This window comes from Bradyrhizobium sp. USDA 4011, from assembly GCF_054063415.1.
The window spans coordinates 7,531,999-7,756,982 of record NZ_JBSSGG010000001.1 but is presented as its reverse complement, the minus strand read 5'-3'; the positions used below and the strand labels follow the sequence as shown (position 1 = coordinate 7,756,982).

The 224,984-nt window shown below is 63.1% G+C and carries 220 protein-coding genes, 4 tRNA genes and 13 pseudogenes (2 of these 237 only partly in view); 121 read left to right on the top strand and 116 right to left on the bottom strand.

Features of this window, described 5'->3' with window-relative positions; translation table 11 throughout:
- From ACVW1C_RS36735 to ACVW1C_RS36715, 5 genes are all read right to left on the bottom strand, one after another.
- Positions 1-49: the beginning of a gamma-glutamyltransferase family protein gene (locus ACVW1C_RS36735; RefSeq protein ID WP_456762431.1), read on the bottom strand. It extends 1,541 nt beyond the left edge of the window; the window shows 49 of its 1,590 coding nt (coding positions 1-49); its start codon is at positions 47-49; its stop codon lies beyond the left edge, outside the window.
- Positions 50-200: 151 nt separating this feature from the next.
- Entirely contained in the window at positions 201-1,088 is an 888-nt protein-coding gene (locus tag ACVW1C_RS36730; protein ID WP_456762430.1) for a 2-hydroxy-3-oxopropionate reductase, read from the bottom strand.
- A 125-nt stretch (positions 1,089-1,213) separates the two neighbouring features.
- Complete coding sequence (gene hyi / locus ACVW1C_RS36725; protein WP_456762429.1) at positions 1,214-1,999, bottom strand: hydroxypyruvate isomerase; 786 nt, start codon at positions 1,997-1,999, stop codon at positions 1,214-1,216.
- Between the two features lie 39 nt (positions 2,000-2,038).
- Entirely contained in the window at positions 2,039-3,826 is a 1,788-nt protein-coding gene (gene gcl / locus ACVW1C_RS36720) for a glyoxylate carboligase (RefSeq protein ID WP_456762428.1), read from the bottom strand.
- 192 nt (positions 3,827-4,018) lie between these two features.
- Complete coding sequence (locus tag ACVW1C_RS36715; protein ID WP_456762427.1) at positions 4,019-4,861, bottom strand: IclR family transcriptional regulator; 843 nt, start codon at positions 4,859-4,861, stop codon at positions 4,019-4,021.
- Positions 4,862-5,102: 241 nt separating this feature from the next.
- Between ACVW1C_RS36715 and ACVW1C_RS36710 the strand changes: the two genes are divergently transcribed.
- From ACVW1C_RS36710 to groL, 11 genes are all read left to right on the top strand, one after another.
- Positions 5,103-5,516: a CBS domain-containing protein gene (locus ACVW1C_RS36710; RefSeq protein WP_456762426.1), complete on the top strand. Its 414-nt coding sequence runs from the start codon at positions 5,103-5,105 to the stop codon at positions 5,514-5,516.
- 85 nt (positions 5,517-5,601) lie between these two features.
- Positions 5,602-6,618 (top strand): 2-dehydropantoate 2-reductase, encoded by a 1,017-nt coding sequence (locus ACVW1C_RS36705; RefSeq protein WP_173637222.1) that lies wholly within the window; start codon positions 5,602-5,604, stop codon positions 6,616-6,618.
- Between the two features lie 5 nt (positions 6,619-6,623).
- On the top strand, positions 6,624-7,406 hold the full coding sequence (locus tag ACVW1C_RS36700) for a fumarylacetoacetate hydrolase family protein (protein ID WP_456762425.1): 783 nt from the start codon (positions 6,624-6,626) through the stop codon (positions 7,404-7,406).
- Positions 7,407-7,471: 65 nt separating this feature from the next.
- Positions 7,472-8,791: an oxalate/formate MFS antiporter gene (gene oxlT, locus ACVW1C_RS36695; protein WP_456762424.1), complete on the top strand. Its 1,320-nt coding sequence runs from the start codon at positions 7,472-7,474 to the stop codon at positions 8,789-8,791.
- Between the two features lie 22 nt (positions 8,792-8,813).
- A complete protein-coding gene (locus ACVW1C_RS36690; RefSeq protein WP_456762423.1) occupies positions 8,814-10,076 on the top strand; it encodes a glycerate kinase type-2 family protein in 1,263 nt (420 codons plus the stop codon).
- A gap of 3 nt (positions 10,077-10,079) precedes the next feature.
- Positions 10,080-11,495 carry a pyruvate kinase gene (gene pyk, locus ACVW1C_RS36685; RefSeq protein WP_456762422.1) on the top strand — a complete coding sequence of 472 codons (1,416 nt, stop codon included), beginning with the start codon at positions 10,080-10,082 and terminating at the stop codon, positions 11,493-11,495.
- A gap of 928 nt (positions 11,496-12,423) precedes the next feature.
- Positions 12,424-12,630: a hypothetical protein gene (locus ACVW1C_RS36680; protein ID WP_456762421.1), complete on the top strand. Its 207-nt coding sequence runs from the start codon at positions 12,424-12,426 to the stop codon at positions 12,628-12,630.
- 189 nt (positions 12,631-12,819) lie between these two features.
- Positions 12,820-13,389 (top strand): MarC family protein, encoded by a 570-nt coding sequence (locus ACVW1C_RS36675; protein ID WP_456762420.1) that lies wholly within the window; start codon positions 12,820-12,822, stop codon positions 13,387-13,389.
- Positions 13,390-13,629: 240 nt separating this feature from the next.
- Positions 13,630-14,055: an Hsp20/alpha crystallin family protein gene (locus ACVW1C_RS36670; protein ID WP_456762419.1), complete on the top strand. Its 426-nt coding sequence runs from the start codon at positions 13,630-13,632 to the stop codon at positions 14,053-14,055.
- Between the two features lie 75 nt (positions 14,056-14,130).
- On the top strand, positions 14,131-14,529 hold the full coding sequence (locus tag ACVW1C_RS36665; protein ID WP_456762418.1) for an Hsp20/alpha crystallin family protein: 399 nt from the start codon (positions 14,131-14,133) through the stop codon (positions 14,527-14,529).
- A gap of 61 nt (positions 14,530-14,590) precedes the next feature.
- Positions 14,591-16,231: a chaperonin GroEL gene (gene groL / locus ACVW1C_RS36660; RefSeq protein WP_456762417.1), complete on the top strand. Its 1,641-nt coding sequence runs from the start codon at positions 14,591-14,593 to the stop codon at positions 16,229-16,231.
- Positions 16,232-16,889: 658 nt separating this feature from the next.
- On the opposite strand, the gene ACVW1C_RS36655 is transcribed toward groL, so the two are convergent.
- Positions 16,890-17,051: a hypothetical protein gene (locus ACVW1C_RS36655; RefSeq protein WP_456762416.1), complete on the bottom strand. Its 162-nt coding sequence runs from the start codon at positions 17,049-17,051 to the stop codon at positions 16,890-16,892.
- A 79-nt stretch (positions 17,052-17,130) separates the two neighbouring features.
- On the opposite strand from ACVW1C_RS36655, the gene ACVW1C_RS36650 reads away from it, so the two are divergent.
- From ACVW1C_RS36650 to ACVW1C_RS36625, 6 genes are all read left to right on the top strand, one after another.
- Complete coding sequence (locus ACVW1C_RS36650; RefSeq protein WP_456762415.1) at positions 17,131-17,400, top strand: hypothetical protein; 270 nt, start codon at positions 17,131-17,133, stop codon at positions 17,398-17,400.
- Between the two features lie 35 nt (positions 17,401-17,435).
- The gene (locus tag ACVW1C_RS36645) at positions 17,436-17,552 is read left to right on the top strand and encodes a hypothetical protein (RefSeq protein ID WP_456762414.1); all 117 of its coding nucleotides are present in this window, start codon (positions 17,436-17,438) and stop codon (positions 17,550-17,552) included.
- 316 nt (positions 17,553-17,868) lie between these two features.
- A complete protein-coding gene (locus ACVW1C_RS36640) occupies positions 17,869-18,447 on the top strand; it encodes a TetR family transcriptional regulator C-terminal domain-containing protein (RefSeq protein ID WP_456762413.1) in 579 nt (192 codons plus the stop codon).
- Positions 18,448-18,511: 64 nt separating this feature from the next.
- A complete protein-coding gene (locus ACVW1C_RS36635) occupies positions 18,512-19,627 on the top strand; it encodes an alkene reductase (RefSeq protein ID WP_456762412.1) in 1,116 nt (371 codons plus the stop codon).
- Between the two features lie 87 nt (positions 19,628-19,714).
- Positions 19,715-21,007, top strand: a complete 1,293-nt coding sequence (locus ACVW1C_RS36630; protein ID WP_456762411.1) for an MATE family efflux transporter — start codon at positions 19,715-19,717, stop codon at positions 21,005-21,007.
- 299 nt (positions 21,008-21,306) lie between these two features.
- Positions 21,307-22,089: a helix-turn-helix domain-containing protein gene (locus ACVW1C_RS36625; protein WP_456762410.1), complete on the top strand. Its 783-nt coding sequence runs from the start codon at positions 21,307-21,309 to the stop codon at positions 22,087-22,089.
- Positions 22,090-22,187: 98 nt separating this feature from the next.
- Here the strand turns inward: ACVW1C_RS36625 and ACVW1C_RS36620 are convergent, their stop codons facing one another.
- The 7 genes and pseudogenes from ACVW1C_RS36620 to ACVW1C_RS36590 form a co-directional block, all read right to left on the bottom strand.
- The gene (locus ACVW1C_RS36620; protein WP_456762409.1) at positions 22,188-22,631 is read right to left on the bottom strand and encodes a MaoC family dehydratase; all 444 of its coding nucleotides are present in this window, start codon (positions 22,629-22,631) and stop codon (positions 22,188-22,190) included.
- Positions 22,632-22,709: 78 nt separating this feature from the next.
- The gene (locus ACVW1C_RS36615) at positions 22,710-23,468 is read right to left on the bottom strand and encodes a sulfite exporter TauE/SafE family protein (protein ID WP_456762408.1); all 759 of its coding nucleotides are present in this window, start codon (positions 23,466-23,468) and stop codon (positions 22,710-22,712) included.
- A gap of 186 nt (positions 23,469-23,654) precedes the next feature.
- A pseudogene (locus ACVW1C_RS36610) lies at positions 23,655-24,143 on the bottom strand (HlyD family efflux transporter periplasmic adaptor subunit); the annotation flags it as partial.
- Between the two features lie 31 nt (positions 24,144-24,174).
- Complete coding sequence (locus ACVW1C_RS36605) at positions 24,175-25,503, bottom strand: epoxide hydrolase family protein (RefSeq protein ID WP_456762407.1); 1,329 nt, start codon at positions 25,501-25,503, stop codon at positions 24,175-24,177.
- 63 nt (positions 25,504-25,566) lie between these two features.
- Positions 25,567-26,355 carry an ATP-binding protein gene (locus ACVW1C_RS36600; protein WP_456762406.1) on the bottom strand — a complete coding sequence of 263 codons (789 nt, stop codon included), beginning with the start codon at positions 26,353-26,355 and terminating at the stop codon, positions 25,567-25,569.
- A gap of 435 nt (positions 26,356-26,790) precedes the next feature.
- On the bottom strand, positions 26,791-27,792 hold the full coding sequence (locus ACVW1C_RS36595) for a helix-turn-helix domain-containing protein (RefSeq protein WP_456762405.1): 1,002 nt from the start codon (positions 27,790-27,792) through the stop codon (positions 26,791-26,793).
- Between the two features lie 493 nt (positions 27,793-28,285).
- The gene (locus tag ACVW1C_RS36590; RefSeq protein WP_456762404.1) at positions 28,286-28,588 is read right to left on the bottom strand and encodes a hypothetical protein; all 303 of its coding nucleotides are present in this window, start codon (positions 28,586-28,588) and stop codon (positions 28,286-28,288) included.
- Here ACVW1C_RS36590 and ACVW1C_RS36585 point away from each other — a divergent pair.
- A pseudogene (locus tag ACVW1C_RS36585) lies at positions 28,581-28,820 on the top strand (helix-turn-helix domain-containing protein); the annotation flags it as partial. The gene ACVW1C_RS36590 and the pseudogene ACVW1C_RS36585 overlap by 8 nt on opposite strands.
- Positions 28,821-29,321: 501 nt before the next feature.
- On the top strand, positions 29,322-30,368 hold the full coding sequence (locus ACVW1C_RS36580) for an alpha/beta fold hydrolase (RefSeq protein ID WP_456762403.1): 1,047 nt from the start codon (positions 29,322-29,324) through the stop codon (positions 30,366-30,368).
- A 267-nt stretch (positions 30,369-30,635) separates the two neighbouring features.
- On the opposite strand, the gene ACVW1C_RS36575 is transcribed toward ACVW1C_RS36580, so the two are convergent.
- The 5 genes from ACVW1C_RS36575 to ACVW1C_RS36555 form a co-directional block, all read right to left on the bottom strand.
- Entirely contained in the window at positions 30,636-33,746 is a 3,111-nt protein-coding gene (locus tag ACVW1C_RS36575; protein ID WP_456762402.1) for a multidrug efflux RND transporter permease subunit, read from the bottom strand.
- Between the two features lie 11 nt (positions 33,747-33,757).
- A complete protein-coding gene (locus tag ACVW1C_RS36570) occupies positions 33,758-34,912 on the bottom strand; it encodes an efflux RND transporter periplasmic adaptor subunit (protein WP_456762401.1) in 1,155 nt (384 codons plus the stop codon).
- Positions 34,913-35,371: 459 nt separating this feature from the next.
- Positions 35,372-35,833 carry a hypothetical protein gene (locus ACVW1C_RS36565; protein WP_456762400.1) on the bottom strand — a complete coding sequence of 154 codons (462 nt, stop codon included), beginning with the start codon at positions 35,831-35,833 and terminating at the stop codon, positions 35,372-35,374.
- A 193-nt stretch (positions 35,834-36,026) separates the two neighbouring features.
- Positions 36,027-36,944 carry an SDR family NAD(P)-dependent oxidoreductase gene (locus ACVW1C_RS36560; RefSeq protein WP_456762399.1) on the bottom strand — a complete coding sequence of 306 codons (918 nt, stop codon included), beginning with the start codon at positions 36,942-36,944 and terminating at the stop codon, positions 36,027-36,029.
- 76 nt (positions 36,945-37,020) lie between these two features.
- On the bottom strand, positions 37,021-37,257 hold the full coding sequence (locus tag ACVW1C_RS36555) for a DUF2798 domain-containing protein (protein ID WP_456762398.1): 237 nt from the start codon (positions 37,255-37,257) through the stop codon (positions 37,021-37,023).
- Between the two features lie 111 nt (positions 37,258-37,368).
- On the opposite strand from ACVW1C_RS36555, the gene ACVW1C_RS36550 reads away from it, so the two are divergent.
- Entirely contained in the window at positions 37,369-37,881 is a 513-nt protein-coding gene (locus ACVW1C_RS36550) for a TetR/AcrR family transcriptional regulator (RefSeq protein WP_456762397.1), read from the top strand.
- A 205-nt stretch (positions 37,882-38,086) separates the two neighbouring features.
- On the opposite strand, the gene ACVW1C_RS36545 is transcribed toward ACVW1C_RS36550, so the two are convergent.
- Complete coding sequence (locus tag ACVW1C_RS36545) at positions 38,087-38,674, bottom strand: TetR/AcrR family transcriptional regulator (protein ID WP_456762396.1); 588 nt, start codon at positions 38,672-38,674, stop codon at positions 38,087-38,089.
- 80 nt (positions 38,675-38,754) lie between these two features.
- Here ACVW1C_RS36545 and ACVW1C_RS36540 point away from each other — a divergent pair, with 80 nt between their 5' ends.
- From ACVW1C_RS36540 to ACVW1C_RS36495, 10 genes and pseudogenes are all read left to right on the top strand, one after another.
- The gene (locus ACVW1C_RS36540; RefSeq protein WP_456762395.1) at positions 38,755-39,675 is read left to right on the top strand and encodes an NmrA family NAD(P)-binding protein; all 921 of its coding nucleotides are present in this window, start codon (positions 38,755-38,757) and stop codon (positions 39,673-39,675) included.
- A 606-nt stretch (positions 39,676-40,281) separates the two neighbouring features.
- Positions 40,282-41,777 (top strand): annotated as a pseudogene (locus ACVW1C_RS36535) (ABC transporter substrate-binding protein).
- A 247-nt stretch (positions 41,778-42,024) separates the two neighbouring features.
- Complete coding sequence (locus ACVW1C_RS36530) at positions 42,025-42,339, top strand: putative quinol monooxygenase (protein WP_456762394.1); 315 nt, start codon at positions 42,025-42,027, stop codon at positions 42,337-42,339.
- A gap of 27 nt (positions 42,340-42,366) precedes the next feature.
- Positions 42,367-43,158, top strand: coding sequence for an enoyl-CoA hydratase/isomerase family protein (locus tag ACVW1C_RS36525; protein ID WP_456762393.1), 792 nt, complete (start codon positions 42,367-42,369; stop codon positions 43,156-43,158).
- Between the two features lie 2 nt (positions 43,159-43,160).
- Entirely contained in the window at positions 43,161-44,390 is a 1,230-nt protein-coding gene (locus tag ACVW1C_RS36520; protein WP_456762392.1) for a CaiB/BaiF CoA transferase family protein, read from the top strand.
- A 456-nt stretch (positions 44,391-44,846) separates the two neighbouring features.
- Complete coding sequence (locus tag ACVW1C_RS36515) at positions 44,847-47,384, top strand: CoA transferase (protein WP_456762391.1); 2,538 nt, start codon at positions 44,847-44,849, stop codon at positions 47,382-47,384.
- Positions 47,385-47,430: 46 nt separating this feature from the next.
- The gene (locus ACVW1C_RS36510) at positions 47,431-48,102 is read left to right on the top strand and encodes a flavin reductase family protein (protein WP_456762390.1); all 672 of its coding nucleotides are present in this window, start codon (positions 47,431-47,433) and stop codon (positions 48,100-48,102) included.
- A 52-nt stretch (positions 48,103-48,154) separates the two neighbouring features.
- Complete coding sequence (locus ACVW1C_RS36505; protein ID WP_456762389.1) at positions 48,155-48,874, top strand: hypothetical protein; 720 nt, start codon at positions 48,155-48,157, stop codon at positions 48,872-48,874.
- A gap of 397 nt (positions 48,875-49,271) precedes the next feature.
- Complete coding sequence (locus ACVW1C_RS36500; protein ID WP_456762388.1) at positions 49,272-50,153, top strand: LysR substrate-binding domain-containing protein; 882 nt, start codon at positions 49,272-49,274, stop codon at positions 50,151-50,153.
- A 296-nt stretch (positions 50,154-50,449) separates the two neighbouring features.
- Positions 50,450-50,962 (top strand): hypothetical protein, encoded by a 513-nt coding sequence (locus tag ACVW1C_RS36495; protein WP_456762387.1) that lies wholly within the window; start codon positions 50,450-50,452, stop codon positions 50,960-50,962.
- Positions 50,963-50,969: 7 nt separating this feature from the next.
- Here ACVW1C_RS36495 and ACVW1C_RS36490 read toward each other — a convergent pair whose 3' ends face one another.
- The gene (locus ACVW1C_RS36490) at positions 50,970-51,863 is read right to left on the bottom strand and encodes a LysR family transcriptional regulator (protein ID WP_456762386.1); all 894 of its coding nucleotides are present in this window, start codon (positions 51,861-51,863) and stop codon (positions 50,970-50,972) included.
- A gap of 251 nt (positions 51,864-52,114) precedes the next feature.
- Between ACVW1C_RS36490 and ACVW1C_RS36485 the strand changes: the two are divergent.
- The 4 genes and pseudogenes from ACVW1C_RS36485 (at position 52,115) to ACVW1C_RS36470 (ending at position 54,987) form a co-directional block, all read left to right on the top strand.
- Positions 52,115-53,090 (top strand): annotated as a pseudogene (locus tag ACVW1C_RS36485) (carbon-nitrogen hydrolase family protein).
- A gap of 27 nt (positions 53,091-53,117) precedes the next feature.
- A complete protein-coding gene (locus ACVW1C_RS36480; protein WP_456762385.1) occupies positions 53,118-54,035 on the top strand; it encodes an NmrA family NAD(P)-binding protein in 918 nt (305 codons plus the stop codon).
- A gap of 43 nt (positions 54,036-54,078) precedes the next feature.
- On the top strand, positions 54,079-54,513 hold the full coding sequence (locus tag ACVW1C_RS36475; RefSeq protein ID WP_456762384.1) for a hypothetical protein: 435 nt from the start codon (positions 54,079-54,081) through the stop codon (positions 54,511-54,513).
- Positions 54,514-54,576: 63 nt separating this feature from the next.
- Entirely contained in the window at positions 54,577-54,987 is a 411-nt protein-coding gene (locus ACVW1C_RS36470) for a hypothetical protein (protein WP_456762383.1), read from the top strand.
- Positions 54,988-55,159: 172 nt separating this feature from the next.
- Here the strand turns inward: ACVW1C_RS36470 and ACVW1C_RS36465 are convergent.
- Positions 55,160-55,459, bottom strand: a pseudogene (locus ACVW1C_RS36465) (integrase); the annotation flags it as partial.
- 3 nt (positions 55,460-55,462) lie between these two features.
- On the opposite strand from ACVW1C_RS36465, the pseudogene ACVW1C_RS36460 reads away from it, so the two are divergent.
- Both ACVW1C_RS36460 and ACVW1C_RS36455 read left to right on the top strand, forming a co-directional pair.
- A pseudogene (locus tag ACVW1C_RS36460) lies at positions 55,463-55,774 on the top strand (GTP-binding protein); the annotation flags it as partial.
- A complete protein-coding gene (locus tag ACVW1C_RS36455; RefSeq protein WP_456762382.1) occupies positions 55,717-56,775 on the top strand; it encodes a hypothetical protein in 1,059 nt (352 codons plus the stop codon). The pseudogene ACVW1C_RS36460 and the gene ACVW1C_RS36455, both read left to right, overlap by 58 nt.
- Before the next feature lie 101 nt (positions 56,776-56,876).
- Here the strand turns inward: ACVW1C_RS36455 and ACVW1C_RS36450 are convergent.
- Positions 56,877-57,140, bottom strand: a pseudogene (locus ACVW1C_RS36450) (metal ABC transporter solute-binding protein, Zn/Mn family); the annotation flags it as partial.
- Positions 57,141-57,402: 262 nt separating this feature from the next.
- Here ACVW1C_RS36450 and ACVW1C_RS36445 point away from each other — a divergent pair.
- The 5 genes from ACVW1C_RS36445 (at position 57,403) to ACVW1C_RS36425 (ending at position 62,327) form a co-directional block, all read left to right on the top strand.
- The gene (locus ACVW1C_RS36445; protein WP_456762381.1) at positions 57,403-57,822 is read left to right on the top strand and encodes a DUF2946 family protein; all 420 of its coding nucleotides are present in this window, start codon (positions 57,403-57,405) and stop codon (positions 57,820-57,822) included.
- 256 nt (positions 57,823-58,078) lie between these two features.
- Positions 58,079-58,717, top strand: coding sequence for a DUF1007 family protein (locus tag ACVW1C_RS36440; RefSeq protein WP_456763266.1), 639 nt, complete (start codon positions 58,079-58,081; stop codon positions 58,715-58,717).
- Positions 58,714-59,826: a nickel/cobalt transporter gene (locus tag ACVW1C_RS36435; RefSeq protein WP_456762380.1), complete on the top strand. Its 1,113-nt coding sequence runs from the start codon at positions 58,714-58,716 to the stop codon at positions 59,824-59,826. Before ACVW1C_RS36440 ends, ACVW1C_RS36435 begins: the two co-directional genes overlap by 4 nt.
- Positions 59,827-59,994: 168 nt before the next feature.
- Complete coding sequence (sbmA, locus tag ACVW1C_RS36430; protein ID WP_456762379.1) at positions 59,995-61,209, top strand: peptide antibiotic transporter SbmA; 1,215 nt, start codon at positions 59,995-59,997, stop codon at positions 61,207-61,209.
- A gap of 146 nt (positions 61,210-61,355) precedes the next feature.
- The gene (locus ACVW1C_RS36425; RefSeq protein ID WP_456762378.1) at positions 61,356-62,327 is read left to right on the top strand and encodes a CobW family GTP-binding protein; all 972 of its coding nucleotides are present in this window, start codon (positions 61,356-61,358) and stop codon (positions 62,325-62,327) included.
- 584 nt (positions 62,328-62,911) lie between these two features.
- Here ACVW1C_RS36425 and ACVW1C_RS36420 read toward each other — a convergent pair.
- On the bottom strand, positions 62,912-63,304 hold the full coding sequence (locus tag ACVW1C_RS36420; RefSeq protein WP_456762377.1) for a hypothetical protein: 393 nt from the start codon (positions 63,302-63,304) through the stop codon (positions 62,912-62,914).
- A 357-nt stretch (positions 63,305-63,661) separates the two neighbouring features.
- Between ACVW1C_RS36420 and exbB (ACVW1C_RS36415) the strand changes: the two genes are divergently transcribed.
- The 7 genes from exbB (ACVW1C_RS36415) (at position 63,662) to ACVW1C_RS36385 (ending at position 71,174) form a co-directional block, all read left to right on the top strand.
- Positions 63,662-64,393 (top strand): tonB-system energizer ExbB, encoded by a 732-nt coding sequence (exbB, locus tag ACVW1C_RS36415; protein WP_456762376.1) that lies wholly within the window; start codon positions 63,662-63,664, stop codon positions 64,391-64,393.
- Positions 64,394-64,398: 5 nt separating this feature from the next.
- A complete protein-coding gene (gene exbD, locus ACVW1C_RS36410; RefSeq protein ID WP_456717388.1) occupies positions 64,399-64,833 on the top strand; it encodes a TonB system transport protein ExbD in 435 nt (144 codons plus the stop codon).
- Entirely contained in the window at positions 64,830-65,549 is a 720-nt protein-coding gene (locus tag ACVW1C_RS36405; RefSeq protein ID WP_456762375.1) for an energy transducer TonB, read from the top strand. Before exbD (ACVW1C_RS36410) ends, ACVW1C_RS36405 begins: the two co-directional genes overlap by 4 nt.
- A 250-nt stretch (positions 65,550-65,799) precedes the next feature.
- Positions 65,800-66,204: a DUF2946 family protein gene (locus tag ACVW1C_RS36400; protein ID WP_456762374.1), complete on the top strand. Its 405-nt coding sequence runs from the start codon at positions 65,800-65,802 to the stop codon at positions 66,202-66,204.
- Between the two features lie 136 nt (positions 66,205-66,340).
- Positions 66,341-69,547: a TonB-dependent receptor domain-containing protein gene (locus ACVW1C_RS36395; protein ID WP_456762373.1), complete on the top strand. Its 3,207-nt coding sequence runs from the start codon at positions 66,341-66,343 to the stop codon at positions 69,545-69,547.
- Between the two features lie 146 nt (positions 69,548-69,693).
- Positions 69,694-70,122: a winged helix-turn-helix domain-containing protein gene (locus ACVW1C_RS36390; RefSeq protein WP_456762372.1), complete on the top strand. Its 429-nt coding sequence runs from the start codon at positions 69,694-69,696 to the stop codon at positions 70,120-70,122.
- Between the two features lie 770 nt (positions 70,123-70,892).
- Positions 70,893-71,174 (top strand): hypothetical protein, encoded by a 282-nt coding sequence (locus ACVW1C_RS36385; RefSeq protein WP_456762371.1) that lies wholly within the window; start codon positions 70,893-70,895, stop codon positions 71,172-71,174.
- A gap of 335 nt (positions 71,175-71,509) precedes the next feature.
- Here ACVW1C_RS36385 and ACVW1C_RS36380 read toward each other — a convergent pair whose 3' ends face one another.
- Positions 71,510-71,635 carry a hypothetical protein gene (locus ACVW1C_RS36380; protein ID WP_456762370.1) on the bottom strand — a complete coding sequence of 42 codons (126 nt, stop codon included), beginning with the start codon at positions 71,633-71,635 and terminating at the stop codon, positions 71,510-71,512.
- A gap of 239 nt (positions 71,636-71,874) precedes the next feature.
- Here ACVW1C_RS36380 and ACVW1C_RS36375 point away from each other — a divergent pair, with 239 nt between their 5' ends.
- A complete protein-coding gene (locus tag ACVW1C_RS36375; RefSeq protein ID WP_456762369.1) occupies positions 71,875-72,192 on the top strand; it encodes a hypothetical protein in 318 nt (105 codons plus the stop codon).
- A gap of 621 nt (positions 72,193-72,813) precedes the next feature.
- Here the strand turns inward: ACVW1C_RS36375 and ACVW1C_RS36370 are convergent.
- From ACVW1C_RS36370 to ACVW1C_RS36335, 8 genes are all read right to left on the bottom strand, one after another.
- On the bottom strand, positions 72,814-73,176 hold the full coding sequence (locus ACVW1C_RS36370) for a hypothetical protein (RefSeq protein ID WP_456762368.1): 363 nt from the start codon (positions 73,174-73,176) through the stop codon (positions 72,814-72,816).
- 132 nt (positions 73,177-73,308) lie between these two features.
- The gene (locus ACVW1C_RS36365; RefSeq protein ID WP_456762367.1) at positions 73,309-74,097 is read right to left on the bottom strand and encodes a 3-hydroxybutyrate dehydrogenase; all 789 of its coding nucleotides are present in this window, start codon (positions 74,095-74,097) and stop codon (positions 73,309-73,311) included.
- Positions 74,098-74,181: 84 nt separating this feature from the next.
- Positions 74,182-74,973, bottom strand: a complete 792-nt coding sequence (locus ACVW1C_RS36360; protein WP_456762366.1) for an acetoacetate decarboxylase — start codon at positions 74,971-74,973, stop codon at positions 74,182-74,184.
- 39 nt (positions 74,974-75,012) lie between these two features.
- Positions 75,013-76,164 carry a DUF3734 domain-containing protein gene (locus ACVW1C_RS36355; RefSeq protein ID WP_456762365.1) on the bottom strand — a complete coding sequence of 384 codons (1,152 nt, stop codon included), beginning with the start codon at positions 76,162-76,164 and terminating at the stop codon, positions 75,013-75,015.
- Between the two features lie 817 nt (positions 76,165-76,981).
- Positions 76,982-80,134: an efflux RND transporter permease subunit gene (locus ACVW1C_RS36350; RefSeq protein ID WP_456762364.1), complete on the bottom strand. Its 3,153-nt coding sequence runs from the start codon at positions 80,132-80,134 to the stop codon at positions 76,982-76,984.
- Positions 80,131-81,207 (bottom strand): efflux RND transporter periplasmic adaptor subunit, encoded by a 1,077-nt coding sequence (locus ACVW1C_RS36345; RefSeq protein ID WP_456762363.1) that lies wholly within the window; start codon positions 81,205-81,207, stop codon positions 80,131-80,133. Before ACVW1C_RS36345 ends, ACVW1C_RS36350 begins: the two co-directional genes overlap by 4 nt.
- Positions 81,204-82,337 (bottom strand): efflux RND transporter periplasmic adaptor subunit, encoded by a 1,134-nt coding sequence (locus tag ACVW1C_RS36340; RefSeq protein WP_456762362.1) that lies wholly within the window; start codon positions 82,335-82,337, stop codon positions 81,204-81,206. The genes ACVW1C_RS36345 and ACVW1C_RS36340 overlap by 4 nt, the downstream gene beginning before the upstream one ends.
- Positions 82,334-83,173, bottom strand: coding sequence for a sensor histidine kinase (locus ACVW1C_RS36335; RefSeq protein WP_456762361.1), 840 nt, complete (start codon positions 83,171-83,173; stop codon positions 82,334-82,336). The genes ACVW1C_RS36340 and ACVW1C_RS36335 overlap by 4 nt, the downstream gene beginning before the upstream one ends.
- Positions 83,174-83,217: 44 nt before the next feature.
- On the opposite strand from ACVW1C_RS36335, the gene ACVW1C_RS36330 reads away from it, so the two are divergent.
- Positions 83,218-84,066 carry a TetR/AcrR family transcriptional regulator gene (locus ACVW1C_RS36330; RefSeq protein WP_456762360.1) on the top strand — a complete coding sequence of 283 codons (849 nt, stop codon included), beginning with the start codon at positions 83,218-83,220 and terminating at the stop codon, positions 84,064-84,066.
- Between the two features lie 20 nt (positions 84,067-84,086).
- On the opposite strand, the gene ACVW1C_RS36325 is transcribed toward ACVW1C_RS36330, so the two are convergent.
- The 3 genes from ACVW1C_RS36325 to ACVW1C_RS36315 are packed head-to-tail and all read right to left on the bottom strand — an operon-like array spanning position 84,087 to position 85,532.
- The gene (locus tag ACVW1C_RS36325) at positions 84,087-84,725 is read right to left on the bottom strand and encodes a TetR/AcrR family transcriptional regulator (protein ID WP_456762359.1); all 639 of its coding nucleotides are present in this window, start codon (positions 84,723-84,725) and stop codon (positions 84,087-84,089) included.
- 23 nt (positions 84,726-84,748) lie between these two features.
- Complete coding sequence (locus ACVW1C_RS36320; protein ID WP_456762358.1) at positions 84,749-85,186, bottom strand: hypothetical protein; 438 nt, start codon at positions 85,184-85,186, stop codon at positions 84,749-84,751.
- Between the two features lie 4 nt (positions 85,187-85,190).
- A complete protein-coding gene (locus ACVW1C_RS36315) occupies positions 85,191-85,532 on the bottom strand; it encodes a hypothetical protein (RefSeq protein ID WP_456762357.1) in 342 nt (113 codons plus the stop codon).
- Positions 85,533-85,652: 120 nt separating this feature from the next.
- On the opposite strand from ACVW1C_RS36315, the gene ACVW1C_RS36310 reads away from it, so the two are divergent.
- The gene (locus tag ACVW1C_RS36310; protein ID WP_456762356.1) at positions 85,653-85,862 is read left to right on the top strand and encodes a hypothetical protein; all 210 of its coding nucleotides are present in this window, start codon (positions 85,653-85,655) and stop codon (positions 85,860-85,862) included.
- Positions 85,863-86,516: 654 nt separating this feature from the next.
- Entirely contained in the window at positions 86,517-87,119 is a 603-nt protein-coding gene (locus ACVW1C_RS36305) for a PepSY domain-containing protein (RefSeq protein WP_456762355.1), read from the top strand.
- Between the two features lie 610 nt (positions 87,120-87,729).
- Here the strand turns inward: ACVW1C_RS36305 and ACVW1C_RS36300 are convergent.
- Positions 87,730-88,782, bottom strand: coding sequence for a hypothetical protein (locus ACVW1C_RS36300; protein WP_456762354.1), 1,053 nt, complete (start codon positions 88,780-88,782; stop codon positions 87,730-87,732).
- Between the two features lie 472 nt (positions 88,783-89,254).
- Between ACVW1C_RS36300 and ACVW1C_RS36295 the strand changes: the two genes are divergently transcribed.
- The 4 genes from ACVW1C_RS36295 to ACVW1C_RS36280 all read left to right on the top strand — a co-directional run bounded on the left by ACVW1C_RS36295 (position 89,255) and on the right by ACVW1C_RS36280 (position 94,773).
- Positions 89,255-90,685 (top strand): hypothetical protein, encoded by a 1,431-nt coding sequence (locus ACVW1C_RS36295; RefSeq protein ID WP_456762353.1) that lies wholly within the window; start codon positions 89,255-89,257, stop codon positions 90,683-90,685.
- 283 nt (positions 90,686-90,968) lie between these two features.
- Positions 90,969-91,427, top strand: a complete 459-nt coding sequence (locus ACVW1C_RS36290) for a hypothetical protein (protein ID WP_456762352.1) — start codon at positions 90,969-90,971, stop codon at positions 91,425-91,427.
- A 140-nt stretch (positions 91,428-91,567) separates the two neighbouring features.
- A complete protein-coding gene (locus ACVW1C_RS36285) occupies positions 91,568-93,304 on the top strand; it encodes a type I secretion system permease/ATPase (protein WP_456763265.1) in 1,737 nt (578 codons plus the stop codon).
- Positions 93,305-93,354: 50 nt separating this feature from the next.
- Positions 93,355-94,773: an HlyD family type I secretion periplasmic adaptor subunit gene (locus tag ACVW1C_RS36280; protein ID WP_456762351.1), complete on the top strand. Its 1,419-nt coding sequence runs from the start codon at positions 93,355-93,357 to the stop codon at positions 94,771-94,773.
- Here ACVW1C_RS36280 and ACVW1C_RS36275 read toward each other — a convergent pair.
- Both ACVW1C_RS36275 and ACVW1C_RS36270 read right to left on the bottom strand, forming a co-directional pair.
- Positions 94,770-95,552: a LuxR C-terminal-related transcriptional regulator gene (locus tag ACVW1C_RS36275; RefSeq protein WP_456762350.1), complete on the bottom strand. Its 783-nt coding sequence runs from the start codon at positions 95,550-95,552 to the stop codon at positions 94,770-94,772. The genes ACVW1C_RS36280 and ACVW1C_RS36275 overlap by 4 nt on opposite strands.
- Positions 95,553-95,765: 213 nt before the next feature.
- The gene (locus tag ACVW1C_RS36270; RefSeq protein WP_456762349.1) at positions 95,766-96,212 is read right to left on the bottom strand and encodes a hypothetical protein; all 447 of its coding nucleotides are present in this window, start codon (positions 96,210-96,212) and stop codon (positions 95,766-95,768) included.
- A gap of 1,326 nt (positions 96,213-97,538) precedes the next feature.
- Between ACVW1C_RS36270 and ACVW1C_RS36265 the strand changes: the two genes are divergently transcribed.
- Positions 97,539-97,673 carry a hypothetical protein gene (locus ACVW1C_RS36265; RefSeq protein WP_456762348.1) on the top strand — a complete coding sequence of 45 codons (135 nt, stop codon included), beginning with the start codon at positions 97,539-97,541 and terminating at the stop codon, positions 97,671-97,673.
- A gap of 51 nt (positions 97,674-97,724) precedes the next feature.
- The gene (locus tag ACVW1C_RS36260) at positions 97,725-98,624 is read left to right on the top strand and encodes a hypothetical protein (protein WP_456762347.1); all 900 of its coding nucleotides are present in this window, start codon (positions 97,725-97,727) and stop codon (positions 98,622-98,624) included.
- Between the two features lie 72 nt (positions 98,625-98,696).
- On the opposite strand, the gene ACVW1C_RS36255 is transcribed toward ACVW1C_RS36260, so the two are convergent.
- Positions 98,697-98,770, bottom strand: a tRNA-Gly gene (locus ACVW1C_RS36255).
- 493 nt (positions 98,771-99,263) lie between these two features.
- Here ACVW1C_RS36255 and ACVW1C_RS36250 point away from each other — a divergent pair.
- On the top strand, positions 99,264-99,650 hold the full coding sequence (locus ACVW1C_RS36250) for a YciI family protein (RefSeq protein WP_456762346.1): 387 nt from the start codon (positions 99,264-99,266) through the stop codon (positions 99,648-99,650).
- Positions 99,651-99,656: 6 nt separating this feature from the next.
- On the opposite strand, the gene ACVW1C_RS36245 is transcribed toward ACVW1C_RS36250, so the two are convergent.
- Both ACVW1C_RS36245 and ACVW1C_RS36240 read right to left on the bottom strand, forming a co-directional pair.
- Complete coding sequence (locus tag ACVW1C_RS36245; RefSeq protein ID WP_456762345.1) at positions 99,657-100,064, bottom strand: hypothetical protein; 408 nt, start codon at positions 100,062-100,064, stop codon at positions 99,657-99,659.
- 92 nt (positions 100,065-100,156) lie between these two features.
- Positions 100,157-100,957 (bottom strand): lytic murein transglycosylase, encoded by an 801-nt coding sequence (locus ACVW1C_RS36240; RefSeq protein ID WP_456762344.1) that lies wholly within the window; start codon positions 100,955-100,957, stop codon positions 100,157-100,159.
- Between the two features lie 120 nt (positions 100,958-101,077).
- Here ACVW1C_RS36240 and ACVW1C_RS36235 point away from each other — a divergent pair, with 120 nt between their 5' ends.
- Entirely contained in the window at positions 101,078-101,227 is a 150-nt protein-coding gene (locus tag ACVW1C_RS36235; protein WP_456762343.1) for a hypothetical protein, read from the top strand.
- Positions 101,228-101,294: 67 nt separating this feature from the next.
- On the opposite strand, the gene ACVW1C_RS36230 is transcribed toward ACVW1C_RS36235, so the two are convergent.
- Complete coding sequence (locus ACVW1C_RS36230; RefSeq protein ID WP_021081740.1) at positions 101,295-101,522, bottom strand: hypothetical protein; 228 nt, start codon at positions 101,520-101,522, stop codon at positions 101,295-101,297.
- Between the two features lie 155 nt (positions 101,523-101,677).
- Entirely contained in the window at positions 101,678-101,974 is a 297-nt protein-coding gene (locus tag ACVW1C_RS36225; protein WP_456762342.1) for a hypothetical protein, read from the bottom strand.
- Positions 101,975-102,402: 428 nt separating this feature from the next.
- Here ACVW1C_RS36225 and ACVW1C_RS36220 point away from each other — a divergent pair, with 428 nt between their 5' ends.
- Positions 102,403-102,798, top strand: coding sequence for an NUDIX hydrolase (locus ACVW1C_RS36220; RefSeq protein WP_456762341.1), 396 nt, complete (start codon positions 102,403-102,405; stop codon positions 102,796-102,798).
- Between the two features lie 169 nt (positions 102,799-102,967).
- Positions 102,968-104,281: a chloride channel protein gene (locus ACVW1C_RS36215; protein ID WP_456762340.1), complete on the top strand. Its 1,314-nt coding sequence runs from the start codon at positions 102,968-102,970 to the stop codon at positions 104,279-104,281.
- A gap of 8 nt (positions 104,282-104,289) precedes the next feature.
- Here ACVW1C_RS36215 and ACVW1C_RS36210 read toward each other — a convergent pair whose 3' ends face one another.
- Complete coding sequence (locus ACVW1C_RS36210; protein WP_456762339.1) at positions 104,290-105,489, bottom strand: adenylate/guanylate cyclase domain-containing protein; 1,200 nt, start codon at positions 105,487-105,489, stop codon at positions 104,290-104,292.
- Between ACVW1C_RS36210 and ACVW1C_RS36205 the strand changes: the two genes are divergently transcribed.
- Positions 105,488-105,616 (top strand): hypothetical protein, encoded by a 129-nt coding sequence (locus tag ACVW1C_RS36205; protein WP_456762338.1) that lies wholly within the window; start codon positions 105,488-105,490, stop codon positions 105,614-105,616. The two genes, ACVW1C_RS36210 and ACVW1C_RS36205, sit on opposite strands and share 2 nt — an antisense overlap.
- Positions 105,617-105,635: 19 nt before the next feature.
- A pseudogene (locus tag ACVW1C_RS36200) lies at positions 105,636-105,845 on the top strand (LysR substrate-binding domain-containing protein); the annotation flags it as partial.
- Positions 105,846-105,867: 22 nt separating this feature from the next.
- On the opposite strand, the gene ACVW1C_RS36195 reads toward ACVW1C_RS36200, so the two are convergent.
- Positions 105,868-107,328 (bottom strand): purine-cytosine permease family protein, encoded by a 1,461-nt coding sequence (locus ACVW1C_RS36195; protein WP_456762337.1) that lies wholly within the window; start codon positions 107,326-107,328, stop codon positions 105,868-105,870.
- Between the two features lie 301 nt (positions 107,329-107,629).
- Here ACVW1C_RS36195 and ACVW1C_RS36190 point away from each other — a divergent pair, with 301 nt between their 5' ends.
- The gene (locus tag ACVW1C_RS36190; RefSeq protein ID WP_456762336.1) at positions 107,630-108,301 is read left to right on the top strand and encodes an FMN-dependent NADH-azoreductase; all 672 of its coding nucleotides are present in this window, start codon (positions 107,630-107,632) and stop codon (positions 108,299-108,301) included.
- A 36-nt stretch (positions 108,302-108,337) separates the two neighbouring features.
- Positions 108,338-109,222, top strand: coding sequence for a polysaccharide deacetylase family protein (locus tag ACVW1C_RS36185; RefSeq protein ID WP_456762335.1), 885 nt, complete (start codon positions 108,338-108,340; stop codon positions 109,220-109,222).
- Here ACVW1C_RS36185 and ACVW1C_RS36180 read toward each other — a convergent pair.
- Both ACVW1C_RS36180 and ACVW1C_RS36175 read right to left on the bottom strand, forming a co-directional pair.
- Positions 109,203-110,132: a LysR substrate-binding domain-containing protein gene (locus ACVW1C_RS36180; protein ID WP_456762334.1), complete on the bottom strand. Its 930-nt coding sequence runs from the start codon at positions 110,130-110,132 to the stop codon at positions 109,203-109,205. The two genes, ACVW1C_RS36185 and ACVW1C_RS36180, sit on opposite strands and share 20 nt — an antisense overlap.
- 24 nt (positions 110,133-110,156) lie before the next feature.
- Positions 110,157-110,768, bottom strand: coding sequence for a DUF1989 domain-containing protein (locus ACVW1C_RS36175; protein ID WP_456762333.1), 612 nt, complete (start codon positions 110,766-110,768; stop codon positions 110,157-110,159).
- A gap of 102 nt (positions 110,769-110,870) precedes the next feature.
- On the opposite strand from ACVW1C_RS36175, the gene ACVW1C_RS36170 reads away from it, so the two are divergent.
- Entirely contained in the window at positions 110,871-111,746 is an 876-nt protein-coding gene (locus ACVW1C_RS36170) for a LysR family transcriptional regulator (protein ID WP_456762332.1), read from the top strand.
- 194 nt (positions 111,747-111,940) lie between these two features.
- Here ACVW1C_RS36170 and ACVW1C_RS36165 read toward each other — a convergent pair.
- A tRNA-Tyr gene (locus ACVW1C_RS36165) sits at positions 111,941-112,026 on the bottom strand.
- 309 nt (positions 112,027-112,335) lie between these two features.
- On the opposite strand from ACVW1C_RS36165, the gene rlmB reads away from it, so the two are divergent.
- A complete protein-coding gene (gene rlmB / locus ACVW1C_RS36160) occupies positions 112,336-113,163 on the top strand; it encodes a 23S rRNA (guanosine(2251)-2'-O)-methyltransferase RlmB (protein ID WP_456762331.1) in 828 nt (275 codons plus the stop codon).
- Positions 113,164-113,497: 334 nt separating this feature from the next.
- Here the strand turns inward: rlmB and ACVW1C_RS36155 are convergent, their stop codons facing one another.
- The 4 genes from ACVW1C_RS36155 to ACVW1C_RS36140 all read right to left on the bottom strand — a co-directional run bounded on the left by ACVW1C_RS36155 (position 113,498) and on the right by ACVW1C_RS36140 (position 115,754).
- Positions 113,498-113,926, bottom strand: coding sequence for a hypothetical protein (locus ACVW1C_RS36155; RefSeq protein ID WP_456762330.1), 429 nt, complete (start codon positions 113,924-113,926; stop codon positions 113,498-113,500).
- A 77-nt stretch (positions 113,927-114,003) separates the two neighbouring features.
- Positions 114,004-114,477 (bottom strand): hypothetical protein, encoded by a 474-nt coding sequence (locus ACVW1C_RS36150; protein ID WP_456762329.1) that lies wholly within the window; start codon positions 114,475-114,477, stop codon positions 114,004-114,006.
- A gap of 175 nt (positions 114,478-114,652) precedes the next feature.
- Positions 114,653-115,384 carry an urease accessory protein gene (locus ACVW1C_RS36145; RefSeq protein ID WP_456762328.1) on the bottom strand — a complete coding sequence of 244 codons (732 nt, stop codon included), beginning with the start codon at positions 115,382-115,384 and terminating at the stop codon, positions 114,653-114,655.
- 70 nt (positions 115,385-115,454) lie between these two features.
- Complete coding sequence (locus ACVW1C_RS36140) at positions 115,455-115,754, bottom strand: dienelactone hydrolase family protein (RefSeq protein ID WP_456763264.1); 300 nt, start codon at positions 115,752-115,754, stop codon at positions 115,455-115,457.
- Between the two features lie 114 nt (positions 115,755-115,868).
- Between ACVW1C_RS36140 and ACVW1C_RS36135 the strand changes: the two genes are divergently transcribed.
- The 8 genes from ACVW1C_RS36135 to ACVW1C_RS36100 all read left to right on the top strand — a co-directional run bounded on the left by ACVW1C_RS36135 (position 115,869) and on the right by ACVW1C_RS36100 (position 119,658).
- Positions 115,869-116,300, top strand: a complete 432-nt coding sequence (locus ACVW1C_RS36135; protein WP_456762327.1) for a hypothetical protein — start codon at positions 115,869-115,871, stop codon at positions 116,298-116,300.
- Between the two features lie 162 nt (positions 116,301-116,462).
- A tRNA-Thr gene (locus ACVW1C_RS36130) sits at positions 116,463-116,537 on the top strand.
- A 178-nt stretch (positions 116,538-116,715) separates the two neighbouring features.
- Positions 116,716-117,030 carry a DUF5658 family protein gene (locus ACVW1C_RS36125; protein WP_456762326.1) on the top strand — a complete coding sequence of 105 codons (315 nt, stop codon included), beginning with the start codon at positions 116,716-116,718 and terminating at the stop codon, positions 117,028-117,030.
- Positions 117,031-117,129: 99 nt separating this feature from the next.
- Entirely contained in the window at positions 117,130-117,315 is a 186-nt protein-coding gene (locus ACVW1C_RS36120; RefSeq protein ID WP_456762325.1) for a hypothetical protein, read from the top strand.
- A 780-nt stretch (positions 117,316-118,095) separates the two neighbouring features.
- A complete protein-coding gene (locus tag ACVW1C_RS36115) occupies positions 118,096-118,284 on the top strand; it encodes a hypothetical protein (RefSeq protein ID WP_456762324.1) in 189 nt (62 codons plus the stop codon).
- An 84-nt stretch (positions 118,285-118,368) separates the two neighbouring features.
- Positions 118,369-118,548: a hypothetical protein gene (locus ACVW1C_RS36110; RefSeq protein ID WP_456762323.1), complete on the top strand. Its 180-nt coding sequence runs from the start codon at positions 118,369-118,371 to the stop codon at positions 118,546-118,548.
- A 161-nt stretch (positions 118,549-118,709) separates the two neighbouring features.
- Complete coding sequence (locus ACVW1C_RS36105) at positions 118,710-118,940, top strand: hypothetical protein (protein ID WP_456762322.1); 231 nt, start codon at positions 118,710-118,712, stop codon at positions 118,938-118,940.
- Between the two features lie 133 nt (positions 118,941-119,073).
- Positions 119,074-119,658, top strand: a complete 585-nt coding sequence (locus ACVW1C_RS36100) for a hypothetical protein (protein WP_456762321.1) — start codon at positions 119,074-119,076, stop codon at positions 119,656-119,658.
- Between the two features lie 31 nt (positions 119,659-119,689).
- Here ACVW1C_RS36100 and ACVW1C_RS36095 read toward each other — a convergent pair whose 3' ends face one another.
- The 3 genes from ACVW1C_RS36095 to ACVW1C_RS36085 all read right to left on the bottom strand — a co-directional run bounded on the left by ACVW1C_RS36095 (position 119,690) and on the right by ACVW1C_RS36085 (position 122,191).
- Positions 119,690-120,844, bottom strand: a complete 1,155-nt coding sequence (locus ACVW1C_RS36095) for a DUF2652 domain-containing protein (protein WP_456762320.1) — start codon at positions 120,842-120,844, stop codon at positions 119,690-119,692.
- Between the two features lie 133 nt (positions 120,845-120,977).
- Positions 120,978-121,826, bottom strand: a complete 849-nt coding sequence (locus tag ACVW1C_RS36090; protein WP_456762319.1) for an alpha/beta fold hydrolase — start codon at positions 121,824-121,826, stop codon at positions 120,978-120,980.
- Positions 121,823-122,191 (bottom strand): hypothetical protein, encoded by a 369-nt coding sequence (locus ACVW1C_RS36085; RefSeq protein WP_456762318.1) that lies wholly within the window; start codon positions 122,189-122,191, stop codon positions 121,823-121,825. Before ACVW1C_RS36085 ends, ACVW1C_RS36090 begins: the two co-directional genes overlap by 4 nt.
- A gap of 499 nt (positions 122,192-122,690) precedes the next feature.
- Here ACVW1C_RS36085 and ACVW1C_RS36080 point away from each other — a divergent pair, with 499 nt between their 5' ends.
- A complete protein-coding gene (locus tag ACVW1C_RS36080) occupies positions 122,691-122,942 on the top strand; it encodes a hypothetical protein (RefSeq protein WP_456762317.1) in 252 nt (83 codons plus the stop codon).
- Between the two features lie 63 nt (positions 122,943-123,005).
- Here the strand turns inward: ACVW1C_RS36080 and ACVW1C_RS36075 are convergent, their stop codons facing one another.
- The 4 genes and pseudogenes from ACVW1C_RS36075 to ACVW1C_RS36060 all read right to left on the bottom strand — a co-directional run bounded on the left by ACVW1C_RS36075 (position 123,006) and on the right by ACVW1C_RS36060 (position 125,517).
- The gene (locus ACVW1C_RS36075; protein ID WP_050402822.1) at positions 123,006-123,245 is read right to left on the bottom strand and encodes a DUF6719 family protein; all 240 of its coding nucleotides are present in this window, start codon (positions 123,243-123,245) and stop codon (positions 123,006-123,008) included.
- A 194-nt stretch (positions 123,246-123,439) separates the two neighbouring features.
- Positions 123,440-124,156, bottom strand: a complete 717-nt coding sequence (locus tag ACVW1C_RS36070; protein WP_456762316.1) for an outer membrane protein — start codon at positions 124,154-124,156, stop codon at positions 123,440-123,442.
- A gap of 390 nt (positions 124,157-124,546) precedes the next feature.
- Positions 124,547-124,972: pseudogene (locus ACVW1C_RS36065) on the bottom strand (hypothetical protein).
- Between the two features lie 233 nt (positions 124,973-125,205).
- The gene (locus tag ACVW1C_RS36060; RefSeq protein ID WP_456762315.1) at positions 125,206-125,517 is read right to left on the bottom strand and encodes a His-rich protein BRANT; all 312 of its coding nucleotides are present in this window, start codon (positions 125,515-125,517) and stop codon (positions 125,206-125,208) included.
- Between the two features lie 285 nt (positions 125,518-125,802).
- Here ACVW1C_RS36060 and ACVW1C_RS36055 point away from each other — a divergent pair, with 285 nt between their 5' ends.
- Positions 125,803-126,360, top strand: a complete 558-nt coding sequence (locus ACVW1C_RS36055) for a tetratricopeptide repeat protein (RefSeq protein ID WP_456762314.1) — start codon at positions 125,803-125,805, stop codon at positions 126,358-126,360.
- Between the two features lie 129 nt (positions 126,361-126,489).
- Here ACVW1C_RS36055 and ACVW1C_RS36050 read toward each other — a convergent pair whose 3' ends face one another.
- The 9 genes and pseudogenes from ACVW1C_RS36050 to coxB all read right to left on the bottom strand — a co-directional run bounded on the left by ACVW1C_RS36050 (position 126,490) and on the right by coxB (position 134,819).
- On the bottom strand, positions 126,490-126,750 hold the full coding sequence (locus ACVW1C_RS36050; protein ID WP_456762313.1) for a hypothetical protein: 261 nt from the start codon (positions 126,748-126,750) through the stop codon (positions 126,490-126,492).
- Between the two features lie 140 nt (positions 126,751-126,890).
- A complete protein-coding gene (locus ACVW1C_RS36045) occupies positions 126,891-127,640 on the bottom strand; it encodes a cation transporter (protein ID WP_456762312.1) in 750 nt (249 codons plus the stop codon).
- A 181-nt stretch (positions 127,641-127,821) separates the two neighbouring features.
- Positions 127,822-129,144 (bottom strand): annotated as a pseudogene (locus tag ACVW1C_RS36040) (efflux RND transporter permease subunit); the annotation flags it as partial.
- Between the two features lie 129 nt (positions 129,145-129,273).
- Entirely contained in the window at positions 129,274-130,182 is a 909-nt protein-coding gene (locus ACVW1C_RS36035) for a heme o synthase (protein ID WP_456762311.1), read from the bottom strand.
- Between the two features lie 100 nt (positions 130,183-130,282).
- The gene (locus ACVW1C_RS36030; protein ID WP_456762310.1) at positions 130,283-130,690 is read right to left on the bottom strand and encodes a cytochrome C oxidase subunit IV family protein; all 408 of its coding nucleotides are present in this window, start codon (positions 130,688-130,690) and stop codon (positions 130,283-130,285) included.
- Positions 130,691-130,699: 9 nt separating this feature from the next.
- Positions 130,700-131,422, bottom strand: coding sequence for a heme-copper oxidase subunit III family protein (locus ACVW1C_RS36025; protein WP_456762309.1), 723 nt, complete (start codon positions 131,420-131,422; stop codon positions 130,700-130,702).
- A 15-nt stretch (positions 131,423-131,437) separates the two neighbouring features.
- Positions 131,438-132,142, bottom strand: coding sequence for a cytochrome c oxidase subunit 3 (locus ACVW1C_RS36020; protein ID WP_456762308.1), 705 nt, complete (start codon positions 132,140-132,142; stop codon positions 131,438-131,440).
- Entirely contained in the window at positions 132,139-133,914 is a 1,776-nt protein-coding gene (ctaD, locus tag ACVW1C_RS36015) for a cytochrome c oxidase subunit I (protein ID WP_456762307.1), read from the bottom strand. Before ctaD ends, ACVW1C_RS36020 begins: the two co-directional genes overlap by 4 nt.
- A 71-nt stretch (positions 133,915-133,985) precedes the next feature.
- Complete coding sequence (gene coxB, locus ACVW1C_RS36010; RefSeq protein ID WP_456762306.1) at positions 133,986-134,819, bottom strand: cytochrome c oxidase subunit II; 834 nt, start codon at positions 134,817-134,819, stop codon at positions 133,986-133,988.
- A 568-nt stretch (positions 134,820-135,387) separates the two neighbouring features.
- On the opposite strand from coxB, the gene ACVW1C_RS36005 reads away from it, so the two are divergent.
- Positions 135,388-136,284 (top strand): DUF2189 domain-containing protein, encoded by an 897-nt coding sequence (locus ACVW1C_RS36005; RefSeq protein ID WP_456762305.1) that lies wholly within the window; start codon positions 135,388-135,390, stop codon positions 136,282-136,284.
- A 230-nt stretch (positions 136,285-136,514) separates the two neighbouring features.
- Here the strand turns inward: ACVW1C_RS36005 and ACVW1C_RS36000 are convergent, their stop codons facing one another.
- Both ACVW1C_RS36000 and ACVW1C_RS35995 read right to left on the bottom strand, forming a co-directional pair.
- Positions 136,515-138,692: a molybdopterin cofactor-binding domain-containing protein gene (locus ACVW1C_RS36000; protein WP_456762304.1), complete on the bottom strand. Its 2,178-nt coding sequence runs from the start codon at positions 138,690-138,692 to the stop codon at positions 136,515-136,517.
- 2 nt (positions 138,693-138,694) lie between these two features.
- Positions 138,695-139,156, bottom strand: a complete 462-nt coding sequence (locus ACVW1C_RS35995; RefSeq protein ID WP_456762303.1) for a (2Fe-2S)-binding protein — start codon at positions 139,154-139,156, stop codon at positions 138,695-138,697.
- A gap of 182 nt (positions 139,157-139,338) precedes the next feature.
- Between ACVW1C_RS35995 and ACVW1C_RS35990 the strand changes: the two genes are divergently transcribed.
- Positions 139,339-140,220 (top strand): LysR substrate-binding domain-containing protein, encoded by an 882-nt coding sequence (locus tag ACVW1C_RS35990; protein WP_456762302.1) that lies wholly within the window; start codon positions 139,339-139,341, stop codon positions 140,218-140,220.
- 129 nt (positions 140,221-140,349) lie between these two features.
- Here the strand turns inward: ACVW1C_RS35990 and ACVW1C_RS35985 are convergent, their stop codons facing one another.
- On the bottom strand, positions 140,350-141,933 hold the full coding sequence (locus ACVW1C_RS35985; RefSeq protein WP_456762301.1) for a S10 family peptidase: 1,584 nt from the start codon (positions 141,931-141,933) through the stop codon (positions 140,350-140,352).
- A gap of 162 nt (positions 141,934-142,095) precedes the next feature.
- Between ACVW1C_RS35985 and ACVW1C_RS35980 the strand changes: the two genes are divergently transcribed.
- The 3 genes from ACVW1C_RS35980 (at position 142,096) to ACVW1C_RS35970 (ending at position 144,123) form a co-directional block, all read left to right on the top strand.
- Complete coding sequence (locus ACVW1C_RS35980) at positions 142,096-142,875, top strand: NAD kinase (RefSeq protein WP_176530474.1); 780 nt, start codon at positions 142,096-142,098, stop codon at positions 142,873-142,875.
- Positions 142,876-142,989: 114 nt separating this feature from the next.
- On the top strand, positions 142,990-143,535 hold the full coding sequence (locus ACVW1C_RS35975; protein WP_092115128.1) for a response regulator: 546 nt from the start codon (positions 142,990-142,992) through the stop codon (positions 143,533-143,535).
- Between the two features lie 9 nt (positions 143,536-143,544).
- Positions 143,545-144,123 carry an Hpt domain-containing protein gene (locus tag ACVW1C_RS35970; protein WP_456762300.1) on the top strand — a complete coding sequence of 193 codons (579 nt, stop codon included), beginning with the start codon at positions 143,545-143,547 and terminating at the stop codon, positions 144,121-144,123.
- 59 nt (positions 144,124-144,182) lie between these two features.
- On the opposite strand, the gene ACVW1C_RS35965 is transcribed toward ACVW1C_RS35970, so the two are convergent.
- The 4 genes from ACVW1C_RS35965 to folE all read right to left on the bottom strand — a co-directional run bounded on the left by ACVW1C_RS35965 (position 144,183) and on the right by folE (position 147,780).
- A complete protein-coding gene (locus ACVW1C_RS35965; RefSeq protein WP_456762299.1) occupies positions 144,183-145,364 on the bottom strand; it encodes a DUF2336 domain-containing protein in 1,182 nt (393 codons plus the stop codon).
- Between the two features lie 161 nt (positions 145,365-145,525).
- Complete coding sequence (locus tag ACVW1C_RS35960; RefSeq protein ID WP_456762298.1) at positions 145,526-146,530, bottom strand: transglycosylase SLT domain-containing protein; 1,005 nt, start codon at positions 146,528-146,530, stop codon at positions 145,526-145,528.
- Positions 146,531-146,642: 112 nt separating this feature from the next.
- Positions 146,643-147,071, bottom strand: coding sequence for a phosphoribosyl-AMP cyclohydrolase (hisI, locus tag ACVW1C_RS35955; protein ID WP_456762297.1), 429 nt, complete (start codon positions 147,069-147,071; stop codon positions 146,643-146,645).
- Between the two features lie 28 nt (positions 147,072-147,099).
- Positions 147,100-147,780, bottom strand: a complete 681-nt coding sequence (gene folE / locus ACVW1C_RS35950; RefSeq protein WP_176530469.1) for a GTP cyclohydrolase I FolE — start codon at positions 147,778-147,780, stop codon at positions 147,100-147,102.
- Between the two features lie 240 nt (positions 147,781-148,020).
- On the opposite strand from folE, the gene ACVW1C_RS35945 reads away from it, so the two are divergent.
- Positions 148,021-148,467: an iron-sulfur cluster assembly scaffold protein gene (locus ACVW1C_RS35945; protein WP_338827690.1), complete on the top strand. Its 447-nt coding sequence runs from the start codon at positions 148,021-148,023 to the stop codon at positions 148,465-148,467.
- A 21-nt stretch (positions 148,468-148,488) separates the two neighbouring features.
- Here ACVW1C_RS35945 and ACVW1C_RS35940 read toward each other — a convergent pair whose 3' ends face one another.
- Complete coding sequence (locus tag ACVW1C_RS35940; RefSeq protein WP_456762296.1) at positions 148,489-149,406, bottom strand: hypothetical protein; 918 nt, start codon at positions 149,404-149,406, stop codon at positions 148,489-148,491.
- 240 nt (positions 149,407-149,646) lie between these two features.
- Between ACVW1C_RS35940 and yidD the strand changes: the two genes are divergently transcribed.
- On the top strand, positions 149,647-150,000 hold the full coding sequence (yidD, locus tag ACVW1C_RS35935; RefSeq protein WP_456763263.1) for a membrane protein insertion efficiency factor YidD: 354 nt from the start codon (positions 149,647-149,649) through the stop codon (positions 149,998-150,000).
- A 103-nt stretch (positions 150,001-150,103) separates the two neighbouring features.
- Positions 150,104-150,271: a hypothetical protein gene (locus ACVW1C_RS35930; protein WP_172803646.1), complete on the top strand. Its 168-nt coding sequence runs from the start codon at positions 150,104-150,106 to the stop codon at positions 150,269-150,271.
- A 22-nt stretch (positions 150,272-150,293) separates the two neighbouring features.
- On the opposite strand, the gene ACVW1C_RS35925 is transcribed toward ACVW1C_RS35930, so the two are convergent.
- From ACVW1C_RS35925 to ACVW1C_RS35915, 3 genes are all read right to left on the bottom strand, one after another.
- Complete coding sequence (locus tag ACVW1C_RS35925; RefSeq protein WP_456762295.1) at positions 150,294-150,467, bottom strand: hypothetical protein; 174 nt, start codon at positions 150,465-150,467, stop codon at positions 150,294-150,296.
- A 67-nt stretch (positions 150,468-150,534) separates the two neighbouring features.
- Positions 150,535-151,671: an MFS transporter gene (locus ACVW1C_RS35920; protein WP_456763262.1), complete on the bottom strand. Its 1,137-nt coding sequence runs from the start codon at positions 151,669-151,671 to the stop codon at positions 150,535-150,537.
- 119 nt (positions 151,672-151,790) lie between these two features.
- Positions 151,791-153,131 (bottom strand): ATP-dependent Clp protease proteolytic subunit, encoded by a 1,341-nt coding sequence (locus tag ACVW1C_RS35915; RefSeq protein WP_456762294.1) that lies wholly within the window; start codon positions 153,129-153,131, stop codon positions 151,791-151,793.
- Positions 153,132-153,360: 229 nt separating this feature from the next.
- Here ACVW1C_RS35915 and thrS point away from each other — a divergent pair, with 229 nt between their 5' ends.
- Together thrS and ACVW1C_RS35905 are read left to right on the top strand one after the other, a co-directional pair.
- Positions 153,361-155,406: a threonine--tRNA ligase gene (thrS, locus tag ACVW1C_RS35910; protein WP_456762293.1), complete on the top strand. Its 2,046-nt coding sequence runs from the start codon at positions 153,361-153,363 to the stop codon at positions 155,404-155,406.
- Positions 155,407-155,490: 84 nt separating this feature from the next.
- On the top strand, positions 155,491-156,054 hold the full coding sequence (locus ACVW1C_RS35905; RefSeq protein WP_456762292.1) for a nitroreductase family protein: 564 nt from the start codon (positions 155,491-155,493) through the stop codon (positions 156,052-156,054).
- 108 nt (positions 156,055-156,162) lie between these two features.
- On the opposite strand, the gene ACVW1C_RS35900 is transcribed toward ACVW1C_RS35905, so the two are convergent.
- Both ACVW1C_RS35900 and ACVW1C_RS35895 read right to left on the bottom strand, forming a co-directional pair.
- Positions 156,163-158,661, bottom strand: coding sequence for a putative bifunctional diguanylate cyclase/phosphodiesterase (locus tag ACVW1C_RS35900; RefSeq protein WP_456762291.1), 2,499 nt, complete (start codon positions 158,659-158,661; stop codon positions 156,163-156,165).
- Positions 158,662-158,942: 281 nt separating this feature from the next.
- The gene (locus ACVW1C_RS35895) at positions 158,943-160,013 is read right to left on the bottom strand and encodes a hypothetical protein (RefSeq protein ID WP_456762290.1); all 1,071 of its coding nucleotides are present in this window, start codon (positions 160,011-160,013) and stop codon (positions 158,943-158,945) included.
- Positions 160,014-160,285: 272 nt separating this feature from the next.
- Between ACVW1C_RS35895 and ACVW1C_RS35890 the strand changes: the two genes are divergently transcribed.
- Positions 160,286-161,317, top strand: a complete 1,032-nt coding sequence (locus tag ACVW1C_RS35890) for a patatin-like phospholipase family protein (protein ID WP_456762289.1) — start codon at positions 160,286-160,288, stop codon at positions 161,315-161,317.
- A 17-nt stretch (positions 161,318-161,334) separates the two neighbouring features.
- On the opposite strand, the gene ACVW1C_RS35885 is transcribed toward ACVW1C_RS35890, so the two are convergent.
- Positions 161,335-161,763, bottom strand: a complete 429-nt coding sequence (locus tag ACVW1C_RS35885; protein WP_176530458.1) for a CBS domain-containing protein — start codon at positions 161,761-161,763, stop codon at positions 161,335-161,337.
- 187 nt (positions 161,764-161,950) lie between these two features.
- Positions 161,951-162,799 carry a rhomboid family intramembrane serine protease gene (locus tag ACVW1C_RS35880; protein ID WP_456763261.1) on the bottom strand — a complete coding sequence of 283 codons (849 nt, stop codon included), beginning with the start codon at positions 162,797-162,799 and terminating at the stop codon, positions 161,951-161,953.
- Between the two features lie 182 nt (positions 162,800-162,981).
- Between ACVW1C_RS35880 and ACVW1C_RS35875 the strand changes: the two genes are divergently transcribed.
- Positions 162,982-163,197: a hypothetical protein gene (locus tag ACVW1C_RS35875; protein WP_456762288.1), complete on the top strand. Its 216-nt coding sequence runs from the start codon at positions 162,982-162,984 to the stop codon at positions 163,195-163,197.
- 310 nt (positions 163,198-163,507) lie between these two features.
- On the opposite strand, the gene ACVW1C_RS35870 is transcribed toward ACVW1C_RS35875, so the two are convergent.
- A complete protein-coding gene (locus tag ACVW1C_RS35870; RefSeq protein ID WP_456762287.1) occupies positions 163,508-163,807 on the bottom strand; it encodes a c-type cytochrome in 300 nt (99 codons plus the stop codon).
- Between the two features lie 286 nt (positions 163,808-164,093).
- Positions 164,094-164,396, bottom strand: a complete 303-nt coding sequence (locus tag ACVW1C_RS35865; protein WP_456762286.1) for a hypothetical protein — start codon at positions 164,394-164,396, stop codon at positions 164,094-164,096.
- Positions 164,397-164,708: 312 nt separating this feature from the next.
- Between ACVW1C_RS35865 and ACVW1C_RS35860 the strand changes: the two genes are divergently transcribed.
- From ACVW1C_RS35860 to ACVW1C_RS35840, 5 genes are all read left to right on the top strand, one after another.
- Positions 164,709-164,873 carry a hypothetical protein gene (locus tag ACVW1C_RS35860; protein ID WP_456762285.1) on the top strand — a complete coding sequence of 55 codons (165 nt, stop codon included), beginning with the start codon at positions 164,709-164,711 and terminating at the stop codon, positions 164,871-164,873.
- A gap of 45 nt (positions 164,874-164,918) precedes the next feature.
- Complete coding sequence (locus ACVW1C_RS35855; protein ID WP_456762284.1) at positions 164,919-165,224, top strand: hypothetical protein; 306 nt, start codon at positions 164,919-164,921, stop codon at positions 165,222-165,224.
- A 783-nt stretch (positions 165,225-166,007) separates the two neighbouring features.
- Positions 166,008-166,562 carry a PAS domain-containing protein gene (locus ACVW1C_RS35850; RefSeq protein WP_456762283.1) on the top strand — a complete coding sequence of 185 codons (555 nt, stop codon included), beginning with the start codon at positions 166,008-166,010 and terminating at the stop codon, positions 166,560-166,562.
- Positions 166,563-166,696: 134 nt separating this feature from the next.
- The gene (locus tag ACVW1C_RS35845) at positions 166,697-168,430 is read left to right on the top strand and encodes an adenylate/guanylate cyclase domain-containing protein (RefSeq protein ID WP_456762282.1); all 1,734 of its coding nucleotides are present in this window, start codon (positions 166,697-166,699) and stop codon (positions 168,428-168,430) included.
- A gap of 363 nt (positions 168,431-168,793) precedes the next feature.
- Positions 168,794-169,405, top strand: a complete 612-nt coding sequence (locus tag ACVW1C_RS35840) for a tetratricopeptide repeat protein (RefSeq protein ID WP_456762281.1) — start codon at positions 168,794-168,796, stop codon at positions 169,403-169,405.
- A gap of 186 nt (positions 169,406-169,591) precedes the next feature.
- On the opposite strand, the gene ACVW1C_RS35835 is transcribed toward ACVW1C_RS35840, so the two are convergent.
- Positions 169,592-169,741 carry a hypothetical protein gene (locus ACVW1C_RS35835; RefSeq protein WP_456762280.1) on the bottom strand — a complete coding sequence of 50 codons (150 nt, stop codon included), beginning with the start codon at positions 169,739-169,741 and terminating at the stop codon, positions 169,592-169,594.
- Between the two features lie 148 nt (positions 169,742-169,889).
- Between ACVW1C_RS35835 and ACVW1C_RS35830 the strand changes: the two genes are divergently transcribed.
- Together ACVW1C_RS35830 and ACVW1C_RS35825 are read left to right on the top strand one after the other, a co-directional pair.
- Positions 169,890-172,247 (top strand): Orn/Lys/Arg family decarboxylase, encoded by a 2,358-nt coding sequence (locus tag ACVW1C_RS35830; RefSeq protein ID WP_456762279.1) that lies wholly within the window; start codon positions 169,890-169,892, stop codon positions 172,245-172,247.
- Positions 172,248-172,265: 18 nt separating this feature from the next.
- Complete coding sequence (locus ACVW1C_RS35825; protein ID WP_456762278.1) at positions 172,266-172,826, top strand: N-acetyltransferase family protein; 561 nt, start codon at positions 172,266-172,268, stop codon at positions 172,824-172,826.
- A 106-nt stretch (positions 172,827-172,932) separates the two neighbouring features.
- Here ACVW1C_RS35825 and ACVW1C_RS35820 read toward each other — a convergent pair whose 3' ends face one another.
- Positions 172,933-173,154 carry a dodecin gene (locus tag ACVW1C_RS35820; RefSeq protein ID WP_021077690.1) on the bottom strand — a complete coding sequence of 74 codons (222 nt, stop codon included), beginning with the start codon at positions 173,152-173,154 and terminating at the stop codon, positions 172,933-172,935.
- A gap of 239 nt (positions 173,155-173,393) precedes the next feature.
- Here ACVW1C_RS35820 and ACVW1C_RS35815 point away from each other — a divergent pair, with 239 nt between their 5' ends.
- Complete coding sequence (locus ACVW1C_RS35815; protein ID WP_456762277.1) at positions 173,394-173,975, top strand: HdeD family acid-resistance protein; 582 nt, start codon at positions 173,394-173,396, stop codon at positions 173,973-173,975.
- Positions 173,976-174,085: 110 nt separating this feature from the next.
- On the opposite strand, the gene ACVW1C_RS35810 is transcribed toward ACVW1C_RS35815, so the two are convergent.
- On the bottom strand, positions 174,086-174,472 hold the full coding sequence (locus ACVW1C_RS35810) for a COG4315 family predicted lipoprotein (protein ID WP_456762276.1): 387 nt from the start codon (positions 174,470-174,472) through the stop codon (positions 174,086-174,088).
- A 143-nt stretch (positions 174,473-174,615) separates the two neighbouring features.
- Positions 174,616-175,356, bottom strand: coding sequence for a bestrophin-like domain (locus tag ACVW1C_RS35805; RefSeq protein ID WP_456762275.1), 741 nt, complete (start codon positions 175,354-175,356; stop codon positions 174,616-174,618).
- A gap of 143 nt (positions 175,357-175,499) precedes the next feature.
- Between ACVW1C_RS35805 and ACVW1C_RS35800 the strand changes: the two genes are divergently transcribed.
- Entirely contained in the window at positions 175,500-176,444 is a 945-nt protein-coding gene (locus tag ACVW1C_RS35800; RefSeq protein WP_456762274.1) for an ornithine cyclodeaminase family protein, read from the top strand.
- 51 nt (positions 176,445-176,495) lie between these two features.
- On the opposite strand, the gene ACVW1C_RS35795 is transcribed toward ACVW1C_RS35800, so the two are convergent.
- The 3 genes from ACVW1C_RS35795 to ACVW1C_RS35785 are packed head-to-tail and all read right to left on the bottom strand — an operon-like array spanning position 176,496 to position 180,098.
- Complete coding sequence (locus ACVW1C_RS35795) at positions 176,496-178,754, bottom strand: xanthine dehydrogenase family protein molybdopterin-binding subunit (RefSeq protein WP_456762273.1); 2,259 nt, start codon at positions 178,752-178,754, stop codon at positions 176,496-176,498.
- Positions 178,751-179,233, bottom strand: coding sequence for a (2Fe-2S)-binding protein (locus ACVW1C_RS35790; RefSeq protein ID WP_456762272.1), 483 nt, complete (start codon positions 179,231-179,233; stop codon positions 178,751-178,753). Before ACVW1C_RS35790 ends, ACVW1C_RS35795 begins: the two co-directional genes overlap by 4 nt.
- A 4-nt stretch (positions 179,234-179,237) precedes the next feature.
- Positions 179,238-180,098, bottom strand: a complete 861-nt coding sequence (locus ACVW1C_RS35785; protein ID WP_456763260.1) for an FAD binding domain-containing protein — start codon at positions 180,096-180,098, stop codon at positions 179,238-179,240.
- A 285-nt stretch (positions 180,099-180,383) separates the two neighbouring features.
- Here ACVW1C_RS35785 and ACVW1C_RS35780 point away from each other — a divergent pair, with 285 nt between their 5' ends.
- Positions 180,384-181,994 carry an ABC transporter substrate-binding protein gene (locus ACVW1C_RS35780; protein WP_456762271.1) on the top strand — a complete coding sequence of 537 codons (1,611 nt, stop codon included), beginning with the start codon at positions 180,384-180,386 and terminating at the stop codon, positions 181,992-181,994.
- 224 nt (positions 181,995-182,218) lie between these two features.
- Here the strand turns inward: ACVW1C_RS35780 and ACVW1C_RS35775 are convergent, their stop codons facing one another.
- Complete coding sequence (locus ACVW1C_RS35775; protein ID WP_456762270.1) at positions 182,219-182,407, bottom strand: hypothetical protein; 189 nt, start codon at positions 182,405-182,407, stop codon at positions 182,219-182,221.
- 57 nt (positions 182,408-182,464) lie between these two features.
- Positions 182,465-182,941, bottom strand: a complete 477-nt coding sequence (gene mntR / locus ACVW1C_RS35770; RefSeq protein ID WP_456762269.1) for a manganese-binding transcriptional regulator MntR — start codon at positions 182,939-182,941, stop codon at positions 182,465-182,467.
- Positions 182,942-183,146: 205 nt separating this feature from the next.
- Here mntR and ACVW1C_RS35765 point away from each other — a divergent pair, with 205 nt between their 5' ends.
- Positions 183,147-186,323, top strand: coding sequence for a TonB-dependent receptor domain-containing protein (locus ACVW1C_RS35765; RefSeq protein ID WP_456762268.1), 3,177 nt, complete (start codon positions 183,147-183,149; stop codon positions 186,321-186,323).
- A 105-nt stretch (positions 186,324-186,428) separates the two neighbouring features.
- Here the strand turns inward: ACVW1C_RS35765 and ACVW1C_RS35760 are convergent, their stop codons facing one another.
- The 8 genes and pseudogenes from ACVW1C_RS35760 to ACVW1C_RS35725 all read right to left on the bottom strand — a co-directional run bounded on the left by ACVW1C_RS35760 (position 186,429) and on the right by ACVW1C_RS35725 (position 195,124).
- Complete coding sequence (locus tag ACVW1C_RS35760) at positions 186,429-187,181, bottom strand: TonB family protein (RefSeq protein ID WP_456762267.1); 753 nt, start codon at positions 187,179-187,181, stop codon at positions 186,429-186,431.
- Positions 187,178-187,603: a TonB system transport protein ExbD gene (gene exbD / locus ACVW1C_RS35755; protein WP_456762266.1), complete on the bottom strand. Its 426-nt coding sequence runs from the start codon at positions 187,601-187,603 to the stop codon at positions 187,178-187,180. The genes ACVW1C_RS35760 and exbD (ACVW1C_RS35755) overlap by 4 nt, the downstream gene beginning before the upstream one ends.
- Positions 187,604-187,607: 4 nt before the next feature.
- Positions 187,608-188,414 (bottom strand): tonB-system energizer ExbB, encoded by an 807-nt coding sequence (exbB, locus tag ACVW1C_RS35750; protein ID WP_456763259.1) that lies wholly within the window; start codon positions 188,412-188,414, stop codon positions 187,608-187,610.
- A gap of 168 nt (positions 188,415-188,582) precedes the next feature.
- A pseudogene (locus ACVW1C_RS35745) lies at positions 188,583-188,792 on the bottom strand (amidohydrolase/deacetylase family metallohydrolase); the annotation flags it as partial.
- Positions 188,793-188,815: 23 nt separating this feature from the next.
- Positions 188,816-189,641: pseudogene (locus ACVW1C_RS35740) on the bottom strand (flotillin family protein); the annotation flags it as partial.
- A 1,058-nt stretch (positions 189,642-190,699) separates the two neighbouring features.
- Positions 190,700-191,839 carry an amidohydrolase/deacetylase family metallohydrolase gene (locus tag ACVW1C_RS35735; RefSeq protein ID WP_456762265.1) on the bottom strand — a complete coding sequence of 380 codons (1,140 nt, stop codon included), beginning with the start codon at positions 191,837-191,839 and terminating at the stop codon, positions 190,700-190,702.
- A gap of 59 nt (positions 191,840-191,898) precedes the next feature.
- Positions 191,899-193,854, bottom strand: coding sequence for a patatin-like phospholipase family protein (locus tag ACVW1C_RS35730; protein ID WP_456762264.1), 1,956 nt, complete (start codon positions 193,852-193,854; stop codon positions 191,899-191,901).
- Positions 193,855-193,972: 118 nt separating this feature from the next.
- Positions 193,973-195,124: a zinc-binding dehydrogenase gene (locus ACVW1C_RS35725; protein ID WP_456762263.1), complete on the bottom strand. Its 1,152-nt coding sequence runs from the start codon at positions 195,122-195,124 to the stop codon at positions 193,973-193,975.
- Positions 195,125-195,346: 222 nt separating this feature from the next.
- On the opposite strand from ACVW1C_RS35725, the gene ACVW1C_RS35720 reads away from it, so the two are divergent.
- The 7 genes from ACVW1C_RS35720 (at position 195,347) to ACVW1C_RS35690 (ending at position 202,219) form a co-directional block, all read left to right on the top strand.
- Complete coding sequence (locus tag ACVW1C_RS35720; RefSeq protein ID WP_456762262.1) at positions 195,347-195,874, top strand: hypothetical protein; 528 nt, start codon at positions 195,347-195,349, stop codon at positions 195,872-195,874.
- Positions 195,875-196,193: 319 nt separating this feature from the next.
- Positions 196,194-196,811: a PilZ domain-containing protein gene (locus tag ACVW1C_RS35715; protein WP_092115166.1), complete on the top strand. Its 618-nt coding sequence runs from the start codon at positions 196,194-196,196 to the stop codon at positions 196,809-196,811.
- A gap of 332 nt (positions 196,812-197,143) precedes the next feature.
- The gene (locus ACVW1C_RS35710) at positions 197,144-197,758 is read left to right on the top strand and encodes a transglutaminase-like cysteine peptidase (RefSeq protein ID WP_456762261.1); all 615 of its coding nucleotides are present in this window, start codon (positions 197,144-197,146) and stop codon (positions 197,756-197,758) included.
- Between the two features lie 400 nt (positions 197,759-198,158).
- A complete protein-coding gene (locus ACVW1C_RS35705; protein ID WP_456762260.1) occupies positions 198,159-200,138 on the top strand; it encodes an acyltransferase family protein in 1,980 nt (659 codons plus the stop codon).
- 235 nt (positions 200,139-200,373) lie between these two features.
- Positions 200,374-201,003: a TetR/AcrR family transcriptional regulator gene (locus tag ACVW1C_RS35700; RefSeq protein ID WP_456762259.1), complete on the top strand. Its 630-nt coding sequence runs from the start codon at positions 200,374-200,376 to the stop codon at positions 201,001-201,003.
- A 33-nt stretch (positions 201,004-201,036) separates the two neighbouring features.
- A complete protein-coding gene (gene fabA / locus ACVW1C_RS35695) occupies positions 201,037-201,567 on the top strand; it encodes a bifunctional 3-hydroxydecanoyl-ACP dehydratase/trans-2-decenoyl-ACP isomerase (RefSeq protein WP_456762258.1) in 531 nt (176 codons plus the stop codon).
- Positions 201,568-201,727: 160 nt separating this feature from the next.
- Positions 201,728-202,219, top strand: coding sequence for a hypothetical protein (locus ACVW1C_RS35690; protein WP_456762257.1), 492 nt, complete (start codon positions 201,728-201,730; stop codon positions 202,217-202,219).
- A 390-nt stretch (positions 202,220-202,609) separates the two neighbouring features.
- Here the strand turns inward: ACVW1C_RS35690 and ACVW1C_RS35685 are convergent, their stop codons facing one another.
- From ACVW1C_RS35685 to ACVW1C_RS35675, 3 genes are all read right to left on the bottom strand, one after another.
- A complete protein-coding gene (locus tag ACVW1C_RS35685) occupies positions 202,610-202,759 on the bottom strand; it encodes a hypothetical protein (protein WP_456762256.1) in 150 nt (49 codons plus the stop codon).
- 202 nt (positions 202,760-202,961) lie between these two features.
- Positions 202,962-203,441 (bottom strand): hypothetical protein, encoded by a 480-nt coding sequence (locus ACVW1C_RS35680; protein ID WP_456762255.1) that lies wholly within the window; start codon positions 203,439-203,441, stop codon positions 202,962-202,964.
- A 156-nt stretch (positions 203,442-203,597) separates the two neighbouring features.
- Positions 203,598-203,909: a hypothetical protein gene (locus tag ACVW1C_RS35675; RefSeq protein ID WP_456762254.1), complete on the bottom strand. Its 312-nt coding sequence runs from the start codon at positions 203,907-203,909 to the stop codon at positions 203,598-203,600.
- A gap of 87 nt (positions 203,910-203,996) precedes the next feature.
- Between ACVW1C_RS35675 and ACVW1C_RS35670 the strand changes: the two genes are divergently transcribed.
- Positions 203,997-204,251 (top strand): hypothetical protein, encoded by a 255-nt coding sequence (locus ACVW1C_RS35670; RefSeq protein WP_456762253.1) that lies wholly within the window; start codon positions 203,997-203,999, stop codon positions 204,249-204,251.
- A 4-nt stretch (positions 204,252-204,255) separates the two neighbouring features.
- On the opposite strand, the gene ACVW1C_RS35665 is transcribed toward ACVW1C_RS35670, so the two are convergent.
- Both ACVW1C_RS35665 and ACVW1C_RS35660 read right to left on the bottom strand, forming a co-directional pair.
- A complete protein-coding gene (locus tag ACVW1C_RS35665) occupies positions 204,256-204,786 on the bottom strand; it encodes a gamma carbonic anhydrase family protein (protein ID WP_092115174.1) in 531 nt (176 codons plus the stop codon).
- A gap of 136 nt (positions 204,787-204,922) precedes the next feature.
- Positions 204,923-205,252 carry a DUF6949 family protein gene (locus ACVW1C_RS35660; protein WP_092115175.1) on the bottom strand — a complete coding sequence of 110 codons (330 nt, stop codon included), beginning with the start codon at positions 205,250-205,252 and terminating at the stop codon, positions 204,923-204,925.
- A gap of 218 nt (positions 205,253-205,470) precedes the next feature.
- On the opposite strand from ACVW1C_RS35660, the gene ACVW1C_RS35655 reads away from it, so the two are divergent.
- Positions 205,471-206,181 (top strand): hypothetical protein, encoded by a 711-nt coding sequence (locus ACVW1C_RS35655; RefSeq protein ID WP_456762252.1) that lies wholly within the window; start codon positions 205,471-205,473, stop codon positions 206,179-206,181.
- A gap of 140 nt (positions 206,182-206,321) precedes the next feature.
- Here ACVW1C_RS35655 and ACVW1C_RS35650 read toward each other — a convergent pair whose 3' ends face one another.
- Positions 206,322-206,540, bottom strand: coding sequence for a DUF3126 family protein (locus ACVW1C_RS35650; protein WP_050406403.1), 219 nt, complete (start codon positions 206,538-206,540; stop codon positions 206,322-206,324).
- A 137-nt stretch (positions 206,541-206,677) separates the two neighbouring features.
- Complete coding sequence (gene cysE, locus ACVW1C_RS35645; RefSeq protein WP_456762251.1) at positions 206,678-207,505, bottom strand: serine O-acetyltransferase; 828 nt, start codon at positions 207,503-207,505, stop codon at positions 206,678-206,680.
- A gap of 228 nt (positions 207,506-207,733) precedes the next feature.
- On the opposite strand from cysE, the pseudogene ACVW1C_RS35640 reads away from it, so the two are divergent.
- Positions 207,734-209,071 (top strand): annotated as a pseudogene (locus tag ACVW1C_RS35640) (hypothetical protein); the annotation flags it as partial.
- Positions 209,072-209,107: 36 nt separating this feature from the next.
- Here ACVW1C_RS35640 and ACVW1C_RS35635 read toward each other — a convergent pair.
- Together ACVW1C_RS35635 and ACVW1C_RS35630 are read right to left on the bottom strand one after the other, a co-directional pair.
- A complete protein-coding gene (locus ACVW1C_RS35635; RefSeq protein WP_456762250.1) occupies positions 209,108-209,860 on the bottom strand; it encodes an alpha/beta fold hydrolase in 753 nt (250 codons plus the stop codon).
- A gap of 72 nt (positions 209,861-209,932) precedes the next feature.
- The gene (locus ACVW1C_RS35630) at positions 209,933-211,066 is read right to left on the bottom strand and encodes a hypothetical protein (RefSeq protein WP_456762249.1); all 1,134 of its coding nucleotides are present in this window, start codon (positions 211,064-211,066) and stop codon (positions 209,933-209,935) included.
- A gap of 251 nt (positions 211,067-211,317) precedes the next feature.
- Between ACVW1C_RS35630 and ACVW1C_RS35625 the strand changes: the two genes are divergently transcribed.
- Together ACVW1C_RS35625 and ACVW1C_RS35620 are read left to right on the top strand one after the other, a co-directional pair.
- Complete coding sequence (locus ACVW1C_RS35625; protein WP_092115185.1) at positions 211,318-211,563, top strand: zinc-finger domain-containing protein; 246 nt, start codon at positions 211,318-211,320, stop codon at positions 211,561-211,563.
- Between the two features lie 7 nt (positions 211,564-211,570).
- Positions 211,571-212,773 carry an FAD-dependent monooxygenase gene (locus ACVW1C_RS35620; protein ID WP_456762248.1) on the top strand — a complete coding sequence of 401 codons (1,203 nt, stop codon included), beginning with the start codon at positions 211,571-211,573 and terminating at the stop codon, positions 212,771-212,773.
- Positions 212,774-212,834: 61 nt separating this feature from the next.
- On the opposite strand, the gene ACVW1C_RS35615 is transcribed toward ACVW1C_RS35620, so the two are convergent.
- Both ACVW1C_RS35615 and ACVW1C_RS35610 read right to left on the bottom strand, forming a co-directional pair.
- Entirely contained in the window at positions 212,835-213,269 is a 435-nt protein-coding gene (locus tag ACVW1C_RS35615) for a twin-arginine translocation pathway signal (RefSeq protein ID WP_456762247.1), read from the bottom strand.
- 274 nt (positions 213,270-213,543) lie between these two features.
- Positions 213,544-214,557, bottom strand: a complete 1,014-nt coding sequence (locus ACVW1C_RS35610; protein ID WP_456762246.1) for a LacI family DNA-binding transcriptional regulator — start codon at positions 214,555-214,557, stop codon at positions 213,544-213,546.
- Between the two features lie 130 nt (positions 214,558-214,687).
- Between ACVW1C_RS35610 and ACVW1C_RS35605 the strand changes: the two genes are divergently transcribed.
- Genes ACVW1C_RS35605 through ACVW1C_RS35590 form a run of 4 tightly spaced genes read left to right on the top strand, consistent with a single transcriptional unit; the run spans position 214,688 to position 218,307 of the window.
- Entirely contained in the window at positions 214,688-215,590 is a 903-nt protein-coding gene (locus ACVW1C_RS35605) for a dioxygenase family protein (RefSeq protein ID WP_456762245.1), read from the top strand.
- Positions 215,591-215,598: 8 nt separating this feature from the next.
- Entirely contained in the window at positions 215,599-216,354 is a 756-nt protein-coding gene (locus ACVW1C_RS35600) for an SDR family NAD(P)-dependent oxidoreductase (protein WP_456762244.1), read from the top strand.
- A 12-nt stretch (positions 216,355-216,366) separates the two neighbouring features.
- Complete coding sequence (locus tag ACVW1C_RS35595; protein ID WP_456762243.1) at positions 216,367-217,275, top strand: 3-keto-5-aminohexanoate cleavage protein; 909 nt, start codon at positions 216,367-216,369, stop codon at positions 217,273-217,275.
- A gap of 9 nt (positions 217,276-217,284) precedes the next feature.
- On the top strand, positions 217,285-218,307 hold the full coding sequence (locus ACVW1C_RS35590; RefSeq protein WP_456762242.1) for a quinone oxidoreductase family protein: 1,023 nt from the start codon (positions 217,285-217,287) through the stop codon (positions 218,305-218,307).
- A gap of 48 nt (positions 218,308-218,355) precedes the next feature.
- On the opposite strand, the gene ACVW1C_RS35585 is transcribed toward ACVW1C_RS35590, so the two are convergent.
- Positions 218,356-219,138: an alpha/beta hydrolase gene (locus ACVW1C_RS35585; protein WP_456762241.1), complete on the bottom strand. Its 783-nt coding sequence runs from the start codon at positions 219,136-219,138 to the stop codon at positions 218,356-218,358.
- A gap of 154 nt (positions 219,139-219,292) precedes the next feature.
- Here ACVW1C_RS35585 and ACVW1C_RS35580 point away from each other — a divergent pair, with 154 nt between their 5' ends.
- Together ACVW1C_RS35580 and ACVW1C_RS35575 are read left to right on the top strand one after the other, a co-directional pair.
- Positions 219,293-219,733, top strand: a complete 441-nt coding sequence (locus tag ACVW1C_RS35580) for a MarR family winged helix-turn-helix transcriptional regulator (protein WP_456763258.1) — start codon at positions 219,293-219,295, stop codon at positions 219,731-219,733.
- Between the two features lie 186 nt (positions 219,734-219,919).
- Positions 219,920-220,006, top strand: a tRNA-Leu gene (locus tag ACVW1C_RS35575).
- A gap of 18 nt (positions 220,007-220,024) precedes the next feature.
- Here the strand turns inward: ACVW1C_RS35575 and ACVW1C_RS35570 are convergent.
- Complete coding sequence (locus ACVW1C_RS35570; protein ID WP_456762240.1) at positions 220,025-221,944, bottom strand: phospholipase D-like domain-containing protein; 1,920 nt, start codon at positions 221,942-221,944, stop codon at positions 220,025-220,027.
- Between the two features lie 499 nt (positions 221,945-222,443).
- Here ACVW1C_RS35570 and ACVW1C_RS35565 point away from each other — a divergent pair, with 499 nt between their 5' ends.
- Positions 222,444-222,764, top strand: a complete 321-nt coding sequence (locus tag ACVW1C_RS35565; RefSeq protein ID WP_456762239.1) for a hypothetical protein — start codon at positions 222,444-222,446, stop codon at positions 222,762-222,764.
- 84 nt (positions 222,765-222,848) lie between these two features.
- Here the strand turns inward: ACVW1C_RS35565 and ACVW1C_RS35560 are convergent, their stop codons facing one another.
- The gene (locus ACVW1C_RS35560; protein WP_456762238.1) at positions 222,849-224,468 is read right to left on the bottom strand and encodes an ABC transporter substrate-binding protein; all 1,620 of its coding nucleotides are present in this window, start codon (positions 224,466-224,468) and stop codon (positions 222,849-222,851) included.
- Positions 224,469-224,737: 269 nt separating this feature from the next.
- Here ACVW1C_RS35560 and ACVW1C_RS35555 point away from each other — a divergent pair, with 269 nt between their 5' ends.
- Positions 224,738-224,984 carry the 5' portion of a M20/M25/M40 family metallo-hydrolase gene (locus ACVW1C_RS35555; protein WP_456762237.1) on the top strand. It continues 884 nt past the right edge of the window, so only the first 247 of its 1,131 coding nucleotides appear in the window; it begins with the start codon at positions 224,738-224,740; its stop codon lies off the right edge, out of view.

Sequence of the window (224,984 nt, the reverse complement as noted above, 5' to 3'; positions counted from 1 at the left end):
GGTGCGGCGCGGTCACCATGCCACCATAGCTTCGTTTTGTCTGCAACATCAGCCGTCTCTCCCAAGCACGGTATGTAATAATATTTTTACTTACCGTGCCAAGGCGCCGGAGATCGGTCTTTGAGATACGGGTGCCGGGCCGTCGGTCTCGTCATCAGGACCGGCCATTGCAGTTCGGCACCGTGATCCTTGCATGAAGCTCAGGCGGCCGCCACCTCGTGGCTCGCCATGACTTCCAGCGCCCGCAGAATCGCGGAATGGTCCCAGGCCTTGCCGCCGAGCGCGGTGCAGGCGTTGAACAGCTGTTGGGCCGCCGCGGTGCCCGGCAGCGACAGCCCGAGCGCCCGCGCACCTTCCAGCGCAAGGTTGAGATCCTTCTGATGCAGCTCGATGCGAAAGCCCGGATCGAAATTGCGCTTCAGCATGCGCTCGCCGTGCACCTCGAGGATCCGGGACGAGGCAAAGCCGCCCATCAGCGCCTTGCGCACCAGCGCAGGATCGGCGCCCGCCTTGGACGCGAACAGCAGGGCCTCGCTCACCGCCTCGATGGTCAGCGCCACGATGATCTGGTTCGCAACCTTGGTGGTCTGGCCGTCGCCATTGCCGCCGACATGCGTGACATTCTTCCCCATCGCGTCGAACAGGGGCTTCATCGCGTTGAACGCCCGCTCCCGCCCACCGACCATGATGGTCAGGCTCGCCGCCTTTGCACCCACCTCGCCGCCGGAAACCGGCGCGTCGAGATAGTCGGCTCCGAGCGCATCGATCTTGCGTGCGAACTCCTTCGTCGCCAGCGGGGAAATCGAACTCATATCGACCACGATCATGCCTTTGGAGACACCCCCCGCAACGCCGCCCTGACCGAACAGCACCGCTTCCACATGCGGCGTGTCCGGCACCATGATGATCACGGCGTCTGCTTCCTGCGCCACCTGCCTGGCGGACTCGCAAGCGATGCCGCCGGCCGTAACCAGCTCTGGCGAAATGGGTGCGACGTCGTGCAGGAACAGGCGATAGCCGGCAGCCAGGAGGTGGCTCGCCATCGGGCGTCCCATGGTGCCGAGCCCGATGAATCCTATGTCCTTCATTTGTCGTCGCTCCTGTCAGCCGGATTGGAAACTATTCCAGCGAAGCGGATACCGCCTCGCGTGAAGAAAACGCATCGAAACAAGAATTCCGAGCTCGGTTCCGATTCGATCGGAACGCAACAGCTCTAGGTCACGAAGGTCTGCGCGGCGTGCCAGGCAAGGCTCTCGAGCGTGGTCGTCCGCGGCTTGTATTCGCATCCGATCCAGCCGCGATATCCGATGCTGTCGAGATGCTTGAACAAATAGGGATAGTTGATCTCGCCGGTCCCCGGCTCGTAACGACCAGGATTGTCGGCGAGCTGGACATGCGCGATCCGGCCGAGATGCTTTTGCAGGGTCCGCGCCAGATCACCTTCCATGATCTGCATGTGATAGATGTCGTACTGGATGAACAGGTTGGATGAGCCCACGTTGGAAATGAGCTGCACCGCCTGTTCCGTTCCGTTCAGGAAGAAGCCGGGAATATCCAGCGTGTTGATCGGTTCGATCAGGAGCTTGATGCCGTGCTGGCCGAGCGCGCCGGCGGCGAAGCGCAGATTGGACACCAGGACCTCGCGCAGCTCTGCCGCATCAGCACCGGCGGGAGCGATGCCGACCAGGCAGTTCAGCTGCCGGCAATCCAGCGCCTTCGCGTAGTCGATCGCGCGCACCACGCCGTCGCGAAATTCATCGACCCGGTTGCGCAGGATCGCAATGCCCCGCTCGCCGGCGGCCCAATTGCCGGCCGGAAGATTATGCAGCACCTGGGTCAGCCCACAGCGCGCCAGTTCCTCCCGCAACGCGCTCTTTTCGAAGTCGTATGGAAAGAGATATTCGACTGCATTGAAGCCGGCGGCCTTGGCGGCTGCGAACCGATCGAGGAACGGCAGCTCGTTGAAGAGCATGGTGAGATTGGCGGCGAATTGAGGCACGGGTGGTATCTCCGCTTGGGGCAGCGCTGAATGATGTCATTAGGCCGGCAACAGCGTGCCGGATCGTTGTGCGCTCGGCACGTCATCGAGCGGAAGATCGAGCACCTCCTCGAATTCGACGATGTTGTCGATCTCCGTTCCCATCGCGATGTTGGTGACCCGCTCGAGAATGAACTCCACCACCACGGGCACCCGGTGCTTCGCCATCAGCTCGCGCGCGGTCGCGAACGCGGCCTGTGCCTCGTTCGGATCCGTCACCCGGATCGCCTTGCAGCCCAGCCCTTCCGCCACGGTCACGTGGTCGACACCGTAGGCGCCGATCTCGGGTGCGTTGATGTTCTCGAACGAGAGCTGGACGTGATAGTCCATGTCGAAGCCGCGCTGCGCCTGCCGGATCAGCCCGAGATATGAATTGTTCACGACGACGTGGATGTAGGGCAGATTGAACTGCGCCCCGACCGCGAGCTCCTCGATCAGGAACTGGAAGTCGTAATCACCCGACAGCGCGACGATGTCGCGGTCCGGATCGGCGGCGCGCACGCCGAGCGCGGCGGGCAGTGTCCAGCCGAGCGGACCGGCCTGCCCGGCGTTGATCCAGTTGCGCGGCTGATAGACGTTGAGGAACTGGGCACCCGCGATCTGCGACAATCCGATCACCGTCACGTAGCAGGTATCGCGGCCGAACGCCTTGTTCATCTCCTCGTAGACGCGCTGCGGCTTGATCGGGATGTTGTCGAAGTGGCTCTTGCGCAGCATCGAGCGCTTGCGGTCGCGACAGGCAGCGGGCCAGGCCTGCCGATCGCGCAGCTTGCCGGACTTCCGCCACTCCCGGGCGATGGTCACGAACATTTCCAGCGCGGCCCTGGCGTCCGACACGATGCCGAGGTCCGGATTGAAGACCCGTCCGATCTGCGTCGGCTCGATGTCGACATGGACGAATTTGCGACCCTTAGTGTAGGTCTCGATCGAGCCGGTATGCCGGTTGGCCCAGCGGTTTCCGATGCCGAGCACGAAATCGGATTCGAGCATCGTGGCGTTGGCGTAGCGATGGCTGGTCTGCAAGCCGACCATGCCGGCCATCAGCGCATGATCGTCCGGAATGGCGCCCCACGCCATCAGCGTCGGGACCACGGGAACGTTGACCGCTTCCGCGAAGGCGACCAGCAGCTCGGACGCATCGGCGTTGATCACGCCGCCGCCGGCCACGATCAGCGGCCGCTCCGCGGCGTTGAGCATTTCGAGCGCCTTCTCGATCTGCTTGCGCGTCGCCGCAGGCTTGTAGACCGGCAGCGGCGAATAGGTCTCGTCGTCGAACTCGATCTCGGCCAGCTGCACATCGAGGGGAAGATCGATCAGCACCGGTCCCGGCCGTCCCGACCGCATGACATGGAAGGCCTGGCTGAGCACGCGCGGCACCAGCGCCGGCTCGCGCACCGTGACGGCCCATTTCGTCACCGGCTTTGCGATCGCCTCGATGTCGACGGCCTGGAAATCTTCCTTGTAGAGCCGCGCCCGCGGCGCCTGACCGGTGATGCAGAGGATCGGGATCGAATCCGCGATCGCCGAATAGAGGCCGGTGATCATATCGGTTCCGGCGGGGCCCGATGTGCCGATGCAAACGCCGATATTGCCCGCCTTCGCCCGGGTGTAGCCTTCCGCCATATGCGAGGCGCCTTCGACGTGGCGCGCCAGAATGTGCCGGATCGAGCCATTGCGCTTCAGCGCGGAGTAAAGCGGGTTGATCGCGGCGCCGGGAACGCCGAACGCGCAGGGGATCCCCTCGTGTTCGAGAATGCGCACTGCTGCATCCACTGCTCGCATTTTCATCTGATGATCCCGCTTCGCTATGAGTTGGCCTGAGCATGATCATCAGGCCCGCGATCAGCGATCTCAACGCAAACGATTGGATTTTCCGCGCTATGGCAACGCTTGCGATTTCTTGCATGTCTCCAGGTGATTAGCGCCTGCGAAGGAATGGAAACCGGCACAGGCGAGAACAGCCGCGGGCTTTGCGCCCTGCTACGGTTGCGTGCGGCTGCTCCCGCGAAGCTCTGCGGAGAGCTCGGCTGCGATCTGATGCACGATAGCGCCGATCTCCGGCAGGCGCTCGTCGGTCAGCCGATCCGCCATCCCCGATACCGAAACCGCGGCGAACGGCTCGCTGCAATCGTTGAAGACGACCGCGGCCACGCAGCGCAGGCCAAGCCGCGCCTCTTCATCGTCCACCGCATAGCCCTGGCGTCGCACGGTCTCCAATTCCCGAAACAGCTCGCCCGGCCGAATGATCGACTTTTCCGTCAGGCGCGGCATGCCGCGCCTGCGGATAATCGCGTTGATATCGGCATCGGAATACGCAGCCAGCACCGCCTTCCCCACGCCCGAGGCAATCAGCGCCACGCGTCCGCCGACCTTGGTCAGCGAACGCATGATCTCCCGGCTTTCGATGCGGGATACGACGATGATGGAATCATCATCGACCACTGCAAGATTGGCGGTTTCCCTGGTCTGGTCGCGCAGCTTGCGCAGATAGGGCAATGCCCGCGCGGAAAAATTGCGCCGGCGCATGAAGGTCGAGCCGACCACGAAGCTTTGCGCGCCGATGTGCCATTTGGACTCCTCGCGGTCGAACTGCACGAACCTGCGGTTCTCCAGCGTCGTCAGCAGCCGGTGAGCCGTCGACGGCGGCAAGCCGATGCGGATCGCAAGATCGGTCAGCCGATAGCCTTCGTCATCCTCTGCAAGCGCTTCCATGATTTGCAGCGCGCGATCGACCGATTGAACGCCGCCGTCTCGCGCGTCCTGATCCGGTTGCGCGCGAAAATCGGGATCGGACGGCTTGCGCCGGATCGGCTCTCTTTTCATCACGACCTGCCCTAACCGATTGCGGTTCAGAACGAAATTGCTCGCCGATAACGAGCGTCAGGATTGGCATATGGCATGCCAAAACGCTTCTAAGTCAAGGGCACGAAATTCGACAATAGGTAAGCATTTTTGCCATTTATCTCGCAGAACGTGGTGATTCTTTTGTTTGACTTCTGGGATAATGTATACCACGATTGCTTCTCGACGATCCAATCAATGATGCAACCGGGAGGACCATGCCATGTATGTCGGGGACATCCTTCGCGCCAACAGTGCGCACGTGGTGACGATCGGCTCGAGCGAAACCGTGAGCATTGCAGCGAACCTGATGTACGCGAGCAATGTCGGCGCACTCGTCGTCAGAAACGCCTCGCGCAGCGTCGAGGCCGCCGTGGTCGGAATGTTCAGCGAGCGCGACGTCGTCGCTGTGATCGCCGAGCGCGGCACGGGCGGTCTTGCCGCGAAAGTGGCGCAGTTCATTTCGCCGCGCCCGCTGGTGTCCTGCACTTCGCAGGACGCGCTCACCGATGTCGAGCGTCTGATGGTCCGTCACGACATCCGCCACATCCCCGTCATCGACAACGGCCGGCTCGTCGGCGTCGTGAGCATGCGGGACATCGGCTTTGCCCTGGAGGAAGCCGCCTGCGCGGCCTGACGGATTCTTCCAAGGCCATTGCCACGCAACTTGGTTCGAGCCGTTGCGGCTCATGCTGTGCCCCCACTCTGCTCGAGAGGATTTCATGAAGGTCTGCATCTACGGCGCCGGCGCTATCGGCGGTTATCTCGGTGTCGAATTAATGCGCGCTGGCGCCGATGTCAGCCTGGTCGCGCGGGGCGCGCACCTCGCCGCGATGCGGCAGAATGGCCTGAAGCTCCTGATCGGCGACGAGGAGCGCGTGGTACATCCTCGCTGTACAGATAACCCCGCCGAACTCGGCGAGCAGGATTTCGTCATCATCTGCCTCAAGGCGCATTCGATCACCGGCGTCATCGAACCGATGCGCCCCTTGCTGGGTGAGCGGACCCGCATCGTCACCGCCGTCAACGGCATTCCCTATTGGTATTTCTACAAGCACGGCGGACGGCACGAGGGATCGGCGCTCGAGAGCATCGATCCCGGCGGACGGCAGTGGAACGAACTCGACCCCGCGCGCGCCATCGGCTGCGTGGTCTATCCCGCCACCGAAATCGAGGCGCCCGGCGTGATCCGCCACGTCTACGGCAACAGCTTTCCGCTCGGCGAACCCTCCGGTGAGATCACACCTGATGTCGAGCGGCTTGCCGCCCTGTTCGCGGCAGCGGGCATGAAGGCGCCGGTGCTCGACCGCATCCGCGACGAGATCTGGCTCAAGCTGTGGGGCAATGTCTGCTTCAACCCGATCAGCGCCCTCACCCACGCGACCCTCGACGTGATCTGCACCAATCCCGGCACGCGGGCGCTGTCCAGGGCGATCATGCTGGAGGCCCAGGCGATCGCGGAAAGCCTCGGCGTCAAGTTCCGGGTCGATGTCGAACGCCGCATCGAGGGCGCACGCAAGGTCGGCGCGCACAAGACCTCGATGCTGCAGGACCTCGAGCGCGGACGCCCCGTCGAGATCGATCCGCTGATCACCGTGGTGCAGGAGATGGGCCGGATGACGGGGATTGCGACGCCCGCCCTCGATGCGGTGCTGGCGCTGGTCGCGCAGCGCAGCAGACTGGCAGGCCTCTATGACGGGGCGGCCGGCGTCGAGGCCCAATCGCTTGCGGTGGCGTGATCGCGATGGCCAATGTGACGCGCTGGGTCCGCTTCTGCCACGATGCCGAGATCGGCTTCGGGCAACTCACTCCGTCGGGCATCTCCGTGCACGCAGGAGAGATGTTCGGCGACACACGACCGACCGGACAGACGCTGGCGCTTGACGATGTCGAGCTGCTCGCGCCAACCGAGCCGAGCAAGATCATCGCGCTCTGGAACAATTTCCACGCGCTGGCGGCGAAGCTGAAATCGCCTGAGCCGGCCGAACCGCTCTACCTGTTGAAAGCGCAGACCAGCGTGACCGCGCCCGGTGCCGTCATCACGCGCCCCCCGGGCTACGACGGCAAGACGACCTACGAAGGCGAACTCGGCATTGTCATCGGCAAGAGTTGCACCGCGATAGCCCCCGAACAGGCCGACGGCTTCATCTTCGGCTACACCTGCACCAACGACGTCACCGCCGCCGACATTCTCAATCGCGATCCGACCTTCCCGCAATGGGCGCGGGCCAAGGGCTTCGACGGATATGGCCCCTTCGGTCCCGTGATTGCCTCGGGCCTCGACCCCGCACGCCTTGTGGTGCGCACCATCCTCAACGGCGTGGAGCGCCAGAACTACCCGATCGCCGACATGATCTTCAGCGCGCAGGCACTGGTCAGCAAGATCTCCCACGACATGACGCTGTTGCCGGGCGACCTGATCTGCTGCGGGACATCGATCGGCGTCGGGGTGATGAAGGAGCCCGTCAATACGGTCACCGTCGCGATCGACGGAATCGGCGAGTTGACCAACGAATTTCGTCAGTAGGCGGCGGCAGGACGACAGCCCGACGCAGCCGGACCAAACGACCAACACCTCTTTTGGGAGCGCACATGATCTCCAGCACGAAAGCGGCATCGTCGCCCGGCGGCTTCCGGTGGCTCCAGCTCGCGATCGGCATCGTCTGCATGGCGATGATCGCCAACCTGCAATACGGGTGGACGCTGTTCGTCGATCCGATCGACGCGCAGTTTCACTGGGGCCGTCCCGCCATCCAGCTCGCCTTCACGATCTTCGTGATGACCGAGACATGGCTTGTGCCGGTCGAAGCCTGGTTCGTTGATAAATACGGCCCGCGCATCGTCATCATGTTCGGCGGGCTGATGATCGGATTGGCCTGGGTGCTGAACTCGTACGCCTCTTCGCTCGTCATGCTCTATGCGGCGGCTATTGTCGCGGGCATCGGCGCCGGCGCCGTCTATGGCACGTGCGTCGGCAACGCGCTGAAATGGTTTCCGGACCGGCGCGGCCTGGCCGCGGGCGCGACCGCCGCAGGCTTTGGCGCCGGCGCAGCCCTCACCGTCGTGCCGATCGCCAACATGATTGCCGCCAGCGGCTACCAGAGCACCTTCCTGACATTCGGAATCGGGCAAGGCCTGATCGTTATCCTGCTGGCCTGGTTCGTCCGCCCGCCGCATGGCATCGAGGCGCCCAGGAAGAAGCAGCTCAATCTGCCGCAGAGCGCAATCGACTACACGCCGCCCCAGGTTCTGCGCAAGCCGATCTTCTGGGTCATGTACCTGGTGTTCGTCATGGTGGCTTCCGGCGGGTTGATGACCGCGGCGCAAATCGGGCCGATCGCCCATGACTTCAAGATCGCGGACACGCCGGTCACCCTGGCGGGCTTCCAGATGGCGGCGCTGACCTTTGCCATCTCGCTCGATCGTGTGTTCGACGGGTTCGGCCGTCCGTTCTTTGGCTGGGTCTCCGACACGATCGGCCGCGAGCACACGATGTTCATCGCGTTCGCGACCGCGGCGCTGATGTTGCTGACGCTGTCCACCTACGGCCACATTCCGGTTGTCTTCGTGCTGGCCACCGCGATCTATTTCGGCGTCTTCGGCGAAATCTACAGCCTGTTTCCGGCGACGTCGGGCGACACGTTCGGCGCCAAATACGCAACCACCAACAACGGCATGCTCTACACGGCGAAGGGCACGGCCGCGCTGCTCGTGCCGCTCGCAAGCATCATCTCCTCGCAGCTCGGCTGGCAGGCCGTGTTCATCGTCGCGGTTGCGCTCAATGCCACCGCAGCCCTCACGGCCTTGCTGGTGATCAAGCCGATGCGGCGCGGCTTCATTCTCGGCAGTGAGACGACAGCAAAGGCCGCGATCGCGCCTGTACCTGGCCGGAGTGCGGCGATTGAACACTGATTGGACGGACTTGCGGGCTCGGATGGCGCTCCGGAGAATCTTCGATGCTGCAATCGCCAGCTGCGATCCAAGGCTAACCATCGCACGCGCCCTGCCGGCAAAGCCGAAGGGCAGATGCATCGTCGTCGGCGCGGGCAAGGCTTCGGCGGCGATGGCAGCGGGCCTCGACGCGGCCTGGCCTGATATCGACCTTTCAGGTGTCGTGGTGACGCGCCACGGCCATTCCGTCCCCGCGGGCCGCGTCGAAGTGATCGAGGCGTCTCATCCCGTGCCGGACGACTCGAGCAAGGCCGCCGCCCTTCGCATGCTCGATGCCGTTCAGGGACTTTCAGCGGACGATCTCGTCATCGCCCTGATGTCCGGCGGAGGCTCGGCCCTGATGACCCTTCCCGCATCCCCGATGACCCTCGCCGACAAGCAGGCGGTCAACCGTACCCTGCTTGCAAGCGGCGCAACGATTGCCGAGATGAACGTCGTCCGCAAACATCTGTCCGCGATCAAGGGCGGACGGCTGGCGCTCGCCGCCCGCCCCGCCCACGTCACGACCCTCGTGATCTCGGATATCCCCGGCGACGATCCCGCGGCAATCGGCTCCGGTCCGTCGCTGCCGGACAGCAGCACAAAAGCCGACGCGCGGGAGATCGTGCGCCGGTTTGCGATCGACCTGCCGGACGCGGCGCGGCTTGTCCTCGAGCAAGCCGGCGAGACCCCGAAACCCGGCGAGATCGAGGCCGATGTCCGCATCCTTGCCGCGCCGTTCCACGCGCTTGATGCTGCGGCCAGGGCCGCGCGGGATGAAGGCCTGACCCCGATCATCCTTGGAGACGCGATCGAAGGCGAGGCGCGTGAACTCGGAACCGTGATGGCGGGCATCGCCCGGTCGGTCGCGGCGCATGCGCAGCCCGGCCCTGCCCCTGCCGTGCTGCTCTCCGGCGGCGAGACGACGGTGACGATCGGACGTGGGCCGGCGGGGCGCGGCGGCCGCAACACCGAATTCCTGCTGGGGCTTGTCATCGCCCTGTCCGGTACGTCCGATATCTGGGCGATTGCGGGAGACAGCGATGGCATTGATGGAACGGAAGATGCGGCCGGAGCTTTGATCAGTCCGGATACGCTGCGGCGCGCCGCCGCGAATGGTCTCGACGCACGGGCCTATCTGGCAGCCCATGACAGCTACACGTTCTTCGACCACCTTGGAGACCTCGTGCGCACCGGACCGACACTTACCAATGTCAACGATATCCGTGCCGTGCTAATTGCGTCCGGCAAGCCAGCAATGAGGTGACCCATGCGTCGTCATCGACGGGCCAAGATCGTCGCAACCATCGGCCCCGCCAGCAGTTCCCCCGAGATGCTCAAGGCGCTGCTGCTGGCCGGCGTCGATACGTTCCGTCTGAACTTCAGCCACGGAACCCAGAGCGACCACGCAAGCATCCATGCCGCGATCCGAAAGCTGGAACAAGAAGTCAACCGGCCGATCGGCATTCTGATGGATCTCCAGGGTCCCAAGATCCGCGTCGGCACCTTGCGCGATGGCAAGATTGCCGTGACGGCCGGCGAGACCATCCGGTTCGTGCTGTCCGGATCGGATGGCGACCGAACCGCAATTCCCCTCCCGCATCGGGAAATCTTTGCCGCCGTGACCCCCGGCCACGACCTTCTGATCGACGACGGCAGGGTGCGGGTTCGCGTCACCGGGCTCGGTGCCGATTTCATCGAAGCCAAGGTGATCGTCGGCGGCACGATCTCGAACCACAAGGGCGTCAATCTACCGGGGACGGTGCTCGACCTTTCACCGCTCACCGCGAAGGACCGCCTCGATCTGGAGTTCGGCCTGAAGCTCGGCGTCGATTGGGTCGCCTTGTCATTCGTGCAGAAGCCCTCCGACATCATCGAGGCGCGAGGCCTCGTCGGCGACCGCGCCGGCCTGATGGCCAAGATCGAGAAGCCGGCAGCACTCGAGCGGATCGACGACATCATCCAGTTGTGCGACGCCATCATGGTTGCGCGGGGTGATCTCGGCGTCGAAATTCCGCATGAGGACGTGCCCGGGCGCCAGAAGGAGCTGGTGCGAGCTTGCCGTCTCGCGGTGAAGCCGGTGATCGTCGCCACGCAAATGCTGGACTCCATGGTCGCCGCGCCGACACCGACGCGCGCGGAAGTCTCCGACGTTGCGACGGCGATCTATGATGGCGCAGATGCCGTGATGCTGTCGGCGGAATCCGCGACGGGCCGCTATCCGCGCGAGGCCGTCGAGATGATGGATCGCATCATCCGCAGCACCGAACAGCACAAGATGTACCGCTCGATCGTCGAGGCGACCCAGCCCGGCGAAGAGCAGACGCCGCCGCATGCCGTTGCAACGGCCGCCGCCGACCTCGCCTCCGTCATTCACGCCGCGGCCATCGTGGCCTACACGTCGAGCGGCACCACGGCCGCACGCGTCGCGCGCAAGCGGCCGAGCCTGCCGATCCTCGCCATCACCCCAAGCCGCGAAGTGTCGCGCCGCTTGTGCCTGCTCTGGGGCGCGCACAGCGTCCTGTCCGACGACGTTCAGAGCTATGAGGAGATGGTCGAGCGCGCGACGGCTCTCGCGCATGCAGAGCAGTTTGCATCAAGCCGGGACCTGCTGGTCGTCGTCGCCGGCATTCCCTTCGGGCAGGCGGGAAGCACGAACAACCTGCGAGTTGTTTCGCTCCCCTGACGGAGCCAACGCCCGGCTCCGCGGTCCCAGACGCCCTACGCATCCGGGCCATCCGGATTTTCTCGGGCTCGTTGCGCCGGGTGCCCTGGTCTCACGGCATGGCGCCAAACCAGATCACGAGAGCGAACATCACCAACAAGGCGACGGTGATGATCGCTTCGCTCGTGGGCATACGCTTCATGTGCCGCCTCCGCGTGCGGGAGCGGGATGCTGCGCCGGGGGCGGTGGTTCACATCAGCACCAACACCGCCCGCTTAAAATACATGCGGACGGCGTCGGCTCTAGCCCCAGGAAGGAATGCAAAATCCCGGTAGCTATTACGTCTACACATCCGGGCAGAAGGTTCACGTGACAATCGGCACCCTCCAATAGAGCAGGACGGCGACCGCAGGACCGCGAAGGCACTGGCACCCGCCCGCTTCTCTCCAATCCGGCGATTTGGAATATCGAGGTTAGTGCACGCTCAACGGATCAAATGGGTCTCGCGAACTTGCGCGCAATGTGCGCCCGAAAGCACATCAAACGAGCCTCCCACGCAGCTTTGACTGCAGCCGCGTCTACACGCAACACATTGTATTGTCGTTATTTTTACGGATGGGTGATTGGAGCGGGTGAAGGGAATCGACCCCTCGTATTCAGCTTGGAAGTCTTCGAATTTCCTCCGCTCGTTCAAAGCGCATTCTGACAATTCACAGCCTTTTTGCTCGTTGAGATCGCTACAGAATTTGCTTTTGTCAGAATGGCATTCGAGTGGGCCGCGGAGTGGCGACAAGGCCTCGGACCACCTGTTCAGCTCGACAGCCACGATCCTTGACCTCTTGGTTTTCTGAAGTGAGCGCACGACTTCGGCGACGCTCAATCGACGCGCTAAATAGCGATCCCCTTGTTTGCTGATACGCCGGGCCAACGATCGCGTGAGCCAGGGCCGGTGATCGCTGCCATGGATCTTGGCATAGCGGATCACGGCGAGCGCGCCGGCCGTGAACAGGCTGCGGAAATAGCGAACACAGAGTTGCCGGGCGTACTACTCGTGCGGCATTGGCACGGCAGCCGCGCCATTGCGATCGATGACCTGACAGCCGGGCGCTCGTACCGCGACAAGCTCTCCAGGCTGACGCCTTCTGAGAAATCTTAAAGTGCCCGAGTTTGCTCCTATCTTTTTGTTAGCAAGCTTCACATTGTTGACGGATCTTCGGTCGGAGGCAATTGACTATGGACACGAAACGCGGGTCTTGTCGGAGACGGCCGCAAGGCGCTTTTTCTACTTAATGAAGGGGACTGTCTAGAACCAACCCGGTCGGAGCCGTTCCGATTTTTTTTGGCGATGACGCGCAAGGTAGAAAGCGTAAAGATACACCGCATCATCGTTCTGGCTTCCGCGGCCGTCGCGATTTTCTTCATGGGCTCGGCGCTGCTTGGCAAGCAGATCCTAAATTTCTTCAATGTCGGACTCGATGACTTCCGCATCGCAGGCGGCCTACTGGCGCTGCTGATCGCCTTCGAGATGTTTCAGGCGCAGTATGGAAGATTCATACAAGTGGCTGACGAAACGGCCCGCGACGAAGTGGATATTCATGGGCTAGCGATCACACCCTTTGCTATTCCGCTGCTTGTGGGGCCGGCCGAGCTCAGCATCATGATCACTCTGTCCAACGACAATCCGGGATGGCTTCCCAAAGCACTGCTTGCAATTGCTTCGCTGCTCGCAGCGTTCCTGATTGGACTGACGCTGTGGATGGCCGCAGCAATCGAGCGGCTTCTCGGCAGAACCGGCATCAACGTCATGACGCGCGTGATGGCGCTCATCGTCGCCGCGATCGGCGTGAATTTCATCATGACTGGCATCAGGAGTGAATTGCCGGGATTGGCGGCTCGATACGGGGTGCCTCCCTAACGGTCCATTGCCTCCTTGGAATCTGGCGGCGAGGGGCCGCAGACTATAGAGCGGCGGCTTGCACCCTAAGTCGCCCAAGACAATTCCCCCTGTACAATCAATATATTACACGGATCCAGCGAACGCTTTTGTGAATTAGCACTCGCCTCTTGACAGTGCCACCCGTCATCCCAAATCAAAGCTTCGAGGGGCGACCATGATCCCTTCTCGCCCCGCCAACAAGTACATGGGGTTGCAAACATGGTCATAGGATTTGCTGATCCGTTCGATGCACTGCTCGACCTACAACGGTCTCTTGAGGCGACCTTGGCCAGCGACTGGCTGCAAGATCTCACCACCAGCCGCGGGCCATTCCCACCGATCAACGTTTTCCAGCAGGGCGACAACATCCTGGCCATCATAGAGCTGCCGGGTGTTAGCAAGAGCGATCTACAGATCGAGGCGAAGGAAAACACCATCCGCATCTTCGGAAAGAAGAAAGTCGACTACCCCGAGGAGGCGAGCCTGCATCGACGCGAGCGCGTCTCCGGCGAGTTCGATCGAACGCTCTCGGTTCCCGTGCAGATCGAGCCGGATGGCATCAAGGCCGAATATCGGGACGGCATTTTGGCGCTATTCCTGCCGCGTGCGGAAAGCGACAAGCCACGCACCATCAATATATCCTGACCGCAATTTGTCGCCACTGGTTCGTCCCTAGGGGGCAGGATCAGTGCAGCGCAGCAGCTTTGAGGAGATACAATCATGGCTTCTAAGAAGGAACTGCAGGTCACCCAAAAGCGGGAGTTGGAGAAGAAGGAGGAGACCACCATCCCGGCGCGAATATTCGTGCCGAACGCGGACATCTACGAGACCAAGGATGGGCTCAACGTGGTCCTCGAAATGCCGGGGGTCGAAAAGAGTAGCGTCGACGTTCGAGTGGAGGACGACGTGCTCAAGATCGACGGAAAGCTCGACTTCTCCAAGTACCGGGGCCTACAGCCGCTGTACACCGAGTACAATGTCGGTCACTTTTCGCGAAGCTTCCGGCTTTTCGGCAAGATCGATCAGAGCAAGATCGCAGCCGAGCTCAAGGACGGCGTCCTGTCGCTCATGCTGCCGTTGGCAGAGAAAGCTAAGCCGCGAGCCATTCAGGTCAACTGAGGGGGCGCTTTGCCTCGGGTCGGTCGAGAGTCGCTGGCAAATGTTTTTCGGAGGAATGATCATGAGCGCAAAGGAGGTACGATTCTCGACTGACGCCCGAGACAAGATGCTCCGTGGCGTCGACATTCTAGCCAATGCCGTCAAGGTGACGCTGGGACCGAAGGGTCGCAACGTTGTGCTTGAGAAGAGTTTTGGGGCGCCTCGCATCACCAAGGACGGCGTAACCGTTGCGAAGGAAATCGAACTCGAGGACAAGTTCGAGAACATGGGAGCGCAGATGGTCCGCGAGGTCGCGTCGAAGACGTCCGATCAGGCGGGCGACGGCACGACGACTGCTACCGTTCTCGCACATGCAATTGTCCGCGAAGGGGCAAAGGCGGTCGCAGCGGGCATGAATCCTATGGATCTTAAGCGTGGCATCGATCTCGCGGTCGATGCCGTCGTCGATGAACTCAAGAAGAATACGAAGAAGCTAAGTTCAAATGACGAAATTGCGCAGGTCGCGACGATCTCTGCCAATGGTGACAAGGAAATCGGACGCTTCCTGGCCGACGCAATGAAAAAGGTTGGCAACGAAGGGGTGATCACGGTCGAGGAAGCCAAGTCACTCGAGACCGAACTGGAGGTGGTCGAAGGCATGCAGTTCGACCGCGGCTACATCTCGCCCTATTTTGTCACCAATGCGGAAAAGATGCGAGTTGAACTAGACGATCCATACATCTTTATCCATGAAAAGAAGCTCTCGGCGTTGCAACCGATGCTGCCCCTGCTGGAATCGGTCGTACAGAGCGGCAAGCCGCTGGTTATGATCGCAGAAGACGTGGAAGGCGAGGCGCTTGCCACGCTTGTCGTGAACAGGCTGCGGGCCGGATTGAAGGTCGCGGCCGTCAAGGCACCCGGGTTCGGTGACCGGCGCAAAGCCATGTTGCAGGACATTGCGATCCTGACTGGCGGCAATTTCATTTCCGAGGAACTCGGCACGAAGCTTGAGAACGTCACACTCGCCATGCTGGGACGCGCCAAGAAGGTCACGATCGACAAAGATAACACGACCATTGTCAGCGGCGCCGGTAAGAAGTCGGACATCGAGGCGCGCATTAAACAGATCAGAACCGAAATCGAAGAGACGACTTCGGATTATGATCGGGAAAAGCTGCAAGAAAGGCTGGCAAAGCTTGCCGGCGGAGTTGCCGTCATTCGCGTCGGGGGCGCGACCGAAGTCGAGGTCAAGGAACGGAAGGACCGTGTCGACGACGCCATGCATGCGACGCGCGCAGCCGTGGAAGAAGGCATTCTCCCAGGCGGTGGAGTGGCGCTGCTGCGCGCGACGGGCGCGCTTGCGAAACTCAAGCCCGCAAACGACGATCAGCGCCACGGACTGGAAAGCGTCAAGCGGGCCCTCACCTGGCCTGCGCGGCAGATCGCGGAGAATGCGGGAGAAGATGGATCGATCGTGGTCGGAAAGGTGCTTGAGAGCAAGGACTACGCGTGGGGTTTCGATGCGCAGACCGCAGAATACGGTAATCTGTTTGCGAAAGGTATCATCGATCCGACGAAGGTCGTAAGGTCCGCGCTGCAGGACGCAGCTTCAATCGCCGGGCTCCTAATCACCACAGAGGCCATGGTGGCCGAAGCGCCCAAAAAGAAGAATGGAGCCGGCCAAACCGACCCCGCCAGCGCCGGCGCAATGGACTTTGGATGAGGGAAGAATCACGTGCGGGTAAAGGGCCGGTCCCCTGCCGCCGCGTGCGACGGGCGGCCATTGCTACAGAATGGCTCATGGCAATCGTGTTATCCTTACCGCTGGAGCAGCGTCGGAACTGGTAGTTTGCCCAGTTTGATGTCGCGAGGTTTGCGTTTGGCTTCACAGTGGCAGGCATAAAGCCCTTGAGCACTGGACTTTGCCTGCGCAGATACCGGGATTTCGGCATATTAGCGGCGGTTCCGGTTTCGGAGGATCGGAGCTCGCGAAAGTACATCAGGTGTCGACCATGCTGGAAAATCAAAAGCACACACCTGCGATGACGAACATCGCGACGCTCCTGACGCGAAAGCAGGAACTGCTCAGCCGGCTGGAAGAATTTCCAAGGCCCGGACGAGCGGGGCGAAATCGATCGTCTACTCGAAAAAATAGATGCCGAATTGAATGCAGTGGATAGTTCAGATCGGCTGTGGGCTCCCGGCAAGTTGTACTCTCAAAACGAAAAATGGCAGTCGATTGAGACTGCGGGGTTTTTCATATCGTGTTGATCGCGGTGGCGAGGCTTACACTTGCAATCTCAATACACATGCACGGACGAGCCGGCTGCAAGCTGGCGCCGCACCACCTCGTCGCGGCGCCGCCTCCTTTTTCGTCCGTTTCATGGGCGGAGCTGAGCTTCCACCACATCGCCATCGAATGCGCCTTCTTCGTTGAGCAAGGTCGAGGCGCTCGACCGGAAGCCATGCGCGTAGTGGTCGCCACCGGGGCCAGTGTCGTAGCCCATGATCCGCAGGGCCTTGTTGATCGTGTTGTCGGACAATTAGAATTCTTGGCACATTGATCGCAAATTCGCAGCTTGAACGAGATCACTTCTTGAAAGCATTGGACCGGTTCGCGACTTGGTTTCGCTCATTCAGCGCGCCGAGGCCGATACCAACGTCAAGGTCCTCGTCTTCCGCAGCGCCGATCCGGACTATTTCATCGCGCACGTCGACATTACCCGGATCAGCGAATACCGCGATGAGGCCGCCAAGCTAACCGGCGAACCGTCGATCGCGCTTCTATTTCATCGTCTGAGCACTAGCCGTCTTATTGCCATCGCGCCGGTCGAGAGCCGCACACGCGGCGCCGGCAGCCGATCCTCTCGCCGAAGGCCTCTAACCAGCTGACTATTACGCAAGAAGAACTCGCTTCGCTGTCCGGCATGTCTCGCCAGATGGCAAACAAGAATCTGAAATTGTTGGAAGACAGAAAACTTGTGCGCGTTGGTCGGTGCGGCATCGAAGTGATCAACGTAAAGGGACTTATGTGGATCGATTAGTCGCCCCCCGATACAGGTCTCCTTGCAACTCTTGCGTCATACTAGGTCCATTCAAGACAGGCTCAGACCGAGCGATCGCCCGCCGCCGCAACGCAATTTCGCCCGGGACCGCAGAATCGCCGTCTCGACGCTGGGCTGGTTCGCTGCGGCCAAATCGTTGGCGCAACTGCCAAGCGCGGCGCCGAAGGAGTCACGCGGCATCCGGATCGATCTCGAGTTCATCCTTGCCGTTCCATTACGCTGATCGTCACACGATTCCGTGACGGCGGTTGACCTTGAGACGACCGGTCATATTTGATGATTGGGAGACAGGACCATGGCAAAACCGAACGTGCGCGAACAGCTTATCGAGGCCGGCCTCGAGATCTTGCACAGGAACGGCTTCAACGGTAGTGGCGTGCAGGACATCACGGACAGCGCTAGCGTGCCGAAAGGATCGTTCTACAATCACTTCGAGAGCAAGGAAGATCTGGCTCTCCAAGCATTGGAGCGATACTGGCAGAACGGCGTCGACCGGCGCGCACTTCTGACTGACCCTAAGGTCGATCCCGTCGAGCGCCTCCGCCGCTATTTCCGTTCACTTTCCGACCTTGTAGTGCGTCAGAAATTTGAAAAAGGCTGCATGGTTGGAGGGTTCAGTTCGGAGATGGCTGTTCGGAGCCCGCAGATTCGCGCACGCCTCGCAGAAATCTTTGCCGCTTGGTCGCGTTCGATCGAGACCTGCGTGCGGGAAGCCGAGAAGCTAGGTCGCGTGCGCACGCGCCTGCCGGCAGACGTGATCGCAACGTTCCTGTTGAACGCATGGGAAGGCGTCGTGCTGAGATCCAAGGTCGAGCAGAGCAATGCGCCCCTGGAGCAATTCGAACGCGTGATTTTCGCGAGCATCTTCGACTGAATCTACACGAGCCGCACCCGGTCAGCGGTCAATTTTAAGATGACCGGTCATCTTAGAGCGCACAATGAAACTCTCGACCCCCTTCCGGCTTGGACCTTTCCGTCTCGCCCATCGCGTGGTGATGCCGCCGCTGACAAGGATGCGCGCCGGGCGAACCGACCTGGTCCCCTCGCCTCTTGCCGCCGCTTACTACGCGCAGAGGGCGACCAAAGGCGGCCTGATAATCGCAGAGGCGACACAGATTTCGCAACAGGGACAGGGCTATCCACAGACGCCTGGAATCTACACGCCGGAACAGGTCGCCGGATGGCGAACAGTTACGCGGGCGGTTAGAGATCGCGGTGCAATCTTCTTCCTGCAGCTTTGGCACGTGGGCCGGATCTCGCACTCGTCCTTTCGCGACGGTGCTCCGCCCGTGGCGCCTTCCGCGATCCGACCGGCCGGCAACGCCTTCGCAAGCGACTTTCAGCGCGTGCCATACGAAACGCCGCATGCGCTTGAACTCGACGAGATCAAGCAGATCGTGGCCGACTACCGCAAGGCCGCAGAGAACGCCAAGGAAGCAGGGTTCGACGGAATCGAAATTCACGCCGCAAACGGATACCTGCTGCAGCAGTTTCTGGAAGACAAGACTAACCGCCGAAGTGACCGGTACGGTGGCTCGATCGAGAACCGCGCGCGGCTCCTCTTCGAGGTGCTGGATGCCGTTTCGGAGGTCTGGCCCGTAGACCGCATCGGCCTCCGGATCTCACCCTACAGCGACGTCGGCGATGCCGGCGATAGTGATCCGGCGAAACTGTACGAGTTTGTGATCGAGGAATTGGCCGACCGCGGCATCTGCTACCTGCATCTCATCGAGGCCCGAGCCCGCGCCGGCCTGGTGGATCAGACAAACGATGCCGCGCCGCAATCTGTCGCCACGCTGTTCCGTCCGCTGTTTCCGGGACCGATGATCGTATCGGGCGGCTTCACCGTCGAACTGGCCGAGGGGACCCTCGTGGATGGGACCGCGGACCTTGTGGCCTTCGGGCGGGCGTTCATCGCCAATCCCGATCTCCCGAAGCGTATCGCCCTCGGGGCCATGCTCAACGCGCCCGATCGATCGACGTTCTACGGCGGCGCCGCGCGTGGCTACACTGACTATCCGAGCCTCGACGAGCTAGGAGCAGTTCGCGCCTAGCATCGTCGATGAGTGGGCTAGGAGGCACACAGTACACGGCTAGTGCTGCTCTCGAATCTGTCGCCTCGAAAGAGAGGAAATCCCTAAATGTCGGGGGCCTGTGAAGCTAGACCTTTGTTGGTAGCCGAGCCGTCAAGATCGGATCGGCTCGACGCGCGCACCAAAGCTTTGTTGGCAGAACCGGTACTGCCAGCACTGCTGCGGCTGGCATGGCCAAATATCCTCGTGATGGTGGCCCAATCAGGCACCGGACTGATTGAGATGTGGTTTATCGCCCGCTTAGGATCCGACGCGCTGCTTGTCCCCGGCATCGCTATTTGCGGCGGTGCCCTGCCGCTGATCCCACTTTCGCCCGCCTTGATATTCGGCTGGGGTCCGTTTCCGCCGCTCGGAATCGCAGGTGGCGGATTTGCCCTTCTGACTACGCCATCGGGACGGTCATTCTCGGTACGTGACAAGCGGCCGGAATCTCGCCTCGTTCCAGATGACCCGCATTCGCTGGGAGCTCGTGAAGGAGATCCTTTCGGTGGGCGCGGTAGCCGCCGTCAATACGGTTCAAATCAACTTCGCCATCGCAGTCACGATGGGGTTCATGGCGGCCTACGCGGGACCGGACGCTGTTGCCGGATTCGGTATCGGCTCGAATATCTGATGCCGCCAATTTCATTCGGGCTTGGTGCTCCACTGGTTGCGCTGGTTGGTACGAATATCGGTGCAAACCAGAACACGCGTGCACTGAAGATCGCGCTGATTGGCGGAGCCGTCGGCTTTGCCGTGGCAGAAGCAATCGGCGCAACCGCCGCGATCTGGCCGCATGCCTGGCTGACCCTTTTCACACACGATCCGCACATCGTCGCTATCGGCACGGCATACCTGAGGACGGTCGGCCCCATCTATGGCTTCTTTGGGCTCGGTATCTCAATGTATTTCGCTTCCCAGGGCGCGGGCAGATTGAGTTGGCCCCTGATAGGCGGCTTACTCCGGGTGATCGTGGCCGTGGGCGGTGGGTGGATCGTGCTGCGCGTGACGGGTTCGACATCGCTGCTGCTTGTTGTCTATGCAAGCGGCATGCTCCTGTACGGGACGGTCATTGCATGGTCGGTTGCAGCCGGCAGCTGGTTTAACCTCTACCTCACACCTGTCCGGATAGCAAACGGGGGGCAGCCTTGTCGATCGAGAGCTCGCATCCCGCCGGCCGAGATAGCTCTGGCCCGAACGTACATCATTGGGGATGGACTGGCACCAAGGACAGCTGATGCCCATGGCATCGTGAGAAGGCCCTCTTCGTTTGCCAAGCGATTTCTTGTGGCAAGTGTTTGTCCTGACAAAATGCATTCGAAAGAGCTTCTCGAAAACACGCTCTGGTCCATGTTGCGATGAGCGGGCTCTTATCCATCGCGATGGAGCTGCCTGCGCTGCGCTACGGGAAAGCCTCGGATTGCGACGCCTGGCTCGCCGAACGCGTGCGTAAGCCGCGCGTCGGTAACACCCCATTGTCGTGAGAATGACGAGGAGCGCCACATGGAGATGCGAACAGAGCAATTGTCTGCAAATCGAAACGAGCTCTATCTCGACTTCTGGCAGAACCGAGGTCCAAACAGACTGCTACTGTCCTCAAGTGATCGAGGCTGGTCGGGCCTGTCGGCGGAGGTGCGGGCACATGGCAAGAGCGTGATACCTTGGAGGGGTACACAATCCGACACCGAAATTTGCGTCAATGTCTTCGGCAATGGATTGCCCGTCACGCGTCGCGCCGCAGGAATCTCGGATCGAGCCATCACTGGCCGCGATACGGTCTGGCTTACCCCGCCCGCTGGCATGAAGGTTCAGTCGATATCGGCGGCGATCTGCCCGGGATCGCGCACATCTACCTTCCTCCGAGCCAGTTCTCGCCAGGCAAGCTCGGCGCCGAGATCGATGCTTCGGCGCTCGACGCGCTGAAATACGACAGCGCCTTCGAGGACCCGCTTCTGGGCGAGATGGCACGCGCTATCGCATCGGAGATGCAGACAGAAACCTCCGCTGGCAAGCTGCTGGTGGAGTCGCTGGCGAACAGCATGGCGATACGGCTTGTTCAAAAGTACACGAGCAACTCGGCCGCACGATTGGCTGCCGTCACTGCAAGAGAGGGGCTCGATCGGCGTCGGCTTTTCCGCGTGCTGGACTATATCGAAGCAAATTTGGAAGGTGATCTCACGGTCGATCGCATGGCATCGGTGGCATTTCTCAGCCAACATCACTTCGCTCGCGCCTTCAGGCAGGCCGTCGGACAGCCGCCCCACCGCTACGTCGGCGCACGGCGGCTCGAGCGCGCGAAAGCCCTGCTGATCCAGGGCGATCGACCGCTGGTCGACATTGCGCTGGCGCTCGGCTTCTCCAGCCAGGCCAATTTCAACCGCGCATTCAAGCAGGCCGCCGGCATGGCGCCGGGCCAGTATCGCCGCGCCCCTGGGTCAGTGTGACGCCCGCAAACGTCACTCCGGACGCCATAAGCGATGTTCGATAGCTCTTAAGCGCATAGCGGCCATTCAGTTGAACGTCCGGTTGCAGCAGTCTTGGTTTACGGGCGACGCGGAACGAGAGTCATTGGCGTAAACTCATAAACTGCTTGGCCATGCTGGTTGTACATCGTCCATTTCATGCCAACAGTACCTTGCGGTTTGGAACTCGAGGGAGCCAGACTTTCGACCGCGCCTTCCAGACGCAGAACGTCGCCTGGGCGCACTGGGGCCATCCAGCGGACGCCACCCCCAATGCCGATAATTGGATGATCCCCGAACGGGCGGCTTTCAACCAACAATCGCATTGCAATTGCAGCTGTGTGCCACCCCGACGCCGCCAATCCCTTGAAGAATGTTCTGGCGGCGGCATCTTCATCCAAATGCATCGGCTGCGGATCAAATTCGGCCGCGAAGCGCTTGATCTCAGGAGCAGTGATCAAAGTCTCACCGGACTTGAATTGCATTCCAACAGTAAGGTCATCAAACCATTCGATCGTCGTCATGAGCTTTCTCCTTTCGACCACCGACCGGGACCCGGTGAACCATCGTGGAGTTGTCGCGCGAAGCCGGCGCGTCCGAGTTCAGGCGAGATAGCCGGAGACGCCGTCCCAAAAGAGCTTCAGGGCCGTCACGACCAGCAATCCATAACATGCGCGATATATCTGCCCTTGGTCCAGTCGCCCATGTAGCCGCCACCCGAGCCAAACGCCGGCGGGAATGGCGAGCAGGCAAATCGCCATCAACGCCCAAACGTCGCCCGCCGGCTTCACCAGCAAGAGCCACGGCACCGCCTTGGTCGCGTTGCCGACCGTGAAGAACATGCTTGTTGTCCCCGCATAGACTTCCTTGCTGAGGCCGAGCGGCAGCAGATACATCGCAAGCGGCGGGCCTCCGGAATGCGCGACCATCGTGGTAATGCCGGAGGCGAGACCGGCCGTGATTGCCTTCGGCGTCGACCGCGGGCGGATCGTCACCTTCGACCCGCTGACCAGCCACAGACCGACAAAGATCAAGGTGACCGTCGCCATCACGATCGAGACGGCTCGATGGTCCATCACGCGGAACAGCAAATAGCCGAGCCCGATGCCGATCACGAGCCCGGGCAACAGCAGCACGAGATCCGGCTTCGACCAGGTCGAGGGCTTCCAGTAGCGCAACGCGAACAGATCCATTGCGATGAACAGTGGTGCAAGAAGGCCGCCGGCTGTCACAGGGTCCATCACGCATGACAACAGCGGAATGCCGACGATGGAAAAACCGCCGCCGAATGCGCCCTTCATGAAGCAGATGAGGAATACGCCGGCGAAAGCGACCAGGATCGTGGTGATCGTCAACTCCATGTGCGTTGCTCCACAAGGCCGCGTTGCCTCCCGCGCATCTGCGCGGTGGGTCGGTCGCGTCGTCCAATCAAGGCGATATTGACACAATGATCTGGCAATTGTCTCGGAGCAATAGAAACATTGTCCTCGGTACAATTATGCCATTGTGGTATCGCCTCATCGGAATGCCATCGCATGGCAGCACGATTAGTCGCACAGCGGCGGAATTCGGAAGGCGGCCTGCACCGCCCGGCATACGCGTGGCTGCGAGGTGTCGCGCCGGCCCTGCGCCGCGCGCGGGTCGCCGTGCAGCGGCGATCGGAGCACCTCGACGGTCGCGGTGGCTCCGGCAACGAGCTCGCTTCGCGCGGCCTGATCGAGTGCGATCCGGACCGGAACGCGTTGTGCTAACCGCACCCAGTTGAAGGTCGGATTGACGTTGGCAAGTAGGGTCGCGCCGGCGCTGCGATCGCGATCTTCGATGCCGGCCGCGACGCTCTCCACGCTGCCGCGAAGCACGTGGTCGCGGCCCAGTAGCCGCACGTTGACTGCATCGCCGAGATGAATGCGCGGCAGCTTGGTCTCCTCGAAATAGCCCTCGACGCGCAGCGTGTCTGAATCGAGCAACGCCATCACGGCCTTGCCGGGGGTAAGATAAGTCCCCGGACGCAGCTCCATATTGGTGACAACGCCACTGGCGCGCGATGTCGGCGCGCCGCCAGTTGCCTTACGAGGCGTTTCGAAGCGAGCGGAATGCCGTGCGCATTTCCGCGACGAAGAGGTCGGGCTGCTCCCAGGCAGCGAAGTGACCGCCCTTGCTGAGCTTGTTGTAGTGAATGAGCTTCGGATAGGCCTGCTCTGACCAGCGCCGGGGCGCGGTGTAGATCTCGTCCGGGTACGCGCTGACGCCGACCGGGATCTTGACGCCTCTCACATCGAAGAAGCCGCCGGTCGACACCTGACGCGTGTCCCAGTAGAGTCGTGCTGAGGAGATCGCGGTGTTGGTCAGCCAATAGAGCGTAACGTTGTCGAGGACATCGTCGCGCGAAAGCCCTTCGGTCTTCCCGTCGAAGACGCGGGCGATCATGTCCTGGCTGCGAAAATCGTGATCGAGCATCCAGCCGGCGAGCCCGATCGGCGAATCGACAAGCCCGTACAGGGTCTGCGGGCGGTTTGACATCTCGTTGGCGTAGCCGAGACCCTTGTCATAGAAGGCCCGCAACTGTTGCCACGCGTTGCGCTCCTCCTCCGTGAGATCGGTGGGTGGTGCCAGGTTGAACGCGAGCGCCCTCGAAATGTCGGCGGGGACGGTCGCGGCCATATTGGTGTGGATGCCAAGCAGCTCGACCGGCTCCTGCAGGGCCATCGTTTCCGACACAGCATTCCCCCAGTCGCCGCCTTGCGCCACGAATTGCTTGTATCCGAGGCGTCGCATCAGGGTGGTCCAGGCACGGGCGATGCGAACGGGCGTCCAGCCGGGCGCCGTCGGCTTTCCGGAAAAGCCATGACCGGGCAGCGACGGAATCACGAGATCGAACGCATCCGCCGCGGTGCCGCCGTGCGCGGTCGGATTGATCAGCGGATCGATGATCTTCATTTGCTCGATGACCGAGCCGGGCCAGCCATGCGTCACGATCGTCGGCAACGCGTTGGCGTGCCTCGAACGAACGTGAATGAAATGAATGTCGAGCCCATCGATCTCGGTGATGAACTGCGGCAGGCTGTTGAGCCGTGCCTCGACCTTCCGCCAGGTGTACCCGGCCTGCCAATATTGGGCGAGCTGCTGCACAGTCTTGAGCTGTACGCCCTGGGACTGATCATTGACCGTCTCCTTGTCAGGCCATCTCGTCGCGGCGACGCGCCGGCGAAGGTCGAGAAGCTGCTCTTCCGGCACATCGATGCGGAAGGGACGGATGGCCTCACCGGCCGCCGCAGCGGGACGTATCCCCTGCGGCAGCACGCTTGCCGCGCCGACGGCAGCGATGCCCATCGCGACCGTACCCAAAAGGCGGCGGCGACGGGGGTCGATGATTTCGTTAGTCGCGCCGATGGTCATAGTTCTTTCCTGATCCATTGTTGGCTTGGGTTGGAATGAGAAGCCGCGTGAAGCCGCCCACCTTCATGTCGGCTCCAGCGCACCTTCTGTTGTGGTGAGGACATCACTCCGCAGGGGGGCCGGCACGGGAACGGCGGGCGCGCGCACCGGTTGCGGCCTCGATCGCGGCGGCATAGCCCTGCGTGCGCCCTTCAGACGTCGTGATGCGACGATCCGGTTGGCGCGACGCTCGCGAGCGCTGAGCGGAAACACGATAAGGAAAGACGAGAATTGTGGCCCGAACCCGTATTCGATCCGGCCACCGAGGCTATCGGCCAGGTCCCTCACCATCTTCAGGCCGCGCGCCGGCCTCAAGCGCTCCGAGAGCGATCCGTTGTCGGCGACGATGCAGTTGACGACGGCGCCGACGACTGAGAGCTTGATCTTGATCGCACCATCCCGGCCGCCGAAATGCGCGTGTCGCGCGGCATTGGTAACGAGCTCATGGACGGCCAAAGCGAGGCGCCAGCACCGATCTGCCTCGAGTAGCAAGCTGTCGGCGCTCAGCGCGAGACGAATCCGGATCGGCTCCAGCGAGGACCTGCTAAGGCCGAGGGCGAGTTTGCGGACGGATTCGGCGGCGTCGACAAGGCCGTCGCGATCCGGCATAGCCAGCACGCGATGAACGCCGGCATGTTGTTCGAGCAGCTCAATGACGCCGGCGAGCGCGAGCTTGACGGCGGGGTTGTCCGTACGCAGCACCGCGGCAGAAACCGCATCAATCGACGAGACGAGGTCACTGTGGATCCTGTGCGTTAGCGCGCGCAGCAGCGTCTGGTCATCGTAGTCGTGAGCACGTGCAACGGTGGGCATGCGATCCTCCTGGCATTTGCCGGACTGGCAAGTTGCCGCCTCAACCCGACTTATCGAACATCCAGCCTCTCGTGGCTTTGCTCGGATTGCCGTGATGTTGTCATTTCTTGCTGTCGAGGCCGAATGGCCGACATCGTCGACACCTTGCGAAGTGCGCCGATGTGCGGCAACCGATGGGTTAGCAGCGACACCATGCCGAAGATTGATCCGAGCATCGTCGCTACTGTTTGAAGGCTGGTCAGATTCATGACGTTCATCTCGTTTGGGAATTGCACAAGCGAGTCCGATGACGCGTCCGCTCTCCCGCGGCAGCTGCGCACTTCACTGCTTGCTAAAGGTCAAGATATCGATCCATCTGACCGACCGCTTTGCGCGGAATGCCGTCGTTTTGTCGTTCGTTGCTGAAAGCCGCGGGGAGACCGCGGCCAAGCAAAATCACGCCAGGATCGGAATGGCCTGCCTGATATCAGCCAGCGACAAGGCTGGCCGTTGCGATCCGAAGCCGCGGCGATACTGGCCCGGCGCCACGCCGGCGGCCTGCTTGAATGCGCGGTTGAAATTGGCCTGACTGGAGAAGCCGAGCGCCAGCGCAATGTCGACCAACGACCGCTCACCCTGGATCAGTTGGGCTTTCGCGCGTTCAAGACGCCGGGCGGCGACGTAACGGTGAGGAGGCTCTCCGACGGCCTGCTTGAACGCACGAGCAAAATGAAATCGGCTGAGATATGCTATCGATGCCAAGCGATCGAGCGTGAGATCGCCCTCCAGATTCGCTTCGATATAGTCCAGCACGCGGAAAAGCCGGCGGCGGTCGAGCCCTTCTCTTGCAGAGGCGGCAACCGACCGTGCGGCCGAGCCGCTCGTGTACTTTTGAACAAGCCGCATCGCCATGCCGCTCGCCAACGACTGCACCAGCAGCCCGCCGGCAGAGGTCTCGGTCTGCAGCTCCGTCGCGATGGCGCGTGCCATCTCCCCCAGCAGTGGATCCTCGAAGGCGCTGTCGTATCTCAGCGCGCCGACCGCGGAAGCATCGACGTCGACACCGAGCTTGCCCGGGGAGAACTGGCTCGGAGCAAGATAGATGTGCGCGATCCCGGGAAGATCGCCGCCGATATCGATCGAACCTTCCTGCCAGCGGGCGGGGGTAAGCCAGACCGTATCGCGGCCAGTGATGGTTCGATCCGAGATTCCTGCGGCACGCCGCGTGACAGGGAATCCATTGCCGTGGACATCGACGCAGATTTCGGTGTCGGATTGTGTACCCCTCCAAGGTATCACGCTCTTGCCATGTGCCCGCACCTCGGCTGACAGGCCTGACCAGCCCCTGTCGATCGAAGACAACAGCAGCTTCGTCGGCCCGCGGCTATTCCAAAAATCGCAATAAGGCTGTGGTTCTTGTCGGCTCTCCCCGATGGGATGGGCGCTGTGCGGCGACATGGAGCAATCCTTCTACTCTGACGTCGATGTGGATCTCCCGGCGCGCACGAGGCACGTCCGCGTGTCAGTCAGTCGCGCCTTGAGGCCAACCTTGTCGCCCTGTGTGCCTCGGGCCTGGGTTGGAAGAACAGGCCAGGCACCACCGAGACCAGTCCTAAGGTCATTCCGAGGAATGCCAGGAACGTATCGAGATAATGGATGTGCATTTCAGTTGCCTCCATCTGGATTGCAGGGCTTGGACCAGTGCAATCCGTTCATTGATCTGAATATGATCCGGTACATTACTCGGTACAATATAAACATTGTTCTCGGTGCAATACTCTCGTTGCTTTGCCTTAGGCAGCAATCCGGCCCCACCGAGGCCCATCCGCGTGTCGCTGCTCGATGGCTTTGACGGAGTTGTCGAACGCTTTCTTCAGCGCACTTCTGCCGACGGTGCGCAACACGAGGCCGAGGATCCATCCCTTTAGGTTCTTGCCGTCGCGCACCACGATCACATCGATGTCGGTGCTGCCATCGGGACGGCGCGTGAAGTTGTAGGTGTGCCCTGATGCGCCGCGCCTGAGAGATCGCCGAGGCGGATGCTCTGGCCTTCGATTGGCTTGAGCGGGCTTGCGTGCGCGGCCCCCAGCGAGGCGGCCATGGTGAAAGCGGCGGCAGGAATTGTGCTGCGGATCGACATGGGATCCTCCGTTGGCTTGGGTGTGGACTTGGGCGGCGGCCCGTGTGCTCCCCTGCCGGTGGAGATGGTCAGGCTATAATCATCGATCAAATAGATAGGATCGATAATAGCCATCGATACCGCCAATTTGGGTCGTATCGACTTGAACCTACTGGTTCATCTCGACGCGTTGCTGACCGAACGGAGCGTGACGAGGGCGGCCGCCTGCATGGGCATTGGCCAATCCGCGATGAGCCAAAACCTGGCCCGGTTGCGCGAGTTGTTCGGTGACGAGCTTCTGACGCGCGGGGCCGATGGCATGCTTCTGACCCCACGTGGGGCAACCCTGCGCGAGCCGGTGCGGACCGGTACCGGCAACTAAATCTTCGTAGCCGGAGATTCCTCTTTGCGTAGACGGTGACCTCGTTCGCTCCACCGCCGGCGATCGCCTTCATCAGTGGCGATATGCCCCTTGGCCATCTCCATCGTGTTGGACGGCGGCATGCGAACTCGGTTCGGTTGACCGCAGCGTCGATCAGCACGGGTTACCATGCGCGAGCGCCGTGGCGATCGCTTGCCTCACCCCCAACGGATGCTCAAGCAGACCATGCTGGTGAAGATGTCATCGCCGTTCGTCGATCACTGACCTTTCGACGCGGTGCATTCCTGGATTCCCGGAGCCACTTTGTGGGTATGTCGCGCGAATGTCCTCCGGGCGGCGTCGGCACGGCGTCACAGCAACAAATGACAAAATATCAGCAACTCGGGCCAAGCCGCGGCCGCCCGAAGCGTCCATATCCTAACCTCTGGAGAGCTAACCTGGCTTCATCATCCGGATGCAAGCCCGGGTCGGCCTTGGAGAAATGGCATGTCGCAACAGATCAGCCACGAACGTCGCAAGCTCATACGCGCGGCGGCTTTGCTAACTGCGTTGCGCTTCACTCCCGTCGGCATAGCCGCTGCGCAGACGAATCCGGTCAACGCAACGAGTACGCAGTCGGCAGGCGTTCCGTTTGGACCGCTGAGGCAAGTCAATGCGGGACTTCTCAATGTCGGTTTCGTCGACGGCGGTCCCACGTCGGGTCCCGTGGTGATCCTGCTGCACGGCTGGCCGTATGACATCCACAGCTTCGCCGAGGTTACGCCGATCCTGACCCGCCACGGTTACCGTGTGATCGTGCCCTACGTGCGAGGCTTCGGAAGCACGCACTTCCTCTCGGAAACGAGTCTGCGCAATGGCCAGCCCGCGACCCTGGCGGTCGACGTTGTCGATCTGATGAATGCACTTCAGATCGAACAGGCACTCGTCGCCGGCTTCGACTGGGGCGCGCGCACGGCGAATATCATGGCCGCGCTTTGGCCTGAACGGGTCCGCGCCCTGGTCTCGGTGAGCGGGTACCTGATCGGCAACCAGCAGGCTGGGAGAACCCCGCTCCCACCGTCGACCGAGTTGCAATGGTGGTACGAATTCTATTTCGCGACCGAGCGCGGCCGCGCAGGGTATGACATGTATCGGAAGGAGTTTTCGAAGCTCATCTGGAAGCTTGCCTCGCCGAGATGGGCGTTCGATGACATGACATTCGAGCGCAGCGCGCAGGCCTTCGACAATCCGGACCACGTCGCCATCGTCATTCACAATTACCGCTGGCGCCTGGGCTTGGTCAGTGGCGAGGCCAGATATGACGAGTTGGAGAACCGGCTCGCCAAGGTACCGACCATTGGTGTGCCAACCATCACAATGGAAGGCGATGCCAACGGCGCACCGCATCCGCAGCCGGTCGACTACGTCGGGAGATTCACGGGCAGGTATTCACATAGGACGATTACGGGTGGCATAGGGCATAATTTGCCCCAAGAAGCGCCCCGTGCGTTCGCCGAGGCGATACTCGATGTAGCTCAGAAAGCCAAATCATAAGTACGCCTTGACAGGAACGCGCGCTAGGGACGGCGGTGACCTTTCTCCGCGCAGCTCAGATTGCAAATGCAGGATCCGCGAGTGGACGGCCATTTGCCGCCGCGCACACACTTCACCTTCTCTCCGACGCGGATGACTCTGGTGCATGAGCCGGAACGAGACGCCGTCTCCGGCACAGCTTTTAGAACTTCCGCGACGCATGGAAAGATCACCAGATAGCGCCCGTGTTCCGTAGGCGCGACAGCCATTGAGTGCGTTGACGACTGTTCATTCGGCCGCCATTGCTGCGTCGCCCGGGCGCGAAACGACCTTGCGCGCTCGGCTACGGCTGAAGCGATGCAACGCGAGGTAGACCACCGGCGTGGTGTAGAGCGTGAGGAATTGCGACACGAGCAGACCGCCGACAATGGCGTATCCAAGCGGCTGACGGATCTCCGCGCCGGTCCCGTGCCCGAACGCTAGCGGCAGAGCGCCCAGCAGTGCCGCAAACGTCGTCATCATGATCGGGCGGAAGCGCTTTAGCGCCGCCTGGAAAATCGCCTCCGTCGGCTTGATCGCGCTCGTCTGCTCGGCTTGGATCGCAAAGTCGATCATCATGATTGCGTTCTTCTTGACGATGCCGATCAACAGGATGATGCCAATCAGGGCAATGACGGTGAGCTCGAGCTTGAATGCCATCAGAATGAGAAGCGCGCCGACGCCAGCCGACGGGATGGTCGAAAGGATGGTGATGGGATGGATCAGGCTTTCATAGAGTGCACCCAGAATGATATAAACCGCAATCAGCGCGGCGAGGATCAGGAGTGGCTGTGTCTTCAGCGAGTCCTGGAACGCCTGGGCGTTACCTTCGAACGTAGTGATCAGGGTGGCCGGGACGTTGAGGTCCCTCTTAGCCTTCTCAATCGCCTCGACGGCCTGCCCGAGCGCTGCGCCTGATGCCAGATTGAACGACAGGGTGATCGCGGGAAATTGGCTTTGATGGCTCACGGACAGCGACCGGACTGTGCGCTTTTGTTCGACTAGTGCGCTCAACGGTACCTGCCGCCCGCTGTTTGACGGTACGTAGATCAGATCAAGCGCATTTGGATCAAGCTGGAACTGCGGATCGACCTCGAGGATCACCCAATAACTGTTTTGCTGTGTAAAGTACTGCGCGATCTTGCGCTGTCCGAATGCGTCGTAGAGCGTGTCGTCGATCGCTTGCGTGGCGACTCCGAGCCGCGATGCCGTATCGCGATTGATCTCGAGGCGAAGGGTCGGACCGGCGATCTGCTGATCGGTCGCAACGTCGCGCAGCAGCGGAATTCCCTGCAGGGTGTGCAGCAGGATCGGCGCCCAGTGGTCGAGCTCGTCGAGATCGCTATCCTGGAGCGTGAACTGATACTGGGTGCGGCTCGCACGTCCACCGACATTGATGTCCTGGGACGCTTGCATGAATAGGGCAATGCCTTGGACGGCGGCAAGTTTCGGTCGCAGTCGATCGATGATCTGGCTCGCGCTGGCGTCGCGCTGGTCGCGCGGCTTGAGATTGATGAACATGCGGGCGTTATTCATGGTCTGATTGACACCGCCGACGCCGACCGCTGACATCACGCCATCGATGCCGGGATCAGCCATCAGGACACGTATCAGTTGCGCCTGCCGTTCCAGCATAGCCGGATAGGAAACGTCCTGCGATGATTCCGATACGGCGACGATGAACCCCGTATCCTGCTGCGGAAAGAAGCCCTTTGGAATGAGGACGTAGAGATAGCCGGTCAGGACGATAGTTGCGACTGTCGCGGTCAGCGTGAGCCGCTGGTGACGCAGTACCCAGCGCAGACCGGTTTCGTAAACCGTGAGCATGCCGTCGAAGAACTTCTCGCTGAGAGCATAGAGGCGGCCGTGCCGCTTACGCCTTTCGTCCTGCAGCAGTTGCGCGCACATCATCGGCGTCAGCGTCAGCGAGATGATGGTCGACACCAGGATCGCCACGCTCACGGTGACGGCAAACTCGCGGAACAGCCGCCCGATGATGCCGCCCATCAACAATACCGGAATGAACACCGCAATCAGTGACAGGCTCATCGAGATGATGGTGAAGCCGATTTCGCGCGAACCCTTCAGTGCCGCCGTAAACGGCGAGTAGCCCTGCTCCAGGTAACGCGCCACATTCTCGACCATCACGATCGCATCGTCGACTACGAATCCTGTCGCGATCGTCAACGCCATCAGCGAAAGGTTGTCGAGACTGTAGCCGAGCACATACATCACCGCGAAAGTACCGATCAGTGACAGCGGAACAGTGATGCCGGGGATCACCGTGGCCCATCCGTTGCGCAGGAACAGGAAGATCACCATCACGACCAGGGCGATGGTGAGCATCAGCGTGAACTGAACGTCTTCGACCGAAGCGCGGATTGTTTGGGTACGATCGGTGACAATATGAACGTCGACGGCAGACGGGATCGACGCCTTTAGGCGCGGCAACGCCGCCTTGATGTGCTCGACGGTGTCGATGACGTTGGCGCCGGGTTGCCGCTGAATGATGAGGATGGCCGAAGGCCGTCCGTCAAAGGTCCCCGACCCTCGGATGTTTTCGGCGCCATCCACCACCGTGCTGACATCACCGAGCCGCACGGGCGAGCCGTTGCGCCAAGCCACGATGATCGGCCGATAGCTGGCTGCGCTCAAGAGCTGATCGTTGTCCTCGAGGGTAAGGCCCTGGCGTTCGCCGTTCAGCGTGCCCTTGGAGCCATTCAGCGTGGCGGCCGCGATCGCCGAGCGCAGATCTTCAAGGCTCAGACCACGACCAGCAAGTTCGAGCGGGTTGGCCTCGACGCGTACCGCCGGCTTTTGCGCACCTGCGATCAGCACGGCGCCAACCCCGTCCACCTGGGAGAGCTGCTGCGCAAAGATGTTGTCGGCAAAGTCGCTTACCGTCGTCATCGGCAGCGTCTCCGAGGTCATCGCCAGCACCATCACGGGCGCGTCCGACGGATTTGCTTTCCGATAGGTGGGGGGCGATGGCAAATTCTTCGGCAATTGACCGCCGGCCGCATTGATCGCGGCCTGCACGTCCTGTCCGGCGGCGTCGATATTGCGGGCTAGATTGAACTGGATCGAGATCACAGATATCCCGATGCCACTCACGGAGGTGAGTTGGGTCACGCCAGACATTTGCGCCAGTTGCCGTTCCAATGGACTTGCGACCGAGGAAGCCATCGTTTCCGGACTCGTGCCTGGTAGCTGGGCCGTCACCTGAATGGTCGGAAAGTCGACCTGCGGCAGGGGCGCGACCGGCAACAGCAGATAGGCCACAAGGCCGACGATTGCGAGGCCCGCCATCGCCAGCGCGGTCGCGATCGGCCGTCGGATAAAGGGTTCGGAAATATTCATCTCGCGCCGCCTTATTCTCGACCTTGGTCCGTGGAGGCGGCGCGCTCCCGGGCGGGAGCCACCGGCACGGTCACGACGCGCGCGCCGGGCCGGAGCTTGTAGTGTCCGTCGACGACGATGGTTTCACCGGCGACGAGGCCGCTCTCGATCAGCGCCTCGCCGTTGCGGCTTGCGGCGATCCGCACGGGGCGAGGCTCCACCGTGGAATCGTTGCGGACGACAAACGCGTAGCTTCCGTTTGATCCCGATTGCAGGGCTGCCTCCGGTACGACAGGTCCGTGGTGGACGCCAAGCAACAGGCGAGCACTAACGAATTGGCCGGGCCAAAGCCGCCCGTCAAGATTTTGGAAGATCGCCTTGAGCCGGATCGAGCCTGTGCCCTGATCAATCTGATTGTCGATCAGTTCGAGATGGCCTTCGGCAAGCTTGACGCGGTCGTCCTGATCGTACGCCGACACGACAAGCGTCTTGCCCTGCATCGCCTCGATAATCTCCGGGAGATATTTCTGCGGCAAGGTGAAAATCACGCTGATCGGCGCCATTTGCGTGACCACGACAAGTCCGCCGGAATCGGAGGCGTGAACAATATTGCCCTGGTCGATCAGGCGGATGCCGGTGCGTCCCGCGAGTGGCGAGACGATCGTCGTGTACCCTAGCTGCAGTCGCGCATTGTCGATCACGGCCTGATCATGCGCAATCGCAGCTTGATACTGGGCGACCAGCGCCTCCTGGGTATCGACGCTCTGCCGAGTGGCGTACTCTTTTACGGCAAGCTTGCTGTAGCGCTCCAGATCGAGCCTGGCATTTGCGAGCAGCGCTTCGTCGCGCGCCTTGTCGGCCTCGGCCTGATGCAGTTGCGCCTGATAAGGTCGCGGGTCAATCTGCGCGATCAGGTCGCCGGCCTGGATATTCTGGCCTTCGCGAAAGGCGATCTTTTGCACCTCGCCATCAACGCGCACTTTCACGGTCACGGTGTTGTAGGCCTGGACCATGCCGAGACCTACGCGCGAAATCGCGAATTCCTGATCCTTCACTGGGCCGGCCGTCACCGGAACGGGCCGGACAGGCGGGGTATTCGCGGTCGCTTTCACGACGCTGGACGGAATGCCTTCGCGCCACAAATAAGCACCCGATACCGAAAGCACGGCTGCAGATAGGCCCGCCATCCATATTCTAGGAACGTTCATCCTGTTGTCCTGTCATTGAAGGGGCTGACGTGTCCCTCCGCCGGCGCACTTGTCATTTATTAGTTTTACGTTGTAAAACTTATACGATGTAAAAGCAAGCTGCAAATACCAATCAGGAACTTTGGCTCACGGCTTGTTGAGGGCCGTCGATCGAAGAAAACGACAGGGCCTCATCGTCGATCGCACAATTTCTTTTCGACCAATGCCCGCAGCGAAACTTTTCCGAGGTGCCATGCGGGCTGCCGTCGGAAGCTCCATTCCAGACGATTTCTGGGAATATTCAAATTGGAAGTTCGGTGGATTAGCTGTGCCATTCGCTGCGATGTCGGGACGCGCAGTCGCTCCGATCCTGCTGGTCCGCGCTGCTAGTATGAGCGAACAGCGAGTGTGAGATCGCCTCCTGGCCCTGTATGCGACGCAGCCGCCGGCATCTCAGAACTATTGTACCTTGAAAAGGAATGGGCTGACTGAAACGAGCGGCCTTCCATCGGGCGTTTGCTTCACTCTAAATTCTATTTCTTTTTCTGCGCTCGTGTCCAAAACGGAAACAGACAGTATCCCAATGCAAGTGACTTCTCGCGTCGCTTTGTCCTCTGACTTCACAAGTATCGTGGCATCCAGGCTGTAGACAGCGCTTTTCTTTGCACCTTCCAAAATCGCGGACTTTTCAGTTTCCGATTTCGCAGCGTTCATCATTGCGTCAAGCGAGCTCGAATATTTGAGAGTGAAGGTCACCAGCTTGTTATTTTGATCGTCCGAAAACACCTTGAGTACCGAACTGCGAGCATCCAAAGAACGACACGCCTGGCCCGCCATTTGGTCCGCTTCTCCACAGCCGCTCAAAAAGAGCAGCAGAACGAAGCGTGCCAGAAGCGCCTGCCCTTCCCTAATAGGTCTCATTGGACTGCCCGCGTCGGATTGCCCCGAGACGCCTTGCGCCAGACCGGCGACAGAGCGTGGCCGCGGGCAGTTTATGACGCTGGAGTTTCGGGCGGCCGGGCCATTGTACAGCCTCCATCCAGAGCGGACCATGGCGCCTCAACTGTCGGATTCCGTTTTTGGTATGTACCGAGAGTCAAAGCGCCGATCCATACTATTTGAATTCGGCGGCATGGAGCTTCACGAAATCGCGCGTGCTTACGGGGGCTTCACCGGTGAGCTTGTACATGGTGTCCGTCATGCGGTCGTAACGCCCCTGCCTGTTCAACTCGGTAATGGCCGAGAGATGGTTGACGACGTGCTCCGGAAAGCCTGCCCGCCGAAGGCCTTCGCTCCACGCAGCCCGCGGGACGTCGCGATATCGGATGGTTCTGCCGAGCGCCTCCGAGAAGGCACGCGCATGTTGGTTCAGATCGGCGGATTCCGGCCCGGTCAGGTCGTAGACCTGTCCAATATGCGGCGTGGGATCGTCGAGGATCGCCGCGACCGCGCGCGCTACATCGACCGCCGAGATCGGCGAGGTCCTGCCGTCGCCCATCGGAAGCGCCAACTCGTCGGAGGCCCGCACGCCGGCAGCGGCGAGCATCAGAAAGAAGCCCTCGAGGAAGACCGTCGGCCGCACTGTGATGACCGGTAATCCCGACCAGGACAGGGCCTGCTCCGCCAGCCAATGCAGCCTGTGCTGAGGGCTGTCGGTGGTCTCGGTGATGCTCATCTGCGAGACCGTCATCTGCGACATATTCACAAAGGCTTCGACACCGTGGTGGCGCGCGACTGCGGCGGTGTTGATCGTCGCTTCCAGGTATGCCGCCGAGACAGACATTCCGAAATAGATGCGCCGACAACCTTCGATGGCGCGGTGCATCGAGGCGAGATCCGTCAGGTCGCCCTGTACGACCTCGGCGCCGAGCTGCCGCAAGGCCTCGGCGCGCTTGTCTTCGCGGCGAACTAAGGCGCGCACCTTATGCCCTCTGGTCAGAAGGAACCGGGTAAGATTGCGACCGATGCCGCCGACCGTGCCGGCTGCGCCAGTCACGAGAATCGGGCTGTCGTGCTTCTGTTTCGTCGCCATTTCGCAAGCTCCTCGCTTGTTTCGAAGAAGTGGATTGACGGCCCCGCTTCTCGCCGGAGCCTTCGGCTTCCGCCGCTCAACACGGCGGCATTCCGGCCTGCCGCATGACGAAGCGCTGGATTCGAGGGATGACGATCACCAGCATCGGCACGATCACGACATAGCTCGTTACCGCGGCCCGCAGCCAGCGCGCGGCGAAATCGGGCTGAAAGCCGTAGTTCATGGCAAGACCGACGAACGACATGCTGGTCGAGGTGATGAGGCCGGTGATCATGGAAATCGCCGGTCCGATCAATTTCGGGGGCAGGACCATTTGCTTGCTCCTGGAAACGGGTCTATTAATTAGACGACGTATAACTTTTACGGTGTAGAAGCAATAGGCCCGATGCCGCGAACCGCCGATCCGGAGTTACCTCACAGAATCTTGAAGGCCGCCGACACCCTTTGGCAGTCGGGTGGCGAGGAGGCCGTGACGATCCGCGGCGTGGCGGCCGAAGCGGGCACGACGACGCCGACGGTCTATAGCTACTACGCCGACCGGGAGGCCCTGCTGACGGCGTTGCGCGCGCTTGCCTTTCAGCGCTTCTCAGCCTACCTCGCGAAATCGCGCGACTTCCGCGACGCCTGCGTGCGACATCTTGAGTTCGGCACCAGCCATCCCCGCGACTATGAATTGCTTTACGGGCGCGGCTGGATGGAGCGCGTCACAACGGATGCGCAGGGTAGCGAGATCGCACGATACACCAGCCATCTCGTGCGCGCCGGCGTCGATGAAAGCAGAGCCGCGCACGTGGCCTATCCGGTCATGATGATGCTGCACGGCGTGGTAATGCATCGGCTGTTGAACAAGAAGCCGAGTCCGCTCGGCCGCACGATCGCCGCAGCCTGTCTCGATGCCTGCATGACGCTGCTCCAGATCGCCCGGCAAGGTAAATAGGCACGACGGTTCTCCCCCAATCCACCGATCGCGGACGCTTTACAGGAGCGATAGATCCTAAGCCAAAGTCATTCGTGCCTCACCTTTACGCACCATTTCTGACCGGCCTGTCTCTGGCGCCAACAGGCGCCTGTCGTGCCTGGTCCCGAGTTACCCACAGCGGGGCATTGGCAACCGGATTGGATTTGAATGCCGCCGTATCAGGTCATGAATCGGCGCGCAGCGTGTCGGGCCAGACCGACATGGCCACGTCGATCATGCGATGGAGCATGCTTTGATCAGCACCCGTTTGCGGGAAGTTTAATACGGCTTGCAGCACACCGAGATAGTACCAAGCCATGGCATCGAGATCGGTATCTTCCGCCAACTGACCCGCCGCCACGCCTTCGCGCAGAAGGCCAGCCAAAATCTCACGTTGACGTGCTGCTGCTGCCAGCGTGGCGGCCTGTCCTTCTTTCGACAGTGTCGAGAGCTCGGCGCAGCTGCGCCCGATCAGGCAGCCAGCGGGCCGAGATCTGTCCGGCAGGAATGCGCACAGCAATGCCCTCAACCGCCCGCGCGCCGTATCAGCCTTGGCTGAGTTCATGCGCCGCAACACGCGCTGGGTATAGGCTGCAAGGGCCTCCTGGAACAAGCCATCCTTGTCGTGGAATCGCTGGTAGAGGCTGGATCGAGACAAACCCGTAGCCTCTGTCAGATCGCTGATGGCAGCGGCGGCATAGCCGTTGCGCCAGAAGACCTCGATTGCCGCCGCGATCACGGCAACGTCATCGAATTGCGGCTTGCCGCTCATCAACACCTCGCTTGACATCTTGGAACGTTCGTTCCAATTATGTTGGACCGATTGTTCCAAGATACAAGGGAGGTTTCGCCGTGTCCAAGCAAATCCAAGGGGCGTCGCAACGGCAGCGGATCGCCATCGCTGGTGCCACCGGTCGCGTCGGCTCCGTGCTAGTCAGCCTCCTCGCTCCCGACCCGGTCGATATCATGGTTCTGACCCGGCGGCCCGACACAGCTCAACTGCCCAAGGGTGTCGGCGTCGCTGCGGTCAATTTCGACCAGCCCCATACGCTTAAGGAGGCGCTTCGTGGCACCGACCGGCTGTTCATCTCGCACGGTACGTCGCCGCAGCAAGTGGCCAACGAGATCGCGTTGATCGACGCCGCCGTCGCTGCCGGCGTCCGCTATATCGTCAAACTTTCCGCCCTGGGTCCAGCATCCCGTCTCAATCCTTTTGCCTGGCATATGCAAATCGAGACGCACTTGGCCCAGCAGCCGGTGGCGTCGACCGTGTTGCGGCCGTCGGCATACGCCGACATTCTCAAGCGCGCGGCGGGCCAAATCGCTGCAGGCTCCTGGGCAGGCGCGGCAGCCGCAGGACGTGTGAACTTTATCGATACGCGCGACGTCGCCGACGCAGCACGCGCGGCCCTGCTCGAGGAATTCAGCCCGGAATCGCAGCGCGCCTATCATCTGACGGGACCACGGGCCTGGACCATGCAGCAGGTTGCCGAGCAGCTGTCGAGGCTGCTCGGCCGCCCGGTCGTCTACAATCATCGATCGGCCGAGCAACAGCGAGCCGCGCTTCTGGCTGACGGCCTCACACCATTGGTCGCGGAGTTGCTGGTCGGGTTGGATCAGATGATCCGCGAGTCCGTTCTTAGCGAGATCACGTCGACTTTCGAGACATTGACTGGCACGTCCCCAAGAACACTGGAGCAATGGCTTGCCGAAAATATAGAGATGTTTCGGAACTCAAGCCAGCAACTGGCGATGGCGCCGCGATTTTCTTGATCATCTTGAGATTCCCCTGATTGAATCGTCTCTTTGACCTGAGAGACGTCACGACCAAGAGCATCATAACCGACGACGAAACAATATCGGGCAAATGTCCGATGTCGAGAACGCAAACAGGCTTTCTCATGCAAGCCGCATTCGAACTTCCGGAGCCTAGCCCTTGCATCTGATCGCCACCTTTCGATCCGCAGAAGCCTCAGCGTCCGGCGCTGTTACGATGACGCCCAGCGTGAAAAGTCCAGAGAACGGTGCGGTCCGATGCGGCGTCGGCAATCGCAAGCCTGAAGTAGCCACCGAAAACGAGGTGAGGCTGCCACCCAACGTATCGAATGGCAGGTGCCGAGATTCCCTGGCAGCGGCCGAGTCAGCTCCCGCGACCGGTAGCCGTCCAGCGCATATTCTTCGGTAGGATCCGAATGGTCGCCGTCCGCCGCTATCGTGTGATTGCTGCCAATGATGTTCAAGTTGATTGCCATACTGGTCCCTCGAAGCCCGCCCCGCGAGATGCTTCGCTCGCTCGCCAGCGGGACCCACGGGATATCTCGACAAAGATTCGAAATCGCCGCCGCGCCGTAAAGGACAAATGCGCCGTAATTTCAGGACATGCTCGCCTCAAGCGGTTGGCGTAGGCTTGCGCATGCGTTGACCGCAACGATCGCGTCACGCGTCCTCTTGAAGTGGGGTTCACGATTCCGGCTTGGGCAAGCGGTCGGCGCGTATTTCCCGCATGCAGGCTCACAGCCCGTTTCGCCCGCGCGACGCATTCCCTGGTCGGTGCTGGCCGACTCGCTGCCAAGCGTTCGACACCACGGGTTCAGACAGAACGCACCCTCACCGTCTGTCGGGGCGCCACCGGTTTGTTACCCTACGTCTTATTGGTTTGGAGGGATCCTGATGTTCGTCAGGCTGAAACACGCGCTTATCTTTGCCGCGGCGATTGCAGTGGCCCACACTGATGCGGCCGACCTGCCGGGTGTTACGGCAGCCGAGATCAAGATCGGCGCCACGTTCCCGTTCAGCGGTCCGGCTTCGCAATTCGGCGCCTATGGAAAGGGTGTGATCGCCTATATCAACGCCCTCAATGATCGGGGCGGAATCAACGGCCGAAAGGTCAACCTGATCGCGCTTGACGATGCCTATAGTCCGCCAAAGGCGGTCGAGCAGACGCGCAGGCTTGTCGAAGGCGATGAGGTCGCCGTCATCTTCAGTCCGCTCGGCACCGCCACCAATTCCGCGATCGTCCGCTACCTCAATTCGAACAGGATCCCTCACCTATTTGTGGTCAGTGGCGCGGCAAAGTTCACCCATGCCAAGGAATTCCCCTACACAACGACCTCGCAGCCGAGCTACGCGACCGAAGGCAAGGTCATCGCGCGCTTCATCGCATCGAGCCTGCCCGACGCCAGGATCGGCGTGCTCTACCAGAACGATGATCTCGGCAAGGACTTCCTCGGCGCCTTCAAGGACGCGCTTGGCGCGGCCTTCGACAAGCAGGTGGTCGCGGCGCAGTTTGAGGTCACGCAGCCTACGATCGAGTCCCAGATCCTGACACTCAAGGCCGCAGGAGCGAATGCGCTATTTATCGCCGGAGCGCCAAGTTCGCCGCACAGGCGATCCGCAAGGCGCATGAGTTGAACTGGAAAGCGCTGATTGCGATCCCCTCGGTTGCAAGCTCGGTCTCGGCGACATTGGTGCCGGCCGGGCTCGAGGCCTCAATCGGCGTGGTCTCGTCATCGTTCTACAAGGATCCGAATGATCCAAAGTGGACGGACGATCCAGCCATCAGATCGTACCGGGCGCATTTTGCCAAGTATCTGGCGGGCGCCGACATAGACGACACGCTCTACCTTGCGGGAACCCAGCAGGCAGAGCTCCTGGAGCAGGTGTTACGGCAATGCGGCGACGATCTCTCCCGGGAGAACATCAACCGGCAAGCCCACAATATCAGGAATTTCGCGTTGCCGACATTTCTGGACGGCGTCCGAGTCAACACCAGCCCGACGGTCAACCAGGCCATTACCCAGATCAAGCTGCGCCGCTGGAGCGGACGGGCATGGGAGGAGTTTGGCGAGTTGCTCGGTGTGTCGGGTGGGAACTAGGGATCGATCGGCAGAAGCACTGATCCAGCATCTGAAGGGGCCCGCGGCATTGCCGACTCACCTGTTTCCCCGGCGCGGCATTACTTTGTCTTCCCAAGCCCGTTCAAGCATATGATCTGCGATTGGCCGGCAAGCGCCGGCATTATGCACCAGGAGTGTGCTGACTAATCACCGCTCACTGGCTACTTGCTCACGCTGCATCACGCTAGGTTTGAACGGTGCAAACCCGCTTAAAGGATCAATTCGAATGATACAAGGCATTGTCGTGATTGTGACCAAGCCCGGCATGAGAGCCGAGGTACTCGATATTTTCCAGCGCAACGTTCCTGCCGTTCACGCCGAGGCCGGCTGCATCGAGTATACAGCGTTTACCGACCTCAAGGACTATGGTCCTCCGCAGACCGCCTACGGCGACGACACCTTCATCATCGTCGAGAAATGGGAAAGCGTTGCGGCGCTGAAGGCGCATGCCCGCTCCCCGCACATGGCAGCCTATGCCGAGCGCGTGAAGAACAAGCTCGCCAGCCGCACGGTGCATCTCTTGCAGCCCGTATCCAGATAGCAAACTGAACCCAACGGAGCGCCGACCTTGTCTGACGATGCTTTGGTAACACGCGAGGCCCACGGCGGCGTCTCCGTGCTGACGATGGTCTATCGACCCTACAATCTGATCGGGCCAAAACTGATCGATGCCCTGGTGGAGCAGATCGAGGCCGCGCGCGATGCCGGCAGCCGCGCGATTACGATCCGCAGCGGGTTGCGGCATTTTTCCGCCGGCGCGGATCTTGATATTCTCGACCAGCGCGTTGCAGGCGGTGATACCGGCGGCGAAGGCCGCAGGATGACCGGCCTTGAATTCCTGAACTTCATGGAATTGCTGCCGATCCCGGTCATCGCAAGCGTCCATGGTGCCTGCCTCGGCGGCGGGCTCGAGCTCGCCCTGTCCTGCGACTACATCGTCGCAGCCGCCTCTGCCAAGATCGGTTCGGTCGAGGCGACGCTTGGGCTGCACCCGCTGCTCGGCGGCATCCAGCGGCAGGTCCAGCGCATCGGCGCGGCGCGGGCCAAGGAGATGTCGATGCTCGCGCGCCGCTACGATGCGCCGACCCTCGAGAAATGGGGCCTGATCAACCTGACCGTGCCCGAAGAAGCGCTTGAGCAGGTGACGATGACAATCGCCGAAGAATTCGCACAGGGTCCGACGCTCGCGCATGCCGCAACCAAAGAGCTGGTCCATATTGCGGTCAACGAGGGAGTTGACGCGGCCGATCAGGCCATGGCGCGGGTTCAAGCGCCGATATGGGCCTCAGAGGACCTGAAGGCCGGCCTTGCCTCGTTTCGGGCGAACGGGCCGGGACTGGCCAGGTTTGCGGGGCGCTGACCATGAGCGGGCCTCTGAAGGGATTGCGCGTCGTCGACTTCTCCCGTGTTCTTGCCGGGCCGCTCTGTGCCCGCACATTGCAGGACCTCGGCGCCGAGGTCATCAAGATCGAGCCGCCGCGACCGGACCTTTCGCGGTTTGCCTTCCCCTCGAGCGAGGGGATGTCCGGCTATTACGCGCAGCAGAACGCCGGCAAACGCAATATCAGCATCAACCTCAATCTGCCGGGCGCCCGCGAGCTGGCGCTCAAACTGTGCGACACGGCCGATATCGTGGTGGAAAACTTTCGAGCCGGAACGCTCGGCTTCTTCGGCCTTGACTACGAGACTTTGGCAAAGCGGAATCCGCGACTGATCTATGCGTCGATCACGGGCTACGGTCAGGGTGGCCCGTGGCGCAGCCGGATGGCCTACGCGCCGACGGTGCAGGCGGAAGTGGGCTTCACCGCGAACAGTGTTCGTCACTACGGCGAGGCGCTGCGCGAGCCACGAACCGACAGCCTCTCCCACGGCGATGTCTACACCGGATTGCAAGCGGTGATCGCGATCCTCGCCGCCCTGAACAGCAGGCAAAGGACGGGACGCGGACAATTCATCGACGTGGCAATGGCCGCGACCTTGATGGCGATCAATGAGCGCGCCCATCTCGACCTGTCGGACGATGACATCGGGGCGGAGCCCGCTATTCTGGGCGCGACCGACTGCGCCTTTTTCACGGGGCCCGAGGGCGAGCATTTCACCGTCGCGACGAGCATCGTCGGGAGCCGGACGTTTCCGTCCTGGCTCCGAGCGATGCGGCGCGCCGATCTCGCGGACGATCCGCGATTTGGGACCGCGGCGGCACGGCGGATCCATTTCGGCGCCCTGCATCAGATCATCCAGACCTGGATCCTGACCTTCCCGGACATGGCAAGTCTCGATGCCCAGTTCGACGAAGCCAAGATCGCGATGGGTGAAGTCCGCTCGGTCAAGGCGCTCGCCGGTTCGGATTGGAGCGCATATTGGGGCGCGGTGCAGCGCGTCCCGGATCGCAGCGGCGGCGAATATCGCTTGCCCGGCCGTCCGTGGCGGTTCTCGGAAGAACAGCTGGCGCCGCCAGGTCCCCCCGCCTTTCAGGGCGAGCACAATATCGAGGTCTTGAGCGAGCTCGGCGTCAGCGAGGCGGAATTGGCGCGGCTAGCCACGGCCGGCGTGCTGATCAGCCATCCCCGCGCGCAAGTGGCCGAAGTTTGAGCCCGGCGGCTGCACGAAACGGTGGTCCCAACTGCATCCGACGGGCGCGTCGACGCCTGATATAGCGCCATCTTGCCGGGCGCTGCGCTCGCGCTTCCTGGTCCGCGAGCGATCCGGAAGCCCGTGGTGGTTTCGCGATAGGCGGCGGCCGGCCGGCCGGTTCGATGCGCACACAAGGACGACGCCAGAGCATCTGGCGCAACGCCCCGCACAGCTACGCAAGAACCGGCCGGCGAAGCCTTGAGGTCCTCGATCATGCACGAATGGTGTTGATTGAAACAACCCGAAGCCGGTTTATGCCGCAAAGGCAATCGCTAGGATTATCTCACTTTGCTCCGAACAGTCCGAACTAGGCGCAATTCGGCACGATGATTGAGCCGCAAGACAGCCCGGCACGAGCAATCAAGCGCAAGCAATCCGGCGCAAGCAAGGCCGCACACAAGGGAGTAAGGAACGATGGCCGTGAAATCGCTTGGGGAACATCAGAAGGCCGACCGGCAAACTGTGCTCGCCCCATTGGAAGGTGTACGTGTCCTGAACCTTGGTGGCATCTGGGCTGGGCGGGTCACCTCGATGCTTCTTGCAGACCAGGGCGCGGATGTCATTGACATCAACAAGCCGGCCGGCGCGGACGTCCCTGCGCGGGCGCTTCTGTCTCGCGGCAAGCGCGAGCTCGAGCTCGACCTCGCCAGCGAGAGCGGCCGCGGTCATGCCCTGCGCCTTGCCGAGACTGCGGATATCGTCATCGACAATCTCGGCGCCGGCCGAAGTGCCAGATTCGGGCTCGAGTACGAGACGCTGAAGCGTGCCAACAATCAACTGGTCTATATTTCGATGCCCGCCATTGCGTCGGGCGCTCCCTCCGCTGAACATGGCCAGTGGGAGGCAGCGATTGCGGCATCTGTCGGGGTCTTCACCGATATCCATGCGTTGGGGCCGGTGCTTGGAGGCAGGCCGAACTTTACCGCGCTGCCGATGGCGTCCGCCTACGGTGGCGTACACGGCGCGATTGCCGCGTCCGCAGCCTACCTGCACCGGCTGAACACCGGGCGAGGCGCTCACGTTGAAGTCCCCCTGCAGGACGCGCTGCTGTCGGCAATGGCACTTTTGATCATGAGGATCGAGAACCAACCGCAATATTTCGACCTGCCGCCGATCGACAAGTCCATGAGCGAGGTTGCCCTGCCGATCCTGCGCGATCTCGAGGCCCATCTTGCGCCAGAGCATCGCGCCGCGGTCAGATCCCATCTTGCCGAGGGAGGGCCGCCCTTCTTTGCCAATCATCGCTGCAAGGATGACCGCTTCATCTTCATCAATGCGATCGGCCATGTCCATCAGCCGAGGGCCTGTCTTGAGGCGCTCGGCCTCCTCAATGATCTGATCGCCGAGGGCATCACCGTGGCAAGCCCCTACGACGTCGCGACCGCCGGCAGCAATATCAGTGATTCCGGCGGCCTGTCGGTTGCCTGGAGAAAACGCATCTTCGCACTGATGTCAGCACGGCTGCTGAGCAGAACCGCGGCAGAGTGGGAAGCTGCGCTGCAGGCCGCCGGCGTTCCCGTCACGGTGGTCCGGAGCACTGAAGAGTGGTTGAACTTGACCGCGGCACTCGAGGCAGGCTGTGTCAGCACGCTCTACGATCCGCGGTTCGGCACGACGCGGCAGGCGGGCCGTTTCGTGACCATCGCTGGCGAAGGCCTGCATTCGCCGAGGCTGCGCGCTCGCAGCGAGGGCCATGGCGAATGGTTGCGATCGCAACTAGCCCCGGCCGGCGCAGTGAAAGCCGCCGGCGCGAATATCCTCGAAGGTCTGCGTGTCATCGATCTGTCGAACGTGATAGCAGGCCCGGTCTCGGCACGAACGCTGGCCGAACTTGGCGCCGACGTCATCCGCATCGACCCGGTCCACCCCCAGGCAGGGCCACGCATGACGATGTGGTTCGGGATCGATGTCAACCAGGGCAAGCGCGCCATCATCCTCGACCTCAAATCCGCGCGGGGGCAGCGCGCCTTCCATCGGCTGGTGCGCGACTGCGACGTTCTCGTGCACAACTTCCTGGATCGATCGCTCGAGGGGATCGGCGTCTGCGAACAGCAACTGCGCCAGATCAACCCCGAGCTGACGATCTGCCAGATCAGCGCGTGGGGCGGTCCCGACGGAGGTCCGTTCAAGGATTTTCCGGCCTATGACCCCGTGCTTCAGGCCGCGACGGGCATTACAACCCGGTTCGGCTCGCCAGGGGCCCCCGTGATGCACGGCCTCGCCTCCTGCGTCGACTATATCACCGGCTTCTCAGCAACGCTCGGCATGCTGCACGCCCTGATCGCGCGCAAGCTTGGCCGCGGTGCGTCCCATGTCAGGACCTCGCTCGCCATGGGGGCGCAGCTCGTCCAGTTTCCCTTCATGGTGCAGGCGCACGGTGTTGAACAGCAGGTGCCCTCCGGCCAGGAGACCCATGGCTACGGCGCTCATTATCGGCTCTACCGCGCCAGCGACGGCTGGATCGTATTGTGCAGCCGTCCGTCCGAGCTCGACAGGATCGCAGGCCTCCTCGAGAGCAGCGACAGCTCCGAAGCGGCAGTGAGCGCGGCGATCGCAAAGCTGTCAACACTCGAGATCTCCAGGCGCATTAGCCCGATCACGTCGGCCAGTGCGACCGCTGTGACCCGGCTCGATAAATTGCGCGAAGCCATCCTGATTCCGGAAGCATCGCAAGCCGATCGACAGCTGGACGGACGCGCCTTGCTGATGATCGAACGCGAGCATCCAAGTGGCCACCGCGTCGCCCTGCCCGTTCCGTCATGGTATCGCTCGGCCATCGTGCCGCCCGCGCTGCTGGCGCCGGCGCCAAAGCCCGGAAGGGATACCGAGGAGGTATTGGCCGAGCTCGGCTACAGCCAGCCTGAAATTCACGAGCTGATCGCTGCCCGCACGGCGGCAACCGCCTGGCCGATATCGCCTGACTATTTTCCAAAGGCCCGGCGCGGCGCGTGATTGCAGTGCCGGCCAGATCGTTCATCTCCCGTTAAGGACCTGCCTCATGATCTTTGACTTTCACCGTCTCGAGCCAATCGAACGCTACAAGCTACTGCTGGCCACCGTGCTGCCCCGGCCGATCGCGTGGGTCACGACCCACGATCGGGCGGGCGCCGTCAACGCCGCGCCGTTCTCGTTCTTCAACGTTTTTGGCTCGGATCCCGCAACCGTTGGCATTGGAATTGGAAGCCGCTCTCCTGGCGAGCCCAAGGACACCCGGCTCAATATCCGAACCAACGAGCAGTTCGTGGTCAACCTCGTCCCTTATTCGCTGGCCGAGCAGATGCGGATCACGTCGATCGCCTTCCCGAACGGCGTCGAGGAACCGACCGAGGCGGGCCTGACGCTCGCGCCCGGCGAGTTCGTAACCGTTCCAAGGATTGCGCAAGCACCGGTCGCGATGGAATGCAGCTTCATGCAGGAGATCGCGCTCGGTTCGTTCAGCCTGGTGCTGGGGCGTATCCATTGCATGCATGTCGCGGACGCAGCCGTGATCGACCCCGACCGCAAGTATATCGATGCCGAGAAGCTCGATCTGATCGGACGCATGGAAGGCGGATGGTACGCACGCACGACGGCCCGGTTCGAACTGCCTAACATTTCGCTTGAAGACTGGACGCGCGGCGCTGCTGGGACAGGCCAGGCCGCACGCCAAACGCGTGCAGCCGAGCGCTAAGTATTTGAGCCCACCGTCCAACAGCCGATCACCGGCCCCTTTCGGAGTTGCCATGCTCGCTTTGCTCAACGACATCCTTGACGCCCACGGAGGCCTTGCAAGATGGAACGCACTCTCCAGAGTGACGGCGACCATCGTGACCGGAGGCGAGCTCTGGGGCATCAAAGGACTCATTCAGGACCAAAACTCGCGGCAAATGACTGTGTGGTTGCACGAACAGCGTGCGTCGGTCCTGCCGTTCGGAGCACCGGATCAGAGGACGGCCTACTCGCCATCCCGCATTGCGATCGAGAAAACCGACGGCACGCTCGTCGCCGAGCGGGAGGATCCGAGAGCCTCGTTCGCGGGTCATCAAAAGACGACGCCCTGGGACGGGCTTCACCGCGCCTATTTCAACGGCTATGCCCTGTGGACCTATCTGACGACGCCGTTCCTGTTGAGCCTGCAAGGGGTCGAGATCACCGAGATGCCCCACTGGCACGAGGGGCCGGAGCGCTGGCACAGGCTGCGCGCGCGCTTTCCCGCCGGACTTGCCACCCACAGCCCGGTGCAGGACTTCTTCTTCGACAGCGCACTCCGGCTGCGCCGGCATGATTATGCCGTGGATATTGCCGGATCTTTCCCGGCGGCGCAGCTCGTCTATGACTACGCCGAGGCCGGCGGCATTCGCTTTCCGACAAGACGTCGCGCCTATCAGCGCGACCAGGACGAACGCGTCATCCTGGATCCGCTGATGGTATCGATCGATCTGAGCGAGTTTCGGTTTTCGTGAGCTGGCCGAGACGCGCATCGATTGAGGCGCCAAATCGTGAGACCGACATGAGACCGATCCGCCGCTCTCCAAGTTGTTTGATAAAAAAATTGCCTGCCGGCGGATGCCGGCAGGCTAAGTCGGAAGACGTATCCGCGGCGGCAGACACCGGAGCACTTGGCGGATACGGCCGACGGACATGCTTTGGATAGCGACCAACTCGTATCCGATAAAGCCGGACGCAGTTGCTTCTGCGTGAACGAATCGTCGGTATTGCATCGCGGTCACGACTCCCTCCTCGACCTGTGATCACTGTCCCTACTACCGGCGCGCGGCTTGATTGCTTGCCGTTCGTCAATGATACTGTGGCTCATCGGACGCGCTTGCCGCGCGCCTACCGACGATCAGGCTGTTGCACGTGGACCGACTGACCAGCATGGCGGTGTTCATCAGGGTGGCTGACCTCGGGTCCTTTGCTGCGGCCGCCAAGGAACTGCGGCTGTCGCCGACCATGATCGGCAAGCACATCCGCTTTCTCGAGGAGCGGCTGGGCTCCCAACTGATCAATCGGTCGACCCGGCGCCAGGGCCTCACCGAGCTTGGCCAGCATTATCTTGAGCATTGCCGTCATCTGCTGGAGGAGGCCGAAGCCGGTGACGTTCTCGCTGAGCACGCCCTGAAGGCGCCGCGTGGCAGGCTGCGGATCGCAACCTCGGTAGCATTCGGCTCCTATAGCCTGGCGCCGGCGGTGGTGCGGTTCATGAAGAAATACCCCGAGATCAGCGTTGAGATCGTCCTTAGCGACCGGATGATTGACCTGCTTGAGGACGGCATCGATGCTGCGATCCGCGTCGGCAAGCTCGGCGACTCGACGATGATGTCGCGCGCGCTCTCGCCCTACCAGGGGCTGGTGTGTGCCGCGCCGAACTATCTTGCCGAGCACGGCATACCGACCTGCCCACAAGATCTCGCCCACCATGACTGTTTGCGCTATGCCGGCTGGGCGGAAGGCCAACGCTGGACCTTTTTCGGACCGGATGGCGAAACGGAGGTCGAGGTCAAGAGCCGCCTGAGCATCAACAGTGCGTTCGGGATAAGATATGCCGCGCTCGCGGGTGCCGGCATCGTGCTGATGCGGGACGAGCTTCTGGTCGACGACGTCGCGGCCGGCCGCCTGGTGCCCCTCCTGCCGGAATACAGAACCGCCTCGCGCGAACGCCATATCGTCTGGCTGAAGAACCGCCGGATGACGCCGAAGCTCCGGGCCTTCATTGATTTCATCGCCGAAGTCTATGGCTAGCTCTGCGCCGGCAGAACCGCAGCCGGCCGATCTGAGCCGGCGTCTCAACCTAAGAGTCGAGAGTTCAGCGACGGAGCGTGATCAAGGCCGCGGAGGCAACCGCCTCGACAGTAGAAGGCCATCAGGAATCACTTGCCCTGAAACGCCAGATCCATCTGACCTCTGCGCTGGTGCCGATCCTTTAAGGCGGCGCCGCCGCCTCATGTTGGATTGTGGCTCGATCGCGGCAGCGGCATACGACAGAAGCTTCTGAGGCTCCAACTTCGCAACCAGGCCGGACCTCCGGCGTGGCCGGAGTGTCGACCATTGGTTCGCGGTCCCTGCGGTCAGCGCCCCTTGAAAGAGGCCGCCCTTCGCTCGATAAAGGACTGAATGCCTGCCAGCACGTCCTCGGTGTTGAGGACGCGGTCCTTGATCTCAGGAATAAAGCCGACAGCCGCGCGCTCGGCGGCGCGATCGGCACCGCGGTGCTGGCGACCATCGTTACCAAGCGCGAGCAGTTTTATTCCAACTTCATCGGCCAATCGGTTGATCTCGGCCGCGAAAGAGTGCGCAGCCGGATCGCAGGACTGACCAAGTCCTTCCTGAACCATGGCTTGGCTGATACCGCCGCCGCGCACCAGCAGGCCATCATCGCGCTGGGCAAAGTCGTGAAGCAGCAGGCTCTGGTGCAGGGCTTTAGCGACACCCTTATGGTGCTCGGCGTGGTTCTCGTTTCTGGCCGGTCTCGCTATTCTGGCCACAAGCAAGTCGAAGGCTGCGACAAATGGTGCTGCCGGCCACTAACCATTCTGAACCCGGAGCGATAATGACTGCTTAGAGCTGCTCCTTTTGCAGACGGGCGGCCAAGAATTCAACAAACAGCTGAGTCTTGGCTGGCAGTACCTTGGTCGCGGGCCAAACCGCGTGAATTGGCACGGGCGGCGGCTCGAAGCGCGTGAGCAACAGCTCGACATCGCCGCGGTCAACTAGCGAACGGACTTGCCAAAGTGGCCCGACGGCAATGCCGAGACCCTGCACGGCGGCCGCATTCGCGGTGGCTGCTCCGCTGGTTCGAACCCGCCCCGCAACCTTGATGGCCTTCATCCGTCCCTTCGCTGGGAACGGCCAGTCATTGCCGAATCGGGTTGTGGTGCGGACGATGCACTGGTGACGCTTGAGGTCGTCGGGACTTCGCGGCCGGCCGAACTTGGCGAGGTAGCTTGGGGCGGCAAAGACAACACGCCGCGAACTTGCCAGCCGCTTTGCCTTCAGGCCTGAGTCCGGCAGGTCGCCGATTCTGATCGCGAGGTCTATTCCTTCGCCGACAAGATCGACAAAGCCATCAGACAGTTCGAGCTCGACTTCGACTCCGGGATACCTTGCAAGAAATTCCGGCAGCACCGGAACAATGTGAAGCGGCACGAAGCTCGTCGAGCCGGAAATGCGCAAGAGCCCGGTAGCTTCGGCGCGGCGGTTGGAAGTCTCAAGCTTGGCGGCTTCGATCTCGGAAAGCGCCGCGTTCAGCCTTCGATAGAACGCAAGCCCGGCGTCAGTCGGATTCGAACGGCGCGTCGTGCGGCGAATGAGCTCGACACCCACCTCCTGCTCCAAAGCAGCCAGAGAGCGGCTCACCGATTGCAGCGAACGCCCGAGATGGCGAGCAGCCGCGGTGAGGCTCCGCTTCTCGACAATCGCCGTAAGCGCTTGGTAGTCTTCGAGCCGGTTCATCGATATTCTCCCGTTCAGCGGAAGACTATATCGCGTTTGCCGCGCATTCTCACGCGGCGATCTGTCTCCTATCTGGACGATGGGAGCCGTTTAACCGCGGCCCACAACAGCTAACGTCTCCTAACATTGCCTAACTGGGAGTTGTCCAGCTTGTGCGCGAATGTCATCCGCGACGGGTCTCGGCCCGGTCACCACCGTTGCATCCGTCCCAATTTAACGCCTTCGGAGCCTCAAGCTGAAAGAAACATGCCATGAGCACCATCGTGAAAGCTGCCGCCGTGCAGATCAGCCCCGTGCTGTACAGCCGCCAGGGGACCGTCGAGAAGGTCGTGAAGAAGATCCACGAGTTGGGCCAGAAGGGCGTGCAGTTCGCCACCTTCCCCGAGACCGTGGTGCCGTATTACCCGTACTTTTCGGCCGTCCAGACCCCGATGACGCAACTTTTCGGTGAAGAGTATCTGAGGCTGCTTGATCAGGCCGTGACGGTGCCGTCGGTGGCTACCGACGCAATTGGCGAGGCTGCTCGGAAGGCCGACATGGTGGTCTCGATCGGCGTCAATGAGCGTGACGGCGGCACCATCTACAACACACAGTTGCTCTTCGATGCCGATGGCACCTTGATCCAGCGTCGCCGCAAGATCACGCCCACCCATTTCGAGCGCATGATCTGGGGCCAGGGCGACGGGTCGGGTCTGCGCGCCGTCGACAGCAAGGTCGGCCGCATTGGCCAACTCGCATGCTTTGAGCACAACAACCCCCTGGCGCGCTACGCGCTGATGGCCGACGGCGAGCAGATCCACTCGGCCATGTACCCAGGCTCCGCCTTCGGCGACGGATTTGCCATGAGGATGGAGATCAACATCCGTCAGCATGCCCTGGAGTCCGGCGCCTTCGTCGTGAACGCGACCGCCTGGAGCCGATCAGCAAGCGCAGATCATGAAGGACACGGGCTGCCAGATCGGCCCGATCTCCGGCGGTTGCTTCACCGCCATCGTCGCACCCGACGGTACGCTGCTGGGCGAACCGCTCCGGTCCGGCGAAGGTGAAGTCATTGCCGACCTCGATTTCAAGCTGATCTACAAGCGCAAGCAGCAAATGGACTCGCGCGGCCACTACGCCCGTCCGGAGCTGCTCAGCCTCATGATCGACCGCACACCAACAAGGCACATCCATGATCGCGCAGGGCATCCGGCCATTGATGCCGAGCGTTGCACCGAAATTCTATAGGCGCACCTCGCCCGTTAGGAGATAGCCATGAGTGTTTCTAGCGATACCCCCATCCTCGTCACTGGCGCGGCCGGGGCGATTGGCTCCATTGGCCGCCATCTTACGGCGATGCTGATTGCAAAGGGCCACAAGGTGCGTGCAATGGTGCGTCGCGAGGACGAGCGCGCCGAAGCGCTGCGCTTGCTCGGTGCCGAAACCGTCGATGGTGACCTCACCGACCTCCGGTCGGTGCATCGCGCAATCGATGGCTGCAAGCGCATCTACTTCAGCATGTCCCTGTCGCCGGCCTATTTAGAAGCGACCGTGAATGTTGCTGCGGTCGCGCGTCACCACGGCGTCGAAGCCTTCGTAAACATGTCGCAGATGACTGTCACCGGGATGAGCATCACCGAGACCACGGACAGTCCGCAGCACAAGCAGCATTGGCTCGCGGAGCAAGCGCTGGCGTGGTCTGGCTTGCCAGTAGTCACGATGCGTCCCACCGGATTCATCGAGACCTTCTTCTTGCAAATTGCCGGCAATGGCGTCCTCGAAACGGACGAACTAGTGCTGCCGCTCGGCGACGCCAAGACCTCGCCTATCGCGGCCATGGATGTGGCTCGGGTCGTGGCGAAGATCCTCGACAATCCAGCGCCGCATATCGGCCAGATCTACAACCTCACCGGCCCCGAGTCGGCCGATCTACACCACTACGCTCGCGCCTTCTCGGAAGCACTCGACCGCACGATCGTCTACCGCAGCGTTCCCATCTCGGCATGGTCCGAAAAGATTCGCCAGGTCGGCTTGCCGGAGCACGTGATCAAGCACCTTACGGTGTTGGCCGAGCTTCACCAACAGGGCCGCTTCGACCGTCTGACCGACGACGTTCTCAAGCTCACGGGCCAGAAGCCAATGGGCATGCGAGAGTTCGTGAAAGAGCATGCCGCCAAGTTCACGCGCAGTTGAAGCCATCGCCAAATCACTCCATCAATCTCACTTGGAATTGACCATGAAATTTACTGAGACGGCGCCAACGTTGCCACGTCCCAATGGACCGCCACCGTGGCTTGGAAAACTGGCCCAAGATGCCACGCTCGAAGGCGCCGTTCTGAAACGCGCAGTGCATGGCAAGGAGAACATTCTTGCGCTCATCCAGCATGCCCGCACGTTGTACGAATTCCAAGACTATACCTACTACGGCAACTTGGGCGACTTCTTCGTGGAGTCTTATCGCTCAAGCATTCAAGGCACTTCTATCGAATGCTCACTCCTTGTTCATATGGACGCTTCTGGTGAAGCAGACTCGGTGTTGATACACCACTATCCTCTTGATGCAGCGCTACTGTTCTCTCGCCTGATGTGGGAGAAATTCGAAGATCGATTTGGTGAGTTGTATCTAACCGCCGCGCAAGCGGACGGTATAGCCGGGGCATCAGACATGTAACGGCCCGGATATCCCATACAGCTGGAATGATCGCAATATCAGGTCAGCTAAGTTGGAATGAACATGAAAATGAAATTCGTTTCTGCCGCCACATTGGCAATCGTTGGCTGCCTTGTCGGCTTCAACTCCGCAAACGCACAAGGAACTGCCATGAAAACGACGCCCACGACCAAGATTCTCGCCATCGGGACCATCAATCCCGGTTTCGAACAATCGCAGGTGTTTGCTGTCCTACCGGACGAAGTTCGGGAAACGGTCGACCTCTACCTCGATGGCAAAATCGAGCAGTGGTACTCCCTACAGGGCGGAAAGCGGGGCGTGGCGTTCATCATCAACGCCACCGATCCGGCCGTCGCCCACGAAATGCTCGAAAAGCTGCCTTTGGGCAAGGCACACATGATGAGCTTCGAACTGATCCCCATTGGCCCGCTCAACCCGCTTCGCCTTTTGCAGGGCATGCAGCCGAAACCTTGAGGTCTGCAAACGTGAGGCGTACCCGCGATGATCCAGCCGGTCGAGAGCCTCGAAATCACGGTCCTGGTGGACAACATTGGACGCCCCCACCCCTCAACGCTCGCTCAACACCTGATCAGCCTTCAGGAGTTGACCACCACCATTGAGGCAAGGCGACAGGCGCTGCCAGGACCTAAGCTGCTAGACGGGACCTCTCGTCGGCATCATCGAGGTCACGCTCCGAAGCTCTTCTCAGGAAGCGGGCCAAGGCGGCTTTTCGTGAATCGCCGTCCAGCGCGTATGCAGTCTGTTTGAACTCGACACCATCAAGCAGCCCTTGAATGTAGCCCGCGATCGCGTCCGCAGCCATGATGAGCGCTGTGTCAAGCGTATGGATGTACTTGCTTGTCACCGAACCCTTGGCATGGCCGACCAGCGCCGCGATGGTCACCTCGGTAAAGCCAAGATCGTTGGCGATGCTCGCGAAGCTGTGTAATGGCTCGGCGAAATAAGCCAAGCGGGCTCGATCGTGCGAACCGAAGCATTGGGCTTCTGGTGGGCGGCCGTTCCTGCGGAGCGCTGGCCTGACGATCCTCTCTGGCGCAAAAATCTGCGGAAGCACTGGAACGAGATCTATGGCGACCGCCGCCAGGAAATCGTATTCATCGGCGTCGGCATGGACGAAGGGGCGATCCGAGCGCGGCTCGATGCCTGCCTCGTGCCAGGCAGGCCTGCAATGGATGTTGCCGAATGGGCAAAGCTGCCAGATCCATTTCCAGCATGGTGTCGTGCCGATCAAGCCGGCTGAACGGCAGTTGTGGAGGCGATCCGTTGCGGTCTGGATTGCCCTTTCGCAGGCGGTTCGCGCTTGGCGTGACGATAGCCGCGTCGCTGGCGACTGGAGCCTTTGCGGCGGAACAGCCGTCGGGGATACCGGCCTGGTTGAAGAGTCATGTCGGTGACGGCGAGGGGCAGATCGCCCCAGTGGTCTTGCAGAGGGCGCGCGCTCTGTACCAGCGAAAGGTCGCAGCAGGCGTCGTCAAAAATCCCTGCTATTTCGCCATGGATGCGACGCGGCCGAGCGATGGCGGATTGGGCAAGCGCTTCTACGAGATCTGCGAAGCCGACCAGTCCTTTCGCGCGATGTCCGCGGGGCACGGCAGCGGCCGCAATATCAAGGGCGCGGTGAATTTCGCGAACGGTAAGGAGTGTGCGAAGAATTTTGGTAATGCACTGGACTCGAATCTGACGACCGGCGGCGCCTATGTGACGGCCGAGACGAAGTCCTCCTTCAAGGGTTACTTTCGTAACGCCGCGAAACAGGAGTCCGTCCTGATGCGATCGTTCGTTCAGTTCGATGGCGAGGGAGAAACCGCCAACGCCAGAGAGCGTGCGATCGGCGGGCATCCAGCCGTTGTCCTGAAGGGCATCCATTATCGAAGCATGGCGCGCAGTCCCTATGCCAATGTGAATGGTTGCGTTCCGGTCGGAACCCTCGTGGACTACGCGAGCGCACGCAGCAATGGATGCACGAGTTGGGCGCGATCCGACGCAGAGAAGATCATTCCACTGCTCGAGGAACCGACGACGGTCTATATTTACCCTGAATCGCAGGACATCAAGGCGGCCGCACAAGCCGTTGCGGCTCGCCGGTCGCCTTCGTCGAGCAGCCCTTATTGGAACGCCTTTTGCTTGAGGCAAATCGGCGCCCCGAAGTTCTGGGCAAGAGAGGTCCTCGAGCCGATCCTCGCTCGTTACCGCCGGGCTCCTGAACCGGCCGCGAGTCCGGTGCCGACTTGCAAGCCGTAATCTCTTCGTTCCGTCGTCTCGGGCATCAAACTAGCGCGAGAACATCCAGAGTTGCTCCGTCGCCATGTAGCCGGAGCTCAGGGCAGACGACAGGCCGGATACTAGTTCGCAAGGGCGCTCGCAATAGTGCTGATATTGTGCCTGACCATCGCGATGTAGGTAGGAGCCTCGCCCTTCTCATTAGTCAGGCTATCCGAATACAGCGTTCCGCCGATCACCGCGCCGGTCTCGGACGCAATTTGGCGCATTATTCCGGGATCGCTGACGTTTTCCAGAAAGACTGCCGGAATTCTCTCTTTTCTGATCTGCGCGATGATCGTTGCGATATCCCGCGCGCTCGGCTCGGTTTCGGTCGAAACGCCCTCTACTTACGAGATATTGAAACACTTCTACTCTTGCCTAGCTCGCTGCGATCGTCTTGGAGATCCCGCTCGTTATGTTATAACGTTGCAAGCCCAACAAAAGTCAAGTTGATGTGTCGGGTTGCTTCGGTCGAACGCTGGCGGACAATCGGGATTCGCGACGCTGGAGCAAGGCACGGCTGGAAAACGAACGCCTTTCCATTGTTTTGGACAGGCCAATGGAGAGGTTCGTGCTGTTGGCGCGGCTCAAGGGGTCTAACGAGAGGTGCGCAGCTTGCTGCCGACCTGCTTAAAGTTGTGGCGTATCCTCACGCGGCGATGCGGGACCTGCCTTGCGCTGCTTGCCGTGACGCTGCAGCTCGGGATGTCGTTCGGACATATCCATGCCCGAGACTTCACCGGCCAGGGCATCTACCACTCGACAGCAGATGCAGCCCGCGCGTGGCACGGTCCCATGAAGCGGCAATCTGCGGCAGGCCTTCCGGCAAAGCTGGCGGACGACGACGAGGACTGTCCGATCTGCTTCTCGGGCTTTCTGCTCGCGACTTCCTTCATCCCCGATGTCGCGCAGCCGTCGCCATCAGTTGACTTCAAGCATGCTGGACACTCTTTCCGGCTTACCTTCGATGGCGTCCTGAAAACTCATCGTGCGCCATTTCAATCGCGCGCACCACCGCTCGCCTGACAGCCAATCGAGGGTGCAGCATGCGCCTGTGGCCACGTTGAGCTTGGGGTCGGCATTTCCCGCTGAACGGGAGCTGGTGGTCGCGCTGCGCGCCGCATCGATCCCCATAAGGCACGGGGGCAGAAGCGACGCAGTCGGCTCACGTCTTGAGATGCTGCCGCGCCGGGTCTGACCCGCAATCACGCCAGATTTGCCGTCCGCTTCATTGCGGACGCTTACGCCCCCGAATTCCTGACCGGTGAACGACGCCATGATGATGAAACACGCATGCTCCTGCACCTGCGCAGTGCTTCTGCTCCTTCTATCCTTCGATCGCGCGGAGGCCCATCCCCATGTCTGGGTCACCTTCCACAGCGAGATTCTTTACGCAGCCGACGGCAGCATGACAGGCGTCCGCCACGCCTGGACTTTCGATGACATGTTTGCCGCCTACGCGCTTCAAGGCATCGCCCACGGTAAGAAGGGACAATACACGCGGGAAGAACTGGCTTCGCTCGCCCAACTCAACGTGGAATCGCTAAAAGAGTATGGCTATTTCACCTTCGCACGCGCGGACGGCAAGAAGCTGAAATTTTTGGATCCCGTCGACTATTGGCTCGAATACAGGAACGCCACACTCACTCTGCATTTCACTCTGCCGTTGAAGGAAGCTGTCTCGGCAAAGGCCATGCAGATCGAGGTCTACGATCCCACCATCTTCATTGATTTCGAATTTGCCAAGGACAAGCCGGTCTCCTTGAGCGGCGCGCCGCAATGCCTGTTGACCTATGATTTGCCTCATCAGCCGACACCGGCAGAACAGTTGCGGCTCGGTCAGCTCGATAGCGACCCGCTCGGCATCTCCAGCACCTATGGAGAAAACTTTGCCAACAAGATCCTGGTGAAGTGCCCATGACCAGATTACGCGGTGTTATCTTGGCCGTGCCGCTGGCGGTTCTCGTCTTCTGCGTAATTGGTGTCGTATCGGCGCAGGCCACACCATTCGGAGCCTCCCATCCTGCTGGTGCCATGTCGACAGCGGGCTTCACGGGCTGGATTTTTGCGCAGCAAGCGGCCTTCTATCGTTCGCTGTCGGGCTTCATCCGGGCGAGCAATGAGGATGGTGCCGCGATGTGGAGTCTCTTCGGCATCTCGTTCCTCTACGGCGTCTTTCATGCCGTGGGACCAGGGCACGGCAAGGCCGTGATCTCCTCCTATCTCGTCGCCAATGAAGAGACCTGGCGTCGCGGCGTTGTCCTGTCATTCGCATCCGCCGGCATTCAATCCGCCGTTGCCATAGTCGTGGTGGCCATCGCCGCCGTTGTTCTCGGCGCGACGGCGAAGGCAATCGGGCTGACCGTCCATCTCGTCGAGATGGTCAGCTATGGTCTGGTCATCCTGATCGGCCTGCGGCTCTTGTACGTCAAGGGCCGCAGCTTTCTCCTCGGTTGCCGTGAACTGACGTGGACCCCAGCGCCCGTCCTCATCCTTTCGGCAGGCCAGCGCGGCGAGACGCTTTCGCTTCCCGCGCCACGCCTTGGCGCGATGACCATGCGTGGCGGGCAATGCATGGTCGATGGATGCGCCGATCATAAGCACGGCTTTCACTGTCACGACGACCATCACGAGTCGGCCTGGGGCCACGCCCACGGGCCAGAGCCCGCTGAACTCGCCGGCCCGGGCGGCTGGCGCCGAGGACTCTCGGCGGTGATCGCGGTTGGATTGCGGCCATGTTCCGGCGCGATCATCGTCCTCATCTTCGCGCTGGCTCAGGACCTGTTCTGGACCGGCGTCGGCGCCACCTTGATCATGGGGCTTGGCACAGCGGTGACGGTTGCAGCGATCGCAACGCTCGCAATGAGCGCGCGACAGATCGCGAGCCGCGTCGCCAAGACCCGGGCCGGATTCGGCATGCTCGTGATGAGAGCTATCGAGGTCGGCGCCGCGGCGCTCATCGTCGCGTTCGGCACCCTGCTGTTGGCAGGTTACATGGCGAGCGAACAACTCTGGATGTTCACGGGATAGAGCTGAGGGCAATCAGTTGCTGAAATCCTGATTTCCTGGATTGTCCTGGTCATCATGTCTGGCCGGTTTCGGCAAAGGTTAGCGTCGACCTCAGGCCGCTCCTACCATTGGCCACCGCGGTGAGTTCATTTTCCGAGTTGAATTTCTAAGTCGAACAGGACAGCTAGCATGTTCGTTTCATTCTTCCCCCGACCAAATTTGTTCTTTCCATCGTCAATTCTTTGGACGGCGTTGGCGATGGCGGTTTGGTATGGGTTTGCCAGCAATCTCTTTCAGAGCCCGGAAACACCGGTTGGGCTGGCAACGTTTTGGTCGGCGCCGGCCCTGTGGTTCGATCTCTATTTTGCGCTGGCCGTTGCGATCTTCGCGGCTGCATGGATGTTTCTTGCCCCGCATGCCTGGGCAACGTGGTCCATTCTTGGCTCCGCCCTGATCCTGTTCACGTCTTACTTTCAGGTCCAGGTCTCGGTCGCGATCAACAGCTGGTATGGACCCTTCTACGACATGATCCAGGCTGCGCTTTCGAGGTCGGCGCCCGTCACGGTCGAGCAGTTCTACGGCGAATTATCGACCTTTGCCGGCATCGCACTCGTGGCCGTCGTGGTCGGCGTGTTGACGCGATTTTTCGTCAGCCACTACATCTTCCGCTGGCGCACGGCGATGAACGATTTTTATGTCGCCAACTGGCCACGGCTGCGCACGATCGAAGGCGCCTCCCAGCGCGTCCAGGAAGACACCATGCGCTTTGCCAGCACCGTGGAAGGTCTAGGCGTCAATCTTATCAGCGCGGTGCTGACGCTGTTGGCGTTCCTGCCGGTTCTGGTGAGGCTGTCCAGTAACGTCACTGAGCTGCCTCTGTTGGGCTCAATTCCGTATCCGCTGGTGTTCGCCGCGGTCATCTGGTCGATCCTGGGCACCGGCATTCTCGCGCTTATCGGCATCCGCCTGCCCGGAATCGAATTTCTCAACCAGCGGGTCGAAGCGGCCTATCGCAAGGAGCTCGTGCTCGGCGAGGATGATCCAGCGCGTGCCAATGCACCGACATTAAGCGTGCTGTTTAGCGACATTCAAAGAAATTACTTCCGGCTCTATCTGAACTTCATGTACTTCAATATCGGCCGGATCGTCTATTTGCAGACTGACGTCATTTTTCCTTACGTCCTGCTCGCGCCCACGATCATCGCAGGCAAGATCACCCTCGGCGCGATGAATCAGATCCTCAACGCGTTCACGCAAGTGCGAACCTCGTTTCAGTATCTCGTCAACGCGTGGAGCACGATCGTCGAACTGATCTCGATCTATCAGCGACTGCGGAGTTTTGAGGCAAAGCTCCACGGGGAGCCACTGCCGTCGATCGAGACCCAAAAGGAGCCAACCTCTTGATCCGCGCAGGTGACAGAAGTTGACGGAGCCGGGCATTCCACTGCGCCCAAACGATGTTGCGCTTTCGCCATCGTTAATGTAATGTTATAACATTACATCCAATGGCGGGTCCCCACGGGCCCATCACTGACGCAAGGACTCGCCCCATGCCTGAAACTGCGAAGCAGATTCCCGTCACGGTCCTCACCGGCTATCTCGGCTCGGGGAAAACCACGCTTCTCAACCGCATTCTCACCGAGACCCACGGCAAGCGGTTTGCCGTGATCGTCAACGAATTCGGCGAGGTCGGTATCGACAACGATCTCATCGTCGGCGCCGACGAGGAAGTCTTCGAAATGAACAATGGGTGCATTTGCTGCACCGTTCGCGGCGATCTTATTCGTATCATCGCAGGGCTGATGCGGCGTAGCCGCGGGTTCGACGGCATCGTGGTGGAGACCACGGGGCTCGCAGATCCCGCGCCGGTTGCACAGACATTCTTTGTCGACGACGAGGTCCGCCGCAAGACCAAGCTTGATGCCATCGTGACCGTCACCGACGCCAAACATCTTATCGAACAGATCGACCGGGCTCCCGAAGCCCAAGAGCAACTCGCGTTTGCCGACGTCGTTCTCCTCAACAAGGTCGATCTTGTCGATGAGAGCGGCCTGGCCACGGTCGAACGCCGCATCCGCAAGATCAACCCCTACGCGACGATCCACCGGACTGAGCGTTGCAGCCTTGAGCTCACCCAGATACTGGGGCGAGACGCCTTCAATCTCGATCGTATCCTCGAAGTCGAGCCGGGATTCCTCACCGAGGAGCATGCTCACGAGCACGACGACGAGATTGCCAGCCTGTCACTGGTCACCGACGAGCCAATGGACCCGGCGAGGTTCGTCTCCTGGATTCAGGACACCACTCAGCGCTACGGCACGGACATCCTGCGCATGAAGGGCATTATCGCAATGGCTGATGATGACCGGCGGTTTGTCGTGCAGGGCGTTCACATGCTGATCGAGGGCGGCAGTCAGCGCGCATGGAAGAAGAACGAAGCGCCCCAAAGCCGGCTTGTCTTCATCGGCCGCGATCTACCAGTGGACCTTCTGAGGCAAGGCTTTGCGGCCTGCCGCGCTTGACCAGGAGCTGGGGCCGTGAGGCATCCGCCAAGACTTGGGTGGTCGCGAGAACCCAAGCACTCCTTCATCTATCGCTGGCGGCAACGCGGACGACACAGAGTAAACGGGCGTCCTCCCCGTCTGCATCTATTCATTGAACGCACGTACAAACAAGGTTGCATTGCCCATGGGTGACATCGTTCAACTTGTTCCAAAATCCGAGCTTGAGCGGATTCGTTTAATTCGGGAGGCTCGCGCGATATACGACAGTATTTTCCCGCCGGCTGACGTTGTTTGCGAGCGGCCAGAAGGTCAAGCCAGCCAACTTACAAAGCTGGGCAAGAATGGGCCTGTTCCTTGAGAAGAAACGATCGGACGACATAAACGACCCATCCGGAGGGGCAGTTTCCCCGCGCAGTCGCTCCACTCGATTGGGACCTCTCGCGGGCTCCGCTCTAATTCGAGTTGCGCTTGCCGGCGGGACTACCTTGCTGGAGCCTGGCATGGCTCGCGTCAGCACTAGATCGCCGAGGCCGAACCGGAACACTGTCATGGAGGAATCTAAAGTCAAAACAAGCCGTTGCGACTTTCAATTGACCGCAAGCTCAGATAAGCTTGTTTCGTGCTGTTGACCAATGGTTAGGGCGGTTTTGCTCTAGATGCGTCTTCTTCGGGACTACATTGGGCTTGTTTCCTGTCTTGGGTTGATCGCGCTCGGCTTCAACCTTGCGCTGTCCTTTGGTCATATGCATGCGATCGGGAGGCATGAGCCCCGAGCGCTGGTTGCAGCGGTCGTGCCGTCCGATGAGAGGCGAACCGGCGATCGCGAGCATGGGGCATTGGACGATCGCTGTCCAATATGCTTCGCCGTCGCAGCTTTGGCCAATGCTTCGACTGCCGTCCCGCCGGTATTGCCCGTTCCGTTTGTCTACGTCTCCCTCGATCGGGCTGTGGAACTGGCCGTTGCTTTTGTCGAAAAGCCTCGCGTAGCGTTTCAATCGCGCGCCCCACCGGTTTCCTGACCTTACGCTTTCCTCCCGCTGTGGGACCGCGTGCACGGCCACGCTGGCGACAGTGGGGCGGAGTCTTTTCATTTGCATGTTCGCGTTTTCGTCGGCCTGAAGCAGAATTCGTGGCCGACGTATGGACACGAACTAGAAGTATCAGGTCGGTTTCGATATCAGCATGTTCGCCCGATGTCTGGGCAGCGCTGCGGATACTTCGCCGAACACCTGGCAGAGGCCGTGAGGACCATGCACGACGACATATCATCGATAGGCGGGCGCAACGTGTGGTCCGTGAAACCCTGGCGCGGAACGAGACTGGGGAGCGCGATCGTCTGCTCGACACTTGCGATGCTCACAGGGCCCGCGCTTGCGCAAGTTCCGAACCCTCTGCTGCCGCACAACCTGTCGCCATGGGGCATGTTCCTCAATGCCGACATCGTGGTGAAGGCTGTCATGGTTGGGCTTGCCTTTGCGTCGCTTGTGACCTGGACGGTCTGGCTCTCCAAGACCGTCGAGCTCAGCATCGCGACACGGCTTGCGCGACGGCGAATACGGATGCTCGAGGCGGACGGTAGTCTCCAGGACGCGGTGCGCGCCTGCCGTGACGATCGAGACGCGATTGCGCAACTGATCTCTTCCGCCGCGCGCGAGGCGGAGCTATCCGAAGGCCCCATCGACGACGGTTTCAAAGAGCGCGTCGCCCTGCGGCTGGAGCGCGTGGAAGCGGCGATGACGCGGCAGGTCTCGCGCGGGGTCGGCATCCTTGCGACGATCGGCGCCACCGCGCCGTTCGTCGGCCTGTTCGGCACGGTGTGGGGCATCATGAACTCCTTCATCGGGATTTCCGAGTCCCACACCACCAATCTCGCGGTGGTGGCTCCCGGCATCGCGGAAGCGCTGCTTGCCACGGCGTTTGGACTTGTCGCTGCCATTCCGGCGGTCGTTATCTATAACCATCTCGCGCGTGTTATTGCTGGCTACCGCACGCTGCTTGGCGACGCCTCGGCGCAGTTGTTGCTCCTGATCAGCCGCAGCCAGAGCAGCCGCACCGCGATCCTGCCGCGCGCGGCGGCGGAGTGAGTGGCATGGCGTTTCGTCTCGGCACGCGATCAGGCGATGACGGTTTAGAGGTCCTGCATGAGATCAACGTCACGCCGTTCATCGACGTCATACTGGTGCTGCTCATCATCTTCATGGTGGCAGCTCCGCTTGCCACCGTCGACATCGGTGTCAACCTGCCCGCCTCGACCGCACCCGAGCAGCCGCGGCCTGACAAGCCGGTGTTCATCACCATCAAGCCGGACCTCGCGATCGCGCTCGGCGAAAGCATCATTTCGCGCGAGGCGCTACCGGCCGCGCTGGACACGGCTACCAACGATCACCGGGACGAGACAATTTTCATCCGCGCCGACAAGTCGGTGAGCTATGGCGACCTGATGAGTGTGATGAACATCCTGCGTGACGCCGGATATCTCAAGCTCGCCCTGGTCGGGCTCGAAACGCCGGCAACCAAGCAATGAATTCGCTCGCGCTGTATCTTCCGGAGAGGCGCGGTTTGTCCCGCTGGACGCTGGCCGGCGTGACGATCCTCGCCGCGCATGTAGCTATCGTTGCCTCGCTCGTGGAGTGGTATGCCCGCGAGCCGATCGAGCCCAACATCATTCCCGCCATCACCGTGACGCTCGCGCCGGTCGAAGCCAGTTCGCCCGAGATTCAAAATCAGGACATCGCGGTTGGCCCAACCATGCAACAAGCGGATGCCGTACCGACAGAGGATCGCAAAGTCGAGGAGAAGCCGGTCGAGCAGGTCGAGCAGCCTCCACCGCAGCCGCAGGCGGAGGTCACGCTGCCACGGGAGGAGGAGAAGGTCGAGAAGCCGGAGGCTCAACTCATGACCCCCGCGCCGGAGACCCGCGCTCTTCCCAAGAACGAGCGCGTCGCCGAGTTCAGCGTGGCCAGCTCGAACGCCTACAATGCGCTGATCTTCGGGCATCTGCAGCGCTATAAGCGCTATCCGCTGGCTGCGCACGGAGCATCGGGCACGGTGATGGTGCGTTTCGAGTTGAACCGCGCAGGTGAGGTGGTCGCCAGCAAGGTGACAAAATCCTCGGGTAACAGCGTGCTGGATCAGGAGGCGCTCGACATCCTCCACCGCGCCAGCCCATTCCCGGCCTTTCCCGCGGCCAAGCCCGGCACGCAGGACAGCTTCATCGCGCCCGTCAATTTCGGGCACTAGCTTTTGCGCTCGTAGGCGAGAGACCTATCCGCTAGAGCGAATGCGCGAGGCGCGCCTATCTCACAAGGCACATGGGGGCGTCGACTGAACGTATCCGCATTGATTGGCGTTGCGAAAATCCCACAGAGTGCCTGATTCTGACGACGCTCTGCTTGACCGCTGTTGACAGCGTTCAATTAAGTTCGCGAAACTCTCATCGGCGTCGATTAGGTCTGAATGTTGGACCTTTCGACGAAAGGCACGTTTCAGCATGAAGTGGTTCCGATCCAACATCAGGCGCGTGTCTTGGCTGGCGTTTTTGGCGCTGGGCATCCAGCTCGCGTTGTCGTTCGGCCATTTCCACGGCGTTGCCTCTGCTGCGACCGCCGCTCCTGAATTGAGCTTGGCCGCATCTGACCTTTCCTTCGCCGCTCAGACCGCCAGCAGTCAGCATGAGCCGCAACCTGTCTCCAATCACAACTCGGGCGAGCACTCGGGTGACATTTGCGCCATCTGCGCTGTGATGGCCATGGCTAACACGGCGCTGTTTGCCACGCCGCCATCGTTGCCGCTCCCGCAGATTGTTGCATTCTCGGCTCTGACTACAGAGAGCAATTTCGCTCGCCTGGCATCTGCCTGGCGTGCGTTTCAGTCACGCGCACCTCCGATTTCCTGACATCCATTTGGTATCGCGAGAATCGCACCAGGCGATCTCCCGAATGAAATGAATTCAGTCCGTCGCAACCGACTGCAGGCGCTTGCGAATTCGCCCGCAGCGCCGACTCCGCTCGCGCGTTCCAGGAATCGGAATAATGTCAGTTTTTCTCAAGCGAATGTTAGCAACGAGCGGAGTGGCCTCGCTCATGATCTGCGGCCTCGGCGCCACGGCTCGCGCGCAGACCCCACCTCCTGCGGAAAATACACCCAAGGTGCTTCCCGAGACCAAGGTGGAAGCGCCGAAGCAGCCGGCCAAGCCCAAGCAGAAGCCGCGCGTGGTAAGGCGTGAGCCCGCACCGGCGCAGCCCGCGCCGGTGCAGCCGGCGCCTACCCCAGAGCAGGTCCAGGCAGCGGCCAATCGTCAGGTCGTCCAGCAGACCCAGAACTTCGACCAGCGCCGCGACAATGTCATTCTGCCCAAGGTTGGCGCGACGACCTATGAACTCACTCAGAGGGACATCGAGAATATTCCGCAGGGAAATGCCGTCCAGCTCAGCGACCTCGCGCTGCAATTTCCGGGAGTCTCGCAAGACTCGACGAGCGCGGGCGATTTTCATATCCGCAACGAGCACGCCAACATTCAGTACCGGATCAACGGAATTCTGCTGCCTGATGGCGTTTCCGGCTTCTCGCAGATCCTCGAGACGTCCTTCATCGGCAACATGCAGCTGCTCACAGGCGCGCTGCCGGCGCAATACGGCCTGCATACGGCTGGCGTCATCGACATCACGTCCAAGACCGGCGCGGCGCTTGCCGGCGGTAGCGTCAGCCTCTACGGCGGCAGCCGTCAGACCATCACGCCCAGCTTCGAATATGGAGGAGTCGAGGGAAAGACCGATTATTACGTCACCGGCCGCTATCTCAGCACCGGCCTCGGCCTTGAAAATCCCATAGCTTCCCTCAACGCCATTCACGATCATTCTGAACAGGGCAGGTTCTTCGCCTACACATCCACGGTCCTCGATCCAACGACGCGGGTAGTCACCCTTACGGGTTTCGCTGAGACACGTTACCAGATTCCCAATAACCCCGGGCAGCCGGGCAACGCGGGAGGTTTCTGCGGTGGTCCTTTCGACCCCGCGAACCCCTGCCTCAACCCGGACGGTACCCCCAATCCGACTGCTCCCGCCTATACGGCCTTTGGCAAAGGCGCTTTCGATTCTGCCACCCTCAACCAGAACCAGTACGAAAAGAACGCCTACAATGTTATCGCGTGGCAGAAATCCGAGGGCAATTTCGATGCCCAGCTCTCGTACTATTCACGCTACAGCGATCTGCACTTCGTGCCCGACCCGGTGGGCGATCTCTTCATCAACAACGTTGCGTCCGATGTCTTCCGCAGCTCATTCCTCAATGGCGTCTCGGGCGATTTCTCCTACCGCTTGAACGACGCGCACACCTTACGGGCCGGCTTCTACACCCAAGGCGAACAGACCCGAATCGCAACAACAAGCACGGTGCAGCCGCTCGATCCGAACGATCCGAACGGCATGACTGCGATCGACACGCCGTTCAACATTCTCGACAGCAGCAAGTTATTTGGCTGGCAGCTGGGAGCCTACGCCCAGGACGAGTGGCGGCTGACGGACAAACTCACACTCAATTACGGCCTGCGGTTCGATCAAATCTACCAATATGTCGACGCCAACCAGTTCAGTCCGCGCGCGAGCCTAACCTATAAGCCATGGTGGTCGACCGTACTACACATCGGCTACATGCGGACTTTCGAACCGGCACCGCAGGTGCTTGGTCGGACAATTCCAACCCAGATCTTCAACGGGACCACCGCAGGTACCCCGACCGTCACTCCCGATCAGGCCGCCGTACTGGCCGGCCAGGTGGCCGGCCAGCCCCTCCAGAATGTCGGTGCGATCCAACCCGAGCGGGCGGATGTGTATGACGCCGGCTTCAAGCAGCAACTGCTGCCGCAATGTCCGACCGGGCCGGGCGGAATGCCTACCAAGGCTCCGACCGCGGTCGCAAACTGTCCGAGCCTCGAGCTCGCCGGCAGCATCTATTACAAAAACGCCAGGGACTTGCTCGACGATGGGCAGTTCGGCCAAGCTTACGCTCTTACGGCGTTCAACTACGACAAGGCCTACAATTATGGTGCGGAGCTGTCGCTCAGGTTCAGATACGGTGGCTTCTCCGCCGACACCAGCTGGGCCTACGGGGTTCAGCGCGCGAAGAAGGTCGTGTCAAACCAGACTCTGTTTGGCCCGGACGATCTGGTCTACATCCAGAACAATTGGATCCACACCGACCACGAACAACTCTATACGGGTTCGGGGAGGATCGCATACCGATGGTTCGATACCCATAGCTGGTTGGACGGGACCACCGTGAGCGCAACCTTCATCTACGGCAGCGGCTTGCGTACTGATCTTCAGAATCCAGACGGCACCGTTGTTCCGAACGGTGATCACCTCCCATCCTATTGGCAGGTCAACACCGGCGTCTCGCATGAGTTTGACCATGGCTGGAACGGATTGCCCGTTACGGTCCGGTTCGATGTGGTCAACGTCGCCGACTACATCTACCAGATCCGCAACGGCAGCGGCATCGGCGTGTTCGCACCGCAATACGGACCGCGGCGCGGATACTATTTTGGCGTGTCGCAGAAGCTCGGGGCTCCGGAGAAAACTACCGGTGTCTTGCCCAGCTTCTACACCAAGGCCCCAGCCACGGCCCCGATCGCCTACTATTGGAACGGCGCCTATGTCGGCGCCAATTTCGGCGGCGCGTTCAGCGCCGGCGAGCACGTGCTCACGCCGATTGGCTGGGGCGCGACCAATCCGAGCGGCGCGCTCGGCGGTCTGCAGTTCGGTTACAACTACCTGCTTGCACCGAACTGGCTGGTCGGCATCGAAGGAGAACTCGGCTGGACGTCGGCGCAGGGCAAGACCAATCTCGTTGATCCCGCCGGGACCGCATCGCTCTCGATTGCCAGCGACCACAACTGGTATGACACTTTGAGCGGCAGGGTCGGCTATGTCACGGGGCCGCTGATGCTCTACGCCAAGGGCGGCGCGGCGTGGATGAACGCCGACTACCGTATGGAGGTGAACAGCGGGCTCGACGGTTCGACCGTGGCCAGCACGACCAGGTCCGGATGGATCGCCGGCGGCGGCCTGGAATACATGTTGGGGTCTCACTGGTCGGCGAAGCTCGAATATGATCACCTTGCTTTCGGCAGCAAAACCCTGACGTTCACGAACCCGTTCGGCAACAGCGTAACCGTGGAATCCGGGGTCAACCAAGTTAAAGCGGGCGTGAACTATCATCTTGAGGGATTACTATGATTTTGACGTGGACCAGACCGGAGCCAAGGCGGGAACGATGCCAGTCATCCGAGTTTCCGAGACGACCTACGCTCGGCTGAAGAAGTACGCCACGCCCTTTGAGGATACGCCCGACGCGGTTATCGGCAGGGCGCTCACAGCTCTTGATGGGATTTCCGGCCGGCCTGAGCCTGTGCTCTCGGCAGCCCCGGAGAAGGGCACTGCTGGTCCCAAGTTTACCGCACCGGGAGTTCCGCGTTCCGCTCCTTGTTGCGCTGCTCGACCTTGACGGCGTAGCGCCCGCGAAATTGGTTCGAGAACACATGGAGCCAATGTTGGCTGCGCGGCTTAGTCAAAGCGATTACGCGCGTGTTTCCAGCGGCGAGCCGCGTTGGTGGAACGCCGTTTGCTGGGTCCGGATCGACCTCGTCAGCGAAGGGTTGTTGAAAGGCAACTGTCCCGGAGGGTTTTGGGAGATCAGTAAGCAAGGAAAAGCCCTTCCAACTTCCTATTGCCGCAGAGCAAACGGTCGCGACCAAGTGATCGCACAGGGATCGCTGGAGGAAATGGTCCGAAAGCACCGAAAGGCACCTTAGCAGAGTAAATGCTTCCTCAGGGTTGGGGAGACGACTTTTAAGTGGCAAGCGAGTTCATGCTCGGCCCCTCCGGCGAAAGTCAACGCCGCGATCAAACGCTGATGCCCCAACTCCAAACTCGTCCAGCGTTGTAACAGAGCGACTGAATAGCGTCATCCCGCCGCAACATCGCAGTTTCCTAACCCGCGGCGACGACGTGCTCATCTTCGTGCATATGATGGAGCTGGCCATCGTGGCAGACGGTCCACGCGCTCGCCAAGGCGAAGCGCAGCGTGTCCGCAGTTCGAACCATGTTTGTGACTATGATGGCGTCGTGTTTCTCGGCACATGTCTGCATCCGTCATGCTCCTCTGACTGATTGGCTTCCTTCGAACGCTATCTACCATGGAATAGTCAGCACCGTGGACACAATGCACATCCACCAATACGGTTGCCGTCGTTGTTGCGGCGACGATAGGCGAAAGCCAGACATAGTAGCGATGCTGCAGATCCGCCACCTGCGACACTCCACCGCGCCGATCGTCAGTCCACGGTCAGCTTCTCTCACTATCGTTCGGAAAACGAAGAAGCGGACGTGCTGGGCTCTTGCGCCGCTGGCCTCAACTCTTCCCCGGGAGCGGGCCAGCGGCGACAACGCGAACGGCATCGAAATCTGACAGTGCGGACACTATCTCCTTGCCAAATGATCTAAGGAGGCTCTGATGTTTTGGCGTCACTGCCTATTGGCTCTTTTTCTCCTGTGTCAAGGATCGACCGTTCGAGCCGCCTCGATGAACAAGCACGACCTATGGGACGCGCACCATATTTCCGATTTGCCCCCGGAGGTCCGGCAATACATCGCCGCGCTTTGCAAGGGACCGGCCGCAGCGCAACAGGATTTCGCTACCTACAACCCGCAGGAGCATCGCTGGCGGATAAACATCGAATACCTCAATTGCCCAGGGCTCGCCCGCAGCTTCCGCAAGGGCAATCAGTGCCTCGATGTCGACTTTGTCGAAGTTGGATCACGCTACCGTTTGGCTCGCAGGAGCTACGCAGCTTGCAGTTTCTGACGAGAGCCACGCCAGCGTGACGTTTGCCAATCGTTCCGGTTGCGGTTCTCGCAGCCGGACGACTGGGTTAGGTCGAATAGGGCCTCGCCGGTGCCTACTGCGAGCGACTCGACCACTTCAGCGACGGGACACAAGCTGAAGTCGGGCGGGCTGAAACAAGGGTTCGCCTTCCGCCAAAAAACAGATGTCGGGCAATCGAGTCTGTGGGTATAGAGTCGCAACCACCGATACCGGCATTCAATTCAAGTTGCGATCTGTGCGAAGGCTTTTTTCATCCCTTACACCGTCGTGCCCGTGGCTGTACTGGACGCCACTGGTGACCTCCCAGCCGGCTTTCAGGTCACGCGACGTTTCCCGGTCTCATGCATCAAGAACATGGCCCCGATGCCGGCGACGCTGCTGGCAATGAGGTACCAGGCCGGTGACAGCGGATTTCCGGTGGCGACGATGAGCCAGGTCACGACGACCTGGGCGGTGCCACCGAACACAGTGACGGCCGTCGCGTAAGCGATGGACAGTCCGGCGCGACGGAGGCCAAAGCCGAGCCCAGGGTCAAGGCCGACGAGATCGTCGCGGATCTGAAGAAACTGCGCGATGAATTTCAGGCGCGGCTCAAGACCCGAGCGGAAGCCGCAGAAGCCGCCTGGGCGCGCGCGAAGGCGGATCTGGAAAAGAACTGGACCGGTTTCGAGGCGCGCAGATGAAGACCTACTTCGAAGGCGCCGGCAAGCAGATCAAGCAGCAGCAGGCCACGTTCAAGGACATAGCAGCGGCGCAAGCGGAGGCCTGGCGTGAGGCGGCGGATCAATTCCGGAAGGCGGCGGGCAAAGTGACCGAGGCCGGGACCACCGATCTCGACGCCGCGCTCAACCAACTGAAGTCCGATGCGTCTGAAGCAGAAGCACGTCTGCAAAAGCTCAAGCAGGCAGGCAACGATTCCCGGGCAGTGCTCAGTGCCGGGTTGGCGAAATCCGCAAGGCGTTCGACCAAGCCAATCAGGCCGCTTGGAACGTCTTGAGAGGCCCTGGCTCGAAGAGCTGACCCAGTTGGTCACGATGAAGATCGAGCAATCGGTCCGGAACAGCGAGGTATTGTAGTGCGCCAGATCGGCGATGCGGAGTTCGCACAAGGCTAAGCTCTCGCGACCGGACCAGTTCGATGCAGATTTCCCACATTGGATTGACGAACCCGCGAAACCCGCCGAGAGAACAATGCTCGGGGTCTGCGGAGAACGGACGCTCGAGGTCTGCTTTGATCGTTTTGAAGTTGGACCAGCAGAGCTGGACAAAAGAGGCGACGCTTTTCGTCGCCGACAACAGCGTTCGCTCGTCCCCGCGCCCGTAGCTCCCGCGCCCTGGCGAGTCTCTAGTCGCGCACGTCGGCCAAGTTCACGTGCCCTGCCCCCGCTTCTGAGCGTCTGCTCACATTGGCTCTCGCAAGCTTTCTCTTGATCTGCCGGTGCACACGCCGCCTCCTAACCAATTGAAACGCTTGAACTCTCGCTCCAATCCATCATGGGCTAGTTTGGGGTAACCTAAGGAAGTGTCGTCGAACGAGGTCGAACGGCGACGCAAGTTGGTACGGCGTGAGGACGTCGCACCCGTCGCTCTTTCAAGGAGCTAAATCCGGTGATCGCGTCCTAATTGTTTCGTTGTGCGGTCCAATATCCCGAGCAGCGCCCACCTCCTGCGTGGCCGCTCCAGGTCCCGCGGCCGGTGTCTTGCGTCAGCTTTCCCGACCCGGATGCGTATTTGTCGTGGACCGTCACCGACGCGCGAACCGCACCCGATCTTCCGACATAGCCGCTGAACTTCACCAGATTGGGATGCGTCACGACGCCATCATTTATGTTCACTGAGAAATTGTAGGTCGGATCGCAGCTTCCGCGTTGTGTAACGAAGGTGAGATTCCAGGGACCGTCGTAAGAGGTTCTGGCTTCGGCAGCCGTCGCCAGAGTAAGGCAGACGCAGCCAATGAAATTAGCCATCAGTCGCTTGTTCATGATCTTCTCTCCAGAGGAATTGGTGGATGTTCAGTAGGCAGTCGTATGTGCTTGGGTTGATCTATCGCAGCCGTGCGTAGACCATCTTCTTTCACCGCGCGTTTCACGAGCCGGTGCGCATTTCGGCAGGCCCTACGCAGCCGTCCAGCCGCCGTCGATAGAAAGGTTGGCACCGGTGATTTGCGCGGCGTCCTGGCTGCACAGGAACAGCGCCAGCGACGCCACCTGCTCGACCGTGACGAACTCCTTCGTCGGCTGGGCCGTGAGCAGGACATCGTTGATTACCTGATCCCTGCTCATGTTGCGCGCGTTCATCGTGTTCGGGATCTGCTTCTCCACCAGCGGCGTCCAGACGTAGCCGGGGCTGATGCAGTTGCAGGTGATCTTCGACCGGGCGAGTTCCAGCGCCACCGTCTTGGTGAGCCCCACGATGCCGTGCTTGGCCGCGACATAGGCCGACTTGAAGGGCGAAGCGACCAGCGAATGCGCCGAGGCCGTGGTGATGATACGGCCCCAGCCGCGCCTCTTCATGCCAGGAGTAACGGCACGGATCGCATGGAATGCGGAGGAGAGATTGATTGCGATGACTGCGTCCCACTTTTCGACCGGAAAATCCTCGATTGGCGAGACATGCTGGATGCCGGCGTTGTTGACGAGCACGTCCACGCCGCCAAATGTCCTCTCGGCAAACGAGATCATGTTGGCGATTTCCACTGGCTCGGCCATATTCGCGGGCGAATAGATGGCCTTCACCCCGAAATCGCTCTCGATTGCGATCCGCGTTTTTTCGACATCAGCCGGTGCCCCAATTCCGTTGAGCACGATGCTGGCTCCGGCGTCCGCAAAGGCCCGCGCATACGCGAGGCCGATGCCGCTGGTCGAGCCGGTCACAACTGCGACTTTACCTTTCAAGATACTCATTGCTTTTCCTTGTTGATCTGTGCCGGTCCTCCGGCTCGTTGCCGCAAGCGTTTCTGGACGCGCGCGGGCGATTGCAGCCGTCCATCATGTGACCAGAGTTCTCTCGTAGCTCCGGAGCGGGCGTCGGACCGGCTGTTGCAGATAGTCGTGAACGACCTTGCCCAGCCCTAGCGTAAGGTCTGCGCGGATGTGAATCGCGGACACGACCTCGAGGACCGGCAAATCGGCCACCGGAGCCAGCGCGTGAGGCATCAAGGAGAGCGCCGCGGGTCCGGTCCACGCCCCTTTCAAGACAAGTTGCTCAAGGTGATATTCGACGAGTTCGCAGATCCGCGGACTGCCGTCGACGTGCGGAATAATCTTGAGAAGGAAGTTCGGCTCTTCGAGAGCGGCCTTGACTTGCGCCAGATCGGCTTCGCGGTGCTTGTATCCCATCGTGCCGGTTGCTACCCGCAACGGTCCGTAATCCAGGGTGCCGATCAGCGCATCGATCTCGGTCCGCAACGTGGGCTGGCCGAGCTTTTTCGGAAAGCCCCAGAGCTCCCGGCCGCCCGCGATCGGCCCCTCATCGTTCAGGAACATGCAGTGGGTGTAGCCGCCCTTGCGACCGCGGAACGACACTGGGATGACCTGGCCGCTCTCGGTGTAGTCGCCAAAACCATTGGAATCCGGCATCCGGATGAACTCGTATTTGACCAGCGCTTCGCGTTCATCAAATTCGAGCGGAGCCGGAACGACCGATCGCAGCTTCGCCGGATCGGTGCGATAGGTGATAATCAGGTATTCGCGATCGACGAAGCGATATGGTCCCGGCGGATAGGCCGGATTGGTGAGCGGCATCGCAAATGCGCGGCTCACCACTTCATTCTCGTGCATTCGATTTCTCCTGTGACTGGGAATAACCGGCTGGCTGGCCTATTCGCGACCGTCCTGCTCAAGATCGAAGGTGGAGACGCCGTCCGCACTGGTCGGGCGGGCCAGCACCTCGGGATGACGGAGGGTGCGCAACGCATCGTGATATCCGGCGCGCCAATGGTCCTGCATCGAGAGGCGGGAGAACTCGTAGTCCTTGGAGTGGCCTTCGTAGCCCCGCGCGCGATAGATCAGGTGGACGAGGCTGTGCACGTTGTGAGAGCCAGCACTCCTGAGCAGCCTGACGTCTTCTTGCTCGCGCAGATCTTCAGGCAGCCTGCTCAAGAGAGCCGCCAGCTCTCGTTGCAACCGGTGCAGGCTCTTGAACTGGTCTGTGCTCGCCCGCGTGCGGCTCGAATACTGAATCTCCTTTTGCCGCGTGACGACGTCGGCCATGTTGCGCGGGATCTGGCCGCGCGCGCTCCAGAGATCGACCTGAAACACAAGCGTGTCCTGACGGGCGCCACACTCGATCACCCACTGCAAAGGCGTGTTGGATACGAGGCCGCCATCCCAATAGTGTTCGCCATCGATTTCGACCGCCGGAAAGCCCGGCGGCAGCGCCCCACTCGCCAGGATGTGCTCGGGCCGAATCGTATGCGTGGCCGTGTCGAAATAGACCAAATTGCCGGTTCTCACATTGACGGCCCCTGCGCTGAACCGCGTCAGGCCGGCGTTGATGCGATCGAAATCGACAAGGCGCTCGAGTGTCGTCTTGAGCGCGCTCGTGTCGTAGATGCTCGTGGCGGCAAGCGTTCCACCCGCTTGCAGCCATGGCGCCAGTGGCCGCGCAGAAAAGAATCCGCTCGCGCCAAACATCGCCGCAAAGCTCGCATTCACCTGATTGAGAAAATTGCGGGTGTGATCGCTATTCATCAGATCGGTGAACGGCGTGTCCAGCGTCACCTGCGTCCAGAACTCGCGAAGGCGGTCAACGCGGGAATTGGGCGGATTGCCCGCGATGATTGCAGCATTGATCGCTCCAATCGAAATGCCGGCAATCCAATCCGGATGGATGTCGGCTTCCGCCAGGGCCTCGTAGACGCCTCCCTGGTAAGCGCCCAGAGCGCCGCCGCCTTGCAACAGCAACGCGATGCAATCGAATGGCAGACGCCGGTCGGCGGTCGCGAGATGTGGTCGAGGCTGAAAGTTCATGGTTCGTGTGCTCTTGGTTTGCGGTTGCTCAAGCCCGCCCTCTATCCGGATCGCGGTCGTCGAAGGCATCCGGCTTAATAAAATATACCGTTTAGTTTATTTACTGGTCAAGCCGTGCGCGTTCACAAGCTCGTGCTGCAACTGATTGAGACCCACTGCGCCCGACCCTGTGTCGACTGTCCCAACCAGCTCGACACGATGGCGCAATGCCAAGGTCCGCTTCGACGTCACGCAGCAGGGATTAACAACCGATCTCCGTCAAGGTCAGCCCCGAGTTCGTGATTGTCAGTTGCAAATCAGAACGCGTCGCTGGCGGCCGTAGGCGTAGTAGCAATCGCTATCGGAATAATTGCCATTGTTCGAGCTGCCATAGGCATAGCCTGCAGAGCCTCCAGCGACGTAGGCTGCACCATAGCCGTATCGCCGCCCGCCATAGCCATGGCTGAAGCTTCCGGAACGGCTGTAGCTGACCGATGCAGAGCGAGCCTGGACCGAGCCTGCAACCGCGGGTCCGTCACGACCGCCGGCGGGGACGCCGCCAAGCGCCCTTAGATCGCCGCGAGGACGAGCGCCGGTGCCCAACCGAGGAGCCGGACCGCCAAGGCCGGCATGGGCCGCACCGCCGGGCCACATGGGAGGTGGACTTGCGAATGCCGGAGGACCGCCGGCCGCGATCGGCGGAGGGCTGCCCGGCCCCATTGGAGGCGGACCGGGGAATTGTGCAAACACCGCAGTCGGCGCCCACGAAATCGTTGCGAGCGCTACGCTGACGGACAGCGTCAAGAGTGCCTTCTTCCCGGACATGATAGTCTCCGTTTCAGATTTGCGTTTCAAGGACCGGCACCTGCGCGGACGGCGCAAGAGTCGGGGTCGGCGAATGAGTCTCGGGCGCCGGGTCAACCGTCTCAGACATCGGCCGGCCCTCGTCTTGGACTGGGTAGATCCGGAACCACGCCACATAGAGCGCCGGCAGGAACAAGAGCGTTAGCATCGTGCCGACGATGATGCCGCCCATCATCGCGTAGGCCATCGGGCCCCAGAAAATCTCGCGCGCGATCGGAATCAGCGCGAGACTCGCGGCCGCCGCCGTCAGCAGGATCGGACGCATCCGATGCTCGGTCGCTTCCACAACAGCATCCCAGGCCGGCCGCCCCTCCTTCCTTAAATCCTCGATCTGCACGATCAGGATCACCGAGTTTCGGACCAGGATGCCGATCAGCGCGAGCACACCCAGGATGGCAACGAAGCCGAGAGGTGCGTCGCTCGGCAGCAGGGCCATGACGACGCCGATTACGGCAAGCGGTGCGACCGCGAACACCAGGAACAGGCGGTGGAAGCTCTGCAACTGAATCATGAGGACCGTAGCCATGACGAACAGCATCAGCGGAACGACGGCCACGATCGGCGACTGGCTCTTGGCGCTCTCCTCGACGGCGCCGCCGATTGCCACCGAATAACCCGCTGGCAGTGCTTTGCTGAACTCCGCCACCCTCGGTGCCAACTGATCCATGATTGTCTTCGGCTGGACGTTGGTGACGATACCGGCCTTCAGCGTGATCGTCGGAATCCGCGCGCGACGCCAGATGGTCGGCTGCTCGATTTCGTAGCGCAGATTGGCCACGGCTCCGAGCGGCACCGATTGTCCGCCCTGTCCGGTCAACTGCAGATCCCGGAGCGTATCGATCGAGCCGCGCTCGACTGCGGTCGCGCGTCCCGTGACATTGACGAGATAGATGCTGTCGCGAACTTGTGTGATCTGGGTGCCCTCGAGCACCGAGTTCACGGCGGTGGCGATGTCTTCCGACGTCACGCCGAGCTGACGGGCCTTGTCCTGGAGCACATCGACCTTGACGACCCGCGCAGGCTCCATCCAGTCGAACACGACGTTGCCGAGATCGGGGTTGCTCCGGACGATGCCGGCGAATTGCTGCGAGAGATCCCTGACCTTCGCGACGTCAGGTCCGCTCACGCGATATTGCACCGGACGCCCCACGGGCGGGCCCACCTCGAGCAACTTGACGTAGGTGTCGGTACCTGGAAACGTCTTCCTCAGATATTCCTCGAAGCGCGCCTTGACGAGGTCGCGCGCCTTTATGCCGCCCTTGGTCACGACGACCTGCTGGCCAAACCAGGCATTGGCCGTCTGCACGTCGAACGACAGCACAAACCGCGGCGCGCCTGTGCCGACATAGGTCGACCAATGCTCCACGGAGCCATTGCCCTGCAGCTGTTCGCGCTCGAAGCGCGCCATCTGCGCATTGGTTTCGGCAATCGAAGCGTTCTGCGGGAGATTCCAGTCAATCACCAGTTCGCTGCGGTCCGACGAGGGAAAGAACTGCTGCTGCACGAAATTCATGCCGAACAACGCGACGAGGAACGCCGCAACCGTCACGCCCACCGTGATCCAGCGGTGATGCATGCAGACGAGCAGCAGACGGGAGAACATCTGCGCCATCCGACCCTTCGCCTCATGATGGCCCTTCATCTTTGCCGGCAGGATGGTAACGCCGAGCAGCGGTGTGAACAGCACCGCGACGACCCACGACACGATCAGAGAGACCGCAATCACCACGAACAGGGTGAAGGTGAACTCGCCGGCATTGCTGCTGTTCAGCCCGATCGGGATGAAGCCCGCGACCGTAACCAGCGTGCCCGTCAGCATGGGAAAGGCGGTCGACGTATAGACGTGGGTTGCCGCCTTTTCGAGGGGATCGCCGACCTCCAGCCGGGCCACCATCATTTCGACGGCAATCATGGCATCATCGACCAGAAGGCCGAGCGCGATGATCAATGCGCCAAGCGAAATTCTCTGCAATGAAATGCCGGCATAGGCCATCACTACGAACGTAATGGCGAGAACCAGCGGGATCGCAATTGCGACGACAAGCCCGGCGCGCATGCCCAAGCTGAGAAAGCTGATGGCGAGAACGATGACCACGGCCTCGAACAGCGCCTCAGTGAAGCCCGATACCGCATGCTCGACGACGACAGGCTGATCGGCGACCAGGTGAACGCCGACGCCGATCGGCAGGTCGGCAATGACCTTTGACATCTCCTCTTTCAGAGCCTCGCCGAAGTGAAGCAGGTTTGCGCCAGACTTCATGCCGATGGCTAGTCCGATTGCGGGCTGGCCGTTGTACCTGAACAGGGTCTTCGCCGGATCGGCATAACCGCGCGTGATGGTCGCGACGTCGGTCAGCGGAAAGAAGCGGTCGTTGATCCGAAGATTGACCGCGTTCAGGCTTGCCTCAGACGTGAACCGGCCATTTACCCGCACGCTGATCCGCTCGGGCCCGTCCTGGAACACCCCGGACGGTGCGACCGCGTTCTGTCCCTGCAAGGAGGCCATGATCGAGTGGACGTCGAGGCCAAGGGCGGCGACCTTCCGGGTGGAGAATTCAAGGTAAATCACCTCGTCCTGCGTTCCCAGAATGTCGACCTTGCCCACATCCGGCACGGTCAACACCTTGGCGCGGATTCCTTCGACCTCATCGCGGAGCTGACGCTGGGTCAAGCCGTCGCTGGTGAAGGCATAGATGTTGCCAAACACGTCGCCGAAGCGATCGTTGAAGCCCGGCCCGATCACGCCTTGCGGGAATTCGCCCTTGATATCCGCGATCATGTTGCGGACGCGGACCCAGGTCGGCTTGACGTCAGCCGCCTTTGTCGTGTCGCGCAGATAGACGAACACAGTGGTCTGGCCCGCGACCGTCACGCTCTTGGTGTAGTCGAGCGACTCCAGCTCCTCGAGCTTCTTTTCGATCCGGTCGGTGACCTGGCGGGTCATCTCTTCGGGCGATGCGCCCGGCCACTGTGCCTGGATCACCATGGTCTTGATGGTAAAGTCGGGATCTTCCTGGCGACCAAGCTGAAGATAGGCAAAGAGGCCTGCTGCCATGAAGGCGATCATGAAATACCAGACCAGCGAACGGTGGCGGAGCGCCCAGTCGGAAAGGTTGAACGACGTCATGGGTTCTGATCCTGTTCGATACGGACGTGTTGTCCTGGCTTGAGGCTGTGGATTCCGGCGGTCACGATGCGCGCACCGGGATAAAGCCCATCGGCGACGCGGGCACCTGCGGGGTCCCCGGCGAGATCGACCTTGTGCAGCGATACGGTGCTCGACGGCTGATCGACGACCCAGACGAAGTTCGCGCCATCCTTGGCGAGCACCGCCGAGGCGGGAACGCGCAATGTTGGAGTTTGCGCTTGGCTGAGCTTCGCCGTAACGGTCGTGCCCAAGCGGAAGCTTTCAGGCGGATTGTTCAGTGCGATGCGGACTCGCCGCAGGCGCGTCACGGGGTCTGCCTGCGGGGCGATCTCGCGAACCTTGCCTTCGACCCGGGCGGCGGGGAGCAACTGCAAGCCGACGGTGAACGGCAAGCCGATTTCAAGCGGCACCGGGAAATCCTCTCCGATATCGACCACCGCCTCCCGGATGTCGGGCCTCGCAACCGTCACGACATTTTGGCCAGGAGAGACCACCTGTCCGACTTCTGCGCCCACCGCAGTGACGACGCCGGAGAAATCGGCCTTGAGCTGGGCATAACCCCGTTGCTCTATGGCCTTGATCAAGTTCGCCTGTGCGTGCGCGACCGACGCGGCGGCACCGGCTCGCGCCTGCTCGGCGTTGTCCAGTGTCTGCTTTGTGGTGGCGTCGGTTGTGATGAGGGTTCGCTGCCGCTCCTCAGTCGCCGTGGCAGTCGCCAGCAGCGCTTCGGCCTTGGTGAGCTCAGCCTTCGCCGCGCGCACGGCAAGCTCCAGAGCCATGGAATCGATGACACCGACCGTTTGTCCCTCGCTGACGAGGTCGCCAACAGAGACGGGACGCCCGGTCAGACGTCCCAGGACGCGAAACGCGAGATTGGTCTTGTACCGCGGCTCGACAACGCCAACGGCGACGACGCCGTCCGGGCGGTTCGGCTCGAGGACCGTCGACAGCACGGGTCGCACAGGCTCGGGCGCTTTCGCGTCCTGCTGACATCCTGCCAGCGCGAGCGCTGACACAAACGTGCCGGCTGCAATCATGGCGCGCCTCTTCATGACGGGTCTCCCTCATATGTGACGGCCTGGCCGTTGCTCAGCAGCTTGCCGCCATCGATCACGACGCGCTCGCCTGGCTTGAGTCCCGCCTTGATCAGCACTTCACGGGCTTCATAACCGCCGATCGTCACCGGCTTGAGCGCAGCTGTTTTCGTCACCGGATCGACGGTCCAGACCGCGGGCTTCGATCCGGCCGCCGCCAATGCGCTCCAGGGCAACGCGATCTGCTGCTGGGCTTTCGCTTTGACAGTTCCCGCCACGGCGCTTCCAAGCGTCATCGCTGCCGGCGGATCCTGGATGGCAACCTTGACGCGGATGGTCGCGCTCTTCGCGTCAATCGCGGGTGACACCTCCCTGACATGCCCCCTCGCCGCCACACCTGCGTCGGAGACAAGCGCCAACGACACGCGCCCTTCGTCGAGATCGCCAAACAAGAGAGATTCGTAGATATCGAACACGGCATCCCGTTCGCCGTCCTGCGCCAGCGAGAAAACGGGTTGTGCGGCCTGGACGACCTGGCCGACTTCCAAATTGCGCGCGGTGACGACGCCTGCCTCTTCGGCGCGCAGCGCCGTATACCCAAGGGCGTCTTTCGACGTTCCGAGCTCCGCTTTTGCGGCTTCAAGCGCACCTTCTGCGGTTCGCAACCCTTCCTGCGCCTGATCGTAGACCGTCCGCGTGGTAAAACCGCTTGCGATCAGCGCCTTTTGCCGTTCGAAGGTTACCTTGGCCACGCGCAGCTGAGATTCTGCGGCCAGCACCGCCGCGGTCGCGGCATCGACGTCGGCCTGCTGCTCGGTTGGATCGAGCACAGCCAGGATCTCTCCAGCCTCGACGTGAGCGCCGACATCGACATACCGCGCGAGCACACGTCCGCTGACGCGGAATGACAGGTCAGCGTGGAAACGGGCCTGGATTTCGCCGGTCAGGGTGACAGAGGTTTGGCGGTCGCGTGGCTGCACGATCTCCGTACGCACGATCGCCGCGCGCGCGACGGGAGCGGCGGCGCGATCGTTGCAGCCACTCAGCGCGATTGCGACAAGCGCCGCCGCCAGGCCACCGGGGCCCCTCAGCTTGCGTTTCCGGGCAGCTTGGTCGATTTCGCCGTGGTTCGTAGCGTGAAGGGTCATAGCAGGTCCATGCGGTGGCGGGGTGACATCAGCGCGCCCAGCACATCCGCCGCTGGACGGGCAGAAACGGGCGGGGCTCCGTGAGCCGGATTCGGATCCGGTCGGGTCGCAACGGGGCGGCTCTCCCGATCGTGGCAGCTCGCTCCTGTGCAAAGTGCCGAGGCATCGGAAGGGTCGACGTTTGACCGGCGAGGCGACCGCATGATGCGACGTTTCGCCATCGCCCCGGTCGCCTGCCGCTCACGCGCTGACAACGGAAACGAGAGGACGACGGACGTGAATCCGTCACCAAAGCCATGCTCGACACGGCCGCCGAGACCCCTGGCAAGATCATTGCTGAGCCGCAGTCCGCGCCCCGCAGCGCTCCGTGACGACCGCGATCCATTGTCGAGGACGACGCAGTTCACCAGCGCGCCGATTCGTGTCAGCTTGATCTTGATTTCCCCGGTCCGCGCCTCGAAGCCCGCATGCGTCGCTGCATTGGTGACGAGCGCGTGGACGATCAATCCGAACTGCCGGCATCGCTCGGGTTGGAGCGGAAGAAATTCGGTCGCGAGTGCCAGCCGGATGTCCATCCGATCCAGCAACGAACGGCGCACGGCGCAGCCCATCATGCGAATGTAGGTCGCGGCGTCGATCAGCGCCTTGCCCTTGGGCACTGCCAGCGTCTGTTGCAGATCGGCATAACCGTGCAGTAACTCGACGACGTCGCTGAGGGCGCGCTTGGCCTCCGCGCCCTCGACCCGGACGGCCGCGGCCGAGATCAGGTTGATCGCCGAGGCGAGCCCACCATCGATCCGGTGATTCAATTCGCGCAGCAGGATGCCCTGCTGCACTATTGGCGAACCCGGGCTGCATATACTCACGACGGTCTCCTCAGTTGCGCCGAACAGGCGGCGGTCGAACGCGCCTGTGGCGATCGACCGGTCATCCGGATCAGCCGGATCAGCCGGCGCAGGCACGAGCTAAACTATACTATACCGTATATTTTCTTTTCATTGCATTTCCTGCCGGCACGTGTCAAGTGCAATCCAGACACGCAAAAACTCGTGGTGAGGAGATCCTGATGGCAAAGAACAAAAGCCCGAAACGCGGCAGGCCACCCAAAGACCTGGCCGGCGACGTCCAGGCGCGGATTCTCGATGCAGCCCAGCAGCTCTTTCTCGAGAAAGGATTTCGGAGCGCCAGTATCGACGACATCTCCGAGTTGGCGCCTGCGAGCAAACCGACCATCTATGCCCACTTCCCCGGCAAGGAGGCGCTGTTCGTGGCTGTGGTGGCGCGGACCATCAACGGATTGACCGATTTCGAGGGGTTCACGCCGGCAGGCCGCACCATCCAGGAAAAGCTCGCCAATCTCGGCATCGAGATCGTGGAGAGATTTGTCGAGGACACGTTGGACCTCACGCGCGCAACGATCGCCGAGGCGCGCCGATTTCCCGAGTTGAGCCGGAATGTTCACGATGCGGCGCGCGACCGCGCGGCTGGAGCGGTTTCGCAGCTCTTGAACGAGGCGACGCACAGGGTCGCGCGCTCAGCCAAAGGCCCCCTCAGCGCAAAGCGGAGCGTTGCGACCGCTCAAATGTTCATGGATCTCATTCTGCTTCCGATGCTGATGAGATCTCTGATGGGCGAAGAACTGAAAGATCTCAAAAAGGAGCTGCCGACGTTCCTGCACGAGCGGGTCAATTTCTTTCTCGCGGCTTGCGAGGCGGACTGGAGACCGTGAACCAGCCGAAGGCCCTGCAGCTATCCTTGCGCCACGACTTTGGGACGGACATCGGCGGCCAGGCCGATCGGCCGCCCCCACGGTCCATGACGCATAGCGCCGGCGCAGAAATCCATCATCTCGTCGAATGTGGGCAGAACGGCAGCCGCATTGATCCGCGACGGATTGAGATAGCCCTCCATTGCTTCAAGCAGGCAACAGGCCATTGCCATTGCACATCCCGGTCGCAGCTCGCCGCTCGCCTGTCCGGCAGCGATGGTCGCGCGCACAAGCCCCCGGATACGGTCTGCGTGAGACAGGGCGACTGCCCAGTTCTCGCGTACCGCCGCGGCGACCAATTCGTGTTGCTTGGTGTCGTGCTCCAGCCGATGTTGGTGCAGCTGCGAGATCGTCCTCAAAGCAGCCGTCAGGCGCTCGAGAGCGGAGTCGCCGCGAGCCGCAAGCGTTGCAGCCGCGGACACGCGATCGAGATGATCCGCCACGACCGTCTCTTCGATCGCCTGCCTTGAAGGAAAAAAGCGGTAAACGTTAGCGGGCGACATCGACGCCCCGCGAGCGAAATCGGCGACGGTGGTCTTCCTGAAACCGATCTCGCCGTGCAATCGGATCGCTGCGTGGACGATCCGCCGACGAATGCACGACAATTCGACTTCGCGCATCCGCTCTTGCATCGCTTGCGACCTCAGCGAGATGCGATCGAATGCAATTCACGCCGGCAGGTTTCGCCGAAGTGACGCAAGGGATCCATCTCCTTCATGAGCTCTGGCAAATCGACCAGTTCGGGGTTCGGCGAAAGGTAGGTTTCGACGATCAGGCGGCCTGCCCGCTCAGCGGCTTGAACCACCTCATCGCTAGAAAGAATCCTCATCCGCCCGATAAGCGCGTACAGCTTGACCAGTTGCGGAATCTCGGATCTGTCGCTGACGAGCGCCTCGGCGTAGAGACGAGAGGCTTCCTCAATGAAACTCCTATAAAGCCGCTCGCGCTTGGCGATCGACCGGGCATCATGGCGCTCGCGAAGCTTGCGGCGCCGGGTCACCCATCCTGTCACGATCGTGGAGATCGCTCCGAAAGCCGAGCCGCCGAACGCGGCAAAGGCGGGCGCATAAATCGTGTTCATGCGATCAGTCCTCATCTCTCGCGCTGCGGCGGGGCGCCCCGATAGTCCTGACCGCCGCAGTTTCCGCAGCACGGTCGAAGACGGCCCTGCAAGCATCGCTGAGCGCTGACTCTTTTTGCCGGAGACAGGCCTCTACGTTCGTGGCGTCGGGGATGTAGCCAAGGCACAGCCGGAAGGCGTCAGGCGCGCATGCTGCCCTCTGTTCAGGAGTGCCGCGGTTCTCTTCCGCGACGGCAGTCCCGTTGCCGAACATCGCCGCCAGCATGATTACTAATGTGTACTTGAGCATACAAAATCCCTTCTTCTGCCGAGGCATCGCGCTTTCGAACGGGAAACGCAGCATCATGCTCCGATTCCCTGCCCGTCGAACTGTCTGAACACGAGCTTGTGAGTCTTCGCTCTTGACACACCCCGCGGCCCGGGATGTATATGAACTATACGGTTTAGTGTATTTAAGGAGCCGAGAATGTCAACCCTCTTGTGGTCGTTCGCAAAGGAAAATCCGTGGCCGGGGCTTGCGCTCGCATCCCTGAACCTGGTCGTGGCCCTGTCCCTCGTGGCCCTGAGTCTGCTGCTGGGTGTTACGATAGCGTTGCTTGCCGAGCTGCACGCATTCGCCGGCGAGCGGTCCTGCATCGCGCCGAAAGGACTTCAGCACGGGACCCGGGCGCTGTGAGCAGAACATCCGTCTTGTCAATGCGTGCGCGCGGTTCAGTCGATACTCAAGCTCCCGTGTGGGGTTACTTTATGTGGGTCGGCGGAGCGTTGCTCGTGCTGCTCTTTGCGGCCAATTCCCTGCTGCCGCTGCCCCCGCCAAACAAGCACATCGAATCGCACTCTACGCTTCCGCCGATCCGGATCGCCTCCGAGCTGAAGGGACCGGAAGCAGTCATCATCGATACCAGCCAGCCCGGTTTCCGGCCCGATCTTCCGGATAGTGAGATTGCAGTCCCTTCGCCGCTTACCTCGGATGTGGCCGATACCGTACGACAGCCGCACGCGCCAATATCCGAGCAAGCCGATGCGAGTGATGGTAGTCCCGCAATTCCCATCCATGTCCGCGAAACGTTGGCGCAGTTAAAGCTGGGACTTTCCGAACAAGCCGACTCAAGCACGAGGCCAGTCGGGCTTACCTCGGAACCACGACGCAATTTCGCACGGACTCGGTCCGGGAAGCGGCGGCGACCTGGTCGGCATTCGAGTCTCGATACCACACTCGAACGGTGCGCTTCACTGAGCCAAGGTTCGTGTCGATAGGCCCGTCGTGGACCCTCGCACACCCATAAGACCACCGATCAGTTTTTTCACGGACAGCCACGGGATTTGCCTCATGTCGAAGAAGCGATTGTTAGCGATTATCGTCTTGTCCGCCACGTTTGCTGCTACGGGCACGAGAGCCGACGTCACCCACTCACCTTTGGACGCCGCAAAAAGCGGCGTAGCCGCCCAAGGCTATGCCGATGAGGCAGCGATACGTCGCCTGATCGAGCAATTTCGCACGATAAAGATACAACTCAGTCAGGCGGTAGCGATCGCCGAGCATCTACATGACGGTTCAAGGCCGGTGGATGTCAGCTTTGAGATATCCGGTCCGGCCATTTATCGCGTGCGAACGGTAAGAAACGAGCGCATTTGGGAAAATGTCGTAGATGCGAACACCGGAAACGTGACGGAAAAGGAAATATCGTCATCGCTGAAGGAACTCGACCGAGAGGATCTCGGCAAAATCATTGCCCTGAAGTCAGTTGAGCAAGAGCTGTCGGACGCCGTACGCATCGCCGAGAAAGCTACAGAGGGAAGCGCTCTAGCCGGAGGTCTGATAAAGCAGGATGGCAAACTCAACTTCGTGGTCGTCATCGCCAGTGGTGATCGCTTGAAGGAGGTCACGCTCGAACCGCCCAGAGTCGGTAAGCAAGGCGCAACTCCCCGCTAGGCGACGTAGGTCTAAACCGATGGGCCAGATCGCTGTTACCGCGACCTGATGTTTCAGAGATCAGAAGAACTCGCTTTTACCTCAGCCCTGCTCTCGTCCATCCATCGCGTCGAGCCCGACGTCCACGCCTCCGACCGGCTGCTCACATTTGCGGACAATAGATTTTTCTTGATCTCCCGGTGCACACGCCGCCCTCCATCTACTTGAAAAACTTGAACTCTCGCTCCAATCCATCATGGGGAAGTTTGAGCTAGCCACGGCCAAGAAGGTCGAGGCCGATGAAGAGTGGTCCACTTGCGCCAAGAGCTGCCCGAGCTGCTACGTGCGATCGCCGTCTGTGTGGTACAGATCTCGTTCAAGTGGTCGCTCGCGACTATCGTGCCGCCACCTAGACCCATGCACTCCTCAAAGTTGCCATGATGCGTGGAAGCAGACCTCTGCCGCATGCCAACATGCGGCAATCCGTCCGCCGCTCGCATTGGCTTCGCATGATTGCGCGGAGGCGGAAAGTTGACGAGATTGAGGTAAATGATGCGATGTATACGAAGCGCGTTGCGGCCCGACAGCCTCGGCATGATGGGTCTTATCGAGCGACTTGAGAGGCGGTTCACTACGAATTTTGATTCTTGCGTGCTCCCCTCAACCGTGTCGCGGTAGACGGCGACTTCACCCATTCTGTCATCTGGATACAGGTGAGAAGATCAACGTAGCGTCGAGCCACGGTCTCGCAGGGTCGGCTTTGACCCAGATCAAGCGGGCGTCGGCGTTCTCCATCGTGCCCCCTCGCATCATGATCGTCGAAGGCGTACCCAATCCTCCTGCCGTGAGCACGACGCTCGCCGTCGCCAACCTCAGATCGGGCCCTGACGCTTGTTCGGAAAGCCTGACGTGGTCGCGGGTTGACCAGCAGCAGCCTCTGGCAAGCGAAAGATAACTGGCGCAGCAGCACGGCCCATTGGGTTCGGCTCGCGCTTAAGACGGAGAGAAGCCCCAAAGCCATCAGCGGCATGCCAAGCCAGGTCCAGCCCCACCCGTCATCGCCCGCCTTTGCGGTGGAAAAGGCGAGCGACGGCGCCGAGGCGGCAACCACGTCACTGGCGGCCGGCGCGGCCGCCAGAAGTGCCTCCACGTCGACTTGCCGCGGCGTGATCTCGTCAGGCGTGGGCCGGTCGTTCGCGCGTCTGGAAAGGGGGGCCGGCGACACGGGGGTCGCGATCCCGGTAGCAAGGACGGGACCGGCATCAACCACCAGCACGGGCGCGGACGGGCTCGGCCGCGACGTATCCTCGAGTGCGGAGCGCTGCAGCTCAGCGCGCGCATCCACCACCGCCATCCGCTTGCGCGCTGCGATCTTGTCCTCTTCGGCCGTGGCGGCACGATGTCTGGCGGCGCGATGCCGAACCGGCTTCTTCACCGTCTCTGTCCCTTCGGCGATCTGGAACCAGCATCTGCGCCGGCCTTCCACCCGATAGACCCAGTGCTGGCCGTCGGCAGTCGACTTGCCGGGCCGCGGCAAGCACTCCACTTCCGCGGAAGTGGGCGCAGGGGCTGCCGCGGGACCGGTATTGAAGAATCCGGAAAAGGGATTCGAAGACGCAGACGACGTCGAGAGACCTGCAAGAAGCACAAAAGCAGCAAAACAAAATCGCAAATGACCGGACATGGAAACCACCGGTGTTGCGCCCCTGCCCGGAAACCCGATTTGACCGTGACCTAGGTCGCAATGCGACTTAAATCCGGCAACGCAGTGGATTCATTTTGGCCATAGGCAAGGTGCAGGCACGAATTCCGCACCAGTTCTGCAGTCGGGGGCCCGACGCAAAAGGAGGGGCGCCGACCCAAGCTCGTCCTCGGTTTTGAGCGGATTGACCGCTACCGTCCCTACGACGGCCCGACCATCAGCTCGATCGTCCACTTTTGCCATCCCCTCAAGGTCGCACTTTCAAACATCGGCGCGCGCGCAAAGTTGCAAAGGCTGTAACTGTACCCGAACGGATGTAGCCGATGTTACGGGTACCAGACGAAGCGCCATATCCGAACTGACGACTGGGCATTCGACCTTCCCAGGATGACATTCTGTCCGGAGTGCAGAACCCGTCCGATCGCGCGGAGCGATTGCGATGAGGGAGGCTACGATGGATTTTTCGCGGATGTCGGATGGGATCCGGGTGCATCACGCCTCCCATCGCCACGATGGGTACGATGGCGACGACGAACCGGATTCGGCACCGAGCGCCCCGTTCCCGACTGACGCGGCCGGCGGCAGCGCCCCGGCCCATGGTCCCGGCCCGTTTGCAGGGCTCGATGCGCATCCCACGACCGCGAATTCCCCGCCCCATGACTCCCTCCCGGTTCAATCCGACCATCCCACCGCATCGGGGGTCGGCAGCGGCGGCCACGTCGGCAACCACACTGCGGCGAGCCTGGATGCTTCGGCAACGAAGCCCATAGCCGGCACATCCCATTCCGAGGTGGGCATTGCTTCGGTCGAGAGCGGGTCGAACACGGCCGGGAACGGCGGAGACGGCTACTTTTACGGAAGTATGATTCACGCGTCTCTGTTGATCTATGAACCGATCAACATCTCGGTGAGTTTGGGATACGGCTCTGTCGCCCTGGCCAACCAGTCCAACAATTTGAGTGTCGATCAATCCGCCTTTCAGATGGCCAGCGTCGGCGGACATGGCGGGAATGACAACGTCGCATCGGGAGGCAGCATCAGCACCTCCCTGGGTTCCGGCGTGATCGCGAGCGGCGACAACGGCGCCGGAAATGGCGGCAGCGGCTATTTCTCGGGTGCGTTGGTGGATGCTCCCGTGGCGATCTATCATCCGATCAATATTGCGGTGGCGGGCTCAGGCGGCACTGCGCATGCAAGTCAATCAAACACACTCGACATCGATCAATCGGCTACGCAGATCGCGGGCGTCGGCGGAAGTGGCGGAAATGGCAACATGGCTGCCGGCGGCAGCATCATGACGCTCGACCCCAGTTGGGGATCAAGCTTTGGGGGGAGCGCCTGGGACGTTCAAACGGGCGGGAGCCAGGCCGGCAATGGCGGCGACGGCGCGTTCTACGGGAGTCTCGTCCATTCTTCCGTCGTCGTGTACGACCCGATCAACGTCGCAGTCGCAGCCTATGGCTCCAACGTTCATTCGGCCCAGACGAATGACACCTACGTGGATCAATCCATAGTTCAGATGGCCGGCATTGGCGGGCACGGCGGCAATGGCAACGCCGCGGCGGGCGGCCACGCAGACCTACTTTCCCACGGCTTGTGGGGCGGCTCCGACACGATTGCGACCGGCTCGAACGGCGCAGGCAATGGCGGCAACGGCTATTTTTCCGGCAGTCTGATCGATGTCAGCGTCGCGATCTATGCACCCATCAATATCGCAATCGCAGGTCCCCATTCGACGGCCGTGGCCGACCAGGTCAACAACGTGCACATCGACCAGAGTGCGGTCCAGATTGCCGGAATAGGCGGAGACGGCGGCAACGGCAATCTCGCGCTGGGTGGCGATCTTTCCGCCCATCTTCTGTCGGATCTTCACCTGTTGGCATAGCGAAACATCGTGTCGCTCGCGCAAGGCCCGATCGCGGGGCAGCGGACTCCGTCCTGCGCATGCAAATCTCGCGCAGAGGCGGCTTCCCCCGATGTTTCGAGCTCCGATGTTGCGCGACGAATGTCATCCTTTCGTACGTAGGCCGACCAAGCCGGATGGTGTCCGATTTGACATCTATCGCCATCGCGCGTGGGCGGATCAGAGTTGCCGCGCGCGTCCGCCTGATCGGGATGGATGATGCGAGAAAGCCAACAGCAACAGAAAGAGAAGGAGGGAGGCTCAGATGATGCCCAAAGCGATCAACATCTCGGACTCGATCGAATTCAAATCGATCAGCACCGGTGGTCAGAATGTCGGAAATGGCGGCGACGGCACCTTCAAGGGAGCCATCATCAGCAAGCCGACGCTCAACTTCGATCCAACCAACAAGGCGGAAGGTGCCGACGTGCACGTGAGCACCGGCGATCACGTCAAACAGACGGCAGATTGGGATGCCGGCGGCGCCAACGCGCAGGCCTCGTTGTTTTCGAAGGCCCATGGCGGAGACGCCGAGTCGAATGGAAGCCAGAAATCCTACAGCGGTTATGATACCTCCAAGGTCTACGCCAATACGGATGCGACCCAGATCAACAAGCTCTCGGTGGACCAGCATCAAGAGGTCGTTGCCGGCATCGGCGGCAATGGGGGAGACGGCAACGCCGCGCTGGGCGGCGAAGTGGACTTCCATCTCAGTACGTTCTGACCGCCGGCCCGTCCGACTGGCAGGACCGGTGATCGCTGTCACCGGTCCTGCAGTTCAAGCCAATACCCCGCCGATACCGTTGGCAGATGACGTCGGCCATCGGTCAAGTGCGCCGGACCTCGATTTCAGGCGGTGACGACATGCTGATGCCGCCCATTCAGTTGCCCATTCTGCCGCAGATCCGGACGCCACTGCACGCAGCCCTCCGGTCCTGCGTGGGACCGCTCGGTCTCGTATTCGCATATAGCTGCAGCTACAACCTGCTTCTGTTTGCTCCCTCCATCTATCTTCTTCAGATCTATGACCGGGTGCTGTCGAGCCGGAGCGTCGACACGTTGCTCCTGCTCACGCTCATTGTCGCGATCACAGTGGTCGTCGGCGGCGTGTTCGATGCCTTGCGGCGCGCCGTCCTTGGACGCCTTGGCGCCTGGCTCGACGATCGCCTTCGTCCTTGCGTGCTTTCGGCCGGGCTCGAATCGGCGTTTCGCAGCGATTGGACGCAAGCGTCGGGCGCATATCGGGATCTTACCGTGCTGCGCCAGTTCGTCGAGTCCGGCGCATGTACGATGCTGTTCGACGCGCTCTGGGCGCCCTTGTTCCTCCTTGTCCTCTTTCTGATCCATCCCCTGCTTGGCGTGGTGGGCGCCTGCTGCGTCGCCTTCCTGTTCGCACTCACGGTTGCCGGAGAGCTGGTCACGGAAGACGTTCTGCTCAGATCCGGCGCCGCGCTGTCCAGAAGCTGCGGCCGCCTCCAGACTGCCGCGGGCAACATCCACATGATCCGCGCCATGGGAATGTTCGATAGCGCTGCACGCATGATCCACCGTGACGCGCAGCGCGCGCGCAGAGAGCACGATGTCGCACTCCGGCGAGGCGAGATCGTCATGCTGGCCACCAAGCCGGTTCGCGCGCTGTCGCAGGTCTTGATCATGGCGGCTGCCGCGTGGCTCGTCCTCGATCACGGGAAGAGTCCGGCAATCATCTTTGCTTCTACGCTGATGTTCAGCAGGGCGCTCGCGCCGGTCGAAAGTGCGGTCGCAGGCTGGAAATCACTCGTGGCGGCCGTGAGCGCCTGCCAGCGGCTTGGCGCACTTCTCGCCGCATTCCCCGTCACGCGGCGGCAGAACGCGGAGTTTTCTCCGCCGCAGGCGCATAGCGGCCTCGTCGTCGATAATGTTAGCGTGAGGCTTGGGGGAACCAACCATCTTCTGCTGAACGGCGTCTCGTTCAGCCTCATGCCCGGAGAATGCCTTGGCATTATCGGTCCGTCAGGGTCAGGCAAGTCCTTGCTCGGCCAGGTGATCGCCGGGCTGTCGATGCCAACGCATGGCCGTGTCTTCCTCGACAATACCGACGTCTCGCTGCTTCGCGAGTGCCGAAACGGCGACCGTCTAGGATATCTCCCCCAGGACATCAACCTGCTCGGCGACACCATCAACGACATCATCGCACGCCTTGAAGATGCCGACCGGCGGAAGGTCGTCGAAGCGGCCAAGCTCGCCGGAATCCATGAGGCGATCATGCGCTTGCCGCGGGGTTACGACACGGTGGTTCACAGTGAAACGACCTTCTCGCGCGGGTATCGGCAGCGCCTCGGTCTTGCCCGCGCCTTTTTCGGCAGTCCACGCCTCATCGTTCTCGACGAACCCAACGCCAGCCTCGACTACGGGGGCGAGCGAATGCTCCTGGATGCCATCGAGCCCATGAAGCGCGCCGGCGTCATCCTTGTCGTCGTCACTCACCGGATGGGTCTCCTTGCTGCCACAGACAAGATTGCCATCATGGAAGACGGTGCGGTCGCCGCGTTCGGCGACAGCGAGGATATCTTTGAACGGCACCTGAGCCGACCCCAGGTTACTTCGCAGAGTGCGCCATGATCTGGAACTCTCTCCCCATCTGGAAGCTTCCCGCCGTCTTGAGATTTCCCATGATCTGGGACCAGCTCATGCGAGCGCCGGCGAGCCCCCCGCCCGCCCGACGATTTGGCGTCGTGGTGACCGCAATCGACGATTTCGAGCCTCTGGAATTTCCATGGTGCTCGACGCCCACGCCGACCTCTCCACGCGGAAGGCTTCGCGGTATCACCGTCGCGGGCAATCTGCTGGTGCTCTGCTTCATGCTGGGGGTTGGGACATGGGCGAGCCTCGCGCCTCTCGAGAGCGCCGCGATCGCGTCCGGCGTCGTGGAATCGGAATCGAGCCGCAAGACGATTCAGCATCTGGAAGGCGGTATCGTCAGGAAGATCCTGGTTTCGGATGGCGATATCGTGCGAAGCGGCCAAACGCTGATCGCGCTGGACGACACCCGGGCCGGCTCGGAGATGCAAAGCCTTCAAGGCCAATTGTGGGATGCAGTTGCTCGAGCCGCACGGCTTCAAGCCGAGCAGCAGAGATTTGACAGGATCGCAATTCCGGACGCCCTGGAACAGGACAGCAAGCAGAACGGGGTGGCCGCCGCTGCGGTGTCGGCGCAGCAGTTCATTTTTCAGGCACGCCTGCAGGTTCACGAGTCGCAGCTTGCGGTCATTCGCGAACGAAGGCGTCAAGTCGAGAAGGAGATCGAAGGTCTCAAGGCTCAGGAGAGCGCCACCGGGCAGCGGGTCGACATCGTCCGGGAGGAACTGGATATGGTCGCGACCCTCGTCAACAAGGGGCTCGAACGGCGGCCGCGGCTTCTGAACCTGCAACGGGAACTGGCCGACGTCGAGGGCCGCCGCGGCGAGATCGTCGCGCAGATTTCCCGCGCCCGTCAGGTCATCAGCGAACAGCAGGCCACATTGTTCAAGCTCGAGAGCGAGAGGCAGAACGAGATCGCACAGTCGCATCGTGAAGCACAGAACCAGATATTCCAGCTCCGCGAGCGGCTGCTTGCGGCCAGGGATCAGCTATCGCGAACGGAGGTCAAGGCGCCCGAGGACGGCGTGATAACCGACCTGCGGATTCATACAGCCGGCGGCGTCATCGGAGCGGGTGCTCCGCTCATGGACCTGGTGCCCCGGCAAGACCGCCTCATCGTGACCGCCCGCCTGAGGCCCGAGGACATTGATGTGGTTCATCCCGGCCTCAATGCCGAGGTGCATCTCGTGCCGTACAATCAGCGTCGCGTGCCGCGCCTGAAGGGAACCGTCGTGCACGTATCCGCAGACCGGCTTCTCGACAAGCGTACCGACCAGCCATACTACGCGACCAAGATCCGGATCGACGACGCGCAGATCGCCGCAAACGACCTCCAGATCGTCCCCGGTATGCCGGTTCAAGTGTTCATCACCACGGGACGCGGCACCGTCGCACTTTACGCGCTCAGGCCCCTGCTCGACAGCTTCCGCGGTGCATTCAGAGAGGACTAGTTTTCCAGCATTGGAGCCGCGCCGGGGGCGTGGTCGCGACTCTGCGCGGGCAACCGGCCGCGCCAGCGGAGGACGGCTTCCGTGCGATTGTGTGCAGCACATTTCCTCATGATATGCTGGATGTGCATTTTGACTGTGCTTTCCGAGAGGATCAATTTGGCGGCGATCAGCTTGTTGGGCAGGCCGAGCTCCAATTCCGCCAGAACCTGTTGCTCACGAGGCGTGAGATCGGTCACGCTTCTGTCGATAGCCACTCTGGCTCCCTCGTTCATCAGATATGCGGGCGCGAGCCCGCGTACATCCGGCGGGTCGAAATCCGGTATCCTGTTCATCCCGCCGATAGGAAATGGCCTGTAGACGCCGCCGACAAGAACAAGGCGCAGGCCGGCTATGACGACTTCGATTGGTAGCGAGGTGGGAAGAAAGCCGCGCACGCCCCGCTGCATCGCGGCCTGCGCGGTCGGCTCGTCATCACGATTTGATAGGATTGCAATGGCAGCGCCGGGACAGCACTCCGCAACGAAAGCGAGATTGTCCTCAACCGAGGGATCGCTGATGGGCTTGTCTGCGATACTCAGCACCACCAGACGAACATCGCGGGTTGACGTGCAGTCCAGGCTTTCGACCGTTGCCATGTCGAGGATCTCGAATTCCGCCAATTCCCGCCTGAGGACGGACAGAATACACGTGCGAGGCAACAGGAGCGGTTCGACGATCACCAGAACCGGCAAGTGAAGCGATTCATCGAGCCGCTTTGAGGAGTTGGTTATTTCGTCCATGATTTCCTCGAGATGAAAAGAACTTCCGCGATATTCCCATTCCGTATTGCGTCTCCCCCGCTGCCGCATTCATCCTAAATGCATCATCACGAGAGCGGCGCAGTGCCGCCGTTAGTGCCGATCCACTGCGGGGATCACTTGGCGCCTGGGTGGAAATTCTTTCCGCTCAATTCATTTGGGCGCGTACCACGCGGTGCGCGGTCGACGCATCCCCTAATTGCAGATATTTCGATACGCCGTTGACGCCGCCGACCCCGACTTGCCGTCGACGACATATGCTTCATCCTCCTTCACGAGATAAAGAAACGGTCTCTCTCCGGTCTCGCCGCCTGACGCGCTTCTTCCTTTCACACGCCCGCAAATCGTATCCACCAGGCGTCCAAGCGTGTTCTTTCGCATTGTGCGCTTCACAGCTGTGAATTCGGCCGATCCTGGAACCTCCATCTTCGCCGAGATCGTGACCTTCGCCTTGTCCAGGACAGGATCTGATACTTCCGCGGGCCGTTCGGATGCCGGGACGCGGATCCTCGTCCGCGGGGACGCGGCTTTGGCGAGATCGGCCGATCCGCGTTTCTGCGGAGATGATTTCTTGCCGGACCTTGCCGGCGTTGCAGAATTCGATTTGACGATCGCAGGATCTGGCGCCAATGCCGTCGGCATTGGCTCCGCGGGTCGGGCGACTGCGACCCTATCGAAACAGGGTCGTGACGCACACCCAAGGAAATCCCCTCGGGAAGGCGCGAACCAGCCAAAGCCGATCAGGACTCCTGCCAGCACTCCTACAAAAAGCAGTCCCATCCGATTCCCCTCCTCGGGAGCTCGGCTCGCACTCGTAACTAGGACTAATTCCGCGCTGGTGATCTATCTGTTGCGCAAAAGCGTTAAACGCTCATTAAGCGCGCGCGGTTGCCCGGCACGTGCCTGGACGAGCGGATCAGATCGGGCCCCAGAGCCCGTGTCGAACTACCGCAAACGGCCAATCGTGAAAGCAATCATGGCCGATTTGGTCCGCTCTTGGACCCTTCTGCAACTTGCGTGTTCATCCGAAGGTTTGCGCCACCAAAAGCTGCCGATCGCCGGCTTGGGGCCTTCAGGCAAGTTTCGGAGCAGCGCACCAGTTTCGCACCAGAAACGGCGTGAACGAAACGCGACGAAAGCAATTGGGCTCGAACAAAATCGCAGGAGGATCAACGGAGCTGACCAATATTCTGCCCGCTCATAACGGTCTGGTTGCAGGTTCGAGCCCTGCCGGGCCCACCAAGAGATTCAAGATCATACTGTGTTCTGGTTACCTCGGCGCGACGACCGCACCAGAAACGTGCACTTTTCATTCATGCGCAAGTTCGCGCATCGCAAATCCGCTCGATGGCGCTAGACCGACTTGGGGTGAATGGAATCGTCGCCCACTCATCGGTTGAAGATGCTCCGACAACCAGGTCATAATTCAGCAATCGCGCCTTCCGATTTTTCGTCGCCCAATCAACGGAAAATGATCGTTATGCCCTCCTTCGATCTGTTTGTTGAAAAAAGGCTTTGTGCCCCGTCTATCTTCGCCATGGTGCTCCACGCTTTCCCTTGTTTCAGTGGAGTCACAACTGAACGTCATGATTTAATGATTCAGCGATCGCGTACACATCAATTGGATGTCCCGGACCAGATTTACCGAGGCAGATATTAAACGCGCTGTTAGAGGTGTCCTCGACAGTGGTGGCAAAGTCGCGCGCGTCGAGATTTGGCCTGACGGACGCATTTCCGTGTTGATACAAGAAGAAAGATCGATTCCAATAGATCCTGAAGACGATCCGGAGGTATCCAGGAGTTTGCTGTGATGAGGATGGGACGTTCGGCTCTGCCGCTGCCTCGCTACAGAAGGCGCAAACGCCTTCAGAAAGGGAGCCTTGCGTATTTTTTTGACGTGCCAACGTGGGCACGTAAAAAAGTTGTCCAGTCAAGAACGAGCCGCTCGGCACCGATTACGAGTTGGCCGTGCAGCGCGCCGAGAAGATCTTGCTGCCTGCGTTCGACAGTTGGCTGACGGGCGGCGATGATGCAAATCCCGTGGGCATTGGAGTAGTGATCGGAACGCTGGACTGGATGTTTCACGAATATCGACGAACGTGAAAACAGAAAACAGCGAAGCGTTTGCAGCCTTTGAGCCCGGGTCAATGTCGCGTGCATGAAACCGGCATTAAGATGATCTGCGAATACCTGTTGAAGGACGGACGGCGGCTGGGCACACTGCGCGTTTCGAGCATCGATACGGCGTTTGCGGACGACCTGTTCGAGAAGCTGCTCTATAAAAATGTCGACGGCAAGAAGGTCGAACGCCGCACGACCGTGAACCACGCGATGAAGACTGCTCGCGGCGCATGGAACACGATCTCAAGGGCACAACCCCACCTGTTTCCGGCGAAGAACCCCTTTGAGAAGATGGGTCTGCAATCGACCTCGCGCGAAACACCGCATGCTAATTTTGACGAGCTGGCGGCGTTCCGTGCGAAAGCGATCGAGTTGGGCTATCCGTCATTGGCAACGGGTGTCCTGATCGGTTGGGAATGGCTGCAGCGCAAGGCTCATATCTTCATCCGATTGGTGGCGGAGCACTATCGGCCGGAAAGCCGGCCAAACCACGTCTATGTTATCAACTACAAGACGAGCACCGGCTCGTGGGAGCCGCTCTTCGACAAGAAGGGTAAGCCGCTCTATCCCCTGCTCATGGCCGAGCTTGACGCCATGAAGGCATTGCGGCCGACGGGCGGCCTGATGCTGCGCCGGGATGGTAGTAGTTTGCCTTGGAGCGGGAAGGGCGAAATGCTGACTCAGGTCGAGCGCATTTCGAAGAAGATCATTCTGGCCGCGGGCTTCCGTCCTGAGCTGACCTTCACGTCGTTTGGACGGCATGGCGGGACCACGGAGGCGAGCACGTCCGGCCTCACAGAAACGCGGCTCATGAAGAAGGGCCAATGGTCATCGACCAAAGCGATGGCGCACTACCTTCATCACGACGACGAGGCCAAGCAGGACGCACAGATGAAGCGCATCAAGCGGCGCAAGCAGGCGGCCAGAAAGTGAACATTTGTCGGAATGGATTCAGCCGTCTTGTCGGAACGGAAATCAAGAAACCCGATAAGCCATTGAAAACATTGGAGCGGGTGAAGGGAATCGAACCCTCGTATTCAGCTTGGAAGGCTGCTGCTCTACCATTGAGCTACACCCGCATCGAGCGATCACCTAACACGGCCGGACGGCCGTCTCAACTGCCTCGGCGGGCGTCCTCGTGCGCCGGTAAACGAGAATATGTTCGCGCAATGCGGCCGGTTCCTGGCCCGGATCGGACGGACGGCGGCCTTAACAGCGGCAGATTCGCCACCTATATTGCTGGTCCCATCAACAAAGAAAGGAGGTGATCCAGTGTCTTGTCTCAAGCGCTGTCACCTCGCTGGGATCGCCCGCTAGGCGCTGAGTAATCAGCTTGGCATCGGGGCGCTCTCAGCCCTGGACCAGCGAGACAACAAATCCGGGGGCGCGGCGGAAGCGATTCCGCCGCGCCTTTTTTGGCTGTTCGGGCCGCGCGGTTCGCCGCCGCCATGCCGCCGGCGGGATACCTTGTGGCAGCACAAAAACCGTCCGATTCACTAGACATGAAATGTCGGCATGGGTGGCTCTGAGCCGTCCTTGCGCCTGCCGCAACAGAAATGAGGAGCTCACGAGATGCTTTATGCCATCCTGGCCTATCACGTCGAAGCCGAGGTCAAGTCGTGGAGCGCCGATGAGGACGCGGCCGTCATGGCGGGTCTGCGCGAGGTCCATCAACGGTTGAAGGGTCGGCTTGGCCCGGCTGCCCGGCTCGGCGAGACCCGCAACGCCAGCACCCTTCGCGGTCCCGGCCACGGCATCGTGATGGACGGTCCGTTCTCGGAGACCAAGGAGCAGCTGCTGGGCTTCTACGTGATCGATTGCGCCGATGAAGCCGAGGCGATCGCCGCGGCGCGCGACCTGCGCAGCGTCAACCCGTCGGCGGTCTACGAGATCCGCGCGCTGAAGCTCTACATCCCCGGCGCGCCGTTTCCGGAGACCGCGGGCCCGAGCGACGCATAAAGTTGCTCAGCGACTCGAGCGCTTCGGCAGCTTCGGCAGCTTGCTCGGATCGAACTTCGGCAGCGGCGGATCGGGCGGCGGTGTGGGCGCCACCCCATTGCTTGGAATCAGCGTCACCTCGAAGGCGAGATCGGGCACGGCATCCGCCCTGCCCGCGGCCGTCGCGATCGCGCCGCTCCAGACGCCGTCGAGCCGCACCACGAGATCGTCGGTGCCGAACACGGTCGCATGTCCGTCGGAGTGCCGCCTGGCCGTGAGAACGGCGGAGAAGCGCTCGCCGTCGACCTCATAGGTGCCGTCGTAAAGCATGATGGCATCGCTGCCCCACAGCCTGCCATCGGCCACGTGCACGATGCCGGTGCCGTCAGCGAGCGACGTTCGAAACCACGCCGCATAGGTGCCGTTCTTGAGCATGGAGCCTGGCTCCGTTTCACCACAAACGATCTGGGCACCGTTGCGTTAACAGGGAATGAAGGAACCTGGAGTGAAGCAACTTGGGCCTGCGCTCATTGGCCGCCGTCGATCTGCCGTCCCATGATCGCGATCGCCTTCTGGTAGACCCCCGCCGCGTTCCAGGCCTCGATCGCGGCGAAGTTGGGTTCCCCGGGCTGATAGCCGGCGCCGGCGCGCCAGCCATGGGCGCGCAGGAAGTTCGCCGTCGAGCTCAGCGCGTTGGCGGCGACGTCGAGATTGCCGGTGCCATAGGCGAGCACGTTCTTCGGCATGAACTGGGTCTGGCCGATTTCGCCGTGCATCGAGCCGCGCGTGCTCCCGGACAGAGTACCGCGGTCGATCAGCTTCAGCGCGGCATAGAGCTGGTCGGTGAAGAAGTCCGGGCGGCGGCAGTCATAGGCAAGCGTCGCGATCGACGACAGCATGTTCTGGTTGCCGCGCTGGCTGCCGAAGCCGCTCTCCATGCCCCAGATCGCGATCAGTGGTCCCGGCGGCACGCCGTAACGCTGCTGGATCGAGGCGAACAGCGCCGCCTGCGACTGCTTCAGCGAACGGCCGCGCGCCACGATGGTCGCAGATCCCCGCTTGGCCATGAACTGCTCGAGCGACAGGCCAAAACTGCGCTGGCCGCGATCCGCGGCGATCGTCGCACTGGCGTAATGTGCCTGCATCAACGCGTCGATCGCGGTGGCACCGATGCCCTTGGCCCTCGCCTCGCCGGCAAACTGCTCCTTCCAGGCTTCGAATCCGCCGGGCCCGTTGCCGCACTGCGCCGCGTTCGCTTCTGCGCCCAGCGTTGCAACCATCACGACGATGGCGAGCGCCGACGTCGCAATCTGCCAGCCCCTGATCATCCGAAACCTCCTCCGAAAAATGAGCCGCCGCCCCTCGCGGGCGCGGCGCTGACGATGGCCTGATGTAGATGACCCGGCGATGAACGATCCGCCCCAGCTTCGGCCGCGGAGCGTCACGATATGTCGCCGGCAGCGGATTGGCCATCCCGGCCAGATCAGGCAGGCAGGCCGGTCCCGACCGGCCGCAACATGCTGGTGTTGCATCCGGACCAGGCGCGCGTCGAATATGTCGAGCATCGCGACAAGCATCCCGCCGACGTATCGCCTTGAGCAGGTCAGCAGACGGCGTTGATGACGGCAGCGCCAGCTCGCAAGCTGTCGCCCGCGATGCCGCCCGCTACGGCACCTCGCCTCGCCGCAGCGGGCCGACGGTCTGCGGGCGGTTGAGGAAGAACTCGCGGTTGCCAAGCGCGGCCTCCGCATACTGGTCGATCGCCACGATGATCGCCTGCACGTGGTGAAAGCACCAGCCTTCCCGCGTCGCCATGTGCCGGACCTCGGCCAGCGCCTTGATCCAGGGCGCATGATCATCGCTGTCGTGGAAATACCGAAGCGGCTCTCTCATCTTTCCTCCGGCAGATCACGTCCTCCAGCTCGGCGCGCTTGCGCGACAGCAGAAGCTGCGCCGATGCACTATCGCGTCCGGCCTGCCTCGGCCGGTTCACGGATGCGTCGAGCTCGCGCAACTCGGCGCGCAGCCGTTGCATCCCGGGTGCGTCATCAGGCACGCGCTTCGCCGGCGACGAGCTCTCGCTTCGCCGTGCGAAGAAAGATCGGTGTCGCGGCACGGCGGCGCGGAGCAACGCTCGCGGGCACGATGATCGGCTCGCGGTCGCCCAGCATGCCCCGCTCTTCGACCAGACGGCTCATCACCAGGCGCATCTTCAGGAGGTCCCCCGCAACGAAGGCGCAGTCCTCAGCCCGGTTGATCTGCTGTCGCATGATGGCCTCGGCCTCGAGCATGCTGACGCGCAGCGCCCTGATCTGCCTGCGAATTTCGCTGATACGGTTGTCCATGGCGGCCTCCTATTCACGGTGGAGGGCAATTAGAACAAAACAAGAACATTGAGTCAAGCGGCAGAGTTGCCTGCCATGGACTTCTGTCATCGAAGGCACCGCCAGTTCCTGCTACGGGAACCAGAAGCACCTCATTCTCACGAACTCAACGTGAGGATGTTCGATGAAGCGAGACCACGCCCGGGCTCACGGCGAACGTGTGCGGGCGTTTCCGCGGTGAAGCCGCGACAGACCGTCACAGCCGGCCGCCTCTTCACTTGCCGCTCCTCGTACGAGGATGCGCGTCGTCAGGATTTTCTCAATGTTCAGGCGATCCGTGGCAGACAAACAGCCGACACATGACTGTGGAACAATTCGCCCTTGCAACTTGTCTACTCAAATAGACAAATTAAGATGGGGACGATTCTGTTTCTATCATTGCGCAGTACATGACGAAGTCTTCCAAACTGGTTGCCGCCAAGCGCGGCAAGGTCCTTCTGGTCCGACGTCGATCTGACGGGCTGTGGATGTTCCCCGGCGGACGCAGGCGTGCGCGCGAGACCGGCAAGGACTGCCTGAAGCGTGAGATCAAGGAAGAGCTGCCGAAGCTCAAGCTCGGCAGGCTCAGCCTGTGGAAGGAAGTGACGGCCAAGAACAAGCGTTCCGGCCGCAAGATGAGCGACGCGATCTTCATCGCCAAGAACGCCAAGGGACGGCTGGCGATCGGCGACAAGAAGGAGATCGATCGCGCCGCCTGGCAGAAGCCCCGCGGAATTCGCCTGACGCCGACCTCGCGCTACATCCGTGATCGGCTGTTTCCAAGGAAGCAGCGGAGCCGGAGATAGACGGCAGGTTATCTGCTGCCCGCGGAAAAGCACAGATTTCGGCTTTGGCATCTGGCGGCTGCGCGGGCATGCCTTGCTGATTTGTTGAGCTTCACCCACCGCCGACGCGTGCTAGGAATGACGTGATCCGTCCGGACCGGACCACGACATCAGCCGGAATTGCGTCATAATGGGCTTCCCCTCCAACCGCCAGCGGCGGCTGTTCAGAATCGTTTCCGCGCGTTGGCAGCGCCGGGCCATCTTCCTGCTGGGCGGCATTGCGGTCGGTGCGGCGGCTGTCGCGCTGGCAGAACTCGCGGATCTGGCGCAGGCCGCCTTCTCCGCACTGGTGTCGCATGTCCGTTACGCCTCGCTGGTGCTGACGCCGGCGGGCTTCGCGCTCTCGGTCTACCTGACCAATCGCTTTTTTCAGAACGCGCAGGGAAGCGGCATCCCGCAGGCCATCGCCGCACGCCATCTGACCGACCAGACCGCGCGGGAAAGCCTGGTTTCGCTGCGCATTGCCGCCGGCAAGATTCTGCTGACCCTGTTCGGCCTGCTGTGTGGCGCATCGGTCGGGCGCGAGGGACCGACGGTGCAGATCGGCGCGTCGATCATGTTTGCGCTCGGCCGCTTCTCGCCCCGGCGCCAACCCGGCTTGATCCTTGCCGGTGCGGCGGCAGGCGTCGCTGCGGCCTTCAACACCCCGCTGGCCGGGATCGTGTTCGGCATCGAGGAAATGAGCCGCGCCTTCGAGACGCGAACCTCCAGCCTGATCATCGGCGCGGTGATCGCCGCGGGCCTGACGTCGCTCGCTCTGATGGGCAACTACACTTACTTCGGCACCAGCGCGACGGCCCTGCGCAACGGCACCGACTGGCTCGCCGTCCCGCTCTGCGGCGTGGCCGGAGGTCTGGCGGGCGGCCTGTTCAGCCGCATCCTGATCGCAATGGCGCGCGGATTTGCCAACCCGGTCGGACGCGCGATCAAGCGCTACCCCGTCGGCTTCGCCGCGATCTGCGGATTTGCGGCGGCGATTTGCGGGATTGCTTCCGACGGTGCGATCTACGGCACCGGATATCAGCAGGTCAAATCCGCGCTGGAAGCCGGATCGCAATTGCCCGCGAGCTTCGGCGTCTGGAAATTCCTGGCCACCACGCTTGCCTCGATCAGCGGCATGCCGGGCGGCATCTTCGCGCCCTCGCTCGCGGTCGGCGCCGGGCTCGGCTCCAACATCGCGCCGCTGTTTCACGGCGCGCCGCTTGCGGCCATCATGCTGCTCGGCATGGTCTCGTATTTTGCCGGCGTGGTTCAGGCCCCGATTACCGCCTTCGTGATCGTCACCGAGATGACCGACAATCACGCCATGGTGGTGCCGCTGATGGCCGCGGCCCTGATCGCGCATGCGAGCTCGCGCCTGATCTGCAAGGAGGGCGTCTATCACGCCCTCGCCAAGGGATTCATCGATCGGGCTTCGCCGGCGCAAAAGGCGACGCCGACCTGAAGATTTCTTCAGCCGTTATAGGCAAACAACTCGATCGGCTCGCTGAAGCCGCGCACGGGGTGCTCGCCGACATGTTCGAGCGCGAAATCGTGCTCGACGAGATCCGCGAAGGCGCGGGACAGCAGCACCGTCTTCTTCAACTGCTTGGTGAGAGCTTCGAGGCGCGACGCCATGTTCACGGCGGGGCCGATGACGGTGAAGTCGAGCCGGCTGCGCGACCCGATATTGCCGTACATGACGTCGCCGACATGGACGCCGATGCCGTAATTCATCGGCGCACGGCCCATCAAGCCGTTCCTTTCGCTCAGCGCCGCCATCGCCAGCCGCGCCTCGGCTACCGCATGCAGCAGGTTGGCGCAGGCCTTGGGTTCGCTGAGCGGAAAAATGGCGAGCAGACCGTCGCCGATGAATTTCAGGATTTCTCCGCCATGCCGCGCAATCGGCTCCGACATCGCGTCGAAATAGTCGTTCAGGAGATCGATCACGTCATCGCGCGGCCAGGAGTCCGAGATCCGGGTGAAATCCCGCAAGTCGCAGATCATGATCGCGGCGCTTACCGTGGTCCCGCTGCCCCGCCGCGTCGCACCGGCCAGGATCATCTCGCCGGCGTGCGAGCCGACATAGGTCTCGAGCAGCGTCCGCGCCAGGCGGTTCTTCATGCGGATTTCGCTGACCAGCGCCAGCACCGGCAGCACCGTCTTCAGGCTGGCGAGATGCGCGTCATCGAAACCACCGGCACGGTCGGTCGCGAAGGTCACGACATGCCGCTTGCCGAGCGTATGCAGCAGCGGCCAGGCCACATAATCGGTCAGGCCCTGCGCGCGCATCTCGTCATAGAGCGCGTGCTTGCGGCCCTGTGACGGGTCACGTTCGAGCTTCTCGCGCACCTCGTCGGCACCCTGATGGATTTCGTAGACCGGACTGCCGATATATTCCGATCGCTGCTGGACATCGTAATCGACCCGCGTGATCTCGGCCTCGCGCTGCCCGTCGGCCCAGATGATCCGGGCGCCGAGCCATTGCGGATGCTGGATCAGGAGGTTCATGGTCGCCCGCTTGAGCGGAATGCCCGTGCGCTGCAGCCGGATGCACAGCTCGGCGAAGATATTGTCGATGAAGCGCTGGTCGCGCGTCTCGTTGGTCAGCCAGCTCACTACGTCGCCGTCGGACTGCGGCGTGACGTGATCGATGTTGGGGGGCGCGTTCATGGCTGGCTCCGGAGCGGCGGGTGGGGTCGGCACGCGATATGTCGTGCTTCCGCCCGGCCGCGTCAACGTCGCCAGCGGTAACGTGAACGGGCAAATCGGCCCGGCCTGCCTCCGCGTGATGCCGTGAGGACGAGCGTTCACCCGCCCAGATCGTGCGCCAGTCCGACCTGATCGCGGTGCTGCCGCGCGATCTCAGCGCACAGTCCCGCCACGCGCCCTATCTGCATGCGGTGCCGGTGCCGCTGCCGGCGCCGCCGCGCATCGTCAGCCTGTTCTGGCACCAGCGCAACGACACCGTCCCCGCGCAGCGCTGGCTGCGCGAGACGCTGGTGGAGATGTTCGCGCGGATGGAGTGAACAGGCGCAAGGTGTGCCCCTGTCAGGTCGATGTGGGTGCGGGTTCGATCGACGCTGCGTCCGCAGCCGGCGACGGGACGCTCCGCGCCAGCGGACGCTCAAGCAGCCGATGCAGCGCAAGGTAGCTCGCCATCGCAACGCCGATGCCGGTGAGCCACGACAGGTCGACCCCGCCGGTCGCCAACGCCAGCGGACCTTGCATGGCCTTGATCGTGCCCATCTGGAAAGCCCACGCCGCCACGAAGCCGGCAGCAAAGGCGATCAGCCCGGCCCAGTTGAAATCACGATCCCGACCCGGGTCCTCGTAGAGCGAGGCGACATCAATGCGGCCGCGTCGCACCAGGTAGAAATCCGCGAGCGTCACCCCGGCCCATGGGCTGATCCATACGATCAGAGCGACCATGAAATTGTCGAAGGCGTGGGCAAAATCGCCCGATTGCAGGAACCCGTAGAGGATCGCGGAGGCGATCAGGCCGGACAGCACCGAAATCACCCAGCGCGGCCGCCGCAGATCGAGCGCGAGCGACGACAGCGCAGCCGAATAGATCACGACGATGTTGGTCGCGATCGGGCCATGCAGCAGCACCAGCAGTACCGGCAGCGCCATCGCACCAAAAGCTGCGATGATCAGCTTCGACGGATCGGAACCGGCGCCGGCGGACGCAATGGCCGCACCGAGGAAGGCGAGCCAGACGGTCGGCAGGAACATGCCGAGGAATGTCGCCCGAAACACCTTGGCGGCGCCGAGCGAGGGCCTGGTGAAGCGCGTATAGTCGGAGGCATAGGTCAGCCACGAAATGCCCCAGCCGATGCCGATCGCGGTCATCAGTTGCGTCGCCGCCGCGAACGCCGGCATGCCGGTGACGGTTGCCGACTGCCACCTGATATCGACGCGCAGGAAGGCGAGCGCGGTCATGACCGCCATGATCAGCAGGATGAACGGCATGGTGTAGCGCTCGAACACCTTGATGGCATTGAAGCCCCAGGCTGCGATGCCGATCTGGAACAGCATCACCAGCACCGCGATCGCGTATTTGAGCTCGATGCCGCTGCCAATGCCCATCCGCTCCAGCGCCGCCATGCAGAGGTCGAGCACGATCCAGGTGTTGATCGCGACCCACCCCATCGGCATCAGCACTTGCGCCAGCGCCGGCAGATAGGCGCCGCGGCGGCCGAACGCCAGCCGGCCCAGCACCATCTGCGGCACCCCGGTGCGATGCCCCATCAGGCAGAAGGCGGCAAACAGCGCCGCGCCGAACAGATTGCCGACAACGATGACGGCAAGCGTTTGCAGCAGGCTCAGGCCGAGCTGGATGCCGAGCGCGCCCAGCACCCAATTGATCGGCGCGATGTTCGCGCCGGTCCAGATCCAGAATTGATCTGATGATGACGACGTGCGGTGCGCCGCCGGCACCGGTTCGATTCCGTGGGCATCGAAGCCGGCCTCATCCTGCGCCGGAAGCTGTGTCTGTTTGAGCAGCATGTTTCCCCCGTTTGTCCGGCGCATTGGTTGGGCCGGGATGGGGTATCAGAGCAGCAGGCAGCCGTGAGGCGATAATGAGAAATCCTCAAACCGGGTTGAGACGACATCGAGAGTGAAGTTTGTGTGCTGAATGGCGACAGATCCCGCCGCGATCACGCTCGCAGACCGCGTCACCATGGCACCCCGCTTCATAGTTGAGATTTTCTCAACTCAGCTGCCGGATTCGTCAATCACGCCGACCGAGGCGCCCGGGTCATTGTGCGGCCGACGCATTGCTGCTCAACCGGCCGAGGTCCCCCGAATGACGACACTCCTGCATATCGATGCCAGCCCGCGCGGCGACCGTTCGGTCAGCCGGAAGCTCTCCAGGTCGTTTGTCGAGCACTGGCTGACGCACGAGCCCGGCGCCACGATCATCGCGCGCGACGTCGGCCGCGCCCCGCCGTCGCTCATCACGGAGGCATGGGTAGCCGCAGCCTTTACCGCGCCCGGCGAGCGCACGGCGGCGCAGCACGACGAGCTTCGTCTCTCCGATGCGCTGATCGACGAGCTTGAACGCGCCAACGTGATCGTGATCGGCGCACCGATGCACAATTACGGCATGCCGGCGGCGCTGAAGTCATGGTTCGACAAGGTGATCCGCATCGACAAGACCTTCAGCTTCGATCTCGCCCGCGGCGACTTTCCGCTTGAGCCGATCATGCGCGGCAAGACGCTGGTGGTGCTGAGCTCGCGCGGCGAATTCGGCTTCGGCCCCGGCGGGGTGCGGGAAACCATGAACCATCTGGAGACCCACATCTTCACCTGCGCCCACTATCTCGGGGTTCAGGAGAGCCATCTGATCGCGGTCGACTACCAGGAGTTCAACGATGAACGCTACCGGCGCTCGCTCGCCGACGCCTTTGCCGCGATCCCCGTGCTGGTCCGGCAGTGTCTTGGAATCGACGGGCCTGTTAATGTGGCGGCGGAATGATGCGCCGCTGTCCGCCGGCTGCACAAGGATGATCCGATGATCCGCAATCCCATCCCCTGGCCGAACGGGGCGCTTTGCGCCTGTGCGATCACGTTCGACGTCGACGCCGACAGCCTGATCCACATCGCGCGCCCAAAGGACTCCTTCGACCGGCTCTATCCGATCACGATGGGACGCTACGGGCCGACCGTCGGCGTGCCGCGGATTCTGGAGACCTATCGCCGCCTCGGCCTGAAGCAATCGTTCTTCATGCCGGCCTGGACCATGCAGCGCTATCCGGACGCGGTCGAGGCGATCCTGAAGGGGGGCCACGAGATCGGCCACCACGGCTACATCCACGAAGACCCGACGGAGATTTCCTCGGCGCATCAGCGCGAAGCCTTCGAACACGCGCTCGGCATTCATGTCGCGATGACCGGGCGCAAGCCGCGCGGCTACCGTGCGCCGGTCTACAACGCCAACCAGACCACGATCGACCTCCTGATCGAGCACGGTTTTGTCTACGATTCGTCGCTGATGGCCGACGACATCCCGTACCAGATGCGCACCGCGCGCGGATCGCTCTACGAGATGCCGCCGCACTGGGGATCGGACGACTGGCCGCCCTTCGCCCATTACGCGGAGATCGGCTACATGATGCCGGTCAAATCGCCGAGCGAAGGCCTTGCCGCCTCGTTCGAGGAGTTCGAGGCCGCCTATGAGGCCGGCGGATTCTGGATGGGGATCTGGCACCCGTTCCTGACCGGCCGGCTTGCCCGCTGGCACGTCGTGGAGCGCTGGCTCGAGCGGATCGTTGCCGAACGCAAGGTCTGGTTCGCATCGCTCGAGGAAATCGCCGCGCATCTCGACGGCCTGGTCAAGGCAGGCACCTACCAGGTCCGCGTCGAGACCCTGCCCTACTTCACGCGGCCCGTGTCATGACCTGTCCGGGAGCCGCCCGAAAGGTGGCTGCCTCTGCCCGCAGCCAGTCGATGAACGCCGACACCGATTTGCGCCGGGCAGCGCTCGGCGCATCGACGAGACGATAGGCAAAGCCCGCAAGCGCGGGACCATCAAGCCGGCGCAGCGTGCCGTCGCGCAATTGCTCGTCCACCAGCGCATCGCTGCACAACAGCGGTCCGAGCCCCCGCTCGGCGGCGTGCAGCGCCAGCGGCTCCTCGCTGTACCATGAAATGCGGAAGTCCCGCATGGGATCGTGATCTACGCCCGCGAGCCAGGCCGACCACGCCGGCGAATCTAGCGCGGCGTTCTTCCAGCGGAACGCCAGCAGCGAGCGCGAACGGACGTCGTCGATGGCAAGACGGGCACCGGGCGGACAGATTGCGCTCGCCGCGACCGCAATGTAGCGATCGCTGAACAGCACCGATGTCTCGCCGGCACGGTCAGCGCGTCCGTAGCGGATGGCCAGATCGACGCCGTCTGCGCCCGGCGTCCGCACCTCTTCGGTCGCATCGATGTGGACGACGAGGTGAGGAAACGCCGCGTTGAAGCGCGCGAGCCGCGGCATCAGCCAGCGCTCGGCGAAGGCGCGTGTGGTCGATACCGTGATCGCATCGCCGTCGGCCGGCGGACGGATCACAGCGAAGGCACTCGCCATGCGGTCGAAGCCGTCGCGCAGCATGGGGAACACCGCTTGGCCCTCCGCGGTCAGCACGACCGCGCGGCCGGAGCGTTCGAACAGCTTGTGGCCGAGAATTGCCTCGAGTTGCCGGACCTGGTGGCTGATCGCCGTCACCGTAACGCAGAGCTCATTGGCGGCGGCGGTGAAGCTCTCGTGACGCGCGGCGGCTTCGAAGGCGCGGACGGCGTTGAGCGGCGGCAACTTGCGCATGATTGGTTCTCCGCGCGGCCCGTGTCAGGCGATGAGAAAATGAGCGTCGGTCGGCCGCATGTCGTTCACCGGCACCATGTCCTGCGGACAGGCGGAGAACACGATGACCAGATCCATCTCGGCACGCAGCGCCACATACTGCCCGGCCTCGCTGACCGGCGACTTGAAGTCCAGTTGTCCATTGTCGGCGACGGGCACATTCATGAACAGATTGAGCGGAGCCGGCGTCACCGCAGCCGACAAGCCGACTGTCTCGAGCGCGTGCGCCAGATTCTGCGTGCAATTGTCGTGGTGGCCGACGGCTCCGAGCTGACGATAGCGGTGAATGTCGCAGGCCGCGATCAGCGTGTCGTGGATTCCCGGCGTCGTGTCGGCGACGAAGGTGAGGATCGCACGGCGCCGGTTGGTGGTCAGCGTGTCGCCCACGCGCGGAATCAGCCGCAGCATCGATGCGCGGCTGTGCTCCATCGACATGAACTCGCCGGTGTCGCGGGCATTGAACGCCCAGGTGTCGACCACCTGCTTGCCATGGGTATTGACGACCATGACCGTCTCTCCCGCATCGAGGCGAGCCGCCACGCCATTGCGGGCCGGAATCAGACGGGCGCGGGTCAGATCGATGGTTGCTGCGGTCATGTGGTGCCTCCTCAATGGCTCGTTGCGCCATTGGAGCACCACTCGTCATGTAATTCTAATAATATTAATTGTGTCCATTATAGCAGATTCGTATAGTCGCTCATGCGCCTCAGACAGCTCGAATGCTTCCGCGCCCTGATGCTCCACGGCACCATGACCCGGGCGGCCGAGCTGCTCGGCATGTCGCAGCCCGGCATCAGCACGATGATCGCGGGCCTCGAGCACGAGACCGGCCTCAATCTCTTCCTGCGCCGCGGCGGCCGCCTGCAACCGACCCCGGAAGCCAAGCTGTTCTATGTCGAGGCGGCGCGCGCCCTCGAAGCCGCCGAGAACGCGTCGCGCGTCGCGGCCGAGATCAGGTCCGGGCGGCGCGGTCACCTCGCGATCGCGGCCTATCCGAGCATTTCGATCAACCTGCTGCCGCGCCTGCTGTCGCAGTTCGCCAGGAACAAGCCCGAGCTGCAGATCAAGATCATCACGCGCAATTCCGCGACCGTCCGCGAGCTGATCTCGACGCAGCAATTCGATCTCGCGGTCGCCGAGCTGCCGCTGGATTATCCGACCTCGCACATGGAGGTGTTCTCGTATGAGTGCGTGTGCATGCTGCCGCATGCGCATCCGCTGGCGAAGCTGACGCAGATCACCCCTGATGACCTCGACGGCGTCCCCTTCGTCACGCTGTTTCGCGGCGATCCGATCTACCAGCAGCTGGCATCCGCCTTCTCCGAATATGACGCGCGCTGGAACGTGGTCGCGGAGACCGAATTCTTCTCGACCGCGTGCCAACTGGTCGCCGAGGGCCGCGGCGTCGGTATCGTCGATCCGGTGGTGAGCAAGCCCTTCACCGAAGGCCTCGCCATCCGCCCGTTCAAGCCAAAGATCCAGTACCAGATCGCGATCCTCTCCCCGACGCATGAAGCCCCGTCGCAGATGGCGCAGGATTTCGCCAAGCTGCTGCGGCGTGGGTTGCGGGGGTGAGTCGTGGTGGCGGCGCGAGACGCCTTGTCGGCATGCCCAGCGAAATGGGAGTAACGTGTCGAATTGAAGTTCGTGGAAGCGAGGCCCTTGGCCAGTCCGTCTTCGCTTTCGCTGGCGCTCAAGCTACGCCGGACACGCTTTGCCCTGACGGATCAGGCGTGGCTGCGCCACGCGTAGCCCGTCAGGGCGAAGCGTGGTGGGGGAGGCAGGACTCGAACCTGCGAAGCCATGAGGCGGCTGATTTACAGTCAGCTCCCTTTGCCACTCGGGACACTCCCCCGTCCAACAGCATCAGACCGGCCGCGCGAGTGGCGGCGGACCGGGTCATCGAGATGACGCTGATAACCGGCCGACCCGAAGCGGGTGCGCGGTCGGGCGCGTTTATGGGGGAAGGCGGTCCCCAAAGTCAACCAAGCGGGCCGCCTATTTGGCATACTTTTGCAGACTGTCGCGATCTCTGTTCCAAACGAGCAATAGCGGCGGCTAGATTCTTGTTTTTGACGCGTTTTCTTCACGCGAACCGCCCTCCACTTCGCTCGAAAACGCTGCGTAAATTGCCAATAATCGAGAGCCGTGACACAAGCCTCACATGAGCGACCGCGACCGCAAACCCAATTTCCGAGGCAAGGGCGGTAAACCCTTCCAAAAAGGGCCGAAATTCGGCCGCCCGCCGGCCCGGCGGGAGCGCGAATCCGGTTCCGACGGGCCGGTGATTCTGTATGGCTGGCACACGGTGGCGGCCGCGCTTGCCAACCCGGACCGCCAGATCCGCAAGCTCTATCTCACCGAGAATGCCGCGAAGCGCCTTGCCGACGAAAACATCGCGACCCGCGTCACCCCGGAGATCGTCCGGCCCGGCGACATCGACCGGCGCCTCACCCCCGATGCCGTGCATCAGGGCCTCTTGGCGGAGGCCGATCCCCTGGCCTCGCCCGGCATCGACACGCTGGCGCCGGAGGGCATCGTGCTGGTGCTCGACCAGATCACCGATCCGCACAATGTCGGCGCCATCCTGCGCTCGGCCGCGGCGTTTGCGGTGAAGGCGATCGTCACCACCGCCCGCCACAGCCCGGAGGCCACCGGCGTGCTGGCGAAGTCCGCCTCCGGCGCGCTCGAACTGGTCCCGATGGTCACCGTGCAGAATCTGGCGCGCGCGCTGAACGAACTGAACGACCACGGTTTCCAGACCGTCGGCCTCGACAGCGAGGGCACCGAGGATCTCGGCAAGGTTCAGCTGCAGCAGCCGCTCGCGCTGGTGCTCGGCGCCGAAGGCAAGGGCTTGCGGCAATTGACGCGCGAGACCTGCCGCGTCGTCGCCCGCCTCGACATGCCCGGCGAGATCAAGAGCCTCAACGTGTCGAACGCCGCCGTGCTCGCGCTCTATATCGGCGCCAGCCGGCTCGGACTGATGGGTTAGTTTGATAGTTGGATGGGGCCGAGATCTTGTTCACCTCTCCCGCTTGCGGCCAGGGAGCTTGCGAGGCGGCGCTCGCATGATTTCTGAATATTCGAAATATATCCCTGATTTGCCCGACGTGTCAAGTCGCCCTGCCGAACGCCGGCAGCCGCCGGCTCCTTTGCATGGGGTTGTTTTCGATATTTTGGCAGCGTGCACTGCGGCGGTCGCATGCAGGGGTTGCGGCGCCCTTATGCGGAAGCGACCTCGCTTCAATTGTCAAACGAAGAACGCCCGCTCGCTTGACGCAAACGGGCGCTGATGTCTTCGACCGGGTCTCGAACCGATCGTCGGATCAGTAGTAGCGGCGCAGCACCGGCTGGCCGTAGCGGTGCGGCGCGTAGCCGTAGCGATAGCCGTAGTGCGGACGGTAGGGCCGATAGTGATGGCGGTAGCCGTAGTGGCGATAGCCGTAATACAGACGGCCATAGCCTTCGCGGTAGTACGGACGCGGCGCCCAATTGCCCGGGCCGGTGTAGCTCGGTCCCTGGTTGACGTAATAGTACTGCTGCGCCGCATTGGGATAAGCGGCATCCGGGTCGGGCAGACGTTCGACCGCGCCGTAACCGCCATAGCCATAGCCATAGCCATAGCCACCGCAGCCGCCGCAGCCGTAATTCACGACGGGCGCGGAATAGCCGCAAGGGTTGAAACCGCACGCCATTGCGGGCGCGGTCACCATGACGGCCACGGCCGCAATCAGTCCTTTGATCATTTGACGCATTACTCTCTCCTGATGGTCTCTCTATTCGTCGCGTAGCTCTTGGTGGCTATGAAGGCGCCCCGCGAGGGGCAGTTGATTTAGGGTCCTCGGGGACGCGGTGGCCGCGGGACCGGTCCCGGCAGCGGCTGCGGCCCGTTGAATTGCGGCGCGTAGATCACCGGCGGCGGATCGACCGGCACGCTGGACTGCGCCGGCAGCGGCGCGGATCGTGCCGACCATGATTCGTGATAGCTCTCGGCCGGCTGCGGCAGGCGGCGGTTGGCCGGCGGCTCGATCTCGAGGCGGCCGTAACCCGGCATGTGGCCGAGGCTCGGATAATAATGGCCGACATTCGGCTCGGGATCGATCGGGCGGCCGCCATAGACGGTCGGCACCATCGAGTCGTTGCGGGCCAGCCCCATGGCGCTTTCGACCACGGCGTAGGAGGCGTCGACGCCATTGATGATGATGGGCACGCCGGGGCGATTGGGCACGACGATGTCGAAACCGCCGCCGGCCAGCGCCGTCGAGGTCATCGCAGCCAATATCGCCAGCGCAAGACTTCCGCGCATGTTCTACCCAGCGTCCCGAATTGTTCCACCCGCAGCCTAATCCAACGGCTTGGCGGAAGGGTTAAGGAGGCGGGCCAAACTGGCGGTAAGCCTAACGCGTAAGCATCGGCATCCGGTCAATGCGGCCGTGCGGGCTCAGGAATCGTTAACGGCGGTCCGGCGCGCGGAGGCTGCGTCAGGTAAACGCGTTCTCGATGATCGAGTGGATGCCGATCGCAATCGTGACCGCGCCGACCGCCATTTGCAGGCCGCGATTGGCCCAGGTCAGCCAGCGCGCGGAGGCCGCGAGCGGCACCGCGATCACACTCGACAGCACGCCCATCCCGATCATCGAGCCGACGCCGAACAGCCCGACATAGCCAAGCCCGATCACCGGGTTCGGGGCCTGCGACACCGTCAGCACCAACAGCGCCGCCGAGCCCGCCATGCCGTGCATCAGGCCGACCAGCAGCGTGCGCCAGCGAAAGCCATGGGCGTGGCTGTGCGCCGCGCGGACATGCGGGCTGGTGGACGCGAGCGCCACGGTGGACGCACGCGCCACGGTTTCGCCGGCGTGACTGTGGGCGTGGAAATGCGTCATGCCGTCGCCATGCGAATGGGTGTGGAAGTGCACGCGGTCGCGCCACAGCCGCCACCAGACATGCGCGCCGAGCCCGACGAGCATGACGCCGACCGCGGTCTCGATCGGCTGCGCCACCGTTTCGGGAATCGCGTGCCCGAGCAGGATCGCGGCGCCGGCGAAGACGAACAGGGTGAGGGTGTGACCGAGGCCCCAGGTCAGGCCGTGCTTGACGATGTCACCGACATGGGTCCGCCGCGCCGCGATGCTCGATACCGCCGCGATGTGATCCGGCTCCAGCGCATGCTGCATGCCGAGCAGAAAGCCAAGACTCAAGATTCCGAACATCAATCCCCCGTGCCGGCGCGTGACGGCAGATCAAACACCACATCGCCGATCTTGTCAGGCCGGCACCTCGTCAAACCAGCACCTCGTCAAACAGGCCTTGCATCGCCGCCCAGGAGCGGCGGTCAGCCCGCGAGTCGTAGAGCGCCGACTTCATGATCGAGCCGTCGGCAGCCGGGTTGGCAAAACCGTGCAGCGTGTTGCCGTAGCTGATCACCTGCCAGTCGGCAACCTTGCCGGCGCGCATCTCGTTCTCGAATGCCGCGACCTGGTCGGAAGGCGCCAGCACGCCATGGAAGCTGACGACGGCTTTGAGGTCGGCACCGTCGCGCGCAAGCTCGAGCACGACCGTGCCGCCGAAGCAGAAGCAGATCGCCGGCGCGAGAGTTACGGAACTTCACACTGGTTTGAACGCAGGGCAAGGCCGCGTCGGAACGGTCGCGCCACGGCGAGATTAGCCCGTCACAACGACGAGAGGAGACCTTGCATGACACAGCTCAAGATGCGCGGCGCCATCGTTGGCGCAGCAGCCCTGCTGACTGCGACCCTGGCCGGCCCCGCGATGGCGCAGCAGACCATCGGTACCGCCGCGCGCTGCTCGAATGACGATCCCGATGCCCGATGCCAGACGATGACGCCCGGCACCACGCGCACCGCCTATCGCCACCACACCTATCGGCGGGACCGCGACTGGCAGGGCAGCTACAACCGCTATGACACCGGCCCCGCCGGCGTCGCGGCCGGTGTGGTTGGCGGCGCGGTCGGCACGGCGGCTGCGATCGCGACCGCCCCGTTCGGCGGCCCCGACTATGCCCGCACCCCGATCGGCGGTGAGGAATATGCCCGGCAGAACGGCTTTGTCTGCACCCCCGGCACCTGGTTCCGCGGCAGCGACGGCCTGCGACATCCCTGTCAGTAGCTTAGGCGAACCGCCGATGCGCAAAAGGCGGCCTCCGGGCCGCCTTTTTGCCGCCTGGCCGGCGGAGGCGCAGGGTCATCTGGACCTCCCGGGTTCTGGCCTTCAGGTTCTGGCCCTGCCCCGCCAAGTCTGCTATGCGATCGCGCAAATCATTCCCATGTCGCCGGCTTAGCTCAGCGGTAGAGCAGCAGTTTTGTAAACTGAAGGTCGGGGGTTCAATCCCCTCAGCCGGCACCAGTTTTTCGCGAAATCAACGGGACGGGTCAGTTGACCGTGCCTCGGTGCGGGGTACCCAAACTGGTTGGTTTGGAGGACGTGGAGTTGGATAACCGGGTCGTGGAGGCTTGCACCCGCGGCAAACATTCCGCAAAATTGCCCGACAGGGAGCCACAAGCGGATTTCGGGCAGGCACCGGATGACGGAAAAGCAGTTGCGGGCGAGGACGTCGTTGCTGAAGGCAATGCTGCTGGTTTGCGCCCTGCTGATGGGCTACTCGGATCTGATCACCACCAACGAGATCTTGCAGCGGGGAATGGGCGAACTGAACCCGTTCATGTGGCTCACCCAGGAGTGGCTGGGTGAATGGTGGCTTGTCGCCAAGCTGGGTTTGACCTACCTCGTGATATGGTTGCTTTGGCACGGCAACAGCGAACGCCAAATGGCTTATGTGGTCGGCCTCATCGCGCTGCCCGTCTACAACAATCTGTTCATCCTGGCGGGCGCCAGTTGAGTTGACCTTGCGGTGATGCTGGCGAGCCGCCGTTAGCGCTGCCTGGCAGAGTTGCCGAGGCTCGCTGTTTCACAATCGACACTGCCAGGCGCGGTTCTGATGATGAACTGGTCCTACTATCTCGTCGGCGTTGCTGTGGCCCTGCTCCTGGTCGCCTATCGCCTGCATGGCGGGCTGTACAGGAAGGACACGCTGCGGGACGGGAGACTGAATCGGCTGATCGATGAACGCGTCGATCGCCTGGACCTGAAGCGCGACAAGAAACACGAACCGTCCGAGCTATGAAGACTGGCCAGCCACGCCTCGTCGCGCGCAGCTTCAGTCGGCCGAGATCGACCGTCGACCGCAGCAGCCCCGCCAACTCGTAGGAGAATACGGCAGCTCCGAGCATGGCGAAGCGGGCTTTGACGTCGGCGAACGGACCGAAGCACGGTCCTTCGACGCAGATGCCGCCGCGGTCCGCTGCTGCAAATCTCTTGATGATCCCGTGAATGCCGACCGTCCTGCCGCCGATATTGCCTTCAAACCGAAGTGCCTGGGCATCGAGTCCTCCATCCATGTCTACACGGCTTGCGCCGCGCATTGTCCTTGATCCAAGCCGAGCATGTATTTGCGGCTCAATCAAAGAGCCTCGCTTGGATTACCCACAACGTTTAACGGAAGCCGTATTCTTCCCGTCTCGACGAGATGCCTCGCATCACCGACGGCACCTGCAGGAACACGCACGATAGCGGCGACTCATCGCAGCAACCCTGCTCGGCAGGCTCGCAAGCAAAGCAGGATGATGTCCGTCATCTCAGTGCGCTCTACGAAACGCAACTTGTACACCTGCCGCTGGAAGCCAGCGGCGGACAACTCGCCAATCAAGCTTCTGCTGGTCTCAAGCGCGTCCCGGATGTCGGCGATCATCCGGCGTTGCTGGCCGATATCGCCCCGCCGTCGGGGACAGCCCTATATATTGGCAGGATTCGTGGGATCATCCCCGTAGGATCACCCATCCCTTGCCTTGTTTCTGTCCTTGCGACACGAATTGGGGTATGCAGAATGCGGGATGGGACTCAGCCAATGACCTATTTGATCCTTGCCCGAGATGGCACCAGTCAAATCGTGTTGAAGCGCGACAGCGAAGACGCGGCCGAGAAGAAGGCGCGCGAGCTGAAGGAGATGGGTTGGTTCGAGGTCGAGGTCCGCGAGGACAAGGCCGGCCACCCGATCGCGGTCACGCTGACCGATCGGTCCAACACCCTTCAATAGCGCCTGCCCTTCAATGACGTCCCTTGAATGACGTCTTGATGAACCTTTGCCGTACGGCTCTTACACATGTGTGAGGAGCCTACGATGTCCGACACAGCCCATTATCGCTTCCAGTCCGATCAGGCGCGACGGCTGGCCCGCCAAGTCACCGACGCTGCGGTGCGTGAAAAGCTGCTCGAAATGGCCGACGAGTATGGCCGCTACGCCGACCTGATCGAGGCCCGCAGCATCGAACCGGCAGCTGTCGAGGCGATGGCTCACTAGGCTGATGCCGCCCGCTTCCGCCGGCACACCGGGCCGGTGGACTCGCGACTTGACCTTTCAGGTCTGCTCCTGCCGCACCTTCTCAAGCTCGAGGCCAAACCGCGCGAAAACGCCTGAGGATTTGTTCGGAACATTATGCCCCCTCACGCGATTTTCCCCGCATGAGGGTGCACGAAACCAACCGCAATTTGATGCTTCTGGGCAGCTTCACGCTGCTGAGCGTGGCCGCCGCCGGCATTGTCGCCCTGCTCGATCCGGCGCCCGCGCCGGCCAGCGCCGCGCCCCGGCCGGCCGCGAATCAGGCGCCGGTCCCAAGCCAAGCGCCGGCCCAGACGCCGGTCCGGATCGTCGGTACCCCGTTCGTCCCGAACACCAATCCCCGCCAGCGCTGACCGCCGTCGCGCCCAGGCACGTCACAATTTTGTCACCGTGCCTGCAAAACAGACGTCTTCGTCAACCATCATGATGGCGAGTGCTTGCTTCCGCGGGGTTGCTCTGATGCAATCCGCGGGCTCAAGGTGCACCATGAAGTGGATGAAGGAACGCGATCTCCTGATCGCGCAGACAATGGCTTTCGTACAGTCGGTGAAGGGCAAGCTGCCCGACGCCGGGCTGCCGACGCCTGCTCCACGGACCGCCGTTCCGCCAGCGCCTGCCCCGCTGCCCGCCACCGCAGCCGTGGTCGAGGCAGCATTTGAGACAAAGCCAGTCTTGGAGGCAAAGCCAGTCTTGGAGGCAAAGCCAGTCGTGGAAGCAAAGCCGGTCTTGGAGGCAAAGCCCGCCTTGGAGAGCAAGCCTGCGGCGGAGGCCCAAAGGGTTGTCATGCCGCCGCCGCTTCCGGTGCCGACCGTGCTCGAGGGCCTGCCCCCCGCACCGCCGCCTTTGACGGTGACCGTCGTGGAAGTCCCACCCCCGCCGGCCCAGCCGCCGCGATTTGCCAAGCTCGACATCAGCGGCGACTTCGGATCCGAGGTGCGGGAGCGGGTTGCCAATTTCCGCGCGCAACAGCAGCGCTTCCTCAGGGAGCGCGAGGAATACTGCACCACGACCATGGCCAAGGTCCGCGCCGCGATCCGCGATAACAGCGAGCTGCCGCGCTCGGGAAAGTAACGGGCGCCTTCCTCGGACCGTGTGTCGGGCTTCAGCCCCGCGCGTCCGATTTCACCGGCTCGGTCAGGAAACGTCCGCTCGATCGCGTCAGCGTCGGCTCTTCCACAGCGTCAACAGGTTGCTTGCCTTCCAGCATCGATCGCAAGCCTGCGACCGCCAGGGTCATTCGCTCGGCGAATTTGGCCGCGGCGCCATCGAGGAACGCCCGGTCCTTCGGCTTCGGCTTGGCGATCCGCAGCTCGAAACGGGACGTTCCGTCCGGGCCGTCGAGAACGGCCCGGGTCATGATGATGCGCGGCGCTCCTGGCACCGGCAGTGTGATGCCGACCGTGAAGTAATCGACCGGACGCCAGTCGAGCGTCTCCTCGACGTTGGTATGGTTGCCGTGCGCGCAATGATTCTTGGTGCCGATACCGCGTCGCCCCTTGCCTGACTCCTCGACGATGTCGTCGGCGTCCCACCATTTCTGCCATTGCCCGGGCACGGTGATGAACTCCCACACCGTCTGCCGCGGCGCGGCGATGTCGAACTCCAGTATCGCGTAGGCGTCTTCGCGCGTCACCTCCAGCCGCGTTTGCGCGTCGTCCTGCTGCCACGCCGCCTCGAGATCGCGCGCCCACAGCGTCACATCGCCGATGATGTCGATGGTTTCCTGATGCGGGATCAGACCTTGTGCCACCGGGTCGACGCCCATGGCGCGGATCGCTGCGTCGCTGTAGAGCGCGTAGGCACGCCCGCCAACCTTCTCGCCAACCGTGTTCTTGAGCAGCCGGTGGACCAGAATGACGTCGCGCCCGGCGAGCTCTTCCCTGCCGCCCATCTTCTGCTTCACCATCTCGCCGTGATGGACGACGAACTTGAAATCGAGATCGCCCATCGCGACGCAGGCCTTGCACTCGCAGGTCGAGGCCTGGCGGACGTCGCGCAGGCGCCGGCGGAATTTGAAATAGGCGCCCTCGATCGCGTCCTGCAGCAGCGAGCCGTCGATTGTCCCGGTCGAGTAGACGAAGGCGGCGTCGCCCTCGAACTTGGCGAGGCGAAATGGCGGGCGCAGCCCTTTCACCACCACGTCCATGAAATCGGCGATGATGTCCTGCGCATGGTCGAGCTCGACCGCCGCGAGGAAGTTGGTATAGCCGGAGATGTCGGCAATCGCGAAATATGCCGCTTCAGCTTTCGGAAGCATGGGGACCTCCCGCGTAACCTTTTCGTGCGATGACGCAGTCTGTCACACCGCGCCACACGCGGTCGAGAGTGGCGAATCTTGTTCTGACGCGTTTTCTGAGCGCGAACTGGTATCCACTTCGCTTGAAAACGCTCTAGCCGCCGCCGATCTTCTCCAGCACCGGCAGCAGGTGCTTCAAGAACTCGCCGGGGTTCTCGCTCATCGGGAAATGCCCGAGGCCCTTCATGATGGTGGCCTCACTGCCGGCAATGCTGTTCGCCACCGCCAGCGTCTCCTCCGGCGTACAGGAATAGTCGTACTCGCCCGACAGCAGGAACAGCGGGCAGCGTTTGGTGTCGATCTCGGCGACGCGGGCGCGGATATCGCCGTCGATCTTGTAGAAATAGAGGTCGCCCTTGAACACGCCCGGGCCGCCCTGCATGTAGTGCCACAGCGTCTCCCACCGCTCTTTGTCGGGCGCGTCGGGCCCGACTAGACCCGAGACGATGGCGGCTGCGACCTCGCCGCCATGCACGTCCGGCCGGTGCAGGAAATTCAGGTCGTAATAGGGATCGACATGCGCGCCGGCCTGCAGGCCGATGATCGCGCGGAAGCGTTCGGGATGCTCGAGCGCGAGATGCAGCGCGATCCGGCCGCCGATCGAGCAGCCGATCACGATCGGCCGGTCGAGATCGAGCGCCTCCATCACGGCCAGGATCATCGCCATGTAGTGCGCCGAGGTGAGCTGGTATTCCTCGTCGTGCCAGCCCTGGGGCGGCGACGACTTGCCGTGCCAGGGCATGTCGAAGGCGATGACACGATGGTTGCGCGTGACGCTGACATCGTTCATCAGGCCGCGATATTGCCGCCCGTCGGCGCCCGCGGTGTGCAGGCAGAGCAGCGGCGTGCCCTCGCCCGCCTCCTCGACATAGACGCGGTGCGCCCGGCCTGACAGCTCGAGATGCATGTAGCGGCCGATGATTGGTTCGAATTTGGCGCTCATGCGGCCGCTCCCTCGCGGCGCAGCTTGCCGAGCGCCTCCTTAAAGTAACGCAGGTTCGCCATGAAGATCTGCAGCTCGCCCTCGGCCTTCAGCACGCGGCGCTTGATCAGCGCCATCAGGTCGTTGGAGCCCGGCGGCGGCCGCCGTTCGCAGAACCGGTCCCATTCCGCCTCCGAGGTGCGCAGCGCAAACGACGACGACGGCATCACGAACGGGCCCTTCGTCACCGCGACGATGCGGCCCTCATGGATCGCGATCAGCCAGGCGGCCTTGCCGATCTCGAGCAGGAATGTCGTGGTGAGGTAACGGCCGCGCCGCACCAGGCCGGCGTCGCAATTGACCCGTTCCTTCAGCATCTCGATCATGACAGCTCCACCCCGATCACGGACCGTCCGCGCAGGCCGCGGCGGGTCTTGTTCTGCGGGCAATGATGGAAGGAATGACCGGCCCGTCAATCGTTACAGGCGTCGCGCGGCCACGGCGTTTTCGCGTGGGCCGCTACATACAGGTTTTGGCTGGAGCCAAGTTTCCCTAGAGCCACGACCAGACCAGCGCCACGTTGGCGGCACAGGCTGCGAGCAGCACAACCGCAAGCGCGAGCTGCACGCGTTCGTAGGGGGGCTGGTGGATCGCTCTCATGGCTCGGAGCATCCGGCGATTCTACCCGGAGAGTCCCGGGGATTCTTTTTTCCGGGGTTTACCGCTCATTAAGGACTCAGGCCCCTCCGACGAAAGGCGCGAAATGACTCATGTTTTCAAACGGTTGCCGGGCATCTTAGCTCACAGTTCCGTGATCGGAACGGCGATCTTGGCGTGAAACCCGGGACGGGCCTTGGCGTTGTCGGTTGTTTGGGGAAACGACGAATGCCGTACGCGCTGTTCTATCAAGACGCCAAGCTGAGCAAGACCTACCCGACCGAGGCGGACGTCTGGAAGCTTGCCCGGAAATCGGGCCTGGTGGTGGATACCGTCTCCGAGGAGGAGAAATCCTCGCCGCGCCCGGTACTGGACAATGACTACGAAATCCGGTCGTGCCAGCCTGAGCCGAACGAGGACCCGGCCAAGAACAAGGCCGATGCCGAACGCGAAGCGCGTCTGGAGCCGCGGTTGAACTGAGGGACAGTGGGTCGTCCGGTGCGCATGGGCGAACCGGATGCCGATGCGGCCGTCGTGCTGCCGTTACGGCGTCGCCGTCGCCAGCGACGCCTGTTCGGCGGCGAGCGAGACGCAGATTTTCCGCCGATGCAGACCGCGGATCGACCCGGTCACCTTGAGCACCTTGCCGGCCGTGCAGGAGGCGTCCTGCACGAACACGACCTCGTAAGGCGCGAGTGCCAAGGGTTCGGATTTGAGGATGGTCTGGGCAAAGCACGGCACAGAGACCGCAGAGATGATCAGCCCTAACGCAAAGCTACGCATGTTTGTTTGTCCACCAGCCCGGCGATCCCACAATAGCGCATCCCGATGAAAGTTCCGTGCAATGCAGGAATTATTTTTTGCATTGCACGATCAGGCCTGAACATCGGGTGAATGCGGGAGCACGGGCACGCGGCAGGCCAACAAAAAAAGGCCGACCCGAAGGCCGGCCTTTCGATCTCGATGATACGATGCGATCAGTAGCGGGAGCCCACCGGTCCGCCCCAGCCGAAGCGATAGTTGACCCCGAGCTTGACGGTGTGTTCGTCGTTCCGGAAGCTCGCGCCGGCAATGTCGGCCGGACCGCTGGTGAACGTGGTCTTGCCGAAATTGTAGTACTGGTACTCGGCCTTCGCCGACCAGTTGGGGGCGAACATGTATTCGAGGCCCGCGCCGACCGTGTAGCCATCCTTGTGACCGCCATCGGTGGTGAAGGCCGCCGGGACGCCGCCGACGGAGGCCGTGATGTTGTGGTTGTCGCGCCAGGCGTAACCGCCCTTGGCGTAGAGCAGCGCCGGACCCCAAGTGTAGCCGAGGCGGCCGGTCACCGAACCGAGCTGGTCGGTATTGCCGGTCACGACCGTTCCGGCGGGGAACGTCAGGCCATTGTTCGAGGAGCTCGGCAGCCAGGAGTATTGCGCCTCGACACCCATCACCCAGTTCGGCGCGAACTGATAGTCGAAGCCGCCCTGCACGCCACCCATGAAGCGCGCGTCGCTGCCCATTAGATTGGTGCCGTCGGTGAACGCGCCGCCGACATGGCCGCCGATATAAAAACCGGTCCAGTTGTAGACGAGCGCCGGGGCGGTATAGGGCGGCGGTGCCTTGGTATAGGTGCGGGCCGGCATGTCAGCTGCAAATGCCGGGCTCGCAAGGGCGGCCAGCGCGACTGCGCCGAGCAAAAACGTCTTCATCTCTGGTCCCCGTTACGAACGCTGCGCTGTTAAGCCAAACAACGTGACGCCAATTAGGTTGCTTTGGGACAATGCCTGACCTGTAATGTTTCCGAGCTGTGACGGGGTCGCAACAACGCCCGTTGTTCCTTGGCACGGAAGGTTTTTTCACCGGTTAAGCAGCCGTATTTCGGCTGTATGTAAGTCGCAAACGGCTAAGTTGAAGTTCAGCGCTCCCCGAAAAGTGATCGGAGTTCGCTAACGAACTGCTCAGGCTTGCTGCTACGACAAGCCGCCGCGTCCCAAAGCGCGATCAGATCGCGCCTTGGCTCCTTGTCTGGGCATGATCTCCGCGCAAACGCTACGCGTTTGTCGCGAGGGAAAACCGCTTCGCACTTTTCCGGATCATGCCTAGCGCGCCATCTTTTCCAGATCCGGAAATGCCGCGTAGGACGCGCCGGCGCAGGGCTCGGCGGCGTTGTCGAGGATGCGGTCGAGCCGGCCGTCGACGAACAGGACGCCGCGCTCCCGGGCCGGACGGTAATTGCCGTCGGTATCCTTTGCGCTGTAGCGCAGGCAGACCACGTAGCGCAGCCGGCCGCCGACCGTGCGCTGCACCGGCTCGGCAATCCCGGCTTCGCGGACCCCGACCGGATTGTTCAGGTAGGTCCGCATGAAGGCCAGGATCTGGTCGCGGTACCTGTCCGGAAACGGCTGGTTGGCGACGCCGCGATCGTCGGTAAAGGTGGTCGAGCTGCCGCCGTCTTCGCTGGTGAGTCAGCCGGCAAGTGGCATCGAGAGCAGCAGGATCGCCGCCAGTTTTGATGAGGTCCGCAAACGACGCTGTTTCATGAGTCCCCGGCCGCGTCTCATAAACCGCCAGGCGGGGAATTCGCAACTCGGTTGTTCCCGCCGAGCCGGCGCCCAGCCTCGCAACGGAAGTCCCGACGCACTCCGGCCCGCCGCCATTGGGGAAGCAATGGACGGACGGGCCGGTTCTGCATCCCAAGGGCGCAGCGGGGCAATGTGGATCGAACGACGCCCTTCGGATCAGGCTCAGCCGCGCTTGATCAGCCGCGTTTGGCCGGCGCGACGTGCTTGGTGGCGACCTTCGCATGGACGTGCTTGGTCGCATGCTTCGGCGCCTTCGCCTTCAGCATGCCCATGTGGTTGTGGTGGCGGTGATGGCGATAGTGCTTGTGGTGCATCTTGGCGTTGGCGTTGCGCACCTTCGAGGGCAGCTGCTCGCTCTTGATGACGGGGGCGGCCTTGGTCGCCGGGGCGGTCGTGGTCGCCGGAGCGGGCGTAGCGGCCTCGGCGGCGAGCGCGGGCGCTGCGATCACGGACATGGCGAGCAGCGCGGCGGAAATCGTCTTCAGCATGGTGGTCTCCTCTGCGGGATCGAGAGGTCTCCGGCCGGATGGTCGGCCTCACCGATCAATGCACGTGACCTTATGGGCCGCGCACTGAACCCGTTCTGAAGGACGCTGACGGAATTCATTCATGTGAATGACATCTTGGTCATGTTGGCCGCCCCTGCCAGCCGATTGCGAGAGTCACGCAATCGTGGGACCGGGCGGGAATGTTCTGCACCCTCGGGTGTTCAAGTCAGCAGGCTTGGGTGTAGGATTACCGAGCACGATCGGAACGATCAGGAGCAACTAGGAATGAGCAAGTCGCCGACGTTTCTTTGGAAGTTTTTGGGCCTCGCAGTGCTCTCGATGACCCTCGCCGCCGGGCCGGTCATCTCGGCCCACGCCGCAGGCGGCGACAATCCCTCCCCGCCGGCTTCCGACAGCGGCAGCAAGGGCAAGAAGGCGAAGAAGGACAAGAGCTCCGCGATCGACGATCAGAAGTTCCTGGCCGGCTATCACGCCGCCTATGCCACGATCTACGACAAGCACGACTATACCGCCGCGATCGAGCAGCTGAAGGCGCTCGGCCAGGATGACCGTGCCGACGTCGCCAACCTGATCGGCTATTCCTATCGCAAGCTCGGCGACTACAAGGTCTCGCAGATCTGGTACGAGCGCGCGCTCAAGGCCGACCCGGCCCATGTGCGTACCTGGCAGTATTACGGCCTCTGGCAGGTCGAACAGGGCAACCGCGATCAGGCGCAATACCACCTGAACCGCATCGCCCAGCTCGCCGGCACCAACAGCGACGAATATCGCTCGCTCGCCGCCGCGCTGGAGAAGCCCCCGGGCACCGGCCTGGTTTACTGAGCAAGCGAACCGTCCAAACATCAAGCCGGCGTAGTCATAATGACTGCGCCGGCTTTTTGCTGATCGATGCCGCTGCGACAGGATGAGTAACCCATCCTGGAGGTGATTGCCTTGCTTGGGCTCCGCAGCCTACGGGTAGTGCTCGAGGCGGCGGTCCGGCTTTTGCGGGCGGCTCGCGCCCACCGTGCTGCCGTCATCCGGCTTCGCCGCCTTCTCGATTGGCGGGCCACTGTCGCCGGTCTTCTTGCTGGTGTTCAGCGCCTGGCCGGTGGTGGTGACGTTGGCGGCCTGCCCGGCTCCCGCCGAGCCGGCCGATGGACCGGAGCTCTGCGCCAACACGGTCCCCGACAGCACCAAGGCCGCCATCAGTATTGCCGCGTTGACTGTCATGGACTGCCCTTCTGCGCACGAATGATGCACAGCAACGCGCCGCTGCCACGGACGTTCCCACGGCGCCATCATTTAAGGTAAATGCAAGGCGAATTCCCGCGCCACGCCTCTGGCCGCAGCACACGGGCATTGGGGCTCAATCAGCCATGCGCCGCCGTCGGGCTGCGCAGCGCCGCCTCGCGATACTCGGCCCAGGCCTGCCGCAGAATTTGCACCGACGAGGTGAGGAATATCATCGCCATCACGGCGGCGACCGCCAGATCGGGCCAGGCGGAGGCCGTTCCCCAGACGCCGAGCGCGGCCACCATCACGATGAGATTTCCGATCGCATCGTTGCGCGAGCAGAGCCAGACCGAACGGACATTGGCGTCACCATTCTTGTAGGGCAGCAACAGCAGAACGGACGACAGGTTCGCCGCAAGCGCCAACGTCGCTATTGCGCCCATCACCTCGGCCTTCGGCACACCGAGAATGAGGGTCTGGTAGACCGTCGAGCCGAGGACCCAGAGCGCCATCAGGCTCAGCGAGGCGCCCTTCAGCAGCGCCGCCGACGCACGCATCCGCAAGCCGGCGCCGATCACCGCAAGGCTCAGCCCATAGGTGACGGTATCGGCAAGGAAGTCGAGCGCATCCGCCTTGAGCGCCTGCGATCCGGCAAGCTGACCTGCGATCATCTCGGTCAGGAACATCGCGCCATTGACGGCAATGACGGTCCAGAGCACGCGCTTGTAGCGCGGATCGAGGCCGTCAAACACCGGAACACCGCCCGAGCAGCCGCACGCATCACCCATGAGGTTGCGATCCAACGCCGGCGCGCCAGCCTTCTTCGGCAACGTTAGCGGCGGTGGCGCACAGCATTCGGACGTCTTCTGCTCGCAACAATCGTTCATCGCTTGTCCTTCCAGGCCACAAGATAAGGCCGCCCGCGCAACGCATTCAAGCCGATCCGCCTGGAGCCAGACATCGTCAACCGCACCAACACCTGCGTGATCGCCCCGAACTCGCCTCCCCCTCACCCCGACTGCAAATCAGTCGGCCGCGAACCGCCATCCTATCTACCCCCGCAGGGTATCATTCAATCCGGCTTGAAGCAGCCGACGAATTCCCAACCCCTGCTACACGCTGTCGCGCGACCGGCGTAACGACATCCGCTCCCGGCATCCTCACGCGAAGTGCTATGCCCTTCACGACGGCGAAGATCGCGGGAATCACGATCAGCGTCAGCAAGGTCGACGAGATCATGCCGCCGATCATCGGCACCGCGATGCGCTGCATGATCTCGGAGCCGGTGCCGGTGCTCCACATGATCGGCAAGAGCCCGGCCATGATGGCAGCCACCGTCATCATCTTCGGCCGGACACGCTCGACCGCGCCCTCGATGATCGCGTGGTTGAGATCGTCGCGACCGATCGCGTGGCCCTCGGCGACGCGACGCGCGGTGACCTCGGCCAGCGCATGGTTGAGATACATCAGCATCACGACACCGGTCTCGGCGGCGACGCCGGCGAGCGCGATGAAGCCGACCGCGACCGCAACCGACAGGTTGAAGCCGAGCGCCCACATCAGCCAGAGCCCGCCGACCAGCGCGAACGGCAGCGACAGCATCACGATCACGGTCTCCGCCACCGAGCGGAAGTTGAGGTAGAGCAGCAGGAAGATGATCAGAAGTGTCACCGGCACCACGATCTTGAGCCGCGCCGCGGCGCGTTCCAGATATTCGTATTGCCCGCTCCAGATCACATAGGCTCCTGGCGGAAACTGCACGGCGGCCTGCACCGCGCGCTGCGCATCCGCGACATAGCCGCCGAGATCGCGATCGCGGATGTCGACATAGATGTAGGTCGCAAGCTGCCCGTTCTCGGTCCGGATCGTGGTCGGCCCGCGCGCCGGCGTGATATCGGAGACCTCGCCGATCGGCACGGCGCCGCCCGCCGGCATCGGCACCAGGATGTCGCTCGCGATCGCGCCCGGATTGTCGCGCAGGTCGCGCGGATAGCGCATGTTGACGGTGAAGCGCTGGCGTCCCTCCACCGTCGTCGTGACGGTCTGGCCGCCAAGCGCGGTCGCGATCGTGTTCTGCGCGTCCTGCACCGCGATGCCGTAGCGCGATAACGCCTCGCGGTTCGGCGTGATCTCGAGGTAGTAGCCGCCGAGGCCGCGCTCGGCATAGGCCGACGAGGTGCCGGGCACGCCCTTCACGACCTGCTCAATCTGGCGGGCGAGCTTGTCGATCACGGCGAGATCGGGGCCGATCACCTTGACGCCGACCGGCGTCCGGATCCCGGTCGACAGCATGTCGATGCGCGCCTTGATCGGCATTGTCCAAGCGTTCGAGACGCCGGGGAACTGCAGCGCCCTGTCCATCTCGGCGATCAGGCCGTCGAGCGTGTCGCCATAGTCTCACAAAGGACAGGTGCTGAAAAGGTCACCTTGTTCACAACTGCACCGGTTTATCGGACAAGCCCGGTCGCGCCGGGAGAGGAAGAAGGTAAGCCCTGCGGCTGTCGATTCGAATGCGGCGAGTCAATAGGACTGAGCGTAGGGTGCAGTATTCATCAGCAGCACACCAAAAAGAAGCACCAGATAAAGCATCGAAAACACGAACAAGCGACGAGCTGGCCGCCTTTCCTTGTCGTGGCTCCGACGTACTTGCCATGCGAGAAAGATCATGGTCGCTCCCAGCATCGCCGCGGCCGCGCCGTAGACGGCCCCCGCGAATCCCAGTGCACAAGGCAGCAGTGAGATCGGAACCAAAAGCACGCTATAGAGAAGAATCTGGCGCTTTGTTTCGGTCTTGCCGGCGACGACCGGCAACATCGGCACACCGGCGCGAGCATATTCTCCGGCAAGATTGAGCGACAGCGCCCAGAAGTGGGGTGGCGTCCAAAGGAAGATGATCAAGAACAGGATGAGCGGCTCGAGCCCGACGTTTCCAGTGACCGCGACCCAGCCGATCACTGGAGGGAGTGCGCCAGCGGCACCGCCAATGACGATATTTTGCGGTGTTCGGCGTTTGAGCCACATCGTGTAGACGACGACGTAGAAGAAAATCGTGAAAGCAAGGAGTGCAGCAGCGGCCACGTTCAGCAAAGTGCCGAGGGCCAGGACGGCGCACGTCCCGAGCATCAATCCGAAAACCAACGCTTCCGGGCGCGTTACACGGCCGCCAGGAATTGGACGGATGGCGGTACGCGCCATCACCGCATCGATGTCGGCGTCGTACCACATGTTGAGCGCACCTGCGGCGCCAGCGCCTGCAGCTATGCAAGCAAGAGCAATGAGGCCGGTCACGGGATCGATGCCGCCTGGTGCGACCATGAGACCGACCAGTGCGGTGAAGACGACCAGCGACATGACGCGCGGTTTCGTCAGTGCGACGTAGTCTCCGATGTTCGTATAGCTCCGGCGAAGAATTGAGCGGTTGATTTGCACGAGATTGATCCCTCGTCAGTTCGATACTCGAAAGGCCATCGGTTGAAGGCCTTCTTCGCAGACTCCCAGTCGACGTGGCGAGTTCTCAGCCGTCCTGCCTCTAGCTCGCTGACGCGAAAAACATGACCCGAAGCAGATGCGTATAGTCGGATTCGAACACCATGATCCCTACAAAGACCAGCACGAGCACCGGCGGCAACAGGATGGCGTAGGCCAACGCCAACCGTTCCCAGGCCATGTGCATGAACACGGCAACGATCAGGCCGGCCTTCAGCACCATGAACAGCAGGATCAGTGACCAGCGGAGATGGCCATGGATGCCAAAGAAGTCGACGAGGTATGAGCAGGTGCTGAGCACGAACAGCCATCCCCAGACCACGAGATAGAGCTTGATCGGATGCTGCTGGCCCTCTGCGTGCGTGGCTCCTGATGCGACTGCGTCGTGCACATACGCGTGCAGCGCATGTTGCGTTGCCTGCCCTTCCACATGTACCGCTGCGTTTGTCATGCGCCAACCTCACCAGAGATAGAAAAAGGCAAAGATGAATACCCACACCAGATCGACGAAGTGCCAGTACAGGCCCATGATCTCGACGATCTCGTAGTACCCCCTCCGGCTCGTGAAAAAGCCACGCCGTTCGACGTCGAAGTCTCCCCGCAAAACCTTTCGCGCGATGGCGATCAGGAAGATCACGCCGATGGTCACGTGGGTGCCGTGGAAGCCGGTGATCATGAAGAAGCAGGCGCCAAATTGCGGCGCGCCCCACGGGTTGCCCCAGGGCCGTACGCCCTCCATGATCAGCTTGGTCCATTCGAAGCCCTGCATTCCGACGAACGTCGCGCCAAATGCCGCGGTGGCCAGCATCAAGGCTGCCGTTTTGACGCGATCCCTGCGGTAGCCGAAGTTGACGGCCATCGCCATCGTCCCGCTGCTGCTGATCAGGATGAAAGTCATGATCGCGATCAGGATGAGCGGGATGTGCTTGCCGCCGAGATTGAGCGCGAAGACTTCGCTGGGATTGGGCCACGGCACGGTCGTCGACATTCGCGCCGTCATGTACGACAGCAGGAAGCAGCTGAAGATGAAGGTGTCGCTCAGCAGGAAGATCCACATCATGGCCTTCCCCCAGGACACGTGCTTGAAGGCACGCTGGTCCGAGGCCCAGTCCGCGGCGATGCCGCGCAATCCGGGTATCGTTCCGGGCGACGGCTTGGGGGTTGCAAGTGTGGTGTCCGTCATCGCTTCCCGCCCTCGCTAGGTGAGCATCTGGCGACAGATGTCGATGAAATTGTCGGTCCAGCCCGTCAGCAGACCGAGCAAGATCAGCCAGACCAACAACAGGAAATGCCAATAGATGGCGCAGAGCTCCACGCTCAAGCGCATCTGCATCATCGGAGCGCCACGCCACACCTTCGCGGTCGTCCTGCCGAGCGCCACCAGACCGCCCATCAGATGCAGTCCGTGCACCGCGGTGATCAGGTAGAAGAAGGAATTGGCCGGATTGGACGCCACGAAATAGCCGGCGACATTCAGCTGCTGCCAGACCAACAACTGCCCGGCCAGGAAGGTCATGGCGGATACTCCGCCGATCAGCAGGCCGACGATCAAGCCGTCAATGTCGTCCCGTCGCGCGGCCATCAGCGCCCATTGAAGCGCCAAACTGCTGATGACCAGGACGCCCGTATTGAACCACAATAGCCTGGGCAGGGGCAGCTCCCGCCAGTCCACCAAGCTGTTGCGCATGGAGTAAGCACTGATCAGGAGCGCGAACAACGAGCCGACGACCGCGAGAAACACGCCCAATCCGATCTTCGCCGTCGGCACGGACGAACCGCGCTCACCGCGAAGATCGACGGCCACGCCCTGCTCCAGCCACGGCTTGGCAGCCAGCCGTTGCTGCGAGAGCCACCATCCCGCGATCGCTGCAATTGTAGCAATGAACAGGATGATGGCACTCACGGATGGGCTCCCTGCGTCGCCAATCCGGCCGGCGGTTCATTCTGCGGCACAAAATCCCTGGCGGCGCCGGGCACGCTGTAGTCGTAGGCCCAGCGATAGACGATCGGGAGCTCCTTGCCCCAGTTGCCATGCCCCGGCGGCGTCTCCGGTGTCTGCCACTCCAGCGAGGCGGCTCCCCAGGGGTTGCTGCCCGCCTCTTTTCCTTTGAACAGGCTCCAGATGATATTGAACAGGAAGACAAGCTGGGCGAAGCCGACAATCAGCGCCGCCACGCTCATGAACGCATTGAGGTCGTGGGCCGATGCCGGGACAAAGGCTGTCTCGCCGATATCGTGATAGCGGCGGGGCATCCCGAGCAGGCCCAGATAGTGCATAGGGAAGAAGACTGCATAAGCCCCGATGAACGTCACCCAGAAGTGGAATCGCCCAAGCGCCTCGTTGAGCATGCGTCCGGTGACTTTCGGATACCAGTGATAGATCCCGCCAAACACGGCCATGATCGGCGCGATACCCATCACCATGTGGAAGTGCGCGACAACGAACATCGTGTCCGACAGCGGAACGTCCACAACCACGTTACCGAGAAACAGTCCGGTCAGGCCGCCGTTCACGAACGTGATGATGAACGCGAGCGCGAACAGCATCGGTACCGTGAGATGGATGTCACCGCGCCACAGGGTCAGCACCCAATTGTAGACCTTGATCGCAGTCGGGATGGCGATGATGAGCGTCGTGGTGGCGAAGAAGAACCCGAAATACGGGTTCATGCCGCTCACATACATATGGTGCGCCCATACAACGAAGCTGAGAGCGCCGATGGCTACGATCGCCCAAACCATCATGCGATAGCCGAAGATGTTCTTTCGGGCGTGAGTGCTGATCAGATCGGAAATGATACCGAAGGCCGGCAAGGCGACGATGTAGACTTCGGGGTGGCCGAAGAACCAGAACAGATGCTGGAACAGGATCGGGCTGCCGCCGCCATACTTCGTCAGCTGGCCCATCTCGACCAGCGTCGGCATGAAGAAGCTGGTTCCCAGGAGACGGTCCAGCAACAGCATCACCGAGGCGACGAACAGCGCCGGGAAGGCCAACAGCGCCATCACGGTGGCCGTGAAGATGCCCCACACCGTCAGGGGCATCCGCATCAACGTCATGCCGCGCGTGCGGGCCTGCAGCACCGTCACCACATAATTGAGCCCGCCCATCGTGAAACCGATGATGAACAGGATCAGCGAAGCCAGCATGAGAACGATGCCCCAATCCTGCCCGGGGGTGCCGGAGAGAATTGCCTGGGGTGGATAAAGCGTCCAGCCGGCGCCGGTCGGCCCACCGGGCACGAAGAACGTCGCGACCAGCACCAGCACGGCGAGCAGGTAGACCCAGTAGCTCAGCATGTTCACGTAGGGGAAGACCATATCCCGCGCGCCGACCATCAGCGGGATGAGGTAGTTGCCGAAGCCGCCGAGGAACAACGCCGTGAGCAGGTAGATCACCATGATCATGCCGTGCATGGTGATGAACTGAAGGTACTGATTGGCATCGATAAAGGAGAATGTGCCGGGAAATCCCAGTTGCAGCCGCATCATCCACGACAGCACCAGCGCAACCATTCCGATCGACATCGCCGTGATCGAGTACTGGACGGCGATAACCTTGGCGTCCTGCGAAAAGACGTATCTCGTCCACCAGCTGTGCGGGTGATAGAGCTCGACCTCACCTACTTCGGCGGGCGGAATGCCTGCGACCTCATCAAACGGGATATCGACCATCGGAATACCCTCCTTGGTCTTCCGCTCAGCGACGAGTTCACCTCATATCCGGCTGATCCTCGTCGGCATGTTCATTCGCTACCAGTCCTGTACGCGGCCTTCGCGACGTCGTGCTGGCCTGACAACTCCGCAAACGTCCGCTGCCTCTCGAGCCACGCGTGATATTCTTTCGCTTCCTCCACGATGACCCTGCTCCGCATCTGCGCGTGCGCGACACCGCACAGCTCCGCACAGAGGACGTCGAATGTTCCGGTGCGGGTGGGCGTGAACCAGTAATAGGTCACGGAGCCAGGTATCATGTCCATCTTGGCCCGGAACTCGGGCACGTAGAAATCATGCAGAACGTCAATTGAGCGGAGCAACACCTTCACCGGCTTCCCAACCGGCAGATGCAGATCGTCGCTTTGAATGACGATGTCGTCCTGTCCGTTCGGATCGTTGGGATTCAACCCGAGTGGATTGTCGGAGCTGATCAGGCGCGCATCTGACGTGCCGAGCCGGCCGTCTTTTCCCGGAAGCCGATAACTCCACATCCACTGTTGTCCAACGACCTCGACGTCGGTCGCGTCGTCGGGAACGGTGACGAACTGGTGCCAGACGACCAAGCCGGGCGCCAACATGGCGGCGACGCCGACTGCCGTCACGATGCTGAGCCACCATTCGAGCTTCTTGTTTTCGGGATTGTAGGCGGCCCGCCGTCCCTCCTTGTGGTGGAAGCGGAACACGCAGTAAGCCATGAATACGATGACCGCGCAGAAAACCGCCCCGGTGATCCAGAACGTCAGATTGATCGTGTCGTCGATGTAGCGCCAGTTCGAGGCGATCGGCGTCCACCACCACGGGCTGTAGATGTGAAACAGCACCGAGGCGACTGCAACCAGGAGCAGTATGAGCGCGACAGCCATCCCTCATTCCTCCTTGCCATTGAAGGCTACGGAGACGAACGAAAGGGCGGAGCTCACGTCAAAGGTATGGTGTCAAAGGTATGGTGTCACGTACACCATCACCGTGCCTTTTGCCTCGCCCATTCTGCCGGTCGCGACGCTGGGACATCATGACAAAGGATCAACGTCACGGCCGCAATCTCATCGGAGCTTGGGGGCGTTCAGTGCATTCAAGATGGTACTCGTCGAGCCCGGCGTCAATAGAGGAGTATGTCCCGCCTCTGTCCGGCGCGCGTTGGCGCGAATGCATTGCGTGCCGGAGAGCACCGATCGGGACCCGCCATCACATGGTGCACCGCAAAACCCGGCTTGTGCCAATGCACAATTTCTCCCGACCGCGTTCGCCTCCTTGCTTCTGCCGCGCATCGGACTAGTTTTACTGGACCGGTTGCGACGGATGTCGTCCGGCAAGCTCCTTCTGGTTGAATCTGATTTGCCGGACTCAGTCGCGATTTTCGCGCATGAGGCGGATGTGCGTGTGTTGATGGCGCTCCGTTCCCCTGCGGGCACAAGCAAGGAGACCGGAACCATGACCACCGTATTCGCACGACCCAAACTGCAATTGTTTGGCGTCTCGACCGCCTTTGTCGTTCGCAAGATCAGCCTTTCCGACCTAGGCGATGCGCTGCGCCTCGGCTGGGAAGACTTCAAGGCCATCCCGACCCACGCAATCGTCCTGTGCGTGATGTACCCCGTCCTCGGACTTGTCCTGTTCAGGCTTGTGATCGGCTATTCGGTGCTGCCGCTGCTGTTTCCGCTCGCCGCCGGCTTCGCCCTGATCGGTCCTTTCGCCGGATTAGGCCTCTATGAACTGAGCCGCCGCCGCGAGCGGGGAGAGGAGCCAGGAGCCTGGGATGCAATGCAGGTGCTGCGCGCGCCGTCGTTCGGCGCCATGCTCGAACTTGGCATTCTCCTGTTCGTTCTGTTCGGGGTCTGGATCGCCGCCGCGGACGCGATCTACATTGCGACTTTCGGCTATGCGCCGGCTGCGAGCATCCCTGATTTCGCAGAACGTGTGTTGACGACCCCCGAAGGCTGGTCGCTCATCATCATCGGATGCGGCGTCGGCTTCCTTTTCGCCCTGGTTGCCCTATGCGTCAGCGTCGTCTCGTTTCCACTGATGCTCGACCGCCATGCGACAGCGATCGACGCGATCCGCACCTCGATACGGGCCGTGATGATGAATCCAATTGAGATGGCCGCGTGGGGACTGATCGTTGCGGTATTGCTGGCCGTGGGCTCACTGCCATTCTTCGTCGGTCTCTGCGTCGTTCTGCCGGTGCTTGGTCATGCGACTTGGCATCTTTACAGGAAGGTGATCGAGCCTGACCCGAATCCTCCGCAAGAAGAGCCCCGCCCGCCGATCGGTCACCGCTACGCGGCCGATTTCCCGGCCTCTCTCTTCCCGTGGAGCCGTGAGCGTTAGTGATACGAGGGGCGAACTTGAGATTGGCGAACCGCCTCGCACGGATCAATTGCAGGGCGCCAATCCGCCCGGGTTCACGATCGCGCCGGCATTCCGTTGTGCGCGGGCATCGCCGTCCGAAGGACGGCGTCGCTTCCGCTCGCCTATGCCCGGGCATAGACGTCTTCACTCCAATCGAATAAGAAAGGACGTGGATGGCCGGGACAAGCCCGGCCATGACGGCCGGTAGCTTACGTCTGCTTCAACACCGCCGGCTCGACCGGCATCTTTCGCAGCCGCTTGCCGGTTGCCGCGAAGATCGCATTGCTGATCGCAGGCACGATTCCCGATGTCCCGGTCTCGCCCATGCCGCCCGGCGGCTCGGTGCTCGGCACGATATGGACCTCGATGGCCGGGGCCTGATCGATCCGCAGCATCTGGTAGCTGTCGAAATTGCTCTGCTCGATGCGACCGTCCTTCAGCGTGATTTCGCCATAGAGCGCGGCGGTGATCCCGAAATTGACGCCGCTCTGCAGCTGCGCCTGCACGGTGTCGGGATTGACGACGGTGCCGCAATCCATCGCGCAGACGACGCGATGGACACGGACCGAACCGTCCTTGGCAACCTCGACCTCGGCGACCTGTGCGAGGTAGCTGCCGAACACGAATTGCAGCGACACGCCGCGGCCGCGTCCGGCAGGCAGCTTGCCGCCCCAACCGGCCTTGGCCGCCGCGAGATCGAGCGCCGCCTTGGCGCGCGGCGACTTGCCGAGCAGCGCCTTGCGATATTCGACCGGGTCCTGCCTGGCGGCCGCCGCCATCTCGTCGATCATGCTTTCGGTGACGAACACGTTGTGCGAGGGCCCGACGCTGCGCCAGAACGCGGTCGGAATGCCGGGCGGCTCGACCCGGACATATTCGACGTGGAAGTTCGGAATATCATAGACGAGATTGATCGCGCCTTCTGTCGTGTCGGGGTCGAGACCGTTGCGGAACGCCGGGGGCGCCCATCGCGCAATGACGGAAGAACCGGCGAAGCGGTTGCTCCAGGCCACCGGTTTGCCGGCCGCATCGAGGCCGACCGCAATCCGGTCGCACCAGTACGGCCGGTACATGTCGTGCTGGATGTCCTCCTCGCGGGTCCATACCACCTTGACCGGCGCATCGACCTGCTTTGCGATCTGTACGGCGCGAATGACACCATCGACCTCGAGCCTGCGGCCAAAACCGCCGCCGAGCAGGTGATTGTGCACCACCACCTTCTCCGGCGGAAGGTCCAGCATCTTCGCGGCCACCGCCTGCACGCGCGAGAGAGCCTGGTTGCCGACCCAGATTTCGCAGCCGTCGGCGCGAACATGCACGGTGCAGTTCATCGGCTCCATCGTCGCATGGGCGAGGAACGGCAGCTGATAGCTTGCCTCGAGTTTGGTCGCCGCGCCCGCCAGCGCCTTGTCGGCGTCGCCGATATTCTGTGCGACCGCGCCCGGCTTCGTGGTGGCGGCTTCGAGCTCGCGCGCGATATCTGACGTGGCGAGCTTGGCGTGAGCCCCCTCGTCCCACTCGATCGTGAGCGCCGCGAGACCTTTCTTCGCCGCCCCCATGTGATCGGCCACCACGGCGACCGCGTCATCGAGCTTCACGATCTGGCGCACGCCGTTGACGGCTTTCGCCGCCGCATCATCCACATGCTTGACCCGCCCGCCGAACACCGGCGACTGCGCCAGCGTCGCGATCTTCACGCCGGGCGGCCGCGCGTCGATGCCGTAGACCGCCGAGCCGTTGATCTTGGAGGGCGTATCGAGTCGCTTGGCCGGTGTGCCGATCAGCTTGAACTCGGCCGGGCTCTTCAGTGTCACGTTCTCCGGCACCGGCATCTGCGCCGCGTCGGCCGCCAATTCGCCGTAACCAAGCTTGCGTCCCGACGCCGCATGATGCACCTCGCCGTTCTCGGCGCGGCACGAGCCGGGTTCGACGTTCCAGCGTTTCGCCGCGGCCGCGACCAACATCGCTTTCGCCGTGGCGCCGGCTTTGCGCATCGGCTGCCAGGCGCCGCGCATCGCATTCGAATTGCCGGTAGCCTGAACGCCGAGCAGCGGGTTGGCATAGAGCTTGTCGCTCGGCGGCGCGTGCTCGAGCTGAACCTGCGTCAGGCCGATCTCGAGCTCCTCGGCGATCAGCATCGGGATCGAGGTGTAGGTGCCCTGCCCCATCTCGACATAGGGCATGGTGAGCACGACCTTGCCGTCGCCGCCGATCCGGATGAAGGCATTCGGCGCGAAGTCACCGGCGGCCGCGGCTTCGCTCTCGCGGCTGGCGAACGGCAGGCTCACGCTGAGCAGCAGGCCGCCGCCTGCGATTGCGCTGGCGCGAAGGAAGTTGCGGCGCGACAGATCGGCGGAACGCTCGGACACATTGTTCATCAGCGTCATGATCAACCTCCCGACTGCGCGGCTTGCTTGATGGCTTCGCGAATGCGCACATAGGTGCCGCAGCGGCAGATGTTACCCGACATCGCGTCGTCGATATCAGCATCGGTCGGCTTCGGCTTGCTTGCGAGCAAGGCGGAGGCGGACATGATCTGCCCGGACTGGCAGTAGCCGCATTGCGGCACCTCATGCGCGAGCCAGGCGTCCTGGATCTTCTTGCCGGCCGGCGTCCCGCCGACCGCCTCGATGGTCGTGATCTTGGAGTCCCCGATGCTGTCGATCGTCGTGATGCAGGAGCGCACCGCGCTGCCGTCGAGATGCACCGTGCAGGCGCCGCACAGCGCCATGCCGCAGCCGAACTTGGTGCCGGTCATGCCGAGCACGTCGCGCAGCACCCACAGCAGCGGCGTATCGCCATCGGCATCAACCGAATGACTGGTCCCATTGATCATGATCTGGAAAGGCATCCTGACACTCCTGTCCTGGTTCGAGACCCGTCCGGACTGCGCCCCGCCGGGCGCAACCGCGACATTCCAAAGCGATCGAACGCTCATTCGCGACGATTACTCATTTTTGGTAATAAATCCAATTCCAATGCCGCATAAGCGGCGCGATGATGCGCAATGAAATAACCATTGGTTTATAATCCATGGACCGACTGACCAGCATGGCCGTGTTCGCCCGCGTCGCCGATCTCGGCTCCTTCACCGCGGCGGCCAAAGAGCTGCGGATCTCGCCGACCATGATCGGCAAGCATATCCGTTTTCTCGAGGACCGGCTCGGCTCGCAATTGATCAACCGGTCGACGCGGCGGCAGGGCCTCACCGAGCTCGGCCGCAGCTATCTCGATCACTGCAAGCATTTGCTGGAACAGGCCGAGGCCGGCGATGCGCTGGTCGAGGAAGCGTTGAGCGCGCCGCGCGGCAAGCTGCGCGTGGCGACCTCGGTCGCCTTCGGGTCGTACAGCCTGGCGCCCGCGCTGGTCCGCTTCATGAGGAAATATCCGGAGGTTTCGGTCGACCTGGTGCTCAGCGACAGGATGGTCGATCTGCTTGAGGAAGGCCTCGACGCCGCGATCCGCGTCGGCACGCTGACCGACTCCACCATGATGTCGCGCTCGTTGTCGCCCTACACAGGCGTAGTGTGCGCTGCGCCGAGCTATCTCGCCGAACGCGGCACACCGACGCATCCGGGGGATCTCATCCACCATGAATGCATGCGCTATCCGGGCTGGTCGGATGCGCGAAGGTGGACTTTCTTCGGACCGGAGGGCGAGGTCCATGTCGATGTCGGAAGCCGCCTGACCATCAACAACGCGTTTGGCATCCGCTACGCAGCGCTGGCCGGCGCAGGCATCGTGCTGATGCGCGACGAGCTGCTGGCCGACGACATCGCCGCGGGACGGCTCAAGGTGCTGCTGCCGAATTACACGACGCAAAGCCGCGCGCGCCAGATCCTGTGGCCGAAGAACCGCAAGATGACGCCGAAGCTCCGCGCCCTGATCGACTTCATTGTGGAGACGTACGGGTAAAGCGCGACGTTGCATCGAAATGAGCAGGTGGTGTACGTGCCGAATGCATCCGGCAGATCGCGCGGGACGACGTCGGAAAGAGATCACGCTCCGTCCGCTACTCCACTCCGATCGGCAGCGATATTCCGCTCACTTCACCAGCGCCTCGACCTCCTTGCGGAATGCCTGGCGCGAGCCGTCGCGGGAGTAGAACATGTGGCCGCCGGGATAGACCGCGAGCCTGGTGCGGCTCGGACCCGCAAAGGCCGGCAGCTGGTCGAGGATGATCTTCGAGGCGAAGTACGGCGTCGCGAGATCGAACAGGCCGTGACCGATCAGGAGCTTCAGCTTGGGGTCGAGCGCCAGCATCTGGCGCAGCTGCGTCACCGACTCCGGCGGGCTGATGCCGTGGCCGAACTCCCAGCCCTTGTTCACGCTTTCGCTGAGCAGATGATAGGAACCATCCGGTCGCCAGTTCAGTCTGCGCGTCGTGAGGTCGACGGCGGCGCTGGTCAAGGGTGCCATCAGGGGATCACCGGACGGATCGTTGAAGCGGAAGTAGCTGGAGTCCGGATAGGGATCGAAGCCTTCGACCGAGGCGTCGTAGCGGCCCGTCACCTTGCCGTTCTTGCGATCGAACTCGCGGCGGAATTCACCGATGTCGAAGCGGCCGGCGAGCCTGCGGCTCACTGCCGGATCGATGCCGGTCAGGCTCGCGACCTTGTCGGCGAGCCGCGCGGTGGCCTCGGTATCGGCCTGCCCTTTGACGAGATCGAGCAGAAAATCGCCCCGCGCATAGCCCTCGACGTCGGCGAGATCGTCGCGCGTCACCGGTCCCTTCGCCTGCCGCGCGACCGCCGTCATGGTCGGCAGGCTCGCGACATATTGCAGGATGCTGGTGCCGGTATAGTCGCGGAAATCGAGCACCGGCGAGATCAGGATCAGGCCGCGGACGCCGACGCCTTGCTGCATTTGCAGATTGCGCACCACCTTCGGCCCGCGAATGCCGCCATAGCTTTCGCCGGTGACATATTTCGGCGAGGTCAGCCGGTCGTACTTCTCCAGCCAGCGGCGGATCACCAGTGCGATCGAATTGGCGTCGCCATCGACGGTGAAGAAGCGCTTGCGCGCATCCTCCGAGGTGGTGACGAAACGGCTGTAGCCGGTGCCGACCGGATCGATGAAAACAAGATCGGTGAAATCGAGCCAGGTATCCGCATTCGGCTGCAGCTCCGGCGAGGCCGACGATACCGCTCCGTCGAACGGCAGTCGCCACGGCCCGACATTGCCGAATTGCAGCCAGGCCGATGCGGAGCCCGGCCCGCCGTTGAACAGGAACGTCACCGGGCGGCTCGCCTTCTCGGCGCCATCGAGCTGATAGGAGGTGTAGGCGATGTCGGCGAGCGGCTCTCCCTTTTCGTCGAACACGCGGATCGAGCCCGCGGTCGCGCTGAAGTTCAGCGTGCGGCCGGGCAGCGCGACCGATTGCTTGGTCGTGGAATCCGGCGGCAGGCGGTGCTGCTCGGCGGCAGGCGTGTTGGCCGCGGCGCTGGCGCCGGAGCCGGCCTCGCCGCGCCCTGCCCGTCCCTTCTGGCCGCTTGGGTTCTGACCGCTTGGGGCCTGCGCGCTCGGCGACGGCGACGGTTGCGGGGTCTCGTCGTCGGCCCGCACCGCGGTTGCGAGGCAGGCCACCAGCAACGCCGCGGTGAGCCGTGTCGCAAAACTGTTAGCCATGCCGTTCACTCCCTGGGCCGACATTTACGCATTTCATCCGCAAACTGCGCTAGCTTGGCTGCACCCGCAAGGCATGTGGTCCGTTTCCGGACCATCTCGACAAGGCCGCCCGGGATGTATAGACGAGCGCGGCGTGTTCCGTGCCAAACGAGTTCGTGAGCGATGGCTAGCTCCAAGCGGTATGACAAGATCGCCTTCGTCGCCAGCGCGAGCGCGGAAGCGCAGACCGCGCTCGAGCAGCTGACCGCGATGTACGGCAACCATTCGGCCGCCGATGCCGACGTCGTGGTTGCGCTCGGCGGCGACGGATTGATGCTGCAGACGCTGCACGCCAACATGCGCAGCGGCAAGCCGATCTACGGCATGCATCGCGGCACCGTCGGCTTCCTGATGAACGAATATTCGACGCACGATCTGCGCACGCGGCTTGCGGCCTCGCGGGAGTCGCTGATCAATCCGCTGCTGATGCGCGCGACCGACATCCACGGCGCGGTGCATCTACATCACGCCATCAACGAGGTCGCGCTGTTCCGGCAGACCTACCAGGTCGCCAAGCTGCGCATCCTGATCGACGAGCATGAGCGGATGCCCGAGCTGATGGCCGACGGCATTCTGGTGGCGACGCCGGCCGGGTCGACTGCCTACAACCTCTCCGCCCAGGGTCCGATCCTGCCGATCAACGCGGCGCTGCTGGCGCTGACCCCGATCAGCGCGTTCCGGCCGCGGCGCTGGCGCGGCGCGCTGCTGCCGAATTCCGCCTTCGTGGTGATCGAGGTGATCGAGGATGAGAAGCGCCCGGTCGCCGCGGTCGCCGACCATGACGAGGTCCGCGACGTCCGCCGGGTCGAGGTGCTCTCCGACAAGACGATCGCGATGCGGATGCTGTTCGATCCCGGCCATTCGCTCGAAGAGCGCATCCTGCGCGAGCAGTTCGGCTACTGACGGCGCGCCGTCCCTTGCTCCCCTTGCCCGGCAACCAATCATTAACCCCGGGCGGGATATGGTTAACGTCGGGTAATACCGCATTGGCCCGGTATGCCCGTTCGGGACCGGACCATGTATCGCATCGATTTCAACAAGCTGCGATTTTTGATTTGCGACGACAATCCGCACATGCGCCGCATCCTGCGGACGCTGCTGCATTCGTTCGGCGCGCGCGAGGTCTATGAGGCCGAGGACGGCGCCACCGCGCTCGAGATGTACACCCATTACGTGCCCGACATCGTCATCACCGACTGGTCGATGCCGATCTTCGACGGCCTCGAGCTTGCGCAGATGATCCGGCAGCCGGAATCCAAGGGCAATCCCTACGCGCCGATCATTATGCTGACCGGCCATTCCGAGAAGCGCCGTGTCACCGTGGCGCGCGATGCCGGCGTCACCGAATTCCTGGCCAAGCCGATCTCGGCCAAGGGCCTCTACCAGCGCATCATGAACGTGGTCGCCAACCCGCGCCCGTTCATCAAGACCAAGACCTATTTCGGTCCCGACCGCCGCCGCAACACCACCAACACCTATATCGGCCCCGAACGCCGCGGCAGCGGCGAGGTCGAAATCCTGCAACAGCCGTCGCTGCTCGAGAAGGCGCGCTCGACCATTTAGGATATCGCCATGGCGAAAGACAAACCCGGGACGATCGAGGTCAAGAGTTTCGGCACCCACCATGTCATCACGCAGCCGAACCCGCTGCGCAAGGTGCTGCTGCGCGTTCCCGAGAGCGATCTCGACGATCCGGTCGGCCGCGCCGAAAAGGCGCTCGCCGGGCTGTCGGGCGAGTTCAAGGAATGGATGACGATCGAGGCCGACCGCCTCTCCGCCGCGCACGCCACGGTGCAGCGCGAGGGCTTCAACGACAAGACGCGCGAGGAGCTGTTCCGCGCCGCGCACGACATCAAGGGCGATGCCGCGACATTCGGTTATCCCTCGGCGGCGGCGGCGGCCGAGAGCCTGTGCCGCATCATCGAGCACGCGCCCGACCTCGCCGCGGTGCCGCAGCAGCTGATCGCCCACCACATCAACGCCGTGCAGGCGATCGTACGCAACCGCACCAAGCTCGACACCGCGGTCGTGGCCGGCGTGCTGAGCAAGCAGCTCCGCGGCATCGCCGATGAATTCCTGACCCACGCCAACCGCGACCGGCCCGAGCATCTCGAGGCCATCCTCGCGCCGAGCATCGCACCTGGCGAATAGCCGCGCGCCGCGGCGGCGGCCACGGCTTCAATCATCGTCAATCACGGAAAACGCGGCTGTCAGGCCGCGATCAGATCGTCGTCGTAAGGCAGCACCGCGACCGCGTCTTCCGCGGCGAGCTCCTCGCAGAACACGCGCGCATCCTCGCGGGCCGATTCCGTCGCGAAGCGTCGCAGCAGGATCAGAAGTGGTTCGGCCGCCGAATGATCGGTCTCGCAATGGGTCAGCACGCGCTCGACCATGCGGCGATGCAGCCGCGCGGCACCGTCGCCGCTGTCGACATAGCCGACCTCGTGGCTGGCCTCGAGCGCGACGCGGAACGCCGCGTAGGTGGATTCCGGCAGGCCGGCGCGACGCAGCAGCGCCTGCAGGCCGTTGCCGCCGCGGTCGTTCAACAGCGCGGAAACCCGGCCATAGGGCAGTCCGGACAGTTCGGCGAGCGCAGCCCCGAACAGGTCGAGATTGCCCGACAGCAGCGCGCGCAGGATCAGCCCGGCGGTGAGCTGGCCGGTGGCGCGCAGATGCGTGATCAGGTTCTGCATGTCGTCGCCGAAGGCACGCGCGGCGATGTTCACCGTGGAGCGCTCCTTCGCCTCGCCGGCGATGCGGTCGGCGCGGTCGGCGCCGAGCCAGTTTCGCGCGACGACGAACTGCGCCAGCGTGTCGGAGAGCTTTGCGACCAGCGCGAGCCGCGTCGCCGACGGCAAATCTTCCAGCTGCAGCATCGATTCCCTGATGGCGGCGAGATGGCCGTGGCGCTCGACGATGCGGTCCCAGGAGAATGGCGCGAGGCCGGCATAGGGATTTTCGATCAGCTCGAGCGCGGCCGCCGCCGAGCCGACTTCGGCGATCGCCGCGGCGACCGAGGCCGGCAGATTGGCACGGCGCGCGATCGCGCACTGCATCTCGTCGGAGCCGGTCGCGACGATGTCGACCAAGTCCGCATCGATCAGCAGCGGTGAATGCTCCAGCACCGGCAGCGCGATCGCCGGCTGGTCGGCCGACAGCGCCTGCACGATCGTAGCCGGCGCCTCCACGCTGTATGCAAACACCTCGGCCATCGCCTGTCGCACCAGCGGCGACGGGTCGTCGAGCAGCATCAGCAGCGCGCCTTCGGCTGCGATGCGGTCGTCTTCGGTGAGATCCGAAATGAGCCAGGCTCGGGCCAACGCCCGCGTCGCCTCTGCCCGCTCGCCTGCTGGAGCGGTCCTAATCCAACTAATGAACTGCCGAACGATCATGGTCCTGCCGGCTTACGCAACGAGACGGCATCGACATACGACGCCACTACAAGGAAAAATAAACCATGACGCTTAACAAAGGGTTCACCATAAACGTTTGGGATTATTGACGTTTCGTTAAGACGGCCACGGCGCGCCAACGCACCTGCGAAGCCAGCAATCTAGCCGCTGCTGTAGGTGCCGTTCGGGTCGCTGAACAGATCAAGCCGCCCGGGCGCGCGGACCTTTGGCGTCGCCGACGCGGTCAGCGATGCGGAATTTCCCCACAATTCCTGCACCGCCGGCGAGATCGGCTCCGCACGGTCGCCGCCCTGGTAGAGCGATCGGAAGGCCGGCGCCGGTTGTGCCGATGCGACGGCCGAGTTCGCACCGGCTGATGAGGCCGCGCGGGCATTCGGGAATGTCGAAAGATAGGACGCGGTGTCCATGGCCGGCGCCTGTGTCGGCGCAGCGCTTGCGATCGCATAAGGCGACATGGCGTCGCCACCCGCCGCGGCAAACGCCGTGCGCGTGTCGTTCGAATTCGCAGCCGCGGCGTAGCGCGTGGTCAACACCGAATAAACCTGCGAGACGCTGCGCGCGCTGCCCGACTTGTCGTAGAAGATCGACTGGTTGGCGGCTGCCGCCTTCGGAAACATCGCGGCGGCATTGGCGCTCGGGCTGTCCTCGGCGCTCGAGATCAGCTTGCCGGCGCCGCCGACGCCCATGAAATGCGCCATATAGAGTTCGGCATCGGTCGGGCGACGGCCGAGCATGCCGGTGAGCTTGAAGCTGTTGGATTGCGTCAGCACCGCCGCCATCGACGACGCCGCATCGGGATCGTCGCGCAGCTTCATGACCGCGCTCCGCGCTGTGGGATCGCTGACCGAATAGCTGCCGTCGGAATTCTTGGTGATGGCGTCGGCATACTGGCCGTAGCCGAGCTGGCTTCCGGCCTCCTTGACGGTACCGAGCCAGGTCTGGTCGATGAATTGATAGAGTCCATGCGCCGACGAGGTCGTGGCGCCGGCCCGCGGATTGAAATTGGATTCCATCTTCGCGGTCGTGAGCAAATATTCGAAGCTCGTGCCGGTGGTCGCGGCCGCCTGCTTGATCGAACCGGCGACCTTCAGGCGCGAAGCATCGACACCTGCCGAAGCCGTCGCATTGAAGAGGTCGACCGCCATCTGTCCGGGTGCCTTGCCGGGCGCCGGCAATCGGCACCCATGTCCGTTCAACTTGCCGTAATTATGGTTAACGGCGCGTTAAGATGATCCAGACAGCCCAGCAGGAGACCCGCTATTTGCGGTAGACCTGCGCCGGATCGAACAGCCGCTCGTCGTCGACAAAGGACAGGCTGACATTGCCGCCCTCGCCCTTCACGGCGCGATAGAAGCAGGAGCGCCGTCCGGTGTGGCAGGCCGCGCCGATCTGCTCGACCTTGATCCACACCGCGTCCTGATCGCAATCCATCCGGATCTCGATCACACGCTGGGTCTGGCCCGAGCTCTCGCCCTTGCGCCACAGCGCATTGCGCGAGCGGCTGAAGTACCAACCCTCGCCGGTCGCGATCGTCTTGCGCAGGGCTTCGTCGTTCATGTGCGCGACCATCAGCACGTCGCCGGTCGCGGCATCGGTCGCGACGCAGGTCACAAGACCTGTCGCGTCGAATTTGGGCTGGAAGGCCAACCCTTCCTCGCGGTCGTGATCGTGGGTCGATGCAGACACGGAAAACCTCGCTTGAGAAAACGCGAGGTTACCGGTTCGGTCCTCGCACCAGGGACAGGAAACGCTGCTGCTCCGCCGGATTGTCGCGGAACATGCCGGTGAAGCGGCTGGTGAAGGTCGATGCACCATGCTTGGCGACGCCGCGCACCGACATGCAGGTATGCTCCGCCTCGATCAGCACGGCAACGCCACGGGGCTTCAGCACCTCGTCGATCGCGGCTGCGACCTGCGCGGTGAGATGCTCCTGGGTCTGCAGGCGGCGGGCGAAGATATCGGTCAGCCGCGCCAGCTTGGAGAGACCCACGACGCGCTCCACCGGCGTGTAGGCGATATGCGCCCTGCCGTAGAACGGCATCATGTGATGTTCGCACTGCGAGGTGAATTCGATGTCGCGGACCAGGACGAAATCGTCGTAGCCGGCGGTCTCGCCGAAGGTACGGTTCAGCACCTCGGCCGGGCACTGATGATAGCCCTGATAAAGCTCGTCATAGGCCTCGACGACGCGGCGCGGCGTGTCGAGCAGGCCCTCGCGGCCGGTGTTCTCGCCGATATAGGCGAGCAGCGTCTTCACGGCGTCCTCGGCCTCCGCCCGCGACGGGCGCGGCTGGTCGGCACGGACGGCCGCCGCCAGGAATTCTGAGGGGTCGAGCTCGCTGGCCTTCGCATCGGCCGGCTTGTTGGGGCGAATCGATTTGATCAAGGCGTCCATGTCTTCTCCGTTCGACCGGCCAGGCATTTGCCTTTGGGCCGGATGTGTCACCGGGCAGACGGGGCGGATCGTCGAACCGCCGGGCGCCTGAGTCCCCATCTTTGTAGCACCGCCGCGGCGCAAGTGGCCCGCGGTGGAAGCATAGCCGGGCTATGTTTCGGACGATGCCGTTCATATATAGGACGGTGAGACCCAGCCGCCAAGAGCGCCCGGCGCAGCCGGAACCAGGCATCTACCCCCATGCTGAACGACATTTATAACAAGCGGATCATTGAGTTGGCCGGCAATATTCCGCGCCTCGGACGACTGGCCGAGCCGGACGCCAGTGCCACCGCCCATTCCAAATTGTGCGGTTCGACCGTCAAGGTCGACCTCAAGATGGACGGCCCCGTGGTGACGGATTTCGCCCATGACGTGAAGGCCTGCGCGCTCGGCCAGGCCTCCTCCTCGATCATGGCGAGCCATGTGGTGGGGTCGACCGCGGACGAGCTACGCGAATTGCGCGAGACCGTCCGCAAGATGCTGAAGGAAAATGGCCAGCCTCCGCAGGGCGGCAAATGGGCCGACATCGCGCTGCTCGAGCCGGTGCGCGACTACAAGGCCCGCCATGCCTCCACGCTACTGACCTTCGACGCCGTGGTCGATGCGATCGGCCAGATCGAGGCCAAGACCAAGCAGCCGGCGTAAGCCCTGCTGCCGGCGTAAGCCCTACTGCGACGGCTGGACCGGCGCCGGTGCTGCGGTGCCGCCGGTCGGCACCACGGCCTCGGCGGTCTTGGTCGCCTTGGCGGCTTGCGGCAGCGCCTCGCCTTCCATCGCGCTGCTGACGAAGCGATCGGCGTTCTTCGGCTTCGCCTCGGCGACCGGGATTGCGTTGTCCTGATGCGGCAGCACGTCGGCGACTGCATCCGTGGTGACGAGATTGGTCAGCCGCAACTCGGCCGCCGACAATTCGTGCAAATCTTCCCACGGCGGCACGCTGAGCGCGAGCGACAACAACTCACCCGCACCACCCATATCGAAGGTGTATTTGGCAAGCCGGCCGATATCGCGCTCGACGATCATCAGGTCCTGCGCGGTGTAGCTGGCGGCCTTGGCGTCATCGGCGCGATCGCCCATCCAGATTTGATGCACCCGGATGTGCGCGGCCGGTGGCACATAGCGCGTCTTGCCCGACAACAGCAGGAACACGCACATCGACTCGCAATAGGCATCCGGCAGCACGCTGGCGCGGTCGCCCTGCGCGGCCGCATTGACGACGCTGGTGCCGACCGTGGTCAGCGCGCCGAGACCGCGGAAGCGGCGGCCGAGCGCGATCGCGTCGTTGACCGAGCCGCCGCTGGAGTCGAGCACGATGGTGGCGCCGCTGAGCTGGCGGCTGCGCGCGAACTCGTCGAACTCCTTGGGGCTGTCGGCCGTGATGATGCCGACCGCCGACACCCAGCCGCGGCAATTCGGCTGGCATGCGATCCAGCTGAACTTCATCGGCAGCTTGCGTTCTTCGAGGGTCGGGCTGGCCTGCGGGGAGTTACCCGCCCATGCGGCGGTGCCGGAAACCGCGAAGCAAAAGACAACGGCGCCGGTGAGCACCCAACTGCGCAATGAAAGCGAGTTCACGAGCCTCAATTTGGTTCCTTCCCCCAAGCCCTTGGTGATGCGAGCGGTGGCAATGGCCCCATGGCAATGCGCCACGAATCTGTCATCGGCGCGCAATGGGAACGGTAGCGTTGCTGACCTGGACCGTCCACAGAGTCCTTGCTGCAGCGCCATCGGTGCTGTGCAATAATGACAAACTGTGGCGCAAATATCTGCAATTGAACAGTTCCTTAGCTTGGAACCCCCGCAAGATTACGTACATACTTGCGTATGTCACCGACCGGCCATTCAACGACACACCTCACGCGATGCACGGAATGTGCCAACGCCGTGCGCCGCATGCCGCGCAATCTCGGCCGCGCCTTGATCTGGATCTACCGGCACACGCTGTCGCCACTGGTCGGCTACAACTGCCGGCATCTGCCGACCTGCTCGGTCTACGGCGATGAGGCGATCGAGCGCTTCGGGCTATGGGCCGGCGGGTGGATGACGCTGGCAAGGTTGCTGCGCTGCCAGCCGTGGGGAACCTCCGGCATCGACAATGTCCCACAGGCGCGGCCGCCGGGGGCACACTGGTTTCTGCCCTGGCGCTATGGCCGCTGGCGCGGCGTCAACGACAGCTGATCTATTACGGCCCGGCTCCCAAGCGCGGCGCGCATTGCTGTCCGGCGGAACTGTGGCGATACCTGGCGCATTGTTTCGCCGCCCCCTTGGGGAGGAAACAACAATGCGCTGGAAACTCAGCCACAACGGTCACGATCCCAGGCAGATCGATTTGCTGGCCGTGCTTGCCCTGCTCGTCGTGATCGTTGCCGCCTACGGCTACTTCACCCACAATCCGAACAAGCCGAGCACGACGGCATTCATCGTGCCCAGCCAGAGCGTGAAGTGGTGACGCGTCGCGCGTCGATCACCGGCTAGCGGCAGAGCCGGAAGCCGGCACCACGACCAGCGCCCAACGCGAACAGCCGCAGCGCCAAGCCCCCGACACGGGCCCCGGTGTGCTCTACGGGATGGGCGGCAAGCTGCGCGGCGGCAACTCGGCCTTTGCCTTCGTCGCCAACTACACCGATCGCGGTGACGGCATTCATGTCAAGGTCTCGACCCAGCGGCACAAGCGCAGGTTCACGCAAAGAACCGCGTTACGGCAAAAGAGGCTCACTCGGCTGCGGCAGCGCGCGCCGTCTGTCGCGGCCGCGTGATGACCACGACCGCAAGGGCCGCCGCGACGAAGGCCGTGGCCACATAGCCCGCGCTGTAGAGCCATTCGCGCGCGAACAGCAATCCGCCGATCGCGGAGCCGATGGCCTGGCCGATATAGAGCACAGAGGTATTGAGCGAGACCGACGCCGATGCAAACGTCGGCGCCGCACCGACCAGACGCACCTGCTGCATCGAATTGGTGGAGGCAAAGCCGAGGCCCCACACCGCAACGGAGGCCGCCATCAATGCGTAGGCGCCGGCGCTCAGCGCCCAGCCGGCCACGCCGGCGAGCAGCAGCACGGTGAACAGCACCGACGTCTTCCAGGCACCGCAGGAATCCACGATGCGGGTCGCGATCGCAATGCCGACGAACCCGAAGATGCCGTAGAGCGCGAACACGATGCCGACGGCGTCCGCGTTGGCGCCGGTCAATTTGCCGAGCAGCGGCCCCATGAAGGTGAACACCACGAACTGGCCGGACATCTGCAACGTCGTGATCGACAACAGCAGGATGACGGTCGGATTGCGGCCGAGATCGGCCCAGGTCCTCAAGTCGACCGGCGCGCCATGCAGTCCGCCGGGCAACCGCCACCACAGCAGCAGGGAACTCACGAACCCGGTCAGCGCGATCGCGCCATAGGTCGCGCGAAAGCCGTAGCGGCTTGCGATCAAGGTGATCAACGGCAGCCCGATCGCAGCGGCGAGCGACCAGCCGAGGAAGATATAGGCGATCGTGCTGCCGCGCTTCGCCGCCGGCACGATCAGCGCCGCGGTGCCGGCCGCCTGTGGCGTGTAGAGGACACCGACCGCGAGCATCACCAGGCGGATGATCAAGAGACTGTCGTAGTCGGGTGCGAAGGCCGATGCCGCGTTGGTCAGCGTCAGCACCAGGAGCGTCGCCGTTAGCAGCGCCCGCCGCTCGAACCGGCTGGTCAGCCACGCCGTCACCGGCGAGCCCACGCACAGCACGATCGCGCCGAAGGTGATCAGGAGACCCGCGGCGTGGATCGTGACGCCGAGCCCGTTGGACAGCTCCGACAGCATGCCGGCCGGCGCCAGCACCGAGCAGCCGGTGACGATATTGCCGAGCATCAATGCGGTGGGAGCGAAGCGTTTCACGCCGCGTTGATAGCAGACCCCGAAATCAATGCAACTGCATCTAAATGCATAGCACGTGATCGATGGCACGTGATCGAACGGCCCTGTTGCGCTCATGGCGACGGCGATGCGGCCGGCACCGCGTTGACGCTCGGCGACGCGGCGGCCGGCAACGGGCTCGCAGGCGACGGGCTCGCAGGCTTCGGGCCCGCGCTCATTGCCGGGCACGACGCCAATAGCTGCGTCCAGCCCTGCTCCAGCCCGGTCGTTTCGATATCGAATGTCGCGAAGTCTGGCTTGAGATCGGACTTGATATTGGACTTCGGATCCGACTTGGGATCGGACTTGGGATCGGACTTGCCGTCCGACGGCGGCGTGCTTTCGCCGATCTGCAGATGCGGGACCGCCAGCATGGCCTTGACGGTGTCCGATCCCACCGGGTCGCTCCAGACCTCGTATTTGCCGAACCGCGCCGGCAACCTGCCGAATGCGATCGCCTTGGCGGCGCCGGCCATCATCACCACCGTGCTCTTGCCAGCGGCGCCCTCGTCGAACTCGCGCACGAACATCAGCCGCCCGCGATCCTTGCTCTCGCAGAACAGCCGCCACTCCATCATGCGGAACGAGCTGCCGTCGCCCTTCTTCTGTTGCGCGATCTTGCGGATATAGGGCCGGGTTTCCCTCTCCACCGCCCACAGCGTTTCCGGCAACGGCCGCGTATCGATTCCAAATCGATAGAGTTCCGGCCGCGTCAGCACGTGCAGGTTCTCGAACTTCACGGTCCGGATCAGCTCGCTGAGCTCATGACTGATTCCCATCGCCGCGAGGAACAGGTTGCGGTCGCGATCGGCGCTCACCATCTCGCGCCGCCTGAAATCGGCGACGACCTGCGGCGGCGGATTCCCGTGGACGACGAACATCAGCCTGGAGTTATGCACCGCGAGAACCGAGTCGGGCGCCACTTCACGATCGGTCGCGCCGAGGAACAGATAGGCGCAGGCCGAAACGCACATCGCGTTGCGCGTGGTGAGTTCGGCTTCGACCTCGCGTTTCGCAGCCTTGATCTTCTGGCAGGCGGCGTCGATTTGCGTACCCGTGGAACAGGCCGGCACGCTGGTACGGCCGACCCGGGCAATCGCCTTGCGTGCACGCAGAAACCGGGCGATCGCATAGGACTGCTCGACGTTCCCGCCCGGCGAATGAAGGTAGATCGGAAGCTGCGGGTCCTTGACCGCAAGCAGGAAGCTGCGAATCCGCGCCGCGGCATTCCGATCGATCTCGCCTTCGATCGCGATCCAGCGATCGCAACCGGTGCCGCAGGCATTCGCCGGGCCCTTGGCGAGGTAGATGGTCAGCTTCTTCGCAAACCCGGCCTTCTCGACCGGTGCTTCTTCCGCCCGCAAGGCGCCCGGGACCAGAAGCAACGCCACGAAAAGCAGGAGACGGGAAAACATGAACCTTGCGGATCGCGCGATGGCGGGAAAGTGGGCTTTCGACGTTAGACGATGATCGGCAGCGTCGCAACGCTTGGTGCCATCAGGTGCAGGCGAGCATCTCTCGAATCGGTGCGGCCGGAGGCCCATTTTCTTGATATTGCCGGATTGCAGGCGTCAAATCCCCTGCTATACCGCTGCTTTCCGCTTACCTGCGCTCGTTCGCAGGAGTGAGCTACAGGAGACATCGATGGCAGACACGCCCAAATCCGAGTCCGGATTCCAGTACAGCCTCTCTAACCTCAAACCCGCAGAGCCCGTGAACAAGATCGCCCTCACCTTCCCTGATGGAGCGAGGCGCGATTTCCCGAGAGGGACGACCGGCCTCGACATCGCCAAAGGCATTTCGCCCTCGCTCGCCAAGCGCACCGTCGCGATGGCGCTCGACGGCACGCTCGCCGATCTCAACGATCCGATCGAAGCCGACGCCAAGATCGAGTTGATCAGCCGTGAAGACCCCCGCGCGCTGGAACTGATCCGGCACGATGCCGCGCATGTGCTCGCCGAAGCCGTGCAGTCGCTTTGGCCCGGCACCCAGGTCACGATCGGCCCGGTGATCGAGAACGGCTTCTACTACGACTTCTTCCGCAACGAGCCGTTCACCCCGGAAGATTTTGCCGCCATCGAGAAGCGGATGCGCGAGATCGTCGCGCGCGACAAGCCGTTCACCAAGGAAGTCTGGGATCGCGAGAAGACCAAGCAGGTGTTCCGCGACAAGGGCGAGGCCTTCAAGGTCGAGCTGGTCGACGCGATTCCCGGCAACGAGCCGATCAAGATCTATTTCCAGGGCGACTGGTTCGATCTCTGCCGCGGCCCGCACATGACCTCGACCGGCAAGATCGGCAACGCCTTCAAGCTGATGAAGGTGGCCGGCGCCTATTGGCGCGGCGATTCCAACAATCCGATGCTGACCCGCATCTACGGCACGGCATTCGCCAGGCAGGAAGACCTCGACGCTTACCTGAAGCAGATCGAGGAAGCCGAGAAGCGCGACCACCGCAAGCTCGGCCGCGAGCTCGACCTGTTCCACTTCCAGGAAGAAGGCCCCGGCGTGGTGTTCTGGCACCCGAAGGGCTGGACCATCTTCCAGCAGCTGATCGCCTATATGCGGCGCCGGCTCCTCGGCGACTACAGCGAGGTCAATGCGCCGCAGATCCTCGACAAGGTGCTGTGGGAGACCTCGGGCCACTGGGACTGGTACCGCGAGAACATGTTCGCGGCGCAGTCCGCCGGCGACGAGGCCGAGGACAAGCGCTGGTTCGCGCTGAAGCCGATGAACTGCCCGGGCCACGTGCAGATCTTCAAGCACGGACTGAAGAGCTACCGCGACCTGCCGTTGCGCCTCGCCGAGTTCGGCGTCGTGCATCGCTACGAACCGTCGGGCGCGATGCACGGCCTGATGCGGGTGCGCGGCTTCACCCAGGACGACGCCCACGTGTTCTGCACCGAACAGCAGCTCGCCGATGAGTGTCTCAAGATCAACGAGCTGATCCTGTCGACCTACGCCGATTTCGGCTTCGACGGCGAGCTCACGGTCAAGCTCTCGACGCGGCCCGAAAAGCGGGTCGGCACCGACGAGATGTGGGATCACGCCGAGCGCGTGATGGCGACCGTGCTGTCCGAGATCAAGGCCAAGGGCAGCAACCGGATCCGCACCGAGATCAATCCGGGCGAAGGCGCGTTCTACGGGCCGAAGTTCGAATACGTGCTGCGCGATGCCATCGGCCGCGACTGGCAGTGCGGCACGACCCAGGTCGACTTCAACCTGCCGGAACGCTTCGGCGCGTTCTACATCGATCACGACGGCTCGAAGAAGGCGCCCGTGATGGTGCACCGCGCAATCTGCGGTTCGATGGAACGCTTCATCGGCATCCTGATCGAGCACTATGCCGGCAACTTCCCGCTCTGGCTGGCGCCGACCCAGCTCGTGGTCACGACCATCACCTCCGAGGGCGACGAGTACGCCAAGGTGGTGGCGGCAGCGGCGCGCCGCGCCGGCCTGCGCGTCGAGATCGACCTGCGCAACGAGAAGATCAACTACAAGGTCCGCGAGCACTCGCTGGCCAAGATCCCGGCCCTGCTCGTCGTCGGCAAGAAGGAAGCCGAGACGCATTCGGTCTCTGTCCGCCGCCTCGGCAGCGAGCGCCAGACCGTGATGCCGACCGACGAGGCGATCGCCGCGCTGGTGGATGAAGCGACACCGCCGGACGTGAAACGGGCGCGATCGGCCGCCTGATCTTCACAATCGGTCTAAACTGCCTTTCGTCGGCTTGGTCGTGCCCCCATCTTGGGGGCACGACTCCACTTGAAGGACATTTCCGTGCCCGATGCCATTGAACTCCTGAAGACACGCCGCTCGATGAAACCGCGCGAGATGACCGGCCCGGGCCCGTCCGCGGCCGAGCTCGAGACCATTTTGACCATCGGTGCGCGCGTGCCCGACCACGGCAAGCTCACGCCCTGGCGCTTCATCGTGTTCGAGGGTGAGGCCCGCGCCCGCGCCGGCGACGTGATCGCGAAGGTGTTTGCCCGCAAGAATCCCGGCGCGCCCGCCACAGACATCGAGGTCGAGAAGAAGCGCCTGACCGATGCGCCGCTGGTGATCGGCGTGGTCTCCTTCACCAAACCGCACCCGAAGGTGCCGCCATGGGAGCAGGAATTGTCGGCCGGTGCGAGTGCGATGAACATCGTCACCGCTGCGACCGCGCTCGGCTACGGCGCCTGCTGGCTGACCGGCTGGTTCGCCTTCGACCGCGACGTGCTCGACGGTCTCGGCCTGAAGCCGGACGAGAAGCTCGCCGGCCTGATTCACATCGGCACGCCGACCAAGCCGAGCGAGGATCGCCCGCGCCCGGCGCTGTCGGATATCGTGACGCGGTTCTGAAACCGTAGATCTGTCATTGCCGGGCTTGACCCGGCAATCCATTTACCGAAAGACACTTCTGAAGAATGTTAGAAGGCCGGGTCAAGCCCGGCCATGACGAGCGGAGAGTTACGCCGCCTTCGACGCGCGCTCCGCAAAGCCGCGCAGCAAGGCCGCGATCTCGTGCCCGGGCCGCGCCGCGCTGAACAGGAAGCCCTGTACCTCGTTGCAGCCTTCGGCGCGCAGCCAGTCGAGCTGGTCGGTTGTCTCGACCCCTTCCGCGGTCGTGGTGATCTTGAGGCTGCGGCCGAGGCCCGAGATCGCGCGCACGATCGCGAGGCAATCGGAGCGCCGCGCCAGGTCCTTCACGAAGGAGCGGTCGATCTTGATCTTGTCGAACGGGAAGCTGCGCAGATAGCTCAGGCTGGAATAGCCGGTGCCGAAATCGTCCATCGAGATGCTGACGCCGAGCTCGCGCAGCTGATGCAGGATGGCGAGATTGGCCTCGGTCTCCGCCAGAAACACCGACTCCGTGATCTCGAGCTCGAGCCGCCGCGCCGACAGGCCGGAATGGGCCAGCGCCGAAATCACGGCCTGGACCAGATTGCGGCTGCGGAACTGCACCGGCGACAGATTGACCGCGACCTTCACGTCGGCGGGCCACTTCATCGCCTCGGCGCAGGCTTCGCGCAGCACCCATTCGCCGAGCGCGACGATCAGGCCGATGTCTTCCGCAACCGGGATGAACTCCGCGGGCGAGATCATGCCCTTCTGCGGGTGCTGCCACCGCAGCAGCGACTCGAAGCCACTGATGCGGTCGGCGGCGATGTCGACCAGCGGCTGGTAGTGCAGCTCGAATTCGCCGTTGCTGAAGGCGGCGCGCAGATCGCGCTCCATGTCACGGCGCTTCTGCGCCTGCTGATCCATCTCCGGCTCGAAGAAATGGTGTACGCCCCCGCCCTCGGACTTGGCGCGATACAACGCCATGTCGGCGTTGCGCATCAGATCCTCCGACGTCGTGCCGTCGCCCGGCGACAGCGCGATCCCGACGCTGGCGCCGACCACGACCTCGAGCCCGTCGATCTCGTAGGGCGCGCTCAAGGCATCGATCAGCCGCTCGGCGAAAGCGCTCGCTTCGTTCGGCGAGACATCCGCGGCCAGCACGATCGCGAACTCGTCGCCACCGAGACGAGCCGCCACGTTGTCGTCGCGGACCACCTCGCGCAGCCGCTCCGCCACCAGCTTGAGCAGCCGGTCGCCCATCGGATGCCCGAAGGAATCGTTGACGTTCTTGAACAGATCGAGATCGATGCACATCACCGCGACGCGCCGATTGCCGGACCGGCCGCGCTCCAGCGCCTCGCGCAGGCGCTCCTGGTAGAAGTCGCGGTTCGGCAGGTTGGTCAGACCGTCATGGTGCGCCATGTGCGCGATCCGCGCTTCGGCGGCACGGCGTTCGGTGATGTCGACCACCGCGACCAGATAGCCGTCGCGGCCCTCGAACGCCACCCTGCGTCCGAAGGTCAGCACATGGATCTCGGTGCCGTCCGCCTTGATGTGCCGCCAGTCGCGGCTCGATTGATAGACGTCGCCGACCTCGCGCAAGGCGGCGCTGTGCATGGCCCACTCATCCTCCGGCCAGATCTGGCGCAGCGTCATGCCGAGAAATCTCTCCCGGCTGTACCCATAGTGCTGAACCGCGGCGTCATTGACGCTGAGGAACTCCATCGTGCCGGCGTCGAATACCCACATCGGCATCGGGTTGTTCTCGAACAGCAGGCGGAACGACAGCTCGCGCTGCTTCAGCGCGGTGACGTCGGAGACTGTCAGCGACAGCATATCGCCGAACGCCGTGACGCCGAGCCGCAGGCAGCGATCGCCGCTGTCGATCTCGAACTGGCCGCCAGGACCGTTGCCGACGAATCCGCTCCCGACGAATCCGCGCAGGCGGTTCATCACCGCCGGCGCCGCGAGCGGATTGCCGCCGGCGCTGAGCCGGCGCCACAGCAATTCGGTCGCGGGCTGCATCAGGAGCCGTGCGGCGCCCTGATTGAGATGCACGATCTGGAAGTCGGCCGCCTCGCCCCGCGCGTCGCGGATCGCGGCGAGCGACAGTACGCCCTCGTCGGTGGCCGAGAAAATCGTATCGAGAAGATTGTACTGCGCATTGCGCTCGTTGACATAGACGCCGACCAGGATGCCGCCCCAGCGCGACCGCGTCGGCAGCGCCAGCACGTCGAAGGTCCGCACCAGACCGTCGCGCACGCAATGCGCCGACGCGAGATAGGGCCGGCAGTTCTCGCGCGCATTCGCGGCGGCTTCGGTCAATGCCGTCGCGCAGTCCGGCGGCAGCGCGCTGAGTGGAATATCCCAGCGCTCGTCGTTCAGCCAGGTCTGGACATAGCGGCCGGTGTGCGAGACGCTGAGCACGCCGTCGACGTTGCGCAACAGCACGATGTGATCCGCGAGCCGGCCAAGACTGCCGAGCATCACGTCTTCATAATGCGGCAGCTTTTCACCGGGACGGACTGCCGCCTGCCACTTGCGTTGCAGAACCGGAACGTCGGCGAACATCTCGGAATTGAACTTCGCCGAAGTCTTTGCTGATTTCTTGTTGGCCACGATCATGGCACGCCCCGTTCACGCAAACGCCGGAGCATGATCCGGAAAATGCGAAACAGCTTTCCGAAGGGATCATGCTCAAGCAAAAAGCCAAGGCGCGATGACGACACAATTTGAACTCGGCGCGCTTTGGTCCCCGTGGCATCCAAGTCATGCCGCGGCTTAACGCCATGTAAAAATAGCGAGCCCGTGCGTCGCCGCCAGCGATTATGACAGCTCAAATTGGCGCGATGGTTAGTTCACGTTAGAGACTATGACAGTTGCATGAAATGCAATTCGAGCGGGCGTCAGCGCGCCACGACCTCGACTTCGCCATCGACGCCGTTGACGACGTTGAAGGGACGCTCGAACACCTTGCCCTCGTTCTTGGCGATCGCACGATACTCGCCTTCGGAGAGCACGACGCGCGGGAACGCACCGATCGATTCCTTGATCACGTCGCCGCCCGGCGTGATCACCGACCATGCGGTGTTGGCGAGTGCTTCGCCGCCCTTCTCGCCGACCAGCTTGAGGGTGATGACGGCCGCGCGATGCGTGACGGTGACGTCGGTGAGCTTGCCCGCCGCGACGCGAATGTCGGAACGCACCACCGAGTTGGCGTCACCATAGTTGGAGACGATGTAATAGGTGCCCTCCGGCAGCAGCGCGACGTCGCCGGCGGACACGTTGGGCACCAGCGGCCCACGGTCCGAGCCGTCGAACTGGCTGCCCTTGTAGATCGCGAACGAAATCTGGTTGGCCGGGATCTTGCTGGAGCCGACCCGGCCTTCGATCCGCAGGCCCCCGGCCGGCAGCACGAAGGACTCGCGGTCGGTCTCCGACTTCAGGCTGACCGCGCGGACCGCGCTGACGAGGCCGAGCGCGACATGGACGACATAGTTGCCGGGCGGCAGCACGAGGTTGGGCGTCGCCCCGCGCTCCTCGCGGATCAGCTTGTAGGTGCCGTTGTCATCCGGCTTGTCGGCGAACACCCGCCACACCAGCCCGGCATTGATCACCGGCAGGTCCTTGCCGTATCGCGCCGTCAGCGACAGCACCGCCTGCCCGGCGGTCGGCGAGCCGGCCGGCGGCGTCACCGGAGGCACGGTCGCGATCGACGGCTGGACGACGGTCGGCTGGGTCAGCGGACCAGGCAGAACGGGCCCTGAACCGGGCCCGGACGGCGGCGCCAAATTGAGCGCCGGGCCGGACGGCACGTCCGGAACCGAGGCGGGCGGGATTGGCGGTGGCCGGTCGCTGAAGAACTGCGCCGACACCGAAGCCGGGATCAAGGCGAGCAAAAATGCCGCAAGCGTCAACAGCGGAAGGAGCCGCATGCCCCGCCCGCATCCGCCGATGCCGTTGCCCCTCGAAGTCATCACCATGCTTTTCAACGAAAACGCGGCAAATTCAAGCCTTCGTCCAATGCTTTGTCACAGTCCCGGGGGCGCCGTCCCCGGTTTGGAACCGCTCGATCAAGCCGATGTTAGTCGTATCGTCGCGGTCAAGTCACATTCCCTGCCTACCGCGGTCCACCCGGGGCATGAATCATGCCTGTGGGGAATAACCATGAAACCGGACGACGCTGGCGCAGCGATGCCGCGCGGCCTAGTCTCGCGCTGGCAGGAGATTTGCCGTGTTGGATAGCTGGATGGGCCGAGGCCAAAAGAGCTCCGACGGTCCTGACAAGGTAGGACTGGGAACGGTTCGCCGGCCGGTGATCGGGCTCGCGCTCGGCGGTGGCGCTGCGCGCGGCTTTGCCCATATCGGCATTATCAAGACCCTGCTCGCCCATGGCATCGTCCCCAACGTGGTGGTCGGCACCTCGATCGGCTCCGTGGTCGGCGGCGCCTATGCCGCCGGCCATATCGACAGACTCGAGCAATGGGCCCGCAGCCTGCAGCCACGCAGCGTGCTCGGCTACCTCGACATCCGCCTCACCGGTTCCGGCCTGATCGGCGGCACCAAGCTCGCCGCCGAGATCGAGGCGGCGCTGGGCCAGGTCATGATCGAGGACCTCGCGGTCAAGTTCGCCAGCGTCGCAACCGAAGTCCGCACCGGGCACGAGATTTGGCTGACCCAGGGCCGTGTGGTCGACGCGATGCGCGCCTCCTACGCCCTGCCCGGCATCTTCGCGCCGGTGCTGATCGGCGACCGTTGGCTGGTCGACGGCGCTCTGGTCAATCCGGTGCCGGTTTCGGCCGCCCGCGCGCTCGGCGCCGAGATCGTCATTGCGGCGAACCTCTCCAGCGACGTGTTCGCGCACTCGACCACGATCTACAATCACGGGCCGTCCGCCGCGCCCGAGGTGACGGTTGCGGTGACTGCCGAGGCAGAGATCGAGCCGGAACCGCCGAAGCGGCGGTTCGGCCGCTTCTTCTCCGCCGAACGGACCGTGAAGCGGGAGTTTTTCGGCAGCGCCAGCCGGCCCGGAATCTCGAGCGTCATGGTCGACGCCTTCAATATCATGCAGGACCGCATCACCCGTGCGCGCCTCGCCGGCGACCCGCCCGACATGCTGATCTCGCCGCGCGTCGGTCAGATCGGCTGGTTCGACTTCCACCGCGCCGACGACCTGATCGCACATGGCATCCGCGCAGCCGAACGCGCCATCGGCGCCATCGAGGAAGCCATCGAGATCCTGGTGCCGCCGTCCAACGGCACGGGCACCGCCGGGAAATAGCGCTTAGGCCGTTTTGCTCAGGCGGTCTTGATGTAGTCGCGCAGCGCTTCCTGCTCGTGCTCATATTCCTGCACGCGGCGCTTGACGACGTCGCCGATCGAGATCAGCCCGACCACCTTGCCGTCCTCGACGACAGGGAGGTGGCGGAACTTGCCGGTGGTCATCATCTCCATGAGGCCGCTGACGGTATCGGACTCGCGGCAACTCACGACCTTCTTGGTCATCACCGCGCTCACCGGTTCGTCCAGCACGCCCGCGCCGCGCTCTGAGAGCACGCGCACGATGTCGCGCTCCGACAGGATGCCTTCCATCCGGCCCTGCTCCATCACCAGCACGGCGCCGATCTTGCGCTCGCCGAGCAGCTTGATCGCGGCCGAGAGCTTCGCGCCGGGCGCGACGCTCATGACCTGATGGCCCTTTGCATCGAGAATGGAACGTACCGTCATTGCCGCCTCCTGAATCCGCTCGCGCCTGCTTCAGCGGGGTCGAGCCTGTTCGCCAGAGTCTTCAATCAACAGTTCCGCGCCGATTTCGGTTCCGGGGCGCGGTCGGTAGCTGGGCTCGATGTGTCGGCCCGCTTTGTTCTATGTCGCAAAGATGATGGAGGAATTCGAACCGAGCCGCAAGCGGCGATCAGACGCGGCCGGGCTGGTCCATCGACGACGCATCCGCAGCATCGTCTCGCGCGCGCGGAATCGGATCGAACAGCGAGAACAGCAACAGCCCGGCGAGGAAGCCGCCGATATGCGCCTGCCAGGCGACGCTCGCGTCCTCGGCGCCGAGCGACAGCGAGGTGGCGCCGAACAGGATATTGACGCCGAACCAGATCGCCAGGAACGCGAGCACCCGCCCGTTGCGCAGCGCCCGCCAGAGCGACAGTGCGGGCACCTTGGCCGCCGCGTCGGCGTCGCCGCGGCTGAACGACAGGAAGCTGCCTCTCACAAAGGCGAAGCGCATCGCCGCAGCCATCGTCCCCGACACCGAGGCCGACGCGCCGATCATCGGCGCAATGGCGTGCTCATGGGTCAACAGATGCGCGAGCGCGCCGGCGGCCGCCGTCACCGCCATGAAGACAAAAAACCGCACCGCACCGAAGCGCCGCGCCAGCGCGCTGCCGAACGGCAGCAGCCACAGCACATTGAAGCCGATATGGGTGAGGTTCGCGTGCAGCAGCGAATAGGTGACGAAGGTCCAGACCTTGGCGCCGTCTCCGCCCGGGAAGGTGATGTCGAGCAGCGTCGAATCGTAGCGCTTCGGGATGAAGCCGAAGACGTCGATGGTCCAGTTTTCCATCTCCGGCGGCAGCAGCACCCGCAGATGGATCACCGCGATCAGGAGGATGTAGGCGGTGAGCGCCGGCGGCAACGTAAGGATCGGCTCGCGCGGCGCTTCCGGCGGCGGCTCGAGCGGGGATTCGGGATGGGAGTCCAAGGGATCGGCGACCTCGCACGCGGCTGTGCGTCCCAGATAGGCGGCTTTCATACCGCTGTGCAAGTGCACAATCCCGAAATCGGACATCTCTCGTGTCCCGGATGCGTCGCAGCACGCAGACTCCCTGAACTTGCGAGACCTAAGACGCCTTCCGCATCCATTTGGTGCAAGATGAACGCGTAATTCTTTGTTTACATCCTCGCGAGCGGGCGAAGCGGAACGCTGTATGTGGCGTGACCAAGCCGCTGGGCGGTGACATCGAGGCCGAATTCACGAAGCTCATCGACGCCGAGGCGCAGGCGACCCGCAAGGCTGGTGGACGTCCGGCGACGGCCTTCGACCGCTACTTGGAAGGGTCAAAGCCAAAGGTGATGCGTGGAGATGACGAGGTGCGCTTAGGAAATCGTCTCGTAACCTTACACCCAGAAACGATAGAGGCCGCCCACTGAGGCGGCCTCTGATTGAGCGACCCCAGCAACCATTGGGGGCCTATGACGGAGGCTAGTTGCTGGGGCCATCTACTGGCCCGATGCGCTGAGCCAGATTGCGGTCACTCCACGTACATGACGACGCCGATGACGACGAGCGGGCTCAGCCCGAGGAGCACGATGCAAACGCTTTCGAGTATGTCACTGCCCATGACACAACCCCTACAGTTGGGGTTGAAGCCTACGCCCGGGAACCGACCGCACCAGTGCAGATTGTGCCAAGCCGTAGAATCACGGTGATGGGCCGGTTGCCTATAACCTCGCCTCTGCGCTATTTGCGCAGCGACGCGATGTAAGCGGCGATATCCGCTGCTTCGACTCGGCTCAGCGGAAAATTTGGCATCTTTGGATGCGGGTCGAGCAGGAAAAGCGCCAGCTTCTCGGGACTAAAATCTGGGTTACGCGCAACTGCAGCAAATGGCGGCACGTCGGCGACTGCCTGCTTCTGATCGTCGCTGACCACGTGACAGGTGGCGCACCATCGTTTTGCCAGCTCCGCCCCGTGGTTTGCATCCGCAGCAAGGGCCGCCGATCCGGTCAGTTTAAACGCGACGGCGAAAAATTGCTGCATGACAGATTTTCATTGAGCAGGATTCCAACTCGATGGATCGCTTTTACCGCTGATCGGCCACGGCTTGAAGGGGGCAGATGATCGCGATACTCTCGTGCCGCATCGCAGCACGGCCGTATGTCCCTTGTGGGATCGGGGTCGGATCAACTTGGTCGGTGATTGGACGCCTATCCGGATGCCTGAAGAGATCGCGAACGCCAACATTGCGCACTTCAAGACGCTCCTTGAGACGGAAACGGACGCGGAGAGGCGCGCCGCCATCGAACGCCTACTGGCGGAGGAGGAGCTAAAGGTCGCCGCCTTGCGCAATGCCCGGACCGAGCGCAACAAAAAGCGCTGAGTTGGAGGCCTGCCATTCGCGCCAATGGGTTGGATGAATGGCCACGGGGGCCGCCGTCTCCGCGCTTACCCAACCCCGAAGCACACGGCGGCACGGAAAGACAACCGCGTGGGTTTCTCCAGCGTCGAAAACCGCGACTTCGAGATCACGGTCGAACGGTGCGCTCGCTATCGTCTGCCAGTCCATAGCAAAATGGTCTGGCAGTTCCTTGGCAGCGTCTTTGACCTTCATCAATTCAAGCTTGGTCATTGTCGTCGGACACCGCTAACGGACACTCTTAGCTCATCATGGCCCCGAGCATCCTGACCTCATCGAGCATCATCTAGCCCGAAGGAGCCCGTGTTTAAAATTCGGGTGGTGTGCGTAAGGGGTTTCCCGGATCAGGGGTATTCGAGTCCGCCCATATCTCGCTGCACAAGTGCTTGCAGGCCGTCCACTTGATGGCGCCCGGCAAGCATTTCGGTCCCTCAGCATATTGCCGGGTAGCCGACATTTGACTCGCTAATTGCTTTTCCGAGGCGCAGCATAACGAACCTTGGCTCAGCCAAAGGAAGTCGAGCCATGTTGAATTTCATTTTTCAGGCGAACATCGCTCACTACAAGAAGCTACTGGCGACCGCGACCGACGCTAGGAAGATCGCCCTGCTCCACAAGCTGTTGGGGGAGGAAGAAGCCAAGCTGGCCGACTTCCATATCAAGAAGGCGAGAGAGAAGGCGGCCTCATGAAGCCGAAGCTTCGGATTCTGCTGTCGGAAACCGTCGGAGTTGAACATGGCCCTCCTCAGACGCGAGTTGTACCGCCAAGTTAGAGGCCCTGAGGTCACCCACGCGGATCGTTGCGCACTGGTCTTCGATACGGACACCAAAAGCTTGTATGTCGAGCGGGAGGTGGCGCATTTGGACGCAAGCGTCAGCGGTACAATTGAGATCCAAACTGCCGCAATGGATATCGCGGATTATCTCAAGCAAGGTGGACAAACAGCCGGGCACCGCGAATTGTGGCGGCTGCTGAGGACACTCTTCAAAGACACTGATGATACCGAAGAGATGATCGGTTACGTGCGCGCGCTCCGATAGCCGCCATCTTACGGGCAGGCTTCGCGAGGTTCTTATCGATCTTTTGAGTTGCGAGCGTAGGATTAAATGCCGGTTGCCGCTGGCACCCCGGCTTTTCCGCGCCCAGGTCCGGGCGCATTTTTGGCCGTCATCTCATTCTTCGCCTCCTGCTCAGCCATCATGCTGATCACGCGAAGGCTCCTCTGCCTTTCGGCGTGCGTCCTTTATGCCGCTTTCAAATGTTGCTTCCGGGATCGCAGCCATCTTACGGGCGCGAGGGTGATGGGCCTTTCGGAAACGGCTTCGGCTTCGGCGGGGGGCGGCGGTTCGTCGTCGAGCCTCTCGCGACGAGATGAGGGACGCGTTGCGGTGATCAAAAGGAGACGGCTGTCCCGAACTGGAAATGCAGTGCGCGGAAAAACGTCAATAAAAACAAACAAGGGAGGGCGCTGAGAACGCCCTCCCTGATCGGCTGGTCTTCTCGTACCCCAGAGGGATCGGGAGAAAATCCCCACCCCTCCCCGCACGGTGACCAAACTGTTTGACGCCACCTGTGTACCAACTACGCCGGCGCTTGGGGCAGCCGGCGAACGGGAACGCGCGGACCCTATGCGCAGGTTCCGCGGCCGCCAAGGACATAGTTAAATTTACCTTAACAACACAAAGCTGCCGATAAGCCGCCCAAACCGCGGCCACGGCATGGACGCTGCACAGCCCTCCCTGCACAACAGAAAAGGGAAGGCGCCTGAGCAAAACCGGGACAGATGTGTCCCGCCGAGCCAGGTGCCGGGCAAGGTTCTTTAGATGAAACACAGCTCCAGCCGCGAATTCTTCGCCTATTGGAATGCGAAGCGCGGCACTGCGCGTGCACCCGACCGGAGCGAATTCGAACCGTCCGCGGTGCGCGGGCTGCTGTCCGACATCTTCGTGCTGTCCTATGACGGCGAGACCCGCTTTCCGTTCCGCGTCGCCGGCACCCGCACCTCCGCCCTGCTCGGCTGCGACCTCAAGAACCGCAGCTTTTCCGCCCTTTTCACCGACAAGAGCCGCGGCGAGATCGAAGACATCATCACCTGTGTCGTCGAAGAGACCCTGCCGGCCATCGCCGGTGTCACCGCCACGACCGAAACCGGCTCCAGGGCGCACCTTGAATTGCTGCTGCTGCCCTTCACCGCCCGCGTCCATATGCCGGCGAGCCTGACCGGCCTGCTCGCCCCGTTCGAGGATGACGTCAGCCGGCTGCACGACCTCGTCCTGACCTCGTGGCGCTACCTGCATCCCCAGGAGCGGCTGGTGCCGCGGACCCTGCGCAAGCTCGCGATCGCGCGCGGCCTCATGGTCTACGAAGGGCTGCGCTAGCCTCTGACGCCCTCCCTTGTCCGGCGGGGAGACCGGCCACGCCGGTCGCTTGCACCGCGGGCCGCGGAACTCTATTAGCTGTTTCGCCGCCATGGCGGGGTGATCCGTTTATTGCAGCTGCGGCCGGGCTGGGCATGTTTCGCAATTCGATCAGGCAGAAGATCGTCGGCATCGCCGCGGGACTCATCGTCCTCGCGGTGATCACCTCGCTGCTGTCGATGGTGATGGCGGGCCGGGTCGGCCATCTCCTGGATGAGCTCACCAACCGCTACATCCCCGCCTATGGCCATCTCGCCCGCGTCAACATCCGCTCGCTGGAGCGGTCCCTGGCGATGCGCCGGATGATGATGGCCAGGATGCAGGCGCCGGCGGAAGCCAGCGGCTACGACGCGGCGCGCAAGACGTTCGACGAGATCGAACCCCAGATCAAGCGCGAGGCCGACGCCGCACGCGCGCTGATCGATGCGATCATCGCCGATCCCTCGACCCCCTCCGACGATTATGCGCTCGGGCGCCTGGATGACCGCATCGACAATGCCGTCAACGACCTCCTGATGCGACTGAACACCGAGAACAAGACGCTGCTCGACCAGCTCGACGCCCAGGACTTTGCAGCCGCGAGAGCGACCACGCTCCGCGCCGACGTGCTGCGCGACGACTTCGCCAACAAGATCGAAGGCGTCCGTACCGACATGCTGGCGCAGGTCGCTTCGGCCGCCGCGAAGGTGATGAGTGCCCAGCAGCGGGCGATCATCATCTCCGGTGTCGTGACCGCGATTGCCGCGATCCTCGGCTTCGTGTTCGCGATGCTGGTCGGCAGCGGCATCACGCGCCCGGTGATGCGGCTGCTGGAGGGCACCCGCGAGGTCGAGGCGGGCCGCCTCGACGGCACCATCGCGATCACGACCCAGGACGAGATCGGCCAGCTCTCCGCCGCCTTCAACCGCATGATCGAGACGCTGCGTCACAACCAGCGCATCCGCGAGACCTTCGGTCGCTACATCAACCCGCGGATCGCCGAGGGCCTGCTCGAGCAGCCGGCGATCGCCGCCACCGAAGGCCAGCGCCGCATCATGACCGTGATGTTCTGCGACATGAAAGGCTTCACCAGCCTGAGCGAAGGCGTGACGCCGCGCGGCCTCGTCAAGATCATGAACCTGTATCTGTCGACGATGTCCGCGCCGGTCCACGCGCATCGCGGCATCATCGACAAATATATCGGCGACGCCATCATGGCCTATTGGGGCGCCCCGTTCGTCGAAGAAGCCGAGCAGACCCATCTGGCCGCGCTTGCCGCCATCGACATGATCGGCCAGGTCAACCAGCTGCGCAAGGATCTGCCCGAACTGCTCGACGTGCGCGCCATCCCGGCCGATTGCGACATCCGGATCGGGATTGCCACCGGCGAAGCGCTGGTCGGCAGCATCGGCTCGGAATTCATGATGAGCTACACCGTGCTCGGCGACACCGTGAACCTCGCCTCGCGGCTGGAAGGCGCCAACAAGTTCTACGGCAGCCGCAGCCTGATCTCGGAGGCCACCGCGAGCGCCTGCGCCGCGACCATCGAGCTGCGCGAGGTCGACCGCCTCGTCGCCGTCGGCCAGACCCAGCCGGTTGCCGTGTTCGAGATCCTCGGCAAGAAGGATCAACTGACGCCGGCGCAGACCGAGTTGCGGCAGCGCTACGCCGATGGTCTCGCCGCCTATCGCGACCGCCGCTGGGACGACGCCGAGCAAGCTTTCGCGGCCGCGCTGGCTGCGGCGCCGGGCGACGGACCGTCGATCGCGATGAAGGCGCGCGTCGCAGCGTTCAGGCAAAATCCGCCTGCGGCGGATTGGAACGGCGCCTGGCACCTGGAGCAGAAGTAGCGACACTTGCGGCCCGCATAAGCCAACGGCTCGCGCGAAATGCGCGCCCGATGACGGGCTCCGCGATATGCGGAACGAAAGATCCCGGATATCGCTTCGCTCATCCGGGCTTCACGCATTGACGCTGACCTGCCCTTCACACTGCCCTTGTGCGACCGGCGCGATTCTAACACCGATGTTAGTTTCGGCTCCGCCGTTCGATGGTGCGAACAAAACATTCGGCGCGCGTGCAAGCAGGAGCTCCGGAAGCGACAGTGCGATTGCCGCATCGGCAAACAATTTTCAGAACGCGCGGAATGTCTCTCTCGATCGGGAGTTAGTGCTTCAGATCAATGACTGTCCACGTCTAGTCGGGAGGTGCGCATGATCAAGTCACCGATGAAGCTCGCAATGCTCACGGCATTTCTGACAGCACCGATCATCCTGCTCCCACCGCACACCGTCCTCGCCGCCGGTGGAGGTGGTGGTGGCGGAGGAGCAGGCGGCGGAGACTTCTACGGGTCGAGCTACAGCACGCCTGCGCCAGCGTATCCCCAGCAGAAGGACAGAAAGACCACGCACCGGGTCAGGAAGCCGATCAAGCAATCCGGCTTCGATGATCCGGCATTCCGCGACGGCTTTCGCGCGGCTTATGCGACGATCTACGAACGCAACGACTACGCCGCCGCGATCGATCAGCTGCACGCGCTCGGCCGCGATGATCATCCGAACGTTGCGAACCTGATCGGCTACTCCTATCGCAAGCTCGGCGACTACAAGCAGTCGCAGGTCTGGTACGAGCGCGCGCTCAAGGCCGATCCCAACCACGTGCTGACGTGGAACTACTACGGCCTTTGGCAGATCGAACAAGGCAACCGCGACCAGGCGCAGTATCATCTGCAGCGCATCGCCGAGATCTGCGGCACCGACCGCGAGGAGTATCGCACGCTGGCGGCCGCACTGGAGAAGCCGCCGGGTACCAACCTCGTCTACTGAGCGCACTGGCGCTGAGCCGGTACAAGCGGAATGCGGGATCGCCGGGCTGGCGCCGGATATCGCTTCGCGCGTCCGGGCCGCGCGCGCCGTTGGCGTCCTTCGGCCCCGTCCGCTATCGTGCTGCGCTACGGCCTGGTGCCGGCCGCCCCCTGACCGCTCAGAAACCTGCACCGCTGGCGGCCCTGCTCAAAACCACGTCGTGCCGAGCGGCAGGCCGAGCTTCATGCGCCCGCTCAGCGGATAGCTGTTCGGCGTCATCGGGACATGCTTGATCGCCGCCTGGACGTCGAGCGCGGCCAAATGGTCGGCAACAGCGGGGTTGGCAGGCTGGGGCATGGCGCCTTCCTTTTGCGAAAGCTGGCAATATCGGGAGTTCAGCGCGGCCAGGCGGATTTGGCCATGGCACCTGGCGTCGCAGCGGGATTGTCATCTCTTTGTCATGAATTGTGCCGACAGGTTCAGCCGAACCAGTTCGGGGACACGCATGGACTATTTCAAACGCTTCAACTTCCTGTTCGCCGCGCCGGTTTTCGAGGCCGACGACCTCGAAGGCATCCGCTTCAACCAGATCATCGCTGAAATCGAGCGCTCCGGCTTCGAGGTGGTCCGCGCCCGCAAGCTGGAAGATGCCGAGATCGCGGTGCAGACCGATGCGGCGATCGGCTGCATGGTGGTCGACTGGGGCAAGAAGGGCCTCGAGGGCAAGACCGCGGCTTTGATCAACCTGATGCGCCGGCGCGGCCTCGACTTCCCGATCCTCCTGCTGATCCGCCGCAAGCGGTTCGAGGACCTGCCGGTCGAGGTGCTCGATTTCATCGACGGCTACGTGTTCCTGTCCGAGGAAACCCCGCCCTTCATCGCCAAGAACCTGATCTCGAGGCTGAAGCAATATGCCGAGAACCTGAAGACCCCGTTCTTCGGGGCGCTGGTCGACTACGCCGAGGAAGGCAACCAGCTCTGGACCTGCCCGGGCCACAATGGCGGCGTGTTCTACAGCCGCAGCCCGATCGGCCGGGTGTTCGTCGAGCATCTCGGCGAGGCGGTGTTCCGCGACGACCTCGACAATTCCGTGCTCGATCTCGGCGACCTCCTCACCCATGAGGGGCCGGCGCTGCGGGCGCAAAAGGAAGCCGCCAAGATCTTCGGCGCCGAGAAGACCTATTTCGTGCTCAACGGCACCTCGACCTCCAACAAGGTCGCGCTCGGCTCGCTGGTCACCGACGGCGATCTCGTGCTGTTCGACCGCAACAACCACAAGGCCGCCCATCACGGCGCGCTCCTGATCGGCGGCGGCATCCCGGTCTATGTGCCGACGGTGCGCAACGCCTGGGGCCTGATCGGCCCGATGTGCTGGGACCTGCTCGACGAGGGGAGCTTGCGCGACCAGATCCGCAAGCACCCGCTGGTCAAGGACGAGAACGCCTGGAAGAAGGAGCGTCCGTTCCGCGTCGCCGTGGTCGAGCAGTGCACCTATGACGGCACCATCCACTCCGCCGAGATGATCCTCAAGCGGATCGGCCATCTCTGCGACTACATCCTGTTCGACGAGGCCTGGGCCGGCTTCATGAAGTTCCACCCGATCTATTCCGGCCGCTTCGCGATGGGGCTTTCCAACCTCGGCCCCGAGGCGCCCGGCATCATCGCCACCCAATCGACCCACAAGCAGCTCGCGAGCTTCTCGCAGGCCTCGCAGATCCACATCCGCGACCGCCACATCAAGGGCCAGAAGCGCCGGGTCGAGCACCGCCGCTTCAACGAAAGCTTCATGCAGCACGCCTCGACCTCACCGTTCTATCCGATCTTCGCCTCGCTCGACGTCGGCGCGCAGATGATGAAGGGCCGCTCCGGCGAAGTGCTGTGGGACGACACGATCCGGCTCGGCATCGAGCTGCGCAAGAAGATCCGCGCGGTGAAGCGCGAGTTCGAGGAGAAGGAGACGCGAGCTGAGCGGCGCTGGTTCTTCGAGCCGCTCGTGCCGGACCGCGTGATGATCCCCGACGTCGCGCGCGAGAACGGCGTGCACAATGTCGCGTGGGAGACGATCTCGACCGATCAGCTCGCGACCAATCCGTCCTACTGGCAGCTCAGCCCGGGCGAAACCTGGCACGGCTTCCCCGAGTTGACCGCGGGCTTCGCCATGACCGACCCGAACAAGCTCACTTTGCTGACGCCGGGGTTCGATCACGCCACCGGTGCCTATGCCGACCACGGCATCCCCGCCCCGGTCGTCGCGCAATATCTGCGCGAGAACCAGATCGTCGCCGAGAAGAACGACCTCAACTCCCTGCTCTTCCTGCTGACGCCCGGCGTCGAGGCCAGCAAGGCCGGCACGCTGGTGTCCGGGCTCGTCGCTTTCAAGAAGCTGCACGACGACAACGCGCTGGTCGAGGACGTCATTCCCGAATTCTTCCGCCGCCGCCCGCAACGCTACACCGGGGTGCGGCTGCGCGACCTGTGCGGCGACATGCACCGCTTCTTCCGCGACGGCGGCGTCAGCACGCTGCAGGCCAAGCAATTCCTGCCCGAGCATCTCCCGGAGATCGCGATGTCGCCGCGCCAGGCGGCGCAATATCTGATCCGCAACGACGTCGACTATCTGCCGATCGACCAGATCTTCGGCCGCATCGCCGCGACGCCGTTCGTGGTCTACCCGCCCGGCATCGCCACCATCGTGCCCGGCGAACGGCTGTCGGAACGCAGCAAGCCGATGATCGATTACTTGCGGATGTTCGAGGCGAGCTTCAATGCGTTCCCGGGCTTCGAGGTCGAGGTCCAGGGCATCTACAAGGAGATCGACGACGCGGGCCGCGTCCGCTTCTACACCTATGTCGTGTCCGGATAGGCCAGCGGACGCAACGCAATGGAGAATGATCAAAAGATCACCGTCCGTCCCTCGCGCGACAGCGACGTCGATGCGATGCTGTCGATCTACCGCTATCACATCCGCCACGGCGTCGAGGAGAGCGTCGACGATTCCGGCACGCCGGAGCCCGACGACCTGCGCGACCGCCGCAAGAATCTGCGCAACACCCGCCTGCCGCATCTGGTCGCGCTGTGCGACGGCGAGGTGGTCGGCTATGCCTATGTGGTCCAGTTCCGCAAGCGCCCGGCCTATCGCTATACGGTGAAGCATTCGATCTACATTCACCACGGCTTCACCGGCAAGGGCGTCGGCGGCCGGCTGTTGCAGGAACTGGTCGACACCTGCGCGGCGGCCGGCTTCCGCCAGATGATCGGCTACATCGACAGCGACAATGCCGCGTCGCTGGCGCTGCACGACCGCTTCGGCTTTGCCCGCGTCGGGCATCTGCCCGGTGTCGCCTATCGCTACGGCCGCTGGTCCGACACCGTGATGGTGCAGCGCTCGCTCGCCGCCGGCTCGACCGCCCCGCCGCCACCCGCGCCGCTGTCGCGGCGGTGATGGAGGACCACACACCATCCGTCGTCGTCCCTGCTTTCGCAGGGACGACATCGACTATGTTGCACGGCCCCGGAGTCACACGTCCGCATTCTCGCGACCGCGCGCCCTACTCCAGCGTGAAGCCGACCCGCAGCGTCACCTGATAGTGCGCGACCTTGCCGCCCTCGATATGGCCCCGGGTCTGCACCACCTCGAACCATTTCATTTCCCGGATCGTCTTCGACGCACGGCTGACGGCGTTCTCGATCGCCGCCTCGATACTCTTGTCCGATGATCCGACCAGTTCGAGGATCTTGTAGACGTGGTCCTTGTCGTGCGTGGTGGGCATGTCGACCTCCCTGGGGTTGCTGCGCGATCCGGACAATTTGCACTCCGATCCGGACAGTCCGCCGTCCGGTACGGGCTGTCGTCAAACCACGAATGCTGCGCGGCAACACACCGGTTGACTTGAATCAACGTGTTGCGGCGCCTTTGGTGCCAGCATGCATTTGGTGCCATATCACCTGCCCTTTGTCTGCACCGACACCTATGGTAGCATAGTCTTTTTCAGTATTCGGGAGCGATACGATGTCGACTGCGTCCAGCTCACCCGTCACACCTCCTCACAGCCTCGGATCCGGGCTTGCCCATCTTCGCGCGAAGTGGGGCTGGATCGTCGCCTTGGGCGTGATCTACCTGATCGCAGGCGTATTCGCCTTCGGCAGCGTGTTGTTCGCTACCGTCGTCAGCGTGCTGTTCGTCGGCGCCATGATGATCGTCGCGGGCGCCGCCGAGATCGTGAACGCGTTCCAGTTCAAGACCTGGGGCAAGTTCCTGTTCTGGCTGCTGCTCGGCGCGCTCTATGTCGTCGCGGGCTTCGTCACCTTCGAGAACCCCCTGCTCGCCGCAGCGACCCTGACGCTATTCCTCGGCATCGCGCTGGTGGTCTCCGGTATCGTTCGCATCTTCCTGGCGTTCGGCATGAACTCGGCGGCGCCGTGGGGAATGGTCGCGATCTCCGGGCTGATCACGCTGGTGCTCGGGGCCATGATCCTGGCGCACTGGCCGGTGTCGAGCCTCTATGTGCTCGGCATCTTCCTCAGCGTCGACCTGATCTGCGCCGGCGTCAGCTGGATCAGCATGGGCATGGCGCTGAAGCAGCGAGCCTGAAGCGCGAATGCAGGGCGGGTTAGCGTCAGCGTAACCCGCCGCAGATCTCACAGGCGCAACGATGGCGGGTGACGCTTGCACTCACCCGCCATGCGGTCTTCCGCAACGCCTCATGGCTGGGCGAGGTGCCAGGCGCCGTTGAGAAAGCCGTCGCCGGTGATGTCGCCAGCCTTCTGGTCCTTGGCGAAGGTATAGAGCGGCTTGCCCTTGTAGGCCCACTGCTTCGAGCCGTCGTCACGCGCGATGATGGTGTAGCCGCCTTCGGCCTTGTCGCTGGGTTCCGCCTTGAGCACCGGCCAGTTCGTGGCACAGGCGCCGTTGCAGGCCGACTTGCCTTCGGTGTCCTTGTCGAAGGTGTAGAGCGTCATGCCCTTGGTGTCGGTGAGCACCGAGCCCTTCGCCGTGGTGCCGGTCTTGGTCGGCGGCGCGGCGAAGGCGGCAGATGCGAGCGCGAACGAAGCGGCGGTGGCGAGCGCGAGTGCGAGTGTTGTCTTCATGGTGTCTCCCTTTCGAATGCAGATGGCTTGCATGCGTAGGACACGCGAAGGCCTCCACTATTCCCTTGCGGCGCGGAAACAATTTCGGGCCGGGCGGCGGGCGTGAGGGGAATCAAGCCGAGAGCGCGTGCCGATACCGGCAGCTACCGCCTGATCTCCTCGGCCGCGCGCACCAGCGGGCGGTCGGAGAGCTGGATCGGGCCGGAGAACGGCGTGCTCATTTCGAGGATCAGATAGATCGCGGCCGAGATCAGCGCCGCAGCGGCGATATAAATCGAGACCACCACCGCATTGCGCGGCGCGCGAAAGCCCAGCGTCGCGAACATCAGCGTCAGCCACCCGACCAGGATGCAGATCAGCGGTGAGGGGAACGAACCGTCGGACTGCTCGACGAAGGTCCAGCGCTGCTGCACCGCCTGCCGGTAGACCGACCGGGCGTCATTCCACAGCGCGACACTCTGCTCGTCGTCGAACTTCAGCTCGCGGATGCCGTTGCCGACCTCGTCGAGCAGATGTTCGGACACCTCGTTCGCGCGCGAGATCGGGGCATCCCTGAGCGCCTGCTCGACATAGGCGAGCAGCCGCTTGCGCGGCTCGTCGGCGCTGGGGCCGAGCGGCCGTAGGCTGCGGTCGAGCAGGATGAGGTCGGTGGCGAAGACGTGCAGGTTGCGGTCGACAGCCACGTAGGTGTTGGCCGAATTGTTCATCATCAGGCCGAGCAGCAGCGACGGCATGGTGACGAACAGGGTGGCGACCAGGCGTATCGAGGTATTGGTCTCGTCGCTGCGGTGATGTTCCCCGAGCCGGCAATGGACCGCCATGGTCGCAAGCGCGGCGCCGCCGAGCAGCATGAAGATCAGGATGGCGACGACGACTGCAACCACGGCTTGCGAAAACCTGCGAGAGAATCAGGTCCGCAGGATAGCAAGCGCCGCGCCGTGACGCATGTCCGGTTGACTGGCCGTCCCTACGCGCTATCAGTCCGGAACGCTCTTTGGGGCGTCCGGCGCGCCCGAGGAGAGAAACAGTGCATATTGTCGACGACCGCGAGGTCAACCGCGTCCTGACCTTTCCGATCCTGATCGAGGCGATCGAGGCCGCGCACCGGCGGCCGAAGATCGCCGTCAAGGACGGCTATCTCGGCGACGACAGGGGCCAGCAGCTGGTGACCCGCAGCGCGGTCGATGCCGGCCGCTTCATGATGACCAAGCTGTACACCAGCTTCCCGGGCAACCTTGCGCATGGCAAGCTGCCGGCCGTGCAGGCGGTCTGCGTGCTGTTCGACGGCAATGACGGGCGGCCGCTGGCGGTGATGGACGCCGCGGAGATCACCCATTGGAAGACCGCCGCGGACTCCGCGCTCGGCGCCAAGCATCTGGCGCGGCCGGACGCCGAGACGCTGCTGGTGGTCGGCGCCGGCGAGATGGCGCACTGGCTGGTGCGCGGCCATCGCACGGTACGGCCGCTGCTGAAGCGGGCGCGGATCTGGAACCGGACGATCGAGCGCGCACAGGAGCTCGCCGGGCTGCTGGAGGACGACGGCATCACCGCCGATGTCGTCACCGATCTCGATGCCGCGACGCGCGAGGCCGACATCATCACCACCTGCACCCGCTCGCGCGAACCGCTGGTCAAGGGCGCGAACCTGAAGCCCGGCACCCATCTCGATCTGGTCGGCGGCTTCACCCCCGACACCCGCGAGTCCGACGACGAGGCGGCGCGGCGTTCGCGCATCTTCGTCGACCGAAGGGAATCCGCCTTCGACGGCGTCGGCGACATCCTGCAACCGATCGCCAGCGGCGCGATCAAGGAGAGTGACGTGCTCGGCGATCACTACGACCTCGCGACCGGCAAGGTCGCCGGCCGGCTGTCCGCCGACGACATCACCTTCTTCAAGAACGCCGGCGGCGGGCATCTCGATCTGATGACTTGCGAGACAGTGCTTGCGCAGCTGGGGAAGGAGTTGCGGTGAGCCACGAAAACGTAGGGCGGGTTGGCGTCAGCGTAACCCGCCCTACGCTTCCTACTCCGCGGCCTGCTGCGCGGGCGCATCCAGCGCCGCCGACACTTTCGGCGGCGACATCGGCAGGCTGTAGAAGCGCTTGCCCAGCGCGTTATGCACCGCGTTGGCGACCGCGGCCATGACGGGGACCAGCGGCACTTCGCCGACGCCCTTGACACCCTGCGGGTGTTTCGGGTTCGGCACCTCGACCAGCGCGCAGTCGATCATCGGCAGGTCGGAGCAAACCGGCATGCGATAATCGAGGAAGCCCGGATTATCGACCTTGCCGTCCTTGTTGTAGATGTATTCCTCGTTCAGCGCCCAGCCGATGCCCTGTGCGACGCCGCCCTGCAGCTGGCCCTCGACATAGCTCGGATGCACGGCGCGGCCGACATCCTGCACGGCGGTGTAGCGGATCACGCGCACGATGCCGAGATCGACATCGACCTCGACGTCGCAGATATGCGTGCCGAAGCCCCCCTCCGCACCTTGGGTGTTGAGCTGCACGCTGGCGCCGATCGGGCCGCCCTGCGAGGGCGCCTTCTCGGCAAGATCGGCGAGCGTCAGCGGCTCGAACTGGCCGGCATTCGGGCTCACCGGATGCGCGGCGCCGTTCTCCCACTTCACCGCTTCCGGGTCGATCTCCCAGATCTTCGCGGCGCGCTCGCGCAAGGTCGCGATCACCTTGTCGGCCGCCTGCGTCACCACCATCGAGGAGGCGAACAGCACGCGGCTGCCACCGGTGAGGTTGGAGAAGCCGATCGTCTGGGTGTCGCCGATGATGACGGAGACGCGCTTGTAGTCAATGCCGAGTAGCTCGGCGCAGATGTTGGCGATGCCCGCGCGCGAGCCGCCGATATCGGGATGTCCCGTGGTGACGACGACGTTGCCGTCCTCGGTGATGTTGACCTGTGCGGAGGATTCACCGCCGGCGTTGAACCAGAAGCCGGAGGCGACACCCCTGCCCTGATATTTGCCGAGCGGCGCGGCATAATGCGGATGGTTCTTCGCAGCCTCCAGCGTTTCGATATAGCCGATGCGCGGAAACACCGGGCCATGCGCGGCCTTGGTGCCTTCCTTGGCAGCGTTCTTCAGCCGCAGCGCCAGCGGATCCATCTTAAGCGCCTCGGCCAATTCGTCGAGCACGCATTCCACCGCGTAAGCGCCGATCGGCGCGCCGGGCGCCCGATAGGCCGCGACCTTGGAACGGTTGGAGCAGACGTCAAAACCTTCCGACAGCACATGCGGAATGTCGTAGGGCGCGAAACTGCATCCGACTGCACCGCGGATCGGCGAACCCGGGAAGGCACCGGCCTGCAGATAGAAGCTGCCGTGGGCGGCGACGATGGTGCCGTCCTTCTTCGCGCCGATCTTCACCGTGCTCTTCGAGCCCGAGGTCGGCCCGGTCGCGCGCATCACCTCCTCGCGGGTCATCACCATCTTGACCGGGCGGCCGGATTTCTTGGCGAGCAAGGTCGCGAGCGGCTCGAGATAGACGATGGTCTTGCCGCCGAAGCCGCCGCCGATCTCGGCGGGGATGGCGCGGATGTCGCTCTGCGGGATGCCTGTGAGCATCGAGGTCATCGCGCGCACCATGAACTGGCCCTGGCTCGACGACCAGATCGTGGTCTTGCCGTCGGCCGCGACCGAGATCAGGCAGGCATGCGGCTCGATATAGCCCTGGTGCACCGGTCGCGTCGTGAAGGAGCGCTCGACGACGATTTCGGCGTCCTTGAAGCCTTGTGCGATGTCACCCTTCCTGGATTCGATGCGGCCCATGATGTTCGAGGGCTTGCCGTCGAATCTATTGAACTCGTGCAGGATCGGCGCGTCAGGCCTCAAGGCGTCGTCGATCTCGATCGCCCAGGGCAGCACCTCGTAATCGACCTCGATCAGCTTGCAGGCTTCCGCGGCGATCGCCTCCGTGGTCGCTGCGACGGCGGCGACGGGATGGCCGGGGAACAGCGCCTTGTCGCGCGCCATCACGTTGCGGCACATCCAGCGCATGTCCTGGATGCCGAGCATCACCGCGCCCTTCTCGATCGTGAAGTCGACGATGTCGCGCGAGGTAACCACCGCCTTGACGCCGGGCAGCGCCTCGGCCTTCGCGGTGTTGATCGACTTGATGCGGGCATGCGGATGCGGGCTGCGCAGCACCTTGCCCCAGATCATGCCGGGCATGGTGGTGTCGGCGGCGAACGCCGCGCGGCCGGTCACCTTGTCGACGCCATCGGGCCTGATGGTGCGCTGGCCGATCCATTTGTTGTTGACGACGTTCATGGGCGTGTCTCCCGCATTTCAGCGGCGGTCTCCATCACCGCGCGGACGATCTTGTCGTAACCGGTGCACCGGCAGAGATTGCCGGCGAGCCAGAAGCGGACTTCCTCCTCGGTCGGATTCGCGTTGCGCGCCAGCAGCGCCTCGGAGGCCACCAGCATGCCCGAGGTGCAGATGCCGCACTGGAGCGCGGCATGCTCGAGGAATTTCTGCTGCAGCGGATGTAGCTTCTCGCCCTTGGCCATGCCCTCGATGGTCCGGATCTCGTGGCCCTCGGCCTCGGCCGCGAGCATCAGGCAGGAGCAGATCAGCCGGCCATCGAGCGTGATCGAACAGGCGCCGCAATCGCCGGAGGCGCAGCCCTCCTTGGAGCCGGTCAGCCCCAATTGCCCGCGCAAGGCGTCGAGCATGGTCTCATACGGCTCGCAGAGGAATTCGACCGGCTCGCCGTTGACGGAGGTGGTGACGTGCAGTTTCGGCATGATGCTAGTGTCCTCCGGCGCGCTGGGCGGCGATCGCGGCGGCGCGCTTGAGCAGCACGCCGGCGGTCTTTATCCTGTAGGCAATGGTGCCGCGCTTGTCGTCGATCGGACGGCAGGCGGCGCGACATGCCGCAGCAGCCGCTTCCAGCGCCGCATCGTCGAGCTTCGAGCCAACCAGCGCCTGCGCTGCCGGCGCGACCAGCAGCGCGGTCGGCGCCACCGCACCGAGGCCGACGCGGGCCGCGGTGCAGATGCCGTCCTGCAAGGTCAGGCTGACGCCGATGCCGACCACCGCGATGTCCATCTCGGTGCGCGGGATCATCCGCAAGTAAGCGTCGCCCGAGCCTTTGGGCCGCGGCGGCAAGGTGAAGCCGACGAGGATCTCGCCCGGCTTGAGGTTGGTGCGTCCCGGCCCGGCCGGCACATCCTCGACCTTGAGCGCGCGGCGGCCGTTCGGGCCCTCCACGGTGACGACCGCGCCCGCTGCGATCATCGCCGGCACGCTGTCGCCGGCCGGCGAGCCGTTGCAGAGATTGCCGCCGGCGGAGGCCCGGCCCTGCACCTGCTTGGAGCCGATCAGGTTGACGGCCTCGAGCACGCCGGGCCACACCTTGCCGAAGCGCGCGTGGTCGGCGAGTTCCATGCCGGAGACGGCGGCGCCAACGCGGAAGCCGCCATCGGCGGTTTCCGTGATTTCGGTCATCTCGCCGATCTTCTTGATGTCGACGATCAGTCCCGGCCGCACCAGGCCGGAGCGCATTTGCACCAATAAGTCGGTACCCCCTGCCATAATGCGGGCGGCACTCCCGGCGGCAGCAAATGCGCCAATCGCTTCATCAAGCGTGCGCGGTGCTACGTATCGGATATCGGTCATGACGGTTCTTCTGGTCTCCCTCGGCTGCTTGTTCCCGTAAGGATGTGCGGGATATGGCCTTATTGCTGGCCGGCAGACCGCAAGCCTACACGGCGGATCGCCGTCCGAACAGCCTGCGAGGTGCGGCAGGAAGCGCAGGCTCCTATGCAGGATGCGCGCTTGCGCGCCTTGCGGGATTGGCGGCACGGCGCTTGCTTGATTTGCCGGTCGGATTGGTGAAGCATGCGGCTCGCTGCGGCCAACGTGCCGGCGCAACGACAAATCGGGGGACGGCGAATGATCGATGTTTCGCGCAGAACGCTCCTCAAGCTCGCGGCCGGCGTGCCGCCGGCGATTGCGGCCCCGGCTCTCCTCTCATCGAGAGCCATCGCCGCCGGCAAGGGCAAGACCATATCAGCGGTGATGCATTCGGACCTGCGCATCATCGATCCCGGTTTCACCACCGCCTACATCACCCGCGACCATGGCTACATGGTCTACGACACGCTGCTTGGCATCGATTCAAGCTTCAAGGTCCGGCCGCAGATGGCGGACTGGACGATCTCCGACGACAAGCTGACCTACACCTTCACGCTGCGCGACGGCCTGAAATGGCATGACGGCGCGGCTGTGACGGCGGAGGACTGCATCGCCTCGCTGAAGCGCTGGACCGTCGTCGACGGCATGGCGCAGAAGCTGGCCGAGTTCACCGCCTCCCTCGAGGCCGGCGGACCGAAGACGATCGTGCTCAAGCTCAAGGAGCCGTACGGCCTGGTGCTGGAGTCGCTGGCAAAGCCCTCCTCCTATGTCGCCTTCATGATGCCGAAGCGGCTCGCGGAGACGCCGCCGGGCAAGCAGATCGCCGAGCAGATCGGCTGCGGGCCGTTCAAGTTCGTGCAGGCCGAATTCCAGCCGGGCGTGAAGGCGGTCTATGAGCGGAACGCCGACTACGTGCCGCGCAAGGAAAAGCCGGATTGGCTGTCGGGCGGCAAGGTCGCGAAGGTCGATCGCGTCGAATGGATCACGATGCCCGATGCGCAGACCGCGATCAATGCGCTGCAGTCCGGCGACATCGATTTCCTGGAACAGCCCTCGATCGACCTGGTGCCGGTGCTCGAGGCCAATTCCGATCTCACCGTGGCCGTGCTGAACAAGTTCGGCTTCCAGATCGAAGGCCGGATGAATTTCCTGCACCCGCCGTTCGACAATCCCAAGATTCGCCGCGCGGCATTCCTGGCGATGAACCAGAAGGACGTGCTCGACGCCACCGTCGGCAACCCGAAATATTACGAGATCTGCGGCTCCTATTTCGCCTGCGACACGCCGCTCGCGAGCGACGCCGGCGCGGAGACGCTGATCAAGGGCAACGGCATGGCCGAGGCGAAGAAGGCGCTCGCCGCCTCGGGCTATGACGGCACGCCCGTCGTGATCATGATCCCCGGCGACGTGCAGACGCTGAAGGGGCCGCCGACCGTCGCGGCGCAGCTGTTGCGCGCGGCCGGCTTCAACGTCGACGCGCAGGTGACCGACTGGCAGACGGTGGTGAGCCGACGCGCCAGCCAGAAGCCGCCCAAGGAAGGCGGCTGGAACCTGTTCTTCACCTTCACCGGCGCGACCGAGGTGATGAACCCGATCGTCAACAACCAGATCGCCGCGAACGGCAAGCGGGCCTGGTTCGGCTGGCCCGAAGACGCCAAGCTCGAGCAGATGCGCGACGCCTACGCCCGCGCCACCTCACCTGAGGACCAGAAGAAGCTCGCGGTGGAGATCCAGAAGCAGGCCTACGAGCAGGTGATCTATGTCCCGCTCGGCCAGTTCCGCTTGCCGAGCGCCTGGCGCAAATCGCTCACCGGCGTGCTGGAAGGCCCGGCGCCGCCGGTGTTCTGGAACGTCGACAAGAGCGAATAGACAAGCGGCGCGATGTCTGCGCGCCGCCGATCATCTTTGGGCCAGCCGAAGCACGTAGGAAGTTTCATCGCTGCAGCCGCCGAGGCGCTTCACCTCTCCCGCTGCAGCTGCGCGCCGCAAAATACCGAAAACAACCCCATGCAAAGGAGCCCGCCGCCACCGGCGTTCGACTGGGCAACTTGACACGTCGGGCAAATCAGGAATACATTTCCAATATTCCGAAATCATGCAAGCCCCCCCTCGCCGGCCCTCTGGAGAGGAGCGCACTTGCTTGCGGTCACTCGCAGCAACTGCGTGAGTGCGGTCTGCGCCGCCGCCGTCGCCTTGGCTCCGTTGAGCGCGCGCTCCTGCTCGGTCGCCTTCTCCTGCTCCTGATAGGTCTCGATCTGCTTGTGCGCAATCTTCGGTCGCATCGAGGCAAGCCCGGCTGGCCGCAACGACCGACGGTCGGGCGCCGGCGGCGCCGGCGATCAGCTCGCCTTCCTCACCCGCGAGCCCCTGAGGAAGTCCGAAAACGCCTTCAGCGTCGCCTCCGATACGTGATGCTCGATGCCTTCGGCATCGGCCTCGGCGGACTCGCGCGGCACGCCGAGCGCCAGCAGCACTTCGAGCACCAGACGGTGCCGGGCACGGACCCGCTTGGCGAGCGCGTCGCCCTTCTCGGTCAGGAAGATGCCGCGGTAAGGACGTGCCGTCGCAAGGTTCTCGCGCTTCAGCCGCGCGATAGTGTTGATGGCGGTGGGGTGCGAGACCCCGAGCCGGCGCGCGATGTCGGTGGCGCGGGCCTCGCCCGTCGATTCGATCAGGTCGGCGATCAGCTCGACATAGTCCTCCAGGATCGCCGTCGACCGCGCCGAGCGGGCTTTCCCGAAGCGGCGCGCCTGCGCCTGCTCGGTCGGCAGCTCATGCAGCGGCGCCGTCCGAGTCGGTGAAGCCTTCCGGCGCATCGGAGAATCCGTACCCATCGTCCGCGAACCATGGTCTCGCCGGCACGACATTGCAAGCCGCCGATCCGCGCTGTCGCCTTCTTGCAACAGCCTCGCAATTGCAACAGCCCTGCCTTGACTTCGTAGCCACGCCTCTTCAATTGTAGCTTTAGCTACATCTTGGTGCTTTTACTAAGCCTGTCGAAGGCGCGTTGGAGGAATAGGAATGCGTGTTTGCGTTGCCCGTCGGGCCCTGTTGGGCTCGACGTCGGTCGCCTTGATCTGTCTGCACGGGATCGCCGCAGCCCAGCAGGCCGCTCCTCCCCCGACCGGAAGTCCGGCCGCGACGCCAGCAACCCAGCAGCCGCCCGCGGCGCCGGACGCGCCGGCTCCCCGGCCCACCGCAACTCCCGACGCCGCCACATCTGCTCCCGCGACGCAGCCGCCGGCCGCCGCGCCGGCACAGGCCAACGGTCCGGCCGAAGTCGAGATCCCCCAGGTCACGGTCGAAGGCCGGCAACCCAAGCCGACACGCCGCACCACCCGCCACGAGCCGGCCGGCCGCACCAATGCACGCCCCACACCGGCGCCGCCCGCCCCCGCACCGCCCGCGGTCGCGTCCGACACCTCGCCCTTTGCGCCGTCGGCGCTGACCGGCAGCCAGATCCAGTCGAGCACCAGCCCGAGCTTCGGCAATCTGTTCTTTACCGCGCCCGGCGCGACCTCCGCTGGTCTTTCAACCCAATCGTCGCGCCCCGTCCTGCGCGGCCTGTCCGACGCCAAGGTCCGGATCCAGGAGAACGGCATCGGCAGCGTCGACGTCTCCGACATTGCGCAGGATCACGGCGTGCCGCTCGATCCGCTGGCGTTGCAGAACACCGAGGTGTTTCGCGGTCCCGGCGCGCTGCGCTTCGGCTCGCAGGCGGTGGGCGGCATCGTCGACGTCACCAACAACCGGATTCCAACCGCCGCCCCGGTCGGCGGCATGGCGGCCGAGTTGCGGTCCGCCGTCACCTCGGTCGACAGCGGCTGGGAGAGCGGCCTGCTGCTCGACGCCGGCGCCGGCAATGTCGCCGTGCATGCCGATGTCTATGGCCGCGGCGGCCAGGATTATCGCATCCCGAGCTATCCCTATCTAGTGCCGCCCAGTCCGGCGCCGGCGTTCAACGGGCGGCAGCCGAATTCGGCGATGGAGAGCGCGGGCGCGGCGATCGGCGGCTCCTATTTGTTCGACGGCGGCTATGCCGGCCTGTCGATCTCCCGCTTCACCAGCGACTATCACGTCCCCGGCATCGCGTCGGCCGACAGCCAGCAGCACAATCAGCTCGAGCAGACCAAGATCATGAGCAAGGGCGAGTATCGCCCCGATGCAACCGCCATATCAGCGGTGCGCTACTGGCTCGGCTACTCGGATTATCGGCACGACGAGATCGACCTCAACCAGACCACCTTCGGCAATTTCGAGACCATCGGCGCGACGTTCAAGAACCGCCAGACCGAGGGCAAGCTCGAAGTCGAAAGCCAGCCCGTGGCGACCCCGCTCGGCGCCTTGACCAGCATCATCGGCCTGCAGGGCGCCTACCAGCGCCTGGACACGCTCGGCCAGGCGATCCTGCTTCCAGCCCAGACCACGACCGCCGCCGGTTATGTCTTCGAGGAGATGCGACACACCGACACGCTGCGCACCCAGTTCGCCGCCCGTGTCGAATCCGTCGACGTCGCCGGCACCTCGTTCGGATTTCCGTCGAGCTATTTGCCGCCGCCGAACGAGCCGGCGAGCTCGCCGTCGCGGTCGGATTTCCTGCCGACCAGCCTCAGCGTCGGGGTGATCAAGGACCTGCCCTCCTATCTGCAGGCGAGCCTGACGCTGCAGCGCATCCAGCGCGCGCCGCGCGCGCTCGAACTGTTCGCGAGCGGTCCGGACGATTCCGAGAAGACCTTCAAGATCGGCAATCCCGACCTGACGCTGGAGACCGCCAACACCGCGGAAATCGGCCTGAAGCGAACCCGCGGCGATATCAGGTTCGATGCAAACCTGTACTACACCCGCTACGACAAGTTCATCTTCGGCCAGTCGACCGGCAATTTCTGCGGTGCGACGTTTGCGACCTGCGCCGCGGGCGGCAACGGCGACTACATCCAGGTTGCGTACTCCCAGCGCGACGCGATCTTCCGCGGCGGCGAACTATCGTGGCAATGGGACGTCTCTCCGCTCCCGGGCGGCATCTTCGGGATCGAGGGGCAGTTCGACATGGTACGCGCCACCTTCACCGACGGGACCAACGTGCCCCGGATTCCGCCGATGCGGCTCGGCGGCGGCCTCTACTGGCGCAGCGACGCATGGTACGCGCGGCTGAACCTTCTGCACGCCTTCACGCAGAACGACTACGCGCAGTTCGACACGCCGACCGACGGCTATAATCTGCTCAAGTTCCAGATCGAGCACCGGCAGCACTGGAAGGATTCACCGTGGGGAGCGGTGGAGGTGGCGACCGGTTTGATCGGCGACAATCTGCTCAACGCCGACATCCGCAACTCCGTGCAATTCCACAAGGACGAGATCCTGCAACCCGGCCGGACCGTCAAATTGTTCCTCAATGTCAAATACGGTGCCGATGCGCCGGCGACCACGACGTTCGGCGCCGCGCGGGATCGCGACGTCGCATCGATCTTCCGCAAGGCGCCGGACGCCGCGGCGTGGGACTGGAGCGGATTCTACGCCGGCGGCAGTGCCGGATATTCGTGGGGCGCGGCCCGCACCTATGCGGGCTTCATCGACGATGCGAGCGAGACGCCGCTTGCCGGCCAACGCCCGAGCGCCGGCCTCGATCATGCCGGCCTCGGCGTCCAGGCCGGTTACAACTGGACGATGGGCCGGATGGTGGCGGGCATCGAAGGCGATTTCGTCTACGCCAACCAGCGTGGCCAGTCCTCGGCCACCTGTCCGGCAGCCGCCTGCAATCCGGCGCTGCTGCCGTTCGATGCCGCGATGACGGCCAGCATGCACTACCGGCTCGACTGGCTGGCGTCGCTGCGCGGCCGCGTCGGCGTCGCGGTCACGCCGACGACGCTCGCCTACCTCACTGCCGGCGTGCCGTTCGGCACCGTGTCCTCATCGGGAACGGTGTCGGGCTTCACCGCGACCGGCGCAGCGACGACGACACCTTTCAACGTCGACACATTCAGCTTCGGCTGGGCCGTCGGCGCCGGGCTTGAAAGCCGGCTGTTCGCCAACTGGACCGGCCGGATCGAATATCTCCACTCCGACCTCGGCTCGTTCCGCGCCACCCCAAATCCCGCGGCCGGCGTGGCGACGTCGTTCGATTCCGATGCACGGGTACGCCTCGACGCGATCCGCGTCGGCATGAACTACAAGTTCGGCGCCACAGCCCTGAGCGACTAATGCATGATCCGGAAAAGCCCGAAGCGGCTTTCCGGAACGATCATGCTTCAACAGAAATCCAGCGCGCGACGATCAGCCAAAGCCCATCGCGCGCTGGATCGCCGTCTATCTGACGGTGAAGCGGATCGGCAGCCGGATCACCACGACGTCGCCGGCAAGCGTATCGGGCGGCGCCGGAAACGGCTGCGCGCGCTTCAGCAGCGCAACGGCTTCACCGTCCAGCGCGTCCGAGCCCGAGCTCTGGATCACACGTGCCTCGCCGACCATGCCGTTACGGTCCAGCGTGAAGCGGACCTGCGCGATGCCTTGCTCGCGCCGCGATCGCGCGGCTTCCGGATAACGCTTGTTGCGCTCGACCAGCGCGAGGATCTGCGAACGCCAGGTCGCGACGGCCCGCGAATCCTTCTGATCCGGCTGGCCCTGCGTCGGCGCCGCGGCGACCGGCGCTGCGCGTTCCGACAGCGCCGACGGTGCCGATGTCACTGCGGCGGCTTGCTGCTCCGGCGCGGCGTCCGGCTGCGCCCTGGTGCGCGCATCGACGACGGCCTCGGGGTTGGCCGCCTGCGGAAGCTCGGAGGCATCGTCGGTTTGCGCGGGCTCGGGCTTCGCCTCGGGGCGCGCCTCGGACATCACCTGCTCCGGCCCCGGCGGAATATCGGTCGGCGTGGTCGACGGTGCGGCCGGCAGCGGCGCAAGGTCGACCATGACGGCGCCCGACGGCTCGGCCGGCTCGACATCGTCCGGCCGTTGCCAGGACGCAAATGATGCGGCAAGCGCAGCGTACATCGTGAGGACGGCGAGGCTGCTGCAGGTCCAGCGCTTGAGATCCGACGCATCGTCGGCGGCGAGACGCTTCATGGCTCGGCCGTCTGCTCCAGCCCGATCAGCGCCACCCTCAGGTAACCAGCGTCGCGCAGCCCGTTCATCACCCGCATGATCTCGCCGTAAGGAACCGTCTTGTCGCCGCGCAGAAAGATGCGGACATCCTTCTGATTGTTGGTGGCGGCATCGAGCGCAGCGGCGAGCGCGGCGCGGCTCACCGTCTCGTCGCCGACCGCCAGGGAGAGGTCCGGCTTCACCGTCAAATAGACCGGCTTGTCGGGACGCGGATGCGGCTGCGCATTCGACGCCGGCAGGTCGACCGCGATGTCGACCGTCGCGAGCGGTGCGGCGACCATGAAGATGATGAGAAGCACGAGGATGACGTCGATGAACGGCGTCACGTTGATGTCATTGACCTCGGCGAGGTCGCCGCCGGCCTGGTTGAGATTGATCGCCATCAGCTCACTCCGCCGCTGCGAGCCGCAGCCGCGCGGCGGCGATGACGCCGCCGTCGAGATCCCGGCCGACCAGACGCGCGATCTCCGACGAACCGTCGCCAAGCAGCGCGCGATAGGCGCCGATCTGGCGGGCAAACAAATTGTAGACCACCACGGCCGGGATGGCGGCAACCAACCCAAGCGCGGTCGCCAGCAGCGCCTCGGCAATGCCGGGCGCAACCACCGCGAGGTTGGTGGTCTGGGATTTCGAGATGCCGATAAAGCTGTTCATGATGCCCCAGACCGTACCAAACAGGCCCACGAAGGGACCGGTGGCCCCGATCGTCGCCAGCACGCCCGTGCCGAACGCGATGCGCCGGCTCGCAGCCGCCTCGATCTGCTGCAGGCGCGATGCGATCCGCGCCTTGATCCCTTCGCGGTCCATCCGATCGGTGCTGAGATCGAGTTCGGCGACCGCGCCCTCGAGCAGCCGTGCCACCGGCCCCTCGCGGACCGTGCGCACCGCATCTTCAACGCTGCGCGCAACCGCAAGCTCGCGCAGGGCGTGCCTCACATTGCGGCGAGCGCTGAACAGTTCGATCGTCTTCGACAGACTGACCGTGCAGGTGACCAAAGTGGCGAATGCGAGGCCGATCATGACGCCCTTCACGACGATATCAGCCTGCATGAACATGCCCCAGGGGCTGAGATCGCGGGGAAGCGTCGCCGCGGCGACCGCGCTCTCGGAGCCCTGCTGCGCAAACGCGGGCCCGACCGTTCCGATCAGCGCAAGCGCGACCGCCGCCGCGGCGCAGAAGCCAGCGTCCAACACCCCGGTCGAACGGGGACGGCGGTACAAAAATGTAGGGAATTGCATCGAATTCAGCCCTTCATCAGTTCTCGGAAATGCATACGCTTTATTATGTAGCATTGCCTACGTCTTGCTGCAAATGCTTAGTCCGGCGAGGCGCGGCCGCGATTCAACCGATAGTTCCGGGATCTATCCCGGACGCCACCAGCGTCCGCCGATCACAACGCCTTCGGAGACGATCTTGCGATCGCCGGTCAGGTGCTCGCCGACCACGTCGACATAGTCGAACTGCCCATCCCTGATCGAGATCAGCGTGGCGTCGCCGGCGCTGCCCGGCTTGAGGCTGCCGAGCTCCGGCCGCCGCAACGCCATCGCGGCGTTGACGGTGGACGCCGCGATCTCCGGATTTCAGTCCGGCACGATGTCGCGAACAGGCGGTTGATGTACCAGGTGCCCTCGACGATGACCTGGAGCTGGCGGCCGCGATAACCGCCGGCGAGCAGGAATTTCTCGGGCTCCTGGAAATTGTTGTGAAAGGTCGCAGCATCCCGCAGCTCGATGCCGACTTCGGGCGCGATGATCTCGCCCGGAGGCAGCGACGGGCCGTCATGCACGGTGACGATGCCGACCAGATCGTGATCAGCCGCCAGCACCACCGGCGCAAAGCCCCAGCGCTCGGTGATCGTGAGCTGCATGCTCTCGAGCACGCCGCGTTCCCGCTCGCTGAGCGCATGACCGTAGACGCGCTCATCGGTGATGATCGCAAACTGCGTGGTGTTGATGGCATAGGTACCTTCGCGCAGGACCTTGCGCTGCGGCCCCTTCTGGCCGCCGCCGAGCAGGAAGCGGCGCGCGTCCTGGAAGTCCGACTTGTCTTCGGTGTCGTTGGCGCCGAGCACTTGCGAAGGCGCCAGTGCCGCACCGTCGCGCGCGAACACATAGGCGATCTTGCCCTGGCCGACGGTCACGAGATCCGAGCGGTGGATCCGGTACATGAAGGGAAACCATCACGTGCAGGCCGCCGCGCAGCACCTCCGGCTCGTAGCCGGCCTCACCGTTCAGCGCGATGAAGCCGTCCTCGATCGAGCCCTTGATCGCCCACAGCTTCTCGACGATGCCGACCTGATTGTTGGGAATGTAGCGAAATACGTTCGATACGCGCAGCAGGATCACACATGCGACCGCTATCGCGATCCAAATGGCAGGTTGGGTTAAACCTGAACCATTAAGAAAACCGAGGAAGTCCATAGTCCATCTCCACAATTCGCAACTGCGCGGTTTGGGAGCCCAAACCTGCACCGAAGAATTGCGGTGCGGAGATGTGGTCGGCGGCCCAAGGGCCGCAAGGCGTGAACATTACTCGCACTGCCAATCTTTTTTTGATGACGGCATGAACCGCCGGACCGGTCGCGCGACATCGATGCGCACGATCAGTCTGCTGCGATTGCGCATCATTGTCAGTGCGTCCGCCTTGCGCGGCAACCGGGGCGTGGAGTCATAAAGGCCCGCTTCTGCAGGTGAAGCAGTAGTTGCTGGGGTCGGTTGCCATCGACGGCTTTTGACCCCTCAACTGACGTTCCGTCGCAAAAGGGCCAAATCCGGAAGCTGCGCGTCCCGTACGCGATGCCCCACTCTGGTCGGCGCCGCCGCCGAGTTTGCCGTGGCCTTTTCCGCGGCGCGCAAGGACCGCGCGCGAGCAACTGAGTGGAGTCTGGCCTTTTTTTGGAAGTGGTGGCTCTAGACGTGGTGCCCGCTGTCGGGGGAAGACCGGAATAGCTTGACATGGATCAAGAGCACCATCGAGGAACTCGGGTCAGTATGGAAACACTCAAGCCAAAGTAAAGCCGCCTCAGAAGGCGGCAAAGAACCTGATCAGGAGAAGAGCATGAAAACGCTAACGGTAGTCGGCGCGGCCCTCGGAGCAGCGATGTTGTGTTTATCTCCCGTTTCGCTTCACTTGTCGCCTGCGGGGACTGTCGTTATCTCCGTGGACAAAGCTGACGCTCGTGTCGGTCGCCCGCTCACACCTGGCAGCGTCGCGGGGGTTAATAGGCGAGTGCATCGGCGCGCGTACTACGGAGCTGCGGCAGGTGCGGCTGCGGTCGGAGCAGCGGCTACTGGAGCGTACTATTACGGCCGACGCTGCGGTTACTATCCGTATCCGCCGTGCTGAGACCGTCAGAAGCAGCGGCAGTGAGGTGATCGAATAGGTCCGCCGGGCTTCCGGTTTCGGGTCCAACATTCAGACCGGCATCGATGTCGCCTTCTTGAGGGCAAAGCGCCCGCGGGTCTCGTGAGGAAGGGCGCTATCCCGGATGCCACCAGCGTCCGCCGATCACGACGCCTTCGGAGACGATCTTGCGATCGCCGGTCAGGTGCTCGCCGACCACGTCGACATAGTCGAACTGCCCGTCCCTGATCGAGATCAGCGTGGCGTCGCCGGCGCTGCCCGGCTTGAGGCTGCCGAGCTCCGGCCGCCGCAACGCCATCGCGGCGTTGACGGTGGACGCCGCGATCACGTCCGGCAGCGACATCCCCATGCAGAGGAATTTCGACATCGTCGTCACCTGATCGAAGGCAGGACCGTCGATGCAGAGCTGATGGATATCGGAGGAGATGGTGTCGGGGTAGAAGCCGTTGGCGAGCATCGCGCGCGCGGTCTTGAAGGCGAACGAGCCCTTGCCATGGCCGATGTCGAACAGCACGCCGCGCTCGCGCGCCTCCAGCACCACCTTCTTCACCGTGCCCTGCGCGGTCGCGGGCGTGTTGGGGAACGGACGGAACGCATGCGTCAACACATCGCCCGGGCGCAGGCGCGCGAGCACCTCCTCGTAGCTCGGCGGCGGGTGATCGATATGCGCCATCAAGGGCATGCCGACCTGCTCGGCAACCTCGAGCGCGATCTCGAGCGGCACCAGCCCCGAGGTGCCCGAGGCGAACAGGCCGACCCGCACCTTGATGCCGACGATCAGGTCGCGGTTCTCGTCCGCCACGCGCGCGGCGTCGACCGGATTCATCAGCCGCAATTCCTCGCTCTCGCCGACCATCACGCGATCGGAGAAGCCGAAGATGCCGGCATGCGAGACATGCAGATAGGCGAGGATGCGGACCTGGCTCGGCTCGATCACGTGCTTGCGGAAGCCGGCGAAATTGCCGGGCCCGGCGCTGCCGGTGTCGACCGAGGTGGTGACGCCGGAGTTGCGGCAAAATTCCTCCGCATCGATGCCGAGCGAGGTGCCGCCCCAATAGACATGGGTGTGCAGGTCGATGATTCCCGGCGAGACGATCAACCCGGAGACATCGCGGACCTCGGTTGCGGGATCGGCCTTCAGCTCCCGGCCGACCGCCGCGACCTTGCCGCCGGCAAAGGCGACATCCGTCACCGCATCGAGCTTTTGCGACGGGTCGATCACCCGTCCGCCGCGCAGAATCAAATCGAAAGGCATCGTCGTCTCCGGATTTCAGTCCGGCACGATGGTCGACTTCGGCGCCGCCTGCAAGACGTTCAGCCGACGCGGGCCTGATGAGAGACCGGCGCGCTCACCGTCGCCTGATCCACGCTGTCGTCCGCGCTCGTGTCCGCGCCTGCGTCCGCAGCCTTATCCGCCACCTTGGCCGACGCGACGATGGCAGCAATGGCCGGATCATGCGCCGCCTGCGAGGCCGCAATGGTCTCTTGCGCCCAGCGGTACGAGGATTCGAAGATTTCCTGATGACGGTCGAAATCGGTGACGTCGATGCCTTCAGGCGTCGGCGGGCGCATCACCAGGTCGAGCGGCGTGGTCGGCAGCGTATCGTAGCGCTGATGCGCGACGAGGCTTCGCCACAACACGTTGACCGCGCTCGGCGCGGCCGGAAGCGCTTTCCGCCGGAACGGCATCAGCAGCGACGCGAGCAGCTCGAACCTTCCGGGCAGCGCGGCATAGTCGACGTCGAACATCTCGGTCGCCGGCTCGCCGAAATGCACCACCAGATTCGGCCCGCTCTTCAGCTGGTGCATTTGCGCCAGCGGCACGTTGTCGACGAGGCATCCGTCGACCAGCATCGAGCCGTCCTTGGTATAGAATGGCGGCAGCAGGCCGGGGATCGCGCTCGATGCACGCACCGCCTGCCAGAGCAGGCCGGTCCTGATCAATTCGAGATTGTGCGTCGACAGATTGGTCGCGACCGCCGCGAACGGCCGCCAGCAATCCTCGATCCGGCAGTTGTGGCCGTACTGATCGGCAAGCGCCCGATCGAAGGCCTTGTGGTCCAGCAGCGCATAGCGCGGCCAGGTCGGGCGGCGGAAGCTGCGGCTGGAGACGAAGATCTCATGCGTGCCGCGCTCGAGATGCTCGGCGTCGTAGTTCTTGGCAAAGCCCGCCGCCATCGCCGAACCGACGCTGGTGCCGACAAAGATGTCGAACATGGTGCCGCGCTCGCGAAACGCCTTGTAGATGCCGACATGCGCGGTGCCGAGGCTGCCGCCGCCGCCGGCGACAAACCCGATGGCACGACCGCACAGGAAGCGCACCAGGCTCTCGATATCGATCTGGTCCTCGAGCGCGACATGGTGATGCATGAAGCAAGGCAGTCGCGCCAGCCAGGCTGCGGTGCCGCTGACCTCGTGTAGCCTGATATCATGAACACGAACCAGGCGTCGCGCCGACGCCGGATGCACCCCGCACGCGAAGCTTTCGAGATCGGTGAGAACCGGCGGCGGAGCCTCACCGCGGCAGGCGAACACCACGAGGTCTGCCTGGCGAATGGTCTTGCGCGCCCATTCGGATGCTTCCGCACCACCGAAATAAGCCACCAGCGGCGCGTCGTACTCGATCCGGTTGAGCCAGTCGGCGACCTCGGACGAGTCCAGCGCGCGGCCGGGAAACATCGCCTGAACGCGCGCGAGATCGACAATCTGCGCACCAGCTGCGGCAAGGCCTTCGCGCAACCTCCGTTCAAAGGCAGCCGGCACCGGGTCCCGTCCGCCCGCGATCAGCGCGACGGTGCGCGCCTTCGGCGACGCCCGGACGGGCAACAGCCGCGCGGTCTGGATGGCAAAGCGCTGCGCAAGCGCGGCAAGCAGCGCCTCGACGATGCCGGGCGCATCCTGCACAAGCCTCGCATAGGCCGCACGCGTCAGCACCAGCACGCTGGTATCGCGGATCGCGATCACATTGGCCGTGCGCGGGATGTTGGCGAAGAAGCCGATCTCGCCGACCAATTCACCGGCGCGAAGCTCCGCAATCGGCTCGGGATGATCGGTCCGGTGCACCGCCAGCGCGCCGTGCAGCACCAGGAACAATGCGTCCGAGGCGCCCCCCTGCTCCACCAGCAGTTCGCCACGCACCAGGTCGCGCCGGGTCATCGCACCAAAGGCAATCAGCCGCTGTTCCGCGCTGAGCGTTCGGAACAGCGCGAAGTCCTCGGACAGGTTTCCCCACGCAAACGTTGCGCTCGGCGGCACACGGTTCGATTGCATGCGCGGATGTTAGCGCCGGGCCGCCGTCCCGGCGAGCGATATCAGGCCGGCCCTGACGGCAGGCCGGCATTCCTTGGGAGCACTGCAACAGGAATAGCGACGCTTCCATTGGCTTGCTTCATCGGACCAGCTCCGGCCACGGCACGATGGTCGACTTCACCGTCTTCATCGCCATCGCGTCCGCCACCGCGCGCGCGACGCCGTCCTCGGTGAACGGATAGATCGTCTGCATGTCGAGCCACGGATATTTGTTGCGCGTGCGGTAGAGCATGTCGACGCCGAGCGGCAGGTCGTTGCCGGTAAAGCCCCAGGAGCCGAGCACGTTGAGGTCCTTGGTGCAGATGCGGTGCCACGACGTATCGATCGAGCCGGCATCGGTGAACTGCCCCATCTCGACATAGGTCCCGCCGTCGCGCAGCATCTCGATGCCTTCGGGGCCGGCGGTCGGGTGGCCCGAGCAATCCATCACGAGATCGGCGCCGAAGCCGCCGACGATGTCGCGCACCGCCTTGATGCGCTGCTCCGGAGTCTTCAGCTGCTCGATATCGACGGTCGCCTCGGCGCCGAACTCGCGCGCCAGCGCCAGCCGCGGCGTTTCCGGCGCGCCGACGCAGATCACGCGCCCCGCTCCCATCTCCTGCGCGGCCGCGACCGCGAGGATGCCGATCGGCCCGGAGCCCTGGATCACCACGGTGTCGCCCCAGCTGAAGCCGCCGGCGCGGGTGGCGCGGTTGAAGGCGCGGATGCAGGACGTCAGAGGCTCCGACAGCGCGCCCAGCCGCAGCGACATGTCGTCGGGCAATTTGTAGATCTTGGTGCCGGGCAGCATGTCGAGATCGACGTAAACATATTCGGCCCAGCCGCCCCACATGTGCGGCGCCTTGTCGAAGCCGAGATAGCGGCCGTAATACACCGGCGTCAGGCACTTGTTGGCGCTCTCGGGATAATGGATGCAGTAATAGCAGCGGCCGCACGGCATCAAGGGCGGGATCATCACCTTCGATCCCACCTGCAGCGGCTTGCTCATGAAGTCTTCGGTGAATTCCGGGCCGCATTCGACGATCACGCCGCCGAGTTCGTGGCCGAGCGTGAACGGCCATGGCAGCGGCTTCGGCCAGTGTCCCTTCAGGATGTGCAGGTCGGTTCCGCAAACGCCGCAGGCGCCGACCTTGATCAGGGCCGCCTTTTTGCCGACATCCGGCCATGGCACGGTCCGGATTACAGGCTTGGCTCCAGGTCCGTCATGCGTGCAGACGCGAATCTGCTCCATCGGTTCGCTCTCCCTGTCTTTGTCATTGGGCCGGGTTCGGCCGCACCGACTTTAGGTCAGGACGATCGGGATGTCATGAAGGCCTCCATGTCAGACCCTGGCGGGACGACGCGCTTCAAGTCTTGACGGGAGTATTTTCCGCGAGGAAGCATCGCAAAGAACCGTTGATTGTGAACGCAACCCGGGGGCCAATAGGCCGGTAGCATTGCGGGGAACGACACCATGAATCCTGGTATCGAAGGCATCGTCGGCATGTACGTCAAGCTGGGCGAGCTCGACACGCTGCAACGAATGAAAGAGCATCGGCAGAACCTGCTCGACCAATGTGTCGACACCGCGCATTTCAGCTTCGACGTCACGCGATCGATCTACAAGAGCGACCTCGAGGTGATCGAAGCCGGCATCGAGAGCCTCTCGGGCGAGGTCACCGGCCATGTCGACGTCTTCAACGAGAACAGGATCGCCGGCTGGGCGTTGTATGACCAGCACCCCGACAAACGGGTCACGATCGATATCTATTTCAACGGCGATCATGTTGCCGAAGTCGTCGCCGATCAATTCCGCAAGGATCTTCTCAAGCTCAACAAGGGCGATGGGCACCATGGCTTCATGTTCGAACCGTCGGCCGGCTCCTATCGGCCGCCTTTGCAGCTCGAGATCCGCGCGGCGAAACGCAAGGTGCTCAAGGCCGTGACTGTTGAGCCACCGGCGGAGCCGGTCGAACCGGCCATGGACGCCGAAGCCAGGTAGCAAGCCAGGTAGCGCGCCGCGTCGCCTGCGCACGGGGATCGTCACTTCATCGCGGTGCCGTCGGGTGCGAAGGCCTCGACCTTGTCAGCGATCACGAACGACATCAGGTCGTGCCCGACTGCTCAAGCCGCAGCGCGATGGTTCGGAGAACCTGACGCGGCATCTGAATGAGTCCAACGCCCCTGGGTACGGCCCGCCTGAACTTCGCTTGCCGCTCTCGCTCCGTGTCCGGGTTCCCTTTCACAACCGTAACGCCCTGTTAACCCTATCAGCCGTACGGTCGTCGGGGCTCCGAATGGACGGTGGCCGGGTTATCGTGATGTCGTTTGCACAGAAGAAAACTACCGTCGTCCCCGTTGCCGAGGAGCGGCGGCGCTTCCAGCGCGTCAAGGTGCACCTGCTCGGCCGCTACATGCTGCCCGACCGGCGCGAGTTTCCCTGCCAGATTATCAACATGTCCCCGGGCGGCCTCGCGCTGCTGGCGCCCGGCATCGGCAATGTCGGCGACCGCGTGATCGCCTATCTCGACCATATCGGCCGGGTCGAGGGCCGCATCACCCGCATCATCGACAACGGCTTTGCGATGACGATCGGCGCCACCGCGCGCAAGCGCGACAAGCTCGCTGCCCAGCTCACCTGGCTCGCCAACCGCGACATCCTCAATCTGCCCGAGGATCGCCGCCACGACCGTATCGTGCCGCGCAACCCGATCGCTCTGCTCACCCAGGAAGACGGCTCGCGGATGACCTGCCGCATCATCGACCTCTCTTTGTCCGGTGCTGCCATTGCCGCGGAGAACCGCCCGCCGCTGAAGTCGCTGGTGATGCTCGGCAGGGTACAGGCCCGCGTGGTGCGAAATCTCGAGGAAGGCTTCGCGCTCGAGTTCGTCCACGAGCAGTCGGCGGAAACGCTCGAAGAGAGCGTTACCGCGAGGTAAAGCGAAAAACCGCTCAAGACCCCGTTTTCGGCCCGCGAAGGCGGCCTCCGGTACACCGGTGGCCGCCTTCGGTGCGTTTGGCCCGGCGAAATCGGCGGTTAACGGCCGAGGCGTTTGCTGCAACAAACCGTGCAGGCGCAGCGTTTGCCGCGTTAATAGATAAAATTTGAATCAATTGCAGATGTTTCAAATTTTACGCGAATTCGATTCAAGTAAAGATCGAATTCGCCGCAGCTTTTACCAGTATTCGTGTCAAATCTACTTCGCGCACTTAGCGGCGGCGCAAAAGCTTTGTGCGAAACGTGGTCCCAACAAGAAGAACGGGGGCCACGATGTTTGGGTTCAGGGGACAGGGGAAAGGTTTGGCGGTTGCCGCCATTCTGATTGCGACGTGCGTGTCGGCCAAGGCCGGCGACGTGGTCTATGCCAGCCTGGGTGACGTTGCGCGTTCGCCGATCGGCTGGGTCGAATTCTGCGCCGACAATCCCGCCGAGTGCCGCGGCGGCAAGACGCAACCACGCGACATCGTGTTGTCGCAGACCGCATGGCGCGACCTCGTGCGGGTCAACAAGTGGGTCAACGAATCCATCAAGCCGATGACCGACATGGATCATTGGGGCGTGATCGAGAAATGGTCGTTGCCATCAGACGGCTACGGCGACTGCGAGGACTACGTGCTCCTGAAGCGCAAGATGCTGATGGATGCCGGCTGGCCGCGCGAGGCGCTGTTGATCACGGTGGTCCGCGACAAGAAGGGCGAAGGCCACGCGGTGCTGACGGTGAAGACCGACAAGGGCGAATTCGTGCTCGATAACCAGAACGAGAGCATCGTCGCCTGGACGGACACCGGCTACCGCTTCGTCAAGCGGCAGTCGCAGAGCGATCCCAATGTGTGGGTCTCGCTCGGCGACAACCGCCCGGCAGTTTCAACCGCAAGCTCGCGCTGAGCCGCAACAAGGAATCGAGTTCGCGACCCGGTCACATCCCCACCCCTCCCCGTCCCAGACCGGTTCGCGCGCGGCCACCCTTCCCCCAAAGGGTGGCCGCAACTTTTTGAGGGGCATGAATTTCCTGAAAGCCAGGACTTCAGGGGTGAGTTGGCGTAACGGCCGTCAGTATCCCGCGCGGCGGCAGGCTGTAGCTGCGAGATGACGATGAGCGCGGCGATTCCGATCGCCAAGCGCGACGTGGATTATCCTTTCGTTGAATAGCGGGCCCGTACACGGCGGGAACTTGGATTCTCTCGGCTGTGAGCAACCGAACGCCGGACCATCTTCCGTTTGATTTCAGCCCCGGGTTGCGCCAGCTTCCGCAGGTTTTTTAGGGGTTGGCGATTTGAACCTTGGAATGCAGGGCCGAGCGCCGGTTGATCGAGACGGCTTCCGCTGCGATATCAATGCCTTGCGAGCTCTCGCGGTGATTGCTGTCCTTGGCTATCACCTGAGGATCCCGGGCTTTGCCGGCGGTTTCGTCGGTGTGGACGCATTCTTTGTCATCACCGGATATCTCATGACCGGCAAGGTCGTCGCCGATCTTGCAGCGGGCCGGTTCTCCTATGGCGACTTCGCCATGATGCGGCTGCGGCGCATCTACCCCGCCCTTCTTGTGGTTGTCGCAACCACCGCGGCAGCTGGATGGTTCCTGACCCTGCCGGGCGAATACTTCCGGCACGTCCGCCAAGCCTGCTACGCGATCTTCTTCTTGTCGAACTTCGCATTCGACAACGACAACGGCTATTTCGCGATGGCCGCACAGACCAAGCCGCTGTTGCACACCTGGTCGCTCGCGGTGGAGTGGCAATTCTACATCTGGATGCCACTGGTGGTGCGTTTCGTTTGGTCCCGATCACCGAGATCGAAGGCGCCGGCTGCGATAATGGCCACGTTATCAGCCGTCGCCGTCGTGTCCTTTGCCTGGTGCCTTTGGCAAAACCAGCATGACGAGATGGGGTCGGCGTTCTTTTCGTTACGCGCGCGGGCGTGGGAGCCGCTGGCCGGCGGCATGATCGCCATCGCCGAAGTCTGGTGCCGGGCGAACGGCCGCGCTCCTCGCTCCGAGGCCTTCAGTAGCACCGCCGCCCGCATCGGATGGATCCTGACAGCATTCTGCGTGGCCTATCCGCTGCCGGAAGCACGCTGGCCGGGCGCCTTGACTCTCTTGCCCATCGTCGGCGCGGCGCTTGTCGTCGCGGGCGGACTTGAGACCTCGAGACTCGTTCAGTCGTCGGTCGTGCAGCGCATCGGTGACTGGTCTTATTCGATCTACCTTTGGCACTGGCCGATCTGGGTGTTAGCTGGCGGATGGCTCACCGCGCGCGGCTATGAGGTCGGTATTGTCTCGAAAGCTGCGATGGCCGCAGCCTCGATAGCAGTCGGCGCCGTCGCCTACTACGTCGTCGAACAGCCGTTCCGTCTGCGGCGCGACATCTGGACGCCGCAGCGGCTGTTGACCTGCACAGGCGCGGCGGCAGCGTGCTTCGTTGCCTTTACGATCGGCTCACTGGTGACGACCGGCTACCCGGGGCGGCTGCCGGCCTATCTCCTGCCCGCCGAGATGGCCCGCAAGACGGACACGCCACGCGATGAATGTTTCCGCAATGCCAACTCGATGAAGGCCGCAAGCGAGAGATTTTGCACCTTCGGCGCCGGCAACGCCGATCACGCTACGGTCATGCTGTGGGGCGATTCCTTCGCAAATCAGTATCTTGAGCCGCTCACGACGGCCGCAACCAGGCTCGGCCTCACCGGTCTTATCGCGACGCAGAGCGCCTGCCGACCCTTTGCTGACGATCCCGATCGCAATGCTGCCGATAGCCAGCCGTGCCGCCAGTTCAACACCGAGACGCTGCAATATTTGGGCGACCGCGCCGAGCCGACCATCATTGTTCTCGCCGGCAACTGGAGCAACGCCATCGAGATCGCGCCACTTGTCGACACGCTGCTCTCAAAAGGCAAGACCGTCATTATGGTGATGCCGCTGCTCAATATCGGCTTCGACGTTCCGCAGAAGTGGATCGAAAGCCAGATCAGGGCAGGAAAGGCCATCACCGAGTGGAAGGTCGCGGCCGATCCGACCTTGACGATGCGCGATCTGCGCCAGAAGATCGACCGGACTGTACTGTTACCCCGTAAGGGCAATCCGTGGCTGATCTCGATCGACCCGCAAGCGGAAGTCTGCGACGACAGTTCGTGCTACCTGGTCCGATCGGGTCAAGCCAACTTCCGGGACACCGCTCACATCTCGAACGTTAACGCGCAGCAATACGAACACCTCTTTGAGACTGCACTCGGCTCGGCCCTACACGCTGGCGTGCACGCCGAGCGCTGAGCGGAAAAGCTCGCGCGGCGCTGGATCGGCACCGCGCGGGCCCGTCTCCGGCCGGCCGAGGAGACATCGCGACAGAGGGTGCCATCACGGGCCAGGGTGCGAACTTTATTGCTACCTGTTCCGGCGGCTGTCATTGCAGCGATTGAGCGGCGAGCATCTGCACGGCGGCGCCCCAAGCTTGACATCCTAGCATCCGCCCGATTGAATTGAATTCAATTCAGCCAGTGAGCGGGCAATGGACGCAACGACCCTGGGAACACGCCAGCGGCTGCTCGCCGCAGCCCAACAGGAGCTGATCGAAGGCCAAGGGCAGCTCGAGATGCTGGCCGTCGCGAGACGGGCGCAGGTCTCGGTCGGGCTTGCCTATCACCACTTCGGATCCAAGGCCGGCCTGATCGCCGCCGTGGTCGAAGACTTCTATGAACGTCTCGATGAGGCGGCCTTCGGCGGCGCCAAGCTGTCCGCCGGGAACTGGGCGGACCGGGAGAAGGAGCGGATTGGCGCCTATGTCGCCTTTCACTACGAGCACCCGTTTGCGCCGCTGGTGATCGGACCGCTGAGCCGGGCGCCCGAAGTGCTCGATGTCGAGACCGCCTTCACCCGCCGCCAGCTTGCCGCCGGCGCGCGCATGCTGGAGGCGGCGCAGCGCGACGGGATCGTTCCCGGCAACCTCGACCCTCACCTCACCATTGCGCTGATGATCGGCGGCATCCGCCAGGCGCTGATCGGCGCGCTCACGGCCGACCGGCGGCCGGATCCGGCGAGGCTGACCGGCGACATCTGGGCCTTCATGGCCGCGGCGCTGCGCCTGCCTGCGAAGCCCCCGTCCGTAAAGCCAAAAGCCGCGCAGCGCAGCCGCTCCTAACGTTCAACCATAACCCCAAGGTCGGTGGCCATCTTGTTCAGCCCGCACGATTTTCACACGCCGCAATCGACCTACTCCAAGCCGGAGCTGCTGCGCTCGAGCGCGGGCGGCTATTTCGGCCCGGGCAATGCGCAGCTGCCGGCACCACCGATGCTGATGATGGATCGCATCACCGACATCGGCATCGACGGCGGCGCCTTCGGCAAGGGCCGTGTCGCCGCCGAACTCGATATTGCGCCGGACCATTGGTTCTTCGCCTGCCACTTCGCCGGCGATCCCGTGATGCCCGGCTGCCTTGGGCTCGACGCGATGTGGCAGATCATAGGCTTCTGGCTCGGCTGGTCGGGCTCGCCGGGCAAAGGCCGCGCGCTCGGGGTCGGCGAGGTCAAGTTCAGGGGGCACATCACGCCGGACGTCAGGCTCGTGCGTTACGAGATCGACATGCGTCAGATCAGGCGCGGCCGGCTGGTGCTGGGCGTCGCCGACGGCCGCGTGCTCGCCGACGGCGCTTGCGTCTATCTGGCGAAGGATATGAGGGTCGGGCTGATCGCGCCGACGGACTGAGCCACGGACGCCCGCCGGACAGTCCCGTTTTGAGGCAGCAGCCCCGGAATTTGCGGCGAGTTTTGCACTCCCCGCGCCACCTGCTTGAATCCCCGGGGGTTTTGCCCGCATCGCGGTTGTGCTATGCGGAACCTTTCAATTGATGTCCGGTTCTGGTCGCATGGTCGAACTTGCCCCCCGGAATGCCCAGGCCAACAGCCTGATCGGCGTACAGCCGATCGCGATCGGCGCCGTCGCGCTGGTGCTCGTGCTGTTCGGGATCGGCTCGATCGCGCTGTGGCGCGCTTTCAGCGGCAACGTGCCGGAGACCGACCGGATGATCGCCGCTCGTCAATTGCAGGCACGGGCCGCGCAAGTCTCCGAGGCGCTGGTGGAAAAGACCAAGGGCATGGAGGTGACCCAGCAGGAATCCATCGACCAGTTGCAGGAAGTGCAGGACCAGCTGTTGGCCATGCGCAAGCAATTCGCCGCGCAGCAGGCCGACGCCAAGAAGCTCTCCGACCAGGTCGCCGCACTGACCGAACAGGTCGAGGGGCTGCGCCAGTCGCTCGCGAGCGCGCAGGCCAATGAGCCGGCGGCCGAGCCCGAGCCGCGCAAGCGGTCGAAGGCCGCCCGCAGCGCCAACCGGAAGCGCCACGGATCGCGCGGTTGACGACCGAAGACGCCGAGCGCCGTCACCAGCGCGGCCATCAAAATGCGCCAAATCCCGAACAACGTCAGGACCTAAAGGTGGAATTTTCCGGCTCCAGACCCGCTGGCGGCAACCCCGCATGAGTGCCCGTTAGCGTGAATAAATCCGGACTTTGTGAACTGGTTCACATATCCGACTTCGAATCCGAGTCATCCTTCATCACCGGATGGCGTGAGCCGATTTCAATATCCGGGGCTGGCAAGGTCGTTGACGGTATACTGCGTCGACGGCCTTGTTTTTTGGGGGCCGTGAATTCCCGATCTCTGCATTGCCCACCCCGAAAACGCGGCGTGCGCGGATGACGGCTCTCCACATCGCTGCAGCTGAAGCCACAGCGATCCGCGTTGCCGCCTACCTGGTGCGGTCGCGCAAGACGCGATCGCTTCGCTGCCGCAGCCGTGCAAGCTTCGGCTCGAGCTCGTGGAGCATGTAGACGAATGCGGTGGCGAGGCCCGAAACAACAACCATGAACAGCAATGTCAGATCAGGAATGGTCAGCATCTCTGATATCCTCTGAGGCCCGGCTCCAATCGCAGCCGGACCGTTTGTTTTCGGGACGCGTTCACACACGGACTGCCGTAATGCGCCGCAAGCAGCGTACCAATGCGCGGCGGCCCCGGCATCAAGACACCAAGGCCGCGCCGATCATTCCAACACCATCAGCATGGCGATCCGATGGACCGGCCATGCGTCAGCAGATGTCTCAGTTGCAAACCTGCACCGGTCGCACCTGCCAGCCATACGGCGTCAGCACCCGACGGCGCACGACGTAACAGCCGCCGTCACCGTAACCATAGCCGTAGCCATAGCCGTCGTCGTAGCCGTAACCGGCGTAATAGGGGTTGCCGTAGTAGCCGTCATAGTAATCGTAGGCGCCGTAGCCCAGGCCGAAGCCGATCGCGGCCGCCGCGAACGGATAGCCCCAGCCACGCCGATAGTAGCCGCCGTGCCAGCCTCCACCATGCCAACCGCCGCCATGCCAACCGCCGCCGATTGCAGCCGACCGGAAGCCACCGCCCGCGCCCATGGCGCGGAAAGCGCCGCCGCCAAATCCGCCGCCGTGGAAGCCGCCACCACCGTGGAAGCCGCCCCCGCCGAAGCCACCGCGCGCCGACGCGGCGTCGACCGTGAACAGGCCGATCGAGGCCGTCGCCAGCAAGGCAATCATCGTTTTACGCAACATCACCCGTTACTCCTCTTTCCAAGGCTTTTCTTTGCAAGCCTCCTCCGCCGCGTCCCGCGCATGCTAACCCAATCTAGGACCGCGGCTTCGACCGCGCGCCTGTGTCGCGCTCACTTCTGCGCGACCCGCGTTCATCAAGCGCGCGGCCGTCAAAAGTTAGCAGCCGCGGCAGATGCCTTTTAGCCGGTGGCCGACCGACCTGTTCTCGTCGGCGATTGCCTTGTCGAAACTTTCGCTCGACGCCGAACCGGTGGTGACGCCCTCACCGGTGTTCGGCCGGCCGGACGATTGAGCCGTGCCGGCACTGTTGGTGCCCGGCGGCGGTGACGTAACTTGCGGCGATGTCGGACTGGCTGACGAGGGGCTGCCGCTCCCAATACCGCTCCCAGTGCCTTGGGCGAGGGTAATCGTGGGCGCCAGCAGAATGGCGATTGTCGCTGACGCGACGGTGACGGATAATTTGCGCATGGCAATTCTCCCTTGCGGACATCAACGGGTCCGCAAAACGCCGGTTCCCCCAGGCATTGGAGCAATACAGTTTGGGAGCAATGCAATTTGCGCAAGCTGATCGAGTTTGACGACGACACTTTCGACAAGCTAAAGCAGCTTGGGCGCGACCGGATGGCGACGCTGCAGGAGCTCGCGGACGAGGCCTTCGCCGACCTTCTCAAGAAGCACGGTATTCCGATCGACCTGAAAGACGCGCTGCGCAAGAGCGCAAGACTTCAGGAGACAGCAAGACTACAGGGGGCGGCGAAGCCAGGCCCCGCAGCACCGAAGGGCGCACGCAAGCAGGGCCGGAAGCGCTGAGGGCTCAGCCGATCTTCTTCAGCCCGGCTTTGTACTGCGGGCCCCGGATCGCGTAGGACTTCGCCGGCCGCGACAACGCCTCCGCCTGCGCGGCATCAAGCGTGCGCACCACGCGCGCCGGCGCACCGATGATCAGGGAATTTTCCGGAAACTCCTTGCCCTCGGTGATGACGGAGCCGGCGCCGACCACACTGCCGCGCCTGATGCGCGCGCCGTTCATCACGATCGATCCCATCCCGATCAGCACGCCGTCTTCCAGCGTGCAGCCGTGCACGATCGCATTGTGGCCGATCGTGACGTTGTTGCCGATGGTCAAGGGAAAGCCGGGATCGACATGCAGGGTCGAATTGTCCTGGACGTTGGAGCCTTCGCCGATCTCGATCCACTCGTTGTCGCCGCGCAGCACGGCGCCGAACCAGACGCTCGCCGCGGATTTGAGGCGCACCTTGCCGATCACGACGGCATTGTCGGCGATGAAGTAGCTGCCGTCGGCGGGAAGATCGGGCCCCTGCCCGTCGAGTTCGTAAATCGCCATAGAGGTCTCCCTGGAGCGTTTTCGGTTCTGATTGATCAGAACTGAGGCTCTCGTCAGGACGACCTTGGCACAGCGGCCGACATGGTTTCAAGCAAGCGCGATCATGATCCGGACACGGATCAGGATCCGGCGCGGATCACCCGATCACGCCGGCAGCGCGCAGCGTCATCACGAAGAACGTGCCCGACATCAGGCTCCAGAAGCCGGAGATGACGGTTGCCATCATCACGAACTCGAAACGGCGGCGCTCGATGCGTGCACCACGGAGCGTGTTGCGCATGATGATGAACGGTGCGGCGAAGACGAGAAACGGGACCGCTGCAAAGGTCCTCGGCGCCACGCCCTCCTGCAGCAGGCCGAAGCCGGCCGGACGCTCCGCCATCGCCTGATAACCGCTGGCCAATGCGCCGGCGAGCGCAAAGCCGATGAAGAGCGAGAACAGGGAATTCAAGGTATCAGGCGACATCGGAACTTCCGCTACGCAACAGGCTACTGACCCTGCTTCGCAGAATTGGCGGCGGGCCGCCACATCATCCTTAAGGAAGGGTTAACCGGGGCGCCCGGCACGGCGTTTGCGCATGGCCATTCGCACGGGGATTCCATTGGAATCGTACGGAAATTCCGCGTCACGTGGCATATTCGGCAGGTGATTCGGCCACTCCCGACCTGCTCTTTGCCTCGCTCATGACGCTACTCTCGACCGCCCAGCATCTCGCTCGCGACACCCGCCGCAATCCGCGCGCGCATCTCGTTCCGATCATCGCCTCGGCAGTCATCGCGGCCGGTGCGATTGCGCTCGTCGCCTATCTGCTGTGGCCGACCTATACGACCATCCCGCCCAGCGATCCGTCGCGACTGCCGGTGAGCGTCGGCGGCACGCTGTTCAACGTGCCGACCATGGCCGTGCGCATGAAGATCCAGCGCCACTCCGGGCCGCAGGAGCGCGTCGACCTGAGCTTCCTCTATCCGTCGCTGGAGGCGCCGGCCGCGCCGAAGCACTACAGCGCCGATACGGTCGAGGACAAGGTGCAGCCGATCGACAGGATCTTCGTGTCGATCGCGGCACATCACGATTCACTCGCACCGGACATGCGGCTGCGCACGATCTATCCGCGCTATCTCGACGAGCGCGCGAACACCGATGACGGCCTGACGGCACGCGCGTTCCGCGACGGTACGCCCTATGGCGGTGAGGACCTGTTCACCGCGACCGAGCCGCAATTGATCGCGCGCTGCACGCGCGATACGTCGACGCCCGGCATGTGCCTGAGTGAGCAGCGCATCGAGGGCGCCGACCTGACCTTCCGCTTTCCACGCAGCTGGCTTGCGCAATGGCGCGACATCGCCACCGCGATGAACCGCCTCTCCGCGCAGATGCATAGCGCGAAGGGGTAGCTTGCTCGTCATTGCGAGCGAAGCGAAGCAATCCATCGAGCCGCTAGCGCGGAAATATGGATTGCTTCGTCGCTTCAGCGCAAAATTGCTTTGCAATTTTGTCGCGAGCTCCTCGCAATGACGCGCCGAGACCAGGCTGTTCAGCCCTGCTCGCCCAGATCTTCTTCCAGGATGGCCATCTGGAACTGGAACGAGCGATCATCGTCCTCGTCGTCGACGAACAGCACGCCGATGAACTCCTCGCCGATATAAACCTCCGCCGAGTCGTCCTTCTTGGGCCGCGGCACCACGCGGATCTTGGGATTGCTGAACACGCGTTTGAGATACGCGTCGAGCTTCCTGACTTCCTGAACGTCCACAGCCGTCTCCAATCGGGTCGATGATTTTCGGGGGAGTTTTAGGACGAGACGGCAAAGATCGCCAGAGCCTTTTCAGGCTTTGGCGACGTGATGTTGCGCACACGCTCAAGCGCGCCGCGATCAGAAAGCGAGTGAAATCAAAGCCCGATCGCGTTGAGCATCTGGTCCATGGTGCGCGACGGCTCGGCACAGCCGGCCTCGCCGACGATTTTCGCCGGCACGCCCGCGACCGTGACGTTGTGCGGCACGGGCTTGACCACGACGGAGCCCGCCGCGATCCGCGCGCAATGACCGATCTCGATATTGCCGAGGATCTTGGCGCCGGCGCCGATCAGCACGCCGTGGCGGATCTTCGGATGGCGATCCTCGTTCTCCTTGCCGGTGCCGCCGAGCGTGACGCCATGCAGGATCGAGACATCGTCGTCGATGACGGCCGTCTCGCCGCAGACGAAACCGGTGGCGTGATCGAGGAAGATGCCGCGGCCGATTCTGGCCGCCGGATTGATGTCGGTCTGGAACACTGCCGACGAGCGGCTCTGCAGGTAGAAGGCAAAATCCTTGCGGCCCTTCTGATAGAGCCAATGCGCGAGACGATGGGTCTGCAGCGCGTGGAAGCCCTTGAAGTAGAGCAAGGGATCGATGAAGCGCGAGGTCGCGGGATCGCGGTCATAGACGGCGACGAGATCGGCGCGGAAGGCGTTGCCGATATCAGGCTCATCGCGCAATGCCTCACCAAAGGTCTGGCGGATCAGGTCGCCCGACAGCGCGGCGTGATCGAGCCGCTCGGCAATGCGATGGACCACGGAATCTTCCAGGCGCTCGTGATGCAGCACGGTCGCATAGATGAAAGATGCGAGCTCCGGCTCGCGGCGCAGGATGTCTTCCGCCTCGCCGCGAATTCGATCCCAGATCGGATCGAGCGCCGCCAGCTTTCCCCCCTGCGGATTGACCTGATGAACTGCCATAGCTGCTCTCGCAATTCGGTTGTTCTGATGTGCATTATAGCACAGTGACCCCAGCGCGTCCCGGGAAGGCTCGGTACGGTAAACCCGAGCCGAACGCCCTCCGGGCCGACGTCTAAGGGAGTTGGTCGGGATTTTGCCGAAATCAAGCCGTGCTTCTGCAACTATTGGCGGATTTCGTCCCGAGTGTGGTTTTGGGCATGGTCGGCCCAATAAAAGGGGGGAAATACCATCAACACCCGGACGTTACGTGGGCGCCTGACCGATGCACGGTCGGTCTGGATCGCCACCATTGCCATTCCCCTCCTCCTGCTCGCGCCTGCCTTCTGGAACGGCTATCCGCTGCTCCAATGGGATACCGGCGGCTATCTGGCGCGCTGGTACGAGGGCTATCTGGTGCCGAGCCGATCGACGGTGTTCGGCATCTACCTCCATGTCGGTGAGACATCGGGCTTCTGGCTCAACCTCGGCATCCAGACCCTGGCGACGCTGTGGATCCTGCAACTGACCCTGCGCATGCTCGAACTCGCCCGCCCGGCCCGCCTGATCGCGATCAGCCTCGCGCTGATCATGACCACCGCCCTGCCCTGGCTCGCCAGCATGCTGCTGACCGACATCTTTGCCGGCCTCTCGGTGCTCGCGCTCTTTATCCTCGTCCTGCACGGCGAGCGGATTTCGACGCTCGAGAAGGCGGTGCTGTTCGGATTCACAGCGTTTTCCGCCGCCACGCACAGCGCGACGCTCGCGGCGCTGCTTGGGCTCTGCTGCGTCGGCTGGATGCTGCGTCCATGGCTCGGGCGCCGCGTCCCGGTCGCGGGCCTCGTGCAAGGCAGCCTGACCATCGTCACGGGCGCCGTGATGCTGCTGGCGGCGAACTTCGCGCTGTCGGGTCAGCTTGCCTGGACACCCGGCGGCTATGGCGTCGCCTTCGGCCGCATGCTGCAGGATGGCATCGTCGCGCAATATCTGCGCGATCATTGCGCCAAGGAGAACCTGAAGCTCTGCCCCTATCGCGACGAGTTGCCACCGACCGCCGACGACTTCCTGTGGGGTCATAGCATGTTCGACACGCTCGGCCGCTTTCAGGGACTGAATGACGAGATGGGCCACATCGTGGTGCGTTCGCTGGCCGAATATCCGGGATGGCAGGCCAGGGCGGCGCTGAAAGCAACCGCCGACCAGCTGTTGGATGTCGCGACCGGAGAAGGCTCCTCGGGCTGGATCCCGCATACCTACGGCATCATCGAGCGCTATATTCCCAAGCAGGTCGCGCCGATGCGCGCGGCGCGGCAACAACAATGGGCCCTCGACTTCACCGCGATCAATCGCATCCACGTGCCGGTCGCGCTGGCCTCGATGCTCTTGGTCGTGATCCTGTTCGGCCGCGGACTGTGGCAGCGGCGGCTCGACGATTTGACACTGCTGGCGGGCACGGTGACGCTCGCTCTGCTCGGCAATGCGGCCGTCTGTGGCGTGATCTCGGGGCCCCACGACCGCTACGGCGCGCGCATGGTGTGGGTCGCGACCTTCGTGGTGCTGATCGCGGCGGCGCGCGCCTTCGCCAAGGACGATGCCGAGAACGATGCCGGGAACGATGCCGACGAGCTATTTTCGCCGCGACAGGAAGTCGATGACGCCGGTCTTGTAGACCTTGTCACCGACCGCCCGCATGTGGTCGCGGTTCGGAATGTCGAGCACCTGCGATCCCGGAATGATCCGGCCGAGCGCTGACGCCGAGCCCGCGATCTCGTCCTTGCTGCCAACCGCGATCAGAACCGGCACACGCATGCCGGCGGCCTCCTCGCGCGTCATCAGGCGGCGTGAGCCACGCAGGCAGGCGGCGAGCGCGCGGCGGTCGGAGCGGGTCTGATCGGCGAAGGCGCGGAAGGTGCGGCCGACCGGATCGGCGACGTCGTCGAGCGACGGCACCTCCAGCGCCAGCGCAACGGCCTCGCCGGGGCCGCCGCCCTCGATCAGCCCGATGCCGATGCCGCCGAGGATCGCCGAACGCACCCGATCGGAATTCTCACGCGCCAGGATCGCCGTCATCCGCGAGCCCAGCGAATAGCCCATGATGTCGGCGCGCGCGATTCCGAGATGATCCATCAGCGCGATCACGTCGCTTGCCATGGTCGCGATCTCGTAATGCGCGGCGTCGTAGAGCTTGGCGGATTCACCGTGACCGCGATTGTCGAGCGCGATGACGCGACGGCTGGCCTTGACGAGTTCCGATACCCAGGTCGGATAGATCCAGTTGACGTTCTTGCTCGACGCAAAGCCGTGCACGAGCACGATCGGCTCGCCCGCGCCTTCGTCGATATAGGCAATTTCAACATCGCCGTGATGGAAACTCGGCATCATCGATTCCGTTTTTTCTTGCGATTTGGGATTTTGGAATTTGCGATTGGCGATCGACCGGCGATCGCAACCTTAGCCCTGGACGGGTATACTCGCCAGCGCGGCCTGCGCGGTCATCTGGCGCTTCAGGCGCAGCGCCTTGCTGCGCCTGAGCCACCACGCCGTGGTTCGCTCGGTGGTGGCCTTGATCGACGACAGGAAGCCGAACAGCGCGAGCAGCGCGCCGAACAGCCACATGGTGAGATTGAATGTGCCGGCCGCGAGCAGCAGCGCGCCGCGGCCGAGCAGCTTGATGATCGCGCGGGTCTGGCCGCCCTTCGCGTCCGCGACGCGGGCGGCGCGCGCGATCTCCTGCGGGTTCTCCGCGACCTTCAGCGTGTCCCGCGCGGCACGGACCCCGGCCGCCTCGCCGATGCGCCCGACGTCCTTGGCGACGCGCACCAGCGCGCCGGCCTTCTCGGCGCGGAATGCCGCGCGGATCGCGGTTGCAGTTTCCGCCGGCCGCAGCACCGAGCCGGACGCGACCGCCTCACGCAGCGCAGGCTGATCGACCACCTCGCGGGTCGAGCGCCCGGCCCATTCGATCATCCCCTCACTCAGCCGTCCGGCCTTGCGCGTATCCTTGACCAGCGTCAGTCCGGCGCGCAACGGCGCGGCGCCGCCGACCGACACATAGGTGGCCGCAGTCACGGCGAGCCCGGCCGCCGCAAGGCCAAGCACCAGTTGGTCGGTGTCCTCGCCCATCACGAGGTGCTTGCCCTCGCGCACGACGTCCCTGACGTCACCGAACACGAACAGGTCGCCCGCGACTGTGCCGGACAGGCTTGCGACATCGTCGGCATTGCCGGTCACGAGACCGGCGGCAAATCCCTTGGCGAAATGCGTGGTGGACGACTGCTCGGCACGCGCGTCATCGACGCGCTTTGTGAGTTCTTCACTGAGCGCGATGTTCTTCTCGCTTGCGAGCGCGACGAAGCTGGTCGCAAGATCGGCATCTCCGGAGGCGAGTGCCGCCTCGATATTGTCCGATATCAACGCCGGGTTGTTGCGTAAGACGGAATTGAGCCTGAGGTCGGCGAGCGCAGCCGGATCGTTCCGCGCTGACAGCACCGTGCCGGCGTCCCGGGCGTGCGGCCAAATGGCCGCGCCCACGGCAGCGCTCGCTGCCAGGCCGGCCACCGCAAAACTGAGGCGCACCCCGTTCATTCCGCTTGAAGACCTCTAGTTTTATTCGCCTTGTTCAAGTCGCTCTGGAAATAGTGTGCCGTTTTTGAGACACAACGGCTCCGACCAAAGAAGGGCTTCTCTGGGACGACAAGATTGTGTCGAATTTGCATGAGCACATGAGCCATCGGGGCTCTAGGAATCAACTGTTCCCGCCAGTATGGTGCGCGGCATTTCGCGGATGCCGCATGCTGTTGATCGCGTCTGCCCATCGTTGCCACCAAGGTGAGAATATGTCCGACCACGTCGTCCCGCACTTCCATAACGATGCCGGTGTCTCGGTGATCGAGATCGGGTCGCAGGAGTTCATGTGCGTGGGCGCCAACCCTCCGTTCGACCATCCGCACGTGTTCCTCGACCTCGGCAACGACAGCGAGATCATCTGCCCGTATTGCTCGACGCTGTATCGCTTCGCGTCCGACCTCGCTGCCGGCGAAGCACGGCCGCCGGAATGCGTGCTGAAAGACAAGGTCGCCTGACCGCTCCGTGGCGCTGACGCGAACCGTCATCGTTGCCGGCGCCGGGATCGGAGGACTGACGACGTCGCTAGCATTGGCGGCACAGGGCTTTCGCATCGTCGTGCTGGAAAAGGCCGAGCGGCTCGAGGAAGCCGGCGCGGGAATCCAGCTCTCTCCCAATGCCAGCCGCATCCTTGTCGAGCTCGGGCTCAAGGAACAGCTGGCGCGGCGCGCGGTCACGCCGGAATCCGTCAACATCCTGAGCGCGCGGGCCGGTGGCGAGATCGCGCGGATGCCGCTCGGCCAGGCCGCTGAGTTCCGCGCCGGTGCCCCCTATTGGGTGATCCACCGCGCCGATCTGCAGGCCGCGTTGCAGGCCGCCGTCAACGACCATCCCGATATCGATCTGCGGCTCGGCTGCCAGTTCGAGGATGTCACCAAGCACGCCAAGGGGCTGACGGTCGTGCAGCGCCGCGGCAACGCACGGCAGGAGGAATTGGCGGTTGCGCTGATCGGCGCGGATGGCATCTGGTCGTCGGTCCGCGGACATTTGTTTCCGGATGTACAACCGCAATTCTCCGGCCTGATCGCCTGGCGCGGCACGCTCGACGCGACCGCCCTGCCGCGTGAATACACCGCGCCGCGCGTGCAGCTGTGGATGGGGCCGGACGCGCATCTCGTGGCCTATCCGATCTCGGCCGGACGCCAGATCAACGTGGTCGCGATCGTCTCAGGCACCTGGAACCGGCCGGGCTGGAGCGAGCCCGGCGACATCAACGAGATCAAGGGCGCGTTCGCTGCCGCGCGCTGGCCCGCCACGGCGCGGATGCTGATCGGCGCGGTCGATGGCTGGCGCAAATGGGCGCTGTTCACCCTGCCCGACATCGGCCGCTGGAGCGAAGGCGCGGTGACACTGCTCGGCGACGCCGCGCATGCGATGCTGCCGTTTGCCGCGCAAGGCGCCGGCATGGCGATCGAGGACGCGGCCGTGCTCGCCAAGGCCCTGGCCGACTGCACCGGCGAAAACACCGCAGGCATTCCCGCCGCGTTGAAGCGCTACGCCGAGATGCGGCGCAGGCGCGTGCTGAAGGTGCAGCGCATGGCGCGGCAGCAGGGCCGCATCTATCACTTGAGCGGACCCTTGGCGATCGCCCGCGATCTCGCGATCCGCGCCATCGGTCCGCAGCGCATGCTGGCGCGGCAGGACTGGATCTACGACTGGCGCGCCTGAGAGATCAGGTGAACGCGGCTTGCGTGCGCGACCAGCAATCGGCTCATCGCGAAGCGCTTGTTCAGTGAACGAGGCCTCGCGGCGCGCGCGGGCCCTTTGCCCCCGGCGCAGGCGCCGCGGGCGCGGCCGCCGCAGGCGTGTCCGGCGGGCTCTCATGGCACTTGTTGGCGCGCCAGGCCTGATCCGCAAGCCTCTGCTGGGCGTGGATCGAGATCAGCTCGTTGCGATAGACCATCTCGGAGACCACGGTACCGCCGACGCCGGTCTCCGCCTTGGCCATCAACTTTTCCTGATCCGTCGCGCGAGACGTGAGATTCTTGCGCTCGGTCTCGAGCTGCTTGCAATCATACAGATCGTATTTGGCGGGATCGGCGAATGCCGACGGCACGCTGTCGCCGATCTGCGCGCAGCCGGAAACGCCCGCAGCCGAGGCGAGCAGCGCAACGATGGCTGCCGCGCGCGACAGATTTGGGCGGCGTGGGAGACGAGCAGACATTCAGCTTTCTTAGTCCGACAGTGTTGGGATTGCCTAAAGCAGCCGCCGGTGTCCGGATTGAGGCTCAATCGCGGCGGCGCGCTGCTTATCCCAATGCTCGGCCGCTGACGCAAATGGAATTGCAAGCCGCAGGCAGCGGATAACGGAGCGCGGGGCTAAGCCAAGATGGATACCAGGCGCCGCCCCCCTTGCGACAGTAGCTTGATCAAGCATCCCAGGATGGAGGTCGCGTACCGGACACAAGCGTACGACCGCGTTGAAGACGTGCGCATGTCTAGGCTGCCGGTTGCGTGGACTTCCTGACGACCAGTTCGGGAGGAAGTACGACGTGCCGGATCTCGGCCGACCTGCTCTGGAGCATTTCGATCAGCATTCTGGCAGCGATCCGTCCCATCTCGCGGTGCTCGATGCGCACGGTGGTGAGGGGCGGCGAGACGACATCCACAAGTGGCATGTCGTTGTGACCGACGAGCGAGATATCCTCCGGGCACCGCAGGTGCCGCTCCTTCAGAGCGTCAAGGGCACCGATCGCCAGCAGGTCGTTCGCGGCAACGATCGCAGTCACTTGATGTTGCCCACCGACGAGATTCGCCGCCGCCAGCGCGCCGCCTTCCCGCGTGTATCCCGCGGCTTCACGTACGGCACCGGTCAATCCGTGCCGCGCCATCGCACGCTCGAAGCCGTCACGCCGCAGCGCGCCGGTTGATGTCGACAGCGGCCCTGCGATATGCGCAATGCGGCGGTGTCCGATATCGACGAGATGATCGACGGCGAGACGCATTCCCATTTCATCGTCCGAGACGACTGAGGAGACGCGATCGCGCGCTTCGGATCGGTTGACCAGGATCACGGGAACGCCGCGCCGGATACAGAAACCGACGAGTTCGTCATCCTGCGAAACCGTCGCCAGGATCAGACCGTCGACCCGCTGGCTGAGCAGTCGCTCGACAAAGCAGATCTGCTGCGACGTTATATTCCCGGCGTCCGCTACGATCGGTGCGTAGCCTTCCGCAGAGAGAACCTCCGTAACGCCGCCCAGGATAGGAGCGAACACCGGATTGGTGATGTCGGGCAGCAGCACACCCACGAGATCGGATCGCCCCAGTCGCAGGTTGGCGGCCAGCCGGTTCGGTTGGTAGCCCAGCGCCTCCGCCTGGGCGGAGATCCTCCTGGCGACGTCGTCCGCGACCAGATGCCGTTTGTTGGGATCGAGGGCCCGCGACACCGTCGAAGGGTGAACGCCAACGGCGTCCGCGATCTGCTTGATTGTCGTGACGGCTCGATTCACCCAGCGCTTCCTGCTGCTTAGCTCGTTTGCAAAACGACCATAGCGCCTCCCTTGACTATTTGCAATCGATTGCATAGTGACATGCAATCGATTGTACAACCAGCGCACTCGATTGCACAGGAGCCCACCGATGTCTCACGGCATTATCGAAAAGCTCGAGGACGTGACGCCGAGCGTGTTGCGGGCGATGGCGTCGACCGGCAATGCGCGGCTTCGAACGGTGATGGAAGCCTTCGTCAGGCACCTCCACGCCTTCGCCCGCGAGGTGAAACTCACCGAGGCGGAATACGATCTCGGCATCGATTTCCTGAACCGGATCGGACAGGCCACCCACGACAGCCACAACGAGGGCATCCTCTTCGCGGATGCGACCGGCTTCTCGACGCTGGTCTGCCTGCTGAACAACGGCAACGCCGGCGCGACTGAAACCGCGGCGGCATTGCTGGGCCCGTTCTGGCGGGCCAATTCTCCCCGAACGGAGAATGGGGCATCGATCGTTCGTTCTGCGACACCCGGCCCCGAACTCTTCGTCGCGTGCGAGGTTGTCGACATCGCGGGCAAGCCCCTCGCCAATGTCGAGGTCGACGTCTGGCAATCCTCACCTGTCGGCCTCTACGAAAACCAGGACGAAACGCAGGCCGACATGAACCTGCGCGGCAAGTTCACCACCGACGCTTCGGGTCGGTTCTCATTCAGGTCGGTCAAGCCCGCCGGCTATCCCGTGCCGACCGACGGCCCGGTCGGCGACATGCTGCGCGCCCAGAACAGGCATCCCTACCGGCCGGCACACATGCACTTCCTGGGCTTCAAGCCGGGCTACAAGACGCTGATCACGCAGGTCTTCGTCGACCACGACAAGCACCTGGACAGCGACGTGGTGTTCGGGGTGACGCGCGCGCTGGTCGGCGACTATCGCCGGCATGACGACGGCGATCCACCGGCGCCCGGGGTCCGCGCGCCCTGGTACACGCTGAACTATCGCTTCACCATGGAAAACGGTGAAGCGATCCTCCCCAAGCCACCGATCAAGTGAGGCAAGCGATGAATCAATCCATGAAGGACAAGGTCGTGCTCGTCGTCGGCGGCGCCGGCAGCATCGGGGCCGTGTCCGCCAAGCGCTTCGCCGAACTCGGTGCCCGCATCGCAATCAGCCACCGCGACGTTCCGGACGAGACCGCCGCCGCGGCAACCGTGGTGCAATCCTTGCCAGGGGACGGCCACGCCGCGTTGATCGCCGACGTCGCGCAGACCGCAACCCTGACGGCACTGCGCGCCGAGATCGAGCGGCGCTTCGGCCGGCTCGATATCCTCGTCAACGCCGCCGGCTTTACCAAGCCGGTGCCTCACGCCGATCTCGACGCACTGGACGACGACCTGATTGACCGGATGTTCGCGGTCAACTGGCGCGGACAATTTGCGGCGATCCGCACCTTCGCTCCGCTCCTGAAGGCATCCGGTGACGGCCTCATCGTTTCGATATCGTCGATCGCGGGCACCAACGGGATCGGGTCCTCGATTGCCTATTGCGCCGTCAAGGCCGGCATTGACGTCATGACGAAATCGCTCGCCCGCGTGCTGGCCCCCGAGGTGCGGGTGCTCGCGGTCGCACCAGGTGTGGTCGACACTGGCTTCGTTCCGGGCCGCGGCGCGGACTTCAACGCCAAGACCGCGACGACGACACCGCTGAAGCGGATCGCGACCGCGGAGGACATCGCCTCGGCCATTCTCGCCTGTGCAACCCAACTCGGCTTCGCGACCGGAACGACTTTCGTGGTCGACGGCGGCCGCTCGCTTTGAAGGAACAAGTCTATGCGATCTCCCCGCGAAAAGGTCATCATCACCTGCGCCGTCACCGGCAACCTGACGACACCCGAGCAGACCCCTCACCTTCCCATCACGCCGGCGCAGATCGCTGACGCTTGTCTCAACGCCGCCGACGCCGGCGCCGCCATCGTCCACATCCACGTCCGAGACCCGCTTACCGGCCGTCCCTCGATGCTGCTCGACCACTATGTCGACGTCGTCGAGCGCATCCGCGCGCGCAACCCCGCGTTGATCCTCAACATCACGACCGGACCGGGCGGACGCTTTGTTCCATCCAGGGACGATCCGAAGGTGGCCGCCGAAGGCACGACGCTGATGGCGCCGGAGAAGCGGGTCGAGCACATCGCCGTGCTGCGACCGGACATCTGCACGCTCGATCTCAACACCATGAACTCCGGAGGCGAGGTCGTGATCAATACGCCGGCAAACGTACGCCGGATGGCGAAAGTGATCGCGGACGCCGGCGTCAAACCGGAGATCGAACTGTTCGATTCCGGCGATGTCGCCTTGATGCGCGATCTCTTGGCCGACGGCTCCCTGCAAGGGCCAGTGCTGTGTTCCTTCGTGATGGGCGTTCGTTACGGCTTTCAGCCTTCCCCGGAAACCGTATTGTACGCGCGCGGCATGCTGCCGCCGGACGCGGAATTCACCGCGGTCGGCATCGGCAAGGCCGCATTCACGACGGTTGCACAATCCTATCTTGCGGGCGGTCACGTACGGATCGGCCTGGAAGATGCGGTCTATCTCACGCGCGGCCAGCTCGCGACCTCCAACGCGGAAATGGTCACAAAGGCGCGCCGCATCGTCGAGGATCTCGGAGGCGCGGTCGCGACGATCGAGGACAGCAGGCGGATCGTCGGCCTGCCCTCGCCCACCAAGACAATCAAGGCCTAGGAGCGAGCTATGAGTGCCATCACCAGATCGGGGACCGATGTCGTCGTCGAGGCGACCTGCGTGCGGCTCAATGCCAAAGCTGCCAATGCGGCGGCGATCGCGCCGTCCATCGAGAGACGTTCGCTCACGCGGCAACCGCACGAAGTCGTGGTTGCGATCGAAGCCGCGGGCGTCAACCCGTCGGACGTCAAGGCCGCCACGGGATTAATGCCTTATGCGGTGTTCCCAAGAACCCCGGGCCGTGATTTTTCCGGACGGGTGGTCGAAGGGCCGGACGCATTGATCGGAAAAGCCGTGTTCGGTTCGTCGGGCGACCTCGGCATCCGCCGCGACGGTACGCATGCCAGCCATGTCGTCGTCGAAGCCGCGGCCCTGGTCGAAAAGCCGGACGGCATTTCAATGGATGAGGCTGCAGGGATCGGCGTACCGTTCGTGACAGCCATCGAAGGCTTTCGGCGGGCCGGCGCGCCGAAACCCGGCGAACATGTCCTCGTCATGGGCGTCAACGGCAAGGTCGGACAGGCTGCGGTCCAGCTTGCGACCTGGCAAGGCGCCAAGGTGATCGGCGTGGTGCGCAAGGACGAACCCTACGAAGGCCACGCCAACGCCCCGATCCAGATCATCAATTCCTCCGCGGCTAACGTCGCGGAACGTGTGCGCGAACTGACCGACGGCCACGGAGCCGATATCGTCTTCAACACGGTCGGTGACCCCTATTTCGACGATGCGCATCATTCGCTCGCAAAGGCCGGGCGGCAGATCCTGATTGCCACGACCAACCAGGCGGTCAAATTCAACATCCTGGAATTCTATCGCGGACGGCACACTTATCTCGGCATCGACACCCTCGCGTTTTCCACGATCGAAAGCGCAGAGCTGCTGCGTAGCGTGCTACCTGGGTTCGCCGGCGGCTTCCTGCGCCCCTATCCGATCATCCCGTCCTCGATCTACCCGCTTGCTGAGACGAAGGCGGCCTACACCGCCGTGATCGGATCATCGCGCAACCGCGTCGTTCTGCGACCAGGAGCCTGATCGGGCATCGCTTGAGCCCGATCAGGAACTCGGTCAGGGACGGCTGCGTTACTTCTGCTTGTCGCCGACGCCCTTGGCGGCCTGCTCGATGACCTTTGCCACTACCTCCGGCTTCGAGACATACACGGCGTGGCTGCCGGCCTGATCGACGGTCTTGGCACCGGCGCGCTTGGCCATCATCCGCTGCGCATCGACCGGGATCATCTTGTCGTTGGTCGCCACCAGGTACCAGCTCGGCTTGCTCTTCCAGGCCGGCACGCTCACCTCGCCGTTCAAGGCGGCGACACCCCAGGGCACCTGGGAGTCAGCCATGAATGCCGCGACATCGGGCTTCACATCGGCCGCGAACGCGGCGGCGAACTTCGCGTGATCGAGCGACAGGAAGCCGTCCTTTGGCGGCAGGATCGGCGGCACCGGCGCGCCGGGCGGAGGATTGGCGATCAGCTTGCCGACCGATTCACCTTGGTCAGGCGCGAACGCCGTGATGTAGACCAGCCCCGCGACCTTCGGATCGGTGCCCGCCTCGGTGACGACGACGCCACCATAGGAATGGCCGACCAGAATGACATTGCCGTCGGCGGCGGCGATGGCGCGCTTGGTGACGGCGACGTCGTCCGCCAGCGTGGTGGTCGGGTTCTGGACGATGCTGACCTTGTAGCCGTCCTTCTTCAGGATCTTGTAGACGCCTTCCCATCCCGAACCGTCGACGAAACCGCCATGGACGAGGACGATCGATTTGACCGGGGCGGACTGGGCCTGGGCCGTGGGGATCGTCGCGGTGGCGAGGCCCAGCGACGCTGCGGCGGCGAGCAATTTGGTGACAACAGACATTGAAGTTCTCCTGGATGTTTATTTCGCGATAATCTTTATCGCGATAATCATCGTATAGCCGTACTTGGTTTGCTTGTCCAGATGTTTTTTATCGCGATAATGATTTTTGTGATATGTTGGGCAAATCACATCGAAAGGGCCCCTCCCATGCCAAATCCGGGGACCGATTCCGCTGGATAGCCAGCTTTGCTTCTCGCTTTACGGGACCACCATTGCGATCAACCGTGCCTACAAGCCCCTGCTCGACCGCCTCGGCATCACCTATCCGCAATACCTCGTTCTCAGCGTGCTCTGGGAAAAGGACGGACAGATGATTTCGGCAATCGCCGACCGGCTCGCCCTCGAGTCCAGCACCATCACGCCGCTGGTCAAGCGGCTCGAAAGCGCCGGCTTCGTGGTGCGCCGGCGCAGTGTGGAGGATGAACGGCAGGTCGGCGTCCACCTGACCGACAGCGGCAAGGCGATGCAATCGCGCACCGGCTGCCTGACCGACACCTTGCTGGAGCGGTCCGGCCTGACGGTCGACGAACTCATCTCACTCAACAAGCGCGTCCAGGCGCTTCGCAACGCGTTGACAAATTCAGGAACGGACTAACGGACCAACCGCGCCGTTCACACCTGCGATACGTTATCCCGGCGTTTGCCCGGCTGACGACGAAGAGCTAGAAGATGCGCCCGCCGGGGTTTTGTCCGGAGCGGAACGAAACCAGATTTGGAAAACCGCCGAGGGATCTTGGGAGGTCTCTCGGTCTAAATTGCGAAAACTCAATAAAATCAAGATGCGGACGTGGCGGAACTGGTAGACGCAAGGGACTTAAAATCCCTCGACGGCAACGTCATGTGGGTTCGAGTCCCACCGCCCGCACCAGCCTGTTGCGCACCGCTCTTACTTCTTGGCCTTCGCCTTCTTTGCCTTGGCCTTCTTCGTCGTCTTGGCCTTTGTTTTCTTTGCCTTTGTCTTCTTGGCCTTCGCCTTTGCCGGCTTGCTGGCCTTCGCCTTCTTCGCCGACGTCTTGGCGGCTTTCTTGGCCGATTTCTTCGTGGCTTTCTTGGGGGTCTTCTTGACGGCTGTCTTCGTCGACGCCGCGCTGGGCTGTTGCGCCGCGCTGCCGCCGCCTCCACCACGCGTCGGGCGTGGCGGCACCGGCTCCTCCATCCAGAAATCCAGCTCCTGCTCCTTGCCGCCGCCCGGCTTCCAGCCGTCGAGCGAATAGATCTGATCCGGATTGCCGCCGCTGCCGAGATAGCCGCGCCAGGAATAGTGATCGTAGACGCCGTTGATGTGCAGCGCATAGGCCTGGGCAAGCTGCTTGTTGCCGCGGATGATCACGAGATTCTCGTCATTCTTCTCCGAGGCGGCGACCGAGAAATTGTGCGATCCGGTGATGACGGCGCAATTGTCGGAGAACGGATCGATCACGATGGTCTTGGAGTGAACGATCGCGATCATGCCCGCGTTGCGGATCTGCTGGACGCTGAACTCGACGTCGGCCCATGAGGGTTCGTTGGTCGCGCTCACGCCATGCGGCAGCTGGACGTCGTCATGGAAGGATTGCTTCGGTGCGCCCGATTTGACGACCTCCCCGCCGACCGAAACGATGTCGCCGTTCTTGCTCGCCATCATGGTCGACACCACGCCGCGGACATAGATGTCGTTCTGTTCTGCGCGGTCCAGCAGCGCATCCAGCAGCGGCGATTGACCCGGCATGAACATCAGGAAGAGCGCACCGTCCTTGGCGTTCTTGATCAGGTCCAGCACCGGCTTGAACTCCGCCTCGCCGTTGGTCGCGGCGAAGAAGACCGAAATGTTGCTGTCGCTGGTCGGACTGGAATTCGACGTCTTGAGCGCCGGCGGCATGGCATTGCCCGCGGCGACCAGCTTGCCCCACTGATCGAGGTAGCGCCTGGCGATCACCGCATTCTCGATGATCAGCACGTTATTGAGCTGCGTGCACAGCCCGGTGGTGGTCCAGTTGGTGCTGCCGGTCAGCACGCGGATCGCGTTGCCATGCGCGTCGCTCTCGACCACGAACTTGTTGTGGACGCTGGGCGACGACCTGCCTGCATTCGACAGATCGCGATGCTTGACCGTCAGGCCGGCGCCACTGAGCTCGCCCGCGATGTTCGGCTTGGTCGCACTGCCATTGCCGAGCAGGACGTTGCCGCGGCTGCCGAACGGCTTCAGCGCGCCGACCAGCTCCTCGTCATTCATCTCGTAGATGGCGGCATGGACCTGGCTGCCGCGGAGATCGGCATCGTGCAGAAAGGCCAGGATCTCGTGCAGGGCGTCGCCTGACAGGTAGCGGCGCGCCTGGTTGGCCGGGTCGGAGAGGCTCTTGACGAAATTACGCAGCGAGTCGTCGGAGGTATCGCCCTGCACGAAACGGCTGACGATCTGCGACATCAGGGTGCCGCGGTTGAAATAGGCCGACAAGCCGCCGCCCGCATCGCCCGAAGCAACCGCCGGCGTCGTCCAGGCGGACACCGAGGCGGCATCGGGCGTGAACGTCCCGTTCGCGCCGCTCTTCATCGCGGTGACGCGGTACGAGACGTTGTCGGTGTCGACGACGCTGTGATCGGTCCAGATGCAGCGCCGGAACGGCGATTGCGTCGAGGAGATGCCGGCGTCAGCGACCTGTTTCTCGCCGGGCTTCGGCGGAATGCGGTTGGAGAGCACGGTCGTCTGCTGCGTGATGTTGTTGCGCCGCTCGAGCTGGAATCCGACCCAGTCGCTCGACCAGGCGTCCGGCTGCCAGGCGATCAGGATATCATCGGCGTTGGCGTAGGCCTTGACATTGATGGTCATCACAATTTCCCCGAGGCTGGGTGAATCCGCAGGAGCGAAATATTGGACACTGCCTTCGCACGGCGAGAGCGTCCTGGAGCGGCACCGATATCGGCCCGTCGGACAATACCCCGGTAACCCTGGGTAGTTTGTGAAATAGACGACAACTGTTCGTGCAAATCGGTGCGGCGCGCCGCGCCTGGCGGCGAGCCCCACTCGAACGCCAGTCCGAGCCGTTTCTGCTTCTTCCATGCGATGCGGCACGGCCACCGCTGACCGTCGACGCCGAGGGTGAAGCGGTCGGGAAACCACAGCGGAGAATTGACTTCGATGCACGCCCGCCCACGGCTTGAGCAGGCAGCCGAGGCGTCACGATGCTTGCATCACCTCATCGTGTTTTGCGGGTGTGGCAGGGTTCACATGCCGCGATCGCCAAGTGGTGTAGTGTCGTCGCATTGGAAATTCCGGCCGCACATTTCGCGGGCCCCACATTTCGAGATCAATCAGTTGGAGATAGGCGATGACGATTGCGGATCGCAATCGGATTGCTGATCGCAATCGGATTGTCGGCAATACCGCGCCCGATCATGGCGCTTCCGTCCTCGAGCACGGCGACGACGCAGCCCATTGCAGCAACGGGCTCAACGCACAGAAATTCCTTGATGCGACGCCCCACGAGCGCGCGATCTACCGGCGCTGGATTCGCAGTGCGATCGTGCTGTGCGGATTGTTGGCGTTTGCCGCGGGAGCGATGGTCTGGATGAACGGCGGCGGCGTCGGACAGACAGAGCTCTCGAGCCTGTCGAGCACGAGCAACGCGAGATCAGGTCACGCGGACTAGATCAGACGCCGTCGCGGAACGGTTGAGCGAAACGAAAACGGCCGGGACAAGTCCCGGCCGTTTGTGTTGCGTCAAGCCGCAAGCCTACTCCGACTTGTCGATGTTCCAGAAGATCGGGGTTGCCGGACCGTCGATCACGCCGGACAGCGACTTCCGCCAGGCGCTTGGACCCTGATACTGGCCGAGCGGAATGTAGATGACCTGCTCGTAGGCTTCCTTCTGGATATCGGCCGCGATCTTCTTCTGCTCGTCGAGCGACGGCGCGCGAACGAAGGCGTCCTTCAGCTGTTCGATCTTCGGATCGTCGGCCCAGCCGAACCATCCGCCATTCTTGCCCTGGCCGCCGATCGAGAGGTTGGCGATCGGGTTGGAGACGTCGGCACTGACCCAGTTGGTGAAGAACATGTTCCAGCCGCCGTCCTTCGGCGCCTTCTGGCTGGCGCGGCGAGTCACCACGGTCTGCCAGTCGGTGGCCTGCAGGTCGACCTTGAAGCCGGCGTCGCGCAGCTGCTGGGCGACAACAACCGGCTGCGCCTTGAGCGTGGTGACGTCCCCCGGCGCCATGATGACGATCGGCGTGCCATCATAGCCGGACTCGGCAAGCGCCTTCTTGGCCGCCGCCATGTCGCCGCCCTTCAACAACGTCTCGCCGCCGACCTCGGACGCAAACGGCGTGTCGCAGATGAAGAAGGCGACGCAGGTCTTGTAATACTTGGGATTACCGACCAGCGCGTCGAGCACCTGCTTCTGGTTGACCGCCATCAGCGCCGCCTGGCGAACCTTGATGTTGTCGAACGGCGGATAGAGGAAGTTCATGCGGCCGAGCGTCTGGAAGCCGAACTTGTTCAGCGTCTCGACCTTGAGGTCCTTGTCGCCTTCGAGGATCGGCAACATGTCGAACGACGGGTTCTCCAGGAAATCGATGTCGCCGGACTGCAGCGCGTTCATCGCAGTCTGCGCGTCGGCCATCGTGACCCACTCGACGCGGTCGACCTTCACGACCTTGCCGCCAGCGGTCCAGCTCGCCGGCTCCTTGCGCGGCACGTAGTCGTTGTTCTTGACATAGACCGCCTTCACGCCCGGCTGGAATTCGGCCTGGACGAACTTGAACGGACCCGAGCCGATCTGCTCCGGGATCGGCTTGTCCGGCGGCGTTTCGGCGAGCCGCTTCGGCATCATGAAGGCGACGCGCGACGACGGCTTGCCGATCGAATCTAGCACCAGGCCGTAGGGCTCCTTCAGCTTCAGCGTGATCGTCTTCGCGTCGGTGGCCTCGAGGCTCGCCGTGAAGTCCATCAGCTTCTGGCCCATGCCGTCGACCTTGGCCCAGCGCTTCAGCGAAGCGACGCAGTCTTCCGCGGTCACCGGCGTACCATCGTGCCACTTCAGGCCATCGCGCAGCGTGAACGTGTAAATGAGCTTGTCGTCGGACACCTTCCAGTCGGCCATCTGCGGCTGGATCTTGAAGTTGGAGTCGGTCGCGACCAGCGTGTCGTAGACCATGTAGCCATGGTCTCGCGTGATATAGGCGGTGGTCAGGATCGGATCGATGACGCGCAGATCCGAATGCATCACCGCGGTAATGGTCTTGCCCGCGGCCATGGCCTTCGGCGCAAAGGACAATTCCTGCGGCGCGAACGACAGCGCGAGCGCCGTCAACGCAGCCGCTAGCGTGCCGTGCTTCCAACGCGAGATAGGGAACATGCAATTTCTCCTGACGTGTAACTGGTCAAAGCCGGCTTATTCGTTATGCATGCGGTTCGTTATTTAGGCGAACTAACATGCTGTATGGCTTGTGAAATCGAGACTTGCATCAAGCGCAATGCGCGTCAATCGGTTTCCGGCAGGATCGAACGTATACGAACGAATGAGCGGCAGGTTCAGCGCATTTGACTTTACAAAGTCGTCTTCCGAGCTTTTCGTACGGCACCCGAACGCGTATCGGCGCGCACAAACAACAAGAGAGAAAAGACATGAACCCCGCCAATCTTCCTTTTGATTCCGAAGCGATGCTGCAGGGGCTGCGCAGCTGGGTGGAATGCGAGAGCCCGACATGGGATGCGGCCGCAGTCGAGCGCATGCTCGACCTCGCCGCGCGCGAGATGGCGGTCATGGGTGCGACGATCGAACGCATCGCGGGACGCCAGGGCTTCGCCGGCTGCGTCCGCGCCCGTTTTCCCCATCCGAAACAAGGCCAGCCCGGCATCCTCATCGCCGGCC

Coding starts and splice junctions, on each gene's coding strand:
- ACVW1C_RS36730 (WP_456762430.1), bottom strand. CDS start 1,088: ATGAAGGACATAGGATTCATCGGGCTCGGCACCATGGGACGCCCGATG.
- gcl (WP_456762428.1), bottom strand. CDS start 3,826: ATGAAAATGCGAGCAGTGGATGCAGCAGTGCGCATTCTCGAACACGAG.
- ACVW1C_RS36715 (WP_456762427.1), bottom strand. CDS start 4,861: ATGAAAAGAGAGCCGATCCGGCGCAAGCCGTCCGATCCCGATTTTCGC.
- ACVW1C_RS36710 (WP_456762426.1), top strand. CDS start 5,103: ATGTATGTCGGGGACATCCTTCGCGCCAACAGTGCGCACGTGGTGACG.
- ACVW1C_RS36705 (WP_173637222.1), top strand. CDS start 5,602: ATGAAGGTCTGCATCTACGGCGCCGGCGCTATCGGCGGTTATCTCGGT.
- ACVW1C_RS36700 (WP_456762425.1), top strand. CDS start 6,624: ATGGCCAATGTGACGCGCTGGGTCCGCTTCTGCCACGATGCCGAGATC.
- oxlT (WP_456762424.1), top strand. CDS start 7,472: ATGATCTCCAGCACGAAAGCGGCATCGTCGCCCGGCGGCTTCCGGTGG.
- ACVW1C_RS36690 (WP_456762423.1), top strand. CDS start 8,814: ATGGCGCTCCGGAGAATCTTCGATGCTGCAATCGCCAGCTGCGATCCA.
- pyk (WP_456762422.1), top strand. CDS start 10,080: ATGCGTCGTCATCGACGGGCCAAGATCGTCGCAACCATCGGCCCCGCC.
- ACVW1C_RS36675 (WP_456762420.1), top strand. CDS start 12,820: ATGACGCGCAAGGTAGAAAGCGTAAAGATACACCGCATCATCGTTCTG.
- ACVW1C_RS36670 (WP_456762419.1), top strand. CDS start 13,630: ATGGTCATAGGATTTGCTGATCCGTTCGATGCACTGCTCGACCTACAA.
- ACVW1C_RS36665 (WP_456762418.1), top strand. CDS start 14,131: ATGGCTTCTAAGAAGGAACTGCAGGTCACCCAAAAGCGGGAGTTGGAG.
- groL (WP_456762417.1), top strand. CDS start 14,591: ATGAGCGCAAAGGAGGTACGATTCTCGACTGACGCCCGAGACAAGATG.
- ACVW1C_RS36645 (WP_456762414.1), top strand. CDS start 17,436: ATGTCTCGCCAGATGGCAAACAAGAATCTGAAATTGTTGGAAGACAGA.
- ACVW1C_RS36640 (WP_456762413.1), top strand. CDS start 17,869: ATGGCAAAACCGAACGTGCGCGAACAGCTTATCGAGGCCGGCCTCGAG.
- ACVW1C_RS36635 (WP_456762412.1), top strand. CDS start 18,512: ATGAAACTCTCGACCCCCTTCCGGCTTGGACCTTTCCGTCTCGCCCAT.
- ACVW1C_RS36630 (WP_456762411.1), top strand. CDS start 19,715: ATGTCGGGGGCCTGTGAAGCTAGACCTTTGTTGGTAGCCGAGCCGTCA.
- ACVW1C_RS36620 (WP_456762409.1), bottom strand. CDS start 22,631: ATGACGACGATCGAATGGTTTGATGACCTTACTGTTGGAATGCAATTC.
- ACVW1C_RS36615 (WP_456762408.1), bottom strand. CDS start 23,468: ATGGAGTTGACGATCACCACGATCCTGGTCGCTTTCGCCGGCGTATTC.
- ACVW1C_RS36605 (WP_456762407.1), bottom strand. CDS start 25,503: ATGACCATCGGCGCGACTAACGAAATCATCGACCCCCGTCGCCGCCGC.
- ACVW1C_RS36600 (WP_456762406.1), bottom strand. CDS start 26,355: ATGCCCACCGTTGCACGTGCTCACGACTACGATGACCAGACGCTGCTG.
- ACVW1C_RS36595 (WP_456762405.1), bottom strand. CDS start 27,792: ATGTCGCCGCACAGCGCCCATCCCATCGGGGAGAGCCGACAAGAACCA.
- ACVW1C_RS36590 (WP_456762404.1), bottom strand. CDS start 28,588: ATGGCTATTATCGATCCTATCTATTTGATCGATGATTATAGCCTGACC.
- ACVW1C_RS36580 (WP_456762403.1), top strand. CDS start 29,322: ATGTCGCAACAGATCAGCCACGAACGTCGCAAGCTCATACGCGCGGCG.
- ACVW1C_RS36575 (WP_456762402.1), bottom strand. CDS start 33,746: ATGAATATTTCCGAACCCTTTATCCGACGGCCGATCGCGACCGCGCTG.
- ACVW1C_RS36570 (WP_456762401.1), bottom strand. CDS start 34,912: ATGGCGGGCCTATCTGCAGCCGTGCTTTCGGTATCGGGTGCTTATTTG.
- ACVW1C_RS36565 (WP_456762400.1), bottom strand. CDS start 35,833: ATGAGACCTATTAGGGAAGGGCAGGCGCTTCTGGCACGCTTCGTTCTG.
- ACVW1C_RS36560 (WP_456762399.1), bottom strand. CDS start 36,944: ATGGCGACGAAACAGAAGCACGACAGCCCGATTCTCGTGACTGGCGCA.
- ACVW1C_RS36555 (WP_456762398.1), bottom strand. CDS start 37,257: ATGGTCCTGCCCCCGAAATTGATCGGACCGGCGATTTCCATGATCACC.
- ACVW1C_RS36545 (WP_456762396.1), bottom strand. CDS start 38,674: ATGAGCGGCAAGCCGCAATTCGATGACGTTGCCGTGATCGCGGCGGCA.
- ACVW1C_RS36530 (WP_456762394.1), top strand. CDS start 42,025: ATGATACAAGGCATTGTCGTGATTGTGACCAAGCCCGGCATGAGAGCC.
- ACVW1C_RS36520 (WP_456762392.1), top strand. CDS start 43,161: ATGAGCGGGCCTCTGAAGGGATTGCGCGTCGTCGACTTCTCCCGTGTT.
- ACVW1C_RS36515 (WP_456762391.1), top strand. CDS start 44,847: ATGGCCGTGAAATCGCTTGGGGAACATCAGAAGGCCGACCGGCAAACT.
- ACVW1C_RS36510 (WP_456762390.1), top strand. CDS start 47,431: ATGATCTTTGACTTTCACCGTCTCGAGCCAATCGAACGCTACAAGCTA.
- ACVW1C_RS36505 (WP_456762389.1), top strand. CDS start 48,155: ATGCTCGCTTTGCTCAACGACATCCTTGACGCCCACGGAGGCCTTGCA.
- ACVW1C_RS36490 (WP_456762386.1), bottom strand. CDS start 51,863: ATGAACCGGCTCGAAGACTACCAAGCGCTTACGGCGATTGTCGAGAAG.
- ACVW1C_RS36480 (WP_456762385.1), top strand. CDS start 53,118: ATGAGTGTTTCTAGCGATACCCCCATCCTCGTCACTGGCGCGGCCGGG.
- ACVW1C_RS36475 (WP_456762384.1), top strand. CDS start 54,079: ATGAAATTTACTGAGACGGCGCCAACGTTGCCACGTCCCAATGGACCG.
- ACVW1C_RS36470 (WP_456762383.1), top strand. CDS start 54,577: ATGAAAATGAAATTCGTTTCTGCCGCCACATTGGCAATCGTTGGCTGC.
- ACVW1C_RS36455 (WP_456762382.1), top strand. CDS start 55,717: ATGGGCAAAGCTGCCAGATCCATTTCCAGCATGGTGTCGTGCCGATCA.
- ACVW1C_RS36440 (WP_456763266.1), top strand. CDS start 58,079: ATGAAACACGCATGCTCCTGCACCTGCGCAGTGCTTCTGCTCCTTCTA.
- ACVW1C_RS36435 (WP_456762380.1), top strand. CDS start 58,714: ATGACCAGATTACGCGGTGTTATCTTGGCCGTGCCGCTGGCGGTTCTC.
- sbmA (WP_456762379.1), top strand. CDS start 59,995: ATGTTCGTTTCATTCTTCCCCCGACCAAATTTGTTCTTTCCATCGTCA.
- ACVW1C_RS36425 (WP_456762378.1), top strand. CDS start 61,356: ATGCCTGAAACTGCGAAGCAGATTCCCGTCACGGTCCTCACCGGCTAT.
- exbB (WP_456762376.1), top strand. CDS start 63,662: ATGCTCACAGGGCCCGCGCTTGCGCAAGTTCCGAACCCTCTGCTGCCG.
- exbD (WP_456717388.1), top strand. CDS start 64,399: ATGGCGTTTCGTCTCGGCACGCGATCAGGCGATGACGGTTTAGAGGTC.
- ACVW1C_RS36405 (WP_456762375.1), top strand. CDS start 64,830: ATGAATTCGCTCGCGCTGTATCTTCCGGAGAGGCGCGGTTTGTCCCGC.
- ACVW1C_RS36400 (WP_456762374.1), top strand. CDS start 65,800: ATGAAGTGGTTCCGATCCAACATCAGGCGCGTGTCTTGGCTGGCGTTT.
- ACVW1C_RS36395 (WP_456762373.1), top strand. CDS start 66,341: ATGTCAGTTTTTCTCAAGCGAATGTTAGCAACGAGCGGAGTGGCCTCG.
- ACVW1C_RS36390 (WP_456762372.1), top strand. CDS start 69,694: ATGGGATTTCCGGCCGGCCTGAGCCTGTGCTCTCGGCAGCCCCGGAGA.
- ACVW1C_RS36385 (WP_456762371.1), top strand. CDS start 70,893: ATGAACAAGCACGACCTATGGGACGCGCACCATATTTCCGATTTGCCC.
- ACVW1C_RS36375 (WP_456762369.1), top strand. CDS start 71,875: ATGAAGACCTACTTCGAAGGCGCCGGCAAGCAGATCAAGCAGCAGCAG.
- ACVW1C_RS36370 (WP_456762368.1), bottom strand. CDS start 73,176: ATGAACAAGCGACTGATGGCTAATTTCATTGGCTGCGTCTGCCTTACT.
- ACVW1C_RS36365 (WP_456762367.1), bottom strand. CDS start 74,097: ATGAGTATCTTGAAAGGTAAAGTCGCAGTTGTGACCGGCTCGACCAGC.
- ACVW1C_RS36360 (WP_456762366.1), bottom strand. CDS start 74,973: ATGCACGAGAATGAAGTGGTGAGCCGCGCATTTGCGATGCCGCTCACC.
- ACVW1C_RS36355 (WP_456762365.1), bottom strand. CDS start 76,164: ATGAACTTTCAGCCTCGACCACATCTCGCGACCGCCGACCGGCGTCTG.
- ACVW1C_RS36350 (WP_456762364.1), bottom strand. CDS start 80,134: ATGACGTCGTTCAACCTTTCCGACTGGGCGCTCCGCCACCGTTCGCTG.
- ACVW1C_RS36345 (WP_456762363.1), bottom strand. CDS start 81,207: ATGAAGAGGCGCGCCATGATTGCAGCCGGCACGTTTGTGTCAGCGCTC.
- ACVW1C_RS36340 (WP_456762362.1), bottom strand. CDS start 82,337: ATGACCCTTCACGCTACGAACCACGGCGAAATCGACCAAGCTGCCCGG.
- ACVW1C_RS36325 (WP_456762359.1), bottom strand. CDS start 84,725: ATGCGCGAAGTCGAATTGTCGTGCATTCGTCGGCGGATCGTCCACGCA.
- ACVW1C_RS36320 (WP_456762358.1), bottom strand. CDS start 85,186: ATGAACACGATTTATGCGCCCGCCTTTGCCGCGTTCGGCGGCTCGGCT.
- ACVW1C_RS36315 (WP_456762357.1), bottom strand. CDS start 85,532: ATGATGCTGCGTTTCCCGTTCGAAAGCGCGATGCCTCGGCAGAAGAAG.
- ACVW1C_RS36310 (WP_456762356.1), top strand. CDS start 85,653: ATGTCAACCCTCTTGTGGTCGTTCGCAAAGGAAAATCCGTGGCCGGGG.
- ACVW1C_RS36305 (WP_456762355.1), top strand. CDS start 86,517: ATGTCGAAGAAGCGATTGTTAGCGATTATCGTCTTGTCCGCCACGTTT.
- ACVW1C_RS36300 (WP_456762354.1), bottom strand. CDS start 88,782: ATGTCCGGTCATTTGCGATTTTGTTTTGCTGCTTTTGTGCTTCTTGCA.
- ACVW1C_RS36295 (WP_456762353.1), top strand. CDS start 89,255: ATGGATTTTTCGCGGATGTCGGATGGGATCCGGGTGCATCACGCCTCC.
- ACVW1C_RS36290 (WP_456762352.1), top strand. CDS start 90,969: ATGATGCCCAAAGCGATCAACATCTCGGACTCGATCGAATTCAAATCG.
- ACVW1C_RS36285 (WP_456763265.1), top strand. CDS start 91,568: ATGCTGATGCCGCCCATTCAGTTGCCCATTCTGCCGCAGATCCGGACG.
- ACVW1C_RS36280 (WP_456762351.1), top strand. CDS start 93,355: ATGATCTGGGACCAGCTCATGCGAGCGCCGGCGAGCCCCCCGCCCGCC.
- ACVW1C_RS36275 (WP_456762350.1), bottom strand. CDS start 95,552: ATGGACGAAATAACCAACTCCTCAAAGCGGCTCGATGAATCGCTTCAC.
- ACVW1C_RS36270 (WP_456762349.1), bottom strand. CDS start 96,212: ATGCCGACGGCATTGGCGCCAGATCCTGCGATCGTCAAATCGAATTCT.
- ACVW1C_RS36250 (WP_456762346.1), top strand. CDS start 99,264: ATGCTTTATGCCATCCTGGCCTATCACGTCGAAGCCGAGGTCAAGTCG.
- ACVW1C_RS36245 (WP_456762345.1), bottom strand. CDS start 100,064: ATGCTCAAGAACGGCACCTATGCGGCGTGGTTTCGAACGTCGCTCGCT.
- ACVW1C_RS36240 (WP_456762344.1), bottom strand. CDS start 100,957: ATGATCAGGGGCTGGCAGATTGCGACGTCGGCGCTCGCCATCGTCGTG.
- ACVW1C_RS36235 (WP_456762343.1), top strand. CDS start 101,078: ATGTCGCCGGCAGCGGATTGGCCATCCCGGCCAGATCAGGCAGGCAGG.
- ACVW1C_RS36230 (WP_021081740.1), bottom strand. CDS start 101,522: ATGAGAGAGCCGCTTCGGTATTTCCACGACAGCGATGATCATGCGCCC.
- ACVW1C_RS36225 (WP_456762342.1), bottom strand. CDS start 101,974: ATGGACAACCGTATCAGCGAAATTCGCAGGCAGATCAGGGCGCTGCGC.
- ACVW1C_RS36220 (WP_456762341.1), top strand. CDS start 102,403: ATGACGAAGTCTTCCAAACTGGTTGCCGCCAAGCGCGGCAAGGTCCTT.
- ACVW1C_RS36215 (WP_456762340.1), top strand. CDS start 102,968: ATGGGCTTCCCCTCCAACCGCCAGCGGCGGCTGTTCAGAATCGTTTCC.
- ACVW1C_RS36205 (WP_456762338.1), top strand. CDS start 105,488: ATGGCTGGCTCCGGAGCGGCGGGTGGGGTCGGCACGCGATATGTCGTG.
- ACVW1C_RS36210 (WP_456762339.1), bottom strand. CDS start 105,489: ATGAACGCGCCCCCCAACATCGATCACGTCACGCCGCAGTCCGACGGC.
- ACVW1C_RS36195 (WP_456762337.1), bottom strand. CDS start 107,328: ATGCTGCTCAAACAGACACAGCTTCCGGCGCAGGATGAGGCCGGCTTC.
- ACVW1C_RS36190 (WP_456762336.1), top strand. CDS start 107,630: ATGACGACACTCCTGCATATCGATGCCAGCCCGCGCGGCGACCGTTCG.
- ACVW1C_RS36185 (WP_456762335.1), top strand. CDS start 108,338: ATGATCCGCAATCCCATCCCCTGGCCGAACGGGGCGCTTTGCGCCTGT.
- ACVW1C_RS36180 (WP_456762334.1), bottom strand. CDS start 110,132: ATGCGCAAGTTGCCGCCGCTCAACGCCGTCCGCGCCTTCGAAGCCGCC.
- ACVW1C_RS36175 (WP_456762333.1), bottom strand. CDS start 110,768: ATGACCGCAGCAACCATCGATCTGACCCGCGCCCGTCTGATTCCGGCC.
- ACVW1C_RS36170 (WP_456762332.1), top strand. CDS start 110,871: ATGCGCCTCAGACAGCTCGAATGCTTCCGCGCCCTGATGCTCCACGGC.
- rlmB (WP_456762331.1), top strand. CDS start 112,336: ATGAGCGACCGCGACCGCAAACCCAATTTCCGAGGCAAGGGCGGTAAA.
- ACVW1C_RS36155 (WP_456762330.1), bottom strand. CDS start 113,926: ATGCGTCAAATGATCAAAGGACTGATTGCGGCCGTGGCCGTCATGGTG.
- ACVW1C_RS36150 (WP_456762329.1), bottom strand. CDS start 114,477: ATGCGCGGAAGTCTTGCGCTGGCGATATTGGCTGCGATGACCTCGACG.
- ACVW1C_RS36145 (WP_456762328.1), bottom strand. CDS start 115,384: ATGTTCGGAATCTTGAGTCTTGGCTTTCTGCTCGGCATGCAGCATGCG.
- ACVW1C_RS36135 (WP_456762327.1), top strand. CDS start 115,869: ATGACACAGCTCAAGATGCGCGGCGCCATCGTTGGCGCAGCAGCCCTG.
- ACVW1C_RS36125 (WP_456762326.1), top strand. CDS start 116,716: ATGACGGAAAAGCAGTTGCGGGCGAGGACGTCGTTGCTGAAGGCAATG.
- ACVW1C_RS36120 (WP_456762325.1), top strand. CDS start 117,130: ATGATGAACTGGTCCTACTATCTCGTCGGCGTTGCTGTGGCCCTGCTC.
- ACVW1C_RS36115 (WP_456762324.1), top strand. CDS start 118,096: ATGACCTATTTGATCCTTGCCCGAGATGGCACCAGTCAAATCGTGTTG.
- ACVW1C_RS36110 (WP_456762323.1), top strand. CDS start 118,369: ATGTCCGACACAGCCCATTATCGCTTCCAGTCCGATCAGGCGCGACGG.
- ACVW1C_RS36105 (WP_456762322.1), top strand. CDS start 118,710: ATGAGGGTGCACGAAACCAACCGCAATTTGATGCTTCTGGGCAGCTTC.
- ACVW1C_RS36100 (WP_456762321.1), top strand. CDS start 119,074: ATGAAGTGGATGAAGGAACGCGATCTCCTGATCGCGCAGACAATGGCT.
- ACVW1C_RS36095 (WP_456762320.1), bottom strand. CDS start 120,844: ATGCTTCCGAAAGCTGAAGCGGCATATTTCGCGATTGCCGACATCTCC.
- ACVW1C_RS36090 (WP_456762319.1), bottom strand. CDS start 121,826: ATGAGCGCCAAATTCGAACCAATCATCGGCCGCTACATGCATCTCGAG.
- ACVW1C_RS36085 (WP_456762318.1), bottom strand. CDS start 122,191: ATGATCGAGATGCTGAAGGAACGGGTCAATTGCGACGCCGGCCTGGTG.
- ACVW1C_RS36080 (WP_456762317.1), top strand. CDS start 122,691: ATGCCGTACGCGCTGTTCTATCAAGACGCCAAGCTGAGCAAGACCTAC.
- ACVW1C_RS36075 (WP_050402822.1), bottom strand. CDS start 123,245: ATGCGTAGCTTTGCGTTAGGGCTGATCATCTCTGCGGTCTCTGTGCCG.
- ACVW1C_RS36070 (WP_456762316.1), bottom strand. CDS start 124,156: ATGAAGACGTTTTTGCTCGGCGCAGTCGCGCTGGCCGCCCTTGCGAGC.
- ACVW1C_RS36060 (WP_456762315.1), bottom strand. CDS start 125,517: ATGCTGAAGACGATTTCCGCCGCGCTGCTCGCCATGTCCGTGATCGCA.
- ACVW1C_RS36055 (WP_456762314.1), top strand. CDS start 125,803: ATGAGCAAGTCGCCGACGTTTCTTTGGAAGTTTTTGGGCCTCGCAGTG.
- ACVW1C_RS36050 (WP_456762313.1), bottom strand. CDS start 126,750: ATGACAGTCAACGCGGCAATACTGATGGCGGCCTTGGTGCTGTCGGGG.
- ACVW1C_RS36045 (WP_456762312.1), bottom strand. CDS start 127,640: ATGAACGATTGTTGCGAGCAGAAGACGTCCGAATGCTGTGCGCCACCG.
- ACVW1C_RS36030 (WP_456762310.1), bottom strand. CDS start 130,690: ATGACAAACGCAGCGGTACATGTGGAAGGGCAGGCAACGCAACATGCG.
- ACVW1C_RS36025 (WP_456762309.1), bottom strand. CDS start 131,422: ATGACGGACACCACACTTGCAACCCCCAAGCCGTCGCCCGGAACGATA.
- ctaD (WP_456762307.1), bottom strand. CDS start 133,914: ATGGTCGATATCCCGTTTGATGAGGTCGCAGGCATTCCGCCCGCCGAA.
- coxB (WP_456762306.1), bottom strand. CDS start 134,819: ATGGCTGTCGCGCTCATACTGCTCCTGGTTGCAGTCGCCTCGGTGCTG.
- ACVW1C_RS36005 (WP_456762305.1), top strand. CDS start 135,388: ATGACCACCGTATTCGCACGACCCAAACTGCAATTGTTTGGCGTCTCG.
- ACVW1C_RS36000 (WP_456762304.1), bottom strand. CDS start 138,692: ATGACGCTGATGAACAATGTGTCCGAGCGTTCCGCCGATCTGTCGCGC.
- ACVW1C_RS35995 (WP_456762303.1), bottom strand. CDS start 139,156: ATGCCTTTCCAGATCATGATCAATGGGACCAGTCATTCGGTTGATGCC.
- ACVW1C_RS35990 (WP_456762302.1), top strand. CDS start 139,339: ATGGACCGACTGACCAGCATGGCCGTGTTCGCCCGCGTCGCCGATCTC.
- ACVW1C_RS35985 (WP_456762301.1), bottom strand. CDS start 141,933: ATGGCTAACAGTTTTGCGACACGGCTCACCGCGGCGTTGCTGGTGGCC.
- ACVW1C_RS35980 (WP_176530474.1), top strand. CDS start 142,096: ATGGCTAGCTCCAAGCGGTATGACAAGATCGCCTTCGTCGCCAGCGCG.
- ACVW1C_RS35975 (WP_092115128.1), top strand. CDS start 142,990: ATGTATCGCATCGATTTCAACAAGCTGCGATTTTTGATTTGCGACGAC.
- ACVW1C_RS35970 (WP_456762300.1), top strand. CDS start 143,545: ATGGCGAAAGACAAACCCGGGACGATCGAGGTCAAGAGTTTCGGCACC.
- ACVW1C_RS35965 (WP_456762299.1), bottom strand. CDS start 145,364: ATGATCGTTCGGCAGTTCATTAGTTGGATTAGGACCGCTCCAGCAGGC.
- ACVW1C_RS35960 (WP_456762298.1), bottom strand. CDS start 146,530: ATGGCGGTCGACCTCTTCAATGCGACGGCTTCGGCAGGTGTCGATGCT.
- folE (WP_176530469.1), bottom strand. CDS start 147,780: ATGGACGCCTTGATCAAATCGATTCGCCCCAACAAGCCGGCCGATGCG.
- ACVW1C_RS35945 (WP_338827690.1), top strand. CDS start 148,021: ATGCTGAACGACATTTATAACAAGCGGATCATTGAGTTGGCCGGCAAT.
- yidD (WP_456763263.1), top strand. CDS start 149,647: ATGTCACCGACCGGCCATTCAACGACACACCTCACGCGATGCACGGAA.
- ACVW1C_RS35930 (WP_172803646.1), top strand. CDS start 150,104: ATGCGCTGGAAACTCAGCCACAACGGTCACGATCCCAGGCAGATCGAT.
- ACVW1C_RS35925 (WP_456762295.1), bottom strand. CDS start 150,467: ATGAATGCCGTCACCGCGATCGGTGTAGTTGGCGACGAAGGCAAAGGC.
- ACVW1C_RS35920 (WP_456763262.1), bottom strand. CDS start 151,671: ATGCTCGGCAATATCGTCACCGGCTGCTCGGTGCTGGCGCCGGCCGGC.
- ACVW1C_RS35915 (WP_456762294.1), bottom strand. CDS start 153,131: ATGTTTTCCCGTCTCCTGCTTTTCGTGGCGTTGCTTCTGGTCCCGGGC.
- thrS (WP_456762293.1), top strand. CDS start 153,361: ATGGCAGACACGCCCAAATCCGAGTCCGGATTCCAGTACAGCCTCTCT.
- ACVW1C_RS35900 (WP_456762291.1), bottom strand. CDS start 158,661: ATGATCGTGGCCAACAAGAAATCAGCAAAGACTTCGGCGAAGTTCAAT.
- ACVW1C_RS35895 (WP_456762290.1), bottom strand. CDS start 160,013: ATGACTTCGAGGGGCAACGGCATCGGCGGATGCGGGCGGGGCATGCGG.
- ACVW1C_RS35890 (WP_456762289.1), top strand. CDS start 160,286: ATGGGCCGAGGCCAAAAGAGCTCCGACGGTCCTGACAAGGTAGGACTG.
- ACVW1C_RS35885 (WP_176530458.1), bottom strand. CDS start 161,763: ATGACGGTACGTTCCATTCTCGATGCAAAGGGCCATCAGGTCATGAGC.
- ACVW1C_RS35880 (WP_456763261.1), bottom strand. CDS start 162,799: ATGAAAGCCGCCTATCTGGGACGCACAGCCGCGTGCGAGGTCGCCGAT.
- ACVW1C_RS35870 (WP_456762287.1), bottom strand. CDS start 163,807: ATGCAGCAATTTTTCGCCGTCGCGTTTAAACTGACCGGATCGGCGGCC.
- ACVW1C_RS35865 (WP_456762286.1), bottom strand. CDS start 164,396: ATGACCAAGCTTGAATTGATGAAGGTCAAAGACGCTGCCAAGGAACTG.
- ACVW1C_RS35860 (WP_456762285.1), top strand. CDS start 164,709: ATGTTGAATTTCATTTTTCAGGCGAACATCGCTCACTACAAGAAGCTA.
- ACVW1C_RS35855 (WP_456762284.1), top strand. CDS start 164,919: ATGGCCCTCCTCAGACGCGAGTTGTACCGCCAAGTTAGAGGCCCTGAG.
- ACVW1C_RS35850 (WP_456762283.1), top strand. CDS start 166,008: ATGAAACACAGCTCCAGCCGCGAATTCTTCGCCTATTGGAATGCGAAG.
- ACVW1C_RS35845 (WP_456762282.1), top strand. CDS start 166,697: ATGTTTCGCAATTCGATCAGGCAGAAGATCGTCGGCATCGCCGCGGGA.
- ACVW1C_RS35840 (WP_456762281.1), top strand. CDS start 168,794: ATGATCAAGTCACCGATGAAGCTCGCAATGCTCACGGCATTTCTGACA.
- ACVW1C_RS35835 (WP_456762280.1), bottom strand. CDS start 169,741: ATGCCCCAGCCTGCCAACCCCGCTGTTGCCGACCATTTGGCCGCGCTC.
- ACVW1C_RS35830 (WP_456762279.1), top strand. CDS start 169,890: ATGGACTATTTCAAACGCTTCAACTTCCTGTTCGCCGCGCCGGTTTTC.
- ACVW1C_RS35825 (WP_456762278.1), top strand. CDS start 172,266: ATGGAGAATGATCAAAAGATCACCGTCCGTCCCTCGCGCGACAGCGAC.
- ACVW1C_RS35820 (WP_021077690.1), bottom strand. CDS start 173,154: ATGCCCACCACGCACGACAAGGACCACGTCTACAAGATCCTCGAACTG.
- ACVW1C_RS35815 (WP_456762277.1), top strand. CDS start 173,394: ATGTCGACTGCGTCCAGCTCACCCGTCACACCTCCTCACAGCCTCGGA.
- ACVW1C_RS35810 (WP_456762276.1), bottom strand. CDS start 174,472: ATGAAGACAACACTCGCACTCGCGCTCGCCACCGCCGCTTCGTTCGCG.
- ACVW1C_RS35795 (WP_456762273.1), bottom strand. CDS start 178,754: ATGAACGTCGTCAACAACAAATGGATCGGCCAGCGCACCATCAGGCCC.
- ACVW1C_RS35790 (WP_456762272.1), bottom strand. CDS start 179,233: ATGCCGAAACTGCACGTCACCACCTCCGTCAACGGCGAGCCGGTCGAA.
- ACVW1C_RS35780 (WP_456762271.1), top strand. CDS start 180,384: ATGATCGATGTTTCGCGCAGAACGCTCCTCAAGCTCGCGGCCGGCGTG.
- ACVW1C_RS35775 (WP_456762270.1), bottom strand. CDS start 182,407: ATGCGACCGAAGATTGCGCACAAGCAGATCGAGACCTATCAGGAGCAG.
- mntR (WP_456762269.1), bottom strand. CDS start 182,941: ATGCGCCGGAAGGCTTCACCGACTCGGACGGCGCCGCTGCATGAGCTG.
- ACVW1C_RS35765 (WP_456762268.1), top strand. CDS start 183,147: ATGCGTGTTTGCGTTGCCCGTCGGGCCCTGTTGGGCTCGACGTCGGTC.
- ACVW1C_RS35760 (WP_456762267.1), bottom strand. CDS start 187,181: ATGAAGCGTCTCGCCGCCGACGATGCGTCGGATCTCAAGCGCTGGACC.
- exbD (WP_456762266.1), bottom strand. CDS start 187,603: ATGGCGATCAATCTCAACCAGGCCGGCGGCGACCTCGCCGAGGTCAAT.
- ACVW1C_RS35735 (WP_456762265.1), bottom strand. CDS start 191,839: ATGCCTTTCGATTTGATTCTGCGCGGCGGACGGGTGATCGACCCGTCG.
- ACVW1C_RS35730 (WP_456762264.1), bottom strand. CDS start 193,854: ATGCAATCGAACCGTGTGCCGCCGAGCGCAACGTTTGCGTGGGGAAAC.
- ACVW1C_RS35725 (WP_456762263.1), bottom strand. CDS start 195,124: ATGGAGCAGATTCGCGTCTGCACGCATGACGGACCTGGAGCCAAGCCT.
- ACVW1C_RS35720 (WP_456762262.1), top strand. CDS start 195,347: ATGAATCCTGGTATCGAAGGCATCGTCGGCATGTACGTCAAGCTGGGC.
- ACVW1C_RS35715 (WP_092115166.1), top strand. CDS start 196,194: ATGTCGTTTGCACAGAAGAAAACTACCGTCGTCCCCGTTGCCGAGGAG.
- ACVW1C_RS35710 (WP_456762261.1), top strand. CDS start 197,144: ATGTTTGGGTTCAGGGGACAGGGGAAAGGTTTGGCGGTTGCCGCCATT.
- ACVW1C_RS35705 (WP_456762260.1), top strand. CDS start 198,159: ATGCAGGGCCGAGCGCCGGTTGATCGAGACGGCTTCCGCTGCGATATC.
- ACVW1C_RS35700 (WP_456762259.1), top strand. CDS start 200,374: ATGGACGCAACGACCCTGGGAACACGCCAGCGGCTGCTCGCCGCAGCC.
- ACVW1C_RS35690 (WP_456762257.1), top strand. CDS start 201,728: ATGGTCGAACTTGCCCCCCGGAATGCCCAGGCCAACAGCCTGATCGGC.
- ACVW1C_RS35685 (WP_456762256.1), bottom strand. CDS start 202,759: ATGCTGACCATTCCTGATCTGACATTGCTGTTCATGGTTGTTGTTTCG.
- ACVW1C_RS35680 (WP_456762255.1), bottom strand. CDS start 203,441: ATGTTGCGTAAAACGATGATTGCCTTGCTGGCGACGGCCTCGATCGGC.
- ACVW1C_RS35675 (WP_456762254.1), bottom strand. CDS start 203,909: ATGCGCAAATTATCCGTCACCGTCGCGTCAGCGACAATCGCCATTCTG.
- ACVW1C_RS35665 (WP_092115174.1), bottom strand. CDS start 204,786: ATGGCGATTTACGAACTCGACGGGCAGGGGCCCGATCTTCCCGCCGAC.
- ACVW1C_RS35660 (WP_092115175.1), bottom strand. CDS start 205,252: ATGTCGCCTGATACCTTGAATTCCCTGTTCTCGCTCTTCATCGGCTTT.
- ACVW1C_RS35655 (WP_456762252.1), top strand. CDS start 205,471: ATGACGCTACTCTCGACCGCCCAGCATCTCGCTCGCGACACCCGCCGC.
- cysE (WP_456762251.1), bottom strand. CDS start 207,505: ATGGCAGTTCATCAGGTCAATCCGCAGGGGGGAAAGCTGGCGGCGCTC.
- ACVW1C_RS35635 (WP_456762250.1), bottom strand. CDS start 209,860: ATGCCGAGTTTCCATCACGGCGATGTTGAAATTGCCTATATCGACGAA.
- ACVW1C_RS35630 (WP_456762249.1), bottom strand. CDS start 211,066: ATGAACGGGGTGCGCCTCAGTTTTGCGGTGGCCGGCCTGGCAGCGAGC.
- ACVW1C_RS35625 (WP_092115185.1), top strand. CDS start 211,318: ATGTCCGACCACGTCGTCCCGCACTTCCATAACGATGCCGGTGTCTCG.
- ACVW1C_RS35615 (WP_456762247.1), bottom strand. CDS start 213,269: ATGTCTGCTCGTCTCCCACGCCGCCCAAATCTGTCGCGCGCGGCAGCC.
- ACVW1C_RS35605 (WP_456762245.1), top strand. CDS start 214,688: ATGTCTCACGGCATTATCGAAAAGCTCGAGGACGTGACGCCGAGCGTG.
- ACVW1C_RS35600 (WP_456762244.1), top strand. CDS start 215,599: ATGAATCAATCCATGAAGGACAAGGTCGTGCTCGTCGTCGGCGGCGCC.
- ACVW1C_RS35595 (WP_456762243.1), top strand. CDS start 216,367: ATGCGATCTCCCCGCGAAAAGGTCATCATCACCTGCGCCGTCACCGGC.
- ACVW1C_RS35590 (WP_456762242.1), top strand. CDS start 217,285: ATGAGTGCCATCACCAGATCGGGGACCGATGTCGTCGTCGAGGCGACC.
- ACVW1C_RS35585 (WP_456762241.1), bottom strand. CDS start 219,138: ATGTCTGTTGTCACCAAATTGCTCGCCGCCGCAGCGTCGCTGGGCCTC.
- ACVW1C_RS35570 (WP_456762240.1), bottom strand. CDS start 221,944: ATGACCATCAATGTCAAGGCCTACGCCAACGCCGATGATATCCTGATC.
- ACVW1C_RS35565 (WP_456762239.1), top strand. CDS start 222,444: ATGACGATTGCGGATCGCAATCGGATTGCTGATCGCAATCGGATTGTC.
- ACVW1C_RS35560 (WP_456762238.1), bottom strand. CDS start 224,468: ATGTTCCCTATCTCGCGTTGGAAGCACGGCACGCTAGCGGCTGCGTTG.